This is a genomic window from Streptomyces sp. NPDC091682, assembly GCF_044756625.1.
Lineage (GTDB): Bacteria > Actinomycetota > Actinomycetes > Streptomycetales > Streptomycetaceae > Streptomyces.
This window is the reverse complement of sequence record NZ_JBIVTH010000001.1, coordinates 750,815-928,483: the sequence shown is the minus strand read 5'-3', so window position 1 is coordinate 928,483 and position 177,669 is coordinate 750,815. Positions and strand designations below refer to the sequence as shown.

The window sequence follows — 177,669 nt, the reverse complement described above, 5'->3', positions numbered from 1 at the left end:
TCTCCCCGAACCATTCCCCTTGCACCACGAGAACGAGTCTGGCCCCACCGCTGACGCGGCGGGGCCAGAACCCAACATCTTCATCAGTTTCCTAGAAGAACCCAACTGCTTTCGGGGAATAGCTGCAATAAACGTTCTTCGTCTGCTGGTAGTGCTCCAGCATCATCTTGTGGGTCTCGCGGCCGATGCCCGACTGCTTGTATCCGCCGAATGCAGCGTGTGCCGGGTACGCGTGGTAGCAGTTCGTCCAGACGCGGCCCGCCTGGATCGCGCGGCCCGCGCGGTAGGCGGTGTTGATGTCCCGCGTCCAGATGCCCGCGCCCAGGCCGTACGCCGTGTCGTTCGCGATCCGTAGGGCATCGTCGAAGTCCTGGAACGAGGTCACCGACACCACCGGCCCGAAGATCTCCTCCTGGAAGATCCGCATGCGGTTGTCGCCCTCGAAGATGGTGGGTTGGACGTAGAAGCCGCCCGCGAGATCGCCTTCCAGTTCCCGGCGCTCGCCGCCCGTGAGGATCTTCGCGCCCTCCCGCTGGCCGATCTCCACGTACGACAGGACCTTCTTCAGCTGCTCCTCCGAGGCCTGCGCCCCGATCATCGTGTCCGTGTCCAACGGGTGCCCCGACACGATCAGTTCGGTACGGGCCACCGCCGCGTCGAGGAAGTCCCCGTACCTGCCCCGCTCGATCAGCGCACGCGACGGGCTCGTGCACACCTCGCCCTGGTTGAGGGCGAACATGGTGAAACCCTCCAAGGCCTTGTCGCGCAGGTCGTCGTCCGTGGACCAGATGTCGTCGAAGAAGAGGTTCGGGCTCTTGCCGCCGAGTTCCAGGGTGACCGGCTTCAGGTGCTCGGCCGCGTACTGCATGATCAGCCGACCGGTGGCGGTCTCCCCGGTGAAGGCGATCTTCGCCACCCGAGGACTGGACGCGAGGGGTTTGCCCGCCTCCTCCCCGAAGCCGTTGACGATGTTGACCACGCCCGGCGGCAGCAGGTCCGCCACCAGACCCAGCCAGTAGTGGACGGAGGCTGGGGTCTGCTCGGCCGGCTTGAGGACCACGGTGTTGCCCGCCGCCAGCGCCGGGGCCAGCTTCCACACCGCCATCAGGATCGGGAAGTTCCACGGGATGATCTGTCCGACCACGCCCAGCGGTTCGTGGAAGTGGTAGGCGACGGTGTCGTCGTCGATCTGGCTCAGTGCGCCCTCCTGCGCCCGCAGGGCGCCCGCGAAGTACCGGAACTGGTCCACGGCCAGGGGGAGGTCGGCCGCCAGGGTCTCCCGCACCGGCTTGCCGTTCTCCCAGGTCTCCGCGACCGCGAGGGCCTCCAGGTGCTGCTCCGTCCGGTCCGCGATGCGCAGCAGGATCGACGACCGCTCGGCGACCGACGTACGCCCCCACGCGGGCGCCGCCGCGTGGGCCGCGTCCAGCGCCCGCTCCACGTCCTCGGCCGTGCCCCGGGCGACCTCCGTGAAGACCCGGCCGTTGACGGGGGAAGGATTCTCGAAGTACCGGCCGCGGGCGGGCGGAACGTACTCGCCGCCGATGAAGTGGTCGTAGCGGGACGCGTACGACATGAGCGCCCCCTCGGTTCCGGGCGCAGCGTAGCGGGCCATGGTGTCCTCCCCTTGCCGGGCGCCGGCCGCCGTCGGACAGCGCTCGGGTGGAGGCTAGGGGCGGGCAGGTTGCGGATACGTTGCACGCCGCCGACCACCTGGGTCCGGGCGCGCGCCCAGCTCCCGGTCCAGGGCGTGCGCGTGGGCCAGCGCGGCCGGCCGGCGTTCCGGGGGCAGCGCGGCCGCCAGCGCCCGCCACGCCTGCGGGTCGTCCGCGCCCCACGGGCTGCACACCCAGTCGGTCAGCATCCCGGCATCCGCCCGTGCGATCACGGCCGCCCGAGCCTGGTCCTCGATCCGGCGCCGCAACCGGACGATGGCGGGTGCGGTGGAGCCCGGCAGCAGGGGGCCGGGGTAGTGGTGGAGGGCCGCGGACACCGCCCCGGCGGCCAACTGCCGGGTCAGGACGGTGAAATCCGCGTCCAGCGGACCGGCCGTGCGGTACGGCCTCGAAAGCGGCGCCGACGGCCCCAGCAGGGCGCGCAGCCGGGAGATCTCGGCGCGCAACGTCACGGGCGACACCGACTCGTCCTCGTACAAGGAGATCGCCAGCTCCTCGCCGGACAAGCCCTCGGGATGGTGCGCGAGCAGCGCCATGATCTCGCTGTGCCGCCGCCCGAGCCGGAGCTTGCGACCGGCGGTGACCAGCAGTGCTTCGTCCTGGCCGAGGGCGGCGAGGGTGTTCCTGGGGGCCGGCCGATCCGGTTCGAGCAGCGTCAACTGGGCTTCCGCCGCCCGGGCCACCGCCCGTACGAAGCCGAGGGAGTGCGGGTGGGCCAGGCCGTCGCCCCCGGTGATGTCCACCGCGCCCAGCAGCCTGCCCGTCCGGGGGTCCCGCACCGGGGCCGCCGCGCAGGTCCACGGGTGTACCCGGCGGCTGAAGTGTTCGGCCCCGAAGACCTGCACGGGCTCGCCCGTCGCGACCGCCGTCCCCGGTGCGTTGGTGCCCATCGCCGACTCCGCCCAGCGCGCGCCCGGGACGAAGCCGAGGCCCTCGGCCCTGCGCAGGGTTCCCTGTTCGCCCTCCACCCACAGCAGGCTGCCCCGCGCGTCGCACACCGCCAGCAGGTGGGCACCGTGCGCGGCGAACGCCCCCACGAGCTCCCGGAACAGCGGCATCACCCGGGCCAGCGGATGCTCCTCGCGGTACGAGCGCAGCTCCGCCTCCGCGAGCTCCACCCGGGGCGCGCACTCCGGGCTGAGCCGGGCCCGCGCGCACCGCCGCCAGGACCGCGCGATGACCGCCCGGACCGGACCCTCGACCCGCCCGTCCCGGGTGAACGCGGCATGTGCCCGCCGTAGTTCGCGCGTGCGCGCGGCCGGATCGGCCCCGCCCGGCAGCGCCACCGACGGATCGCCCATGTCACCCTCCCGAGGTGCCGCGGTACGGAGCTGCCGAGTTGCCGAGTTGCGGAGTTGTGGAGTTGCGGAGCTACGGCGTTGCCGATCTGTGGAGCTGTGGAGCTTCCTCATCGTCGTCCCGGTACCGGGTCCGGGCAAGGCGTACGTCGGCCAGGGCGCCGGCGGTATGCGGCCCGCGCGAGCCTCAACCTCATGGGGCGGGATCGGCCTCCAGCGCCGAGCCCGGGTCGGGGGCGGAGGGCCCCGACGGGATCCACCGACCCGCCTCGCGGCGGTACGGCCACCAGCGCCCCTCCCGGCCCAGCCGGAGCTGGCGGTCGGTGCCCGCTTCCGTCCAGCGGGCGCGGACCCGGCGGAGCACCGGAGCCTCCCCGTCCGCCCAGGCCGCGGCCAGGGCCGACCGGGCACGGGCCAGTTCGCTCCGGCCCGGCGTCCAGTCTTCCTCCAGCACCGCCAGGCCCTGGGCCGCGCCGAAGCCCCAGGCGCGTACGGCCAGTTCCATCTCGGCCCGGCTGCGCCCGGTAGCCGCCGCCAGGCGGGAACGGAGCCGAAAGTCACCGGCCTCGGCCGAGAGTCGTACGGCGTCTTGGGCGTGTGTGAGCGGGGCCGCCGGGGCGCGTTCGGCGTGTCCCGGAGTCAGCGCCTCCGCGAGCCGCCGGTGGGCCTCGGTCGCGGCCGCCTGCGCCAGGGACTCCACCGCATCCACGTCGAGTTCAGGTTTCGCATCGGTCTCCGTGTCCAGGGTCGGCGGCTGGCCCGGCGCCGGTGGCAGCCCCGGCAGCGGGGGCAGGGCAGGCAGGGCAGCGCCCGCCGCGAAGACCTCCGCCGCCGGGACCCCCTCGTCGACCGGCGCGTGCGGAGCGGCTGCTTCTGCTTCCGCTTCCACCCTGCTCCGCTCCGCCAGCTCGTCCACCAGCCCGCGCTCGCCCCGGCCCCGCAGGAGCAGCAGCACGAAGGGGTCCTGGTCCAGTAGCCGGGCCACCTGGTAGCAGAGCGCGGCCGTGTGCGGGCAGTGGTCCCACTCGCCGCAGTCGCAGCGCGGGTCGAGGTCTCCTATGCCGGGCAGCAGCTCGACCCCGGCCGCGGCGGCGTCCTCGGCGAGTTCCGGCGGCACCTCCCGGTCGAGCAGCGCCGCGATGTGCCCAGCCTCCGCGGCAGCCAGATCCAGCAGTCGGTCCCATTCCGCTTCCGTGAACTCCTGCACCAGCACGTCCGTCCGGTGCGCCGTCCCGTCCGGATCGCGCACCACCGCGGTGAGCCCGCCGGGGCGCACCGACACCGCGCCGACGGCGCCCGCGCGCGCGTACCGGCGACCCTGCTTGACCTGCGCCTCGTCGAGCGCACTGTCCTCCAGGGCGCGCAGCCAGGCACGGCCCCACCACGTGCGGGCGAAGCCGCGGCCGGGGGCGGGCGCCAGGGCCGGGAAGGTCTTCTCGTACGGCTCTCGGCTGTTCATCGCTCACTCCCCGCGAGCGGCCGGGCGCAGCGCCACGAGCTCGGCCAGTTCGGCATCGGTCAGTTCGGTCAGCGCGCCCTCGCCGCCCGCGAGGACGGCGTCGGCCAGGGCGCGTTTGCGCGCCAGGAGCTCGGCGATCCGGTCCTCGACGGTGCCCTCGGCGATGATCCGGTGGACCTGTACGGGCTGGGTCTGGCCGATGCGGTAGGCGCGGTCGGTGGCCTGTTCCTCGACGGCCGGGTTCCACCAACGGTCGAAGTGGATGACGTGTCCGGCCCGGGTGAGGTTCAGCCCGGTGCCCGCCGCCTTCAGGGACAGCAGGAAGACGGGGACCTCGCCCGCCTGGAAGCGGTCGACGAGCTCCTCGCGGCGCGGCACCGGCGTCCCGCCGTGCAGCAGTTGCGAGCTGATCCCACGGCCGGCCAGATGCTTCTCCAGGATCCTGGCCATCGTCACGTACTGGGTGAAGACCAGCACCGAGCCGCCCTCGGACAGGATGGTGTCGAGGAGTTCGTCGAGCAGCTCCAGCTTTCCGGAACGGGCGCCGCCGTCACCGGCCGCCTTGGCGCCGCGTTCCGCCGGGCCGTGCTCGCGCAGGTAGTGGGCGGGGTGGTTGCAGATCTGCTTGAGGGAGGTCAGCAGCTTGACCACCAGACCGCGCCGCTCCATCCCGTCCGCCTCCGAGATCGCGGCGAGGGTTTCGCGTACGACCGCCTCGTAGAGCGAGGTCTGTTCGCGGCTGAGGGTGACGGCGTGGTCGGTTTCGGTCTTGGGCGGCAGCTCGGGTGCGATGCCGGGGTCGGACTTCTTGCGGCGCAGCAGGAACGGCCGCACCAGAGCGGACAGCCGGGTGGCGGCCTGCGGGTCGCGGCCGCTCTCGACGGGGTCGGCGTAGCGGGACCGGAAGGTGCCGAGGCGGCCGAGCACCCCGGGTGTGGTCCAGTCGAGGAGGGCCCACAGCTCGGTGAGGTCGTTCTCGACGGGGGTGCCGGTCAGGGCCACGCGGGCCGGGGCCGGGATGGTGCGCAGGGCCTTGGCGGTGGCCGAGCGCGGGTTCTTGACGTGCTGGGCCTCGTCGGCCACGACCATGCCCCAGCGGGTGGCGGCGAGTTCGGGTGCGTGCAGGCGCATGGTGCCGTAGGTGGTGAGGACGAACCCGCCGGTCAGCCCGGCGAGGCTGCGGTCCGGGCCGTGGAAGCGGCGCACGGGGGTGCCGGGGGCGAACTTCTCGATCTCCCGCTGCCAGTTGCCCAGCAGCGAGGCCGGGCACACCACCAGGGTCGGCCCGGCGGCGGCGCCGGGGTCGGTGCCGGGAGCCTGGGGTCGGTTGCGGTGCAGGTGGAGCGCGATGAGGGTGACGGTCTTGCCGAGGCCCATGTCGTCGGCGAGGCAGGCGCCGAGGCCGAGCGAGGTCATCCGGGCCAGCCAGCGCAGACCGCGCAGCTGGTAGTCGCGCAGGGTGGCCCGCAGCTCCGGCGGCGCGTCGGGTGCGTCGGGTGCGTCGGGAGCCTCATGCGGATTGGTGGCGAGGCGCGCGCGCAGGCCCTCCAGCGGACCGGTGGCTGCTACGTCGACCCGCGTGCCGTCGATCTCCGTCGACCCGGTGAGTACGGCGGCCAGCGCGTCCGCGGCCGCGATCTTACGGTCCTGGCGGGCGAGGGCCCGGCGGGCTTCGGCGGGATCGACCAGGACCCATTGGTCGCGCAGCCGGACCAGCGGGCGCTTCGCCTCGGCGAGACGGTCGAGTTCGGCGCGGGTGAGGTCGCCCTGGTCGCCGAGGGCGTGGCGCCAACTGAAGGAGAGCAGGGCACCGGGGGAGAGCAGACCGGAGGGGCGGGCGTTCGCGGTGGTGTCGTCGGGGGAGCCGAGGACGGCCCGGGCGTTCAGGTTGCGCAGGAGCTCGCGCGGCCAGTGCACCTGGACCCCGTCGGCGGCGAGGGCGGTGGCGGCTTCGCCGAGCAGCTCCGTGACCTCCTCGTCGGCGAGTTCGACGGCGTCCGGGACGGCCGCGCCCAGCAGCGGGGTGAGTGGGGGCCACAGCCGGGAGGCACGGCGCAGGGCGCGGAGGGCGTCCATCCGGGCGCTCGGGGGGAAGGCGACCGCGGCGGCACCGGATCCGGCCCAGACGTCGGCGGCATCGGCGACGAGGGCGTCGTCGGAAAGGCTGTGCATCTGCAGGACGGCCCGGAAGACGGGGGCGGCTTCGGGAGGCTGGGCCGCGGCTGCGTCGGGGACCCGGTCGAGGGGCCGGTCGAGGACCCGGTCCAGGGCCCGGTCGAGCTCGATCCGCAAGGAGATCCGGACCCCGGCGTCATGTCCGGCGGCCACCTCGGCGGCCCATCCGCGCAGCTCGGGGTGGAGTTGCGGAGGGCGGTCGGCGTAGGCGGGGCCACCGGCGGCCGCGGGGGCGGCGGGGGAGCGGGGGAGGGCGTCGGCGATGGCGTCGAGGAAGGCCCGCAGCAACGGTTCCGGCGAGGGCAGCCGGGGCGGCCCGTCGGCGTTCAGCGGCACGCAACGGGCGGCGGGCGGCATGGCGGCGGCCAGTTCCCGGACCTCGTCGAGGTCGGCGGCCTCCAGCGGTCCGATCCGCCACGCGTCGTGGCCGGCGGGACTCAGCCCGGGCAGGAGCTGCCCGCGCGCGGCGAAGCGCAGGGCGAGCAGCGCGGCGGCGCCCCAGAACGCCGTGGCGGAGTCACCGGTTCCGTCGGTTCCGTCGGTCGGGCCGCCGGGTCCCGCCCCGGTCGCCGCGGACCGGGCGCGGGTGAGGAGGGGCAGGGCTTCGTCCACGGACAGGATGTGCGCGACCACGGTGGACCGGCGGAGGTCGGGGGAGATGACCGTGAGCTCCTCCAAGCCGCCGCCATGGGACGGGGCACCGGCATCGGCATCGGCAGGTGCCCCGGCAGGGACCCCGGCACGGGCACCGGCAGGGGCGCCGGGCGGCGTGCCGGCGGTCCGCCAGAGGGCGATCCGACCGCGGCGCGGCGGGTCGGCGGGAAGGAAGACGGCGGAGTGGTCGTGGATGAGGCCGGAGATCTCGAAGAGCACGCATTCCTCAAGTTTGACTACTTGGTGCGGGGCGGCCGAGCTTACGTCATCGAGTGTGCCCGGCGACGGGGGCGCGACCGCGCCCCGGGTCGCTTCGAAGGTCGTTCGGGTGTCGGGGAACGCGTGGTCGCGGCGGCGCGTTGAGCGGGGTAGTAGTGGTCGACGGCAGGAGGAGGTGTCCGCAGATGTCCACGAGCGGAAAGATCGCGGTTGCCGGAGTCGTGGCAGCCATCGTGCTGTTCTGGACCGTGGGGTTCTGGGCGGGGTTGCTGGTCCTGATCGGCGTGCCGGTCGCCGCCTACCTCCTGCTGGACTCCTCCCAGCGCCGTCGTCTGCGGGGTATATCCAGGAAGCAGATCGGCCGCTGACCGCGGCCGCCGCGCGCCGGCCCGGCAGGGCGGCCGGGCTCCGGCTTCGGCGCGGAGCCCGGCGAGCACGGCCGCGGGGCGGGACTCGGGCGTGTACCCGCTCGGTGCGGTGACGCCCGCAGGGCGTGGCCCGCCCGGGCGGCGGCCGGGTCAGGCGGCGCCGCTCACGAAGGCCGGGGCGGGATCCGCTTCGAGCAGCATCTGGGACGCGTGGTCCACGAGGTGTCGGAGTACCGGCAAGTAGGTCTCGTCGCCGCCCAGTTCGTCCAGGATCCGGTACCCCTCGGCGCGGAACGCGTCGATCTCGGCCCGGTACCGGTCGAGAGCGGTGGGCGTCCGCAGCAGTGCCTCCAGTTCCGCTCTGGCCTGAGGCGAGCGTCCGGCGGCCGCGCACAGGCCCAGGACGTGCTCCCGGGCATCGGGCGAGGAGTCCTCGATGACGGAGGCGAGGAGATAGGTGACCGTGCCGTTGAGCAGGTCCTCGTTGCGGCCGGACAGGATGTCTTCCTGGTCGTTGAATATTTGCCAAAGGATGCCGAAGACGTAGCCGAATTCACGCCACAGCTCCACCTTCTCGGCCGTTGTTCCGGAGAATATCGCGGCCATTGCCGTGATCATTCCGAAGGGCGCACCGGACTTGCCGCGGTACGTCTCGACCACTGATTTCCGCGAGGCGCTGCAGATGTCCCCGCGCATGTCGTCGATCTGGCCGTCGACGCCGATGATCCAGCCGTTCAGGATCTCGGCTATCAGCGCGCTGCGCGACGAGTCCGGGAGGTCCTGCGAGAGGAGGATCTGGATGGGGAGCGAGTTCCCCGTGATGACGGATGCGAGCAGCGCTTCGTTCTCGGTGAGCTCGCCGGAGATGGAGGCGCCGTTGGCGTCCGCCAGGTCGTCGAGGTAGCAGGCCGAGGTCCACCACAGCAGGTGGACGGCGGACAGCGGGATGGCCGGCCTCGGATTGCCGGTCTCTATGGCGTGCGTGAGGAGCGGCAGCACCGAGAGGGGATGTCTCAGTTTGCGGTGCTCCAAGAGCTTGGCCACTGAGTTCCTGGTCGTGCTCGCCACTGGGCCGAGCCGCTCCAGCGCGGCGTCGATCTCCGCGTCGATGTCCTGCGAGACTTCCCGGTGCAGGTCCAGGTAGGACATGGAATTCAAGAATGGCCTCCGTCGTGGAATGGGCCGCGGGCGCGGGGTGCGCGCCTTTGAGCCTCTTGACTGGCCGATTCGATCATTCTGGAGGAAGGGGATCCAGAGCGATTTCCAGCCGCCATGGCTGGTTCTTTTCGATCATGGGGAGCCGTGACGGTCCCCGCCCGGAGGCCGGCCGTCGACGAACCGCTCGGTACCGGGCGTACATCGGGCCGCTGCTGCCGCTACCGCTGCTGTCACCGCCATCGCCCACTCCGGCTCGTGTTCACGACGGGCGGACTGCGATGCGGTCCAGCGCCGTCAGCAGGTCCGGTAGATCCGGTAGGCCCGGCTGGTCCGCGTCTGCCTTGTGGGGGACCGTGAGCACCTCGCTCGGCTCCTCGTCCAGCAGGACGAAGGCCGCCTCGCCGGTGCGCGCCACGAGCGACCAGCCGGGCCCGTCCACCCGCAGCGTCCGGACCCCCTCGCCGGCGAACGAGGACCGCACCCGGCCGGGCGGCGGCGGGGTCTTCGTGTACGCCACGGCCTCCTCCAGTGCCCGTGCGAGCCCGGGGTGCGCGGCGGCAGCGGCCCCGCCGTCCGTGGCCACGCGCTCGCTCCAGTCCGCCCACTCCCGGGCGATCTGGTCCGCGCCCATCCGTCGCTGCACCGGACCCCATACGTCCGCCGAGGGCGGGGCGAGCGGTACCCGCCCAGTACCGTCCGCTCCTTGCTCGGGATCGTGCGGTTCCGGGATTCCCGACGCGGCCACCGAAAGCTCCAGTGGCCAGCCCGCCAGCGAGACCACGATCGTCCGCTCGTCGGGGGACAGGTCGTACTCCATCCCGCAGTCCCAGGAGGCGATGGCCGTCGCGACGAGCGACACGTCGTCCACGACGACCGTCCAGCGCGCGCCCTCCTCGTCCTGGCCGAGCACCAGCCCGTACCCCTCCCCGTTCGGGGCCACGCCTAGCAGGGAGCAGGCCTCGGGGAAGTCGTCGCCCAGGATGCTGGGGAACTGTGCCGGGGTCAGCAGCACGGCGGTCAGCACGTACAGCGAGCCGCCACCCTCGTCGTCGGACACCTGGCCTCCCGGTAGCTCTTTCGTCGGCGCACCTTAACCAGCGGGTAACCCGCCCGTCGAGAGCCTGCGGGACGCGATTTCCAAGGCTGCTACCTGCACGTAGAGTTGGGAACCCGCCACAGAAAGGGACACCGGTGCAGCGTTACGATCGGCTGAGGGAGATCCTCCGTCTCGATCCCGACAAGGACTTCCTCGCCATCTACCGGCTCACCGCCACCTACGAGTTCCCCTGGGACTTCACCCGCGCCCTGGAACTCGCTCTGTTCCGGACCTATGCCGTCCCGAGCATCGGTGGCCTGCTGGCCGAGACGGCCGAGTTCACCGACCGGCCCCAGAAGCGCTACGACGACACCTCGCTGCTCCTGGACGCGGTCGTCGAGCACGGCTTCGAGAGCGACACTGCGCGCACCGCCATCCGCCGTGTCAACCAGATGCACCGCAGCTACGACATCTCGAACGAGGACATGCGGTACGTCCTGTGCACCTTCGTGGTGATTCCGGCACGCTGGCTGGACGCCTACGGCTGGCGCCCGCTGACCCACCACGAGCGCCGGGCCTGCGCGAACTACTACGCCGCTCTCGGCCGCCACCTGGGCATCACGGACATCCCGGGCTCCTACGAGGAGTTCGAGATCACCCTCAACGCCTACGAAGAGGCCCACTTCGGCTGGGACGAAGGCGCCCGCAAGGTCGCCGACTCCACCCTCGACCTCATGGCCTCCTGGTACCCGGCGCCTGTCGCCCCCGCCGTGCGGCGCGCGAGCCTCGCCCTCCTCGACGAATCGCTGCTGCGCGCCTTCCGGTACGAGACCCCGCGCGCCCCGGTCCAGCGCCTCGTCCAGGGCGCCCTGCGGCTGCGCGGCCGCGCGGTACGGCTCCTGCCCCCGCGCAGGGCCCCCCACTACGCCCGCCAGAACCCGGAGATCAAGGGCTATCCGGACGGCTACGACGTGGGTGAGCTCGGCACGTTCCCCGTGCCCGGCTCGGGCGGCTGCCCCGTTCCGCATCCCCGCCGGCCCGCCGGAGCCGAGGCTCAGCCTCCGGCCTGATCCCGGGCGCCTCCGCGGACCCCGGGCGCGGGGCCGACGTACGAACGCGTTGAGGGGCGACGCACGGCCAGCACCAGGAAACGGTCGTCGTCATCGGCGTACGAGACCATGTTCCAGCCCGAACCGGTCAGCAGCGGGCCGAGGTTGTGCTCGGCCCGCATGTCCTGCGGGGTCAGTTCGCGACCGTGCCGAGCGGCGAGGGCCGCTCGCCCGATCGGGTGGAAGAGGGCGAGCCCGCCACCGGGACGGACCACCCGGGCGAGCTCGGACAGGTTCGCCCCCGGGTCGGGCAGGTGGGCGATGAGCCCGGCGGCGAACACCGCGTCGAGCACCTCGTCGCGCAGCGGCAGCCGGGCCACGTCAGCGAGCAGCAGGGCGCCCTCGGCGTCCCGCCCCGCCCGCCGCGCGGCGGCCAGCATCTGCGGGGTGAGGTCCACGCCGAGAACGGTTCCGGACGGTCCGACGGCGGCCCGCAGCGCGGTCATGGCCCGCCCGGTGCCACAGCCCGCGTCGAGCACGCGGTCCCCGGGCCGCAGTCCGAACTCGGTCACGGCGGTGGTGAACGCGGGCCCGTCCCCGGGAAACCTGCGGTCCCAGTCCGCCGCACGCGCCCCGAAGAACTCCTGCACGTGTGTGTGGTCTTCGCTCATGCGCCCATGATCCCCCACGGGCACCCGCCCGGGTGCCCGCGCGCCTGCGGACCGTGTGCAAGCTGGAACGTGGTGTGATCGAAGGCGAACGTAGCTCTGTCATATTCCAGCAGTTCCAGCTGCTTTCGAAATGCGCCCCCTGTTCGCGCCCTCACCCGGACTAGCGTCCCGTGGCCATGGGACACCTGGGACATCTGGACCACGCCGCCTACGGCTGGCTGACACCCGCGCTGTCATATGTGATGGCATCGATCGGCGCCGCTCTCGGGCTGCGCTGTACCGTCCGGGCTCTCGCCACGACCGGAGCCTCCCGCCGCAACTGGCTCCTCACCGCGGCCTCCGCCATCGGCACCGGTATCTGGACCATGCACTTCGTCGCCATGCTCGGCTTCGAGGTCACGGGCACCGAGATCCACTACGACGTGCCCCTCACGATCCTCAGCCTGCTCGTCGCCGTGCTGGTGGTGGGCGCCGGAGTCTTTGCCGTCGGCTACGGAAAGGACCGCGGCCGGTCCCTCGTACTGGGCGGCCTGACCACCGGACTCGGCGTCGCCAGCATGCACTACCTGGGCATGGCGGCCCTGCGTCTGCACGGCGACGTCTCCTACGATCCGCTCACCGTCGGACTCTCCGTCGCCATCGCCGTGATTGCGGCGACCGCCGCCCTGTGGGCCGCGCTCAACATCAAGTCCCCGGTGGCGGTCGCCGTCGCCTCGCTCGTCATGGGCGCCGCCGTGAGCAGCATGCACTACACGGGGATGATGGCCGTCGCCGTCAGCGTCAGCCCCTCGGACGCGGCCCTTCCCGGCGCCACGGCCATGCAGTTCATCTTCCCGCTCGCCGTCGGGTTGGGCTCCTACCTGTTCATCACCGCGGCCTTCGTCGCGCTGTCCCCGACGGTCGACGGGCCCGCCGCCTCCCCGTCGGCCCGGCACCTGGGGGAGCACACCGCGACCGCGCACTGACCCCGTACTGACCGCGCACCCGTGGCCCGCGCACCCGTGGCCCGTGCCGATTCCACGGCTTCGCCCCGGCGCGTACCGGCCACCGCCCCACCGCTCCATCACCCACCGCTGCATCACCCCACCTGTCCTTCCGCCCCACCCGTCCCCTTCGCCACACCCGCCACACCGCACCCGTAGGCACCGCCCGGAACGAGGAGCCCATGCGAACACCCCGCAGAAGACCGGAAGCAGCGGCGCCGCGGATGCCCGCGCCCCCGGCACGCGGACGCCGGGCCCACGCCGGTCCGCCGGCCGAGGAACCGGCGGAGCTCCGGGACGACCGGCCCGACCCGCCCCCCGCGCGCACGAGCGGATCCCGGCCGCGGTTGCGGCTGCGCCCCGCCACCGTCCGCGCGAAGATCGTTTCGCTGCTGATGGTCCCGGTCGTCTCGCTCCTCGCCCTCTGGGCCTTCGCCACCGTCAACACCGCCCAGGACATGGCCCGGCTCAGCCGAGTCCACCAGGTCGACACCGAGATCCGCACGCCCGTCGCCGCAGCCGTCACCGAGCTCCAGGCGGAGCGGCGGGTAGCGGTCCGTCTGCTCGCCGACCCCGCCTCCGACCCGGGCGCCCTGGACCAGCAGGCCCGCCGGACCGACGCCGCCGTCCAGCGGCTGCGGCTCGGTGACCAGCACACGGTCGCCGACTCCGGCGACTACCGCTCCGACATCGTGGTGCGGCTCGAGGCCTTCGTAGCCGCGGCCGAAAGCCTGGGCGCGTCGCGCAAGGACATCACCGACCGCCGGGCCACCCCCGAGGCGGCCTACACCATCTACACCCGCGTGGTCGATTCCGCCTTCGCCGTCGGAGGCGCCCTGACCGGCGGGGAGAAGGCCGAACTCGGCCCCGACGCCCGGGTCCTGCTCGAATTCTCCCGCGCCGCGGAACTGCTGTCCCGGGAGGACGCGCTGCTCGCCGCCCCCGGCCCGCGCACGGCCGAAACGCTTCGGCAGCTGACCGGCGCCGTCGAGTCCCGCCGCGCGCTCACCGACTCCGCCGCTCACGACCTCCCCGCCGACCAGCAGGCCGTCTGGGAGTCCGCCGCCAAGAGCGCCGCCTACGCCGATCTCACCGGAGCCGAGGACCGCGCGCTGGCGGCGGGCACCTCCAAGGAGAGCCGCGGGGCGCCCGCGGGATGGGAAGCCGCCCACAACGGCATCGCCTCCTCGATGAGGGAGGTCGAGGCGGCTGCACGGGCCGCGGTCGCCGGCCGGGCCGACCCGTTCACGGAAGGGGCGCTGACCCCGGCCGGGGCCGCCGTGCTGCTGGGCCTGGCGGCCGTCGCCGCCTCCCTCGTCATCTCGGTCCGGATCGGCCGGGCACTGGTCGTCGAACTCGTCTCGCTGCGCAACACCGCCCTGGAGATCGCCCACCGCAAACTCCCGCAGGCGATGGAACGGCTGCGCGCCGGCCAGGAGATCGACGTCGCCGCCGAGACCCCGCCCGGGCCGCCGGCCGAGGACGAGATCACCCAGGTCGGTGAGGCGCTCGGCACCGTACACCGGGCCGCGCTCAGCGCCGCCGTCGAACGGGCGGAACTCGCCGACGGGATCTCCGGTGTCTTCGTCAACCTCGCCCGCCGCAGCCAGGTCCTCGTGCACCGGCAGCTCACCCTGCTCGACTCGATGGAGCGGCGCGCCGACGACCCCAACGAGCTCGGTGACCTCTTCCGCCTCGACCACCTGACCACCCGGATGCGCCGGCACGCGGAAAGCCTGATCATCCTCTCGGGGGCCGCCCCGGGCCGGGCCTGGCGGATGCCGGTCCCCCTCACGAACGTCGTGCGGGCCGCCGTCTCCGAGATCGAGGACTACCCGCGGATCGAGGTCCGGCAGCTCGCGGAAGCCGCCGTGGTCGGGGGAGCCGTCGCCGACCTCACCCACCTGCTCGCCGAACTCATCGAGAACGCGGCCCAGTTCTCCCCGCCGCACACCAAGGTCCGGGTCAGTGGCGAGCCCGTCGGTACCGGTTACGTCCTGGAGGTCGAGGACCGTGGACTCGGCATGGGCCCCGAATCCCTCGGCGACGCCAACCGCCGCATCGAGCAGTCCGAGTCCCTCGACCTCTTCGACAGCGACCGGCTCGGGCTCTTCGTGGTCAGTCGCCTCTCGGCGCGCCACGGGGTGAAGGTGCACCTGCGCACCTCGCCCTACGGCGGCACCACGGCGGTGGTGCTCCTGCCGAATTCCATGCTCCAGGGCGCGATCACGACCGGAGCCCCTGCGGGAGCCGCTGCCCCAGGCTCGGTCCCGGTCCCCGGCGCGGCCCCGGAACCGGTCCCGGCGCCCGGCCCGGAGCCGTCAGCCCTCGCTCCGGTCCGGTCCACGTCCCGGTCCACGTCCGCGTCCAGGTCCCCTTCCAAGTCAACCTCCAAGTCCACGTCCCCGTCCCCCGCCCCCTCCTCCGCTCCGGCGCCGAAGACAGCCGGGAGGGCCGAACAGCCACCGGCCGTGACCGTCGTACGGGAAGACGCGCAGTCCGAGGCCCCGGCCCCGAACCCCGTACGAGAGGAGCCGCGCCCGGCCCCGGTGGCTTCGCTCCGGCCGCGCGCCCCCGGTGGCGCGGACGCCCGTACCCAGGCGGCCGCGGTGCCTGCGGCCTCGGTGACGGAGCTGCCGCGCCGGGTGCGTCAGGCCAGTCTCGTCCCGCAGCTCCGGGAGGCCCCCGCCCCGAAGGCCCCGGCCGCATCGCGCCTGCCCGAGGAGCCGTCGGGCCGCAGTCCGGAGCAGGCTCGGGACCGGATGGCGGCCTACCGGGCCGGCTGGGTCCGGGGCGCCCAGGAGAACTCCCCTCACGCAGGCAGCGAAGGAGAAGTGTGATGATCGAACACCAATGGATCGACCTCGACGGCGACCGCAGATCCGGCGAGCTGGACTGGTTGCTCGACGACCTGGTGCTCCGGGTGCGCGAGGTCCGGCATGCCGTGGTCCTCTCCAACGACGGCCTGGCGGTGGGCGCCTCCAGCGCGCTCAGCCGGGAGGACGCCGAGCACCTGGCCGCGGTGGCCTCCGGCTTCCACAGCCTGGCCAAGGGCGCGGGCCGGCACTTCCACGTCGGGGAAGTGCGCCAGACGATGGTCGAGATGGACGAGGGCTTCCTCTTCGTCGCAGCCGCCGGCGATGGTTCCTGCCTGGCCGTCCTCAGCGCCGCCAGTGCCGATATCGGCCTGATCGCCTACGAGATGGCCCGGCTCGTGAAGCGGGTCGGCGAGCACCTCTACACCCCGCCCCGGTTCGCGGCGCGCCCGCCGGCCGCCGGCTGAGGGCGGCGGTCCGGCACATGAACGGCCAGTGGTACGACGCCGACGCGGGTCCGCTCGTCCGTCCGTACGCCATGACCGGCGGGCGCACGAAGCCGGGACCCCACGGGGTGCGCTTCGACCTCATCGCGCTGGTCGCGGTCGACCCGGCGGCCCCGGACGGGGCGGCCGAGTCCCTGCTGGGCCCCGAACACCGGGCACTGCTCGGGCTCTGCCGGTCCGAGACCCAGTCGGTGGCCGAACTGGCCGCCGACGCGGACCTGCCCGTGGGAGTGGTGCGGGTGCTCCTCGGGGACCTGCTGGAGGGCGGGCACGTCAAGGTCAGCCGGCCCGTACCACCCGCACAACTGCCGGACGAGCGGATTCTGCGTGAAGTCATCGAGGGATTGAGAGCGCTTTGATGGGACAGTACGACGATCGAACTGCCGGACCGGCCCCGGCCCCGGTCCAGGACGCGGGCGTGGATCCCGGTCCGGGGGAAGACCCCGAGCTGGCCGCACTCGCCCTGAAGATCCTGGTGGCGGGCGGGTTCGGGGTGGGCAAGACCACGCTGGTGGGCGCGGTCAGCGAGATCCGGCCGCTGCGGACGGAGGAAGCGCTGAGCGAGGCGGGTGAACTGGTCGACGACACGGGCGGCGTGGACCAGAAGACGACCACGACGGTGGCCATGGACTTCGGGCGGATCACGATCCGGTCCGGATTGTCCCTGTACCTGTTCGGCACGCCGGGGCAGGACCGGTTCTGGTTCTTGTGGGACGAGCTGTCGCTCGGCGCGCTGGGCGCGGTGGTCCTGGCCGACACGCGGCGGCTGGAGGACTGCTTTCCGGCGGTGGACTACTTCGAGCACCGGCGCATCCCGTTCGTGGTGGCCGTCAACTGCTTCACGGACGCACGGCGGTACGGAGCGCACGACGTCGCGCGGGCCCTGGACCTGGAACAGGGGACGCCGGTGGTGCTGTGCGACGCGCGGGACCGGGATTCGGGGAAGGAAGTGCTGATCCGGCTGGTCGAGTACGCCGGGCGGGTGCACACCGCCCGGCTGCTGGACTCGGTGGGCTCGCAGGCCGATTCCGTCTGAAGGGGACGGGGCGGCGGCGACGGGTGTCAGTCGGCGAGGTCGGCGAGCGCGATCACCTTGTCGATCGGGACCCTGACGAGGAGTTCGGTCGGGACGGCGTTGCGGCGGGCGAAGGCCTCCCCCTGCTCCTCACCCATGTAGCGGGTGGCGATCCGGGCCGCCCAGGCGTGCAGTTCGTCCGGGCCGTCGCCGTACTCGCTGATCTCGGCTCGGCCCTGGAGGACGACGAAGGAGAAGGGCGGCCGTTCGTCGTCCACGCAGAGCGCGACCCGGCCGTCGCGGGTGAGGTTGCGCCCTTTGACGGTGTCCTTTCCGGTGTTGAAAACGAAGGAATCGCCGTCGAGCACGAACCAAATGGGAGCGATGTGCGGACTACCGTCCTCGCGCACGGTGGAGAGCTTTCCGGTGCGGGTCGAGTGCGAGACGAACGCCCGCCATTCCTCTTCAGTCATCTTCTTCGCCATGGGGACATCCTCCTTGCCCGAAAGGCGCTGGTGGGGAAGGCTTGCGGCACAAGTACGCGGGGTGGGGCGCGGCCATATGGCCGACGTCAACGGGGAGGGGCTGGGAATGGCACTGGACAAGCAACTGGACTGGCTGCTGGACGACCTGACGCGCAGGGTCCAGCAGGTGCGGCACGCGGTGGTGCTGTCCAACGACGGCCTGGTCACGGGGGCGAGCGCGGGGTTGGCGCGGGAGGACGCGGAACACCTGGCGGCTGTCGCGGCCGGACTGCAGAGCCTTGCCAAGGGGTCCGGCCGCCACTTCCGGGCCGGTGAAGTCCGGCAGACGATGGTCGAGTACGACGAAGGAGCGCTCTTCGTCATGGCCGCGGGCGCGGGCAGCAGCCTGTGCGTGTTGAGCGCCGCCGAGTCCGACATCGGTCAGGTCGCGTACGAGATGACGCTGCTGGTCAACCGGGTGGGGGAGCACCTGGGTGTTGCGGAGCGGCGGATCACCGGCGGCTGAGCGGGGCCGATTCGGGCGCCGCCCGGGAAGTTGTCCACAGGCCTCGCGGAGTGTCATTGCGCTGAGTTACGGTCTTCACACAGAGTAATCATTGCTCGTGGGGGAGGACCGTAATGAAGCAGATGGGGACCGCACTTCGGGACGCCGTGGCCGACGACGCCGTGGCCGACGGCGCCGCGGACGTGCTGGTGGGCGGCGCGCAGGCCGCAGGTGAACTGGGGCTGAGCCGGAACGAGTTCGCCAGGGCCGTCCAGCTGGGGATCGTGCGCGCCGGTCCGCGCACGCTCGCCGGGCCCGCGCGCTACGCACGGGCCGAGCTGGATCGGGTCAGGTCGGTGACGGGCCCGCCGGGCGCGCTGCGCGAGCGGGTCGAGACGGTGGCCGGGGCGGAGGCCGCGGCCGAGGTGGTGGGGGTCGGCCCGAGCCGCTTCACGCGGCTCGCGCGCTGCGGGCACGTGGTCCCGGTCGGCTACCGGATCAATCGGTACCGGGCCGTGGTGTGGCTCTACCTCACCGCGGAGCTACGGAGCTTCGCCGCGCGGGATCCGGGAATGCTGAGCGGGATCGCGCCCCCGGCGGACCGGGAACTGATGGCGGCCAAGGTGGATCTGCGCCCGCGCACGTGGCGCGGGCGGCATGTCGGGCTGCTGCTGAGACGAACCGCCGACCCGTGGGAGCGCGCCGCCGTACTGGCATCCGTGCTGCCCGAGGACGAGTTGCTGGAGGCCGTTCCCGACCCGGCGGAGCGGATCGTCCTGGCCGCCCTCGGCCCGCCCCCGCCGTACGGGCACCCGCAGGTTCCGGCGGCAGCCGCGGTGGCGACGGGGTTGCTGAAGGCCGGCCCGCCGGACGAGATCCACTGGTATCGCACCAGCTTGGACTTCGCCCTGGCGGGGGCGAGGGGTCAGTCGAAGTCGACGGGCGAGAGGGGGCCGACGTAGACCCAGGCCCCGCCCTCGCGGGTGAAGCTGCTGTGCTCGTGCAGCGAGCCGGTGTGACGGCCCTCGCGGTAGTGCGCGCGGAACTCCACCGAGCCCTCCGTCTCGAACATCCCGCCTCGCTCGGTGGCCAGGATCTCCAGCCGCTCCCAGCGCTGTTCGGGATCCAGGTCGAGGTGGTCCGGACGGGTGGTGGGGTGCCAGGAGCGCAGCAGGTAGGCGGTGTCGCCGACGGCGAAGGCACTGAACCGCGAGCGCATCAGCCGCTCGGCGGTGGGCGCCGAGCGAGCACCGGAGTGAAAGGGGCCGCAGCACTCCGGGTAGGCGGCGGGCAGCCCGCAGGGGCAGGGGACGGCAGGGGTGGACATGGGTGTGCTCAGTTCTCCGGGGCGGGCTCGGACGGCTTGGCGGGGTACGGACGGAAGAGGCCTTCCTGGACGACGGACACCAGCAATCTTCCCTCCACGTCGTAGATGCGGCCCCGGGCCAGGCCCCGGCCGCCGTGCGCGATGGGCGACTCCTGGTCGTACAGGAACCACTCGTCCGCCCGGAAGGGTCGGTGGAACCACATGGCGTGGTCCAGCGAGGCCATGTCGAAACCGCGCATGCCCCACAGGGGTTCCACCGGGATGCGTACGGCGTCGAGGAGGGTCATGTCACTTGCGTAGGTGAGGGCGCAGGTGTGGATGAGGGGGTCGTCGCCCAGCGGGCCGACCGCACGCATCCACACCGCGCTGCGCGGATCGGATCCCTTGAGCTCCTCAGGAGTCCAGCGGAGCCGGTTGACGTACCGGATGTCGAAGGGCTGGCGGCGGGCCATCCGCTCCAGTGCCTCCGGCAGCGCCCCGAGGTGCTCGCGGATCTCGTCCGCGACCTTGGGGAGCGTGTCCGGGTGGGGGACGTGGTGAGGAGGCAGCTGGTGTTCGATGCTGCCCTCCTCCGGATGATGGAAGGAGGCGGTGAGATTGAAGATCGTCTTGCCCTGTTGGACCGCGGTGACCCGGCGCGTGGTGAAGGACCGCCCGTCGCGCACCCGCTCCACCTGGTACACGATCGGCACCCCGGGGATGCCGGGGCGCAGGAAGTACGCGTGCAGCGAGTGGACCGGGCGGTCGCTCTCCACGGTGCGCCCCGCGGCCACCAGCGCCTGGCCGGCGACCTGCCCGCCGAAGACCCGCTGGAGGGATTCCTGCGGGCTGGCGCCGCGGAAGATGTTGACCTCGATCTGCTCCAGGTCGAGCAGATCGACCAGTCTCTCGGCGGGGTTCGTCATCAGAGGATCTCCAGTGTCGGGTCCGGCGAGTCGGGCGGGTACGGCGAGTCGGACGGGTACGGCGGGACGTGGCGGACGGTCAGAGCGCTCCGAGCTCGCCGACCGAGGTGACCCGGATGACGGCCCGGCCCTCCTCGTCGGAGGCGGCCAGGTCGACCTCGGCGCTGATGCCCCAGCCATGGTCCCCGTTGGGGTCCGCGAAGGTCTGGCGGACGCGCCACAGGCCGTGCGCCGGGTCCTCCTCGATCTGCAGGAGCTTCGGACCGCGCGCGTCGGGTCCGGTGCCCAGGTCGTCATACTCGTCCCAGTACCCGTCCAGGGCCTCGCCCCAGGCATCCGCGTCCCAGCCGGACTCGGCGTCCAGCTCGCCCAGCACGTTGACGTGGTCGAGGGCGGCCAGCTCCACACGGCGGAACATGGCGTTGCGGACCAGGACGCGGAAGGCGCGCGCGTTCGCGGTGACCGGCTTGACCTGGTCGGCCTTCTCCTGGGCCTGCTCCGCCGTCTCCACCTCCGGGTTTGCCAGCTGCTCCCACTCGTCCAGCAGACTGGAGTCGACCTGGCGGACCAGCTCGCCGAGCCAGGCGATCAGGTCCTGGAGGTCCTCGGACTTGAGGTCGTCGGGGATGGTGTGGTCCAGCGCCTTGAACGCGCTCGCCAGGTAGCGCAGCACGATGCCCTCGGTGCGGGCCAGCTCGTAGAAGGAGGTGAACTCGGTGAAGGTCATCGCGCGCTCGTACATGTCGCGGATGATCGACTTCGGGGAGACCGGGTGGTCGCGGACCCACGGGTGGCTCTTGGCGTACACGTCGTAGGCATGGGAGAGCAGCTCTTCGAGCGGCTTGGGATAGGTGACGTCCTGGAGCCGCTCCATCCGCTCCTCGTACTCGATGCCGTCGGCCTTCATCTGGCCGACCTGGATGCCGCGTTCCTTGTTCTGCTGGGCGGCCAGGATCTGCCGCGGGTCGTCCAGCGTGGACTCCACGACGGAGACCATGTCCAGCGCGTAGGAGGGGGACTCCGGGTCCAGCAGGTCGAAGGAGGCCAGGGCGAAGGTGGACAAGGGCTGGTTGAGCGCGAAGTCCTGCTGGAGGTCGACGGTGAGCCGGATGGTGCGGCCCTCCGCGTCCGGTGTGTCGAGCTTCTCGACCACACCGCCGTCCAGCAGCGAGCGGTAGATCGCGATGGCCCGGCGGATGTGCCGCAGCTGGGCCTTGCGGGGCTCGTGGTTGTCCTCCAGCAGGTGGCGCATCGCCTGGAAGGCGTCGCCCGGCCGGGCGATGACCGACAGCAGCATGATGTTGGTGACCTTGAAGCGCGAGGTGAGCGCCTCCGGGTCGGCGGCGATGAGCTTCTCGAACGTGGTGTCCGACCAGGCGACGAAGCCCTCGGGAGCCTTCTTGCGCACCACCTTGCGGCGCTTCTTCGGATCGTCGCCCGCCTTCGCGAGCGCCTTCTCGTTCTCGATGACGTGCTCGGGGGCCTGCGCGACCACATAGCCCGCGGTGTCGAAGCCGGCCCGGCCGGCGCGCCCCGCGATCTGGTGGAACTCCCGGGCGCGCAGCGTGCGGACCCGGTTGCCGTCGTACTTGGTGAGCGCGGTGAACAGCACCGTGCGGATCGGGACGTTGACGCCGACCCCGAGGGTGTCCGTACCGCAGATGACCTTCAGCAGACCGGCCTGGGCGAGCTTTTCGACGAGACGCCGGTACTTGGGCAGCATGCCGGCGTGGTGCACACCGATGCCGTGCCGGACGTAGCGGGAGAGGTTCTGGCCGAACTTGGTGGTGAAGCGGAAATTGCCGATGAGATCGGCGATCTTGTCCTTCTCCTCGCGCGTGCACATGTTGATGCTCATGAGCGACTGCGCCCGCTCGACCGCCTGGGCCTGGGTGAAGTGCACGATGTAGACGGGGGCCTGCCGGGTCTCCAGCAGCTCGGTGATCGTATCGGTGATCGGCGTGGTGACGTACTCGTACGAGAGCGGGACGGGCCGGGTCGCGGAGCGGACCACCGAGGTGGGCCGGCCGGTGCGCCGGGTCAGGTCCTCCTCGAACCGCTTCATGTCGCCGAGGGTCGCCGACATCAAGATGAACTGCGCCTGCGGCAGCTCAAGCAGCGGGATCTGCCAGGCCCAGCCGCGGTCCGGCTCCGCATAGAAGTGGAACTCGTCCATCACGACCTGGCCGATGTCGGCGTGCTTGCCGTCGCGCAGGGCGATCGAGGCCAGCACCTCGGCGGTGCAGCAGATCACCGGGGCGTCCGCGTTCACGGAGGCGTCGCCCGTCAGCATGCCGACGTTCTCCGTGCCGAAGAGCTTGCACAGGTCGAAGAACTTCTCCGACACCAGCGCCTTGATCGGGGCGGTGTAGAAGGTGACCTTGTCCTGGGCCAGGGCGGTGAAGTGCGCGCCGGCGGCGACCAGGCTCTTGCCGGAGCCGGTCGGGGTGGACAGGATCACGTTCGCCCCGGAGACGACCTCGATCAGCGCCTCCTCCTGAGCCGGGTACAGGGAGATGCCCTGGTCCTCCGCCCACGAGGAGAAAGCCTCGAAGAGGGCGTCGGGGTCGGCGTTCGGCGGGAGCTGATCAATGAGGGTCACACCCCCCATCTTGCCTGGCTTCCCCCCGGATCAGGGAACCGGCGGACGGAATGAAGATCACCGACGGTACGCTGTGCCGTCGATGCGGCCCGAACGAAACCGTCGACCGGGCCCGACCACACACCAGCGGGGCGGGAAACGACCATGATGGGTCCGGCGCACTCACTGTCCGGGGCAGCGGCCTGGCTGGGGGTGGGCGCCGCCACCGCGGCCGCCGGACACCCCATGCCCTGGCCCGTCCTCGTCGTCGGAGCGCTGATCTGCGCCGGGGCGGCCCTCGCCCCCGACCTCGACCACAAGTCGGCGACGATCTCGCGGGCTTTCGGTCCGCTCTCCAAAGGCGTGTGCGAGGTGGTCGACAAGATCTCCTACGCCGTCTACAAGGGCACCCGCTCCAAGAAGGACGCCCGTCGCACCGGGGGCCACCGCACCCTGACGCACACCTGGCTCTGGGCCGTCCTGATCGGCGGCGGGTCCTCCCTGCTCGCCGTCACCGCCGACCGCTGGGGTGTGCTCGCCCTGCTCTTCGTGCACCTGGTGCTCGCGGTCGAGGGCCTGCTGTGGCGGGCTGCCCGGATGTCCAGCGACGTCCTGGTCTGGCTGCTCGGCGCAACCAGCGCGTGGATCTTGGCCGGGGTACTGGACCAGCCCGGCAACGGCGCGAACTGGCTGTTCGACGGACCGGGCCAGGAGTACCTCTGGCTCGGCCTGCCGATCGTGCTCGGGGCCCTGGTCCACGACATCGGCGACGCGCTCACCGTGTCCGGCTGCCCGGTCCTGTGGCCGCTGCCGATCGCCGGCAAGCGCTGGTACCCGATCGGCCCGCCGAAGGCGATGCGGTTCCGCGCCGGCAGCTGGGTGGAGCTGAAGGTCCTCATGCCGGTCTTCATCGTGCTGGGCGCCTTCGGCGGAGCCTCGGCCCTCGGCTTCATCTAGCCCCTGCCCCGTCGGCGGATGGCTGAGAACGCACCATCGCGCCCCGGGTTCGCCGAGGCCTTCTGTTCAGCTCCCTCCCCGGCGGCCATGATGTGCGCCGACGAGCCGTCAGTGCCGTCGGCTCGCGTCAGGACCCGGGGGGATCCATGCACACGGGGAACAGAAGCATCCGTACGACCCTGGCGGGGGTGATGCTCGCCACGCTCACCGTCGCCCTACCGGCCCACACCGCCGCGGCGGAGCCCGGCGGAACGCCGGACGCGGGGCCGCACTGCAAACCGTCCCTGCGGATCCTGGAGTCGCTCCCGGGCGAGGACCCGTACCCGAACCCGTGGCTGCACCGCACCCAGGTCAACGACATCGGCCCGGCCGGGCTGTCGGTCGGTGTCTCCCACGACCTGCCGGCGTACTGGATCGGCACCAAGGTCTTCGCCGTACCGCTGCCCGCCGGGACCACGGGCGGACGGGTGGAGGCGGTCAACCGGTCCGGCCTCATGGCCGGCACGCTGACCACCCCGGACTGGACCAGGACCCTGGCCTTCAGCTACCGGCCGGGGGCACGCACCGTCACCCTGCTGCCCGGCGGGCACACCGCCAGCGACGTCAACGACCGGGGCCACATCGTCGGTACCCGCTGGGACGACGACCCCGGAGTCACCACCGGCCTCGAATGGGCGGCCGGCAGGATCCATCGCAAACTCTTCGTGCCGCCCGGCTACCGGCTCGACTACGTGACGGGCATCAACAACGCCGGTCAGGTCATCGGTTCCGGCTTCGGGCCGTCCGGCATCGACGACAACCAACCCACCAGCCCCGGGCTGCTCTGGTCCGCCGCCGTGGACGCCAGGCCCGTCGCCCTCACGCCCCTCGGCAGCCTCGACCACCAGTACCGGCCGCAGAAGATCGACAACTCGGGCCGGATCGTCGGCACCTACGTGTCCCCTCAGGAGCAGTGGCTCAACCTACCGACCGTCTGGGTCGCCCCCTACGGGCCGGCCACCCACGCGCCCCGGCTCCCGACCGCCCACAACGGCACCCTCGAGGGCATCAGTCCGAGCACGAACGTCTCGGTCGGCATCGGCAGTCAATTCCTGTACCCCTGGCCGCCGCCGCAGGACAGCCCGTTGGTGCGGGCCCAGTACTGGACCGGTGAAGGCCCCATGCGCGCCCTTCCCGCACTCGTCCCGAACGCCTTCACCACCGCGTACACCGTCACCGACGACGACCGCGTCGGCGGCGCCGCCGAGGACGCCGGGGGCGACACCCACCCCGTCATCTGGACCTGTGCCCGCAAGCAGGCTTTCATCCCCGCCGGCTGACCAGGCGGGGGTGAAGGACGGGCGAACGGCGTGGGGGTAGGCGGAGCGGGGCGGCCGGGCGGCGGGAGGACCAGGTCCCAGCCGCTGCCCGGCCCCGTCCCAGCCGCCGCCCGGCCCCGTCCCGGGCGGTCCTGGCCCGGCTCAGCCGTGCCAGGACCGCCACAACGCGGCGTACGCCCCGCCGGCCGCGACCAGCTCGTCGTGCGAGCCGAGTTCGCTGATCCGTCCGCCCTCGACCACCGCGATCACGTCCGCGTCGTGCGCGGTGTGCAGCCGGTGGGCGATGGCGATGACCGTGCGGCCGTCCAGCACCCGGGCCAGCGAGCGCTCCAAGTGCCGGGCCGCGCGCGGGTCCAGCAGCGAGGTGGCCTCGTCCAACACCAGCGTGTGCGGGTCGGCCAGTACCAGCCGGGCGAGCGCGATCTGCTGGGCCTGCGCCGGGGTCAGCGCCGTGCCACCGGAACCGACCTCGGTGTCCAGGCCGGCCTCCATGGCCCGCGCCCAGCCGTCGGCGTCCACCGCGGCCAGCGCCGCCCACAGCTCGGTGTCGCCGGCGCCCGTCCGCGCCAGGAGGAGGTTGTCCCGCAGCGTGCCCACGAACACGTGGTGCTCCTGGTTGACCAGGGCCACGTGTTCGCGCACCCGTTCCGCGGGCATCCGCGACAGCTGCGCCCCGCCGAGGGTGACCTCGCCGGTCCGGGGCGCGTAGATGCCCGCGAGCAGCCGTCCCAGGGTGGACTTGCCCGCCCCCGAGGGGCCGACCAGCGCCATCCGGGTGCCCGGCGGCACGGACATCGACACCTGGTGCAGGACGTCCACGCCCGCCCGGTAGCCGAAGTGGACCTCCTGGGCCCGCACGTCCCTGCCCTCGGGCGCCACCTTCGCGTCCCCCGCGTCCGGTTCGATCTCCCGCACGCCCACCAGGCGGCCGAGCGAGACCTGGGCGACCTGCAACTCGTCGTACCAGCGCAGGATCAGACCGATCGGATCGACCAGCATCTGGGCGAGGAGCGCGCCCGTGGTCAGCTGCCCGACCGACATCCAGCCCCGCATCACGCAGAAGCCGCCGATCATCAGCACCGAGCCGAGGATCGTCACGAAGGTCACGTTGATGACGGGGAAGAGCACCATCCGCAGGAAGAGCGTGTACCGCTCCCACGCCACCCACTGCGAGATCCGCCGCTCCGACAGCGCGATCCGCTCCGGCCCGAGGCGGTGCGCCTCGACCGTGCGGCCCGCGTCCACCGTTTCGGTGAGCACGGCAGAGACGGCGGCGTAGCCGGCCGCCTCCGAGCGGTACGCCGACGGCGCCCGCCGGAAGTACCAGCGGCAGCCGATCACCAGCACCGGCAGCGCCACCAGCGCGGCCAGCGCCAGCGGCGGTGCCGTCACCGCGAGAGCCCCGAACAACAGCCCCGCCCACACCACACCGATGGCCAGCTGCGGCACGGCCTCGCGCATCGCGTTCGCGAGCCGGTCGATGTCGGTGGTGATCCGAGACAGCAGATCACCGGTACCGGCCCGCTCCAGCACGCCCGGCGGCAGCCCCACCGACCGCACCAGGAAGTCCTCGCGCAGATCGGCCAACATCTCCTCGCCGAGCATCGCCCCGCGCAGCCTGACCAGTCGGACGAAGAACGTCTGGACCGCCAGCGCCAGCGTGAACAGCAGGGCCACACGCCCCAGATGCAGTTCGCGCGCCCCCGCCGAGAGGTCGTCCACGATCCGGCCCAGCAGGTACGGGCCGACCATGGAGGCGATCACCGCGGCCGCGTTGACGCTCACCAGCACCACGAAGGCCCGCCGGTGGCGCCGGAACAGGCCGCGCACATAGTCCCGTACGGTCGCCGACGTGCCCACGGGCAGGGTCGCGGCCGAGTCGGGGGCCGCCGGATCGTACTTTGGCGGCGCCACGCCGATCATGCGGATTCCTCGATCTCTGTGAGTGCTTCTGCCAGCTCCGTCAGTTCCAACCCGCCGAGCCGCTGCTCCTCGTCGGTCTCGCGGGTGACGACCGCCCGGTAGCGGGGCTCGCGCTGCAGCAGCTCGCGATGGGTGCCGACGGCCGCCGCCTTGCCCCCGTCGATGAGCACGACCCGGTCCGCGCGGTCCAGCAGCAGCGGCGAGGACGCCAGTACCACCGTGGTCCGCCCGGCGCGCAGGGCCGCGATCCCGTCCGCGATCCGCGCTTCGGTGTGCGAGTCGACCGCGGAGGTCGGCTCGTCCAGCACCAGTACCTCCGGGTCGGTGACCAGGGACCGGGCCAGGGCGAGCCGCTGGCGCTGGCCGCCCGACAGGGACCGGCCGCGCTCGGTGATCCGGGCGTCCATCGGGTCCTCGACCCCGTCCGGAGCCGACTGCAGCAGTGCGTCCAGGACGTCCGCGCACTGGGCGGCGCCCAGCGCCGCACCGGAGTCGACCGCTCCGGAGGCCGGTACGTCGAACAGCTCCCGCAGGGTCCCGGACAGCAGCACCGGATCCTTGTCCTGTACGAGGACCAAGGTGCGCGCGGTGTCCAGTTCCAGCTCGTCCAGCGCGACTCCGCCGAGGAGCACGGACGGCGTCCCGGCCTCGTCGGCCCCGGAATCAGCCCCGGAATCCGCCCCGGAACCGGCCCTGGCGTCGGCCTCCGCGTCGGCCCCGGTTCCGGCTCCGGCTCCGGCCTCCGACACCGGGTCGCCGTCCATCGGATGACCGCCCAGGCGTTCGGCGAGCCGCCCGGCGAGGTCTGGGTCCCCGCACACGACGGCGGTGAACCGCCCCGCGGGGGCCAGCAGCCCGGTCTGCGGGTCGTAGAGGTCCCCGCCCGCGGCCGGTGCCTGCACCGGATCGGTGCGCGCGGGGCGTTCGCCGGCGGAGTCCGTCCGGGTCAGTGACAGCACCCGGGCGGCCCGCTGGGCGGAGGGACGCGAGAAGGAGTACGCCATCGCGATCTCCTGGAAGTGCCGCAGCGGGTAGAGCAGGGTCGCGACCACGCTGAACGCGGCGACCAGCTCGCCCACGGCGATGCGCCCGTCCGAGACGAGCGTGGCGCCGTACCAGACCACCGTGATCATCAGCGCGCCCGGGAGCACCACCTGGATCGCCGAGATCAGCGCCCACATCCGGGCGCTGCGCACGGCTGCCTCGCGGACCTCCTGAGAGGCCTCGCGGTAGCGGCCGAGGAACAGCTCCTCACCGCCGATGCCGCGCAGTACGCGCAGGCCCGCGACGGTGTCGGAGGCCAGCTCGGTGGCCTTGCCCGCCTTCTCCCGCTGGACGTCGGCACGCTGGGTGGCGCGCGGCAGCAGCGGTAGCGAGGCCAGGGCGTCCAGCGGCACGCCGATGGCCACGACCACGCCGAGCTCGGGGGCGTAGAACAGCAGCCCGACGCAGACGAGGACGACGGAGAAGAGGGCCGCGAGGAAGCGCGAGACCGCCTCCACGAACCATCCGATCTTCTCCACGTCGCCCGTGGACACCGCGACCACCTCGCCCGCGGCGACCCGACGGGTGAGGGCGGAGCCCAGCTCGGCCGTCTTGCGGGCCAGGAGCTGCTGCACCCGTGCCGCGGCGGTGATCCAGTTGGTGACGGCCGTGCTGTGGAGCATGGAATCGCCGACCGAGATGGCGATGCCGGTGACCAGGAGCAGCGCGCCGACGAGCAGCAGCCCGTTCGGATCGCGGTCGACGACCGCGTCGACGCCGAGGCCCACCGCGTACGGCAGTGCGGCGACTCCGGTGAAGTGCAGCATCCCCCAGCACAGGCTCTTGAGCTGTCCGCCGAGTTGGCCACGCCCCAGCCACAGCAGGAACCGGGGGCCGGACCGAGCGTCCGGTACCCCTGGATCCGGATACGGAAGATCGCTGATCTGCATGACGCCCCAAGACTGGTCGAGTGGTCCAAACCGTGCAAGGTTCGCCTTCGGGACCGACGCCGAGCAATCGGTTTTCCGCGGGACGTACGCTGCGGCCAGCAGGTTTGCGGCAGCGGGGGAGGACTGGGCGCCTGGTCACGGGGGTTGCGCGCCCCGGCGCTCACGGGCGGGTGGCGCGCTCCAGTTCGAGCAGGGCCGAGTAGTAGGTCCGCCCCGTCGCCCGGTCCATGCCCACCTCGCACATGCGGTTCGCCGACAGGTGCGCGTCGAAGGCCCGCGCCGTCACCTCCGCGGCCTCGCGCGCCGTCGCCGAGGCCGTCAGTTCCGGGTGCAGCATTCCCCGGTCGCCCGCGAAGGCACAGCAGCCCGCGTCGTCGGGGACCACCACCTCCTCGGCGCACGCCTCGGCGACCGCCCGCAGCCGGTCCTCGTCGCCCAAGTGCCGCATCGAGCAGGTGGGGTGGAGCACGGCCGAGCCCACCCTGCGCCGGACCTCCAGACGCGGCAGCAACTCCTCGGCGGCCCACCCGATCGAGTCGAGGACCCGCAGTTCTGCGTGGAGGGCACGGTTCTCCGGCGTCAGGTACGGGACCACTTCGCGCGCGATGCCCAGCGTGCAGGAAGAGGCGTCCACGACCAGCGGCAGCAGCCCACCGGCCGTCCAGCCCCAGGCCGCCTCGACGATCCGGTTGGCCATCACCCGGGTGCCGGCTTCGTAGCCCTTGGAGCTCCAGATCGTCGCGCAACAGGTGCCGCCGACGTCGGAGGGGATCCAGACGGGCCGTCCGGCCCGCTCCGACACGGTCACGACGGCCTGGGGCAGGGAGGGGCCGGGCCGGCCCTCCGGGCCGCCGAAGATGCGGTTGACGCAGGCCGGGTAGTACACGGCCGCGGCGCCCACCCGCCGGGTCGGCGGCAGCGGTCGGGCGGCGGCGCCGGGGAGCTGCGCCGACCACTGGGGAACCAGGTCCGGACGCACGGCCTTGCGCGCGGCCCCGGTGACCGCTTCCAGCAGCCGGTCGCCGACACGCGAGGGGACCCGGTCGGCGGCGGCCACCGAGAGCCGGGCGGCGGCCTCGGCGGCCCCGAACCGCCGGGCTGCCAGCGCGGCAGCGGCTTCCTCGCGCGGGCCGTGACGGCGGTGGCGGAAGTCCTTCATCAGCGCCCCGGTGTCGATGCCGACCGGACAGGCGAGCTTGCAGGTGGAGTCGACGGCGCAGGTGTCCACCGCGTCGTAGCCGTAGGAGGCGAGCAGTCCGTCCAAGACGGGGGAACCGGGCTGCTGGCGCAGCATTTCGCGGCGCAGCACGATGCGCTGGCGCGGAGTGGTCGTCAGGTCCTCGCTGGGGCAGGTCGGTTCGCAGAAGCCGCACTCGATGCAGGGGTCGACCACGGCCTCCACCTGTGGAATGGCCTTCAGGCCGCGCAGGTGGGCCCGTGGGTCGCGGTCGAGGAGGATGCGCGGCGCGAGCACCCCCTCCGGGTCGACGAGCCGCTTGGTGCGCCACATCAGGTCCGCGGCCGCGGGGCCCCATTCCAGCTCCAGGAAGGGGGCCATGTTGCGGCCCGTGGAGTGCTCGGCCTTCAGGGAACCGTCGAACCGCTCCACGGTGAGCCGGCAGAAGGCCTCCATGAAGGCCCCGTAGCGCTCGACGTCAGCGGGGTCTGCGGCGTCGAAGGCGAGCATGAAGTGCAGGTTGCCGTGGGCTGCGTGACCGGCGACGGCCGCGTCGAAACCGTGCTCCGCCTGGAGCGCGAGGAGCGCCTCGCAGGCTTCGGCCAGCCGGGACGGCGGCACCGCGAAGTCCTCGGTGATCAGGGTGGTGCCCCGGGCGCGGGCTCCGCCGACGGCGGTGACGAAGGCCTTGCGGGCCCGCCAGTAGCCGCCCACGGTCTTCGGGTCGCCGGTGAAGGCGTTGGTGATCGAAGCCGCCGGGGCGACCAGGTCGAGCTCCTCCAGGAGCCGGGCGGCCCGCTGCGCGCAGGCGTCCCGGCCCGCCTCGTCCGGCGCCCGGAACTCCACGAGCAGGGCCGTGGTCTCCCGGGGGAGGTCCGCCCAGTCGGCGGGCACGCCCGCGACGCTGACCGAGGCGCGCAGGGTGTTGCCGTCCATGAGCTCGACGGCGACGGCTCCCGCCCCGTTGAAGAGGGGCACGGCCGCGGCCGCGGCGGGCAGCGAGGGGAAGAACAGCAGGGCGGAGCAGAGTTCGCGGTCCAGCGGGAGGGTGTCGAAGACGACCTCGGAGATGAAGCCCAGGGTGCCCTCCGAGCCGACCATGAGCCCCCGCAGGATTTCGACGGGGGTGGTGCCGTCCAGGTAGGCGTCGAGGCGGTAGCCGGTGGTGTTCTTGATCTCGTACTTGGCTCGGATGCGGGCGACCAGCGCGGGATCGGCCTCGATCTCCCGCTTGATCTCCATCAGCCCCCGGCACAGGGCCGGTTCGGCGCGGGACAGCTCCTCGTCGGCGAGCGGGTCGGCGGTGTCCACGACGGTGCCGCCCGGAAGGACGAAGGTGAGGGAGGAGAGCGTGCGATAGGAGTTGCGGGTGGTGCCCGCCGTCATACCGGACGCGTTGTTGGCGACGACCCCGCCGAGGGTGCAGGCGATCGCGCTGGCCGGGTCGGGGCCGAGGATCCGGCCGTGCCGGGCGAGGGCCGCATTCGCCCGGGCCACGGTGGTGCCGGGTCGGATCCTGGCTCGCCGACCCTCCTCCAGCACCTCGATCCCGACCCAGTGACGGCGTACGTCGACCAGGATGTCCTCCCCCTGGGCCTGGCCGTTGAGCGAGGTCCCGGCGGCGCGGAACACGACTTCGCGCTGCCGGCCGTGGGCGTACGAGAGCACCGCGGAGACGTCGTCGATGTCCTCGGCGATCACCACGACCTGGGGTACGAAGCGGTAGGGGGAGGCGTCGGAGGCGTAGCGGACCAGGTCGGAGACATTCCACAGCACCTTCTCCGGGCCCAGCAGCTCGGTCAGCTCGGTGCGCAACGGCTCGGGCGTGCCACCGGCCCGGTGCCCGGCGAGCCGGTCGGGCGCGGGGCCGCTGATGCTGCGGGGGCGCAGGGCCCCCGGCTTCGGTTCCAGCAGCGGCATCTGCGACCCCTCGCTTCGTCGAGGCCCACGGGTGGCCTACTCAGCAGGTGCGCTCCGCCGGGGCGTCCGACAGGGCGGCCAGCAGACCGCCGAGCACTTCGCGCTGGTCGGCGGTCAACGGAGCCAGGATCTCCTCCGCCGCGTCGGTTCGCGCGTTGCGCAGTCGGCGCAGCGTGGCGCGGCCGGTGTCGGTGAGCTCGATCCGGATGACGCGGCGGTTCGCGGGGTCGGGTGCGCGCCGTACGCACCCGGCCGCCTCCAGGCCGTCCACGAGGGTGGTCACCGCACGCGGCACGACTTCCAGGCGGGCGGCGAGATCCGCCATACGGGGTGCCTGCTCTCCCTCGTAGTGCGAGACGAGGCGCAGCAAACGACTCTGGGCGGGAGTGATCCCGAGCGGCACCATGTGGCGCTTCTGGATCCGGTGCAGCCTGCGCGTCAGGCGCAGGAGCTGTTCGGCGAGAAGGCGATCGGTGTCGGAGGCTGAGGCGGAGGCGGAGCTCATGCGGGAAGAATATCAGGATGCCATTCATTGTGAGCATAGGTAACAATGACCTATGCTCCAATGGCCCCGACCTTGCCGAAGGGGACATCGCGAGGACCTCGACCCTGACTCCTGACCCCTGACTCCTGACCCCCGAGAGGGTGCCCATGCCGCACGACGAACCGAAGTGGATCCCGTCGAAAGACCCCGTCGACCCCGCCCGGCCCGCCCCGGCGGAGCAGCCGCGCGAGCTGCGCCGCATCGTGGGGCTGTTCCGGCCCTACCGTGGTCGGCTCGCCGTCGTTGGCCTGCTCGTCGGCGCCTCCTCGCTGGTCGGCGTCGCCTCCCCGTTCATGCTCCGGGAGATACTCGACGTCGCGATCCCGCAGGGCCGCACCGGGCTGCTCAGCCTGCTCGCGCTCGGCATGATCCTCACCGCTGTCGTCACCAGCGTCTTCGGCGTGCTCCAGACCCTGATCTCCACCACCGTCGGCCAGCGCGTCATGCACGACCTGCGCACCGCCGTCTACGCGCAGCTCCAGCGGATGCCGCTGGCCTTCTTCACTCGGACCCGCACCGGAGAGGTGCAGTCCCGCATCGCCAACGACATCGGTGGCATGCAGGCCACCGTCACCTCCACCGCGACCTCGCTCGTCTCGAACCTGACGGCCGTCGTCGCCTCCGTGGTCGCCATGCTCGCGCTCGACTGGCGGCTCACCCTCGTCTCGCTCCTCCTGCTCCCCGTCTTCGTGTGGATCAGCCGGCGGGTCGGCCGGGAGCGCAAGAAGATCACCATGAAGCGGCAGAAGCAGATGGCCGCCATGGCCGCGACGGTCACCGAGTCGCTCTCGGTGAGCGGCATCCTGCTCGGCCGCACCATGGGCCGCTCCGAGTCCCTCACCTCCGCCTTCTCCGCCGAGTCCGAGAAGCTCGTCGGTCTGGAAGTGCGTTCCAGCATGGCCGGCCGCTGGCGGATGTCCACCATCGGCATCGTCATGGCCGCGATGCCCGCCCTCATCTACTGGGCGGCCGGCATCGCCCTCCAGACGGGCGCGCCCTCGCTCTCCGTCGGCACCCTCGTCGCCTTCGTCACGCTCCAGCAGGGACTGTTCCGTCCCGCCGTCAGCCTGCTGTCGACGGGTGTGCAGATCCAGACCTCGCTCGCGTTGTTCGCCCGCATCTTCGAGTACCTCGACCTTCCGGTGGACATCACCGAGCGCGCGGACGCGGTGCGGCTGGACCGGGCCAAGGGCGAGGTCACCCTGGAGGACGTGCACTTCGCGTACGACGCCAAGAACGGTCCGACCCTCTCGGGGATCGACATCACCGTTCCGGCCGGCGGGTCTCTCGCCGTCGTCGGCCCGACCGGCTCCGGCAAGAGCACCCTCAGCTACCTGGTGCCCCGGCTCTACGACGTCACCGGCGGACGGGTCGCCCTCGACGGGGTGGACGTGCGCGACCTCGACTTCGACTCACTGGCCCGCTCGATCGGCGTGGTGTCCCAGGAGACCTACCTCTTCCACGCCTCGGTCGCCGACAACCTGCGCTTCGCCAAGCCGGACGCCACCGACGAGGAGATCGCCGAGGCGGCCCGGGCGGCCCAGATCCACGACCACATCGCCTCCCTGCCCGACGGGTACGACACCCTGGTCGGCGAGCGCGGCTACCGGTTCTCCGGAGGCGAGAAGCAGCGCCTGGCCATCGCCCGCACCATCCTGCGGGACCCACCGGTGCTGATCCTCGACGAGGCCACCAGCGCCCTCGACACCCGTACCGAGCACGCCGTCCAGCGGGCCATCGACAACCTCTCCGCGGGCCGCACGACCATCACCATCGCGCACCGCCTCTCCACCGTCCGCGACGCCGACCAGATCGTGGTCCTGGACGCCGGGCGCATCGCCGAGCGCGGCACCCATGAGGAGCTGCTCAAGGTGGACGGCCGGTACGCGGCCCTGGTCCGCCGGGACCGCGACGCAGCGCTCGCGCCCGAACCGCCCGAGGGCGCCCAGCTGGCTCCGGTAAATGTGTGACCGTACGACCGGCACACCGGCCGGGTGCCGAAAATGTGAGGAATCGCGGGTTAGCGTTCCCGCATGCGCCATGAGCACCGGCCGCCGCAACGCCGTTCCCGGCTGACCCGCCGGGGTCGGCTGGCGCTCTTCCTCGGCACGCTGCTCGCCCTCGGTGCGACGGCCCTGATCCCCGTGCTGCGCGGTGGCGAAGTGCCCCAGACGCCGCGCCGGCTACTGATCCCCGAGGGCTGGCGGGCCCCGCAGGTGTACGCCGCGGTCGACCGCGAGCTGAAGCTCCCGCCGGGATCCACGAAAGCGGCGGTGGCCACCGCCGGACTGGCCCTGCCCGCGGAGGCCAAGGGCAACCCGGAGGGCTACCTCTTCCCGGCGGCGTACCCGGTGACCTCGAAGTCCACCCCGGCCACCCTCCTCACGCACATGGTGCGGACGGCGAACCAGAAGCTCGCCACCCAGGCCGTCGCCGACGGCGGCAAGGCCCACGGGATGACCCCGTACCAGACGGCCACCCTGGCCAGCATCATCGAGGCGGAGGCCGAGGGCCGCGCCGACATGGCCAAGGTCGCACGGGTGGTGCACAACCGGCTGGCGAAGTCGATGCCGCTCCAGATGGACTCCACCATCAACTACGCGCTGAACCGCAGCACCGTCGACACCAAGCTGAGCGACACCCGGATCGACAGCCCCTTCAACACCTACGCACGCCAGGGACTACCGCCCACGCCGATCGACAGCCCGGGACTACAGGCGATGGCTGCCGCGGTCGCCCCGACGCCCGACGACTGGTTGTTCTTCGTCACCGTCAAGCCGGGGGGCACCCGCTTCTCGACGACGTACGAGGAACACAAGAAGCACGTCGCGGAGTTCAACCGGATCCGCGCGGGCGCCGGCCCCCGCACGGGTCAGGCCGGTCCCCCCGGGAAATGAGGGGCGGTGGACCTCGCGACGGATCTACGATCGGCGGCCTGCCGAACCGGTGGACCGAGGGGGCGAACCGTGAAATGGCCGTGGAGAGCGAAGACGGAGGCTGAAGCCGAGGTCGGAAACAGCGCGGAAGCGATCGACGAACTGGCTTTCGACGCGGAGTCGATCGGCAAGCGCATTCAGGCGCGCCTGGACGCGGAGGCGAAGGCCGCCGCGTCCGCCGAGCGGGCAGGGCACGAGCGGATGGTCGAACGGTGGGGCAGCAGGGTCGTCGAGTGGCGCGGCTGGCTGGCCCGTTCCCCCGCCGGAGTGGACCTGCTCCACTGGTGGTACGACGAGGCCGAACTGACCGCCCTGGTCGGTGCGGAACGGTACGTGGAACGCCTGGGAGAACTGCTCTCGCAGGCGTCGGCGCGCGACATCGCGGCGATGGGCATCGGCTGCACCCGGCGTGTCGACCGGGCCTGTCGCTTCGCCGGGACTTGCAGCCAGGATCCCGTCGTACCGCCGGGCGAGAAGCTCGCGAGCCATCGGCACGGGGAGGTACCCGGGGCGTGCAGCAGCTTCCTCGACTGCTGGTCCGAGCACCAGATCGACGTGACCTTCGCCGACGGCGACGACCACCGGTCGGTGCTCCTGTTCCGCGACCATCCGGGCAAGGCCCGGCTCTGGGTGGACGGCGTGCGCGTGGGGGAGGGCGAACGGCTGGACAAGGGCGGCTTCTGGGAGGATGAGCGCTACTTCACGATCCGGATCGAGGGCCCGAAGGACCACCCTGAGCAGGGGCCCGGCGAGATGGGCCGCGAGCTCTACAACATCGTCTCGCTCCTGATCCACGACGCGGAGCGGGGCACCACGCGCATCCTCGTCCCGGAGGCCACCGAGAGCTGGACCGATCCCGTTCTGGACGTGACGGACGGGACGGGCCGGGTGTACCCGACCCGTGAGGCCCGCGGGGCCAACGGCACCCCGGACCGGATCATCCCCCTCGACCGCCCCGAGACCGGCTGAAGTCCGCAGGCTGCTCAGACCACCGGGACAGGGACGGGGACGGGGGCAGGGACGGGCATCGGGACGGGGACGGGGACGGGGGCAGGGACCGGCATCGGGGCGGAGGCAGGGACCGGGGCGCCGGTCCGTTCGCGGGCGAGGAGCCGGCGGATCTCGCGGACCGCGGCGCCGCCCGCGCGGTTGGCGCCGATGGTCGACGCCGACGGGCCGTAGCCCACCAGGTGGACCCGCTCGTCGCGCACGGCCCGGGTCCCCTCGACCCGGATGCCTCCGCCCGGCTCGCGCAGGTGCAGCGGGGCGAGGTGGTCGACGGCCGCCCGGAATCCGGTGGCCCACAGGATGACGTCCGCGTCCACACGGCTCCCGTCGGCCCAGACGGCGCCCGTGGCGGTGATCCGGTCGAAGGCGGGCCGCCGGGCCAGCACGCCCGAGGCCAGACCGGCCCGGACGGCGTCGTTCAGCGGGAGTCCCGTCACGCTGACCACGCTCTGCGGCGGCAGCCCCCGGCGCACGCGGTCGTCCACCAGGGCCACGGCGGCCCGGCCCTCGGCCTCGCCGAAGTTTCCGTCGCGGAAGACCGGGGGCCGCCGGGTCACCCAGGTGGTTCCCGCCGCGACCTCGGTGATCTCCAGGAGGTGCTGCACCGCCGAGGTGCCGCCGCCGACGACGATCACCCGTGCCCCCGCGAACTCCTGCGGACCCGGATAGCTCGCGGTGTGCAGCTGGCGGCCGCGGAAGGTCTCCTGCCCCGGGTAGCACGGCCAGAACGGCCGGTCCCAGGTCCCGGTGGCGTTGACCAGGGCCCGGGCCGACCAGCTGCCGGCCGAGGTCTCCACGTGCAGCCGACCCGCGTCCCCCTCGCGTACGGCGGACACGTCCACGGGCCGGCGTACGCGCAGGTCGAAGCGGTCCTCGTAGGCGGCGAAGTACTCCCCGATGACCTGCGACGACGGCTGCAGCGGGTCGGCGCCCGTCAGCTCCATGCCGGGCAGGGCGTGCATGCCGTGGACCTTGCCGTACGTGAGCGAGGGCCAACGGAACTGCCAGGCGCCGCCGGGGCCGGGTGCGTGGTCGAGGACCACGTGGTCGAGCCCCGCCCGCGACAGGTGGTAGGCGCTGGACAGGCCTGCCTGCCCGGCGCCGATGACCACCACGTCCACGTCCACCGGCACGTCCGCGCCCCGCATCATGTCGTTCACGGTTGTACCAACCTGCGGCGGGCGGTGGATCTTCCCGGGCTGCGGCGCCCGCAGGCCGCGCGAGGCGAGTTCCGGGGGCACCCCCTTCGCCGAACCGGTGCGCCTCGTTGACGGATAGTCTGCGCGTAGATAATCTATGGATAGATGATCTAGTCAGGGAGGCCACCCATGTGGGAGTACGAGCACAGCATCGAGACCACCGCCACCGCAGAGGCGGTCTGGCGGCTCTGGACGGACGTGGAGAACTGGGGCGCCTGGAACGCCGGGATCCAGAAGATCGAGATCGACGGCCCCTTCGCGGTCGGTGCGCAGATCACGATGGTGCCGCCCGGGGAGGACCCGATCCCGCTGCACATCGCCGAGGCGGTCGAGGGCGAACGGTTCGTCGACGAGGCGCGCTTCGGTGACCTGCTGCTGCGGACCGTCCACCGGATCGACCCGGTGGACCAGGACCGGATCCGGGTCGTGTACCGGATGGAGATCACCGGCGACGGCGCCGACGAGGTCGGCCCGCAGATCGGCCCGGGCATCACCGCCGACTGGCCCGACACGATGGCTTCGCTGGTCGAGCTGGCGCTTCGCTGATGCCCCTCAGTCCCGGCGAGAGCCCCGGATTCCTGCTGTGGCACGCCACCCTGCGTTGGCAGCGCGACATCGCCACGGCCCTGGCCCCGCTCGACCTCACCCACGTGCAGTTCGTGCTGCTCGCCTGCACCTGGTGGCTCAACGGCCAGGGCGAGCACCCCAATCAGTTGGCCGTCGCCCGCCAGGCCGGGACCGACGTCAAGATGACCTCCCAGGTCCTGCGCGCCCTGGAGCGCAAAGGGCTCGTCGAGCGGGCGGTCGACCCGGCCGACACCCGGGCCAAACGGCTGCGCGTCACCGACGCCGGCGCAGAACTGGCCCCACGGGCGATCGCGGCCGTCGAGCGGGCCGACGCGCAGTTCTTCCGGCCGGTGGCCGTCGGCGACGCGGTGGCCCTGCTCGGCCGTCTGGTCCGTCCTGAAGCCGAAGATCCGCCCGCCGGGCCCGAGTGACACCCCCTGCGGGCGGATCCGGAAGGGGCGGTCTATGGGGTCCGGCGCGAGGTCAGCCATTCGTACGCCGCGTCCGCGCTGAACTCCGGCTGGCCGCCGGGGAAGAGGAGCCCGGCGGAGGCGAACGCCGGGTCCCCCGCGATGTCCGGGGTGTACGGGACCGCCATGCAGGCCATGCCCGCGGCGTGCGCGGCCCGCGCCCCGGGCGCCGCGTCCTCGACCACCACGCAGTCGGCGGGTGCGGCGCCCAGCCGGCGGGCCGCCTCCAAGAACACGTCCGGGGCGGGCTTGCCGTGCGCCACCTCCTCGGCGGAGACCACCGTCGTCAGCAGCGCGTCCAGCCCGGTGCCGGACAGCACCGCGTCGATCGCCGCGAGCGAGGAACCGGAGGCCACCGCCATTGCCGCGCCCGCACCGTGCAGCCGCTCTACGAGCCCCCGCATCTGCGGGAAGACCTCGGTCCGGGTGCGGGCCAGCTCCAGGTAGGCGGCGTTCTGCTCGGCGAGCAGCTGCTCGACCGGCGCGCGGATCCCGTACCGCTCCCGCAGGATCTCCAGGGTTTCCAGGGTGCCGATGCCGATGAAGCGGGCGTGCTGCTCCCACGTGAAATCGGGGACTCCGTGCCGCTCCAGGGTGCGGCGCCCGGACTCGTAGTAGTTCGGCTCGCTGTCCACGAGGGTGCCGTCGAGATCGAATATGACGGAAATCATCCGTGGGGCCCGTCCTGCCGCTGATGTCCTATCCCTATGATCCTGTCAGCTTTTGTTGGCGTTTCTGCCCACGGATTCGACCAGCGGCAGCAGCCGGTGCGGCACCCGCTCGCGCAGCGCCACTTCCGTACGGGTGCGGACCACGCCCGGGAGCTGGATCAGCCGCTGGATCACGTCCTCCAGGTGCCCGTTGTCCCGGGCCGCCACACGGGTCAGCAGATCCCCGCCGCCGGTGATCGAGAAGGCCTCGATGATCTCGGGCACGGCGGCCAGCGCGTCACCCACGTCGTCCAGGTGGCCCTGGGTGACCTCGATGCGCACGAAGGCCAGCACCGGATGGCCCAGCGCGGCGGGGGAGAGCACCGGACCGGTTCCGGTGATTACGCCGGTGCGCTCCAGCCGGTCCAGCCGGGCCTGAAGGGTGCCGCGCGCGACGCCCAGGATCCGGGCGTACTCACGGACACTGGTGCGCGGCTGCTCGATCAGCAGGCGCAGGATTCTGGTGTCGAGCTCGTCCACCGCCACGCCCCGACTGTACCAATGGCCCCGTTCACCCCGAGGGTTCCCGACCAGGGGCCCGGTCCGTGTGCAGCCCGGGCTGGTTCAGGTAGAGCAGGCCCACGACCAGCACCGTCGCGGCGGCCGGCAGCAGCAGCCAGCCCACGGTCCAACCGGCCCGCAGCAGCAGCGCCCCGAGGAACCCGCCGGTGAACATGGCCAAGACGGAGAGACCCCGCAGCCGCCAGCCGGCCGTCCCGAACCCGTAGGTGTTCTCCCGTCCCATGGCCGAAGCACCCAGGAACGCGGTCATGGACCGGGTGACCAGCGTCGTCGGTACGCCCGGCACGTTCGCCCGCATGATCGTGGTGTTGCGCAGCCCCATGGCCAGGGCCAGCACCGCCGTGGCCGCCAGATGCCGCGGTGCCGGGGACCCGAACTGCGGAGCCAACCCCCAGCCGATGCCCGCGGCGGTCAGGATCAGCCCCGCCTCGGCGATGAGGCCGATGACGAACCAGCGCCTCCCGCGGACCTCGGTCACGGACTCCAGGTGCGACCCGCAGACCACCCCGACGACGAACGCGGCCAGGGAGATCCCGGGAGCGAGCGTCTCCAGTCTTCCCGCCCCGGCCGCGCCGAAGGCCAGGAACAGCACGTTGCCCGTCTGCATCGCCGTGAAGGCCGGCCCGAGCGCCAGCAGGCTCGCCGCCTCCACCATCCCGGTCACCCAGGTCAATACGATCATCAGTGCGGGCATGCGCGGCGGGAGCAGCGGCGAACCGGCCGTCCGCCCGGCCTCCCGGTTCTCGTCCATCACGCCCGACAGTGACACGCCCGCCCGGGTGCTCCGGCACCGACATGCCGGAACGCATAGGGTCCCGAGGATGAGTGACCTGTTGCTGGTGAGGCACGGCGAGACCGCCTGGAGCGCGAGCGGGCGCCACACGGGGCGCACCGATCTTCCACTGACCGCACGAGGGGTCGAGGAGGCCATCTCGCTGGCCCCCTGCTTCCGGGACCGGCAGCCGGCCCTGGTGCTGACCAGCCCGCTGCGCCGGGCCGTCGCCACCGCCGAGCTCGCCGGGCTCACCGGCGGGGAACCCGACCCCGACCTGTACGAATGGGACTACGGAGGCTACGAGGGGATCACCACCGCGGAGATCCAGAAGACCACGCCGGACTGGTCCCTGTGGACCCACGGCGTGCCGCCCGGCGACAGCGACCACCCGGGGGAGAGCGCCGCCCAGGTGGGTGCCCGCGCCGACCGGGCCCTGGCCCGCGTCGCGCCCGTGCTCCGCGCGGACGGCGGCGACGTGGTGCTCGTCGCCCACGGCCACTTCCTGCGCGTCCTCACCGCCCGCTACCTGCGCCTGGAGCCCGAGCACGGCCGGCTGTTCCTGCTGCGCACCGGCACCGTCAGCCTGCTCTCCACGGAGCACGGCCTCCCGGTGATCGCGGGCTGGAACACCCGTCCCTGACCGGGGCCCTGAGGGTCCCCCCGACCGGGGCCCGGCCGGGTCCGACTGGCACCGCCTCGCCTCGCGCGGCGGTGCCGTCTGCGTGACCATTCGTACATGGGTCACGACTCGTACATGGACGACGGCGATGCGGGCGCCGGACCGGAGGGCAAGGACGCGAGGCTCAAGGCCAACGCGATCGGATTCCTCGACGCGCTCGTCATCGGCCTGAACTCCACCTCGCCCGCCTACTCCCTGGCCGCCGTCCTCGGGCCGATCGTCGCGCTGGTCGGGATCTACGCGCCGGGCGTGATGCTGGCCTCGTTCGTCCCGATGCTGCTCATCGCGGCCGCCTTCTACTACCTCAACAAGGTGGACCAGGACTGCGGGACGACCTTCTCGTGGGTCACCCGGGCCATGGGCCCCTGGGCCGGCTGGCTCGGTGGCTGGGCCATCGCCATGACCGGCGTCCTCGTCATCGGCTCGCTCGCGGACGTCGCCGTGAACTTCGGCCTGCTCGCCTTCGGACTGGACAGCTGGGCCGCCAACGCCTGGATCCGGCAGGGCCTCACCGTCGCGGTGATCCTCGCCATGACCGGCATCTGCGTCATCGGCACCGAGCTCTCGGCCCACCTCCAGGACATCCTCATCCTCGCCCAGGTCTTCTTCCTGCTGACCTTCGCCGTGGTCGCCATCTACCGCGTCTACGCCGACACCAGCACCCTGGAATCGATCGAGCCCTCCCTCTCCTGGCTCAACCCCTTCGGCGCCGGCGGCGCCGCCCTCACCGGCGGGCTGCTGCTCGGCGTGTTCATGTACTGGGGCTGGGAGTCCGCGGTCAACCTCACCGAGGAAGTGGAGAACTCCGCCACCGCGCCCGGCAAGGCGGGCCTCTGGTCGACCGTGATCCTCCTGGTCACCTACCTGTCCGTGGGCTTCGCGGTCGTCTCCTACGCGGGCACCGTCTACCTCGCCGAGAACGCGGGCGAGGAGGAGGCCATCTTCGCGGTCCTCGCCCACGAGGTCATGGGCGGTTGGGACTGGGTGGTGCTCCTCGCCGTCTGCACCTCGGCGCTGGCCTCCACCCAGACCACGATCATCCCCGCCTCCCGCACCGCCCTGTCCATGGCCCGACGGCACGCGCTGCCGCACCGGCTCGCCCACATCCACCCGAGGTTCCGCACCCCGGACCTGAGCACGTGGTGGGTGGCCGGCATCGCCATCGGCTGGTACCTGATCGTCAACCAGATCAGCGAGAACGCGCTCCTGGACTCGCTCACCGCGCTCTCCCTGCTCATCGCCTTCTACTACGCGCTCACCGGCCTGGCCTGCGCCATCTACTACCGCCGCCACCTGTTCGAGAACCCGCACAACTTCTTCCTGATCGGCCTCGGCCCGGTGGTCGGCGCCGCCCTGCTGACCTGGCTGCTGGTGGAGTCGATCGGCGACATGTCCAACCCGGAGAACTCCGCCAGCGGGGTCTCCTGGTTCGGGCTCGGCCCGCCCCTGGTCATCGGCATCGGCATCGCGCTCGTGGGCGTGGCCGTCATGTGCTTCTGGCGGGTACGGGACGGCAGGTTCTGGCAGGAGCGCCGCGGCGTCGTCGACCCGGAACTCGTCCACGCCGGGAAGCACTAGCGACAAGACCCCCTTAGGGAGCCCCCGATGTCCGTGGTCCTCGGATACGACGAATCACCCGGCGCGGAACGGGCCCTGCAGGTGGCGCTGGAGGTGGCCACCGCCTTCGGCGAGCCCCTGGTCCTCGTCTACGGGGCGGCCGCCCCGGGCCCCACCGGCGAGGAGTCCCGTGCGCACCGCGAAGCCGTCCGCCAGGCGGGCCGTACCGCGCTCGCGCACGCCGTCGAGGCGGCCGACGCGGCCGGGGTGCCCTCCACGGTCGAGGTGGCCGACGAGAAGCCCGCGCCGGCCCTGTTGGAGTCCGCCGAGCGGCACCGGGCCCGCGTCATCATCGTCGGCAGCTGGGGCGACAGCCCGATGCGCGGAGCGCTGCTCGGCTCCACGCCGCACAAGCTCCTGCACCTGTCGCCGATCCCGGTGTTGTGCGTACCGACCGGGCCGGAGGGCGCCTGAACAGCCGCGGTGCGACCGGGGCGGGCACCCTCCGGGCCCGGCCCGCCCGTCAGGGCCCGGAGAGGGCGTCCTCGGGCTCAGCCTGCGCCGGGGCCCGGCGGCCCACCTCCTTCCCGGCGCGCAGCCGGCTCAGGGCCGGGCTGGTGATCGCCGTCGTCACCAGGGCCATCAGCACCAACATGGTGAACAGCTGCGGCCCGATGACGCCGAGTTCCAGACCGACGTTGAGCACCACCAGCTCGGTGAGCCCCCGGCAGTTCATCAGGGCCCCGACCGACAGGGCTTCCCGCCACGGTCTTCCACAGGCGCGCGCCGCACCCGCCGCGCCGCCCCACTTGCCGAGGAAGGCGACGCAGAGGATGGCGGCCGTCCACAGCCACAGTTCGGGCGAGGCCGTCAGGCCCCCGATGTCCGTACGCAGCCCCGTGTGCACGAAGAACAGGGGCAGCAGCACAGGCACCGTGAACGCGCGCAGCCGGGCCGCAGAGGCCTCGATGCGCTGCCCTGTGCGCGGGGTGACCACCCCGAACAGGAACGCCCCGAACAGCGCGTGCACGCCGATCAGGTCGGTGGCCAGCGCGGACAGGCTCAGCCCGCTGAAGAGCGCCACCAGCACTGCCGCGTCGCCGGCCCGGTCGGCGCGGGCCGACCAGCGGGCCAACAGCGGTTTCACCGCGTACAGCATGACCAGCGTGAAGGCCACGGCGAGGCCGGCCGTGGTGGCCGCCTCGATCGGGGAGCCGGCCGTGGAGAGGGCCACCACCAGGGCCAGCAGGCACCACGCGACGACGTCGTCCACGGCCGCGCAGGCCATGGCGAGCGCCCCGAGCGGAGTTGCGTACAGGCCCCGGTCGATGAGGATCCGGGCGAGGACCGGGAACGCGGTGATGGCCATGGCCACAGCCATGAACAGGGTGAACGGCATCCGGCCCACCCCCTCGGGCGCGAACCCGCCGTACATCGCGACCGCGAGGAGCGCGCCCAGGGCCAGCGGCAGCAACATCCCCGCCTGGCTCACCGCCACCGCGACCCGGGTGTGACCGCGCAGGCTCTTCAGGTCCAGCTCCAGCCCGACCAGGAACATGAAGGCGAGCAGCCCGAGCTGCCCGAGCACCGAGGTGTACGGCAGTACGGACGGCGGGAAGAGCGCGTGCTGGGCCTGTGGCCAGAGCCAGCCCAGCAGCGAGGGGCCCAGCAGGATGCCGGTGGCGATCTCGCCCACCACCGGGGGCTGGCCGAACCGGCGGCAGACGGCCGCCCCGGCCTGGCAGGCCACGATCACCACCGGAACGGCGATCAGCAGGGCGGGCAGCGGGTCAGCGGACGACACGGGTACCTCCATCGGGTGCGCCCGGCCGCCCGGCGGCGGCGGGCAGGTCGCGGCGTGCGGCCGGCTGCGGGGCCGCGGCCGCCGCGGACCACGGGGCGTACCGGCGCAGCCCGTAGAGCAGGGGTTCCCGGTCGTCCCGTACGGTCACGCGGCGGACCTCGGCGAAGACGGCCGTGTGGTCCCCGAAGCCGACGGTTCTGACCACGGCGCAGTCCGCGACCGCGTGGGCGTCCGCCGTCAGGTGCGGTCCGCCCGCACCCAGCGGCAGCCGCCACTCGACGTGGTCGAAGCGGTCGGGTGCCCCGGAGGCGAACAGGTCCGAGGTGCTGCGGGCCTGCTCGTGCAGCAGGTTGAGGGCGAAGTGGCCCCCGGCGAGCAGCACCGCGAGGGTCGGGCTCGCCGCTCGTATGCACACCACGAGCGTCGCCGGTTCGAGGGCCACGCTCGCCAGGGAGGTGCAGGTCAGGCCGTGCGGCACGGATTCGGCGTCCAGCGTGGTGACGACGGAGACGCCGGTGGGGAAGGCGGCCATGAAGGGACGGATGTCCGCCGGTTGGACCCCGGCCGACTCGTCCGGTGCGGCGGGATGGGGCACGGAGCGGTGGGGCATGTCTGACTCCTGAGGTGGCTGAAGCAACTGCGGCCCGGCAGCCGGCGGGAGAGCCGTACTGCCGGGCCGTGGGAGCGGTGGGCCTTACGCGCCGTGCAGCTGGCGCAGGTAGTCGTAGGCACTGGGCAGCGTCTCCAGCAGGTTCTGCTGTTGGCGCTTGACCGTGTCGAAGAGGGGTTCGGCACCGGCCACCGAGTCCGGGCGGTGCGCCAGGGAGGGCAGCGGGGCGTCCGGCTCCAGGCCGAGGCCCGCGAAGATGCAGTAGTAGCTGCCGTTGGTCCAGAAGTTGCGGAACTCGGCCTCGAAGTTGCCGTAGTACGTCGACTCGTCGGTGATCGGCGAGTTGATGGGCAGGCCAGCCTTGTAGGCGGAGATCTTCTGCTGGATGTTGTCGGGGAGGGTCAGCTTCTTGTTGGCCTGCCAGAACGGCGTGTCGTTGCGCGGCGCGTAGAAGAAGTGCGCCTGGATGAAGTCGCGGGTGTCGTCGAACATCACCTCGATCTCGTGGTTGAAGCTGTTGACCAGGCCGTCGTTGAAGGTCTTGTCGGGGAAGTGCTTGGCCAGCTGGTAGATCGCGGCCGTGATGAAGTAGATGCCGGTCGACTCCAGCGGCTCCAGGAAGCAGGACGACAGGCCGATGCTGACGACATTCTTCACCCAAGCGCGGCGATTGCGGCCCACGCGGAAGCGAATGTGGTTGAACTTCGTCTCCTCCACGTCCAGGCCCCACATGTCCGCGAACTCGCGGGTGGCGGTGTCCTGGTCGGTGAACTTGCTGGAGTACACGTAGCCGGTGCCGAAACGGCCCAGCATGGGGATCTTCCAGGCCCAGCCGGAGGACATGGCGATCGCCGAGGTGTACGGCTCCACCCCGTTCGCCTCGTCGTCGTGCGGGACGGCCGTCGCCACCGCGCTGTCGCACAGCAGGTGGTCGCTCATGTCGATGAAGGGCTCCTGCATCGCCTGGTTGATCAGCAGGCCGCGGAAGCCCGAGCAGTCCACGAACAGGTCGGCTTCCAGGGTCAGTCCGCTTTTGGTGTGCAGCGCGGTCACGTAGCCGCGCTCGTCCTGCTCGACCCGCACCATCTCGTCCTGTACGTGGTTCACGCCCTGCTTCTCGGTGCTGAACCGGCGCAGGTAGTCGGCCACCAGCTGGGCGTCGAAGTGCCAGGCGTACCGGGTGGCCGGCCGGCCGTCGAGCCAGCGCGGGGCCTTCATCGCGTCCATCACCGGGGGCTCGCGGAAGCAGGCGTAGTCGAACGGCTCGGTGGTGCGGCCCTCGTACTTGCGCTTGAACCAGTAGTGCGACAGCGGGGTCTGGTCGTAGTCGGGGAGCAGTCCGAAGGGGTGGTAGAAGTGGTCGGGACCGCCGCCCGGCAGCTCGCGGGCCGTCGACTCGCCCTGCCCGTCGGTCCGCCAGTTGACGAAGCGCACGGCCATCTTGAAGCTCGCGTTGCACTCCCGCATCCACTCGTCCTCGGCGATGCCCAGGTAGTCGAAGAAGGAACGCTGGAGGTTGGGCACGGTGGCCTCGCCGACACCGATGCGCGGGATCGTCGGCGCTTCGAGCACGGTGATGTCGACCGTTCCCTGCAGCGCCTTTCCGAGGTATGCGGCGGTCATCCAGCCGGCCGTGCCGCCGCCCAGGATGACGACCTTCTGAAGCCGGGTGTCGCTGCTGGTCATGAAACAGCCCTCATTTCGGATTCGGCGGTTCGGGTGGTCGTGCTCATCAGTGTCGAAAAACGCCCTATTACCGCTCTACACCGATCGGATCCAGCCGTTGTAGGGCCTTTGTAGACCCCCCGGACACACTCCTCGCAGGCAGAGCGGCAGGCTGAAAACCACCGGGAGGACGCGATGACCACCGCAGCGGACGGGACAGCGGGGCCGGCGGTACGGGTCCGCTTCCTGGGCGACTTCGAGCTGACCGTCAACGGCGCCCCCGTCCAGCGCTGGCGGGCCGGCAAGGCCCGTGGCCTGTTCCAGTACCTCGTGGTTCACCGCGGCCAGATGCTCACCCGCGACCGGCTCTACGCATCCCTGTGGCCCGGCGCCGACGCCGCGGCGGGCAGCTCCCTGAAGGTCGCGGCCCACGCACTGCGCCGGGTGCTCGACGCCCACCCCGACCGCCCCGGAAACTCCGGGATCCAACTGGTCTACCGGGACTTCGGCTACGTCCTGCACATCACCGGGCTGTGGTCCGACCTCGACCGCTTCCAGGAACTGGTGCACACGGGCCTGCGCGCCGCCGCGACCGGCGACGCCCCGCTCGCCCGGACCCGGTTGGGGGCGGCGATCGGTCTCTACGGCGGCGAGTTCCTGCGCGGCGAGAGCGCCGATTGGGTCGTCGAACAGCGCGAGTACCTCAGGGCGCTCGCGCTGCGGGCCCTGGGCGTGCTGCGGGCCGACGCCGAGGCCCGCGAGGACTTCGTGGAGCTGATCGAGATCTGCAAGCGCACGCTGGAGATCGACCGCCATCACGAGGAGACCTACCGCGCGCTGATGACCGCACACGGCCGACGCGGTGAACTCGCCTGCGTCCGGCGCTGGTACGAGCTGTGCGCCCGCCGGATGCGCGACGAGCTGGGCGTGGCACCCGGCCACGAGACCCAGCGGTTGCTCGCCACCCTGATCCCGGCCGCGGCCCGCACCTCGGCCCCCGTCTCCGCGGTGACCGGCGCCCCGCCCGCCACGGTCCGCGCGCTGCGGCCGGCCGCCCGCCGCACCGGAACCCCCGCCTGGAGCCCGGACGCCCGTACCACCGCCCCGGTCCGCCCCGTGCGGCGGGCCAGGCCCGACAACCGGGCCGCGGCCGCCCTGGCCCGCGCGGCCGACCAGGCGACCGCGTGACACCGACCCAGCTGTTCAGCGAGCCCGTGATCCCGTGACCGAGTGAGGACCCCACCGTGACCGTGCTGACCGTGCCGACCGAGCCACAGGACTCCAGACCCGCCGGGGCCGAGCCCGACGCGGCCCCCCTACCGCCCCGCTACACCGACCAGTGGATCGGCGGTGCCTGGGTCGCCTCCGACGCCGACGGCCGCCTGGTCGTCACCGACCCCGCCACCGAGCGCGCCCTGGCCACCGTGCCCGCGGGCACCGCCCGGGACGCCGACCTGGCCGCGCGCGCCGCTGCGGCCGCCTTCCCGCGCTGGGCCGCCACCCCGGTGCGCGAACGCACGGCACTGCTGCGCCGGGTCGTCGAGGCCATGGAGGTCCGGGCCGACCGCTTCGCCCAGACCATCACCGCCGAGGTCGGGGCGCCCGCCCGGATGGCCCGCCAGACCCATGTCGGGCTCTCCCTCGGCATGGCGGCGCACTGCGTCGAAACCGCCGCCTCCTACGCCTTCGAGGAGCGCGTCGGCCATTCGCTCGTTGTGCGCGAGGCCGCCGGAGTCGCCGCCTGCATCACCCCGTGGAACACTCCGCTGCTGCTCACCGTGCAGAAGGTCCTCCCCGCGCTCGCGGCCGGCTGCACGGTCGTGCACAAGCCGAGCGAGATCACCCCGCTGCACGCCCGGCTGCTCGCCGAGGCGATCGCCGAGGCCGACCTGCCGCCCGGCGTCTTCAACATGGTCGTCGGCACCGGCGCCGCCGTCGGCACCGCCCTCGTCACCCACCCGCTGATCGACGTGGTCTCCCTGACCGGTTCCACCCGGGCCGGCCGAGAGGTCTCCGCGCTCGGCGCCGACACCGTCAAGCGCGTCCACCTCGAGCTGGGCGGGAAGAACGCGAGCCTCGTCCTCGACGACGCCGACCTGGCCGCGTCCGTGGCCGCCACCGTCGACCAGATGCTCTTCAACACCGGCCAGACCTGCCTGCAGTGGAGCCGGCTGCTGGTACCGCGGCACCGCCAGGACGAGGCCGTGCAACTCGCCGCCGCGGCCATGGCCGGGTACGTGACCGGAGACCCGCGCGACCCCGCCACCGACCTCGGCCCCCTGGTCTCCGCCGCCGCGCACGCCCGCGTCACCGGCTACGTCCGCCGCGGCGTCGACGAGGGCGCCGGCCGACTGGTCCGCGGCGGCCCCGACCGGCCCGCCGGCCTGGACACCGGCTACTACGTCCAGCCGACGATCTTCGCCGACGTGGACCCGCTCAGCACGATCGGCCAGGAGGAGATCTTCGGGCCGGTGCTCTCGGTCATCCCCTACGACGACGAGGACCAAGCGGTCCGGATCGTCAACGGAACCCGCTACGGGCTGCACGGCGCGGTCTGGTCCGGCGACGGCGCCCGTGCGGAACGGGTGGCCCGGCGCTTCCGCTCCGGCCTGGTCGACGTGAACGGCGGCCAGTTCAACCCGGCCGCCCCGTTCGGCGGGTTCAAGCAGTCCGGGATCGGGCGCGAATGCGGCGCCGCCGGACTGGAGGCCTTCCTGGAGACCAAGTCGATGCAGCTCCCGCAGGGCACGGGAGGCCAGGTGGTCGGCCCGCGCCTGCGGGCCACCGCGGCCGCCCGCCCGGCGGACACCGAGAGGAACGACGGATGACCGACCGGCACGCCGAGTCCGCCGGGGCCACCGCCCCGGGCGCACCGGCCGACGACACACCGCCCGGCGCGGCACGGGCCGAACCCGTCTACGCAGGACGGGGATCCGCAGGACCGGGCTCCGACGGACCGGGCTCCGCCGGACCCGCCGACGGCGCACTCCCGCCGCTGTTCGCCCGCCTGGAGCGGTGGACCCGCGAACAGCCGAACGAGACCGCCGTCAAGGCCTTCGACGGCACCCTCACCTATGCGGCGCTCACCGCCCGCACCGCCCGGTACGCCACCGCGCTCGCCGGGGCCGGAGTCGTTGCGGGGACCTCCGTCGGCCTGCTGCTCGGCCGGTCCCGGGAGAGCGTGCCCGCCCTGCTCGCCGTCTGGAGCCTCGGCGCGACCGCCGTCCCCCTGGACCCCGCGCATCCCGTGGAGCGACTCGGCCGCGTCCTGCACGACGCCGGGGCCGCCGTCCTGGTCGCCCCCGAGGTTCCCACGGGCCTGGAGGCCGACGGGATCACCCTGTTGGCCCCCGCGGACATCCGCCGCAGCGCCCCCGGCGCGCTCGCGGTGTTCCTACCCGCCCCCGACAGCTGCTCGTACCTCATCTACACCTCCGGAACCACCGGCCGCCCCAAGGGGGTCGAGGTCACCTACCGGGGCCTGGACACCTTCGTGGAGGCCCTCGGCAGCCTCGGCCTGCCCGCCGGCGGGCTCGGCCTCAACGCCGTTTCGCCCGCCTTCGACGGCTGGCTCTGGTGCACCCTGCTCTACCTGACGCACGGCCAGGGGGTCGCCCTCACCGACCTCTCCCTGGACGGGCTGCGCCAGGCCGCCGCCGAGGGCCGCGAGCCCCTGCCCGCCGGCCTGCGCACCGTCTCCCTCACCCCGTCGCTGCTCGCCGCCCACGGAGCCGGGATCGACACCGCCGAGGTGGTCGTGGTCGCCGGAGAAGCCTGCCCGGCCGCGCTGGCGGAGCGGTTCGCGCGCGGCCGGCGGCTGCTCAACGTGTACGGGCCGACGGAGGTGACCATCGCCGCGACCTGGGCCGACAGCCGACGAGGGGATGACGTGACCACCATCGGACGACCGCTGCCCGGCTACCGGGCGTACGTCCTGGACGAGGAGCTCCGCCCGGTGCCCGCCGGCACCGAGGGCGAGCTCTACCTCGGCGGCCCCGCCGTCGCGCGCGGCTACCGGGGCCGTCCCGGACTGACCGCGAGCCGCTTCCTGCCCGACCCCTTCCAGGGCGGCGGCACGCGCATGTACCGCACCGGAGACGTGGTCGTCCGCCGGCCGAGCGGCGAACTGGAGTACCGGGGCCGCCGCGACGACCAGGTGAAGATCCGCGGCCACCGCATCGAACTGGGCGAGCTGGAGCGGATCGCCGCCGAACTCCCCGAGGTCGTCGCCGCCGCCTGCTGCCCGCTCGCCTCCGGGCAGACCCTCGGCCTCGCCGTGGTCGCTGCCCCCGGCACCGACCCGGCGGGCCTCGCCGACCTGGTCGTGGAACGCTGCCGCAAGCAACTGCCCGCGGCCGCGGTGCCCAGCACCGTACGGGTGCTCGACCGGATCCCGACCCTCAGTACCGGAAAGGCCGACCGCGAGGCGCTGGCCCGGGTCCTGGTGGCACCGGAACGGACGCCCGACGCACCGGTGGTGGCCCCGGGCGCCGGCCCGACCACCAGCGAGCGCATCGTGATGGCCGTGTGGTCCGACGTGCTCGCCACCGAGGTCCCCGGCCCCGAAGCGGACTTCTTCGAGCTGGGCGGCCACTCCCTCGCGGCCGCCCGCGCGGTGTCGGAACTGCGCCGCGTCACCGGGCTGCGCGTCGGCCTCGGCGCGCTGCTGGCCGAGCCGACGGCCCGGCACTTCGCCGCCGAACTCGACCGGCTCGCCGCCGAGCGGGAGGCGACCGCCGCAGACCCGGCCGACGCGCCCGCCGACGACACCGCCGAAGGGTCCTGAGCCATGGGCGCCTGGATCTCCACCTGGACGACCGACCCCGCCGACCGGGCCCTGCCCGTACTGCTGTGTCTGCCGCCCGCCGGAGCCGGCTGCCAGCAGTTCCGCTCCTGGCAGCCCGAACTGGCGGGCACCGCCCAGGTGTACGGAGTACAGCTGCCGGGCCGGGAGAACCGCTGGCGGGAACCGATGCCGGACACCTTCGACGAGGCCGTCCTGGCCATCGCCGCGGAACTGCGCGACCTCGTCGCCGACGGCCGGCCGCTGATCGTCTTCGGCCACAGCTTCGGCGGCCTCCTCGGCTACGAGGTCTCCCGCCGGGTGGCCCCCCGGGCCCTGGTGGTCAGCGGCTGCCGGGCCCCCGGCCACTGGGACGGCGCCGGCCGCGGCATCGTCGACGACGGCGAGGAGCTGGACAAGCTCTTCGACACGGCCGGCCTCGACCCCGAACTGCTCGACGAGGACACCCGCGCCCTGATGGTCGCCATGCTCCGCAAGGACGCCCAACTGTCCCTGAGCTACGTCCACGAGCCGGGCGTCCGCCTCGGCACGCCCGTCCACGCCTGGGGGGCCGACGGCGACGAGACCGTCAGCTCCGCCGACCTGGACGGCTGGGCCGCGGTCACCACCGCCGCCTTCACCCGGCACACCACCACGGGCGGCCACCACGCCGTACTGCGCCGCCCGCGGCCCGTACTGGACCACCTGACCACCCTGCTGCGGGCCGCGGGCGCCGATCGGCCGGCCCCCGCCCCCACCGCGACCGGCGCCTGAGCGCCCGACCGTCCACTCCCGCCCGAGTCCGGAGGACACCGTGCCCATCACCCACCAGGTCCTCGTGAACCACGAGGGGCAGTACGCGCTGTACCCCGCAACCCGCGAGACCCCCGACGGCTGGACGCCGGCCGGGTTCGACGGCACCGAGGACGAATGCGCCGGCTTCGTGGACGCCCAATGGCCCGACACCCGCCCGCTCAGCCTGCGAGGAGCCTGAGATGGAGATCGACCTGCTCGACCCGGGCCCCTTCGGCCGCAACGACTTCTGGCCCGCCTTCACCTGGCTGCGCGCCAACTCGCCCGTCCACTGGCACCCCGAGCCCGGCAGCGACGACGGCGGCTTCTGGGCGCTGAGCCGGCACCGCGACATCATGAAGGTGTACGCCGACAGCGACACCTTCAGCTCGGCGCGCGGGATGCGCCTCGGCAGCGACCCGGCGGCCGTCGCCGCCGTCGCCCAGCGCATGCTCATCGTCTCCGACGTCCCCCACCACACCCGGCTCAAGCGGGCCCTCCACCAGGCCTTCGGACCGCAGCAGATGCCGCGCCTGGAGGCCATGGTCGACAAGGTGGTCGGCGAGCTGGTCGCCGAGGCCGTCGAACGCGACGAACTGGACTTCATCGACCTCGCCAAGCAACTGCCCAACCGGGTCGTCTGCGCCATGATGGGCATCCCGCGCGCCGACTGGGCCTGGATCGGGGCCCTGACCACCGACGCCTTCGACTCCCCGGACGACGAGGTCCGCACCAACGCGCACTCGGAGATCTTCCTCTACTTCATCGAGCTGCTCGCCGAGCGCCGGGCCCGCCCCGGCGACGACCTGGTCAGCCAGATCGCCCACGACACCCTCGTGGACGAGGGCGACGGCGTCGAACGGCCGCTGAGCGACCACGAGATCGTCTTCAACCTCAACGGGGTCCTCTCCGGCGCCAACGAGACCACCCGCTACTCGGCGGCCGGCGCGGTCCACATGTTCGCCGAACACCCCGACCAGTGGCGGCTGCTGCGCAGCCTCGGCCAGGGCGGCATCGCCCCGGCCGTCGAGGAGGTCCTGCGCTGGACCACCCCCGGGGTGCACGCCCTGCGCACCGCCGTCCGAGACACCGAGATCAACGGGATCCCGGTGGCCGAAGGCGCCCGGGTGACGCTGTGGAACGTCTCGGCCAACCGTGACGAGGACGTCTTCGCCGACCCGCACGCCTTCCGGGTCGACCGTCGCCCCAACCGGCACGTCGCCTTCGGGCACGGCCGCCACCTGTGCCTCGGCGCCCGGCTCGCCCGCTTCGAACTCGGCGCCCTGCTCACCGAGATGCTCGGCGCGCTCGACGGCTTCGAACTGGCCGGCCCCGTCACCTTCAACTCCTCCAACTTCACCTGGGGGATCAACAGTCTCCCCGTGCGGCTGCTGCGCAGCCGAGCCTTCGCGAAGTAAGAAAGGGCCCGCACTGTGACCACCGCACTCGTCGACTTCAACCGTTCGGACGCCGCCTTCCCCGCCACCGGGTATCCGCAGCTCCTCGCCGAACAGGCCGCCCGCACCCCCCGGGCCACCGCCCTCGCACAGGGCGACCGCACCTGGACCTACGCCGAGCTGGATGCCGCCACCAACCGGCTGGCGCACGCCCTGATCGCCCGCGGAGCCGGCGAAGGCACCCGCGTGGGCCTGTGCTACCCGCGCAGCGCCGAGTACGTCATCGGTTCCCTCGCCATCCTCAAGACGGGCGCCGCGATCGTCGCCCTCGACCCGGTCAACCCCGACGACCGGCTCGCGGCGATGATCGCCGACGCCACCCCGCTGCTCGTCCTCACCCCGGCCGACCTCGGCCGCCGGATACCCGAGGACGTCCCCCGGGCCGAGGTCGCCACGGCCGGACAGGACCTGCCGGACACCGCGCCCGCCGTGGTGACCGGACCCGACACCGTCAGCCACCTCATCTACACCTCCGGCTCCACCGGCACCCCCAAGGCCGTCCTGGAACGGCACGGTGCGCTCACCAACCTCGTGCACTGGACCACCCGCGCCTACGGGGTCCGGCCCGGCGACCGCGCCTCCTGGATGTCCACCCCCGGCTTCGCCGTCCAGATCATGGAGTGGCTCGCCTACCTGCCCGCCGGCGCGGCGATCCACATCCCCGAGGCCGGGCAGGCGCAGACCCCCGAGCAGATCCGCGACTGGCTCGTCGGCGAGGGGATCACCCACACCATGCTGGTGGCCGCCCTGGCCGAGCCCGCCTGGGGCCTGGACTGGCCCGCGGACACCGCGCTGCGGATCCTGGTGACCACCGCCGAGCGCGTCCACAGCTGGCCGCCCGTCGACACCCCGTTCCGGGTCGTGATGACCTACGGCACCACCGAGACCACCAACGTCCTGTCCTGCCTCGACCTCGGGGCCGGCACCGACTTCACCAGCCAGGCCACCTCCGACGAGGTCCGCGCCACCCGGCAGGTCCCGGTCGGCGTGCCCATCGCCAACCTCCGTGTCCACCTCCTGGACGAGGACGGCAGCCCGGTGCCCGAAGGCGAGGTCGGCCGCCTGCACGTCTCCGGTGCCGGGGTCGCGGCCGGCTACCACGGCCGCCCCGAGCTCACCGCCGCCAAGTTCCACCCCAACTTCCTCCCCGACGACCCGCACCCGGTGCTCTACGACACCGGCGACCTCGCCCGCCGCCGCGAGGACGGCGCCGTCGAACTCCTCGGCCGGTCCGATTCCCAGGTGAAGATCCGCGGCTTCCGCGTGGAGCTCGGCGAGGTCGAGACGCACATCGCCCGCCTCGCCGACATCGCCGAGGCCGTCGTCGTCACCCAGGAGCGGGGCCCCGGCGACAAGCGGCTCATCGCCTACGTGTCACCGGCCGGCGCGGCCGACCCGGACTCCGCAGCCGTGCGCGCCGACGTCGCCCGCACCCTGCCCTACTACATGGTCCCCGCCACCGTCGTCGTGCTCCCCTCCCTCCCGCGCCTGCCCAACGGCAAGGTCGACCGGCGCAGCCTGCCCGAGCCCCCGGAGGGTCGCGACGCGGTCGGCGCCGGCTACGAGGCCCCCCGCAACGAGGTCGAGGACGGGCTCAGCCGGCTGTGGGCCGAGGCGTTCCGCACCGACGGCGTCGGCATCCACGACAACTTCTTCGAGCTGGGCGGGCACTCGCTGCTCGCCTTCCAGCTGATCGACGAGATCCGCCGCCGCTACGGCGTCGAGCTCAGCCTCTCCGACCTCTCCACCTGCCCCACCGTCGCCGAGCTCGCCACCCTCGTCACCACCGAACGCACCGGTGGCCGCGGCTCCTTCGGCGGACTCCCCGCGATCGTCCCCGACCCCGCCGCCCGCTTCGATCCCTTCCCGCTCACCGAGAGCCAGCAAGCGCTGTGGATCGGCCGCGGCGGGCTCGTGGAACTGGGCAACGTCGGCTGCCACGGCTACTTCGAGTGGGAGAGCGAGCAACTCGACGTACCGCGCCTCGAAGGCGCCTGGCGCCGGCTCGTCGAACGCCACGACGCCCTGCGCACCCGGGTCCTGCCCGACGGCACCCAGCAGGTGTTCGAGGAGGTCCCGGCCTACGAGATCCCCGTCACCGACTTCGGCGGACTGGACGAGGGGTCCCGGCGGGCCGAGCTGGCCGCCCTGCGCGAGCGGCTGTCCCACCAGGTCCTCGACGGGGACGGCTGGCCGCTGTTCGACGTGCGGATCAGCCTGCTCGGCGGCGGCCGGGCCCGGATCCACCTCTGCCTGGACTTCCTCGTCGCCGACGCCTGGAGCTACTTCCAGGTGCTCGTCCCCGACCTGGTCACCTACTACGTGGAGCCCGGCGCCGAACTCGCCCCGCTGGAGCTGACCTTCCGCGACTACGTCCTCGCCGTCGGGAACTCGCTGCGCGACAGCGAGCTGTACCGCCGCTCCGAGTGGTACTGGCGCGACCGCCTCGCCACCCTCCCGCCCGCCCCCGAACTGCCCGCGCGGCCGGCCGAAGCCCCCGAGCTGCCGGTCCGCTTCGAGCGCCGCAGCCACGTCGTCGCCCCGGAGCGGTGGAGCCGGATCCAGGAGCGCGCGCACGCCCGCGAGGTGACCCCCTCCGGGGTGCTGGCCGCCGCCTACGCCGAGATCCTCGGCCGGGCCGCCGGGCAGGCCCGGTTCACCATCAACTTCCCGCTGTTCAACCGCCTTCCGCTGCACCCGCAGGTCAACTCGCTGCTCGCGGACACCACGACCACCCTGCTGCTGGCCGTCGAGCAGACGGAGTCCACCTTCGCCGGACGGGCCCGGGCCGTCCAGCGCCGGCTCTGGGCCGACCTGGAGCACCGCTACTTCAGCGGGGTGCAGGTGCTGCGCGAGCTGACCAAGCTGCGCGGCTCCCTCGCCCCGGCCATGCCCGTGGTGATGACCAGCCTGGCCGGCCACCCGCCGCAGTACGAGGAGACCGAGCTGGGCGCCCCGGTCTACGGCATCTCCCAGACCCCGCAGGTCTCCCTCGACTTCCAGGTCTTCGAAAAGCCCGACGGCCTCACCTTCAACTGGGACTTCCTGCCCGCCGTCTACCCGGACGGACTGATCGACTCGATGTTCGAGGAGTTCACCTCCCTGCTGGACGCCCTCGCCGAGGAGGAGGCCTGGGAGCGCCACTCCCCGCCGCCCGGCGAAGAGGGCGCCGCCCCGGGCAAGACCGAGGAGCGCGACACCGGCGACGCCTGGGAGCGGTACTGGGCCGGGATCCGGCGCACCGGCCGCGGCGGCGACGTCATCTGGGACGCCGACAGCGGCGAGGAGTTCCGCTGGCTGCTGGACCAGGCGCAGCGGCACTTCCGCGGCGACCTACCGGTCATCGACCTCGGCTGCGGCAACGGCCGCTACAGCCGCGAACTCGCCCCGCACTACCCTTCGGTCATCGGCGTCGACGTCTCGGTCAGCGCCATCGACCACGCCAAGCGCGAGGCCGAGGGCGTGCCGAACGTCGACTACCTGGCGATCGACATGACCGACGCCGAGCAGGCCGCCGTCCTGGGGGAGGGGCCGTACAACATCTTCGTCCGCGGTGTCTTCCACGTCCTGGACGGCGAGGCCCGGGCCCGGCTCGCCGCCGTCGCCGACCGGCTGCTGGGCGACGAGGGCACGCTGATCGTGCACGAGCCCGACTACTCCAGCAACTCCTTCGGCTACCTCGGCTTCGTCGGCGGCAAGCGGGGCCGTGCCGAGGACCTGGTCGGCCCGCTGGAGGCGGCCGGTGTCCGGCACTCGCACCGCTTCACCCGGCCCGAACTGGCCGAGGCGTTCGGTGCGGACGGGTGGGAGGTCGTCGAGGACGAGGCGATAGAACTGCACGCGATCGACCCCAGGTCGGATTCCGACGCCCTGCGGCTGCCCGGCTACTACGCGGTGCTGCGCCGCAGGCGCTGACGGCCGCACGCCCCGGTCCGGCTCTGCGCCGGGCGGCCCACGCCGCCCGGCGCAGGGCCTCGGCGTCGTGGCGAGCAGGAGCGGCCGCACCCGCAACGAGAAGACGCGGCCACGGCCGCACGGCTGAAAGACTGGACAACGTGGAACGACGTACGACCGACCGACTGCTCAGGGCGCGCGCACAGGCGATCGGGGGCGAGGTCCGGGAGGAATCGGTCGCCGCAGTCCTCGACCGGGTGCTGGCCGTGCAGGCGCAGGACCTGCCCGCGGCGGAGCTCGGGCTCCGGGTGCGGGCCCGCGGGCTGACCCGGGAGGCGGTGCGCCGGGCCACCGACACCGAACGCAGTGCCGTCCGCGGCTGGTTCATGCGCGGAACCCTCCAACTGGTGCCGGCCGCCGACGCACGATGGCTGTTGGCCCTCTTCGGCCCGGTCTACCTCGCGCTCGCCGCCCGGCGGCTGCGCGAGCTGGGCCTCGACGAGTCCCTGTGCACGCGCTCGGAGCGCCTCATCGCCGAAGCGATCGACGGCGAGGGGCCGTTGACCCGGGCCCAGCTCACCGACCGGCTCACCACCCTCGGGGTGGAGCCCAAGGGGCAGTCCGCCTTCCACCTGATCCGCCGGGCCGCCCTGACCGGCCGCATCTGCCACGGACCGCAGCGGGACGGCGAGGCCACCTTCGTCCTCCTCGACGACTGGCTGCCCGCCACCGGACCCCTGCCCTTCACCGGGGCCGCCGCCGAACGCGAACTCGCGCGCCGCTACCGCGTCGCGTACGGACCCTCCGACGCCCTGGACTTCGTCCACTGGTCGGGACTGAAGGCCACCACGGGCAAGAACGCGTGGACCGCCGTACGGGAGACCGGGCCCGAGCCGTTGACCGCCCCGGACGAGCCCGACGTACGCCTGCTCCCGGCCTACGACAACTACTTGGTGGGCTACCGCAGCCGGGACCTGTCCGTGCCCGCCGCACACGAACGCCGGGTGTGGCCCGGCGGCGGGCAGATCCGCGCCACCGTCCTGGTCGACGGCCTGGCCGTGGGCACGTGGTCGGGCGGCCGCCGCGGGGTGCCGGTGACGGTCGAACCCTTCCCCGGGGCCGAGCCCCACACCCCCGCCGTGGCGGCCGGGATCGCCCGCGAGAGCGCAGACATCGCACGGTTCTCCAGCTGAACTCATCGCATGTCTACAAGCGGTCTATAGTCCCGGAATTCATAACCGGGGTCTAACCCGGGGTCCATAGCGTCAGTGCCGTCCGACAATTCCGTACCCAATCAGAAAAGGGCGTCGACATGGCACTCGGTCGGCATTCCGATTTCAATCGCCTGTGGTTCGGGCAGACCGTCAGCAACTTCGGCGACAAGATCTCCCTCCTGGCGCTACCGACCCTCGCGGTCGTGGTGCTGGGCGGTGGAGCCTTGGAGGTCGGCGTGCTCGGCGCGCTGCGCTTCCTCCCCTTCCTGCTGCTCGCCCCGATCGCCGGGCTGGTGGCCGACCGGGTGTCGAGGCGCACCGTCATGATCGTTGCCGACCTGGGCCGCTTCCTGGCCCTGGGCACGATTCCGCTGGCGTTCGCGCTCGACTCCGTCAGCATGACCCACCTCTTCATCGTGGCCGGCATCACCGGCTGCCTCACCACCTTCTTCGAGGTTTCGTACCAGTCCTGGCTGCCCCAGCTCATCGGCACCGAGAACCTCATCGAAGGCAATACCAAGCTCCAGATCAGCCGCAGCGTCGCCGAGGCGGTCGGCGCGGGCGCCGGTGGCGCACTCATCCAGCTGCTCGGCGCCGCACGCGCCATCACCGCCGACGCGTTCACCTTCCTCATCTCGCTCATCGCCCTGCTGGTCATCCGCCACCGGGACGTGCGCGAGCGGACCGAGGACCGCAAGGCCTCCGCGAAGGCGGAGATGAAGGAGGGCATGAAGACGCTCTTCGGCAACCCGGTCCTGCGCGGCCTGTTCACCGCCAACGTCGTGGTCAACCTCGGTGCCGCGATGGGCGACGCCGTCCTGATCGTCTACGCCTACAAGGAGCTGAACCTCAGCCCCGGCCAGGTCGGTGCGGCCTTCGCCGTCATGTCGGTCTTCGTCATCGTCGGCGCGGTGCTCTCCGAGGTCGTCTCCAAGAGCCTCTCGGTGGGCCGCCTGCTCGTCATCACCGCGGTCGTGCTCGGCGCCGGCTACATCCTGGTGCCGACGGGCGGCGCGGTCGGCGGCTTCGTCGGACTGATCGTGGTCCAGGCCATCATCGGCTTCGTCTCCCCGATGTTCGACATCCACGTCCTCAGCCTCGTGCAGGGCGTCACCCCGAACGAGCAGATGGGCCGGGTCAGCGGCACCGCGCTCTCCGCGGTGTATGGAGCCCTGTCCCTGGGCTACTTCGCCGGCGGCGCGCTCGGCGAAGCGATCGGCCTGACCGGCGGTCTCGCGGTGGCCGGCGCCGTCACCATCATCGGCGGCCTGACCCTGCTCACCGGACCGGTCGCCAAGATCAAGGAAATGCCCGGCGGGGACGACACCGCCGAGGAGGGATCTCCGGCCGCGGACGAGACCAGGATCACCGCCTGATCGACACCCGCCAGGGGCGTGGAGTGGGTGCCGGCCCTGCGGCACCCACTCCACACTGCGCCCCGCACGCACCCGCCCGCACGCCCGCACGCACCCGCCCGCACGCCCGCACGCCCGCACGCACCCACCCGCACGTCCGCACGTCCGCACGTCCGCACGTCCGCACGTCCGCACGTCCGCACGTCCGCACGTCCGCACGTCCGCACGTCCGCACGTCCGCACCCGGCGCCGCGACCCGCGGCGCCCCCCTCGCCGTATCCCTCTCCCGACTCCCGAAGACGCACGGAGGCTCAAGGTGAGCGAGTCCCTCGCCGAACGCATAGCCGCACTGCCGAAGTCCCGCCGGGCACTGTTCCAGGCCCTGACGGGCCGCACCGGCGGGCGCGCCGCCGTACGGGAGGACCCTGAGCCGGCACCCCGCGACCCCGCAGACCCGCCGGTGCTCTCCTTCGCCCAGCGTCGCCTCTGGTTCATCGACCAGCTCCAGCCCGGCAGCCCCGCCTACAACGTGCCGGTCGCCACCCGCATCCGCGGCCCGCTCGACGTACCCGCCCTGCACGCGGCGCTCCAGGACGTCGTCGACCGCCATGAGGTGCTGCGGACCGTCTACACCTACCAGGAGGGCGCCACCGAGGCGCTGCCCCGCGTGGTGGACGGCTACCGGCTGCCCCTGCCGCTCACCGAACTGCCCGACGAGGAGGCGGCCCGGTCCTTCTACGACGCCGACGCGGGCGCCCCCTTCGACCTGGCCGGCACCGTCCCGTTGCGGGCCCGGCTCGGCCGGATCGGCCCCGAGGACCACGTCCTGGTCCTCAACCTGCACCACATCGTCACCGACGGCTGGTCCATGCGGGTCCTCTACACCGAACTGGAGCGCGCCTACGCCGCCCGCACCGGGGCGCCCGCCGGGGCAGCGGCCCCGCTCGCCCTCCAGTACGCCGACTTCGCCAGCTGGCAGCGCCGCCGCATCAGCGGGGACCGGCTGGAGGGCCTCACCTCCTTCTGGCGCGAGGAACTGGGCGGCGCCACCCCCGTGGACCTGCCCACCGACCGGCCCAGACCGCCCGTCTTCGGCCACGCCGGCGCATCCCGCTACATCGACCTCCCGCCCCGGCTCATCGCCCGGCTGCGGGAGTTCGGCAAGTCCGAGGGCGCCACCCTCTACATGACGATGCTGGCCGGCTTCGCCGCCACCCTCCGCCGCTGGACCGGCCAGGAGGACATCGTCGTCGGCACCTCCGTCTCCGGCCGCGACCACCCGGCCTTCAGCGAGCTCATCGGCTTCTTCGTCAACACCCTGCCGCTGCGCATCAGAACCGGTGGCGACCCCGGCTTCGCCGAACTGGTCCGGGCCACCCGTCACACCACCCTCCAGGCGTACGCGCACCAGGAACTGCCCTTCGACCTGATCGTCGACGCCCTCGGGCTGCCCCGCGACCCCAGCCGGCCGCCGCTCACCTCCGTGATGTTCCTCCTCGACGAGACCCCGGACACCGCCCCGGGCCTCGCGGGCCTCGCCACCGAGCCCATCGACTTCTCCTCGCACGCCACCAAGTACGACCTCATGATCAGCGTCCACGACACCGGCACCGCGGTCCGCGCCCTCGTGGAGTACCCCACCGCCCTGTTCGACGCCCCGACCGTGGACCGGCTGCTCGGCCACTTCCTCACCACCCTCGAAGGGGCGCTCGACCGCCCCGAAGCCCCGCTGTCCGCCCTGCCGCTGCTCACCGACGCCGAGCGCCGGGCCGCCCTGGACGACTGGAACGCCACCCGCGCCCCCTTCCCGCAGGACGCCTGCCTGCACGAGCTGTTCGAGCAGCACGCCGACCGGCGGCCCGACGCGCCCGCCGTGGTCCTGGGCGGGCTCGGTGGCTGGAACGTCACCTACCGGGAGCTGGAGGAGCGCGCCAACCGGCTCGCGCACCGGCTCGTCGAAGCCGGCGCGGGCCCCGACCGGACCGTGGCCCTGTGCCTGCGCCGCGGCCCCGCCCTGGTCACCGCGATCCTCGCCGTCCTCAAGGCCGGTGGGGCCTACGTCCCCCTCGACCCGGACTACCCGGCCGAGCGCCTGGCCCTGCTGCTGCGGGACTCCGCGCCGCCCATCGTCGTGTCCGACGCGGAGCTGATCGGACGGCTGCCCGTCCCCGCCGGCACCGCGCAGGTCCTGCTCGACACCGACCGGGCCGCGCTCGCCGCGCTGCCCGCGACCCGCCCGGACGTGCCCGTCACCTCCCGGGACCTGGCCTACGTCATCTTTACCTCGGGTTCCACCGGCACCCCCAAGGGCATCGCCCTGGAACACCGGGGCGTCGTCAACAACATCCTCGACCTGAACCGCTCGTACGGCATCGGGCCCGGCGACTCGGTCCTCGCCCTGTCCTCGCCCAGCTTCGACATGAGCGTCTACGAAACCCTCGGCATCCTGGCCGCGGGCGGCACGCTCGTCCTGCCCGACCCGGCCGCCGCCAAGGATCCGGCGCACTGGGCCGACCTCGTCGAGCGGCACGGCGTCACCGTGTGGAACTCCGCCCCCGCCCTCCTCGGCCTCCTCGTCGACCAGCTCGAACACGCGGGCGGCCCCCGACTTCCCAAGCTGCGCACCGCGTTCCTCGGCGGCGACTGGATCCCCGTCACCCAGCCCGACCGGATCCGCGCCTTCGCGCCGGAGCTGTCCTTCGCGGCACTCGGCGGGGCGACCGAAGCCTCCATCCACTCGGTGGAGTTCCCCGTCGGCCGGGTCGATCCCGAGTGGACGAAGCTCCCGTACGGGCGGCCCATGGCCAACCAGCTCGCCTACGTCCTCGACCCGAAGGACCGCCTCGTCCCCGTCGGCGTCCCCGGTGAACTCCACCTGGGCGGCGTCGGACTGGCCCGCGGCTACCTGAACCGGCCCGAGCTCACCGAGGAGAAGTTCGTCCACGTCGAGCTGGCACCCGGCCGCACCGAACGCCTCTACCGCACCGGCGACCTGGCCCGCTACGGCGCCGACGGCACCATCGAACTCCTCGGCCGCACCGACTTCCGGATCAAGCTCAACGGACTGCGCATCGAGCCCGGCGAGGTCGAGGGCGCACTGCGCGAGCGCCCGGGCGTCCGCGAGGCCGTCGTCGCCGCGCGCCGCACCGCCGGCTCCGACCGGCTCGTCGGCTACGTGGTCCCCGAGGAGGGCGCGGACCTCGACACCACCACCTTGCGCACCGCCCTCGCCGCCGTCCTGCCCCCGCACTGCGTCCCCGCCGAACTGGTGCTGCTGGAGCGGCTGCCGCTGAGCCCCAACGGCAAGGTGGACCGGGGCGCCCTGCCCGACCCGCGCACCGCCGCCCCCGCACCCGACCGGACCACCACCGCGCCCGCGGACGCGGACCCGGTCGCCCTGCGGATCGCCGCCGTCTGGGCCGAGGTGCTGGGGATACCGGAGGTCGCCCCCGACGACGACTTCTTCGCCCTGGGCGGGGACTCCTTCGCCGCCGTGCGCGCGGTCCGCGCCGTCGCCGCCGCCCTACCGGACGGCGGATCCGCCGCCCTGCGCGTGGTCGACCTCTTCAGCAACCCGACCCCGGCCGGGCTCGCCGCCCGCACCACCGAACTCGGCGCAGCCGGAACGCAGGCACACGGCCTGCTGCACCGGCTCACCCCCGAACGCCCCGCCGGAACCACCGCGCTGACCCTCGTCTGCTTCCCGCACGGCGGCGGCGACGCCATCGCCTACCAGCCCCTCGCGGCCCAGCTCCCGCCGCACATCGAGCTCCTGGCGGTCTCCCCGCCCGGACACGACCCACTGCGCCCCGGCCCGATGCTGCCGGTCCCCGAGTTCGCGGAACTCGCAGCCCAGGAAATCGCCCGCACCGTGCGCGGACCGTACGCGGTCTACGGCCACTGCGCCGGGGTGGTCACCGCACTGGAGACCACCCACGTACTGGAACGCATGGGGCAGCGCCCGATCGCCCTGGACCTCGCCGCGGCCCTCCCGGAGGAGGACCCGGAGTACGCCCTGGAGATGGAACGCGTCTCCGGCGACGACGACCTCGTCGCGTACCTGACCACCATGGACGGCTTCGACGGCGTTCTCGACGACCGTGACCTCACCGCTGTCCTGCGGATGGTCCGCCACGACATGACCGAGGCGGCCCGCTTCTTCGCCCGCACCCCGGGCGGCTACGACCGACCCCTCGCCACCCCGCTCACCTGCATCATCGGCGACGCCGACGACGCGACCGAGGGCTACGAGAACGGCTACCGCACCTGGGGCCGGTACGCGGCCGACGTACGCCTCGCCGTGATCCCCGGGGGCCGCCACTACTTCGCCAAGCACCTGCCCGACCGGCTCGCCGCTCTCCTCGTCGACCTGCACCGCAACGGAGGAACCCATGTCTGATCTCGCCGAACGGCTCGGCCGTCTGCCCCAGGGACAGCGCTCCCGGCTGCTGGGACGGATGCGCAACCAGATGACGGCCGGCGTGGGCCGCCGCATCGAACTGAAGCGCGCCGACCACGGACCGCGCTCCCGCTCCTCCTTCCAGCAGGAGCAGATGTGGTTCGTCGACAAGCTCGGCGCCGGCAAGGCCCGCAACAACATAGCCCTGGCCATAGGCCTGGGCGGCCCCCTCGACCGGGCCGCCCTGCACGAGGCGCTCAACGCCGTCGTCGCCCGCCACCAGGTGTTGCACAGCAAACTCGTCGAGATCGACGGAGTCCCCTGGCAGGAACCCGTCCCCTCCTTCGTGCTCGGCGTCCAGAGCACCGACCTCTCCGGCAGCGAGGACGCGGACCGCGAACTCGCCGAGCTCACCGCGAGCTGCGCCGCCGCCCCCTTCGACCTCGCCGCCGGCCCGCCCGTCCGCGCCCACCTCGTGCGGCTCGCCGCCGAGCGCCACGTCCTGCTCTGGGTCGTCCACCACATCGCCTGGGACCCGGGCTCGACCCGGATCTTCACCGAGGAACTGACCACCAGCTACGCGGCGGCCGCCGCGGGCAAGCGCCCCGAGGCCCCCCGGCTCGCCGTCGAGTACGCCGACTTCGCGGCCTGGCAGCGGGCCAAGCTGGAGAACGACGAGCACGGCCGGGCGCTCGCGACCAAGTGGCGCCAGATCCTGGCCGGCGCCGTCGCCACCGAGGTCCTCCCCGACCACCCGCGCGGCCCCGAGACCCGAGGCGACGGCCGCGGCCTGAAGCTGACCCTGGACCAGAAGCTGCTGGACCGCCTCACCGAGCTCGCCGACGCGGGCAACACCACCGTCTTCACCACCCTGCTCGCCGCCTTCAACGCGCTGCTGCGGCACTGGACCCGCACCGAGGACGTCGTCGTCGGCACGGCCAGCGCCTCCCGGCCGCACCCCGACCTGGAGCAGGTCATCGGCTGCTTCGTCCAGATGATCACCTTGCGGACCGAGGTCACCGACCAGCTCACCTTCCGCGAGCTGGTCACCCGCACCGCGTCCTCCGTCATGGACTCCTTCACCAACAGCGAGCTGCCCTTCGAGCAGGTGGTCGAGGCCGTCCGCCCGGTGCGCGACCCGTTGAGACACCCGCTCTTCCAGATCGAGTTCACCTCGCTGGGCCGCTGGGGCACCCACCGGGCGCAGGCCGCCGACCTCGAGTTCACCATGGACCAACTGCACGACGGCGCAGCGAAGTTCGACATGAGCTTCCTCGTCGGCGAGAACGACGGACTGGAACTCTCCCTCGAGTACAACACCTCCCTCTACCGGCACGGCACGGCCAGCGCCCTGCTCGGCGCCTTCCGCCAGGTCCTGGAGCAGGTAGCCGAGAACCCCGACCTCCAGGTCGGCGACATCAGCCTGGTCGAGGAGCCGGCCGCCTCCCGGCACGCCCGCGAGCTGTCCCGCGGCGGCCCCGTCGACGAAGCCGCCTGGACCACCACCTTGGACCGCGCGTTCCGCGAGCGGGCCACCATCCACCCCGACGCGGTCGCCGTCCGCCACGGCTCCGCCCGGCTCGACTACGCCGCCCTCGACCGCTGGTCCGAGGCCATCGCCCACCGGCTGCGCGACCGCGGCGTCCGCCACGGCGACCCCGTCGCGGTGTGCGTCTCCCGCGGCCCGGCCGCCGTGGCCGCGGTCCTCGGCGTGCTCAAGGCGGGCGCCCACTACGTCCCGGTCGACCAGAGCGCCCCGGCCGAGCGGACCCGTACCGTACTGGCCGACGCGAAGGCCCGGCACGCCCTGGTCGACGAAGCCGCGCAGCTGCCCGTACCGCTGGAGTTGGTGACCACCGGAACGGCGGCCCCCGTCCGCGAGGTCCCCTCCCTCGCGCCGACCGCCACCCCCGGCGACCTGGCCTACGTGCTCTACACCTCGGGCAGCAGCGGCACCCCCAAGGGGGTCATGATCGAGCACCGCTCGGTCACCCACTTCTCCCGCACCATCGCCAAGGCCTACGAGATCCGGGCCGAGGACCGCGTCCTGCAGTTCGCCCCGCTCACCTTCGACGTCTCCGTCTTCGAGATCTTCACCACCCTGCTGGCGGGCGGCTCGCTCGTCATCGCCACCGACGACGAGCGCCGCGACCCGGCCCTGCTCCAGACCCGGATGCGCGAGGACGCGGTCACCGTCGCGGAGCTCCCGCCCGCCCTCCTGCCGCTGCTCGACCAGGCCGGCCTGCCCGACCTGCGACTGGTCTCGGTGGGCGGCGAGGCCTTCCCCGGCCGACTCGTCGCCGAATGGACCGCGGGGGAGCGGAGGTTCGTCAACGGCTACGGCCCCACCGAGGCGACCGTCGCCGTCACGCTCATGGACTGCACCGGGAGCTACGACCGCAACCCGCCGATCGGCCGCCCCATGCCCGGCCACCAGGCGTTCGTCCTCGACGAGCGGCTGCGCCCGGTCCCGCCCGGCGTACCCGGCGAACTCTGCGTCTCCGGCCCCGGCATCGCCCGCGGCTACCTGGGCCGCCCCGACCTCACCGCCGACCGCTTCGCCGACAACCCCTACGCGGACGGCCCCGAGACGGCCCGCCTCTACCGCACCGGCGACCTGGTCCGCTGGCTGCCCGGCGGCAACCTGGACTTCCTCGGGCGCACCGACCGCCAGCTCAAGGTGCGCGGCCACCGCATCGAGCCCGGCGAGGTCGAGTCCGTGCTCACCGGTCACCCCTCGGTGCAGCAGGCCGTCGTGGTGGCCCAGCCCGCCGCGGGCGGCGAGCGCATGCTGGCCGCCTACGTCACCGTCGAACAGGTGGGCTCCTACGCCTCCGAGGTCGCCGACGCCGAAGGCCTGCGCGCCTACGCGGCCGGCCGACTGCCCGGCTACATGGTCCCGGTCGTCGTCGTCCTGGACGAACTGCCCCTCACCCCGCACGGCAAGGTCGACACCGCCGCCCTGCCCCTGCCCACCGAGCAGTCGGGCGAGGGCGGCACCGCGCCGCGCGACGCCGTCGAGGAGCAGATCTGCCGGGACATCCTCACCCCGCTGCTCGAATGGCAGAACCCGGACGTGGAGGGCGACTTCTTCGCCCTGGGCGGTAGCTCGCTGCAGGCCACCATCGTGGTCTCCCGGGTCCGCGCCCTCTTCGGCATCGACATCGCCCTCGCCGACTTCTTCGGCCGCCCGACCGTTGCCGGACTCGCCGAACTGGTCCGCGCCGCCAAGGCCGAGGCAGCCGGCGAACAGGACCGGCTGCTCGCGGTCTTCGAGCAGATCGAGAACATGAGCGACGAGGAGGCCGCCGCCCTCCTCGGCTCCCTCCAGCAGCCGGACGGTTCCTGATGGCCGACCCGGCCGGGTTCGAAGGAGCCCTCGCCGCGCTTCCCGAGGCGAAGCGCGAGCTCGCCCGCCTGATGCTGGCCGCCCGGCAGCCCGTACCCGCCCACCCGGTCCCGCGCTCCGGCGCGGGGCCGGTCCCGCCCACCGCGCTCCAGTCCCGGCTGTGGCGCCGCGAACGCACCCACCCGGCCGTCGCCACCGGCTCGCACGCGCTCCGGCTGACCGGCCCGCTCGACCCCGAGCGGCTCGTGGCCGCCCTCACCGGGGTGCTGCGCCGCCATGAAGGACTGCGCACCCGGCTCACCGTCTCCACCAGCGGCCAGCCCCGGCTGCACGTGGACGAGGGACCGGTGCTGCGGCTCACCCGGGCCGACCTCTCGGGTTTCACCCCGCAGGCCGCCGCCGACCGCGTGGCCCTGCAGAGCACCGAGAGCGCCTCCACCGTCCTCGACCTGGAGAGCGGCCGCACCAGCGCCTTCCGGCTGTTGCGGCTCGCCGCCGACGAGCACGTCCTGATCCTCGCCTCCCACCTCGCGGTCTTCGACGGCTGGTCCTCCGGGGTCTTCCTCGCGGACCTGGCCGCCGGCTACCGCGAGGGCCCGACGGGCCTCGCCCCGCCCGACCTCCAGCTCCCCGACTACGCCGACTGGCAGCACCGGTGGCTCGCCGGACCCGACGGCTCCGCCGAACTCGCCCGCCGCCGGGCGGCCTTCGCCGCCGACCCGCCCGCCCCCCGGGCGCCCGGCGGATTCGAACGCGGCCACTTGCCCGTACGGCTCGCTCGCGGGCCGGCCCGCGCCGGGCTGGAGCTGGGCGGGGCCGAGGGAGCCACCCCGTTCATGACCCTCCTCGCCGCGCTGGCCGTCGTACTGGCCCGCAGGGAGGGCCGTACCTCCGTGGTGATCGGCACCCCGGCGGCCGGCCGCTTCGCCGGACCGCTCGAAGGCGCCGTCGGGCAGTTCACCACCGTCGTGCCGATCCGGATCGACCTCGCGGGCGGCCCCGCCTTCCGGGAACTGCTGCACCGCACCCGGGCCGCCGTCGCCGAGGCGCTCGCCCACCAACGACTGCCCGTGGACGTCCTGTTCGGCGACGGGACGCCCCCGCCGTACAACGTCCTGTTCGCCCTCCACAACTACCCGTCGGTCCCCCTGGACCTGCCGGGCATCGAGGTCGGCCAACTGCCCGGGCCGCCCGCCCGGCACCTGGAGCTCTACAGTCCCGACCCGGCCGCCGCGCTCGCCTGCATCGGCCTCGTGGAACGCGACGGCGAGATCGGCGGCACCGCCGAGTACAACCGCCACGCAGCCACGCCCGAGGACGTGCGGGGGCTGCTCACCGGAATCGAGGACGTGCTGGACCGGGCCGTCGCCGCGCCCGCATCCCCGCTCACCACCTAGGGAGTTGCCCGTGCTCACCACCGAGTTCTACCGTGCGCCCGCGGACTGCGGGCTCGTACGGAGCGGAGCCGACGTGCCCCGCACCCCCATGCGGGCCCTGCGCGAGGACATCCACGACATCCTGGTCTCGGCCCCCGTGGCCGAGGCCCGGCGCACCCGCGACCCCCGGCCGCTGCACCGGGCCCTGGGCGAGCGGGGCCTGCTCGCGCCCCAGTGGCCCGAAGAGTACGGCGGCCGCGGCATCAGCCAGGTCGCGGCCGCCGTGCTGGTCGAGGAACTGGCCATGCACGACGTCCCCGACCTGCTGCACACCCTCACGGTGCAGATCGTCGGATCCACCCTGCTCAACGTCGCGAGCCCGGCGATGAAGGCCCGGCACCTGCCGGGCTTCGCCGCCGGCACCGCCTTCGGCTGCGTGCTCTTCAGCGAACCCCAGGCCGGCTCCGACCTCAACATCCTCTCCACCCGCGCCGTCTCCGACGGCAAGGGCGGCTACAAGCTGTACGGCACCAAGGTCCACTCGCTGTTCGCCCGGCTCGCCGACTACGGGCTGTGCCTGGCCCGCGGCGAGGACGACGCCTTCAGCCTCTTCCTCGTCCCGCTGGCCCAGCCCGGGGTCACCATCCGGCAGATCCCGGGCATGGGCGACGACGCCTTCCACGAGGTCACCCTCGACGGCGTGGCCGTGACCGCCGACGACGTGGTCGGCGAGACCGGCCAGGGCTGGGCGATCGTCGTCAAGACCCTCGCCTTCGAGCGCACCGGACTCGACTACTACGTCAAGGCGCTGCGCTGGTACCGGGCCGCCGTGGAACGGCTGGAGGTCCACACCGACCGGCTGGAGGCCGGCCAGCACGACCAGATCGGCCTGGCCAAGCTCAACGCCCGGCTGCTCGCGGCGGGCACTTTGGTCCGCCGCGTCCTCACCCGCCTCGACCGGGGCGAACTCAACGAGGACGAGGCCGCCGCAGCCAAGTGGTACACCACCGAACTCGCCGCAGAGGTGGCCTGGTGGGCCGCCGAACTCGACGGCGACACGAGCATGACCCTCGACGACCCCGAGGTCGACGGGGTGGCACACCCACTCGATGCGGCGTTGCGCGAAGCCCCGGGGATGCGGATATCGGGCGGCACCGCCGAAATGATGCTGGAGACGCTGGCCCGGCTGCGTCTCGACTCAGGGGCGGAGGTACGGCCGTGACTTCACAGGCGGTAGGCGGGAACGGCACGGGCGGCCAGGGCCCGGCGACGGCCGAGCGCTGGCGGGTGCGGGAGGACGAGGACTCGCTCTTCCGGCAGCTCCGGCTCACGGTGCGCCAGGGCCTGGAGGTCGACGGGGACACCCCCGTCGGTGCCTGGGAGGCGCTGACCCAGGTCGGCGCGTGGGAGTTCGCCCTGCCCATCGGCCACGACGGCCTCGACCTCGGCCAGGCGGTCATCGCCATGGTGTGCGAGGAGGCGGGCAACGCGATGCAGCCCGTCCCGCTGACCGACACCCTCCTCGCCCTGGACCTGATCGCCGGCCTCGGCCCGCTGGCCCCCGAAGCCGCCGACAACGTCCTGGACCAGGTGCGCACCGGAGAACTGGAACTCGCCGTGCCGGGCCGGCTGCCCGATCCGCGCGGCACCGTACCGCCGGGCATCACCTGGAAGCCGGACGCGGACACCGGCGCCGTCGTCCTCACCGGAACCGGTGGCCCCTTCGCCGCCGGAGTCGGCCCGGGCGCCCTGCTGGTCCTGGCCGGCGGTCCCGACGGCCCGTGCGTGGCGCTCGTACCCCTGCCCACCGAGGGCGTCCGGGTCCGCCCGTTGCGCGACCACGGCGGGGGAGCCGTCGCCAGTGCCGTTTTCGACGAGGTGCGGCTGCCCGCCGAGGCGGTGCTGCTGAGCGGACTCGCCGCCGAACAGGCCCTCGCCCGCGTGGGGCTGCGCGCGGCCGTCCACCAGGCCTCGCTGCTGGCCGGCATCACGGCGGCCGCCCTGACCGCGGTCGTCTCCCGGATCCGCGGCCGGCAGCAGTTCGGCCAGGCCCTGGTCAAACACCAGGGCCCCCGGCTGCGCGTGGCGGGCCTGCTGGCCCGCCTCGACGCCGTGCGCTGGGCCGTGGGGGACGCGGCCCGCGACCTCGACGAGGACCGGCTCACCGCGGGGGAGGCCGCGGGACTGATCGCCCTCACGGCGGAGACCACCCTCGACGTGACCCGTGACGCGGTCCACCTGCACGGCGCCTCGGGCCTGGTCCGCGACGGCCTGGTGGCGGGCTGCTACAGGCGCGCGGCCTGGGAGGCCATGCGCTGCGGGCGTCCCGCCCACCTCTGGGACCTCGCCGCGCACACGCCCTGACCGGCGCACACGAGGGAAGGGGCCCCCGCACGGCGGGAGCCCCTTCCGCGTACCGACCGGGCCGTCAGACCAGGTCGCGGCGCATCACCCAGCGGTGCCGCTTGTCGCTCTTGGCCTCGGTGCGGTGGACCCGGCGGAAGCCCGCCCGCTCGAACATGTCCATCGTCCCGACGTAGGCGAGCGTCGGGTTCACCCGGCCGCCCTCCGGATCCACCGGATACCCCTCGACGGCCGGTGCGCCGTGGGCGCGCGCGTGTTCGACGGCCCCCTCCAGCAGACCCGAGGCGACCCCCTTGCCGCGGAAGTCCTTGCGCACGACGAAACAGGTCACCGACCACACGGGCAGATCGTCCACCGGTGTGATCGTCTTCGAGGCGGTCAGCCGGTCGAGCTGCCGGCGCGGGGCCACGTTGCACCAGCCCGCCACCTCGCCGTCCAGGAAACCGAGGACCCCGGGCGGCGGATCGGCCTTCTCCATGAGGCCGCGCAGGTGCTCGCCCCGCTCGTCCGCCGTGAGCCGCCCGTACTCGCCGGTGGACAGCCGCCACGCCATGCACCAGCACGTGTGCGCGCTCTTCTTCGGCTGGAGCACCTGGCGGATGTCGTCCCACAGATCCGCCGTGGCGGGCCGTACTTCTAAACTCATGCTGCTACTTCGCTCTCTTCCGCTTCTTACGAGCGTCCCGCGGCCGCGGTGTCCCGCGACCCGGTGACGACATCGGTCATCACGGCGGCCAGCACCCCGAGGGCCCGCCGGCACGCCTGTCGTCCTGCGTCCAGATGAGTGACCAGCCGGACCGTCTCCGGGCCGGGCGCGGTCACCAGTACTCCTTCCTGCGCGGCCCGTGCGACGACCTCGTCGGCGCCGGGAACCTCGATGAGGACGATGTTGGTCTCCGGCGGGCGCACGGTGAACCCCGCGTCCCGCAGCCCCGCCGCCAGCAGCGCGGCGTTGGCGTGGTCCTCGACGATCCGCTCCACGTGGTGGTCCAGGGCGTACAGTCCCGCAGCCGCCAGGATGCCCGACTGGCGCATGCCGCCGCCCAGACCGTGCCGCAACTTCCGGGCCCGCGGTAGCCTTTCGGCCGACAGCAGGAGCACCGACCCGACGGGCGCGCCCAGCCCCTTCGACAGGCACACGGACAGCGAGTCGGCCGTCCGCCCGTACTGGTGCGCCGAAGTGTCGGTCGCCGCCATCGCGTTCCAGATCCGGGCCCCGTCCATGTGGACCGCCAGGCCCGCGCCGGACGTCAGTTCCCGTACGGCGCGCAGCGTGTCCAGCGGGTGGACCGTGCCGCCGGCCCGGGTGTGGGTCTGCTCCACTTCCACCGCACGGGTGCCGAGCGTGTACGGGTTCCCCCGCCGGATGACCCCGGCCAGCAGGGCCGCGGTCACCACCCCGCGCTCCGCCGTCACCGTGCGCGTCTGGATCCCGCCGTAGCGGGCCGGGGAGGCCTCCTCGTGCGCCAGGACGTGTGCCTCGGCGTCGCACACCAGCTCCTCGCCGGGGCCGACGAGGAGCTGCAGGGCGATCTGGTTGGCCATCACCCCGGACGGGGTGAACAGGGCGCCGGAGAAGCCGAAGAGCCCGGCGAGCCGGTCCTCCAGCGCGCGGACGGTCGGGTCCTCACCGAACAGGTCGTCGCCGACCTCGGCCGCGGCCATCGCGGCCCGCATCCCGGTACCCGGCCGGGTCACCGTGTCACTGCGCAGATCGACCGTCTCGAAACTCCCGATGGTCATGACGGTACGTCAACTCCTCGTTCGCGGGGCCGTGGGGTGAGTTCGCGGGCCGCCATCCAGTCCAGCAGCGGGCGCACCAGGTGCCAGGTCTCCCGCACCAGCTCCCCGGCGCGCGCCGTGTGCAGCCCGGCGTCCGGACCGAGGCGGCGCCCCGCGTCGATCTTGCGGTGGCGCAGCAGGTCCAGCCGCGGGTGGTCCGCCGGGACCCCCCGCGGCCGGGACTTGAGCCGGTCGCCGCCCAGGACGAACCCCTGCTCCTCCAGCCGGCCCGCGATCGCGGCCAGCTCCGCGCCGCCGTCCTCCTCCTCGACGGCGGCGCGGTACCGGGCGACCTCGGCCCCGGCGTACGGGTACCAGCGGCCGGAGGCGTACAGGCCGTCCCGGTCCAGGTGCACCCAGAGGCCCAGACAGGGCAGCAGGTCCAGATAGGCGCCCTGGTAGCTCTTGTACGGGGACTTGTCGTGGGACATCCGGGTGTCCCGGACCGGGCCGAGCACCTGCACCCCGCCCCATCCGGTCGACTCCGCGAAATGCGCGCCCAGTTCAGCGGCCAGCTCGTCCATCGGCGCACGTACGTCACGCTCGTACCGCTCGCGGTGGCGCAGCCGCCACGCCTCCTTGCTGTTGTCGGCCGCGAGGTCCTCGTACAGGCGCAGTGCCGAGGGCGGGAAGCCGCTGAAGGTCACGGCAGGTACCCCGGCAGGGGGTGGGCGGCGCACAGCTCCGAGACCCGGGTGCGCACCCGGTCGCGCAGCGCGTCCGGCAGTGCGCCGCCCTGCGCGCGCAGCGCCGTGAGGACGTCGGCGACCAGGTCGGCGCACTCGGCGGCCACCGCGTGGTCCATCCCGCGCGCGGCCAGCGTGTTGGTGCCGAGCCGCAGTCCGCCGGTCACCCGGACCGGTGTGGTGTCGCCGGGGACCCGGTTGCGGTTGACCACGATCCCGCAGGACTCCAGGGCCTGCTCGGCGACGTCCCCGGTGACGCCGGTGCCGCGCAGGTCGAGGAGCACCATGTGGGTGTCCGTACCGCCCGTGACCAGCCGGAACCCCCGGTCCAGGAGCCGCTCCGCGATCGCCTGCGCGCCGTCGGCCAGCCGCTTGGCGACCTCCGCGAAGTCCGGGCTCGCCACGAAGTCCAGGGCCCGCGCCTTGGCCGCCACCGAGGCCAGGTCGGGCGTGCCCTGCGTGAAGGGGAACACGGCGCGGCGCAGGGTCGCTGCCAGGGTGCCGCGCTCCGGTCCGGCCTTGCGGGCCTCCTTGCCGAGCAGGATCAGACCGCCGCGCGGGCCGTACAACTGCTTGTAGGTGCTGGTGGTGGTCACGTGGGCGTGGTCGACGGGGCTCTGGTGGAGGCCGGCCGCGACCAGACCCGCGATGTGCGAGATGTCGGCCAGCAGATAGGCGTTGGCCTCGTCCGCGATCTCCCGGAAGCGGGCGAAGTCGATGCTGCGCGGGTACGCGCTCGCCCCGCAGACGATCAGCTTCGGGCGGTGCTCCAGGGCCAGTTCGCGGATCTGGTCGTAATCGAGCAGCCCCTCCGGTGTCACCCGGTAGCCGTGGGCGCGGTAGTAGCGGCCGGTCACCGAGGCGGGGGAGCCGTGGGTGAGGTGGCCCCCGCAGTCCAGGTCCAGCCCGAGCAGGGAGTCACCGGGGTTCAGCAGCGCCGTGATCACGGCGAGGTTGGCGGAGGACCCGGAGTGCGGCTGCACGATCGCGTCCCGGGCCCCGAACGCCGCGCACGCCCGGTCGATCGCGAGGCGTTCGATCTCGTCGGCGACCCCGCAGCCGGCGTGGTAGCGGTTCCCGGGGAAGCCCTCGGCGGTCAGGTTGCCGAGCGCGCTGCCCTCGCAGGCCAGCACGGAGGGGTCGGCGACGCTGGACGCCGCGACCATCATCAGGGTGTCGCGCTGGCGCGCCGACTCCCGGGCCAGCAGCGTGTACAGCTCGCCGTCGCGCTCTCTGAGCCGTGTCGCGGCGTGCCCGGCGAAATCGACCAGGTCGGGATCGGGTCCGGAACCGGGGCCGGGGCCGGGTGCCGCGGGCAGCTCCGGCTCGGTGACGGGCGCGGGCAGGGTGAGACTCATGACTGTCCCCTCTCGGAATCGTCCGTGATGACCGTGCTGAACCGGTGCGTGTCCTCAGCCGTCCACATCGGCGGTGCCCGTCCCGTCGGCCGCGTCGGGCCCGTCCGCCTCCAGCTCGCCGAAGGCCTCGGCGGCTGCGACCGCCTCCGCGCCGTGCTGCTCGTCCGCGGCGATCTTCCCGGCCAGCTCGGAGATCAGCGGGTTCTGGAACACGGTCTTCACCGGCACCGGCACCCCCAGCAGCTCCTTGAGTAGACCGGCCAGCCGGGTACCGCTGAGCGAATCGCCGCCCAGGCTGAAGAAGTTGTCACCGGGCGCCGCCCCGTCCAGGCCCAGGATGTCGGCGACCGCCGCACACAGCACGAGCTCCAGGGCGCTGCCCGGACCGTCCCCGGCGTCGCGCACGGCCGCCTCGTCGGCGGACTGCTGCCGCCCGGCGGACGAGGCCAGCAGCAGCCGGTCGACCTTGCCGTTGCGGGTCAGCGGTAGCTCCGGCAGCACCGTGAGCGCGGCCGGCACCATGTAGCCGGGCAGTTGCGCGGCGAGCCGCTCCAGGACCGGACCGGCCGCCCCTGCCCCGGCCACGACGAAGGCGTGCAGCCGCCGCACCCCGTGCGCGCTGGCCGGGGCCACCACCACGGCCGCCTCGACCTCGGCGTCCTGGCGCAACACGGCCTCGATCTCGCCGAGCTCGATCCGGTGGCCCTGGATCTTCACCTGGAAGTCGTCCCGGCCCAGGATCTCGATGCTGCCGTCCGGCAGGTACCGGCCCAGGTCACCGGTCAGATAGGCGCGTTCGCCGCTCTCCGGAAGGTGCACGAAGCGGTTCGCGGTGCGCTCCGCGTCGTTCCAGTAGCCGAGCGCGAGCCCGACGTCGCTGGCCACGGCCATCTCGCCGACCACGCCGAGCGGGCGCTCGTGGGCGGCCGCATCGACGATGTAGTAGCGCTGGTTGGTGATCGGCTTGCCGTACGGGATGCTCGTCCAGGAGGGGTCGACCTCGCCGATCGGCTGGAACAGCGACCAGCAGATCGTCTCGGTCGGACCGCCCGAACCCACCACCTGGATCCGGTGGCTCTGCGCCCGCAGTCGGTCCGGCAGCGTCAGCGGGATCCAGTCGCCGGAGAGCACGGACAGCCGCAGGGACTCCAGGGGCCGGCCGCCGCCGCGCCGCTCGCGCACCTCGGCCTCGCCGACCAGGAGTTCCATCAGGACGGGTACGGAGTTCCACAGGGTGACCTGCTCGGCGTGGACCAGATCGGCCCAGACATCGGGCTCGGCGTGGTCGAACGGCGGCGGCAGCACCACGGTCCCGCCCTGCGTCAGCACCCCGAACACGTCGTAGATCGAGGCGTCGAAGTGCAGCCCGGAGATGGCCAGCAGCCGGTCCCGCGCACCGACCTCGAAGCGTGTCGCGACGTCGCGGATCAGGTTGACCACGCCGATGTGGTCGACCATGACGCCCTTGGGCTCACCGGTCGAGCCCGAAGTGAAGATCGTGTAGGCGAGGTCCGCCGGGGTCTGCGCGGTGTCGGGCCGGGTGTCGGTCCCGGACTCGAAGTCCTGGTCCACCCGGTAGCGGCGGGCCGTGGGCGGCCAGCTGATCTTGGAGTCCAGCCGGGACTGGGTGAGGATCCGGTCGACCTTGGCCTCGGTGAGCAGCCGGCGCAGCCGCTCCGGCGGCACGGACGGGTCCAGCGGCAGGTAGGCCGCGCCGGAGGCGAGGATCCCGTACACCGCGGCGTACTGCTCCCAGCCCTTCTCCATCACCACGGCGACCAGTTCGCCCGGGGCCGCACCGTGGTCCCGCAGCGCGTGCCCGATCCGCCAGGCGTACGAGGCCAGCTCGCCGTAGCTCAGCCGCCGCCCGGAGCCGTCCACCACGGCCTCGGCGCCGGGCGTGCGCTCCACCTGCTGGGCGAACAGCTCGTGCAAGGTGGTGTACGGGATCTGCCTGGCGGTGTCGTTGACCTGGCGGCGCAGCGTCCGCTCGGCCGCCGGGATCAGGTCGAAGCGCCGGACGTGCAGGGACTCCGGGTCCCGCGTGAGGCGCTCCAGGAGGTCCACGTACACGCCGAAGGCCGCGTCGACGAAGCCGGGCGCGAACGCCCCGTCGACGAAGTCCCAGATGACGCGCAGCTCACCGGCCAGTTCGCGCAGTTGTACGTCGAGCGAAACCTGCGGGGTCTGCGAGATCGAGTACACCTCCCGGCCCAGGTCCGTGACGGGCCTGCGCACCGGGTAGTCGAGCAGGCTGGTCACGACCACCGGCATGCCGGCCTGCGCGCCCACCCCGTGCAGCCGGGTCAGCTCGCGCAGCACGCGCACGCCGTTGAAGGCACCGTGCTCGGCGTCGCGGGCGAGCTGGTCGCGCAGGGCGTGCGCCCGGTCCAGGAAGGTCGCGCCGGAACCGTCGGCGGCGAGCATCACGGCGTTGGTGAAGTCACCGAGGACGCCGGTGATGTCCGGGTGCACCGCCGGGCGCTGGAAGATCGGGTAGTTGATGGTGAAGTCGGACTCCTCCGCCCAGCACCGGACCACCTCGGCGAAGGCGGCGGTCAGCAGGACCGACGGCGTCAGCCCCGCCCCGCGCGCCCGTGCCGAGAAGAGCTGCCAGTCCTCGGGGGAGAGACGGTGTTCGCGCCGGTCGAAGCGCACCTCGCGACCGTCGCCGGCGGAGCCGCCCGTGGGCAGCGAGGGGGCCGGTGGCAGGGTGGGGACGCGCGCCAGCCAGTAGTCGCGGGCGGCGCGGAAGGCCTCGGTGTGCGGCAGCGCGTCCGCACGCCAGCGGGCGTACTCGGCGAAGCCGATGCCGGGTTCCGGCAGTTCGGCGTCCGGGTCCTCGTAGAGGTCGACCAGCTCGGGGAAGAGCACCTGGAAGGCGCTGGAGGCGTCCAGCACCTGGAGGTCGATCCCGAGGTGGACCCGGCTCGGGTTCCCCGGACCGCCCAGCCGGATGATCCGCAGGTCGAACAACGGCCAGCTGCCCACCGGGAAGACCACGTGGCTCATCTCGTCCCGCAGCGCGGCGAGCCGCTCCCGCGAGGCGTCGGCGGACAGCCCGCTCAGGTCCACGACCGGTATCTCGAAGGGCAGCGGGTCGGCCGGCACCCACTGGGTGCCGTCCGTGCGGCCGATCGCACGGAGCATGTCGTGACGGGCGACCACCTTGCGCCAGGCAGCGGCGAAACGCTCGGGATCGAGGTCCGCACGCTCCCATTCGAAGTATCCGTAGCAGCCGATACCGCCCAGCTCGACTGCTTCACCTCGCCCGATCATCAGTGCCTGCTGCGTCTCGGTCATCGGGAAGGACGCGGCACTGTCCGCGCGAGCGGGCAGGAGCTCGGTCATGGTCCAACTCCATTCGGTGTTACGGGCCGTTGGCTGGTGCGTGCCCGGGGTGGTTACGGGGCCGGAGCGCCCTGCTGCGGGGCAGGGCGAGGCTAGGGGCGGTGAGTTAGCCGCCGGTTATGTTCCGCCCGGGCACCGGCCTTGCGGTCGGCCGTGGCCCCCTCGCCCAGGGAGAGCGCGAAGAGCCGTACGAGCGGATGGAATAGGTAGCAGGGCTGGCCCCACTCGTCCGCGCCGCTGACCTCGAGCAGGGCCGCGTCGGCGAGTGCTTCCAGCAGCCGCTCGGCCTCGGTCTCCGGCAGGCCCAGCGACAGCGCCGCCTGCGCGGCGGGGAACGGCTGCGGGCCGAGCGCGGCGAGCGCCGGGAACACCGCCCGCACCTCGGGGTCCAGCGCCCGCCAGGACGGCAACAGCGATCCGTGCACGTCCAGATCGCCCGAGTGCAGCTCCCGCAGCCGGGTGGCCGGATCCGCCAGCCGGCGCGCCAGCCGGTCCGGGGTGGAGTGCGGCCGGGCGGCGATCCGGGTCCCGACGATCCGCAGGGCCAGCGGCAGACCGGCGCAGTGCTCGACGATCGCGGACGCCGCACCGGGCGCCGAGGCCAATCGGGCGGGACCGGCCGCGGCCGAGAGGAGCTCCAGCGAGTCCCGCAGCGCCAGGGGGGCCAGGGCCACGGTGTGCGCCCCGGCCACGGTGGGCAGGGCGGTCCGCCCGGTGACCAGGACCGCCGGCTCCGGGGTGTTGGGCAGCAGCGGCCCCAACTGGGCCGCCCCGGAGGCGTTGTCCAGCACGATCAGCAGCTGCCTGCCCCGGGTCCGCTCCCGGTAGAGCCGGACCAGTTGGTCCTGGTCCTCGGTGTCCGGTGCGTCGTCCATCGGCCCCAGCGCGCGCAGCAGCCCGCGCAGCACCCGGGTCGGGTGCCGGGGAGTGCCGTCGGGCGCGCGCAGGTCGGCGTACAACTGCCCGTCGGGAAAGTGTCGTTGGCAGCGGTGGGCCGCGTGGACGGCCAGGGCGGTCTTGCCGAGTCCGGCCATGCCGGTGACCAGGACCCGGCGGGGCCGCCCGGGGCCCTGCGCATCGGGGGCCAGCGCGCGGCAGAGCAGCTCCAGTTCGGGCTCCCGACCGGTGAAGTCGACGGTGTCGGGGGGCAGCATGGCCGGGGCGCCGTCCGGGCGACCGGCCGCGCCCCGCCGGGAGCCGGTCAGCACGGCGGGCGTCGAGCGCGGCTGCCGGTCCAGCGTGCCCTCCAGCAGCGCCCGGTAGGTGGCCTGGAGCTCCTCGCCGGGGTTCACGCCCAGCTCGTCGGCGAGCACCGCGCGCCCGTGGTGGTAGAGGTGGATGGCGTCCGCCTGCCGCCCCGACCGGCACAGGGCGGTCATCAGCTGGCACCGGATGCGCTCGCGCAACGGGAACTCGGCGACCAGGCCGGTGAGCTCGCCGGTGATCTGCTCGTGCCGGCCCAGCGCGAGATCGGCCGCGATGCGGTGCTCCAGGGTGACCGCCCGGGCCTCGCTCAGTCGCGGCGCCTCGGCGTCGGCGAGGTATTCCGTGGCGTTGGCGAAGGGCAGGCCGTTCCACCGGGCCAGGGCACGGCGCAGCAGCTCACCGGCCTTTTCGAAGTCCTCGGCGACCAGCGCCTCGCGGCCGCTGAACGCCAGCTTCTCGAATTCGCTCAGGTCGAGGGTCGCATTACCGATGCTCATGGCATATCCGGGCGGCCGGCGATCGATCAGAACGTCGTCGCCGAGAATCTTGCGCAAGCGGGAAACATAGGTGTAGAGCTGTGCGCTGACGGTGGCCGGTGGAGCCCATCCCCACAGCAGCCGGCACAGCCGTTCGTCGGAGATCACCTCTTCACGGGCCACGAGGAGCGCCGCGAGCACGGTGTGCAGCTTCGCCCCGGAGAAGGGGACCCGGCGGCCGTCCCGGCGTACCTCGACTGGCCCGAGCACTCGGAATTCCATCTACCGCCCCATCCGTGATTCATGGAGAAGAATCTCTGAACGAAGCTAGTGGAGTGCGTTGTCTCCTCGATATCGTGGCGATTTCGAGGGCGGACCGGGTCACGAAATCGATGGAACACAGAAGAAAAAGGAGGCGTCCCTACTGTTCCATTCATGCCGCAGCGAGCGGCAGTGATACTCCACCGAGAGGGGATTCCCAGATGCGCAGCACGCTGACGGTGAAGACGGCGAACACGACGGCGGCGGCCTGCCTGGTCGTTCTTGCAGGGGCGTTCGTCGGCGCGGGGGGCGCCAACGCCGTGTGGGCGGACACGCACACCACCGTGCAGGCCGACGACGACATGCCGTGGGGCGTCGTCAAGCCGGTGGACCCCCCGCGCCACGGCTCCGCCGGCACGCACGGCGACATGCCCTGGGGCTGACCCGCTCCGCTCCTGCCCGCCCCACGACGCGCCGGCGGCCGTCAGGCCGACTAGTCCTCCGGGTGCGTCAGCAGCAAGGTCAGTTCCGCTGCAGTGAAGGAACGATGCGGCAGCTCACCGGCGCCCCCACCGCCCGGCTCGCCCGCACCACCCGCACCACCCGCACTGCCCGGTTCACCCGCACCGTCCGGCCCGGCCGCCGCGTTCTGGACCGCCGCCAGCAGCCGGCCCGCCTGCGCCCGCCAGGGCTGCGCGCCGACCTCGCCGAACGCGGCCCGCGCCCGCCGGAACCGCTCCGCCGCCTCCGCCGGGCGGCCGCCGATCGCCTCCACACATCCCAGATCGGTCTCCACCCGGGCGTACAGGAAACGGTCCGCCAGCTCATTCGTGATCTCCAGGGCCTGCTGCAGCGTCCCTCCCGCCGCCGACAGCAGGCCCTGGCTCCACTGCGTCTGCCCCAGCCCCCGCAGCGCGTGCGCCTCCCCGACCCGGTCGCCCTCGCCCCGGGTCAGCCGCAGCACCGCGCCGAAGGCCTCCGCGGCCTCGCCCAGATCTCCCGCCCGCAGCCGGACCTCGGCCAGCCGGTACACGCTCTGCGCCTCCGCCCGCACCGACCCGGTACGCCGGCTCAGGGCCACCGCCCGCTCCGCGAGCGGCAGCGCGCCGCCCACGTTGCCCCGGTCCAGCTCGATCTGCGCCTGGAAGCCGAGCAGATGGGCTTCGTTCCCGATGTCACCCGACGCGTGGAACCCGTTGAGGGCCGCCCCGCAGTGTTCCAGGGCCCGCTCCCAGTCCCCCTGGAACCGCGCGCACATGGCCAGGTTCCGCTGGGCGAGCGCCGCCCCGCCCACGTCACCGGTGGTTCGCAGGAGTCGTAGCGCGGCCATGTTCCAGCCCTCGGCCTGCTCGTACCGCCGCTGGTAGATCGCCAATGACCCGAGCAGCCGCAGCATCGTCGCCTCGCCCGGCTCGTCGCCGGTGCGCCGGGCCGAGGCCAGCGCCTGCTCGGCGCAGCGCCGCCAGTCCTCCAGGTAGTTCTTCGTCTCGAAGTGCGGTACCGCGCTCTCGGTCAGCGTCCACGCGTACCGGGCCCGGCCCGTCTCCGCCGCGTGCGCCACCAGGTCCGTCACCGCCGTGCGCTCCGACTCGAACCAGTCCATCGGCGCGGCCAGCAGCTCGTCGGCCAGCTCCGGCAGGAAGCCCGGGGCCGGCGTCGGCGTCCGGCCCACCGGGAACCGGCGCCCGTCGATCCGCCGGTGCGCCTCCTCGGCCAGCCAGAGCCAGGACGCGAACGCCCGCTCCAGTGCGGCGTCGGTCTCCCCCTCCGGCTCGTCCGACTCCGCCCGCTCGCGGGCGAACAGCCGAAGCAGGTCCTGGAAGCGGTACCGTGCGGCCCGCCCGGGCTCGGCGTCGGCCACCTCCAGCAGCTGCGCGTCGACCAGCTGGTCGATCAGTTCCTCCGCGTGCCACACGTCGGTGTCCAGTACGGCCGCCCCCGCCCAGGCGGCGAAGTCCGCCGTGCGCAACAGGCCGAGCCTGCGGTACATCCGGGCCGTCTCCGGCGGTAGGTCCCGGTAGGTGAGTCGGAAGCCGGCGCGCACCCCGCCCTCGCCCGGGCTCAGCACGTCGAGGCGGGAGCGGTGGTCGCGCAGCCGCGCCACCAGGCTCCGTACGCTCAGATTGGGTTTGGCCGCCAGTCGCGCGCCCGCGATCCGCAGCGCGAGGGGAAGGCAGTCGCACAGGGCGCCGAGCTGTTCCACCGCCACCGGGTCGCTGCCGAACCGGTCGGCCCCGGCCAGTTTGATCAGCAGCGCCGTCGCCTCGGTCGGCTCCAGCATCCGCAACCGCAGGGTCAGCGCCGTGTAGTCCCCGGTCAGATCGCCCAGGCTCTCCCGGCTGGTGGCCAGCACCACGCTGCGTCCGCCACCCGGGAGCAAGGGTCTGAGCTGGTGGAAGGAGCGTACGTTGTCCAGGACGATCAGGGTTTTGCGGGTGCTGAGGAGGCTCCGGAACAGCGAGGCCCGCTCGTCGGGATCCGCCGGTATCTGGGGCGCGCCGATCCCGAGGGCCCGTAGGAAGCGGTCGAGCACGGCGGCGGGGGACACCGGTGCGTGCTCCTCGTCGTACCCGCGCAGATCGGCGAAGAGCTGGCCGTCCGGGAACTGGTCGGCCACCTGGCTCGCCCAGTGCACCGCGAGTGCGGTCTTGCCCACTCCGCCGACGCCGACGATGGTCGCCAGCGCCGGGGTGTGCGGGTTGTAGGGCTCCTTCAGGAGCCGGTCCAGCGAGGTCATCTCCCCCTGCCGGCCGGTGAACGCCATCACGTCCGCGGGCAGTTGTGCCGGGATGGTGCTCAGGGCCGCCGGCGCGGGTGCCGCCGTGGCGGGGGGACGGGTCAGTTCGGGGGAGTCGCGCAGGATCAGTTCGTGCAGCTGGCGCAGTCCGGGACCCGGTTCGATCCCGAGCTGCTCGGTGAGTAACCGGCGGCCGTGCAGGAACACCTCGAGGGCCTCGGCCCGCTGCCCCGACCGGTACAGCGCCAGCATGAGGTGTTCGCGGCACTGCTCGCGCAGGGGGTGCCGGGCCACCAGCTCGGTGAGCTCACCGGTGAGCGCGCGGTGGCGGCCCAGCTGGAGCATCAGCCCGGCACGTTCCTCCACCAGCGCGAGCCGCATCTGCTCCAGCCTGGTGGTCTCCGCCTCCAACCGGGATCCGGAGGGCTCGTCCAGCGCGGAGCCCCGCCAGATGCTGAGCGCCTCCTCGAACTGCGCGCACGCCTCTTCGGTCCGCCCGTGCCGGGCGGCGTCCCGCCCCCGTTCGGCCCGCTCCATGAACTCCTGGACGTCGATCCGGTGCTCTCCCTTGGCCAGCAGGTAGCCCGGGGGAGAGGTGATCAGCAGATCGGTCACCCCGGCCTGCTTGAAGGTCTTGCGGAGGGTGGCCACGCAGATGGCGATCTGGTTGCGGGCCGTCGCCGGCGGAGATTCCGGCCAAACGGCGTCCACCAGGGTGTCCACCGAAACGATCCGGTCTGCGTAGAGCAGCAGCATCGACAGGACCGTGGCCTGGCGCCGGCCGTTGATGCGCAACGGACCGTCATCGGTCTGGACGAGCAGTGGTCCCAGCACTCTGAAGACAAACCGATTCAAAAGGTCCCCCGGCCTTGAAACCCCGCGTCAGGCGCGAACGGTACCGCAAAGAGCGTTCCTCGGTGCAGTCAACTCTTGGGAAAAACATGGGCAGTTTCAGGCCAGCTTGTCTGTATAGCGGTGGGCAAGTGCACGGGCCTCACTGAGAGTCATCGGATCCGATGGACGACAATGCGCCGGACAGGCCCCGCAGCACCTCGGCCGTGCGGTATACCTCTTCCTCGCCGCCGAGGCCCTCGCACAGCTGCCGCGCCAGCTCGGCGAAGCAGGAGTCGATCTCCCGTTTCGCGGCCACGCCCTGCTCGGTGGCGGTGAGCAGCTTGGCGCGCCGGTGCGCCGGGTTGTCCAGATAGACCGCGAGCCCCTGTCGCACCAGCAGGTCCGCTATGCGCTGCACGCTCTGCCGGGTGGTCCCCACCCGTCGGGCCACGGCGGACACGGACAGTGATTCTCCCGTCACCGTGCTGAGTATCTGCCAGCGCGCAGCACTGAGCCCCGAGGGGAGCGCGAGCCGGTCGAGGGCCGCGGTGAACCGTCCGTTCAGCCGGAAGACCGCCACGGCGGCCCGGCTGAACGCCTCGGCCTCCCCGGACTCCGCCGTGCGCGCCAACGTCGGTCCCCTTCCGTACGTCCCGCGGGTCGCTGCACGATAACAGCGCGTGGTCACGTGGACGAGAGTCGGCCACGGCGGCGGGACCCGGCCGGTGCGCCGGGTCCGTCGGGGTGGTGACCCCGGTCCCCGGAGGGTGCCCGGCAAGCTGGTCCACTGGCAGGCCCATGGCCGATAAGTCGACTCGAATGATGTACCAATGGCCCAGTCCCCATGAGCCGGGTTGAGCCAGCGGGCCCCCGGATGCTTATCTGTGGCGTATCCATGTACTTACGGCGCCGCGCAGCGCCGGACGGCAACGAAGCCGGTTCCGGAGCGCGGCGCCTTCGCCGTGCCCGTCCGCCGCCCACCACCCCCGGGCGGCGCCGGGCCGGCGCGCAGCACTGCAAGGGGGGCGGCACACCGCCGTGAAGAGGATGTTCGTGGCTCCGGATCCGGGGCGTATGAGACTGCGGAACTCGGCCCGCGCGGTGATCGGCGTCGCCGCCGCCGTCGCCCTCGCCGAGGTGTGCGGCCTCTCCCTGACCGCCTCCATCACCGGGGGACTGGCGGCCCTGCTCGCCCTCTTCACCGTGCTCGACGCGGACGTCCGCGCCCAGCGCCGCACCACCGCCCTGCTGCCCGTCGCCGGATTCCCCGTCCTGGCCCTCGCCACCGCCCTGCACGGGGTGCCGCTCGCCCGGGACGGCGCCTTCCTCGCCGTCGTGTTCGCCGGGGTGTACGCCCGCCGCTACGGCCCGCGCGGACACGCCCTCGGGATCTTCGCCTTCATGATGTTCTTCGTCACCCAGTTCCTGCACGCCCGTCCCGGGCAACTGCCCGAGCTGTACGCCGCCGTGGGCCTGGCGCTCCTGGCCGCCGGAGCCGTGCGCTTCCTGCTGTGGCCCATCGAACGGCGCACCCCGCCCACCGCGGCCCCGCCCGGCCTGCCCGGAACCGGGCTCGCGCGGCCGACCACCCGGCAGGCCTTCCAGGCCACCGCCGCCTGCGCCTTCGCGCTCGGCATCGGCCAGGCGCTCTCCGACGACCGCTGGTACTGGGCCGTCGGCACCTCCTGGTGGATCTTCGTGAACACCGCCTCCCGGGGCGAGACCCTCGTGCGGGGCTTCCGCCGCGTCCTCGGCACCGTCGTCGGCATCGCCGCCGGACTGCTGATCGCCGTACCCCTGCACGGCGCGCCGGCGCCCACCGCGGCCCTGGTCGCCGTGTGCGTCTTCGGGATCTTCTACACGGCCGCGCCCTCGTACTCCTGGATGATGTTCTTCGTCACCGTGATGGCCGGGCTGCTCTACGGCCTCCTCGGCGTCCTGCATCCCGGACTGCTGCTCCTGCGCTTCCAGGAGACCGCCATCGGTGCGATCGGCGCCGCCCTGGCCGTCGTGATCATCCTTCCGGTCACCACCCACGCCGCCAACGACGCGTGGATCCAGCGCGCCCTGCACTGCGTGCGCGCCTCCACCGCGGCCGCCCTGGAACGCCTCGCGGGCGACCCGGATGCCGACCCCGCCCCGCACGCCGCCGAGCTGGAGCTGCTGTTGGGCAGGGTACGGATGGCGCTGGCGCCGCTCGTCCACCCGCTGAGCCCGCTGCGCGCCCGCAAGGCCCGGGCCCGGCAGGTGCTCGCGCTGCTCGACGACTGCGCCCGGGACGTGCGCGGGCTGGTCGCCGTCGCCGCCGACCCGCAGGCCTCGCACGACGCCCGGTTGGCCGCCGCCTGCTGGCGCGTGGAGGCCGCGGTGGAGGCCCTGACCGCCCCGCACGGCGCTCCCGGTCCCGCCACCGTGCCGCACCCCCGGCCGGCCGCGGCGGAACCGGCCCTCGCCCACCTCCACGGCCTCGAGCACACCCTCGTGGCACTGGCGACCCCGCTGCGCACCGACCCCCGGGCGCCGCTGGTCATCAGCGCCTGAGCAACCCCTCCGCCGTGTCCGCCAACCCCGCCGGCAGCCGGCCGGCGGTGTGCACCACCCCGAGGGCCTGGGTGGCCCGGGTCAGCGCCACGTACAGGTCGCTCGGCCGGAGCTCGTCCGGCTCCACCACGATCACCGTGTCGAACTCCAGCCCCTTGGCCTGGCGCGGGTCCAGCAGGACCACTTGCCGGGTCAGGTCCGGCTCCGCGCCCGCGCGCACCCCCGGCAGTACGGCGGCCAGCGCCCCGTGCCGCGCCCGCGGCGCGATCACCGCGAGCCGACCTTCGGCCGGCAGCTCCCGCGCCACCGCCTCCCGGGTCGCCGCCGCCAGGTCACCGGTCGCGTGCGCCCACGGCCGCACCCCGGTGGCCCGCACCGAACGCGGCGGTTCGAAGCCGGGATCGCGCGTGCGCAGCACGGCCGCCGCCACCTCCATGATCTCGGCCGGCGTGCGGTAGTTGACCCCCAGCCGGACCAGCTTCCAGCGCTCGCCCACGTACGGTGCGAGGACCCGCTCCCACGAGCCGCACCCCGCTTCGTCGGCCGTCTGCGCCGGATCGCCGACCAGGGTCATCGACCGGGTCGGGCAGCGCCGCATCAGCAGCCGCCACGCCATCGCCGACAGCTCCTGCGCCTCGTCCACGATCACGTGCCCGAAGGCCCAGGTGCGGTCGGCCGCGGCCCGCTCGGCGGTGCTGCGGTGGTCGGCCTCCTCGTGCCGCTCGGCCATCCGCTCCGCGTCGATGATGTCGTGGGCCGCGAGGTACTCGCTCTCTTCGTCCTCGAACTCGTACGACTGGGAGCCCTCGGACAGGTCCAGCACCCCCTGCGCGTAGGCGATGCGCCGCTGCCGCTCTTGCTCCTCGGCGGCCTGCCGGGCGGTGTCGTCCTCGCCGAGCAGCTCGGCAGCCTCGTCCAGGAGCGGCACGTCGGCCGGGGTCCACTCCGGCCGGGCCGAGGGCGCGCGCCGGATCAGGTCGGCCTCGTGCGCGGGCAGGTGCGTGGGCTCCGCCAGGAAGTCGCGGACCAGGCGCTGCGGGGTGAGGGAGGGCCACAGCGAATCGATCGCCGCGTGCACGGCGGCGCTCGTCGCGATCTCCTTGCCGAGCTGGGCGATGTCGTCCGAGCCCAGCAGGTTCGGACCGCCGTAGGGATCGGCGCCCAGCCGGTCGGCGAGCTGCGCGGTGAGCGCATCGATGATCGGGAAGGCGAAGGAGGGGCGCGCCTGGTTGTGCGGCAGCCCGGTGGCCCGGGCCCGGTCCCGCGCCCGGTACGCCATGGTGCGGTCCAGCAGCAGGGTCCCGTACTCCTCGTGGTCGATCTCCAGCGCCGGTTCGGGCACGGTGTCGTACTCCTCGCCGGTGTCCGCCGGTACGGTCTCCGGCAGGCACTGCCGGCCGGCCACGACCTTGGCGAGGACCTCCGCCATCGCGGCCCGCCCCTTCACGGCGGCGGCTCCGGGGCGGTCGGCGGCGGTGGCGTGCACGCCCGGGAAGAGCTCACCCGGGGTGGCCAGCAACACGCCCGTCTCGCCGAGGGCCGGGAGCACCCCGCCGATGTAGCCGAGGAAGGCCGGGCCCGGTCCGACGATCAGCACTCCGCGTTTGGCGAGCAGCTCCCGTTGCGCGTACAGCAGGTACGCGGCGCGGTGCAGCGCGACCGCGGTCTTGCCGGTGCCGGGACCGCCCTCGACGACCAGCACCCCGTGGTGCGTGGAGCGGATGATCCGGTCCTGCTCGGCCTGGATGGTGCGCACGATGTCGTGCATCCGGCCGGTCCGGGCGGCGTCGAGCGCGGCGAGCAGCACGGCGTCCGCGTCGGCGCCCTCGTGGCCGGTGCGCTCCGCGTCGGTCAGGTCGAGGATCTCATCGTGCAGGGCGGTGACCACGCGCCCCCGGCTGCTGATGTGCCGGCGGCGGCGCAGCCCCATGGGGGTGTGGCCGGTGGCGAGGTAGAAGGGGCGGGCCACGTCCGCCCGCCAGTCCAGGACCAGCGGAGTGCGCTGCGCGTCATCGGCCCGGATTCCGATCCGACCGATGTGGTGGTCGCGGCCGTCGGAGAACTCCAGACGGCCGAAACAGAGGCCGTTCTCACCCGCATTCAGGGCGGAAAGCAGACCGGACTGCTCGGCTACCAGGACGTCCCGCTCCAGGCGGGCCTGAAGCCCGGTACCGACATCGCGCAGCGCCCCTTCGACCGCCCGTTCGGCCTGGTCACGCAAACCGTCGAGGCGCCGATAGAGGTCGGTGACGAATTGCTGCTCTTTTCGGAATTCCTCGGTTGACAATTGCGCTCCTGTCGCGATACGGTGTCCTCGTGAGCTTCACCATGACTTCGGTCGGGCGAAGTCGTGAACTATTTAATATACGCTCTCTCTTCTCCCTCGGCAGTCAATTCGGCCGGGGGATTTTTTGCGTACGGTGGATCTCATGACCACCGCACACGGTTCAGCCGACGGAATCGTCTACCGCCCCGCCCGTCCCGAGGACGCGGGCGCCATCGAGGCCCTGGACAGCTCCTTCACCACCGACACGGTGTTCGAGGTGAGCGACCCCGGCTCGGGCGACGGCGCGGGCTTCGGCTTCCTGCTCCGGGAGGTCCCCGTGGATCCGCCCGTGCACAAGACGTTCCCGCCGGAGGAGCACGACGAGCAGGTCTTCGGCGGCGGTCAGGACCCGGACGCCGACGCGCGGACCTTCGTGGCCCTCGACGGGGACCTGCTCTGCGGGTTCGCCGCCGTCGGCTACGCCCCCTGGAACCGACGGCTGACCATCGAGGACATCGAGGTGTCGCCCGACCATCGGGGCCGCGGCATCGGCCGCGCACTGGTGGAGTGCGCCGAGCGGTTCGCCCGCGAACGGGGCGCCGAGCACCTGTGGTTGGAGGTCAGCTCGGTCAACGCCCCGGCGGTGCACGCCTATCGGCGCATGGGTTTCACCTTCTGCGGCCTCGACACCGCGCTGTACGGCGGCACGCCCGCGGCCGGCGAGCACGCGCTCTACATGAGCCGTCCCTGCCGCTGAACCGGCGCGTGGCCGAATCCCGTCGACGCGCCGGATCGTACGCCCCCGCGTGCCCCGCCGCGGCCCGATTCATGAGGGAGCACCCGGAGGGGTGCTCCCTCATGGCCGACCGCCCCACGCTGACCTGCGACATGTACAACGGGTAATTGTTTACTGCACATTCATCCGGCATGCACAGGGTGGATCTGGTCGGACAGGGGGTAACCGCCCGGAATGGAAATCCTTCAACAGCGCTCCACCACCGCTCAAGTGTGGGAAGCGGCCGAGGAGTTCATCCGCCTCTTCCACCGGGAGAACGCGGACACCGGTGATCCGCGCGCCCGGCTCGCCGCCGTGAGGGCCGAGCTCGCCGAGACCGGCAGTTATGTGCACACCCCCCAGGAGCTGGTCCACGGAGCCCGGGTCGCCTGGCGCAACAGCAACCGCTGCATAGGGCGGCTCTACTGGAACTCGCTGCGGGTCCGCGACCGCCGCGGGCTCACCGACGCCGACGACATCGCCGCCGAGTGCTTCGACCACCTGCGCGAGGCGACCAACGGGGGCCGGGTCAGGGCCACGATCACGGTCTTCGCCCCGGACGCCCCGGACCGGCCCGGCCCGCTGATCTGGAGCGAGCAGCTGGTCAGGTACGCAGGTTACGGAGACCATCCGTCCATAACCGTCGGCGACGCCCGCAACGCTCCGCTGACCGAGGCCCTCCTCCGGCTCGGCTGGTCCGGCGGCCCCGGCACCCCCTTCGACCTCCTGCCGCTGGTGGTGCAGGGCGTCGACGACAAACCCCGCTGGTTCGACACCCCCGCGGACGCCGTCCTGGAAGTCCCGATCGGCCATCCCGACGGCGACGGCTGGGCGGACTGGGGACTGCGCTGGCACGCCGTACCCGCCATCTCCAACATGTGCCTGGAGATCGGCGGCATCCACTATCCGGCCGCGCCCTTCAACGGCTGGTACATGGGTACCGAGATCGGCGCGCGCAACCTGGCCGACACCGACCGGTACAACCTGCTCCCCGCCGTCGCCCGCCGCATGGGGCTGGACACCTCCAGCGACCGGTCCCTCTGGAAGGACCGCGCGCTCGTCGAACTGAACCGGGCCGTCCTGCACTCCTTCGACCGCGCCGGGGTCACGATCGCCGACCACCACACCGAGTCCCGGCGCTTCTTGGCGCACATGGAACGGGAGGAGCGCAAGGGGCGTGAGGTGGGCGCCGACTGGTCTTGGATCGTGCCGCCGATCTCCGGCTCCGCCACCCCGGTCTTCCACCGCACCTACGAGGACCGCAGCAGCAGTACGGCCTACGTCCACCACCGTGGCGCGCAGGGGCGGGCCCAAGGGCGGGATTTGGTCTAGACCTTCTGTTACCGTCGGCTCCGGACGGATCCGGCAGGGTGAGAGGGGCTTGACGTGGGCGGCGCGGACAGCAGGGACCGGAACGGTGAATCCCGGGCCTACATCGGCTCGTTCACCTCCGCGGGCGGCCGCGGTGTCACCACCGCGGCCGTGGACCCGAAGACCGGGGCGCTGACCCCGCTCGCGGTCACCGCCGCCGAGGACCCCTCGTACCTCGCGCTCTCCCGCGCCACCGGCGTGCTCTACGCGGTGAACGAGATCGAGCGCGGCGCGGTCGTCGCCTTCCGGCCCACCGCGGCGGGCCTCGCCCCCCTCGGCGAGGCGGTTCGCGTCGGTGGTTCCGGACCCACCCACCTCAGCACGGTCGGGGGCAGGCTGCTCACCGCGAACTACGCCTCCGGCAGTGTCAGTAGCCTCCCGCTCGCTGCCGACGGCCGCCCGGGCGGGCCCGCGCACGTCCTGCCGCACCGGGGTTCCGGCCCCGACACGGGCCGGCAGGAGGGCGCGCACGCCCACCAGGTGCTGCCCGACCCGACCGGCCGCTGGGTGCTCAGCGTGGACCTCGGCACCGACTCCGTGCGGGTCTGCGCGCTGGACCCGGCCACCGGCGTGCTGCGGGTGCACTCCGAGACGGCGCTGCGCACCGGGACGGGGCCCCGTCACCTCGCCTTCCATCCGGAGGGCACGTTCGCGTACGTACTGCACGAGCTGAAGCCCCAGGTGACCGTCTGCCGCTGGAACGGGGCGTCCGGACGACTGGAACCGGTCGGTGAGGTCCCGGTGGCCTCCGAGGGTGCCTCAGGGGCCGTACGGGCCTACCCCTCGGCGATCATCGCCTCGCCCGACGGCAGGTTCGTCTGGGCGGCCGTCCGCGGGGTCGACGCGCTCGTCACCCTCTCCCTCGCCGACGGGCCCGGGAAGCCAAGACTCACCGGCGCCGTGGACTGCGGCGGCGCGTGGCCGCGCGATCTCGCCGTTGACGCCTCGGGGAACCGGCTCTACGCCGCCAACGAGCGCTCGGGGGACGTCACCTGGTTCGAGGTGGACCCGCTGACCGGGCAGCCACACCGGGCCGGCGCGCTGGCCGTGCCGGCGGCCACCTGCGTGGTCCTGGGCTGACACGGGCCCGCGGGGCATGGGAAAGGGCCCCCGACGGCCACGGGAGACCGTGGCCGTCGGGGGCCCTTCGCTACGTACGGGCGGGTCAGTGTGCGGCGGCGTCCTGGGGGATCCCGAGAGCCGCGGCGTACTGCGCGACGGCCAGCTTGCCGAGCGCGCCATAGGCGCCGAGCACCTCCGCGGTGGCGCAGTCGGCCTCCTTGCAGGCGGTGTCGAGGAGCCCGTCGGCGGCCTCCGGGCCGATCAGGTACGGGGCGAGCGCGAGGAGCGTGGAGCCCTCGCGGCGCAGCTGCTCGGCGACCGCGGCCACCGAGCCCTCCTGGTCCAGCGCGGCGGCCTTGACGGGCACGGCGAGCCGGGCGGCGAGCAGCATGCCCGTGATCCCGGCGGCCTGTACGGCCTCCTCGCCGCCGGTGGTGGCCAGGACGATGCCGTCGGCGGCGGTGGTCACGGTGAAGAGCCGGGCGCGGTCGGCGCGGGCCAGGCCCGCCTCGGAGAGCCGCACGTGCAGGCCCTCGGCGAGCAGCGGGTGCGGGCCGAGCACGTCGGCCAGCTCGGCGGCGGCCGAGGAGTCCATCAGCGCCTGGCGGATCCGGCGGAGCAGATCGCTGTCGGGGCCGGCCAGCAGCGGCACGACCACGGCGTCCGGGCCGGTCGGCGCGGGCACCTCGTGGCCGGCCGTGCGGGCGAACTCCGCGCGCGCGACGCGCTCGGTCGCGACGGCGGTCAGCACGCCGGACAGGGACGGGAACTCGGTGTCGTCGTCACCTTCGAGGAAGCCGATCCGGGCGTCGAGGCCCGGCAGCTCGGAGCGGCCGATGCTGATGATCTCTTCCGCGAGCCCTCGCGAGGCGGCCGAGGGGGCACCGGGCACGGCGAGCACCAGCGCGGGCGCGCCCTCGGGCGCCACCGCGGGCTCGGGCCGGCGGTGCCGTCCGGTCTGGCGGGGTCGCGGCATTCGTACGGGCAGGCCATTTGCGGGCCCAGTGGGGGAGCTCATGGCGCCGCATGCTACTGGCTTATCGGAACAAGGTGTTCGGGCAGGGCCTTCTAGCGGGGCATCTGTCCGTATTTATCCGGTGAATATCAGATACGTTCAACTGACGGACGGCAAGCGCCAGTCCACGGGCTGTGATCCCTGACCCACCAGCAGCTCGTTCGTCCGGCTGAACGGCCGGGAGCCGAAGAAGCCGTAGTCGGCCGACTTGGGGGAGGGGTGCGAGGACTCCACGACGGGCAGTTCGCCGAGCAGCGGCCGCAGGTTGCGGGCCGCCCGTCCCCAGAGGATGGAGACCAGCGGCTTGCCGCGCGCGGCCAGGGCCCGGATGGCCTGGTCGGTGACGGCTTCCCAGCCCTTGCCCTGGTGCGCGTTGGAGCGCCGGGGCGCCGTCGTGAGCGACCTGTTGAGCAACAGGACGCCCTGCCGGGTCCACGGCGTGAGGTCGCCGTTGGCCGGGCGGCCGGTGCCGATGTCCCGGTGCATCTCCAGGAAGATGTTGTCGAGGCTCGGCGGTACCGGTCGTACGTCGGGGGCGACCGAGAAGGACAGTCCCACCGCGTGTCCCGGCGTGGGGTAGGGATCCTGCCCGACGATCAGTACCTTGACCTCGTCGAAGGGTTGTTGGAAGGCGCGCAGCACATTGGCCCCGGCCGGTACGTACGTCCTCCCCGCCGCGATCTCGGCGCGCAGGAAGTCGCCCATGGCGGCGATCTGCCCCGCCACCGGCTCCAGAGCCCGGGCCCAGCCCGGCTCGACGATCTCGTTCAACGGTCTTGCTGCCACGGTGGATCACTCTACTGGCCGAACGCGGCCGCCCGCACACACAGGACGTCGGGCAGGTGCTCGGCGAGCAGTTGCCAGCTGTCGCCGTCGTCGTGGCTGGCGTACACCTCGCCGTTGCGGTTGCCGAAGTAGATGCCCGCCGGGTCCGCGTCGTCCGTGCACAGGGCGTCCCGGAGCACCGTGCCGTAGTGGTCCCCGGCCGGGAGCCCCCGCGCCAGCGGCTCCCAGGTGGCGCCCGCGTCCCGGGTGCGGAAGACCCGGCACCGGTGCTCGGCCGGGACCCGGTCGGAGTCGGCGTTGAGCGGGAAGACGTACGCGGTGTCGGGTCGGTGCGGATGGGCCGCGACCGCGAAGCCGAAGTCGGAAGGCAGCCCGCCGCCGATGTCGGTCCACCGGCCGCCCGCGTCGTCGCTCCGGTAGACGCCCCAGTGGTTCTGCAGGTACAGCCGGTCGGTGTCCCCGGCGTCCCGGGCGATCTTGTGCACGCACTGGCCGAATTCGGGGTGCGGGTCCGGCAGGAACACCGCCGAGACCCCCTGGTTGGACGGTGTCCAACTGGCGCCGCCGTCACGGGTGCGGAACACCCCGGCGGTGGACACGGCCACCGTCACGGCGTCCGGGTCGCGCGGGTCGGTGATCACCGTGTGCAGGCCCTCACCGCCGCCGCCCGGTACCCACTTCCCGCGGCTCGGGTGCTCCCACAGCGGGCGGACCAGCTCGAAGGAGTCGCCCCGGTCGGTCGAGCGGAACAGCGCGGCCGGCTCCGTCCCCGCGTACACCACGCCGGGGGCCTCGGGGCCGGCCGGCTGCAGCTGCCAGACCCGCTCCAGGGAGGCCCCGGTGTCCCGGGGGAACTTCACGGCGGGTGCGGCGGGTTCCCGCCAGGTCGTCCCGAGGTCGTCGGAACTGAAGACCGACGGCCCCCAGTGCGAGCTGTCCCCGCCGACCAGGAGCCGGGGCGCCGGACCCCGGCGGTCGACGGCGACCGCGTAGACGGCCTGGGCGTTGAAATGGGGACCGTCGAACTCCCAGGGCGCCCCGCCCCGGCGACGGCCGATGAAGAGGCCCTTGCGGGTTCCCACGAGCAGCACTGCGTCGGCCATGGCCGGCACCTCCGGACCTCGGCGCCCTTGGCGGGCGCACGTGCAAGGTATGTTTTCAGCCAGTCTGCACCCGTCCGGTGACCGTGACCCGGCGGACGGTGGGGGCTGCTGATGAGCAGATCAATACCGATCATTTACCGCCCCGAAATGGTTGTTGCTTGCATGTGGGTGTCCGCAATGGATTGACTTCAGGTCACTGCCGCCGCACGCGAGAGGACATATGTGGCCACCGAGCACCTGTCCCCCCTCGACCTCGCCTTCTGGCGGATCGAATCCGTCGACCACCCCATGCACCTGGGCGCCCTCGCCGTCTTCCGCGCCACCGGGCCCGGCTCCGCGGAGCGGGCCGCGCACCTGCTCACCGCCCGCTGCGCGGCCGTGCCGCGCCTGCGCCGCCGGATCCGCGACGTGCTGCTGCCGGTCGGCGCGGCCGCCTGGTCACCGGACCCCGGCTTCGACCCGGCCCGGCACGTGTTCCTCGTCCGTACCGACGGAGCCGCCCCGCACGCCGCCGCCGGACCGCTGATGGCCCGGCCGCTGGACCGGGCGCTGCCCCCGTGGGAGGCGCACGTGCTGGCCGGGCCCGATCCGGACTCCTTCGCGGTGCTCTTCAAGTTCCATCACGCCCTCGCCGACGGCATGGGCGCACTGGCCCTCGCGGCCACCCTGTTCGACGAGGCGACGGCCCCGCGGCCACCCGCGCGCCCGGTCCCCGAGCAGCGGGGCGGCTCCGTGCTGCGCCGACTCCCCGGAGCCCTGGCGGCCCGGGTCCAGGACGTCGGCCAGGCCCTGGAGATCGGCGCGGCCGTGGCCCGCGCCGGGCTGCCGCTCGGGGTGCCGGCGGCCCTCACCACGGACTCCACCGGCTCGGGCGCCCGAGCCGTCGCCGGCCTCGCGCTCGACCTGGACGAGGTCAACCTCGTCCGCAAGGGCGCCGGCGGCACCGTCAACGACGTGCTGATCGCGCTGGTCGCGGGCGCACTGCGGCGCTGGCTGGCGGAGCGGGGCGATCCCGAGCCCTGGGGTGCGGGACCGCGCGCGCTGATCCCGGTGTCCCGCCGCCGCGGGCCCGGCGGTTCGGGGGGTGCCGGGAACCGGCTCTCCGGTTATCTGCTCCGGCTGCCGCTCGCCGAATCCGATCCGCTGCGCCGCCTGGACAGCGTGCGCGCAGCCATGGACCGCAACAAGGACGCCGGACCCGCCCGCGGCGCCGGGGCCGTCGCCCTGCTCGCCGACCACGTCCACCCGCTCGGCCACCGGCTCGGCGGTCCGCTCGTGGCCCAGGCCGCCCGGCTGCTCTTCGACATCCTGGTCACCAGCGTGCCGCTGCCGAGCTTCACCTTCACCCTCGGCGGCAGCCCGGTCCGCGAGGTGTACCCGCTCGCCCCGCTGGCCCGGGGGCAGTCGCTGGCCGTCGCGGTCTCCACGTACAAGGGGACGGTCCACTACGGACTGGTCGCCGACGCGGCGGCCGTCCCGGATCTGGCGGCCCTGACCGGGGCGCTGCGCGCAGAACTCGACGAGCTTGTACGAGAGGTCTCGTAGTACGAGGGAATTCGTAGTACGGTGTTCCTCGTACTTAGTCGATCCCCGGCATGCCCGGTCGTATCTGGAGAGCCTGATGAGTGCTGCACCCGCCGCCTTCGCCGCCCTGTTCGCGCCCTACACGCTCCGCTCCGTCACCATCCCGAACCGGGTGTGGATGGCCCCGATGTGCCAGTACAGCGCCGAGGCGTTCGGCCCGAACGCGGGCGTGGCCGGAGACTGGCACTTCGCGCACTACGCCGCACGCGCCACCGGCGGTACCGGGCTGATCATCCAGGAGGCCACCGCCGTCTCCCCGGAAGGCCGGATCTCCCCCTACGACCTCGGCATCTGGAACGACACCCAGGTCGAGGCGCTCCGCCGGATCACCTCCTTCCTCAAGGCCCAGGGCGCCGTCCCCGGCATCCAGATCGCCCACGCCGGCCGCAAGGCCTCCACCGACCGGACCTGGAAGGGCGGGCTGCCGGTCGGGCCCGAGGCGCACGGCTGGCAGCCGCTCGCCCCGAGCCCCCTGCCGTTCTCCGCGGACCACCCGGTACCGCACGAGCTGACGGCCGAGGAGATCCGGGAGATCACCGGCCAGTTCGCGGCCGCCGCCGAGCGCTCGCTGGCCGCCGGCTACGAGGTCGTCGAGATCCACGGCGCCCACGGCTACCTCATCGGCGAGTTCCTCTCCCCGCACAGCAACCGGCGCACCGACGAGTACGGCGGCTCCTTCGCGAACCGCACCCGCTTCGCCCTCGAAGTCGTGGACGCCGTACGGGCGGTGTGGCCCGAGGAGCTCCCGCTGTTCTTCCGGATCTCCGCCACCGACTGGCTGGAGGACGACGGCTGGACCGCCGACGAGACGGTCCGGCTGGCGGATCTGCTGCGGGAGCACGGAGTGGACCTGCTCGACGTCTCCACCGGCGGCCTCGCGCCGCACGCGCAGATCCCCGTCGGCCCCGGCTACCAGGTGCCCTTCGCGGCCCGGGTCAAGGCCGGGACCGCGCTCCCCGTGGCCGCCGTGGGCCTCATCACGGAACCGGAGCATGCCGAGAAGATCCTCGCGAACGGGGAGGCCGACGCCGTCCTGCTGGGCCGGGAGCTGCTCCGCGACCCCTACTGGGCCCGGCGCGCGGCCAAGGAGCTGGGCGGGGAGATCCGCAAGCCCGACCAGTACCACCGCTCCTGGTGACGCGGGTACGGCTCCGGCTCCCGCACCTTCGGCCCCGGAGCCGTACCACCGGTTTCCACGCCACACCCGACTTCTTCGACAGCTCTCGTACGATGGGGGCCCGCACCCTCCGGAGCGGACCCGATCGAGCGAGTGGAGCAGGGACATGACGGAACGGGACACCTCCCGCACCCTCGCCCACCCCGAGGCGGACGAGATCCGCCTGGAAGGCGTGCTGCACGCGCTCTCCGACCCGGTCCGGCTGTCCATCGTCCTAGACCTGGCCGCCTCGACCGAGGACCTGGCCTGCTCGTACTTCGACCTGCCGGTCACCAAGTCCACGACCACCCACCACTTCCGCGTCCTGCGCGAGAGCGGCGTCGTACGGCAGGCCTATCGCGGCACCACCAAGCTCAACGCCCTGCGCCGGGAGGAACTGGAGGCGCTCTTCCCGGGCCTCCTCGACAGCGTCCTCGCGGCGGCCGCGGCCGAGTCCGCCCGGCTCACCGCCTAGCGGTCGTCGTGCCCCGTCTGCGGTTCTTCTTCGAAGCTGGCGTCCCGCACACCCCGTTGTGGCCCGCCGCCCCGGACATGGACGGCCCGTACGGCTCCCCCTGCGAGTTGGACCGGCTGCCGATCAGTGCGCGGACCCGGACCGAACTGGTGCGACTGTGCCGGTGGTACCAGTCGTCGATCGACTGGGACTACCCGCCGGCCCCGTCGCCGTGGCCGCAGGAGGAGTGGCAGCTGTTCCGCCGACGGGCGGACACCGCCTTCGCCGCCCTGTGCCAAGAACTCGGCGGCGACTGGCAGGTCGAAATGACCCACACCGTCTGGACCGGCTGAGACGCCCGGGGCGACCTCACCGGCGGTCACACGGGCGTGGGCGTGTTCTCGGCAGTCACCGTCACGCCTTCGGCGACGTTCTCCTCCGTCAGCACCAGCGGGCCGAACACCGGGTTCGCGGGCAAGTCGTAGCCGGGAGGGGCCTGGGTCTCCTGCCAGTAGTAGACGCCGACGGGCACGATGCGGGTGCACGTGCCGTCGGTCGCGGTGGTGCAGGAGTCGCCGAGGGAGGTGTCCGGGTCGCTGCCGGTCGTCTGGAGTCCGGGGATGCCGTTGGTCTCCTCCCAGAGTTGGAAGACGGCGCCGGACAGTGGGTCGCCGGTCGACTCGTCCTCCTTGACCACCGTCACCTCGCCGGTCGGCGGCGCACCGGGGCCCTCGCAGCCGGGAGGCCCCGCATCGCAGTGCGGCAGGGGGCACCACCCGTGGTGGCCGTCGACGGTGGGGCACGGGCACCTGGCGGCACCCCCGGGAGCCCAGATCGTGATGCCGGGCTGGTTCCGGACCGTCGCGCCCGCCCCGGCCGCGGCGGCGTACGAGGGCGTCGACACCAGCAGCGCCGTCGTCGCGATGCCGAGCACCCAGGGCCGCCATCCGTCCCATGACCGGCGGAAATCGTTCGGTGCCATGACACTCCGTCCGCGTGCTGTTCCGGGGCTTCGCTCCCGCGACATGATCGGCCCGCGCGCGGGGGCGGTCACGGCGACACTCGCGGCATGAGGGCGTTTCCGCCAGATGACCACCCGGAAGCACCTCCGTGGAGGGCGGGGCGTGGCCGACGTCCGGCGGCCCCGCGCGACACCGGGCCGAGGGTGCCGCAGGAATTCCGCCCCGCGGCCACGGAACACCGGCCGGCGCGGGGCCGGGGAGCGGCGCCCCGCGGGAACCGGCCTACAGCCGGCCCGCGCCCGCCGCGGCCAGCAGACCGGTCCAGTCGGGGATCTTCACCGAGCGGCGGCCCAGGGAGCGGCCCAGATCGGCCTCGGCCGCCTCGATGGCCAGCCAGCCCGGCCACTCCACCGGGCGCAGGCCCGCCGCCCGCAGGGAGTCCAGCGGGTCCCCGGGGAGGTCGCGCCGGGCCAGTGCCCCCGCGTCCTGGAGCAGTGAGGACACGGTCTCCTTGGCGCAGGGCCGGTTGGTGCCGATCACCCCGGTTGGGCCGCGCTTGATCCAGCCCGCCACGTACTCGCCGACCGAGGCCCGGCCCGCGCGCAGCACCCGGCCCGCCGCGTGCGGGACCGTACCCTTCGCGGGGTCGAAGGGCAGCCCGGCGAGCGGAACGCCCCGGTACCCCACCGAGCGCAGCACCAACTGCGCCTCGATGTCCTCGTGGACGCCCGTGCCGGTCACACCGCCCCGGCCGTCCGGGGCGGTGCGCTCGAAACGCACCCCGGTGACCCGGCCGTCCGGCCCGCCCAGGACCTCCACCGGGCGCAGGTAGAACCGCAGCGCGATCCGCCGCGGCCCCGCCCCCGGCGCCGCGCCGGCCCAGCCGCGCAGCACCTCCAGGTTCCGCCGCGCCACCGCCGGCAGGGCGGCGGCCGCCGCCGGGTCGGCGTACACGGGGTCGAGTGCCAGCTCGGCCGGATCGGCCCAGCTGTCCACGCCCGGCAGCGTGCCCAGTTCACGCAGTTCCTTGGTGGTGAACCTGCCCTGCGAGGGACCGCGCCGGGCCACCATCGCCACCCCGCGCACCCCGCTCTGCCCCAGCGCGCCGAGCGCCGGCTGCGGCATGTCCGTCGGCTCGAGCTCGGCCCGGCCCCGGGCCAGGATCCGCGTCACGTCCACCGCGACGTTGCCGGCCCCGACCACCACCGCCGCATTCACGCCGGGCAGGTCGAAGGCCTCGGCGGCGGCGTCCGGATGCCCGCTGTACCAGGACACGAAGGCAGTGGCGGAGTGCACCCCGGTCAGCTCCTCGCCGGGGATCCCCAGCATCCGGTCGCGGGCCGCGCCCACGCAGTACACCACTGCGTGGTACAGCTCCAGCAGTCGGCTCGTGGTCAGCGCCTCCCCGCCGACCTCGACGTTGCCGAGGAAGCGGATCCGCTTGTCCTCCAGCACGGTGCGCAGGCTGCCCTGGAGCGACTTGATCTTCTCGTGGTCCGGGGCGACCCCGTACCGGACGAGGCCGTAGGGGGCGGGGAGCCGGTCGAGCACGTCCACCCGCACCCCGGGCACCTCGCGCTGTTGCACCAGCGTCTGGGCCGCGTAGACCCCGCTGGGGCCCGATCCGACGACGGCGACACGAAGCACGGCGGAGCTCCTCCCGCAAGTGGTTCCAGCATGACACCGGCCCCCCGCGGAGTCAGCCCATCGCGCGCATCCGGTGGATCTCGGCGCTCTGCGTGGCCACCACCTCGGTGGCCATCTCCTCCACCGCCACGTTGTTCCCGCCCGCCAGCGCCTCGCCGGCCATCTTCACGGCGCCCTCGTGGTGGGCGGTCATCAGCTTCAGGAAGAGCCGGTCGAAGTCGGTCCCCCTGGCCGCGGTCAGTTCCGCCAGCTGCTGCTCGGTCGCCATGCCCGGCATCGCGCCGTGGTCGTGGCCGGCCGCCGGTGCCGCGGGCGTGGCCGGTGCTGCGGGCGTGGTCGTGGCGGGGTGGCGGGCCAACCACTTCTCCATCGCGCCGATTTCGGGCTTCTGGGCGGCCGTGATCCGCTCCGCCAGCCGTTTGACCGCGTCCGCCGCGGCCCGCTCCGGTGCCAGCGCGCTCATCGTCAGCGCCTGCCGGTGGTGTTCGATCATGTGGGAGACGTAGGTGTGGTCGGCGGCGTTCGGGCTGTCGTCGGGCTTGGCCCTAGCGGCTTCTTCGGGGGTGAGGCGGCGGGCCGCCTCGCCCGGCCTGCCCGGTGCGACGACCGCGGCCCGTCCGTCGTCGGCCCGGTCCGGTCCCCGGTCCCCCTGGCAGCCGGAGAGCGTCAGCAGGAGGCCGGCGGCGGCCGCCACCACCGCGGTGAACCGGACGGGCGGCGCCGGTAAGGCCCGACGGCGACCCCTGAGGTCTTTTGCCATGTCCATGAAGGGAAGATACTTCCGGGGTCCGGGTTCCGCTCCCCTACGGGCGGAACCGATCGGGCTCTCAAGGGAGGGCACAGTGACCTCGCTACACAGCAGGCGGGTGCGGAACAGGAGGGTGGGGGTGGCCGTTGCCGCCGCCGGACTCCTCGCCACGCTCCTGGCGGCCGGACCGGCGGCCGCCACCCCCGACCCGGGCGACTTAGCGCCCGGCAGTGCGCACCAGCACGGCGCCGGCCTCACCGGGAGTGGGGCGCTCGCCCCGGGCGACATCCCCGGCCAGGACGAGATCGTGCACAGCGCCAACGTCAAGCCCTTGGCCAACATCCCCAGCAGCGACCCCACGGGGATCAACACCGACCTGGCCTTCCAAGGCAGGTACGCCTACGCGGGCAGCTACAGCGGCTTCACCATCTACGACATCGCGAACCCGAAGGCACCGAAGACCGTCACCCAGGTGCTCTGCCCCGGCGGTCAGAACGACGTCTCCGTCCACGGCGACCTGCTCTTCCTCTCCACCGACTCCTCGCGCAGCGACGACTCCTGCAACAGCGTCTCGCAGCCCGCCACGGAGAAGTCCTCGTGGGAGGGCATCAAGATCTTCGACATCAAGGACAAGAAGAACCCCAGGTACATCAAGTCCGTCGAGACCGCCTGCGGTTCGCACACCCACACCCTGGTGCCGGGCGACCGCGACCTCTACCTCTACGTCGCCTCGTACTCCCCGAACGAGGCCTTCCCCGACTGCAAGCCGCCGCACGACGGCATCTCGGTCGTGAAGGTCCCGAAGAAGGCGCCGACCCAGGCCGCGGTCGTCGCCTTCCCGATCCTCTTCCCCGACGGCGGCAACCCGGGCGCGCCCACCAACCCCGGTGTCTCCAAGACCACCGGCTGCCACGACATCACCGTGCTGCCGTCGAAGAACCTGGCCGCCGGCGCCTGCATGGGTGACGGCATCCTCTTCGACATCAGCAAGCCCGAGCAGCCGCGGGTCATCGACCGGGTCCAGGACAACGTGAACTTCGCGTTCTGGCACTCGGCGACCTTCAACGAGCGCGCGAACAAGGTGGTGTTCACCGACGAACTCGGCGGCGGTGGCGGTGCCACCTGCAACGAGGCCACCGGTCCGAACCGGGGCGCCGACGGGATCTACGACATCACCGGCCGCGGGGACCAGCGCAAACTCTCCTTCCGCGGCTACTTCAAGATCCCGCGCCACCAGGCCGACACCGAGAACTGCGCGGCCCACAACGGCTCGCTGGTCCCGGTCGGCGGCGGCCGCGACATCATGGTGCAGGCTTGGTACCAGGGCGGCGTCTCCGTATGGGAGTTCACCGACTCCGCCCGGCCCAGGGAGATCGCCTACTTCGAGCGCGGACCGCTGACGACGGACCAGCTCGGACTCGGCGGGTCCTGGTCGGCCTACTACTACAACGGGCACATCTACTCGAACGACATCGTCAAGGGCCTCGACGTGCTGCGGCTCGACGACCGGCGCACCGAGAGCGCCAAGCGGGTGCGGATGGACCGGCTCAACGTGCAGACCCAGCCCGAGTACCACTGACCTCAGGAGTGCGGCGGGTGCGAAGGGTGCGAAGGGGGTGAGGGAAGCGTTCCGCCGGGCGGCCCGCCGTCCGGCGGAACGCCGAGCTCCCAGTCCAGCCCGTAGCGCTGGAACAGCTCCGCCCGCAGCCGCTGCGCCGGCATCGGGGCGCCGGGCAGCAGGACCGCCACCACCGCGCCCATCAGCTGGGCCCGCAGCAGCGGATAGTCCGCGTCCGGGTCCGCCGAGCCGTACCGGGCGACGGTGTCCCGCAGCAGCTCCGCCAGCCGTTGCTGCTCGGGGCACTGCACGAAGCCCTCGGCCGTGAGGATGCCCGCCATGTGCGTGCGCATCAGCAGGGGTTCGTCCCGGGCGAGCCCCAGGACCGCGTCGACGGCACGCGCGAGCCGCTCGCGCCCGCACTCGCTGCGGGGCTCCCGCTCGAGCGCGGCGTGTAGCGTGAGGTGCATCAGCCGGTGCACCGCGGACTGCAGCAACTGCCGTTTGCCCGGGAAGTAGTACGAGACCAGGCCGCGTGCCGTGCCCGCCCGGTCGGCGATGTCGCCGAGCGTCGTGGCCTCGTAGCCGTGCTCGGCCACGAGTTCGACCGTGGACTGCAGCAGCCGCTCCCGGGAACGTCTGCGCAATTCTTCATTGACCGATGCGCTGCGCGGGGACATGCTTACTCCTGCGTTGACTGGCTCCTGGCCAATATACTCAGCGCACGGGGTCGCCTGCTCTGGGTGACACGGGGGATCATCCAGGGCAGGCACGCCGTACCCTCACTGCTCCACCGGGTCGCAGCCGCGTTCGCGGACGGGCACGGACGTCGCGAGAGCCACCAGGGCCACTCCCAGGAGCCAGCCCGCCAGCACGTCCGACGGCCAGTGCACCCCGAGGTACACGCGGGTGAAACCGACCCCGAGCACCGAGACCACGGCCACCGCCCATGCGGCGACCACCCGGGCGATCCGCCCCCGGCCCCCGGCCGGGCGGGGGAGCAGCCACAGGAGCAGCCCGCACACCACCGTCGCCGTCATGGCGTGGCCGGACGGGTAAGCCGCGTACTGCGCCGAGTCCACCGGATCCGGCCACACCGGACGCTCCCGTCCCACCAGCGCCTTCAGTCCCTGCTGCAGCGCCGAGGCCGCCAGCGTCACCAGGGCCACCCGCAGCGCCCGCTCCCGATCGCCCCGCCACCACAACAGCGTGCAGGCGACCGCCGCCAGCGCCCGCATGGTCCAGGGGTCCCACACCCAGTCGCTGAGCACCTGCATCAGGTGCGTGACCCCGGGGTGGGTGACGGCGTGGGCGTGGAGATCCCGGGCGACCCGCTCGTCGTGGGCGAGCAGCGGCCGCCACTGCGCAACCACCAGTGCCGTCAGGACCGCTCCGAGCAGGGCGCAGCCGATGCCCATCCACCGAAAGTGATCGTTCCGCATACCGAGATCCTCGCACCGCCGCCCGACCGGCGGCCCCGGCCGGTACGGGGCCGCGCCGGGGCGACGGGTCGGCTGCGCACCCGTCCGTGCCTTCGAGATGCCGACCGTAGGGACGGCGGGCGGGGGCGTCCGCGGGGCGTCCGCGGGGCGTCCGCGCCCAGGGGGCAGGATCCCCGCGGCGGACGGCTCACGCCAGGGCGCTCAGCCCCGGTATGAAGGCCACCAGCAGCGGGATCGCCGGGACCAGCGTGGCCAGCGCCGTCAGCCGCAGCCGGCGGCCGGGGGAGAGCCGGGGAGTCGCCGACAGCAGCCTGCGCACCCGCTGCGGAACGTGCGCGTGTTCGGGCGAGGACGCCGCGAACACCCCCCGGTCCTCGTTGAGTCCGACCAGCGCGAGCGCGATCGTCAGCCGGCCGAACCGCCGGGAGGCCACGTCGTCGGCGGCCATCTCCACCAGTCGGTGCATCTCCGCCTCGAACGCCGCGAAGACTGGAACCTGGGGGAAGGCCCGGGCCAGCGCCCGCGAACAGTTCAGCAGCCAGTCGTGCCGGGCCGCCGCGTGGCCCTGCTCGTGCGCCAGCACCGCGTCCAGCTGGCTGCCCTTCAGCCGGCCCAGCGCTGCCGTCGTGACCACCAGCTGCGGGGCCGCTCCCGGGAGCCACCAGGCGTCCGGCCGGGGACCCTCCAGGACGACGAGTCGCGCGCCCGTCGGGTCCTCCCCGGGCAGCAGCGGGGCCCGTACCAGCAGTTCGCTGCCCTGCGCACGCCGCCGGGCCCGCGCCCGCAGCACCTCACCGGTCAGCGTCGCCCCGGTCCACAGCCCGCCGCCCGCCAGCGCGAGCGCGGTGACGGTGGCCCAGGGCCCGCCGGCCGCGCCGAGGGCGTAGGCGTCGACCACCCCGTGCGGGGCGGAGGCGAACAGGCGGCCCCGGACCTGCTGCCAGGCGGCCGCCGCGCTCAGCAGCATCGACAGTCCGAAGCACAGGAGCACGGCGCCGACCACGCACTGCCACACCCACAGGGCGACGACCGGCTCGCGCTCGGGCCATCGGGCCCGGGCGAGCAGACGGGGGGCGAGCACCGCGGTCAGGGCGCCGAGCAACAGGAGAACGGCGGGGACCATCATGGTCGCCAGCCTATGAGCGAGGGGCTACCTGCGGGTACGTCCTCGCGCCATTGGTGACGCAGGACACGTCCGCCCTTCGCCGTCACATCGTGAGCAGCATGGCCAACATCCCCATTCCCATGGCGAGTCGGCAGGCGCGGACGAGTTCCGCGGGTCCGCCCCGGTCGGCGGTCGCCCGCGCCGACCCGACGTCGCCGGCGGCGATCAGCCGGGTTCCGCCGAGCACCACGTACCCGGCGTAGTAGAGGAGCAGCGCGCCCGTCAGCAGGGGCGGCCCGGCCGCCTGGGAGTGCTCCTGCCCGTGCACCGGCCCGGATCCGGCCAGCAGGGCCATGTAGACCATCGTCAGCGAGCCCACCAGGTGGTGCGCGTGGTGCGGTCCGCCCCGCAGCAGCCACAGGGCGTGCAGGGCCGCGCCGCAGAAGACCACGCCCAGCACGGGCGCCCGCCACCCGTCGCCGCGGCCGCCGAGGGGCACGGCCATCAGGGCCATCCCGAACCCCATCACCGCCTCCCCGGCGGCACCGCCCGCCCCCCGCGCCCACCGCAGGCAGTACGCACCGCTCACGGCGCACAGCAGCACCAGCAGCCAGGAGGAGGAGAAGGCGGTGAGGGAAGTGGCGGAACCGTGCACGGCGGAACCTCCCGGTTCGTCGGCGTCACGGGGAGAGATGCCCTTCTCACACCACCCTCACGCGGCTCCGGGTTAGGCTCTCCTTGCCTTCCAGGCATGTCATATGCCGCCGCACCGAACGGAGCACCCGATGTCGACCGCCCAGCACGCCGCCCTGAGCTTCCGAAGCGCCGTTCAGGCGGACGTACCGGAGCTGGTGGAACTCGTCGAGTCCGCCTACCGCGGCGACGCGAGCCGGGCCGGCTGGACCACCGAGGCCGACTACTTGGACGGGCAGCGCACCGACCCGGACGGGGTCCGCGCCGTCATCGCCGCCCCGGACGGGGTCCTGCTCGTCGTCGAGCGCGCGGGCGAGCTCGTCGCCTGCTGCCAGCTCGAACACCGGGACGACCACGTCTACTTCGGGATGTTCGCGGTCCGCCCCGGCCTCCAGGGCGCGGGCCTCGGCAAGGAGATCCTGACCGAGGCCGAGCGCCGCGCCCGCGAGACGTGGGGCGCCAAGGAGATGCGGATGACGGTGGTGCACGTACGGGAGGAGCTCATCGCCTACTACGTGCGCCGCGGCTACCGGCGCACCGGCGAGATGAGCCCCTTCCCCTACGGCGACGAGCGCTTCGGCGTCCCGCTCCGTGACGACCTCGCCTTCGAGTTGCTGGTCAAGTCGCTCTGAGCGCGGGCCACCCCGCCCCGGCCCCGGACGCCCTCAGGCGGTGAAGCGGCCGGTGCTGCGGATCTCCGGGAAGTCCGTGGCCGCGCCGTCCAGTCCGAGCGCCCGCGCGAGCCGCAGTAGGTCCAGGGTGTCGACCGCCCGGCCCGTCACGCGCAGGCCCGCCGCGTGTGCCGACTCCACCGTGTCCAGGCTGAGCCGGTGGATGTACACGGCGATCGCCCCGGCGCTCACGGCCAGCGCCCGGTCCACGACGGACGCGGCTCCGCTGCCGGGGGAGTCCGCGTACAGGACGGTCCGTACGCCCGGCACCCGTCGGGCCGTTTCGGCGAGCACCGCCTCCCGGTCGGAGGCCACCTCCACCCGGGAGGTCAGGTCGCGGCGCAGGATCAGCTCGGCGAGCACCGGGACGGTGGCCAGGTCGGCGACGAAGACCTGGAGCGGCACCCGGACCGCGTCCAGGACCTCCTCCAGGACCGGTACGTGCTCGCCCTGACCGGCGTCCAGCCCGCGCAGTTCGGCCAGGGTCAGATCGGCGACGGCCCCCGAGCCGTCCGTGGTCCGGTCCACCTCGCGGTCGTGTACGGCGACGAGGGCTCCGTCCTTGCTCAGGCGCAGGTCCAGAGCGATGACGTCCATGCCGCAGCGTTCTGCTCGGAGGTACGACCGCAGGGTGTTCTCCGGTTCGACACCCATGACCCCGCGGTGACCGATGGTGAGGAAAGTCAAGGTTCTCTCGCTTCCGTCGACGGCGGCTCCCCGCGCGGCTCCAGGTGTCCCGACCGGCCGCGCGCGATGAGGTCGCATGCTAGTGCGCCGCGGGTGCGAAGGGACCGGGCGTGCACGGCCCCCGAGGAGCGTCCCGGCCGCTTCCCGCCAGGGTTGTGCACCCCACCGGGACGGGTGGGGCGGCCTGTCGCGTCACCCGGGCGTGGGCGCGTCCCCGTCGGCTTGACGGCCCGGCTCCGCGCGGGCCCCGGCGAGCCCGTCCAGGTCGGTGAGCAGGGCCTCGGCGAGCTCCAGTTCGGCCAGGTGCTGCCGTTCGCTCCAGCGCAGGGCAAGGGCCGGGAAGGTCCATTCCGGTACGCGGCCCGCGTGCTCCATGGCCTCCCGTACGGCGGCCAGTTCACCCCGGGTGCGCTCCAGGTGCTCGCCGACCATCGCGCGCAGCCGCTCCGGCTCGGCCAGGTGGCCGAGCCAGATCCGCAGGAGCAGTCCGTGCTTGAGCACGGGGGGCCCGGCCTCGCCGGTGTCGGCGGCCCAGCCGGCAAGTGCGCCCCGCCCCGCGTCGGTGATGGCGTAGCGCCGCTTGGCCCGCGCCTCCTCGGGTCCCGAGCACACGGAGGCCGCGTAGCCCAGTTCCTCCAGACGACGCAGCTCCGCGTAGATCTGGCTGATCGCCGGTGACCAGTAGAAGAAGTGCAGGGAGGAGTCCGCCCACTTCTTCAGCTCGTACCCGGTCCGCTCGCCGGGGAAGGAGAGCAGACCCAGAACGGCCCACGCGGTCGGCGGCAGCTCTTGCTTCTTCGACTCATGACTACTAGTCATATTTCGAATCGAAGTAAGACCGGGTACGCGATCCAATCCTGGAGGCACCGTGAAATTCTCCGTCATCTTCGAGGCCCAGCTTGCCGACCCGACGGTGGAGCGGGAGCACCAGGTCATCCGCGACTGCGTCGAGCAGGCCGTGCTGGCCGAACGTATGGGATTCGACCGGATCTGGGCGGTCGAGCACCACTCGCTCAAGTGGTACGCACACATGAGCGCCCCGGAGATCTTCCTCAGCTGGGTCGCCGCCAAGACCAGCACCATACGCATCGGTCACGGCGTCGTGTGCATGCCCTTCAACTTCAACCACCCGGTGCGGGTCGCGGAGCGGGCCGCCATGCTCGACCTGCTCTCGGGAGGGCGCCTCGACCTCGGGGCCGGGCGCGGCGGCACCGCACAGGAGACCTCTCTGTGCGGGGTGGACCGGGACCGCACCACGGCCGAGGTCGAGGAGGCCCTGCGGATCATCGGCAGCGCCTGGCAGGAGGAGGAGCTGGAGTACCACGGCGAGCTGATCGACATCGACCCGCACCCGATCCTGCCGAGGCCGCGGCAGACCCCGCACCCGCCGCTGTTCCTGGCCTGCAGCCGGGGCGAGACCCTGGTCCAGGCGGCCGAGCTGGGGATCGGGGCGCTGGTGATGGGCTTCGCCGGCCCCGATTCCATCGCGCAGATGCGCTCCGTCTACGACGCGGCGATCGCCGGGCGGGACGGCAGCCGGTTCGTGTCCAGCGTGGTCAACGACCACTTCTCCGTGCTGTGCCCGACCATCGTGCTCGATGACTGGGAGGAAGCGCGCCGGATCGGCACCCGCGGGCAGCGGTTCTTCGCCCAGTCCATCGGCCACTGGTACGGCGGGGCCGGCGTCCCGGACGAGGCCGTCGTGGCGGGCGCGGACGAGGCCGCGGAGCTGCGCAGGGCGGCCGAGCAGGTGGTGGCCCGGCTGCACGAGCTGGACATCCCGGTCCGGCCGACCTCGACGGCCACCTTCAACGCCGACCACGCGTACGGGACCGCCGACGACGCCGTCGCGTACGTGGAGCGGCTGCGCGAGGCGGGCGCCGACGAGGTCATGTGCCTGATCCAGATGGGCACGGTGGAGCAGGAGGCCTGCCTGGAGACCTTGAAGCAATGGGGCGAAAAGGTCATTCCGCGCTTCCGAGGTATGTGATCTGCACCTCTGTGGCCGGTCGGGCCCCCTCCGGCCCGGCCCGGCCGACAGGCGGCTTCAGGCCGCGGGGGCCTTGGCGCAATTGGGCGGAGTGGTCGGTTCCGCACCAACGAACGGGAAGACTTCCGGTGAAATGGGGGGTGACGCAGGACAATTTCCCGAGTTCCCTCTTGAGGGGGAGAGCCTCGCGCGCATACTCTGCCCATACGTGAGGTTCTCCTGTGGAGGAAGTGACATGACGGAAACTCTTGTGCCCGGTACCGGCGGCGCCGTGATAACCGCCGGAGCGCGGGTGGTCGACCACCCCGCGTGGCCCGAGCTCAAGGCCGCCGTGGAGGAGATCCGGCCCTGGCAGGCCAAGGACGGCTCCATCGACTTCGAGGTCGAGGGTGCGCACGGCCGTGCCACCGTCCTGGCCGCGCTGGAACGCGTGATCACGGCGGTCGAGACGCTGTCGCCGCTGCTCCCGCACGGGGCCGCGTACCACCGGGCCCTCGTCGCCGACCTGCGCAAGTGGGCCGCGGACGACTTCAAGGTCCCGGACTTCCTCGACTCCCTGCTGGCCTTCCACCCGGCCGCCGAGCGCGCCGACGGGCTCCAGCACCTCGTCGTCTTCCCCATGTACACCCAGAACGGCAACCTGGACCGCAACCTGGAAGCCGTCGTGCTCAAGATGGTGTGGCCCGAGTGGCTCGCCGAGCTGGAGCGCACCCGGTACGACAACCCGCTCTTCCTCGGCATCACCTTCGAGGACTTCACGCCGGGCTACGACACCCACTCCGCGGTGCTCTTCCCGGAGACCATCGCCGTGCGCGAGGCCCCCGAGCGCTTCACCTGGGGCGGCATCTTCTGCGACCGCGAGGCCGCCCGCTACCGCAAGGTGACCGAGGCCGCCGTCGACATCCTGGGCATCGACCTGCCCGAGGACATCGCCCGCATGGTCGAGGACCAGGAGCGCTGCGAGAAGGCCTTCGTCCTGTGGGACATGGTCCACGACCGCACCCACAGCCACGGCGACCTGCCGTTCGACCCCTTCATGATCAAGCAGCGCCAGCCGTTCTGGATGTACGGCCTGGAAGAGCTGCGCTGCGACCTCACCGCCTTCAAGGAGGCCGTGAAGCTGGAGTCCGAGGGCAACGAGCACGGCCGTGACGTGCAGTACGCCGTCCTCTTCGACCGGATGTTCCGCTTCCCGGTCTCCGGCGACCGCAACCGCAACTACGACGGCCTCGGTGGCCAGCTGCTCTTCGCGTACCTCCACAAGCACGACGTCGTGCGCTGGACGGACAACAAGCTGAAGATCGACTGGATGCGCGCCCCGCAGGTCACCAACCAGCTGTGCGCCGAGATCGAGGACCTCTACCGGGCCGGCATCGACCGCCCGAAGCTCGTCCACTGGTTCAAGGCCTACGAGCTGGTCTCCACCTACCTCGCCCCGCACCCGGGTTCCAAGTGGGCCAAGGGCCCCGACGCCCTGGACATGACGCAGCCGCCGCGCAAGCTCGTGGACGACGTGCTTCCGGACGAGTTTCCGCTCAGCATGTTCTTTGAGGCGCTCGCCAAGAAGCTCAAGGGCACGATCGCAGCGACCAAGGGCATCACCGCCCGGAACGCGGAGCAGGCCGAGCGAGTCGCCGCGTGAGCACTCGCCCACAGGAGGCTGCACAGATGAACGGCTCCGGGAACGGCAACGGAAAGCTGCACGGAGCGGTGGTGGCGGTGGCCGGGGCCGGTGGGCCCGCCGGCCGCGCCACCCTGCTCCGCCTCGCCGAGGCGGGTGCGGTGGTCATCGCGTCCGACGCCGATCCGGCGCGGCTCGCGGAGGCCGTGGACGCAGCGCGCTACGCCCACGGTGGCGCCACCATCACCGGTGACACCGTGGACCTGCTCGACCTGGACGCCACCAAGGCCTGGGCCGAGCAGACCGAGAAGGAGTTCGGCCGGATCGACGGCCTGGTGCACCTCGTCGGCGGCTGGCGCGGCAGCAAGACCTTCACCGATACGGACCTCGCGGACTGGACCTTCCTGGAGAAGCTCCTCATCCGCACGGTCCAGCACACCTCGCTGGCCTTCCACGACGGGCTGCTGCGCAGCGACCGCGGGCGCTACGTGCTGATCAGCCAGTCCGGGGCGCACAAGCCGGTCGCCAACAACGCCGCGTACAACGCGGGCAAGGCGGCGGCCGAGGCGTGGACCCTGGCCATGGCGGACTCCTTCCGTAAGGCGGGGGGTGACGAGGGTCCCGGAGCGGCAGCTGCGATCCTGGTCATCAAGGCACTGGTGCACGAGGCGATGCGCGCCGAGCGTCCCACTGCGAAGTTCGCGGGCTTCACCGACGTGACGGAACTGGCCGAGGCCATCGCCGGCGTCTGGGAGCGGCCCGCCATCGATGTGAACGGACAGCGTCTGTGGCTCACTCCGCAACCGTGACAACCGAGGCAGGGAAGACCGACGCCCGGCGCCACCACGACCCGGCGGTGCGCGGGTTCGCGAGCGACAACTACGCGGGCGTGCATCCGGAGGTCCTGGCCGCCGTCGCGCTCGCCAACGGCGGCCACCAGGTCGCCTACGGCGAGGACGACTACACCGAACACCTGCAGAAGGTCATCCGCAGCCACTTCGGGCCGTACGCGGAAGCGTTCCCGGTCTTCAACGGCACCGGCGCGAACGTCACCGCCCTCCAGGCGATGACGGACCGCTGGGGTGCGGTGATCTGCGCCAAGAGCGCCCACATCAACGTGGACGAGGGCGGCGCGCCGGAGCGGATGGCGGGCCTCAAACTGCTCGCCGTACCGACCCCGGACGGCAAGCTCACCCCCGAACTGATCGACCAGGAGGCCTGGGGCTTCGAGGACGAGCACCGGGCGATGCCGCAGGTCGTGTCGATCACCCAGAACACCGAGCTGGGCACGGTCTACACCCCGGACGAGATCCGGGCGATCTGCGAGCACGCCCACGGGCTCGGCATGAAGGTCCACCTCGACGGTGCCCGGATAGCCAACGCCGCGGCCTCCCTCGACGTGCCGATGCGCGCCTTCACGAACGCGGTCGGCGTGGACGTGCTGTCGTACGGCGGCACCAAGAACGGCATGATGTTCGGCGAGGCCGTGGTGGTGCTCAACCCGGACGCGGTCCGGCAGATGAAGCACATCCGCAAGATGTCGATGCAGCTCGCGTCCAAGATGCGCTTCGTGTCGGTGCAGCTGGAGGCCCTGCTCGCCAAGGACCTGTGGCTGCGCAACGCCCGGCACGCCAACGCGATGGCGCAGCGGCTCGCCGCCGGCGTGCGCGAGACGGACGGCGTGGAGATCCTCTACCCGGTGCAGGCGAACGCGGTGTTCGCGCGGCTGCCCCACGAGGTCTCCCGGCGGCTGCAGAAGCGCTACCGCTTCTACTTCTGGGACGAGGCCGCGGGCGACGTCCGCTGGATGTGCGGCTTCGACACCCAGGAAGAGGACGTGGACGGCTTCCTCCAGGCACTGAAGGAAGAGCTGGCGCGCTAGTCGACGCACCGCGAGAAGTGCATAGACATGCCCTCGACCGTAAATCCATTGGTTTGCGGTCGGGGGTTTGCCTATGCTCCGGCCATGCAGCTGATCCAACAGGACCCGGACATCCAGGCCTACTTGGTGTCCGACGAGGCGATCGACCACTGGAATCCGATCGTCCAGGAAACCGCCGACGCCCTTTGGCTCACCGGCGGCGACGCATACTCATACGCCAGGGCCGCCTTCGAGTTCGTCCGCGACGCCATCCCGCACGCGGGCGACTCCGGCGACCCGCGCGTCACCTGGCGCGCGTCCGACGTCCTCGCCGCACCGGGTGGCATCTGCTACGCCAAATCCCATGCCCTCGTCGCCCTGCTGCGCGCCCGGGGCGTCCCGGGAGCCCTGTGCTACCAGCGCCTCGCCGACGACGACGGTGCGAACCCCGTCGTGCACGGCCTGATCGCCCTGCGGCTGCCCGGCAGCACCCGCTGGTCCCGCCTCGATCCGCGCGGCAACAAGCCCGGCGTGGACGCCCGGTTCGACCTCGACCGGGAACGACTGGCCTTCCCCGTGCGTCCGGAACTCGGCGAGATCGACTACCCCGAACTCCACGCCGTCCCGCACCCGGCCGTTCTCAAGGCCCTTCAGGAGTCCGCGGACCGGCCGCAGTCTTGGCGGAACCTGCCGACGGCCCTGTAGCCCCGGTGCGAGCGGGCCGTCCGGGCCGCCGGGGGCGCCCGTCCCGCGCCGCCACCACCAGGACGTGCAACAGCGCCGCTGCGAGCAGCAGTCCGGCGATCCCGGTCAGCAGCGCCGCCGCGGGCGCGTCGGCCACGATCCCCACCAGGGCCGCCCCGGTCGACGCCGCCGTCACCTTCAGTCCCGCACCCAGGGTGAACACCTGGGTCCGCACCCCGTCCGGCGCGTACTGCGCACGGATCCGCAGCGTGGCCGTGAGCAGCGGCCCGTCACACACCCCGGCGAGCGCGAACAGCGCGGCCGTCACGGCCACCGACGGGGCGAACGCGGCCGCCGCGAGGGCCGCACCGGTGCCGGCCAGCGCCCACCGCACCAGCCGGCCGGGCTCCACGGACGTCATCCGGCCCAGCGTGAGCGAGCCGCCCAGCGCGCCCACCGCGAAGGCCGTCATCAGTACGCCCCCGCCGCCCGGGCTGCCGAGCTCGGTGGCCAGCAGCACCGAGACGGTGGTGAGCGAGCCGATGCCCACGAAGCCCAGGGTCGTCGCCGAGGTGACCGCCCGCAGCTCGCGGACCCGCCACAGGGCCGCGAGCCCCGCTCCCAGTCCGGCCCGGGGCGCGCCGGGAGTCCGGCCCGCGCCCTGGTCCTCGTACGGGAGGGTGGCCGCCAGCGCGGCCGCCACGGCTCCGGACGCCGCCAGGACGGCCATGGCGGGCCCGGCCGAGCCCAGCGCCGCGACCAGGCCGACCGCCGCCGGCGCGGTGACGGCCGCCGCGTTGTAGGTCGCGGCGTCCCAGCCGTACGCCCGGTCCCGCCCGGGCCCTGCCGGCACCAGACCGGTGATCAGGCTGGACAGTCCGCCCGTCACCATCGGCCCGCAGGAGCCGCCCAGCACCGCCACGACCAGTACCAGCGGGGCGGGGGCCCGACCGAGAAGGACGGTCAGCGCCGCGACGGCCGTCGCGAACCCGGCCAGGGCGCCGGCGTGGAACAGGCGCGGCCGGCGGGTCCGGGCCGCCGCAGCGCCCGCGAGCGGGGCCGCCAGGACGTGCGGGGCCAGCCAGGCGGTCAGGACGAACGCCCCGTGCGCCGCGCTCCCGGTGCGCTCCAGGGCCAGCAGCACCACGGCCATGCCCATGCCCTCCGAGGCGATGCGTGCGGCCAGTGCCGCCGCCAGGTACCGCCCGAATCCGCCCATGGGGTCCCTCCCCGGTATGCTGTAACGCCATAGACGCGCAAGACGTTACGTCATGCGCGTGCATGGCGAAAGGACGTGCGGATGGGTGACTCGCGGGGCGGCTTCTCGGCGGCCCGGAGGCTGATCGACCTCGCCGAAGCGGTCCGGGCGACCCCCGAACTGCCGCGCGCCGCCCTCGCGGAGCTACTGGCCGGGCACGGGGAGCGGCCCGCCGACCTCACGCAGGAGGCGTTCCCCGAGGCGAGCGCGGCCGAACTGCGCGCCGCGGCCCGGCGGATGGGGAAGGTGCTCGGGGAGGTCGACGAGGACCGCGCCGCCGAGGCCCTCAACGCGCTGCTCGTGGAGTACGGCACCCGCCCCCGCCTGACCCGGCACGACGGCTACCCCTGGCACCTGCACGTCGACCGGGGCGACGAGGCCGGCTGGGGCGATTGGTTCCTCGCCTCGGGCGCCCTCGCGCTGGCCCAGCTGCTGACGGAGCACGGGCGGATCGCCTGGGGCGCCTGTGCCGCGGCGGGCTGCGGGCGGTTCTTCCTCGCCACCGGACCGGGGAGCACGCGCCGCTACTGCTCCGGCACCTGCGCCACGCGGGCGAGGGTCGCGGCCCACCGCCGCCGGAGGCTGGAGGCGCAGGACTGAGCCCCCGGTGCGACCCGCCCGCTCCGGGCCGGGCTGGGCAAGGGCGCCCCCGGCGGCTACGGCGGTGCGCTCGCGCACACCGGCGGGCGGGTCGAACCGGGGGCCCTTCGATCCGTCAAGTCACGAGATCCAGGGGCATGACGGGAGCCGCCGGGCGCGGCCTACTGGAGGGGATCATTCCGACTTCCTTCACGAGGAGAACGGCCATGACCCACCCCATTCGACCTCGACCCCGACCCCGCTCTCAACCCCGACCCCGACGTCTCGCCCTGCTGGTGGCCTCGACGGCCATCGCCGCGGGAGGCGTGCTCGTACCCACGTCCGCTTTCGCCACCACCCCGACGGCGCCGCACGGAGTCGTGGCGGACGCCACCGACGGCGGGGTGCACGTCCCGGGCGGCGGGCAGCAGTGGCAGTGCTTCGCCGCCCCGTGCGAACCGCCCGGCAACACCGTTCCGGAAGCGGACCCCCACGAAGGATGGGACCCCTACGGCACGGGGGACGTCGGGGTGCGCGTCCCGGACGGGGAGCCGCAGTGGCAGTGTTTCGCCGCTCCCTGTGGGCCGCCCAGCGGTGCCCGGCCCTGAGGGCCTGCGGGCCGGGAGGCCCGCGCCACGGGCGGAGGCGATCAGCCGGCGTCGCGGACCTCGGCCGCCGTCGGCGCGGTTCCGCCCAGGTGGGCCGGGAGCCACCACGAGTCGTCGGCGCCCTTGGGCTTCTCCGGGTAGGCGCGCTGCGCGGCGTCCAGCAGCTCCTGGACGCGCTCGCGCAGCCGACGGGTGATGGCGCCGGCGTACTGGTCCGCCGGGGCCTCCACGGGCTCGCCCACGCGCATCGTCACCGGGATGTGGCTGCGCTTGAGGTTCTTCGGACGGCCCTTGGTCCACAGTCGCTGGGTGCCCCACAGCGCCACCGGGATCAGCGGGACCCCGGCCTCCTGCGCCATGCGCGCGGCACCCGACTTGAAGCTCTTGAGCGTGAAGGACTGGGAGATCGTCGCCTCGGGGAAGACGCCGATGATCTCGCCGGCCCGCAGCGAGTCCAGGGCGTGCTGGTAGGCGGCCTCGCCCTGCTTGCGGTCGACGGGGATGTGCTTCATCGCGCGCATCAGCGGACCGGACACCTTGTGCCGGAACACCGACTCCTTGGCCATGAAACGGACCAGTCGCTTCTGCGGCCGCGCCGTCAGGCCGGCGAAGATGAAGTCGAGGTATCCGATGTGGTTCGACACCAGGACCGCACCGCCCTTGCGGGGGATGTTCTCGGTGCCCTTCATGTCGATACGGATGTCCAGCGCGCGGAAGAGACCGTGCGCGGCGCCGATCACCGGAGGGTAGACGAGCTCAGCCATGGTGGGGGAGACCCCGCTTTCTGCCTGGGGAGGTGCTCCCGGCCGGAAGTTACGGAAGCGTAGGTACGCGACCATGGGGATCGTGCCCCATACGCGGCCCGCTGGCCAGTCCAGAAGCTCCTACCCGGGGAGATTCTCATCACGCCGGGAATGTCGCGGGTCCGTGGGGTGCTCCGATCCACGGACGAGCGTACGAGGATGATGTACGCGGACGAAATGCGGTGAGGGGAGCGCGGGTGCTCGGGCAGGAAGACGGGGGGACCCGGCTGGGCGCGGCCGAGTTGGGCTCGGAACCGGGGGAGCGGGCCAGCCTGGTGCAGTTCTCCAGCGCCTTCTGCCAGCCCTGCCGGGCCACGCGGCGGATCCTCGCCGAGGTCGCGGCGATGGTGGACGGGGTGGCGCACATCGAGATCGACGCGGAGGAGCGGCTCGAACTGGTGCGGGCCCTCGGGATCGAGAAGACCCCGACCGTGCTGGTCCTGGACCGGGCCGGCCGGATCGTGCGGCGGGCGGCCGGAATGCCGCGCAAGGTGGACGTGATCGCCGCCCTCGGGGCCGCCGTATGACGCGCGGCCCGGCCGCCGGGCGGCCCGATGTGGCGGGGCCGGGGGCGCCGGTGCGCGCGCCCGCACGCAGCGTGACGCGCCTGACATCTGCCCGATCTCGCTTGACTGCGTCCACGGGAGATCGCCACGCTGGCGGCATGCGGTATGAACTCCTGCTCTACGGACGGGTCCATGTGGACCTCGTCCGCCACGCGAGCGCGCGCTGTCGGGGCCACTGAACAGCCCGGCCCCCGATTCCCGACAGTGCCCGCGCGTCCCGCGGCAGAAGGCAGACCCCTGATGACTGCTCCGACGGTCCCGACGGTCCCCACGGCTCCGTCCCCCCGTTCCCTCCGTTCCGGCGCCGCAACGGCCACCGACGCGGCCCGCACCGGCTCGCCCGACCTGTTGCGTTCGGTTTTCCGGCAGCACGCCGCGGGGGTCGCGGTGATCACCGCCCAGGACGGCGGGCGCCCGGTGGGGTTCACCGCCACCTCCCTCAACTCCGTCTCCGCCGATCCGCCGCTGCTGTCCTTCACGATCTCCACCGGGGCCTCCAGCTGGCCCGCGGTGCGCGACAGCGAGTACCTGGGCGTCCACATACTGGGCGAGCACCAGCGGGAGCTGGCGGGCCTGTTCGCCCGCAGCGGAGCCGACCGCTTCGGCCCGCCGACCGGCTGGGCCGGCGGCCCGCACGGGGTGCCGGTGCTGGACGGCGTACTGGCGTGGCTGGTCTGCCGGGTGGTCGCGCGTGTGCCCGCCGGTGAACATCGTGTGATCATCGCTGAGGCGGTCGTCGGAGATCCGGCCGGGGAAGGCCGTCCCCTGCTGTACCACCAGGGGCGCTTCAACGCATTGCGCGACTGAATCGTCCCTGCTCGGCAGGGTTGGGCGGCGTTGGGCAGATCACAGTTCGCCAGCCTTGCGACTTGGCGGGACCCACGGTGTACTGGCGAGTAACATTCCCTTCGGAGCGCGGGCCGCCCCGACCGGGATCCGCCCGACAAGGCGCCTATGCTGCCTGCATAAGGCGGTACCAGAAAAGACGATGCGGTAGGAGAGCCGGCGTGAGCCTGAGGATCGTTGTCTGTGTGAAGTACGTGCCCGACGCCACGGGCGACCGGCAGTTCACCGAGGACTTGACCGTCAACCGTGACGACGTCGACGGCCTGCTGTCGGAGCTCGACGAGTACGCCGTCGAGCAGGCCCTGCAGATCGCCGACGAGGCCGACGATGCCGAGATCACCGTTCTGACGGTGGGCCCCGAGGACGCCAAGGACGCGCTGCGCAAGGCGCTCTCGATGGGCGCCGACAAGGCCATCCACGTCGAGGACGACGACCTGCACGGCAGCGACGTCATGGGCACCTCGCTGGTGCTCGCCAAGGCGATCGAGAAGGCCGGCTACGACCTGGTCATCACCGGCATGGCGTCGACCGACGGCACCATGGGCGTGCTGCCGGCGATCCTGGCCGAGCGCCTGGGCGTCCCGCAGGTCACCCTGCTCTCCGAGGTCAAGGTCGAGGACGGCACCGTGACCGGCCGCCGCGACGGCGACACGGCGAGCGAGCAGCTGGAGGCATCCCTCCCCGCGCTCGTCTCGGTGACGGACCAGTCGGGCGAGGCCCGCTACCCGTCCTTCAAGGGCATCATGGCCGCCAAGAAGAAGCCGGTCGAGTCCTGGGACCTGTCCGACCTGGATCTGGAGTCCGACGAGGTCGGCCTCGAAGGCTCCTGGACCGCGGTCGACTCCGCGGCGCAGCGCCCGGCCCGTACCGCCGGCACGATCGTCAAGGACGAGGGCGAGGGCGGCAAGCAGCTGGCCGAGTTCCTGGCCGGCCAGAAGTTCATCTAAGAACCTCGGCCACCCCTCTTAGCCCCCAGACACTTCGCAATCGCAGGAGAGCAGTCCCATGGCTGAAGTTCTCGTCTACGTCGACCACGTGGACGGCGCCGTCCGCAAGCCCACCCTCGAGCTGCTGACGCTGGCCCGCCGCATCGGCGAGCCCGTCGCCGTCGCGCTGGGCGCCGGTGCCGACGCCACCGCCGCGGTGCTCGCCGAGCACGGCGCGGTCAAGGTCCTCACCGCCGACGCCCCCGAGTTCACCGAGTACCTCGTGGTGCCGAAGGTGGACGCGCTCCAGGCCGCGTACGACGCCGTGTCCCCGGCCGCCGTGCTCGTCCCGTCCTCCGCCGAGGGCAAGGAGATCGCCGCCCGCCTCGCCGTGCGCATCGGCTCGGGCATCATCACCGACGCCATCGACCTGGAGGCGGGTGACGAGGGTCCGGTCGCGACGCAGTCCGCCTTCGCCGCGTCGTTCACCACCAAGTCCCGCGTCTCCAAGGGCACTCCGGTCATCACCGTGAAGCCGAACTCGGCCCCGGTCGAGGCCGCTCCGGCCGCCGGCGCCGTCGAGGCGCTCGCCGTCACCTTCGGCGCCCTGGCCACCGGCACCAAGGTCACCGGTCGCACCCCGCGCGAGTCGACCGGCCGCCCCGAGCTGACCGAGGCCGCGATCGTCGTCTCCGGCGGCCGTGGCGTCAACGGTGCCGAGAACTTCCACATCATCGAGGACCTCGCGGACTCCCTCGGTGCGGCCGTCGGCGCCTCGCGCGCCGCCGTGGACGCCGGCTGGTACCCGCACTCCAACCAGGTCGGCCAGACCGGCAAGTCGGTCTCCCCGCAGCTGTACATCGCCTCCGGCATCTCGGGCGCGATCCAGCACCGGGCCGGCATGCAGACCTCGAAGACCATCGTGGCCATCAACAAGGACGCCGAGGCCCCGATCTTCGACCTCGTCGACTACGGCGTCGTCGGCGACCTCTTCGCCGTAGTTCCGCAGCTGACCGACGAGATCAAGGCGCGCAAGGGCTAGTCGCCCCGCCCCCGGGACGAAGAAGCGACGCGTACCGGTTGCACGAACGAGCGAGGGCCTTCCGGGGCCGGTGTGGACGGTGACGTCCCCACCGGACCGGGAGGCCCTCGTCGTATGCGGCCCCCGTCGTATGGCACTCGCCTGCCTGGTGGTGCTGCTCGTCCTGATGGGTGCCTCCGACCTGGTCGACGAGGACAACCACGGGCTGGCGACGGCGCTGACGGCCGGTGGCTCCATCGGGGTGCTGCTGCTGTTCTGGCCGCCGGCCCCGTGGTGGGTGGGGGTGCTGGTCCTGCTCCTGTCGGGGGTCGTGCTGCTGGTCCTGTCCTACCTCGTCCAGGAGCTGGTGGGCGCGGTGGTCCGGCGGGACCCTTGGGTGGCCTGGCTCGGCACCGAGGTCGGGCTGTTCAACGCGGTGCTGTGTGTCACCGCGTGGCCCCGGGTCGTTCGCCCAGGGCGGCAGGGGGACCATTGACGGAGCGGAACCCCGTGACTAAATTCTGCTATGCGGATCTAAGCTTCCGTGAAGTGGAAAAGAGGAGAGTGCACGATGGGTCAGCAGGAGAAGGTGGCGACGAGCCTCGCAGGCGCGGTCAGCGAGGGCATCAGCGCCTCCCTCGCGCCGGTGGACGCGGAACTCGCGCGCCACTACCCGGGCGACCCCGGCACCCGGCAGCCCATCCACACGGTCTACGTACCCGGTGACGTGTTCGCCGCGGACACCATCCGCTCCTGGGGCGACCAGGCCCTCGCCGTCCTCGACGAGCACGCCCCGGACGCCGCCACCTTCGCCAAGGTGCTCGGCATCTCCGACGAGCTGGCCGTACCCGTCTACGACCGCGTCCGCGCCAAGCTGCTCAGCGAGCCCGTCGAGGACCTCCGCGTCGACTTCGAGGACGGCTTCGGGGTCCGCTCCGACGAGGAGGAGGACCAGGCCGCGGCCCGCGCCGCCCGCCTCGTCTCGGAGGCCTTCTCCAACGGCACCAACGCGCCGTACATGGGCATCCGCATGAAGTGCATGGAGTCCAACGTCCGCGACCGCGGCATCCGCACCACGGACATCTTCCTCTCCGGCCTGCTGGAGCACGGCGGTCTCCCCGAGGGCCTGGTCCTGACCCTCCCGAAGGTCACCTACGCCGAGCAGGTCAGCGCCTTCGTCAAGCTGCTGGAGGCCTTCGAGACCACCCGGGGCCTGCGCCCGGGCCGGATCGGCTTCGAGATCCAGATCGAGACCAGCCAGTCCATCGTCGCCTCCGACGGCACCGCCACGGTTGCCCGGATGATCGAGGCCTCCCAGGGCCGCGCCACGGGCCTGCACTACGGCACTTTCGACTACAGCGCCTGCGTCGGCGTCTCGGCCGCCTACCAGTCGAGCGACCACCCCGCCGCCGACCACGCGAAGGCGATCATGCAGGTCGCGGCCGCCGGCACCGGGGTACGCGTTTCCGACGGCTCGACCAACGTCCTGCCGATCGGCACCACCGAGCACGTCCACGAGGCCTGGAAGCTGCACTACGGCCTGACCCGCCGCGCCCTGGCCCGCGCCTACTACCAGGGCTGGGACATGCACCCGGCGCATCTGCCGACCCGCTACGCGGCCGTCTTCACCTTCTACCGCGAGGGCCTGGAGGCCGCCGCCGCGCGCCTGAAGGCGTACGTCGCCAAGATCGAGGGCGACGTGATGGACGAGCCGGCCACCGCCAAGGCCCTGGCCGGATACCTGGTCCGCGGGCTCGACTGCGGCGCGGTGGGCACCGAAGAGGTCACCGCCCTCACCGGCCTGACCCGCGCGGAACTGGACGCCTTCGCCATCCCGCGCCGCTCGGCCACCCTGACGGCCACCAGTTGATCCCGCCGACGGCCTGAGCGGCCCGGCCCCGCGTCACCGGGGCCGAGCCGCCGCCGCGTCGTACGGCCCAGGGGAGGGCGGCAGCCACAGACGGACGGTGCCGTCGGAACCCGAGGCGGCGAGCAGGCTGCCGTCGGGGGAGAAGGCCACCCCGCGCAGGGCGGCCGGGTGCCCGCGCAGCGGGGCACCCAGGGAGGTGCCGGAGTCGGGCGCCCACAGTTCGAGGCTGTGGTCGCCCGCGACGGCGAGCAGCCGGCCGTCGGGCGAGAACGCCAGGTCGTGGACCGTCCGGGGGTGGCCGAGCAGCGTCGCACCGTGCTGTGTGCCCTCGTACTCGACGAGGCGTACGGCGCCGTCCGCGTGTCCGGACGCGAGGCGGCCGCCCGGGGCGAAGGAGAGCGCCGTCACGTCCGCCCGGTCGCCGCTCGGCCGGACCGGGCGCGGGCGACGGGAGGCGATGTCCCACACCTCGACCCGGTTCTCCCCGGCCAGGGCGAGCAGGTGTCCGTCGAGGGAGAAGCAGACCAGTCGAACGGTGGAGATCCCGGTCCGCGGGGTCGCCTCGTACGTCCGGCTCACACGGTTCCACAGGAACGGCGTGCCGCCCCGGTCCGTCGCGGCGCAGAGCACCCCGTCCGGGGCGACCGCCATCCACTTGTCCAGAGGGGTCAGGGCGCGTGGCGCCGTCCCGTCGTCGATCAGGGGCCACGCCCGGGGGCGTCCGCCCGGGCCGGTGAAGGAGATCGCCTCTCCGCCGGACACCACGTCAACGGTCTCTGCGGGCAGCCGCTCGCCCAGCGCCGGATCCCACACGAGTACCCGACGGTCCTTCGTGAGCGCGGCGATCCGGCGCCCGTCGGGAGAGAAGGCGAGGCCGCCCAGGGTGACGCCGTTGTCCGTCTGCAGGACCGGCAGCGGTACGGCGTGCCCGACGGCGAGCGCACGGGCGAGTACGCGGTCCCCGAGGGCGGTGGGGGGACGGGGGCCCGCGTGGAGTGACGGGCCGGCGCCCTCGACGGCCACGCCCAGCCGGAAGCAGCCGGGGGAGACGGCGACGGCGCACGGCTTCGTGCCGGGCCCGCTCCGCATCGACCCCAACGGCTGTCCGGTCTCCGTCTCCCAGAGCCGCACCGTTCCCGTGTGACCGATGGCGGCCAGGATCCGGGCGTCGGGGGAGAAGGCGAGGCTCCGGACGGGGTCGCCGTCACAGTCCAGGAGCGGCCCTACCGGGGCTCCGGCCAGCGTCTCCCAGAGCCGCACGGTCCCGTCCTCGCACCCGGCGGCGAGCAACCTTCCGTCCGGGGTGAAGAGGGTCGCGCCGACGGTGTCGGGGCGCAGCTCCAGGTCGATCCAGTGGGGCGTCGGCATGTGCCACAGCCGGATCCGGTCCGCCCGGACGACCAGGGCGAGCAGCCGGTCGTCGGCGCTGATCCCCTTCACCGGCAGGTCCGAACCGACCGGCTCGCGGGACTGCGTGTGCCAGCGGCGCGGACCCCGGTGATCGGCCGTCAGCAGGGTCTGGCGGGTGCGAAGGACATCGAGTGGATGGGACCCACGTGCCCGAGCAGGGGCGGTTCCAGCGCCTTCGCAGTGGTGAGGTCCCACAACCGTGCGGTGCCGGTGTAGCTGCCGGTCGCGAGGGTCCGGCCGTCGGGGGACAGCGCCAGCGCGGTGACGGCCGTTCCGTGGACCTCCAGCTCGCCGAGACGGTGGCCGTCCAGCGAGTCCCAGACCTCGATGCTCCGGTCGCTCGCGGTGACCAGCAGCCGGCCGTCGGCCGAAAAGGCCAGGACCGAGGTGGAGGGCGCGGCACCGGACAACCGCCGTACGAGGTGGAAGGCGCCCGGAGCGGCCGCCGGGTGACGTGATGGGAGGACGGCCCCCGTCGGGTCGGGCCCGGGGGCGGGCGGTGCCAGTGGCGCGGGGGCGGCAGGACGCGACGATCGCGACCCGGCCCGGGCGGGCGCCGCGGACCTGGCGGCGGCCAGGACGCGCCAGCGGGTTCGCCAGGCGGCCAGTTCAGGGAGATCGTGCCCGGGAACCGGTACTTCCTGGCCGAACTCGTCGTAGGCGTACAGGACCCGCAGCAGACCCATCAGCGTGTCGAGGCCCAGCAGCCGCTTGCCGCTGAAGGCGTCGCTCTGGGTGGCCACCGGCAGCCGGATCCCGCTGCCGGAGCGTCGCGCGCGGGCCTCCAGCTCGCGGTAGGAGCGGTTGCCCCGTTCGATCCGCAGCAGCCTCAACTCGGCGGCGAGCTCGTAGAGGTCTTGCTCGTAGGTGGTACCCGGCTCCATGCGGTCACATTAGGGGGAAGGCACACGACGGCGCGGAACATTGCCGAACACCCCGGAAAGGAGCTGCTGTTCAGTCATCGTTCCACGCCGTACGGGGCGGTTCACGGGTGATCGGCGTGGTTCCGGGGCGATCGGGAACCGACGGAATGCGTTCCGCCCGTGCCGTCCGGCGACCCGGGCGGCGGTGGAATCGGGCCATGACATCTCCCCGCGACGACGAACCGTTCCTGACCCTGCACACCACCGTCGTGCTCCTCGTCTGCCTCCTCGTCGGAGGTGCGGCGGGCGTACTCACCCACCTCGGCGGGATCCCGCCCGCGCTGTCCGTGCTCGCCGGGCTGACGGCAGCCGGTAGCGCCCTGCCCGTCGCGCGCGGGCTGATCCGGTGATCGGTCGGCCGGTCGGCCGGTCAGCCGGTCAGCCGGTCGGCGGGAGTTCGCCCGAGCCCCGGGCGATCAGCCGGGTCGAGAGTTCGATGCGGCACGGGGTCAGGTCCGCGCCCGCGAGGCGTTGGAAGAGCCGGTCCGTGGCCACCCGGCCCAGGGCCGCCGGATCCTGGGCGACCACCGTCACGCCCGGACGGAGCAGATCGGCCAGCTCGAAGTCGTCGAAGCCGACCAGCGCCACCGGCCGGTCGTGCGCCGCGAGGACCCGTACCACGGTCACCGTCACCCGGTTGTTGCCGGCGAAGACGGCGGTCACCGGGTCCGGGCCCGTGAGCATCGCCGCGGCGGCCGCCGCGACGCGTTCCGGGGCGGTGGACCCGAGCGAGACCCAGGACCGCGCCACCGGCAGGCCCGCCTCCGTCATCGCCGCACGGTAGCCGCGCAGGCGCTCAACCACCGTGTGGATACGGGGCTGGTCGCCGATGAAGCCGATCCGACGGTGGCCGCCCGCGATCAGGTGGGCCACCCCGCTACGGGCGCCGCCGAAGCTGTCCGACAGCACCACGTCCGCGTCGATCCGCCCGGCCGGGCGGTCCACGAACACCGTGGACACACCGGCCCGCATCTCCGGCTCCAGATAGCGGTGGTCGTCCCCGGCCGGGATCACGATCAGCCCGTCCACCCGGCGGGCGCACAGCGCGAGCGCCAACTCCCGCTCCCGGTCCGGGTCCTCGGCGCTGGAGCCGTTGATGAGCAGCGCCCCGTGTGCGCGGGCCACCTCCTCCACCGCCCGGTTCAGCGGGCCGTAGAAGGGATCGGCGAGGTCCTCCAGTACCAGGCCCACGGTGGCGGTGCGGCCCTTGCGCAGCACGCGGGCACTGTCGTTGCGGCGGAAGCCGAGGGCCTCGATGGCCTGCTGGACCCGTCGCTCGGTCTCGGGGGTCACCCCCGGCTCGCCGTTGACCACGCGCGACACCGTCTTCAAGCCGACGCCCGCCTGGGACGCCACGTCCTTCATGGTCGGCCGGGTGCCGTAGCGGGGCTCGGACGGGCGGCGGTTGTCGGGCACGGTGGCGAATCCTCCGGGGCTCACGGACGGGGCTGTGACCTTGAGGATAAGCACTGGGCCGATCGTGAGGTTTTCGTGGCAGGCTGGGGCGGGCAAGCCACTGGGGGCTCCGGACGAGCCATGGGGAGAGGGGTAGACGTGATTGTCTGGATCAACGGCACGTTCAGCGCCGGAAAGACCAGCACGGCCCGCGAACTGACCGGAATCCTGCCGGACAGCACCCTGTTCGACCCGGAGTTCATCGGCGACGCGCTGCGCGTGCTGCTGCCGCCCAAACGGCTGGCCGAGGTCACCGACTACCAGGACCTCCCGAGCTGGCGGCGGTTGGTGGTGGACACGGCCGCGGCGGTGCTCGCCGAAGTGGGCGGGGTGCTCGTCGTACCGATGACGCTGCTGCGCCAGGAGTACCGGGATGAGATCTTCGGCGGGCTGGCGGCCCGGAGGATTCCGGTGCGGCACGTGCTGCTGGCTCCTGAGGAAACGATCCTTCGGGAGCGGATCGCGGCACGGCAGGAACCCGGGGAGCCCGCGGAGGTCGACCTCAGGTTCCGGCAGTGGGCGTACGACCACATCCCGGTCTACCAGCAGGCCCTCGACTGGCTGGCCGGCGACGCGCACGTCATCGACAACGGGACGCTGACTCCGCGGGAGACGGCGGACCGCATCGCGGAGGCCGTCCGTTCGGAGACGGCGAAGGTCTGCGACATCGTGCAGACCCCGGAGCCCACCCGGGAGACGGTGGCGGCCGGGGTGCTGCTCTTCGACGAGCGGGACCGGGTGTTGCTGGTGGATCCGACGTACAAGGCGGGCTGGGAGTTCCCGGGCGGAGTCGTCGAAGCGGGCGAGGCGCCCGCGGGCGCGGGCGTACGGGAGGTCGCGGAGGAACTGGGCGTCGTACTGGAACGGACGCCCGGGCTGCTGGTGGTCGACTGGGAGTCGCCCCAGCCGCCCGGCTACGGCGGGCTGCGCCTGCTCTTCGACGGCGGCCGCCTCTCGGACGAGGCGACGGCCCGGCTCCGACTGCCCGGCCCGGAACTGCGGGCCTGGCGCTTCGTCACGGAGGCCGAGGCCGCCGGCATGCTCCCGGAGCACCGCTACGAACGCCTGCGCTGGGCCCTGCGCGCCCGCGAACGCGGCCGGCCCCTCTACCTGGAGGCGGGCGTTCCCACCGGCTGATCCGGCTGATCCGGCTGATCCGGCTGGTCCGGCTGTCCTGTCGGACGCAGGGCGGCGGCGACGAGGCCTTCGAGGGCCTCGCGCGGCACGTCGCCACCATTGACCAGCCGGTCGAAGACCAGCCCGTCGATGCAGGTCAGCAGGGTGTGGGTGCGGTTCTCGAGGTCCGCCGCGCGCAGGCCGTGGCCGGTGAGGAACCGCCGGACGGCTCCGCGGCCGGCGTTCTCGCGCGGTACGAGGATCTCGCGCAGCTCCGGGTCCCGCACGCTCTCCACGGTGCAGGCGTACCGGGCGAGCGAGCGGCGGCGCCCCTCCCCGGTGAGCCGGCGGCGGGTGAGCACCACCATGCCGTCCACCAGTTCCCCGGCGGTGCGCAGGAGCGGGAGCTGCTCGGCCGTCGCCTGCAGCTCCACCTGATCGAGATGGACGAGCCGGGTCACCAATGCCGTGAGCAGGGCGGCCCGGGTGCGGTAGTACGCCGACGTGGTGCCGGGTGGTACGGCCGCCCGGCGGTCGACCGCGCGGTGGGTCAGGCCGCGCATGCCCTCGTCGGCGAGTACGTCGAGAGCTGCGTCCGCAAGGAGGGTGCGCCGATCGGTAGCCATGGTTCCCATGGTCTCTTTCTACACCTGTAGTAACCCCGTGGTGGCTCGGGTAGAGCCGATCTTCTACAGGTGTAGAAGGGGTAGGTTCGACATGGGCCGTACGGCAGTGGTCGTCGGAGGGGGCATCGGCGGGCTGGCCGCCGCGATCGGTCTGCGCCGCATCGGCTGGGAGGTGACGGTCGTCGAGCGCGCCAGCGTGCTGGACGACGCGGGCGCGGGCATCTCGCTGGCCGCCAACGGTCTACGGGCCCTGGACGAACTCGGCGTCGGCGAGGCGGTGCGGGAAGCCTCGCGAGGCCAGTACACCGGTGGCACCCGCACGCCCGGAGGCAGTTGGCTGGCCCGGATGGACGGCGCGGAGCTGGAACGGGCCGTGGGTACTCCGATCATGGGCATCCCCCGCGCCACCCTGCACCGGCTGCTGCGCGCGGCCCTGCCCACCGGGACGCTCCTCACCGGCGCCGAGGCGGGCCCCGTGTCGCAGATCGACCTCGGGACCGTCCGGGTCGTCCGGGGCGGCACGGCCCTGGACGCCGACCTCGTGGTGGCGGCCGACAGCGTCGGCAGCGCGATCCGCGGCCGACTCTTTCCGGCCCACCCGGGACCGGTCCACAGCGGCTCGGCGGTACTGCGCGCCATTACCGCGGGGCCGCTCGCACTGCGCACCGACTTCGAGCTGACCTGGGGGCACGGCGCCGAGTTCGGGCACATCGCCTTCCCCGACGGCCGGGCCGAGTGGCACGCGGTGCTCGGCCTCCCCCGAGGAACGCGGTTCGCCGACCCGCTGGCCGAACTGCGCCGGCGGTTCCACGACTGGCACGACCCGATCCCTGCACTGCTCGACGCGACCCGGCCCGAGGCCGTACTGCACCACGACGTCAGCGAACTCCGCACGCCGCTCCCGTCGTACGCGATCGGCCGGATCGCGCTCGTCGGTGACGCGGCGCACGCGATGACCCCGAACCTCGGGCAGGGCGCCTGCCAGGCACTGGAGGACGCAGTCACCCTGGCCGCCGCGCTCACCACCGAACCCACCGTCGAGGCGGCGCTGGTCCGCTACGACGCCGAACGCCGACCGCGCAGCCAGGCGGTCGCCAAGGCCGCACGACAAGCCGGACGGATGGGCCAGCAGCTGGCCCACCCGCTGGCGGTCGCACTGCGCAACACCGCGATGCGGCTGACCCCCTCCCGCACCTCCGTGCGCATGATCCTCCGGCACCACGCCTGGGAACCACCGGCACTGGGCTGACCCCGAGGGCCCGCCGGGAGCGCGCGGACGGCCCCCGGAGCCGGACCTCAGCCGGTCGCCGCCGCCTCGTGCGCCGTCTTGGCGAGGGCCTCCGCCGTGTTCTCCGTCAGGGGATCACCATGGCCGAAGCAGGCGATCGACGGGGCGAGCGCGGCCAGACGCCGGAAGGTGGTGATCGCCCGGGCGCGGTCCACGTTGAAGACGCCCAACATCAACGGGCCGACGGCGGCGACGCAGTCGCCCGTGAACAGCACGCCGTGGTGCGGGAGGTGGATCCCGATGCTGCCGTCCGTGTGACCGGGGGCGTGGACGACGTACGCCCCGTCCCCGAAGCCCAGCGCCTCCCCGTCCTCCACCTCGTGGTCGACCCGGGTGGGCGGTGCCTCGGGGACGGTCAGAGCGTGCGCGTACAGCGGTATCTCCCAGTCCAGCAGCACCGGTTCGGGCACCGGCCGCTCGCCCCGGATCACCGGCGCGTCCAGGCGGTGCGCCAGCACCCGCGCGCTCCAGCGGGCGGCGAGCTCGCCCGCCGCCCCGACGTGGTCGCCATGGCAGTGCGTGAGGACGATCCGCTCCAGCCGCTCGGGCGCCAGCCCGAGAGAACGGATCGCCTGCTCGATCAGGTCGGCGGATCCGGCATGGCCCGCGTCGATCAGGGTGAGGGCTTCACCGTCCTGCCAGAGGTAGGCCTGGCCGATGGGGAAGCGGAGCATGTGGAGCCGGTTCGGCAGTACTTCGACAAGATCCATACGCCGAACGTACGACCGTCCGCCCGCCGTGTGCGGCCGAGTTCACCGGGAGCGCAGTACGCCCAGGGCGCACTGCGCCCTGGGCGTACACGAGGCGGTCGGCCGGTACCGCCCGCACGGGGTGTCTTGTCGATCGGGCCGGGCTCGATCGACAAGACACCTCGAGGGGTCAGGCGCGCTTGGACTCCGCATAGTTGACGAGGAAGAGGGCCTCCGCCACCGACAGGCGCTCCAGCTCCTCGGGCGACACGCTCTCGTTGACCGCGTGGATCTGCGCTTCCGGTTCGCTCAGCCCGATCAGCAGCATCTCCGCCTCCGGGTACAGGGACGTCAGCGTGTTGCACAGCGGGATCGACCCGCCCATGCCGCTGATCTGCATCTCCTGGCCGGGATAGGCGGCTTCCAGGGCCGCGCGCATCGACGCGTACGCCGGACTGTCGGTGTCCGCCCGGAACGGCTGGCCCTGTCCGACGACCTCGAGTTCGAGGCGCGCCTTCCACGGGGTGTGTGCCGCCAGGTGCGCCTGCAGCAGCTTGACGGCCGCGGCGGTGTCCACACCCGGCGGCACCCGCAGGCTGATCAGAGCGCCGGCGCTCGCGTGCACCGACGGCGTCGCGCCGACCACCGGCGGGCAGTCGATGCCGAGCACCGTGACGGCCGGGCGGGCCCACAGCCGGTCCGCGATCGTGCCCCCGCCGATGAGCTCGACCCCGTCCAGCACCTTCGCGTCGGCGCGGAAGTCCGCCTCCGGGTACTGCAGGCCGTCCCACACCTCGTCCGAAGCCAGCCCGTCCACGGTCGTCGAACCGTCCGCCGTGCGCAGCGAGTCGAGTACGCGGATCAGCGCGGCCAGCGCGTCGGGGGCGGCGCCGCCGAACATGCCCGAGTGCAGGTTGCCGCCCAGCGTGTCGATCTTCACCTTGACCAGACACATGCCGCGCAGGGTGGCCGTCACCGTCGGCAGGCCGAGGCGGAAGTTGCCCGCGTCACCGATGAGGATGGTGTCGGCGGCCAGCAGCTCCGGGTGCGCCTCGGCGTACTGCTGGAGGCCGCCGGTGCCCTGCTCCTCCGAGCCCTCGACGATCACCTTCACGCCCACCGGTACGCCGCCGTTGGCCTTCAGCGCGCGCAGCGCCAGCAGGTGCATGATGAACCCGCCCTTGCAGTCGGCCGAGCCGCGCCCGTACCAGCGGCCGTCGCGCTCGGTCAGCTCGAAGGCGGGGGAGGTCCAGGCCGCGTCATCGAGCGGCGGCTGGACGTCGTAGTGCGCGTAGAGCAGAACGGTCGGCGCGCCCTCGGGGCCGGGCAGGAAGCCGTAGACCGACTGGGTGCCGTCGGGGGTGTCGAGCAGCGCCACGTCCTGGAAGCCCTCGACGCGCAGCGCGTCGGCCACCCAGTTCGCGGCGGCATCGCTCTCGCTCTTGGGGAACTGCGCCCAGTCCGCCACCGACTGGAAGGCCACCAGCTCGGTCAGCTCCTGCTTGGCGCGGGGCATCAGCGAGGCGATGGTCTCGGCGATCGGATTCTGGGACATGGGCACGCTCCTTTTGGGTGCGACGTTGTTCTCCGTGTACGCCGCCCGCATCCGCGGGGTGTGCGTATGCCGGGTACGGCGAAAGGCAGTCTTGATCCTCGCACAGCGAGACGGGGCGGTCTCTCGCCGTAGGATTTCCCCGGCATCGGAGCAACCGGGTGATCAGGAGCAGCAACACATCGTGAGCAGCGACGACGACGTACGCGACGCAGACGCAGGCATGGACGCGGGCGCAGGCGAAAGCGTGGACGCGGGCGCAGACGCAGGCGTGGACGCGGGCGCAGACGCAGGCGCAGGCGTGGACGCGGGCGCAGACGCAGGCGAGGGCACGGGGCGGGACGCCCAGCGGGCGGGCGACGAGGCGGTCGGGGAGACCGGCGAGGTGTGGGACGTGGTCGTGGTGGGGGCGGGACCTGCCGGGTCCTCGGCCGCGTACGCGGCGGCGACGGCCGGGCGGCGCGTCCTGCTGCTGGAGAAGGCCGAGCTGCCCCGCTACAAGACGTGCGGCGGGGGCATCATCGGCCCCTCGCGCGACGCCCTGCCCCCGGGCTTCGTGCTGCCCCTCAAGGACCGCATCCACGCGGTCACCTTCTCGATGGACGGGAAGCTGACCCGCACCCGGCGCTCGAAGCACATGCTGTTCGGGCTCATCAACCGCCCCGAGTTCGACGCCGGCCTGGTCGCCGAGGCGGAGAAGGCGGGTGCCACCGTCCGGACGGGTACGGCCGTGGCCCGCGTCGAACAGCACGGGGCGGCCGTTCCCGACCGACGCACCGTCGCCGTGGTCCTCGCCGACGGCGAGACCGTGCTGGCCCGCGCGGTGGTCGGCGCGGACGGCAGCGCGAGCCGGATCGGTGCGCACGTCGGGGTGGAGATGGACCAGGTGGACCTGGGCCTGGAGGCGGAGATCCCCGTCCCCGAGACGGTCGCCGAGGACTGGAAGGGGCGGGTGCTGATCGACTGGGGCCCGCTGCCCGGCAGTTACGGCTGGGTCTTCCCCAAGGGCGACACCCTGACCGTCGGCGTCATCTCGGCCAAGGGCGAGGGCGCCGCGACCAAGCGCTACCTGGACGACTTCATCGCCCGGCTCGGACTCGCCGGCTTCGAACCGGCCGTCTCCTCCGGGCACCTGACCCGCTGCCGCAAGCCCGATTCGCCGCTCTCGCGCGGCCGGGTGCTGGTGGCGGGTGACGCGGCCGGACTCCTGGAGCCGTGGACCCGGGAGGGCATCTCCTTCGCGCTGCGCTCCGGGCGGCTGGCAGGGGAGTGGGCTGTGAAGATCTCCGAGGCGCAGGACGCCGTGGACGCCCGCCGCCAGGCCCTCAACTACGCCTTCGCGGTGAAGGCCGGGCTGGGTGTGGAGATGGGGGTCGGCAAGCGGATGCTGAACCTCTTCGAGGTGCGGCCGCGGATGCTGCACGCGGCGATCACCGGCTTCGGTCCGGCGTGGCGGGCGTTCGCCCGGATCACGCGGGGCTCGACGACGTTGGCCGAGCTGGTGCGTACGTACCCGTTGGCCCGCAAGGCGCTGCACATGATGGACGCCCGGCAGGCGGCAGCGGCCCGCAGCGGCGGCGGCCGGGGCTAGGTCCTGTCGGCCGTCTCTTCCGGATCTTGCCGGACGCCGCGGGCGAGGCAAGATCCGGAAGAGACGGCCCAGGGGGGGTGCGCGGGGACGGCGGGGGCACGGACGGCGGTCCCGACTGGCGGGGCGGTTCGAACCTCCTCGGGGTGGACCGGCCGGAGGTCGTCCTCGCGGCGTTCCGGCGCGGCGAGCCGAACGTCGGGGCGGCGGTGATCGGGCTCGCCCTCCACCACGCCGACCCCGAGGTCGTGCTCCGCTTGGTCGCGAGGGCGCTGGAGTCGGCGGACCGGGAGGTCCGCCAGCAGGGGGTCATCGCCCTGGCGTACGTCGCTCGGCTCCACCGCACCGTGGACCGGCGCTGTCTGGAACTGCTGCGCGACTGCCCGCGGGGCAACGAGGCCGACGACGACCTGTGGTCCTTCGTACCGCACCGGGAGCTGCCGCTCTGGCTGTGGCGGCACCACCTGTGGGAGCGGTTGGTGGAGCGGCTGCGCCGGCCGTTCGACTGAGCGACAGGCCGGTACGGGCGGGGCGGTCGCCGTCCGGCCGGCCGCCTTCCTCAGCGGCCGCCGGGCGCGAGCCGCCGGGCGCGGGTCAGCCGGATACCGTGATCCGGAAGACCGGGTGGTCACCGGCGGCCGCCTGCAGTTCGGCGTCGGAGGACTTGGCGGTGACGCCCTGGAAGAAGCGGTTGACCTCCCAGCCCCACTTCTCCAGGTAGGCGCGCATGATGTCGGCCTTCTGCACCGGGTCGGTGATCTCGGTGACGGTGAACGTGCGCACCTTGCGCCCCACGCGCAGCTCGCCGCCGCCCGCCACCCGCATGTTGCGGACCCACTGGGAGTGGCCGCGGGCCGAGACCAGGTACTGGGCGCCCTCGTAGGTGTGCGGGTTGACGGGGATCCGCTGCATCTCGCCGGACTTGCGGCCGCGCACCGACAGCTCGGCGGTGCCGGCCAGGCTGATGCCGAAGCGGGCCAGCTTGCCGAAGAGCGAGTTGAAACGGGTCTCGAACCGAGTGGCCTGGACGTAGTACGGGGTGGGCGCGTTCATCGTGACCTCCGGGCCGCTTTCCTCATTGAGAGAGCACTGCTCTCGCTTGAGAGCAGTGTGCACGGATCGCCGCACCAAAACAAGAGCAGTGCTCTGAAAATGGAGCGACAATCTGTTTCCTGGGCGGTGCTCCGTTCGCGTGGCAGACTGACCGGCATGAACACCGTGCGAGGGGCCAGGGAGCGGGCCCGCATCGAGGTCACCGCCGCCATCAAGGACGAGGCGCGCCGCATGCTCGCGGCCGAGGGCGCCGCCAAGCTCTCCCTGCGCGCCGTCGCCCGCGAACTGGGCATGGTCTCCTCCGCCCTCTACCGATACTTCCCCAGTCGGGACGAACTGCTCACCGCCCTCATCATCGACGCGTACGACAGCGTCGGCGCGGCCGCCGAGGTGGCTGACGCCCGCGCCCGCGCCACCGGGGCCCCGCCCCGCGCCCGCTGGATCACGGTCTGCGAGGCCGTCCGCTCATGGGCGCTGGAGCACCCGCACGAGTACGCCCTCATCTACGGTTCCCCGGTCCCCGGCTACAGCGCCCCCGTCGACACCGTGGGCCCGGCCTCCCGCGTAGCCAACGTCTTCATCGGCATCCTCCGCGCCGCGTACGAGGGCCCCGGCCTCGCCCTCCCGCCGCTGCCGCCCGCCCTGCGCGCCGAGGCCGACCGGATGACCGCCGACTTCGCGCAGGGGCTGCCCCCGGCGGTCACGGCCGCTCTGGTCGCCGCCTGGGCCCATTTGGTCGGGCTGGTGTCCTTCGAACTGTTCGGCCAGTTCAACCGGGTCGTCGAGGACCGCGCCGCCTTCTTCGCGCACGCCGCCGACCAGCTGGCACACGGGGTCGGACTGCCGGCCGTGTGACGGGAGGGCGCAGGCGCGGACCGTTGTGGAGACCGATGGGGTTCACATGATCAGGGGATGGCTCGCACTCGTGTTCCTCGTGCGAATGGGTGTGGTTCGGCCTTGGGTGAGGGACCGCCCGTCTAATGTTCCTCGGGTCGCCCCCTTCGCCGCCGGAGGAAACGTTCATGCCCCGCGCCGTGAAGGCCTTGTACGCCGCTCTGGTCGCTGCCTTGTTGGCCGCGTCGGCGCCCGCCATCATCGCCGCGGCACGTGACGTGCCCCGGCCGGCCGCCCCCGCGCCCGACCCGCCCCCCGCCCCCCGGACTCCGGGCGTGCGGGGCCTGGAGATCGGCGTCCCCGCGTACGTCTGGGCGAACGACCCCATGCTGACCGATCTCACCGCCACCGCTCCGGCCCCCTCGGTGGTCGTACTGAACCCGGGGAACGGCGACTCCCCGTTCGACGGCCCCTGGCGGGCCCGCGCCGACGCGCTGCGCACCCGCACCACCTCCACCGGCGAGAAGACCCGGGTGCTCGGCTACGTCCACACCGACCACGGCAACCGCGACATCGTCGCGATCAAGGCCTCCGTCGACAACTACCTCAAGACCCCCGACGGCCGCCTCCACGTCGACGGCATCTTCTTCGACGTCGTCAGCCGCGACTGCGGCCCCGCCAACGCCACCCGCGACTACTACGCCGAGCTGCGCCGCTACGTCCAGGACACGATGGACGCCGCCGACCCGGCCACCCCCGACCTCGTCGTCAACAATCCCGGCACCGCCATAGCCGACTGCTACCTGGAGCCGGGCCACCGCACCGCGGACGTCTTCGTCACGTTCGAGGACACGTACGCCGCGTACAACGGCGCCGGCTGGCTCGGCGGCAACGTCTTCGACCACCTCTCCGGCTACCGTTCCGGCGCCGAACTCGACCCGAGCGGGACGGCGTTCTGACACCTGGTCCACGACGTCCCCGACCACGGGGCGATGCGCGCCACCCTGCGCACGGCCTTCGCCCGCGGCGCGGGCTACGCGTACGCGACCAGCACGGTCATGCCCAATCCCTGGAACGCGGGCCCGACATGGAAGTACCGCACCCAGACCACGTACGCGGCCACCCTCGGTTGAGGGTGCTGGGCGGTGGGGCCGTGCGACATTCCGCGCGTAAAGGTCCTCGCCGTCGCCGCGCCGATCACGCCACATCCGGCCGCGCTCCGATCCGGTGACGACCAGCCAGACCAGCTAGACCAGCAGCCCGCAGCCTTCATCGCACAGGCTGAGCGCCCCGGCCGTGCGGCGCGGATCGTACTGCACCTAGCCCAGACGGTCCTCCCACGCCTCAAGTGCCGCGTCGAGATCGGCAAGGTCGTGGAACTCCTCCTTCAACGTCTTCGCCGGATCCGCCCCGCCCTGAACACCCTGTCGTTGCCCGGCGCTGCGGCCAGAGCGACCCCGGGTGGGGCGACGCCGACGGCTGGCGGCCCCGCCGTCGAACTCGCCGAGACCAGGAAACCAGGAACGATCGATCACGAGTGCAGATTATTGCAGCACTGTTATATTAGCGCTGTGACATCTACGGATCCCACTGCGCTACCCGATCCCTGGCGCGCCCTGCACGCGCTCCTTGCGGCCATGGATGCTGAGATCGAGCAGGTCTACGTCGAACGCGGCATCGAGGGGGTGCGGCCCCGGTTCGCCTATCCGCTCATCCGGCTCGCTCACACGGGACCCCTGACCATTCGCGAGCTTGCGAAGTCCCTGGACCGCTCCCACTCCGCGATCAGCCAGACCGTCGCCGCCATGCGCAAGGAGGATCTGGTCACCTCCGAGCCGGGGCCCGACGCCCGCACCCGGCGCATCGACCTGACCGAGCGCGGCAGGTCTCTGGTGCCGTTCCTGGAGGCGGAGTGGCGCGCCACCCACGCGACGGTGGCCGAGCTGGACGGCGAGGTCCCGTACGCGATGACCGCCGTCGTCGAGGAGGTGCGTCGGGCGCTGGAACGCAGGTCGATGCGGCAGCGGATCCTCCACCACCTCGTCGAGCCACCGCGATGAGGGTGCGCATCCGGTTGCTCGACACCCGCCCGCTGCACGGCAGTCGGGCATTCCGAGACCTGTGGATCGGTACCTCGGCTTCTCAACTCGGCGGACAGATAGCCAACGTGGCGGTGCTGGCCCAGGTCTGGGACCTCACCGGTAGCCCCGTGGGCACCGGCGCCATCGGGCTCGCCACCGGCCTTCCGATGGTGTTGTTCGGGCTGATCGGCGGCACGTTGGCCGATGCCGTTGACCGCCGTGCGGTGGTGCGGGTCACCACCGCGGGCCAGGTGCTGGCCGCCGCCGGGCTCTGTACCCAGGCCCTGGCGGACAACCGCAGCGTGCTCCTGTTGCTCGCCCTGGTCGCCGTGGGGACGAGTTGCAGTGCTCTCGGCGCTCCTGCCCGGCGCACCTTCCCGGTCCGGCTGTTGCCGGGCGACCAGGTCGCGGCCGGTCTTGCGCTGACCAACGTCTCCTTCCAGGCAGCGATGCTGGCCGGGCCCGCGATGGCCGGACTGCTCATCGCCCGCTGGGGTTTCCCTGCCGCCTACGCAGTCCAGGCGATGGCCACGGCCGTTTCGATGCTCGCGGTGATCCGCCTGCCCGCCGTGCGGCCCGAAGGTACCGTTGCGGCAGGCGGCAGACGCCGGCCGGAGCGCGGCGGTTGGCGGTTCGTCTTGCGTCGCCCGACGTTGTGGGGCTCGATGGCCACCGATCTGTCCGCAACGCTGCTCGCCATGCCCATTGCGCTCTTCCCGTTGGTCAACGAGATCCGGTTCGGAGGAGACCCGCGGACCCTCGGCCTGTTCCTCTCCGCCGTCGCGGTCGGGGGGATCACGGCCGGTCTGCTCTCCGGCACGGTGACGCGCTGGCGTCGCGGCGGCCTCGTACAGTTGTGCGCAGCCGGTGTCTGGGGCCTGGCGCTGGCCTGTTTCGGTCTGGCGGGGCCGTTGTGGCTGGCGCTCGGCTGCCTGGCCGTGGCGGGCGCCGCCGACACCGTCTCCGTCGTCACCCGCGGTGCCCTGGTCCAATGCGAGACCCCGGACGCGTACCGGGGGCGGGTCTCCTCGATGGAACACGTCATCGGTGTCGCCGGCCCCGAACTCGGCAACTTCCGTGGTGGCCTGTTGGCGTCCGCCACCTCCGCCCCCTTCTCCCTGGCCCTCGGCGGACTGTCCGCCGTCCTGGTGGTCGCCGCCGTGGCCGCGGTCAACGCACCCCTTCGTGCCTACCGCACGCCCCCCGCCGCCGCGAAGGCGACCGCCCCCGATGTCGCCGCCGTGCAGGCGGCCGCCGGTCAGGGCTCCTGATGGTCCGCCAGCCCTGACGACCCCGCACCGGGCGTGCCGCGTGCCGCAGCGGTGGAACGCTCCGATCGTCGCTCGCTCAGCCCAGGCCGCCGTTGCTCCGGAGAAGCTGGGCGTTGATCCAACCCCCCTCGGCGGAGCAGAGGAACGTGACGAGATGCGCGCAGTCCTGCGGCACACCGAGGCGGCCGAGGGGCGTGGAACGGATCAGTTCCGCTTCGTGCTCCTCGGTCATCCACCCGGTGTCGGTCGGTCCGGGATCGACGGAGTTGCAGGTCACCCCCAAGTGGGCGAACTCGTGGGCGGCGGCCGACGTGATCCGGTCCACCGCACCTTTGCTCGCCCCGTACGGCAGGTTTCCGATGGTGTGGTCGCTGGTCAGGCTGACGATCCGCCCGCCGCCGTGCTGCCCGCGGAACCGCAGCCCGTACTCCCGGATCAGCAGCCAGGAGGCCCGCGCATTGACCGCGAAATGCAGGTCGAAGCTCTCCACCGTGGTGTCCAACAGGCCCGAATCGACCGACTCGCAATGGCAGAGCACCAGCGCGGTGACGTTCCCCAGCGCACCCTCGACGCTGTCGAAGAGCTGCGCCGGCACGGCCGGGTCGCTGAGGTCCGCCTCGACCGCGTGGGTCCTCGCCCCCAAGGACGTCACCTTCGACCGCAGCCCTTCGGGCGCACCCGACTCCGTGCCCCACCGCATCCGCGCGTTATACGGGGTCCAGTAGGTGAAGGCCACGTCCCACCCGGCCCGAGCAAGATTCAGTACGACGGACGACGCGATCCCCGCCGAACGTCCGGCCCCCGTGACCAAGGCGAGCGGGCGCCCCGCCGCACCCCCGCCCTGCCGACTTCCCGCGCCCGTCTCACCGGTCATGTCCGTCATCCTGGCGGGCCGCCTTGAACGCGGCACCCGATTTTCCGGCCGTGCGGGCGACAGGGCCTAGGCCGGGGTGGCCCCGGAGCAGGGTGCCGATCCCTTCGCGGGCGCCGGCCGGCGACGCCGGGCCCGTGGTCAGCGCCCGTCGTTCTCCGGACGGCGGGCGAATCCGAGCAGCACGTGGGTGACCCGGAGCAGGAACACTGCCACCGCGAGGATCCCGCCCGCCACGGCCAGGATCCGGCGCGTCGACGTGGAGAGGGAGAACGCCAGCGCGGGTCCGTACACCGCGCCGAAAGCGAGGGCGGCCGCGAAGGAGGCGCTGACCAAGGCGTAGCCGATCTCGATGGTGATCGCGTCCCGGTCCGCCTGCGTACGTCGCTCCATGCGTGCAGTGTCACAGCGTGCACAGCCCGTCACAAGCCCCCGGCCCGTCATTCAGATTCCGGCCGTCTCCGTCCACAGCCGGGCCAGTGCCAGGTCGCCCGTCACCCCCGGACCCGCCACCGGGGTCCGGTTCCAGAGCGCTGCGTACAGCCAGGCCGCCTCGCCGGTCAGTTCGCAGTCGGCCACCTCGCCCGTGTCGCCCCGCACCGTACGGGCCGGCTCCGCCGACAGGTGTACGGTCCACACCGCGGCCGTGTCGGCGGCCCGCACCCGCACCACCTTGGGCTCGGCGGTCCGCACCCGGCTGCGCGGCCGGGCGTGGAAGCCGGTCAGAAGCTCGTCCACCCCGTCCTCGGCGAACTCCGGCGCCATTGCGGAGAACAACACGCCGAGCGCAGTCTCCGCGTCCATCCGGTGCACGGCGGTCTCGTGCGCCTGCCGCCGGGCCCAGAACGCCACCGGCGAGGGCGGGGCCGTCGGGAGGAACGTCCAGCACTGCAGGTCGTCCGGCGCCTCGTTCAGGGTCCGCACCAGGTCCGCGTGGCCCTCGCGGAACCAGGCCAGCAGCTCGCCGCCGACCAGCTCCGGCGCGTCCGGGAAGCCCACCGGCTCCAGCCGTCGCTCCGCGACGTACGCGGTGGCCCAGCGGTGCACCGAGCCGGTGTGCCGCAGCAGGTCGGTGACCCGCCACCCCGGGCAGGTGGGCACCGCGGACTCCGTACCGGCGCGTTCCGCCACCTCGGCGAGCAGCTCGCCCTCGCGGGCGAGGGCCCTCACATGTTCGGTGATCTTCATACCGTGAGTCCTATCAGCCCGCCCGGGACAATGGAGGGCATGGACGGGGAACTCTTTCCGCGCGAGCGGACCGTGCTCGCCCCCGGTGCCGTGCACGTGCCGGACTGGCTCGGGGCGGGGCGGCAGGGCGAGTTGCTGGCGGCCTGCCGCGCGTGGGCCCGGCCGCCCGCCGGCCTGCGCACCGTACGCACCCCGGGCGGCGGGGTGATGACCGCCCGCCAGGTGTGCCTCGGCCTGCACTGGTACCCGTACGGCTACGCGCGCACCGTCGTCGACGGCGACGGTGCACCGGTCAAACCGATGCCGCCGTGGCTCGCCGAGCTGGGGCGGGAGGCGGTGACCGCCGCGTACGGGGACCCGCCGCCGCCCGGGCCCGGGACGGCCTACGACATCGCGCTGATCAACTTCTACGCCGGCGACTCCCGCATGGGCATGCACCGCGACGCCGAGGAGAGGTCCCCGGCGCCGGTGGTCTCGCTCAGCCTCGGCGACACCTGCGTCTTCCGCTTCGGGAACACCGCCTCGCGCGGGCTCCCGTACCGGGACGTGGAGCTGCGCAGCGGGGACCTCTTCGTCTTCGGGGAGGAGAGCCGGCTGGCCTATCACGGGGTGCCGAAGGTCCTGCCGGGCACGGGCCCGCAGGAGCTCGGACTGACCGGGCGGCTGAACATCACACTCCGGGTCGGCGGGCTGGGCTGAGAGGCGGCACCCGGCAGCCTCCGATCATGCGAGGATCGATGCTATGAACGGCAACGGGGCCCCGCCGCGGGTGGGGGATGTGACCGCGCCATCCGCTTCCGGTACGGCTGCGCGGACCAGGCTGGAACGGGGGCGCGGCGCGCTCGGACCGGCGCTCGAGCTCGTCCACACCGGCCGCGCCCCGACCCGCGCCGTGCTCACGGCCGAGCTCGGGGTCACCCGGGCCACCGCCGGAGCGGTCGCCGCCGAGCTGGAGGCCCTCGGGCTGATCCGCGTCGATTCCCGCCCGGGCGGAGCCGGCGGGACCGGCGGGACAGGCGGAGCCCAGGGCCGCCCCTCGCACCGGCTCTCGGTGGCCGAGGACGGCCCGGTGGCGCTGGCCGCCCAGGTGCACTCGGACGGCTTCCGGGCCGCCCTGGTCGGCCTCGGCGGCCGCATCGTGGCCACCGCACCCGGCAAGGTCACCGTCTCCGCCGATCCGGCGCAGGTGCTCGGCGCGGTCGTGGAGGCGGGCGCGGAGCTGCTCGCGCAGAGCGGCCGCCGCTGCGTCGGGGCGGGTCTCGCGGTCCCCTCGGCGGTCGCGGAGCCGGACGGTACGGCGCTGAACCCGCTGCACCTGGCCTGGCCGGCCGGCTCTCCCGTACGGGCCATCTTCGCGGAGTGCGTCAAGGCGGCCGGGATCGACGGCCCGGCCCTGACGGGCAACGACGTCAACCTCGCGGCCCTGGCCGAGCACCGGCACGGCGCGGGGCGCAGCGCCCAGCACCTGCTGTGCGTGGCCACCGGGCACCGCGGGGTCGGCGGGGCGCTGGTGCTGGACGGCCGCCTGCACAGCGGGAGTTCGGGCCTGGCCCTGGAGGTCGGCCACCTCACCGTGAACCCCGAGGGACGGGCCTGCCACTGCGGCAGCCGGGGCTGCCTGGACGTGGAGGCGGACCCGCTGGCCTTCCTCACCGCAGCGGGCCGCAGCCCCGGCCCCGAGGTGTCGCTGCTCCAGCAGGCCCGCGAACTGCTGCGCGACGAGCCGGCGGAACCGGCGGTACGGGCGGCCACGGAGGAGCTGATCGACCGGCTCGGGCTCGGACTCGCGGGCCTGGTGAACATCCTCAACCCGGACCGGATCATCCTGGGCGGGCTGCACCGGGAGCTGCTGCACGCCGACCCGGAGCGGCTGCGCGCGGTGGTCGCGGACCGCAGCCTCTGGGGACGCAGCGGCGGGGTGCCGATCCTGCCGTGCACCCTGGACCACAACAGCCTGGTCGGCGCGGCGGAGTTGGCGTGGCAGCCGGTGCTCGACGACCCGCTGGGAGCCCTGGCCTAAACGCCGGGCCACGCACTGGCCCAACGGCGGTCCGCGAGGTTTCCGGCCGGCCCGGTCCGTGCCCGGTCCGTGCCCGTTCCGTCCCCGGCCGGCCCGGTCCGTGCCCGCTCCGTAGTGCTGGGCAGTCGTGCCCGGGCCGTCCGCGCACATCGGCTCGGCCCGCACATCGGTGGGGCCCGCACGTCGGGCCGTCCCCGCAGGTCGGGCCGAGCCCGGGGCCGGGGCCGGTCACCCGGGTCGGGCGCCGACCGGCGACGCCACCGGCAGGCCCGTCGCGACGGCCCCCGGATCGACGGCCAGGAGCACCGCACGCGCTGGTTCTCGTACGGGCGTGGCCCCGACGGGGACCGGCCGTACCGGCGCCGCCCGGGCCGGGGCCGCCGTGAGCGAGAACCACACCGCCTTTCCGGGGCCGTCGGGCCGCTCGCGCGCCCCCCAGGCCTCGCTGAGCGCCTCCACCAGGGCGAGCCCGCGGCCGCAGGTCTCCAGGGCCTCCGCCCGCGCCCCGTGGACGACGGGCAGCCGCGGATCGCTGTCGATGACCGAGACCGTCAGTCGCCCGAGCCGGAGCTCGATCTCCACGGTGCAGGTCTTGTCCGGCTGCGCGTGGCGGTGGACGTTGCTGAGTAGCTCCGTCACACCGAGCGCAGCCCGGTCTATGAGCGGGTCGAGCTCCCAGTGGCGCAGTTGTGCAGAAACGATTCTGCGGATTTGGCCGATCCGCGACGGCAAGGCCTGCAGTTCGACGACGCAGTGCCTGCGGGAATGACTGATCACGGCTGCGACTCCCCGACATGAGTGTTACGGGTGCGGCACCCTCGGTGATGCTCCACCAGGGTCACCCACCGTGCCGCGCAGTGCAACCGAGCGCGATCGAAAGGGATTCTCATGGATCCCCAAAGCGAACGTTTGTGCAGGTGGGAGGGGTACATTGCGAAGAGGGGAGAGAAGTTCACCCATGAAGGAGCGCGGCACATGAGCACCACCGGCACCACCAGAACCACCGGTACCACCGGTACGACTGCCACGACCGTCGACGTCGATCGCAGCGACGCGGACTACCGGGCCTGGCTGAAGGAGGCCGTCCGCAAGGTCCAGGCCGACGCCAACCGCTCCGCCGACACCCACCTGCTGCGCTTCCCGCTCCCCGAGGCGTGGGGCATCGACCTCTACCTCAAGGACGAGTCCACGCACCCGACGGGCTCCCTCAAGCACCGCCTCGCGCGCTCGCTGTTCCTCTACGCGCTCTGCAACGGCTGGATCCGCCCCGGCCGGCCGGTCATCGAGGCCTCCTCCGGCTCCACCGCCGTCTCCGAGGCGTACTTCGCCAAGCTGATCGGCGTCCCCTTCATCGCCGTCATGCCGCGCACGACCAGCCCGGAGAAGTGCCGCCTCATCGAATTCCACGGCGGCGCGTGCCACTTCGTGGACGACCCGATGAAGATGTACGAGGAGTCGGCCGAGCTCGCCGCCCGAACGGGCGGGCACTACATGGACCAGTTCACGTACGCGGAGCGGGCCACCGACTGGCGCGGCAACAACAACATCGCCGAATCGATGTACCAGCAGCTGCGCTTGGAGCGGTACCCCGAGCCCGCCTGGATCGTGGCGACCGCCGGCACCGGCGGTACCTCGGCGACCATCGCGCGCTACGTGCACTACATGCAGCACGACACCCGCGTCTGCGTGCCCGACCCGGAGAACTCCTGTTTCTTCGACGGCTGGACCAACAACGACCCGGACGCGAGCAGCGATTGCGGCTCGCGCATCGAGGGCATCGGCCGGCCGCGGATGGAGCCGAGCTTCGTGCCCGGGGCCATCGACCGGATGATGAAGGTCCCGGACGCGGCGAGCGTCGCCGCCTGCCGCGCGCTGGAGACGGCCATAGGGCGCAAGGCGGGCGGCTCGACCGGCACCGGCGTGTGGAGCGCCCTGAAGATCATCTCGGAGATGGTGGCGGAGGGTCGCACGGGTAGCGTCGTCACTCTGCTGTGCGACCCGGGCGACCGCTACCTGGACAAGTACTACTCCGACGAGTGGCTGGTGGCGCAGGGGCTCGACATCGCCCCCTACACGAAGACCATCGACACGCTGCTGACGACCGGGGTCTGGCGCGAACCGTCCGCCTGACGGTCCCGCGGGCTGCGCTGCCCCGCTCGCCCGGGTGTTGTTCGCGTGGCGCCGCCGTGACGATGCCGTGACGAAAACGCCCTGGTGGCAATGGGGTTGCCTGGCTACGCTCGGCGGACTCAAATCGGGCGGCCGGGGGGAAACATGGCGGGCATCGAGTACAACAGACCGGAACGGGACGCGCGCGCACGGGCCCAGGTCGGTGCCGGCGACCGGCCGCGGGCCGGGGAGCATCCCTCGGTGCCCGACCGACCGCGGTCCGAGCCCCGGGCATCGCATCTGGAGTGTCTTAGCTGCCATCGCTCCGACGAGGTCCGAGCCGTGCCCGCCGTCCGCCTCGGTGGGCAGAGCCGGTTCAGGGAGGAGGCCGGCGGTGGTGACCGGAGCGTCAGCGGCCTCGAGGTCGTCCCGCGGCTGGCCGAAGCGCTGGCCCTGGTCCCGCCCCGTCCGGCGACCGCCGGGCGGACCGCGCTCGGAGTGCTGCTGGTCCCGGTGTCGATCGCCACGTTCCTCGTCGGCTCGCTGGCCGGCAAGTGGTTCGCGGACGGGCCCGGGGCCGAACTCCTGCTCCTGGGCTGGATCTCGGCGTTCGCCCTGCTGGGGGCGATCCTGCTGATCGCCACCTCCGTACGGACCCAGCGGGCGTTCCGGGCGCGGATCGCGGCTGGCCGGGACGCCGCCGAGGAGGTCTGGTCCCGGGGGTGGTGCTGCGCGCGCTGCACGGTGGTCCACCGCGCCGACGGGCCGGCGATGACCCTGCAGGAGTTCCGCAGGGCCGTCTGGAGTGCGGGCGGCTGCGGAGAACTCGCCGAGGTGCACCGCGTGTCCGGCACGACGGCCGCCCCCGGCTACTGACCCGCCCCGCGCCGGGCGCCGAGCCGCCGGTCCAAGCTGCGGACCGCCGTGCGGAAGGAGTGGCCCAGGCCCGGGCGGGCGACGGCCAGGCCGAAGCGGAACGGGGCGGGCCCGTCCGCCGCGAAGGTCCAGCGGACGTGCGTGCCGGTACCGGTCGGGGTCAGCCGCCACTCCTCCAACAGGGCCCGAACCCCGGGGACGTTGGTGGTGTCGACCCGGTACGCGTACCGCCGTTCGGGATCCGCGGCCATGACGGTCTCGTGGAAGCGCACCCCGCCCGTCAGCTTGATCTCGCGGCCCGCGCCGCCGTGGGTGGGGCGGGCCAGGGTCACCGCCCCGAACCAGTCGGCCCAGCCCTCCACTTCCTCGGCGAGCGCCTGGTACACGGCCTCGGGGGGCGCCACGGTGGTGGTGGCGAAGACCAGCCGGACCGGCGCGTCGTCGAGGAAGTCGAGCCCCACCGGTCGGAGTCGGCGAGCCATGGGCGGTACCCCCTGGGATGAGGTTCTGGACGGGCGTGCGCGCCACCATAGCCCCGTAGCCGTGAGAAGTCCGTAGCGATCACGACCGATCCTGAGCGAGCGCGTCCGCCCCCGCCCGCCCCTGACCGACCTCGTCCGATCTCCGCCGATCCCCGCGCGGGACCTGTGCAGTGGCCGTGTCGCGCGGGATGCTGGAGCCGCGCCGATCCCGCCCCGCGAGCGGAGGCCGCTGTGCCCGACCGCCCCCAGCCCGACACCTCCCCGCCCCACACCCCGCCCGACACCCCCCTCGCCCTCGAACTCCTGGTCCACGGAGTCGCCGGCGCCGCCCCCGGCGAGCTGCTCGGCGACCCGCGCACCGTCCGGGCTCCACCGCCGCAGTCTTCCGCCGCACCGAGGACGCCGACGCCGAGGCCCACCCCGAGCGGTACGCCGGGCGGCCCGTCCCCGAGGCCTACTGCTGGTCCCGGCTCACGTCCGGCAACGGCGCCCGCGCCCTGTGGCTGCTGCTCCTGCCCTTCATGGTGGCCAACCTCGCCCACTGGGCCCGGCCGGCCACCCCCGCCGCCGACCCCGCGCCGTGCGCACGTACGGGGTCCTCGTGCGGATCCTCGCCCTCAGCCTGACCGTGCTGCTCATCGCCGCCGCCTGCGAGGTCGCGCTCGACCTCCTCGCCTGGCAGTGCGCGGGCTCCGGGACCTGCGCCGGCGCCCGGTTCCGCTCCTGGCTGGGCTTCCTCGCGCCCGGAGGCGGCTGGTGGGCCCAGCCCGGGCGGCGCCTCGCCCTCGGGGCCCTGGTCCCCGCCGCGTTGACCGGGCTGCTCTGGTACCTGTCGAACCGCACCTGGAGCGCCTACGAGTCCCAGCCCCCGCCCGCCGGCGCCGCCGCCCCGGACACCGCCTCGGACCCCGAGCCCGCGCTCGGGCGCCCCGGATTCTGGTACGGCCGCCGCCTCGTGGCCCGGCTGCGCGCCGCACACACCGCCGCCGGGCTGCTCACCGTGGCGGTGGCCGTCTCCGTGCCCACCGCCCGTCACGACCGCCGGGCCGGCGCCCCCGTCCTCGCGGCCCTCGGCACGCTCACCCAGGTCCTGCTCGCCGCCGGTGCCGTCGCCGTGGCCTCGGTCGTGTGCCGGCGCGGCCGTACCGAGGCCCGGCCCGACCACCGGCTCGACCGGGCCGCCGTCACCCTGCTGCCCGGCGCCGCCCTGGTCCTGCTCGCCGCCGTACTCGCGCACGCCTGCTGGTCGCGCCCCGACTGGAACGCCACCGGCCGGCTCCCCGGGGACCTCACCTTCGGCGTGCTCATGCTGGGTCAGGGCCTCTGCGTGCTCGCCCTCGCCGCCGTCGCCCGCCACCTCTACCGCAGGGCCCCCGACCCGGCGACGGCCCTGTACGGCCTCGGCGGGCCCGCCGTCGCCATGCTCGGCTGCGCGCTCGGCGGGGTGATGTCCGGCGGGGTCGCCCAGCGGGTCGCCGACTGGCTGGACGGGGGCGCCACGCCCGGGACGCCCGGCGCCCCGCTGCCCGGGCCGCCCGTGCTGCTGTCCTGGCAGGCCGCCGAACTGCCGCCGCTGCTCCTCGTACTGGCGCTGCTCGCGGGCTGGTTCGCGGTCACCGGAGCCCGGGCGCGGGGCCGGCTCGCCGCCGCCGTGGCCGCCGAGTACCCGGGGGAGACACCGGACCTCGACCGCAGTCGCAGGATCGCCGGGGCGCGGACCGCGGCCGCGCTCACCGACTCCGCACCCTGGTTCGTGGCGGCCGTCTCGGGCATCACCCTGGTGCTCGGCGCGGGCGCGCTGGCCGGAGCCTGGTCCAGCGGAAAGGTCCCGGGCGAGGCGGCGCGCGGGACCGTGCCGCTGCTGGAAACCGCCGCCCGCGCCGCCCAGGACGCCGGGTCCTGGCTCATCGGCCTCGGCATCGCCGCCTTCATCGCCTGGGGCCGCCGCGCCTACCGGGACCCCGCCGCCCGCCGGACCATAGGGATCCTGTGGGACGTCGGCACCTTCTGGCCGCGCGCCGCGCACCCCTTCGCACCGCCCTGCTACGCCGAGCGGGCCGTCCCCGACCTGACCTGGCGGATGGCCGGTTGGACCGGCCGCACCGGCGGCCACCTGGTCATCTCCGGCCACTCGCAGGGCAGCGTGCTCGCTGCCGCGGCCGTCTGGCAACTACCGCCGCCCGCCCGCCGCCGGGTCGCCCTGCTCACCTACGGGTCCCCGCTCGGCCGCCTCTACGGCCGCTGGTTCCCCGCCTACTTCGGCCCGGGGCCGCTCACCGCCCTGCACCGCGAGGTCGACTGCTGGCGCAACCTCTGGCGGGCCAGCGACCCCATCGGCGGGCCGGCGCTGCCCGGCGCGGAGCCCGACGTGGACCGCGGCCCGCTCGCCGACCCGCTCGCCTACGGGCGCACTGCCCGCCATCCGCTGCCCGCCCCGATCCTGGGCCACTCCGACTACCAGGCCGACCCGGCCTTCGCTGCCGAACGCGACGCCCTGCTCGCCCGCTTGGACACTGCCGCACGGGCCGAGCTACCGGGTCAGCGGATCGCGGACGTGCTCAGCAAGGAGCGGGCTGGACCGGCAGCGCCGGTAGCGCCGGCAGATCCGCCGGGAACAGCAGGGTGAGCTCGTCCGTACTGGGCTCCGCGAGCTGGGCCACCCGGCCCGCGTGCCGTTCCACCATCGACTCGAAGGTCTGGCGGGCCGTGCGGCCGTTGCCGAAGGCCGGGCCCTTGGGCAGCTCCGTGAAGTACGTCAGCAAGGCCTGCGACGTACCGTCCCCGAGCCGGTACTCGTGCTCCTCCGCCTGCTGCTCCACGATCCGCAGCAGTTCCCCGGGACCGTAGTCGCCGAAGGTGATGGTCCGGGAGAACCGCGAGGCCACCCCCGGATTCACCGTCAGGAACCGCTCCATCTCCGCCGTGTACCCGGCGACGATCACGACCACCGCGTCCCGGTGGTCCTCCATCAGCTTCACCAGCGTGTCGATCGCCTCGCGCCCGAAGTCCCGGCCCGAGTCCTCCGGCGCCAGCGCGTACGCCTCGTCGATGAACAGCACCCCGCCGCGCGCCCGGTCGAAGGCCTCCTGCGTACGGATCGCCGTGGAGCCGATGTGCTCGCCGACCAGGTCCACCCGGGACACCTCGACCAGGTGCCCGCGCTCCAGCACCCCGAGCGAGGCGAGGATCTCCCCGTACAGCCGGGCGACCGTGGTCTTGCCGGTGCCGGGGGAGCCGGTGAAGACCAGGTGCCGGCGCACCGAGGCGGCCTTCAAGCCCGCCTGCTGCCGCCGGCGGCCGACCTCGATCATGTCGGTGAGTGCCCGCACCTCGCGTTTGACGCTGTCCAGGCCCACCAGAGCGTCGAGCCGGCCCAGCATCTCGCCGGACTCCCGCGGGGCGGCGGCCGGCCCGGCCTGCGCCCCGTCCGCGGGCCGCGGTACGGAAGGCGGGGGTGCCTGCGCCGGCCGCGCCGCGGGGCCCTGCGTCCCGCTGGCCGTACGGACGCCCGCCCGCGCACCGGCGGTCGTGCCCCCGGGGGCGGACCGGGCGGCGGGACCAGCGCCGGACCCGTCGCCGGTGCACTCCTCGACGGTCGGCCCGTCCTCGGCGAACTCGTAGCCCCCGCGGGCACAGCGCTCGGTGTGGCAGCGCGTCAGCGTGGTGCGGCAGCCGTCCATGACGTGGAAGCCGAAGCCGGAACTGCTCGTCACCCGGCAGGCCGTGAAGGTGCCCCGGCCGCCCGCCGACACGTAGAAACCGGCCTCGGCGGGGGAGGTGACCGTGCACCGCTCCAGGGTGGGGTCGGCGCCCTTGGTGACGATCACACCGGTCTGCACGGCGTCGATGGTGCAGCCGGCGAGCGTGCCGCTGCTGCCGTGGTCGCGGAACCAGGCCCCGGTCGCCGCCTCGCGGATCCGGCAGTCGTCGAGCTGCGCGGTGGCCCCGTCGCTCACGGAGACGGCGGTGTTGCGCACCTGGGACAGATCGCTGTCGACCACGTCGACCCGCGACCCGCGGTCCAGCACGAACAGCGCGTCCGGTACGTCGTGCACCCGGCAGGAGTCGAGGGAGACCGTGGCCCCGTCACTGATCCACACCGCCGGATAGTCACCCGTACTGTCGTGGATCTCGCAGGACTCGGCGTCCACCCGGGTGCCCGGGTCCCACACGGACAGGCCGTTGCGGCCGAACCGGCGCACGGTGGTGCGGCTGAGGGTGAGCATCGAACGGGACCGCAGATCGACCGCGTTCTCCGGGATGTCGTGGATGTCGCAGCCGGCCAGGGTGAGCACCGCGTCGGTGTCGAGCGTGACCCCGTCGGCGGAGGTGCGGTGCACCGAGCAGTCGGTGAGCCGGGCCGTGGCGCGCGCGGCGATCTGCACCCCGGCGCCCTTGATCTCGTACACCTCGCAGCCCAGAGCTTCCAGCCCCGAGCCCTCGCCCGTGATGCCGATGCCCGCGCCCGTGGCGTGGTGGATCCGGCACCGCTCCAGCCGGGGCCGGCCGCCGCCGCGCACCGAGACGCCGGTCTGTCCGGCGGCCACGACCTCGCACTCCTCGAACACCCCGCCGCCACCTTCCAGTACGGCGATGCCGACGCCGGCCGGATTCTCCACGGTGCACCGTCGCACCAGGGGGCGGGCTCCCGAGCCGCGTACCTCGATGCCGGCGGCGGAGTGGGTGCTCACCCGCAGGTCGGTGAGCTCGGGACAGCCGTCCTCCACCAGCAGTGCGGGCGCCGCCCGGTCCTGGCCCTCCAGATAAAGGTCCTGGACCGCGGCCGAGGCGCGCAGGGTCAGTGCGACCCCGTCGAGCGGGGCGATCCGCACCGACCCCGCCGCGCCCTCGGGCCCGCGCAGGGTGACGGCATGGTCCAGCACCAGGTTCTCGCGGTAGGTGCCGGGGGCGATCGTCAGCACGTCCCCGTCGCCCGCTACGGCGAGCGCAGCGGTCAGCGTCGGATACTCACCGGAGCGGCGCCGCCACCGCGAAGTCCCGCCGTGTGTTACCTGGACCGTGCCCTGAACCATGGTGCTGTCGTGCCCCCACCCTCGTGCTCGCGCTGCCGATACGACCGATGCCACGGAAGTCTGAAGTCACCGCAGCCACCGAAGTTACTGGAGCGACCGATCCGGCCGCTCCACCGTAGCGCGCGCGGAGCCGATGAGCGGCCAGGTCAGCTGCCCGCGCCCGCTCGGCCCCAGTCCGGCCCTGCCGCCGCCCAGGCCCGGTCCAGACGTATGTACCGCTGATGCATGAGCCTTCGTACGACCAGCCGCCGGACCGTCTCCACCAGGGTGGCCACGCAGATCGCGGCGGCCAGCCCCGCCATCCCCGCGTGGAACACGGCCGCGGACGGGTCGAGCGGCTGCCCCACCAGCCGGCCGCGCGCGTCGGTCCAGATCCGGAACCGCTCGCCGGGACGCGGCGGTTCCTCCGCGGCCGGCACCGTGCCCTGGTGGCTGCTGCCGTCCGGCGCGGTCCACGCGGCCACGATCTGCGTACGGTGCGGGGCCGTCCGCTGTGTCGACGCGTCGGCCGAGGCGTTCGCGGAGGCACCCGCAGCCACCGCCGACTCCGGGGCGGGCCGCAGGACCACCGCCGGGACGAGATGGCGCTCCTGCCGCTGCTGGTGCGCGGCCTGCTGAAGGGTACCGTCCACCCGCAGGCCCGCAACCCAGCCGATGGCCGGGGCCACCACCAGGACGCACACCAGCGCGGCGAACGCCACCCACGCCTCGAAGAGGTCGGTCGGCCGCCGCAGCGGATTGCGCCGCCAACGCCACACACCCAATGCTGTCCGCACGGTCCGGCTCCCCCAACTTGTGCCAGTCTCCGCCTGTCTGCGCCTCTGTCCTGACTGATCCAACGGCTTGGTCGTGCCAGTTGGTTCCAGCCCGGGCGCCGAGCCCCTCGAAGGTGTCAATCCGGGCGGCCGGTCGCCGGTCCGCGACCACCCACCTGCCCCAATCGTCCCACCTGCCTCACCTGTTCCGGGAGGGTGTCGGACGCGTCACGCGAGGACCCGGACCTCGTCACCGACGCGCACCGTACCCAGTCGAATCGGTACCAATTGCCGCCCGAACGCGAGCGACCGACCGATCCGCCGGTGCTTGGCCAAAGTTTTCAGGGGCTCCTTGCCCCGCTCGGCCGTCTCCTGGTCGGTGGTGGTGACGACGCACCGGCCGCATTCGCGCACCCCGCGGAAGACGGCATCGCCGATCGCGATGTGGAGCCAGTCGTCCTCCGCCCACGCCTCGGCCCCCGAAACCACCACATTGGGGCGGAAACGATTCATCGGAAGGGGGCCTTCCTCGGGATGGTCCCCCTGGGCGATCAGCGAGTTGAGCGCGTCGAGCGAGGCGAGCGTGGTGATCAGCAGCGGATAGCCGTCGGCCAAGCTCACCATCTCGCCCGGCAGGGCGTAGTCCGGATCCACCGGACGACGTACTGCCGGATCATCCATGTGCACCAGCCGTACCGGCTCCCCGAGGTACGTGCTGAACCAGTCGGCCGCGGTGGTCGCCGCGGCCACGGTCTCGACCTTCTTCCCGAACAACACCACCGGTTCCAGCGGACCCGGCTCGGGCACTTCCACGAACAGCTCCTGCGCTATGCCCGGCGCCGTCACGGCGATCCCGCCGCCGCCCGCGGGACGGGCCGCGGCCAGGGCGAGGCGGGGATGGCGACGCTGGGTGATGACCGTGCCCTCGGGATCGATCAGTGCCCAACGCCGGTCCCCGGACAGACCCCAGGGCTCCACGACCACCTCGTCGGGAGCGGTCCCCGCTACCGATTTGACGGGATGGACGTGGAGCGCCTGCACGTGCAAGTTCGACATGGGGGCATCCTGTCAGCCCTTTTGCCGCCCGCGCCCCAGAGCCCCGTCAGTAGCCGCGCCCCTGGTACGGGCGGCCGTACGGGTCCTCGTACGAGGCGGCCGGCACCGGTGCGGGCACCTGCATCGGGCGCGGCGCGGCCGGGCGCATCGCCTCGTACCCGGTGGCCATGGCGACCGGGCGGGGCTGCTGCGGCTGGGGCTGCTGCACGAATCCGCCGCGGGCCGCCATCGGCTGCTGCTGCGGGATGTACGGGGCGGGCGCCTGCTGCAGCGGCATCGGCTGCGGAGCCGACTGCTGCTGGTACGGGTATCCGTACCCCGAGGTCTGTTGTTGCTGGGGCTGGGCCGGCGGCAACGCGGGCATCGATGACGCGAGAGCCGGCAGATACCCGCCGCTCGAGTATCCGGCACTCGGGGACTCGTAGGCGGCCGGGACGCGGATCGGGGCGATCTGCGGAGTGCCGCGTTCGGCGACGAGGGAGTCGTAGATGGGGGTGTCCGGGAAGGAGGGCGCGGAGTAGTAACCGCCGCCATAAGTGGAGCGGGGGGAGGTCATGGGACCTAAGTTAAGCCCACGACTTCACCGGGTCCATAGCGAGGTGTCGTCAACCCCGCCCTGACCTGCATATTCGCAGGTCAGAGCCTCACCTTTCACTTGACGTTCACGTGCACGATTCGCCACTTCCGCCCCATCTTGTTGGTACTCGTACTCACCGGTTGGGTGTTGCACCGACTTCGTGCTGACGTAGCGTCACAATGCGGTGACCTCGGATGACTGCGCTTCGGGCGGCAGTTCGCCGTTTCAGGCGTCACTGGGGCGGGCATAGGTCCGACCCTTCCAGGACGCCCCGCGGCCCCGGTAGTGCTGCACGGCCGAGTCCACGGTCATCAGGAGGTACAGCAGCGCGGTGAACGGAAGCAGCGGAGCGAGTGCGGCCGGCTGGCGGTAGTACCGGAGCATCGGCACGTAGGTGCCGGCCATCAGCAGCCACGCCAGGCCGCCCGCCCACGCGATGGCCGGACGCCCGGCCGCGAGGCCCGTCAGCAGGGCGGCCGGGGGCACGAGGTAGACGAGCACCAGCCCGGCCACCGTCCCGGCCAGCAGGAGGGGCTGGTGGCGCAGTTGGGCGTAGGCGCTGCGCGAGACCATCCGCCACAGGTCCGCCAGTGCGGGGTACGGGCGCACGCTGTCCACCCGCTCCGCGAGTCCCAGCCAGATCCGACCGCCGGAGCGGTGGACCGCGCGGGCGAGGGACACGTCGTCGATGACCGCCTGGCGGATGGAGTCGGGGATGCCGGCCCGCACGGCGGTCGTGGTGCGCAGCAGTACGCAGCCGCCGGCGGCCGCCGCCGTCCGGGCGGAGGGCCGGTTGATCCGGCGGAAGGGGTAGAGCTGGGCGAAGAAGTACACGAAGGCCGGTACGACGAGGCGTTCCCACGGGTCGACCACGCGCAGGCGGGCCATCTGGGAGACGAGGTCGAGGTCCGCGGAGGTGGCGGCGGCGACCAATTCGCGCAGGCTGTCGGGTTCGTGCGCGATGTCGGCGTCGGTGAGCAGGAGGAAATCGGGCTCGGTGGCGTGCGCGGTGCGGGCGATCCCGATGCCGTGCCGGAGCGCCCAGAGCTTGCCCGTCCAGCCGGGGGCGGGGTCGCCGGGGTCGGCGACGGTGAGGGGGAGCCCCGGGTTCTCGCGGGCGAGTCGGCGCGCGAGTTCGCCCGTGCCGTCGGTGCTGCCGTCGTCGACGAGGACCACCTCGGCTTCGCCGGGATAGTCCTGGGCGATCAGCGAGGCCAGGCTCCGCGGCAGTACCTCGGCCTCGTCCCGGGCCGGGACGACGATGGCGACGGACGGCCAGCGGGCGGGGGCGGTGCGCGGGGGGAGGCGGACGTCGGTCCGCCAGAACATGCCCCGGGCGAGGGTGAGCCAGAGCCAGGCGGCGAGGGAGGCGTAGGCCGCGCAGGCGGCGGTGAGGAGGCCCATGTCGGCAGTGTGCCGGGCCCCGGCGAGCCTGTCCCGCACCCGGCCCCCCGGGTGCGGCGGCCTCCCGGCGGGGGTGCGGTGGCCTCCGGCCGGGGTGGTGCGCGTCCCGGTGCGGCGGCATCGTGGTGGGGGTCGGGTGTTCCCCGGTCGGGTGCGGGGGCTCTCGGCCCCGTCGTGACGGCTTCGTTGGGGCTGTGCGCCGGGCTCCGGCCGGGCCGGTGCGCATCCCGCGCCCCGGGTGCGGGTTGGTGTGCCGGGCTCCGGTGGGGGGTGGTGGTCCGTGGGTTGGGGGCCCGTCGTGTGCGGGTGCAGGGCCCCGGCGGGGCGGGGGTCGACTAAGGTGGCCGGGTGAAGATCGCGCTCATGGACTCCGGAATCGGCCTCCTCGCAGCGGCCGCGGCGGTACGGCGGCTGCGGCCGGACGCGGACGTCGTCGTGTCCTCCGACCCCGACGGCATGCCGTGGGGTCCGCGCACCCCCGCCGACCTCACCGGGCGGGCACTCGCCGTTGCCCGGGCCGCCGCCGAGCACCGCCCGGACGCGCTGATCGTCGCCTGCAACACGGCGAGCGTGCACGCCCTGGACACCCTCCGGGCGGAACTGGAGCCGGCCATCCCGGTCATCGGGACCGTTCCGGCGATCAAGCCCGCCGCTGCCGCCGGCGGCCGGGTGGCGATCTGGGCCACCCCCGCCACCACCGGCAGCACCTATCAGCGCGGGCTCATCCGCGACTTCGCCGCCGGGGCCCGGGTCACCGAGGTGCCCTGCCCGGGGCTCGCCGACGCGGTGGAAAAGGCCGACGAGGCCGCCGTAGCGGCCGCCGTCGCCGCGGCCGCCGCGCTGACCCCGGTCGATGTGACCGACGTCGTGCTCGGCTGCACGCACTACGAGCTGGTCGAGGGCGCCATCCGGGCCGCGCTCGCCGCGCGGACCCGGGGGGCGGAGCTGGTCTACCACGGCTCCGCCGAGCCGGTCGCGGTCCAGGCGCTGCGCCGCCTCGGGCTGCGACCTGAGCCCGACCTGCCGCGCACGGGCGCACTGACCGTGCTGCGCAGCGGGCGCGAGGGGACCCTGCCCGCCGCCGCGCTCGCGTACCCCGAAGGCAGGCTGCTCGCGGGCCAGGGCGCGCCCGTCGGCTGACGGAGTCGGCCGCCCGGCGGCCCGGCTCATCGAGTGATCACTCCTGGCGAGACGAATCGTCTTGCATGCGAACCGAACCTGCCCTACGGTTGATCGCATAACGAGACGGGGCGGTCCGTCTCGCAACTTTCGAAAGGAACCGCCCTTGCGTGCTCCACTCGCCACCACCCAGATCGTCCTGTCCGAGGTCACCAAGGGATACGACACCCGCGTCGTCCTGGACCGCGTGAGCTGTACGGTCCGGCCCGGCGAGCGGGTCGGCGTCGTCGGCGACAACGGCTCCGGCAAGTCCACCCTGCTCCGGCTCCTTGCCGGACGGGAGCGCCCCGACCGCGGAGAGGTCACCGTCACCGCCCCTGGCGGCCTCGGGCACCTCGCGCAGACCCTCGACCTCCCGCCGACCGCCCGGGTCGGCGATGCCGTCGACGACGCCCTCGCGGACCTCCAAGTCCTGGAGCGCCGGATCCGCGCCGCGGAATCCCTGCTCCACCGGGCCGGCCCCGAGGAACTCGTCGCGTACGGAGACCTCCTGGCCGCCTACGAGGCCCGCGGCGGCCGTGATGCGCGGCGGCGGGTCGCGGCTACCCTGCGCCGCCTCGGCGAACGGGCCGAGCTCGACCCGGACCGCCCGCTCGGCACCCTGTCCGGTGGTCAGCGCTCCCGGCTCGCGCTCGCGGCGGCCCTCGCCGCCGAGCCGGAACTGCTGCTGCTCGACGAACCCACCAACGGCCTCGACGACGAGGCGGTCGCCTGGTTGGAGGAACATCTGCTCGCCCACCGCGGCACCGTCGTCGCCGTCACCCACGACCGGCTCTTCCTCGACCGCGTTACGACCGCCGTCCTCGAAGTGGACCAGGACAGTCGGACGGTACGCCGCTACGGCAACGGCTACGCGGGCTACCGCACGGCCCGCGCCGCCGAACGGGCCCGCCGGGAGCGGGAGTACGAGCAGTGGCGCGAGGACGTGCGGGACGCCGAGCGCCTCGCCGACACCAACATCGGGCGGTTCGCCGCGATCCCGCGGAAGCAGCCGCGCGGCTTCAGCGGGGCCGGCGCCTTCCGTGCCCGGTCCCGGACCCACGGCGCCGCGAGCCGCATCCGCGCCGCCCGCGAACGGCTGCACCGGCTGACCGAGCACCCCCTCGCACCGCCCCCGCGCCCGCTGGTCTTCACCGGCCGGTTCACCGATGGCTCGGGGGGAGTGGTGGAGGTCGCCGACGCGGCCCTGCCGGGACGCCTCGCGCCCGTCTCGCTCACGCTGCCGCCGGGGGAGCGGCTCCTGGTGACCGGGCCCAACGGCGTAGGCAAGTCCACCCTGTTGCACCTGCTCGCGGGAGAACTGGAGCCCGCGCGGGGCGGCGTACGGACCCCGTCGCGGGTCGGGCTGCTCCGGCAGGACGACCCCTGGCAGCGTGAACCGCGCTCCGCCGTCCAGGTGTTCGGCCAGGAGTACGCCGACCAGGTGGCGGGTCACGGACTGCTCGCCCCGGACGACCTCACCCGACCCGTGCGCGCCCTCTCCGCCGGTCAGCGCCGCAAGTTGGAGCTGGCCCGGCTGGTGGCGCACCCCCTCGACCTGTTGCTGCTGGACGAGCCCACGAACCACCTGGCCCCGGCCGTGGTGGAGGAACTGGAGGTGGCCCTGGCCCGCTTCGGCGGCACCCTGGTCCTGGTCACGCACGACCGGCGGCTGCGCGCGGCCTTCCGGGGGCGGCGCCTGGAGCTTCAGCGGGAGCCGGCCACCGCGAGTCGCTGAGCCAGCGTGCGCAGGTCGTCCGCGTCCAGGACCCGGTCCCCGAACCCGGGCAGCGGCACGTGCAGCGCCGCCGTCCAGTGTTCCGGGACCGCCCCCTGCCCGTACCGGGCGCCGGCCAGGGCCCCCGTCACGGCGGCCACCGTGTCGGTGTCCCCGCCCAGGTCCACGGCGGCCCGTACCGCCTCGGCGAAGCCGGTGGTGGTCCGCAGCGCCCACACGGCCGAGCCCAGGCAGGGCCACACCGCCCCGTTGAACTCGGTGGCCAGCTCCGGATGCCAGTCGGGGGCGAGCACGCGGCCGTACCGCTCGCGGTGGGCCGGGTGCACCGCGGCGAGCGTCGCCGGGAGCGCGGCCAGCGGGTCGGCCCCCGCCAGGGCGACGCGGACGAGCTCGTGCAGGATCGCGGTCCCCTCCCAGGCGGCCCGGTCGCCGTGCGTCAGGGCCGCGATCCGCCGGGCGGCCCCCATGGTCCCCTCCCGCCCGGCGGGGGCGAAGTAGACCGCGGAGGTGGCGGCCCGCATCAGGGAACCGTTGCCCGCGGCCCGTGCGTTGATCTGGAAGTGCAGGGCCGCGGCGAGCTCCCAGGACCCGCCGTTGGTCAGCACGTCCTCGGTCTGCAGCCCGATGTCCTTGGGCTGCCCGGCGGCCCAGCGCTGGAACCGGCCGAAGACGTCGGGGAGTTCGAGACCGCCGCACTCCAGCAGGGATTCCGCGACGAGGACGGCCATCTGCGTGTCGTCCGTGGCCTCACCGGGGTCCCAACCGCCGCCCCCGGCCATCTCGGCGCCGCGCGCGGTCAGTTCCCCCGCCGCCCCGAACTCGTAGGGCGCCCCCAGCGCGTCGCCCGCCGCCGAGCCGAGGACGGCTCCCACGGCCCGGTCCAGTCGGGTGATCACCGGGTCTCCTCCCCGCACACGGCCGCCAGCAGTTCGCGCGCGAAGCGGTCCAGGTCGTCCAGGCCCGCCGCCGCCAGGGTGGCCGGGGCGCCGGCCAGCAGGTGGGGGACGGCGCCGTGCAGGGCGAGGGTCAGCGCGCGGGCCCGCGTCGGCCCGGCGGGCAGTCCTGCCGCGCGCAACAGGTACGCGTGCGCCGTGAAGTCCGCCGCCGCGACCGGGTCCAGCACTTCGGCCAGCCAGGGCCGGCGCGCCGCCTCGGCCTGGAGCTCCAGATACGCCAGTACGCGGCTGCGGCCGGGCCCGGCCACGTCCCGCAGCAACCCCGCGAGCAGCGCCGCGAGCTGCGTCGCACCGGCGGGCCCCGGTCCGGCCCCCGCCAGGGTCTGCGTCAGCGCCCGGTACTGCTCAGCGCAGCGTTCGGCCGCGGCCCGCAGTAGGGCGTCGCGGGTCGGGAAGTAGTTCTTGGCGGTGCCCGTCGGTACTGCGGCGGCCGCGTCGACGGCCCGGTGCGTCAGCCCGCGCCCGCCCTCCTGCGCCAGTACGGCAATGGCCGCGTCCCGCAGCCGGTCCCTCCGGTCCTGATTCACATTGCCAGCTTAACCACAGCCGTGGTACCACAGGTGTAGTACCACATCTGTGGTGGTTGTTGATCGTGCGGCGAAGGGGCGGGCCATGGGCGGAACCTGGAGCGGGCAGGAGCAGGAGCAGGAGCAGGAACAGGAGCAGGACCGGGCTCCGGGGCACGGCGCGGGCACGGCCGTGGTCGTCGGCGCGGGGGTCGCCGGACTCGCCACCGCCGTCGGCCTGCGTCGTGCGGGCTGGGAGGTGACCGTCCTCGAAAGGCGCACCGCGCTCGAACGCTACGGAACCGCCTTCGGCATCCACCCCACCGCCCAGGCCGCGCTCGACCGACTAGGCCTCGGCGACGCGCTGCGGTCGCGGGCGCTCCCGTACCGGGGAGCCCGGATCCGGCGCCCCGACGGGCAGGTGCTGGCCGCCCTCCCGCTCGAACGGATCGAGCGCCGGGCGGGCCGCCCCGAACTGCTCGTCTCCCGCCCCCACCTCATCGACGCGCTGCTCGCCGCGCTCGAACAGCTCGGCGGCGAGCGGATCGCGTACGGCCGGCACCTCACCGACCCGACCGCACTCACCGCAGACCTGGTCGTCGGCGCCGACGGCATCAACAGCGCGGTCCGCACGTCGCACTTCGGCCGGGCCGCCGGCCCGCGCCCGATCGGCGCGGACGCCTGGATCGGCATCGCCGGATTCGAGACCGGCCTGCACGGCGAGACCTGGGGCGCGGGCCGCTTCTTCGGCATGACCCCCGTAGCAGCCGGACGCACCAACTGGTACGCCGTCGTTCCCGGGGCCACCACTGCCCAGGAGGTACGGGAGGCCTTCGCCGACTGGCACGACCCCGTCCCGCGCGTGCTGGCCGAGACCGATCCCGCGACCTGGATCCGGTACGAGGTGCGGCACCTGTACCCCGCGCTCCCCAGCTTCGTCGCCGACGGCCGGATCGCCCTCGTCGGCGACGCCGCCCACGCCATGACGCCCCACCTCGGCCAGGGCGCCTGCACGGCCCTCCTCGACGCCGAGGCCCTGACCCGCGCCGTTGCCGCGGCCGGACCGGCCGGACCGGCCGGGCTGCCCGGCGCCCTGCGCGCGTACGACACCGAGCGCCGGCGCAGCGCCCAACGCACGGCCTTCGCCTCCCGGAACCTGCACCGCTTCATGACCGGCTGCCACCCGGCCCTGCGCGATGCGCTCGTCCGCGGTGCGGGAGCCGCACTGCACCGACTGGGCGAGAGACGGTGGCGGGCAAGCGGAACGTGAGTACGCTGCTACTCATGACGGGTCACCCTCCGGGTCCGCTCTGGGCGGGCCGCGCCTCCAACCGCGTGCAATGGCTGCTCGCCGCCGTCGGTGCGGCCTGCATGGCGCTCGGCATCGAACTCGCCGTCGACTACGCCTGGACCGCCGGCATCATCCCGCTGCTCATGTCCGTGATCGGCTGCCTCGCCGTCGGACTGCTCATCCTCTACGGCACCCTGGCCTTCGTGCACGTCGCCGTCACCGTCGACGCCGAGGCCCTGGAAGTGCGCTGCGGCCACATGGGGGTGCCCCGCCGCAGGATCCGGCTCACGGAGGTCACCTCCGCCGAGTTCGTCCCCAGCATCACCCCGCAGCAATGGGGAGGCTGGGGCCACCGCTGGCGCCCCGAGAAGGGCACCGCGATCATCGTCCGGCGCGGCGAGGGGCTGGCCCTCGTCCTCGGCGACGGCAAGCGGTTCACCGTCACCGTCGACGACGCCGAGAACGCCGTCCGCGTCATCCGAACCCATCTGCGCGCCCTCGCGCGGTGAGCGCGCCCTCCCCCGGTAGGGGTTGGTCCTGCGGAGCGCGGCCGGGCGCTCACCCGTCCGCGAGGTGCGGGGACGTACACTCCGCCAGATGAGCAGCAGTGTCACCCGCACGACCGGGAACGAGCCCTCGCAGTCCGCCGACGGGCCCCGGGCCGACGCGGCCACGCCCCCCGCGACCGCCCGGTCAGCCACGGACCGCAAGGGGCTGTGGCCGTTGCGCGCCCTGCTCGCCGCGCTCTCGGGCGTGCTGCTCTACCTCAGCTTCCCGCCCCGCCCGCTGTGGTGGCTGGCCCCCCTCGCCCTCGCCCTGCTCGCCGGCTGCCTCCACGGCCGCCGCGCCCGGGCCGGCTTCGGCCTCGGGCTCCTCGCCGGACTGGGCTACCTGCTGCCGCTCCTCGTCTGGACCGGTGAGGAGGTCGGTCCGGTGCCCTGGCTGGCGCTGAGCACCCTCGAAGCGCTCCTCATCGGCCTCACCGGCCTCGGTATCGCCCTGGTCAGCCGGCTCCCGGCCTGGCCGGTGTTCGCCGCCGCCGTGTGGGTCGCGGGCGAGGCCCTGCGGGCCCGGGCCCCCTTCGGCGGCTTCCCCTGGGGCAAGCTCGCCTTCGGACAGGCCGACGGCGCCTTCACCCCGCTCGCCGCCCTCGGCGGCACACCACTGCTCTCCTTCGGCGTCGCCCTCTGCGGATTCGGCCTTTACGAGGCCCTGCGCACCGCCCGCCGCCACCCCGGCCGCACCACCGCCGCGCTGACCGCGCTCACCGTGGCCGCCCCGATCGGCGTGGGCCTCGCCGCCCGCCCGCTGGTCTCCGACGCGGCCGAGGACGGCACCGCCGTGGTCGCCGTCATCCAGGGCAACGTGCCCCGCCTCGGCCTCGACTTCAACTCCCAGCGCCGGGCCGTCCTCGACAACCACGCCAAGCGCACCGTCCAGCTCGCCGAGGACGTCAGGGCCGGCCGCGCCCCGAAGCCCGATTTCGTCGTCTGGCCGGAGAACTCCTCCGACCTCGACCCGTACGCCGAGCCCGACGCCCACGCCGTCATCGACCAGGCCGTCAAGGCCATCGGCGTACCCGTCGCCATCGGCGCCGTGGTGGCCCCCGAGACGGGTACGCTGCGCAACACGATGATCCTGTGGGACCCGGTCAAGGGCCCCACCGCGACCTACGACAAGCGCAAGATCCAGCCCTTCGGCGAGCGCATCCCGATGCGCTCCGTCGTCCGCCTCCTCAACTCCGACGTGGACCGGGTGCGCCGCGACTTCGGGCCCGGCAAGGAGCCCGGCGTCTTCGACATGGCCGGAAGCGGCGTCGGCATGGTCACCTGCTTCGAGGCCGCCTTCGACGACGCCGTCCGCTCCACCGTCCGGGCCGGCGCCCAGGTGATCGCCGTACCGAGCAACAACGCCACCTTCGGCCGGACCCAGATGACCTACCAGCAGCTCGCCATGGACCGGATCCGCGCCGTCGAGCACAGCCGCACGGTCCTCGTCCCCGTCACCAGCGGGGTCAGTGCCGTCATCCGCCCCGACGGGAAGATCGTCTCGCAGACCAAGATGTTCACCGCGGACGCGCTGGTCGCCGAGATCCCGCTGCGCTCCGGCCGCACCCCGGCCACGGTCGTCGGTCCGCTGCCGGAATACGCGCTGCTCCTGCTGGCCGCCGGCGGCTTCGGGTGGATCTTGAACCGTCGGATCCGCTCGCGCCGCGCCGCCTGAGGCAGGATTCGGTCCGGCGGCCTCGTAGGGTCGGGGCATGACCACTCCCGATTTCATCCGCCGGATCCGCGCCACCGCCGGGCACCAGCTGCTCCTGCTGCCCGGAGTCACGGCCATCGTCTTCGACGACCTCGGCCGGGTGTTGCTCGGCCGGCGCTCCGACACCGGGCAGTGGGCGGTGGTCGGCGGAATCGCCGAGCCGGGGGAGCAGCCCGCCGAGACCGCCGTGCGCGAGGTGTACGAGGAGACGGCGGTGCGCTGCGTCGTCGAGCGCGTGGTCCTCGTCCAGATGACGGAGCCGATGACCTACCCCAACGGTGACGTCTGCCAGTTCCAGGACATCACCTTCCGCTGCCGCGCGACGGGCGGCGAGGCACGGGCCAACGACCACGAGTCCCTCGAGGTGGCCTGGTTCGAGGTGGACGCGCTGCCGCCGCTGGACCCCTTCGGCCTGGAGCGGATCCACCGGGCCCTGCGCGACGAGCCGACCTGGTTCGAGGCCCCCGCCGCTCTCCCGTAGTTCCCGGACCGTTTCCCGGACCGTTTCCCGGACCGTTCCCGGACCGGTGATGTGAGCTGCGCGGACGTGCGCTGTAAGGTTCCGCTGATTCAAAGCGGTTATCGGACAGTCGTATATTCGAGGAGGCGGTCGGGGGATGAATCCGGGCAGTTCAGCCGGAGTGTCGCGGGCGGGCGGCCGGGGCCGCGCGTCGGCCGGAGCGGCCCCCGGCGGGCGCCTGGCGGTCCTCGACGGGGTGCGGGTCCTCGCCGCGCTCAGCGTGCTCTTCTACCACTACTTCGCCCTCGAAAGCGCCTGGGGGAAAGCGCCGGCGGACATCTTCCCGACCGCCCACCGGCTCGCCGTCTACGGCTGGCTCGGCGTCGAGATTTTCTTCCTGGTCAGCGGGTTCGTCATCTGCATGAGCGCCTGGGGCCGTACGGTGGGCGATTTCGCGGTGTCCCGGGCCTCCCGGCTCTTCCCCGCCTATTGGGTGGCCGTCGCCTTCACCACCCTCGTGCTCTACGCCCGGCCCGAGGTCAGGCAGGTCAGGGCCTTCAGCGACGTCCTGGTGAACCTGTCGATGCTCCAGGGCGGCCTCGGCGTCCCGAACATCGACGACGCCTACTGGACCCTCTTCGTCGAGCTCAAGTTCTACGTACTGTTCGCGATCGTGGTCATGCGCGGCGTGACCTACCGCAATTGCGTCCTGTTCTGTGCGGCCTGGACCCTGGCCGGCGTCGTGGCGCCCTCCGCCGACAACGGTGTGGTGTCCTTCTTCGCGGCCTCGTCCTCGTCCCCGTACTTCATCGCCGGCATCGGCTTCTACCTGATGCGCCGCTTCCGGCCGAACGCCGTCCTGTGGGCCGTCGTCGGCGTCCAGTTCCTCCTCGCGCAGCACTACGTGCACGCCCGCATGATCACCAACCTGGGCCGGGCCGCCACCGAGCGGACGCCCGCCTGGCCCGCGCACCTGATCATCGCCCTGGGCTTCGCCCTCATGGCGGCCATAGCGCTCGGCGCCCTCGACGGGGTCCGGTGGCGCTGGCTCCCGCACGCCGGAGCACTCACGTACCCGCTCTACCTGATCCACATGATGGCCGGGCTGACCATCATCCACCTCTTCCGCCACGACGTGGCGCCCGTCCCGCTGGTCATCGGCGTGATCACCGCGATGCTGCTGCTGGCTTGGCTCATCCACCGGCTCGTGGAACGCCCGCTCGGCCGGCTGCTGCGCGACCGGCTGCGCCGCGGGGTGCAGGACATCCGGTCGGGCACCCCGCGCGGCCCGTCGATCGACCGGCTTCCCGCCCAGCCCTCGGCACCCGACGCGGAACGCGTCCCGGCCGGCCGCTAGGGGCAGGGGCGGGACGCCCACGGCCTCGAGGACCGCAAGGCCTCAGGACCGTGCTTGCCGGTACAGCTGCACCGCCCGCTCGCCCAGGACCGCGCTGTACGAGATCTCCGGGACGCTCCCGCCGCCCTCGTAGCCGCCGAGCACCCCGGCCAGCGCCCCGTTCACCAGCCAGGGGCTGCCGCTGGTGCCGCCGGTAAGGTCCGGGCAGCCGATCCGGCGCTGGGTCGCGGACAGCAGGTCGGTGGTGTTCGCGCAGCGCACCGGGGCCTCCAGGGTCCGTGGGTACCCGATGATCGTAACCTTGGCGTGGTCCGGCTGCTCGGCGGCGACCGGGAAACCGCCCACGAGGTCCTCCACGCTCCCGGTGACCCCGCCGTCCGCCGGGGCCACGGTCGCGAACGCGACGTCGTCGTCCGGGTCCTGGCCGTCCGTCCAGCCCGGACCGATGTAGGTGCCGGTGACCTTCCAGAATCCGTACGGGGCCTTGCCGTCGCGGTAGCCCGGCGCGAAGACGGTGGTGTCCGGGCTCTCCAGGCAGTGCGCGGCGGTGGCGATCACATCGCCCTCCTCGCTGTGCACCACGGAAGCGGTGCAGTGGTGCCCGCGGCCCTGCCCGCCCCCGAAGAGCGCGCCCACCCGGTCGGCGACGGCGCCCGGCTGCGCCCACGCGGTCACGCCGAGCGGCGGTCCGGTGGCGTCGTCGGGCAGGTCCACGCCGATCAACGCGGCCGTCGCGGACAGCGCGAGCAGGATCCGGGACGCCCGCCGCGCACGGATGCGCCGGGCCGGTCGAGGGAGCGTGGAGTGGATCATTTTTCCACCCTGCCCGCCGAACCTATGTCCGGAGGATGGAGTTCCGTATGGATCTCCTGTGAATTCTGTGAAGCTCGTGTGAAACCCGGGGCATGCCCTGACAGGACCCGCTTTGTCGGATGTCGGCAGCCGATCGGGGGCTATCCGCGCCGCTCGTACACGGTCACCCTGCGCCCCCGCACCTGCCGGTCCGCCACCACCGCGAAGTGCTCCCGCAGGACTGCCTCCTTGGCCCTGTCCCGCTCCGCCGACGGGGGCTTCGCCACCTTCTCCGCGTCCGTCACCAGCAGTACCCGCCGCTGCTCGAGCAGCGCCGCCCGGATCCGTACGGGGTCCGCCTCCTCGCCCTTCAGGGTGGCCGAGGCGGCCGGGGACGCGGCCAGCGCCACATCGGCCAGGCCCCCGAACGCGCCGGGCGAGACTAGCGCCGTGTCCCGGCGCGCGGCCGGGACGAACAGCACCGCGTCCCCGTCCCGTTTCAGCCCGGCCACCTCGCCGGCGACCGCGAGCACGTCGTCGATCCGGCTGGCCGGCGCCCGCTTGTCCAGTTCCACCGGCAGCAGGGCCAGGAGCGAGAGACCGGCCGCGCCCGGTATCAGCAGGCCCGCCGCCCTCGGGCGGCGGGGCGCGCAAGCCCGTACGGCGGCGCCCAGGGCGGCGCCGATCAGCAGCGCCAGCCCCACCATGCTGAACAGCACGTACCGGTCCTGGAACAGCGGCTGCACCAGGGACAGCCCGATCAGCCCGAGCTGCGGCACCGCCAGCAGCGGCAGGCCGACCGCAGCCATCGAGAGCGCCCCCCTGCCCGACCGGGCGGAGCGGTCCGGGCGGTCCGCCCACGCGCCCAGCCCGCCGATCGCCAGCAGGATCCCCGGCCCGATCAGCATGTGCCAGGCCAGCGGCGGTATCCAGGACACCTGGTCGGACTGGCCGCGGCTGAACAGGATCAGCGGCAGCGCCCCCGCCACTGCGCCCGCGCCGCACGCCGCCCAGCGCAGCCACACCCGCCGCTCGGCCCGCACCCATACCAGGGTCGCCGCGTGCGCGGGCAGCACCAGCAGGGACAGCCAGTTCAGCAGGGCGCACACCAGCACGGTGGCCCCGTACGCCGCCCAGCGCGGCCAGGCCCGCCGTCTGGGCCCGCACGCCAGGAGCGAGACCAGCAGCAACGTGGAGAGTCCGGCCCCCGCCGCGACCAGCGCGTACGGGCGACCCTCCTGGAGGTAGAACTGGACCGCAGGCAGCAGCCCGAGGGCCAGTCCGCCGCCGAGCCCCGCCCAGAACCCGGCCAGGCGCCGCCCGATCAGCGCCACGCACGCCGCGGCGGCCGAGACGGCCAGCACGGACGGCAGCCGCAGGGTCGCCGTGCTCGCCCCGAAGACCTCGAAGAGGCCGTGCATCAGCAGGTAGTAGAGCCCGTGCACGGCATCCACGTGTTCGAGCATCGCCCATATCTCGCCTGCCGACCGCCCGGCCACCTGCCAGGTCGCGGCCTCGTCCCGCCACACGCTGTCCTGCCGGGAGAGCCCCCACAGACCGAGCCCGAGGGTCCACAGCAGGGGGGCCAGCCACACCAGAACGCGTCGACACCGGGATTCGGCTATGGCGGATATGTCGGAAGGCATGAAGGTGCGCGGATCCTCGGTGCGGGGCGTCGGCGGAAAGCATCAGTCTATGGACGCCACGGACGGTTTCCGGGCCGGGTGTTGTGCACCACGGAGCGTGATCGTCGGGCCCGCCCGCCCCTAGCCTCGCCGCAGGAGCACGAACGAGGGGCGGTACCCGGTGAACTGGCTCATCCACGACTACCGCGAGAGCGATCTCGCAGCGGTGGTCCACCTGATCGACACCACGGCCGAACTCGGCCAGGAGTCCGTCTTCTCGCTCGCCGAGTGCATCGGCGCGCTGACCGACCGCCAGCCCTGTGTGGTCGCCGTCCACCAGGGCGTCCCCATCGGCGCGGCGCTCGCCTGCGTCACCGGCGAACGGGCCTGGGTCATGCGCATCGCGATCGCCGCCGGCTGGCGCGGCCGGGGCCTGGCCAGCGCCCTGCTCGTCGAACTGGAGCGGCGGCTCATCGCCGCGCGCGTCGGCCGCATCGCGTACGTCCTGCCCGAGGAGGACATGCTCGGCGAAGGCCTCCTCAACGCCGGCTACACCCGGCAGCCGGCCGTCGCCTACTTCGAGAAGACCGAGCCGCTGCACGGACCGGCCGCGGGCCTCCTCGACGACCTCGGCGGCCGCTTCCTGCCGAACGACCTGTGGGCCAAGGTCGCCGGCATGGAGAAGGAGAAGGACCTCATCGAACGGCGCGTGGTGCTACCGCTCGCCGAGCCCGAACGGGCCGCCTCGCACGGGGTGCGGCCGCCGCGCGCCATCACCCTCTTCGGCCCGCCCGGCACCGGCAAGACCACCTTCGCCCGGGCCATCGCCTCCCGCCTCGGCTGGCCCTTCGTGGAACTGCTGCCCTCCCGCCTCGCCGACGAGGGCAACCTGGCGGCGGCGCTGCGCGACGCGTTCGCCCGGATCGCCGAGCTGGAGCGCGTACTCGTCTTCATCGACGAGGTCGAGGAGATCGCACCGGTGCGCACCGAGCCCGCGCAGCCCGGCGGGATCCACGGGGTGACGAACGAGCTGTTGAAGCTGATACCGGGCTTCCGGGAGGGCGACGAGCGGCTGCTGGTCTGCGCCACCAACTCCATCCGCTCCCTGGACCCTGCCTTCCTGCGGCCCGGGCGCTTCGACTACCTCATTCCGATCGGCACCCCGGACGCCGGAGCCCGCGCCGCCATCTGGTCCCGCTACACGGCGGGTCGCACGGACGTCGACGTGAACGCCCTGGTGGCGGCCACCGAACTGTTCACACCGGCCGACATCGAGCACGCGGCGCGGATCGCGGCGCAGGTGTCCTTCGAGCGGGACCTGGAGGCGGTGGGCGCGCGGGGCGCGGCGGCCGCGCAACTGGGCGCGACCACGCAGGACTACCTGGCGGCGGTCCGCCAGTGCCGGCCGACGGTGACCCCGGCGATGACGGGCGAGTTCGAGGCGGACATCACCGCGCACGCCCGTTTCTGACCGCGGTTCTGACCCCGGTCCTCACCTCGGTGGGAACCCGCTGACGTCCGTCCCCCGGTTGCGGCGGGGGCGGAATGCGAAACGGCCCGCGGCCGCTCCCCGGAGCGGCCGCGGGCCCGTGCCCCGGGCGGACGGCCGGACCCCTCTCGGCCGAACGGCCGGCACCCGGCTTCGGCTACCGTCACCGCATGGGCTTCGTCATCTTCATGACCCTTCCCGGTCTGGCTCTGGTGCTCACCGCCGTGGCCTTCCTCGACCTGGCACTGGTCCGCGCGGGCCGCGCCGGACTGCTGCCCTGGCGGTGGAACGGCCGCCAGGGGCAGATCTCGGCCACCGGCTTCGAGCAGCTGCACGCCAGCTTCTCGCCGGGCAAACAGAACGAGCTCAAGGAACGGCAGAGCGCGCTCGTCATGCGCGACGACGAGGAGGACGGCGCCCCGCCGCGCACCCGGGTCGACCTCGACGGCGGACTCGCCGTCATCCGGCTGCCCGGCACCGCGGCCGTGCCCGCTACGGGGAACAGCGGTACGTGAAGTCCACCGCGGCCGTGTGCCGTCCGGGCGACACCAGCTGTAGTTCCGCCCTCGCCGGGTAGCTCCCCGTGCCCCGGAAGGTCCACAGCAGGTGCAGCCGGGCCTCCCGCTGCCCGCGCGGTACCCGCTCGGTCAGCTGCTCGGAGCGGGTGCCGTCGCTGCGCACCCACCGGTAGGAGAGGACGCCCGGGCGCCCGTTGGTCGCCACGACGGCCACCACATCGGCTGCCGCATCACAGGCCGGGCCCTTGGGATCGGTGCTCACGGCCACGTCCCGGACCTCGATGCCGGGCCCCAGCCGCTGCCACCCGAGGTACGCGAGGACCGCCGCCAGGACGAGCGCCGCGAGGGCGTACCGCCGCAGCCCGGCCAGGCGCCGCCGGGTGGGCGGCGCGACGGCCCGCGCGACGTCGAGGGGGAACGGCGCGGGCATGGCCGCGGTGACCCCGGGCCCGAACCGGAGCACGGAGCCCTCGACCCGGTCGGGAGCCACCTCCTCGGGCGCCATCCGCTTGGTCGTGTCCGGGGGACCGCTGAACCAGTGGCTGCCGAGGACGGTGGCGCTGTAGTCGTCGCCCTCGGGGGCGCCGGAACCGCTCATCGGGGTACCTCCTGGCAGCGCTGCAGGTACTGCGAGGCCGACGCGGACTTGTTCCCGGCGGTGGGCTTGGTGGTGACGCGGACGCCGCCGTAGCAGCCGCCGCCGCGCGTGAAGGTGTGGGACCTGACCACCGCGGCGGTCGAGCCGGCCGGGACCACGAACGACTCCGGATCGCCGGAGGGGACGGTGTAGGAGCCCTGCGCACCGTCCTGGAACCACTGCACCGTCACGGTGACCGAGCCGGTCCCCTGGGAGCTGACCGAGATGGCCGCGTCGCCGCGGTAGATGCCGGGCTTGAGCGACACGGAGACGTCCGTGACCTTCAGCGTCGGCGTAGGAGTCGGCGTCGGGGTCGGCGTGGGCGACCAGCTGACCGTCGGCTTCGGGGTGGGGCTCGTCGACCACGACGGAGAGGGGGTCGGAGCCCCGGACCCGGACGCGGACGGCGAGGGGCTCGGGGACGCCGAGGGGCTCGGACTCGGTGACGGGGAGGCCGAATCCGTCGGGCTCGGGCTCGGGCCCGCGCTCGGCGAGGCCGACCCGGGCGGGGCCGACCCGGGCGGGGCCGACCCGGGCGGGGCCGCGCTCGTCGTGGCGAAGGCGCTCACCGCCGAAGCCGCGTCCGGGGCCGCGCCGATCGCGTCCGTTGTCAGGACCAGCACGGTTCCCAATACCAGCGCCACGCCCGCCGCGAGCCAGCCGCGGCGCCCCGGCGCCCAGCCGGAGCCGCCGGGCACCGTGGTCGTGGCGACCGCCGTGGTACCGGCCGCCGGGCCGCCCGCCGAGGGGAAGAGCAGCGGCAGCAGGGCGGCCAGCGCCGCCAGCTTGCGCTGCCCGCGCTCCTCCCACTCGGGCCCGTACGCCGCCAGTGCCACGCCCTCCAGCTCGGCCACGAACGCCTCGGCGTTCTCCGGCCGCTGCTCGGGCGCCTTCGCGAGGCCGCGCCGGATCAGCGGACGCACGGGCTCGGGGGCCTCCGTTTCCGGCACCGGCGCCTCGATGTGCTGGACGGCCAGCTCGGCGAAGTTCTCGCCGTCGTAGGGCTTGCGGCCGGTGAGGCACTCGAAGAAGGTCGCCGTCGCCGCGTACACGTCGGCCGCCGGCGAGGCCGGCCGGCCCTGCCACTGCTCGGGAGCCATGTAGGCGGGGGTTCCGGCCACGCCGGGCGTGCTGCCCCGGTTGGCCGCGATCCCGAAGTCCACCAGCTTCGACGAGCCGTCCGGTGCGACCAGTACGTTCTCGGGCTTGTAGTCGCGGTGCACGACGCCCGCGCGGTGCGCCGCCGCAAGCCCCAGCAGGGACCCCTTGAGGACCACCAGCGCGGCCTCGGCGTCGGCCCGCCCGGACTGCTTCAGCAGCGCGCGCAGGGAGATGCCGTCCACCAACTCCATGACGATGGCCGCGCCGCCGGACGCCTCCACGTACTCGTAGAGCCTGACCACGTACGCGGTCTCCAGCCCGCCCAGGAGGCGGGCCTCGGCCCGGAACTCCCCGACGAACGCCGGATCCCGGCGGAGCCGGTCACTGAGGTACTTCACGGCGACCGGGGTGCCCGTGCCGTCGTGGACGGCGAGCACCACGCGACCGCTGCCGCCCGAGCCGAGCTCACGGACCTCGGTGTAACCGGGGACCGACCATGCCGCCCGCTTGTCGTCCATCGTTCCTGCCCCCTACCTGCCTGCCGTGTGGCGCCGCCGCATCGCTCGGACGACCGGTTCCGGACCGGCGTCCACCGGCCCTCCCCGGGCCGGACGCCCCATGGGACGTGGTTTCCGCCGTGGCCGGTTCCCAACCACGGCGGACGGCTCAGGCCGCGGCCGAGACGGCGCCGATCATGGCGTGCAGCCGGTCGGCCGCAGCCCGCCCGAAGGCCGGATCGTTGATGTGCGTGTCGTAGTCGTAGAGCCTCGTGGTACTGCCCCGCAGACCCTCGCGCAGTGCGGAGAACAGGGCCCGGTCCGCGCCGGGGTCATGGTAGGGCCCGCCCGGTGCGCCGAGCGTGGACAGTCCACGGAGCGGGACGCACACCGCCGTGGGGCCGCTCGCCGCGCACAGTTTCGCGGCGACCCGGCGGCCGAGCTCCGCGCACTCGGCCGCGGTCGTACGGGTCACCGTGATCGACGGATTGTGGACGTGGACGCCCCGGTCGCGGACCTGCCGGGGCAGGCTCTCCAGCGGGCCGAACTTCACCATGTCCAGCGCCCCCAGGCTCACCACCTGCGGGATCCCGGCCCGCCCGGCCGCACTGAGCCGGTCCGGGCCCGCGCTGAGGATGCCCCCGCACAGGTCGTCGGCGAGCTCGCTGAGGGTGAGGTCGAGGACGCCCGCGAAGACCCCCTGGCCGGCCAGGGTCTCCAGGGTGCGGCCGCCGGTGCCGCTGACGTGGAAGACCAGCACCTCGTAGCCGAGTTCCGTCAGCCGCTCGCGCGCCGCATCCACCCCGGCCGTGGTCACGCCCGCCATGCTCGCCGCGACCAGGGGGCGGTCGCCCCCGCCCAGCCGGGGCGGCCGCCCCTGCGCGGAGCTGCGGGCGTGGGCCCGGGCCATTCCGGTGATCGCCGCCACGGCGTTCGCCAGGACCGGCGCGGAGACGCTGTTGATCCCCGCGATGTCCACCACGCTGTACATCATGGTGATGTCCGAGGAGCCCACGTAGGGGCGGACGTCCCCGGACGCCATGGACGAGACCATCAGTTTTGGTACGCCCAGCGGCAGGGCGCGCATCGCCCGGGTGGCGATGGAGGTGCCGCCGCTCCCGCCGATGGCGAGCACTCCGTGCAGCCTGCCCTCGGCGTGCAGTCGTAAGAGGGTCGCCTCCGCGCCCTTCGCCATGGTGGTCACGGCCGCACCCCGGTCGGCGGCCGTGCGCAGGTCCGACAGTTGCGTTCCGGCCGCCCGGGCCACCGCTTCACGCGGTACGTCGGCGGCCACCCGGGGTTCGCCCACGATCCCCGTGTCGACCAGAACCACTTCGACGCCGGCGCGCAGCAGCCCCTCGCGCAGCCAGCCGTACTCCACACCCTTGGTGTCCAAGGTCCCCACCAGCACGACGCTCGTCATGTGTGCAATTTCCATGCAGGTAAGGGTGTTGGCAAGTGCAAGTGTGGGTCAAACCCTCAGGAGCCCCAACAGTCGTTCCAAGAACGGGAGTTGGGATGGGATCAGCATGTTTTGCGCCAGGGGCGGAGCAAACCAGGCCACCCGGTCCAGCTCCGGGAACTCCTGGACGTTTCCGGAATGCGGAGGCCACTCCATCGTGAACGTCCCGGGCACCATCAGCGCCGGATCGAGATCCGCCTCCACCGCCCAGATGGTCACCAGCTTTCCGCTGGTCAGACGTACCTCGCCCAGTGGCAGGTAGTCGCCCTCCGGCGGGGGCAGCCCGATCTCCTCGGTGAACTCGCGGCGGGCCGCGTCCCGCGGGGTCTCCTCCGGGCCGTATTCGCCCTTGGGGATGGCCCAGTCCCCGGCCTCCCGTCCGGCCCAGAGCGGGCCGCCCATGTGTCCGAGGAGCACCTCGACACCCGACTCCGGCTCCGGACCGGTCCGCCGGAAGAGGAGCAGTCCGGCACTGCGTTTGTGTGTCATGGGTACATCCATGCCCCGTACGGATCCCGGCCAGTGACGCGGACGTGCGTTCTGCCGTCAGTGGTCGTGCGGGCCCTGCCGGTGGACCGGACCGTGCGCGTCCGCGCAGTGCGCGTCGGAGGTGCCCCCGCCCGTGCGGCCGACCGTGAGCAGGGACTCCTGCGCGTGGTCCACCTGGAGGGTGGTGTGCGTGATCCCGTACTCCTTGTGGAGCAACTGCTCCAGGTCCCGGCGTACGGCGTGGCAGTCACCCGCCGGCTCCACCAGCACGTGTGCGGACAGTGCCGCCTGGCCCGAGGTGATCGTCCAGATGTGCAGGTCGTGCACCTCGGTGACGGGCGGGTGCCCGACCAGCCGGTCGCCGACCGCGTCCGGGTCCACGTGGGCCGGGGCGGCTTCCAGGAGGATCCGGCCGGACTCGCGGACCAGCCCGTAACCCGCCTTGACCATCAGCACCACCACGACCAGCGTGGCGATCGCGTCCGCCTGCCGGAAACCGGTGGTCAGCACGATCAGACCGGCGACCGCGGTGCCGATGAAGGCGAAGAGGTCGTTCAGGATGTGCTGGTAGGCGCCCTCGACGACCAGCGTGGAACGGTTCGCCCGGGAGATGCACCAGGCCGCGGCGACGTTGACGACGATGCCCGCGAGCGCCGTCACCACGACCAGCCCGCCCTCCACCGGCGGCGGGTCCAGCAGCCGCCGCACCGCCTCGTACGCCAGCCAGACCGCCAGCAGGATCAGCGTCAGCCCGTTCGCCTGGGCGGAGAGTATCTCCGCCCGCTTGAGGCCGTACGTGAAGCCGCCGCGGGCGGGGCGCGCGGCCAGCCGCATGGCGATCAGCGCCAGGACGATCGAGACCGCGTCGGTCAGCATGTGGGCCGCGTCGGAGATCAGGGCCAGCGAATTGGCCATGACGCCGATGACCACCTCGACGGCCATGAACCCGCCGATCAGGGCGAGCGCGATCGCCAGCCAGCGCCGGTCGGCATCGGCCGCCACGCCGTGGCTGTGCCCGCCGGGCCCGTGGCCGTGTCCTCCGGGTCCGTGGCCGTGGTCGTGACCCGCGGACCCGTTCCCGCGTCCGTTCCCGGTCCCGTGTCCGTGGTCGTCGTGCGCGTGGCCGTGCCCACTCATGGCGTCCCCCGTCTCGTCGCGGCACCCGTGTGTTCGGTTCCGTCGCGTGAAGTGAAGCGCACCCCGGCGGGATCGGCAAAGGCTGCAACGGGGACCGTTGTCATTACCCATAAGAGGCCTCTGACCTGCGGTGATGCCTGACCGGTGCCGGACCTTCCCGATCGTGGGAAGATCTGGTCATGGTCCAGCGCCCAAGTGTGCCGACCGCGCCCCAGCTCGTCCTGGTGACCGACTGGGGCGCCACCGAGATGGATCCCGACCGGATCTACCACGTCGGTCGGGACCCGCTGTGCGAGATCTGCCTCGACGACGCCCGCGTCTCCTGGCACCACGCGATCCTGCGCCCGGACGGCGACCACTGGACGCTGGAGGACGAGGGCAGCACCAACGGCACCTTCGCCGACGGCCACCGCGTCCACGAGTGGAGCGTCGGCGTCGGCACGGAACTGCGCTTCGGCAGCGTCGACGACGGGCCGCGCGCCGCCGTCATCGGTCCCGCGCCGCCGCCCCCGCCCGCACCACCCCCCGCGCCCGGCACCGGCCGCCCCTCCCACGTCACGACCCCGGCCATGACCGGCACCTTCCGGCAGCCGACGACCGTACGGCCGCTGCCCGTCCGCACCGCCGTCCGCATCGGCCGCGCCCCCGACAGCGACCTCGTCGTCGACGACCTCACCGTGTCCCGCCGCCACGCCGAACTGCACGCCCTCGCCGACGGCAGCTACGAGATCGTCGACCTCGGCAGCCACAACGGCACCTACCTCAACGGCACCGCCGTGACCCGGGCCACCCCCGTCACCGAGGGCGACATCGTCGGCATCGGCCACTCGGTCTTCTGCCTCGTCGGCGACCAGCTCCAGGAGTTCGTGGACACCGGCGAGGTCTCCCTCGACGTCCAGGGCCTCACCGTCGCCGTCGACAACGGCCGCAAGACCCTCCTCGAGCAGGTCTCCTTCCCCGTGGGCGCCAAATGCCTGCTCGCCGTCGTGGGCCCCAGCGGAGCCGGCAAGTCCACCCTGCTCGGCGCGCTGACCGGCCTGCGCCCCGCCGACCACGGCACCGTCCTGTACGACGGCCGCGACCTCTACCGCGACTACGCCGAGCTGCGCAGCCGCATCGGCCTCGTCCCGCAGGACGACATCCTGCACTCCCAGCTCACCGTCCGGCGCGCCCTCACCTATGCCGCCGAACTGCGCTTCCCGCAGGACACCGCCAAGGCCGAACGCCAGGCCCGGGTCGACGAGGTGATCCGCGAACTCGGCCTCGAACAGCGTGCCGACCTGCCCATCCACAGCCTCTCCGGAGGCCAGCGCAAACGCGTCTCCGTCGCCCTGGAACTGCTCACCAAGCCCTCCCTGCTCTTCCTGGACGAGCCCACCTCCGGACTCGACCCCGGAATGGACCGTTCGGTGATGAACACGCTGCGCGAACTCGCCGACGACGGCCGCACGGTCATCGTCGTCACCCACAGCGTGCTCAACCTCGAAGGCTGCGACCGCCTCCTCGTCCTCGCGCCCGGTGGGCGCATCGCCTACTACGGTCCTCCCGGGGAGGCCCTCGACTTCTTCGGCTTCGAACAATGGCCCGAGGCCTTCGAAGCCTTCGAGAACCAGCGCGAGCGCGACTGGGCCGGGGAGTACCGGGCCTCGCCGCTGCACCGGCGCAACGTCGACGTCACCGCCGGCCGGCTCCCGCTCACGGCGCAGGCCGAACGGGCCGCCGGGGTCCCCCCGCAGCCGCCGCCCAAGGCCCAGAGCTGGGGCTCCCAGCTCTCCACCCTGATCCGCCGGTACGCCGCCGTGCTCAGGTCCGACCGCACCTTCCTGGTCATCATGGTCGCGCTGCCGTTCGTCATGGGCGCCATGACCCGCGCGCTGGCCGGCAACACCCTCAACGCCGAAACGGCGCTGAACGCCCTGTTCATCCTGTGCGTCGGCGGAGTCCTGATCGGCGCCGCCAACGCGGTGCGCGAACTCGTCAAGGAACGCGTGATCTACCAGCGCGAGCGTTCCGTCGGCCTGTCCCGGTCTGCCTACCTGATGTCCAAGATCGTGGTCCTCGGCGCGATCACCGTCGCCCAGGCCGTGGTCCTCACCCTCGTGGGCCTCGCCGGAGTCACCATCAACGCCCCGGGTGGCCGGGGCAACTTCATGCCACCGCTCCTGGAGATCACCCTCGCCGTCGCCCTGCTGTCCCTCACCGCGATGGTGCTCGGCCTACTGATCTCCGCCCTGGTGACCAAGGAGGAGGTCACCATGCCGCTGCTGGTCCTCCTCACGATCGTCCAGGTCGTCTTCTGCGGCTCCCTGTTGAAACTCACCGGCGTCCCCGTCATCGAACAACTGGCCTGGTTCGTGCCGGCCCGGTGGGCCATGGGAGCCATGGCGGGCACCATCGACCTCGGCGCCATCGTGCCCGGCAAGATCACCCAGGACCCGCTGTTCGATCACGAGGCCCACCTCTGGCTCCTCGAAATGGGCATGCTCGTCGTCCTGTCCGTGCTGTTCGGCGTGCTGGTCGCCCGGCTGCTGCGCCGCCACGAGCCGACCGTCATGCGGAAGTAGGCCCCATGAGCAGCCCGCTGGGTCAACCCGGAGGCGAGGTGGAGGGCTTCCGGCCCACCCATGTGGTGCCCCAGGAGGGACTGTCCGCCTGGGAGGGGCCCGACGTCAGCCGGCCGACCGTGCCCCTGGACCCGTTCCTCCCCGTGCAGCTGCTGTCCCGGCGCGGGGAGTGGGGGGAGGTCCTGTGCGCCAACGGATGGTCCGCCTGGGTGGACGGGCGGCTGCTGGTCGCCGTACCGCACCCGCCACCGACGGCCGGCGGACGGCCCCCGGTCCGCTCCGAGGACCCGCGGCCGCTG

General features: G+C 73.1%; 154 protein-coding genes and 1 pseudogene (1 of these 155 running past the window's edge). 83 read left to right on the top strand and 72 right to left on the bottom strand.

Annotated elements, in window-relative coordinates; genetic code table 11:
* Positions 1-91: 91 nt before the first annotated feature.
* From ACIQK6_RS04415 to ACIQK6_RS04400, 4 genes are all read right to left on the bottom strand, one after another.
* Complete coding sequence (locus tag ACIQK6_RS04415) at positions 92-1,615, bottom strand: aldehyde dehydrogenase family protein (protein ID WP_329105059.1); 1,524 nt, start codon at positions 1,613-1,615, stop codon at positions 92-94.
* A gap of 54 nt (positions 1,616-1,669) precedes the next feature.
* Positions 1,670-2,977 carry a GAF domain-containing protein gene (locus ACIQK6_RS04410; protein WP_329105061.1) on the bottom strand — a complete coding sequence of 436 codons (1,308 nt, stop codon included), beginning with the start codon at positions 2,975-2,977 and terminating at the stop codon, positions 1,670-1,672.
* 190 nt (positions 2,978-3,167) lie between these two features.
* Positions 3,168-4,433 carry an SWF or SNF family helicase gene (locus ACIQK6_RS04405; protein WP_402694268.1) on the bottom strand — a complete coding sequence of 422 codons (1,266 nt, stop codon included), beginning with the start codon at positions 4,431-4,433 and terminating at the stop codon, positions 3,168-3,170.
* A 3-nt stretch (positions 4,434-4,436) separates the two neighbouring features.
* Positions 4,437-7,481: a DEAD/DEAH box helicase gene (locus ACIQK6_RS04400; RefSeq protein WP_402694267.1), complete on the bottom strand. Its 3,045-nt coding sequence runs from the start codon at positions 7,479-7,481 to the stop codon at positions 4,437-4,439.
* 185 nt (positions 7,482-7,666) lie between these two features.
* Here ACIQK6_RS04400 and ACIQK6_RS04395 point away from each other — a divergent pair, with 185 nt between their 5' ends.
* On the top strand, positions 7,667-7,849 hold the full coding sequence (locus tag ACIQK6_RS04395) for a hypothetical protein (RefSeq protein ID WP_202202783.1): 183 nt from the start codon (positions 7,667-7,669) through the stop codon (positions 7,847-7,849).
* Between the two features lie 150 nt (positions 7,850-7,999).
* Here the strand turns inward: ACIQK6_RS04395 and ACIQK6_RS04390 are convergent, their stop codons facing one another.
* Positions 8,000-8,998 carry a polyprenyl synthetase family protein gene (locus tag ACIQK6_RS04390; protein WP_329108151.1) on the bottom strand — a complete coding sequence of 333 codons (999 nt, stop codon included), beginning with the start codon at positions 8,996-8,998 and terminating at the stop codon, positions 8,000-8,002.
* 268 nt (positions 8,999-9,266) lie between these two features.
* Positions 9,267-10,064: a hypothetical protein gene (locus ACIQK6_RS04385; protein WP_329105066.1), complete on the bottom strand. Its 798-nt coding sequence runs from the start codon at positions 10,062-10,064 to the stop codon at positions 9,267-9,269.
* Between the two features lie 134 nt (positions 10,065-10,198).
* On the opposite strand from ACIQK6_RS04385, the gene ACIQK6_RS04380 reads away from it, so the two are divergent.
* Entirely contained in the window at positions 10,199-11,113 is a 915-nt protein-coding gene (locus ACIQK6_RS04380; RefSeq protein WP_329105069.1) for an oxygenase MpaB family protein, read from the top strand.
* Here ACIQK6_RS04380 and ACIQK6_RS04375 read toward each other — a convergent pair.
* On the bottom strand, positions 11,098-11,763 hold the full coding sequence (locus tag ACIQK6_RS04375; RefSeq protein ID WP_329105072.1) for a methyltransferase domain-containing protein: 666 nt from the start codon (positions 11,761-11,763) through the stop codon (positions 11,098-11,100). The two genes, ACIQK6_RS04380 and ACIQK6_RS04375, sit on opposite strands and share 16 nt — an antisense overlap.
* Positions 11,764-11,948: 185 nt before the next feature.
* On the opposite strand from ACIQK6_RS04375, the gene ACIQK6_RS04370 reads away from it, so the two are divergent.
* From ACIQK6_RS04370 to ACIQK6_RS04350, 5 genes are all read left to right on the top strand, one after another.
* The gene (locus ACIQK6_RS04370) at positions 11,949-12,728 is read left to right on the top strand and encodes an MHYT domain-containing protein (protein WP_329108153.1); all 780 of its coding nucleotides are present in this window, start codon (positions 11,949-11,951) and stop codon (positions 12,726-12,728) included.
* 200 nt (positions 12,729-12,928) lie between these two features.
* A complete protein-coding gene (locus ACIQK6_RS04365; RefSeq protein ID WP_329105074.1) occupies positions 12,929-15,586 on the top strand; it encodes a nitrate- and nitrite sensing domain-containing protein in 2,658 nt (885 codons plus the stop codon).
* Positions 15,586-16,029: a roadblock/LC7 domain-containing protein gene (locus ACIQK6_RS04360; RefSeq protein ID WP_329105076.1), complete on the top strand. Its 444-nt coding sequence runs from the start codon at positions 15,586-15,588 to the stop codon at positions 16,027-16,029. Before ACIQK6_RS04365 ends, ACIQK6_RS04360 begins: the two co-directional genes overlap by 1 nt.
* Positions 16,030-16,046: 17 nt before the next feature.
* Positions 16,047-16,427 carry a DUF742 domain-containing protein gene (locus ACIQK6_RS04355; protein WP_402694266.1) on the top strand — a complete coding sequence of 127 codons (381 nt, stop codon included), beginning with the start codon at positions 16,047-16,049 and terminating at the stop codon, positions 16,425-16,427.
* Positions 16,427-17,104: an ATP/GTP-binding protein gene (locus ACIQK6_RS04350; protein WP_329105080.1), complete on the top strand. Its 678-nt coding sequence runs from the start codon at positions 16,427-16,429 to the stop codon at positions 17,102-17,104. Before ACIQK6_RS04355 ends, ACIQK6_RS04350 begins: the two co-directional genes overlap by 1 nt.
* 26 nt (positions 17,105-17,130) lie before the next feature.
* On the opposite strand, the gene ACIQK6_RS04345 is transcribed toward ACIQK6_RS04350, so the two are convergent.
* Positions 17,131-17,568: a PPOX class F420-dependent oxidoreductase gene (locus ACIQK6_RS04345; protein WP_329105081.1), complete on the bottom strand. Its 438-nt coding sequence runs from the start codon at positions 17,566-17,568 to the stop codon at positions 17,131-17,133.
* 106 nt (positions 17,569-17,674) lie between these two features.
* Here ACIQK6_RS04345 and ACIQK6_RS04340 point away from each other — a divergent pair, with 106 nt between their 5' ends.
* Both ACIQK6_RS04340 and ACIQK6_RS04335 read left to right on the top strand, forming a co-directional pair.
* Positions 17,675-18,073 carry a roadblock/LC7 domain-containing protein gene (locus ACIQK6_RS04340; protein ID WP_189734290.1) on the top strand — a complete coding sequence of 133 codons (399 nt, stop codon included), beginning with the start codon at positions 17,675-17,677 and terminating at the stop codon, positions 18,071-18,073.
* A gap of 113 nt (positions 18,074-18,186) precedes the next feature.
* The gene (locus ACIQK6_RS04335) at positions 18,187-19,014 is read left to right on the top strand and encodes a DUF6397 family protein (protein WP_329105084.1); all 828 of its coding nucleotides are present in this window, start codon (positions 18,187-18,189) and stop codon (positions 19,012-19,014) included.
* Here ACIQK6_RS04335 and ACIQK6_RS04330 read toward each other — a convergent pair.
* From ACIQK6_RS04330 to ACIQK6_RS04320, 3 genes are all read right to left on the bottom strand, one after another.
* Positions 18,978-19,379 (bottom strand): YchJ family metal-binding protein, encoded by a 402-nt coding sequence (locus ACIQK6_RS04330; protein ID WP_329105085.1) that lies wholly within the window; start codon positions 19,377-19,379, stop codon positions 18,978-18,980. The two genes, ACIQK6_RS04335 and ACIQK6_RS04330, sit on opposite strands and share 37 nt — an antisense overlap.
* 8 nt (positions 19,380-19,387) lie before the next feature.
* Entirely contained in the window at positions 19,388-20,284 is an 897-nt protein-coding gene (locus tag ACIQK6_RS04325; RefSeq protein WP_030009151.1) for an acyl-CoA thioesterase II, read from the bottom strand.
* 79 nt (positions 20,285-20,363) lie between these two features.
* On the bottom strand, positions 20,364-22,886 hold the full coding sequence (locus tag ACIQK6_RS04320) for a DUF3516 domain-containing protein (protein ID WP_329105087.1): 2,523 nt from the start codon (positions 22,884-22,886) through the stop codon (positions 20,364-20,366).
* Positions 22,887-23,030: 144 nt separating this feature from the next.
* Between ACIQK6_RS04320 and ACIQK6_RS04315 the strand changes: the two genes are divergently transcribed.
* Both ACIQK6_RS04315 and ACIQK6_RS04310 read left to right on the top strand, forming a co-directional pair.
* The gene (locus tag ACIQK6_RS04315) at positions 23,031-23,822 is read left to right on the top strand and encodes a metal-dependent hydrolase (protein ID WP_329105090.1); all 792 of its coding nucleotides are present in this window, start codon (positions 23,031-23,033) and stop codon (positions 23,820-23,822) included.
* A gap of 146 nt (positions 23,823-23,968) precedes the next feature.
* Positions 23,969-25,141, top strand: a complete 1,173-nt coding sequence (locus ACIQK6_RS04310) for a hypothetical protein (RefSeq protein WP_329105092.1) — start codon at positions 23,969-23,971, stop codon at positions 25,139-25,141.
* A 141-nt stretch (positions 25,142-25,282) separates the two neighbouring features.
* Here the strand turns inward: ACIQK6_RS04310 and ACIQK6_RS04305 are convergent, their stop codons facing one another.
* The 4 genes from ACIQK6_RS04305 to ACIQK6_RS04290 form a co-directional block, all read right to left on the bottom strand.
* Positions 25,283-27,064: an ABC transporter ATP-binding protein gene (locus tag ACIQK6_RS04305; RefSeq protein ID WP_329105094.1), complete on the bottom strand. Its 1,782-nt coding sequence runs from the start codon at positions 27,062-27,064 to the stop codon at positions 25,283-25,285.
* Positions 27,061-28,998, bottom strand: coding sequence for an ABC transporter ATP-binding protein (locus tag ACIQK6_RS04300; RefSeq protein ID WP_402694265.1), 1,938 nt, complete (start codon positions 28,996-28,998; stop codon positions 27,061-27,063). Before ACIQK6_RS04300 ends, ACIQK6_RS04305 begins: the two co-directional genes overlap by 4 nt.
* Before the next feature lie 160 nt (positions 28,999-29,158).
* Positions 29,159-32,095 (bottom strand): FAD-binding and (Fe-S)-binding domain-containing protein, encoded by a 2,937-nt coding sequence (locus ACIQK6_RS04295; RefSeq protein WP_402694264.1) that lies wholly within the window; start codon positions 32,093-32,095, stop codon positions 29,159-29,161.
* Between the two features lie 40 nt (positions 32,096-32,135).
* A complete protein-coding gene (locus tag ACIQK6_RS04290) occupies positions 32,136-32,600 on the bottom strand; it encodes a MarR family transcriptional regulator (RefSeq protein ID WP_329105101.1) in 465 nt (154 codons plus the stop codon).
* 146 nt (positions 32,601-32,746) lie between these two features.
* Between ACIQK6_RS04290 and ACIQK6_RS04285 the strand changes: the two genes are divergently transcribed.
* The 3 genes from ACIQK6_RS04285 (at position 32,747) to ACIQK6_RS04275 (ending at position 36,544) form a co-directional block, all read left to right on the top strand.
* Positions 32,747-34,609 carry an ABC transporter ATP-binding protein gene (locus ACIQK6_RS04285; protein WP_329105103.1) on the top strand — a complete coding sequence of 621 codons (1,863 nt, stop codon included), beginning with the start codon at positions 32,747-32,749 and terminating at the stop codon, positions 34,607-34,609.
* 63 nt (positions 34,610-34,672) lie between these two features.
* Positions 34,673-35,536 carry an endolytic transglycosylase MltG gene (gene mltG / locus ACIQK6_RS04280; protein WP_402694263.1) on the top strand — a complete coding sequence of 288 codons (864 nt, stop codon included), beginning with the start codon at positions 34,673-34,675 and terminating at the stop codon, positions 35,534-35,536.
* A 69-nt stretch (positions 35,537-35,605) separates the two neighbouring features.
* Positions 35,606-36,544: a hypothetical protein gene (locus tag ACIQK6_RS04275; RefSeq protein WP_329105108.1), complete on the top strand. Its 939-nt coding sequence runs from the start codon at positions 35,606-35,608 to the stop codon at positions 36,542-36,544.
* A gap of 14 nt (positions 36,545-36,558) precedes the next feature.
* Here ACIQK6_RS04275 and ACIQK6_RS04270 read toward each other — a convergent pair whose 3' ends face one another.
* Positions 36,559-37,734 carry an FAD-dependent oxidoreductase gene (locus ACIQK6_RS04270; RefSeq protein WP_402694293.1) on the bottom strand — a complete coding sequence of 392 codons (1,176 nt, stop codon included), beginning with the start codon at positions 37,732-37,734 and terminating at the stop codon, positions 36,559-36,561.
* A 177-nt stretch (positions 37,735-37,911) separates the two neighbouring features.
* Between ACIQK6_RS04270 and ACIQK6_RS04265 the strand changes: the two genes are divergently transcribed.
* Together ACIQK6_RS04265 and ACIQK6_RS04260 are read left to right on the top strand one after the other, a co-directional pair.
* Positions 37,912-38,328, top strand: a complete 417-nt coding sequence (locus ACIQK6_RS04265) for an SRPBCC family protein (protein ID WP_329105109.1) — start codon at positions 37,912-37,914, stop codon at positions 38,326-38,328.
* Positions 38,328-38,780, top strand: a complete 453-nt coding sequence (locus tag ACIQK6_RS04260) for a MarR family transcriptional regulator (protein ID WP_329105111.1) — start codon at positions 38,328-38,330, stop codon at positions 38,778-38,780. Before ACIQK6_RS04265 ends, ACIQK6_RS04260 begins: the two co-directional genes overlap by 1 nt.
* Positions 38,781-38,812: 32 nt before the next feature.
* Here ACIQK6_RS04260 and ACIQK6_RS04255 read toward each other — a convergent pair whose 3' ends face one another.
* Genes ACIQK6_RS04255 through ACIQK6_RS04245 form a run of 3 tightly spaced genes read right to left on the bottom strand, consistent with a single transcriptional unit; the run spans position 38,813 to position 40,802 of the window.
* On the bottom strand, positions 38,813-39,490 hold the full coding sequence (locus tag ACIQK6_RS04255) for an HAD family hydrolase (RefSeq protein ID WP_402694262.1): 678 nt from the start codon (positions 39,488-39,490) through the stop codon (positions 38,813-38,815).
* Between the two features lie 45 nt (positions 39,491-39,535).
* Positions 39,536-40,015 carry an Lrp/AsnC family transcriptional regulator gene (locus ACIQK6_RS04250; protein WP_402694261.1) on the bottom strand — a complete coding sequence of 160 codons (480 nt, stop codon included), beginning with the start codon at positions 40,013-40,015 and terminating at the stop codon, positions 39,536-39,538.
* A 25-nt stretch (positions 40,016-40,040) separates the two neighbouring features.
* Positions 40,041-40,802: a YoaK family protein gene (locus ACIQK6_RS04245; protein ID WP_402694260.1), complete on the bottom strand. Its 762-nt coding sequence runs from the start codon at positions 40,800-40,802 to the stop codon at positions 40,041-40,043.
* Positions 40,803-40,872: 70 nt separating this feature from the next.
* Between ACIQK6_RS04245 and ACIQK6_RS04240 the strand changes: the two genes are divergently transcribed.
* From ACIQK6_RS04240 to ACIQK6_RS04230, 3 genes are all read left to right on the top strand, one after another.
* The gene (locus ACIQK6_RS04240) at positions 40,873-41,466 is read left to right on the top strand and encodes a histidine phosphatase family protein (RefSeq protein WP_402694259.1); all 594 of its coding nucleotides are present in this window, start codon (positions 40,873-40,875) and stop codon (positions 41,464-41,466) included.
* 96 nt (positions 41,467-41,562) lie between these two features.
* Positions 41,563-43,083 carry an APC family permease gene (locus ACIQK6_RS04235; protein ID WP_402694258.1) on the top strand — a complete coding sequence of 507 codons (1,521 nt, stop codon included), beginning with the start codon at positions 41,563-41,565 and terminating at the stop codon, positions 43,081-43,083.
* A gap of 27 nt (positions 43,084-43,110) precedes the next feature.
* Positions 43,111-43,536, top strand: a complete 426-nt coding sequence (locus ACIQK6_RS04230) for a universal stress protein (RefSeq protein WP_329105120.1) — start codon at positions 43,111-43,113, stop codon at positions 43,534-43,536.
* A 49-nt stretch (positions 43,537-43,585) separates the two neighbouring features.
* Here ACIQK6_RS04230 and ACIQK6_RS04225 read toward each other — a convergent pair whose 3' ends face one another.
* The 3 genes from ACIQK6_RS04225 to ACIQK6_RS04215 all read right to left on the bottom strand — a co-directional run bounded on the left by ACIQK6_RS04225 (position 43,586) and on the right by ACIQK6_RS04215 (position 47,162).
* On the bottom strand, positions 43,586-44,878 hold the full coding sequence (locus ACIQK6_RS04225; protein WP_329105122.1) for a cation:proton antiporter: 1,293 nt from the start codon (positions 44,876-44,878) through the stop codon (positions 43,586-43,588).
* A complete protein-coding gene (locus ACIQK6_RS04220; protein ID WP_329105124.1) occupies positions 44,853-45,476 on the bottom strand; it encodes a flavin reductase family protein in 624 nt (207 codons plus the stop codon). Before ACIQK6_RS04220 ends, ACIQK6_RS04225 begins: the two co-directional genes overlap by 26 nt.
* 84 nt (positions 45,477-45,560) lie before the next feature.
* A complete protein-coding gene (locus ACIQK6_RS04215) occupies positions 45,561-47,162 on the bottom strand; it encodes a tryptophan halogenase family protein (RefSeq protein ID WP_402694257.1) in 1,602 nt (533 codons plus the stop codon).
* 174 nt (positions 47,163-47,336) lie between these two features.
* Here ACIQK6_RS04215 and ACIQK6_RS04210 point away from each other — a divergent pair, with 174 nt between their 5' ends.
* The 14 genes from ACIQK6_RS04210 to ACIQK6_RS04145 all read left to right on the top strand — a co-directional run bounded on the left by ACIQK6_RS04210 (position 47,337) and on the right by ACIQK6_RS04145 (position 72,124).
* A complete protein-coding gene (locus ACIQK6_RS04210; protein WP_402694256.1) occupies positions 47,337-48,329 on the top strand; it encodes a BTAD domain-containing putative transcriptional regulator in 993 nt (330 codons plus the stop codon).
* Between the two features lie 155 nt (positions 48,330-48,484).
* Complete coding sequence (locus tag ACIQK6_RS04205; protein WP_402694292.1) at positions 48,485-49,969, top strand: aldehyde dehydrogenase family protein; 1,485 nt, start codon at positions 48,485-48,487, stop codon at positions 49,967-49,969.
* On the top strand, positions 49,966-51,927 hold the full coding sequence (locus tag ACIQK6_RS04200; protein ID WP_329105132.1) for a non-ribosomal peptide synthetase: 1,962 nt from the start codon (positions 49,966-49,968) through the stop codon (positions 51,925-51,927). Before ACIQK6_RS04205 ends, ACIQK6_RS04200 begins: the two co-directional genes overlap by 4 nt.
* A gap of 3 nt (positions 51,928-51,930) precedes the next feature.
* Positions 51,931-52,698 (top strand): alpha/beta fold hydrolase, encoded by a 768-nt coding sequence (locus ACIQK6_RS04195; RefSeq protein ID WP_329105133.1) that lies wholly within the window; start codon positions 51,931-51,933, stop codon positions 52,696-52,698.
* Positions 52,661-52,918 carry an MbtH family protein gene (locus ACIQK6_RS04190; RefSeq protein WP_402694291.1) on the top strand — a complete coding sequence of 86 codons (258 nt, stop codon included), beginning with the start codon at positions 52,661-52,663 and terminating at the stop codon, positions 52,916-52,918. The genes ACIQK6_RS04195 and ACIQK6_RS04190 overlap by 38 nt, the downstream gene beginning before the upstream one ends.
* A 1-nt stretch (position 52,919) precedes the next feature.
* Positions 52,920-54,134 (top strand): cytochrome P450, encoded by a 1,215-nt coding sequence (locus ACIQK6_RS04185; RefSeq protein ID WP_329105135.1) that lies wholly within the window; start codon positions 52,920-52,922, stop codon positions 54,132-54,134.
* A gap of 15 nt (positions 54,135-54,149) precedes the next feature.
* Positions 54,150-58,088, top strand: coding sequence for an amino acid adenylation domain-containing protein (locus ACIQK6_RS04180; RefSeq protein ID WP_329105137.1), 3,939 nt, complete (start codon positions 54,150-54,152; stop codon positions 58,086-58,088).
* A gap of 140 nt (positions 58,089-58,228) precedes the next feature.
* Positions 58,229-59,260, top strand: a complete 1,032-nt coding sequence (locus ACIQK6_RS04175) for a winged helix DNA-binding domain-containing protein (RefSeq protein WP_329105139.1) — start codon at positions 58,229-58,231, stop codon at positions 59,258-59,260.
* 119 nt (positions 59,261-59,379) lie between these two features.
* Complete coding sequence (locus ACIQK6_RS04170) at positions 59,380-60,657, top strand: MFS transporter (RefSeq protein ID WP_329105141.1); 1,278 nt, start codon at positions 59,380-59,382, stop codon at positions 60,655-60,657.
* A gap of 295 nt (positions 60,658-60,952) precedes the next feature.
* A complete protein-coding gene (locus ACIQK6_RS04165) occupies positions 60,953-65,035 on the top strand; it encodes an amino acid adenylation domain-containing protein (RefSeq protein WP_329105143.1) in 4,083 nt (1,360 codons plus the stop codon).
* Positions 65,028-68,384 (top strand): amino acid adenylation domain-containing protein, encoded by a 3,357-nt coding sequence (locus ACIQK6_RS04160; protein WP_329105145.1) that lies wholly within the window; start codon positions 65,028-65,030, stop codon positions 68,382-68,384. The genes ACIQK6_RS04165 and ACIQK6_RS04160 overlap by 8 nt, the downstream gene beginning before the upstream one ends.
* The gene (locus ACIQK6_RS04155) at positions 68,384-69,781 is read left to right on the top strand and encodes a condensation domain-containing protein (RefSeq protein WP_402694255.1); all 1,398 of its coding nucleotides are present in this window, start codon (positions 68,384-68,386) and stop codon (positions 69,779-69,781) included. Before ACIQK6_RS04160 ends, ACIQK6_RS04155 begins: the two co-directional genes overlap by 1 nt.
* A gap of 10 nt (positions 69,782-69,791) precedes the next feature.
* Positions 69,792-70,982, top strand: coding sequence for an acyl-CoA dehydrogenase family protein (locus ACIQK6_RS04150; RefSeq protein ID WP_329105149.1), 1,191 nt, complete (start codon positions 69,792-69,794; stop codon positions 70,980-70,982).
* A complete protein-coding gene (locus ACIQK6_RS04145) occupies positions 70,979-72,124 on the top strand; it encodes an acyl-CoA dehydrogenase family protein (protein ID WP_402694254.1) in 1,146 nt (381 codons plus the stop codon). The genes ACIQK6_RS04150 and ACIQK6_RS04145 overlap by 4 nt, the downstream gene beginning before the upstream one ends.
* Positions 72,125-72,188: 64 nt before the next feature.
* Here ACIQK6_RS04145 and ACIQK6_RS04140 read toward each other — a convergent pair whose 3' ends face one another.
* The 6 genes from ACIQK6_RS04140 to ACIQK6_RS04115 all read right to left on the bottom strand — a co-directional run bounded on the left by ACIQK6_RS04140 (position 72,189) and on the right by ACIQK6_RS04115 (position 81,265).
* Entirely contained in the window at positions 72,189-72,770 is a 582-nt protein-coding gene (locus tag ACIQK6_RS04140; RefSeq protein WP_329105153.1) for a GNAT family N-acetyltransferase, read from the bottom strand.
* Positions 72,771-72,796: 26 nt separating this feature from the next.
* Positions 72,797-73,867 (bottom strand): threonine aldolase family protein, encoded by a 1,071-nt coding sequence (locus tag ACIQK6_RS04135; protein WP_402694253.1) that lies wholly within the window; start codon positions 73,865-73,867, stop codon positions 72,797-72,799.
* Positions 73,864-74,553 carry a DUF2461 family protein gene (locus ACIQK6_RS04130; protein ID WP_329105158.1) on the bottom strand — a complete coding sequence of 230 codons (690 nt, stop codon included), beginning with the start codon at positions 74,551-74,553 and terminating at the stop codon, positions 73,864-73,866. Before ACIQK6_RS04130 ends, ACIQK6_RS04135 begins: the two co-directional genes overlap by 4 nt.
* Entirely contained in the window at positions 74,550-75,950 is a 1,401-nt protein-coding gene (glyA, locus tag ACIQK6_RS04125) for a serine hydroxymethyltransferase (RefSeq protein WP_329105160.1), read from the bottom strand. Before glyA ends, ACIQK6_RS04130 begins: the two co-directional genes overlap by 4 nt.
* Positions 75,951-76,004: 54 nt before the next feature.
* A complete protein-coding gene (locus tag ACIQK6_RS04120) occupies positions 76,005-79,301 on the bottom strand; it encodes an amino acid adenylation domain-containing protein (RefSeq protein ID WP_329105162.1) in 3,297 nt (1,098 codons plus the stop codon).
* A 92-nt stretch (positions 79,302-79,393) separates the two neighbouring features.
* Positions 79,394-81,265, bottom strand: a complete 1,872-nt coding sequence (locus ACIQK6_RS04115) for a BTAD domain-containing putative transcriptional regulator (RefSeq protein WP_402694252.1) — start codon at positions 81,263-81,265, stop codon at positions 79,394-79,396.
* Between the two features lie 200 nt (positions 81,266-81,465).
* Here ACIQK6_RS04115 and ACIQK6_RS04110 point away from each other — a divergent pair, with 200 nt between their 5' ends.
* Positions 81,466-81,687 (top strand): hypothetical protein, encoded by a 222-nt coding sequence (locus ACIQK6_RS04110; protein ID WP_329105166.1) that lies wholly within the window; start codon positions 81,466-81,468, stop codon positions 81,685-81,687.
* A gap of 50 nt (positions 81,688-81,737) precedes the next feature.
* Here ACIQK6_RS04110 and ACIQK6_RS04105 read toward each other — a convergent pair whose 3' ends face one another.
* Positions 81,738-84,815 carry a BTAD domain-containing putative transcriptional regulator gene (locus ACIQK6_RS04105; RefSeq protein ID WP_329105168.1) on the bottom strand — a complete coding sequence of 1,026 codons (3,078 nt, stop codon included), beginning with the start codon at positions 84,813-84,815 and terminating at the stop codon, positions 81,738-81,740.
* Positions 84,816-84,975: 160 nt separating this feature from the next.
* Positions 84,976-85,446: a MarR family winged helix-turn-helix transcriptional regulator gene (locus ACIQK6_RS04100; protein WP_402694251.1), complete on the bottom strand. Its 471-nt coding sequence runs from the start codon at positions 85,444-85,446 to the stop codon at positions 84,976-84,978.
* A 416-nt stretch (positions 85,447-85,862) separates the two neighbouring features.
* On the opposite strand from ACIQK6_RS04100, the gene ACIQK6_RS04095 reads away from it, so the two are divergent.
* The gene (locus ACIQK6_RS04095) at positions 85,863-87,356 is read left to right on the top strand and encodes an FUSC family protein (RefSeq protein WP_402694290.1); all 1,494 of its coding nucleotides are present in this window, start codon (positions 85,863-85,865) and stop codon (positions 87,354-87,356) included.
* Here the strand turns inward: ACIQK6_RS04095 and ACIQK6_RS04090 are convergent.
* A complete protein-coding gene (locus tag ACIQK6_RS04090) occupies positions 87,346-89,643 on the bottom strand; it encodes a HelD family protein (protein WP_402694250.1) in 2,298 nt (765 codons plus the stop codon). The two genes, ACIQK6_RS04095 and ACIQK6_RS04090, sit on opposite strands and share 11 nt — an antisense overlap.
* A gap of 142 nt (positions 89,644-89,785) precedes the next feature.
* Here ACIQK6_RS04090 and ACIQK6_RS04085 point away from each other — a divergent pair, with 142 nt between their 5' ends.
* From ACIQK6_RS04085 to ACIQK6_RS04075, 3 genes are all read left to right on the top strand, one after another.
* Positions 89,786-90,379, top strand: a complete 594-nt coding sequence (locus tag ACIQK6_RS04085; protein WP_402694249.1) for a GNAT family N-acetyltransferase — start codon at positions 89,786-89,788, stop codon at positions 90,377-90,379.
* Positions 90,380-90,592: 213 nt separating this feature from the next.
* Positions 90,593-91,729: a nitric oxide synthase oxygenase gene (locus tag ACIQK6_RS04080; RefSeq protein ID WP_329105176.1), complete on the top strand. Its 1,137-nt coding sequence runs from the start codon at positions 90,593-90,595 to the stop codon at positions 91,727-91,729.
* A 54-nt stretch (positions 91,730-91,783) separates the two neighbouring features.
* Positions 91,784-92,848, top strand: coding sequence for a lactonase family protein (locus ACIQK6_RS04075; protein WP_402694248.1), 1,065 nt, complete (start codon positions 91,784-91,786; stop codon positions 92,846-92,848).
* Between the two features lie 85 nt (positions 92,849-92,933).
* On the opposite strand, the gene ACIQK6_RS04070 is transcribed toward ACIQK6_RS04075, so the two are convergent.
* The 3 genes from ACIQK6_RS04070 to ACIQK6_RS04060 form a co-directional block, all read right to left on the bottom strand.
* A complete protein-coding gene (locus tag ACIQK6_RS04070) occupies positions 92,934-93,848 on the bottom strand; it encodes a hypothetical protein (protein ID WP_329105180.1) in 915 nt (304 codons plus the stop codon).
* Positions 93,849-93,944: 96 nt separating this feature from the next.
* The gene (locus ACIQK6_RS04065) at positions 93,945-94,631 is read right to left on the bottom strand and encodes a uracil-DNA glycosylase (RefSeq protein ID WP_030012774.1); all 687 of its coding nucleotides are present in this window, start codon (positions 94,629-94,631) and stop codon (positions 93,945-93,947) included.
* Between the two features lie 11 nt (positions 94,632-94,642).
* Positions 94,643-95,734 (bottom strand): exo-alpha-sialidase, encoded by a 1,092-nt coding sequence (locus ACIQK6_RS04060; protein WP_329105183.1) that lies wholly within the window; start codon positions 95,732-95,734, stop codon positions 94,643-94,645.
* Between the two features lie 222 nt (positions 95,735-95,956).
* Here ACIQK6_RS04060 and ACIQK6_RS04055 point away from each other — a divergent pair, with 222 nt between their 5' ends.
* The 4 genes from ACIQK6_RS04055 (at position 95,957) to ACIQK6_RS04040 (ending at position 99,281) form a co-directional block, all read left to right on the top strand.
* Positions 95,957-97,279: a wax ester/triacylglycerol synthase family O-acyltransferase gene (locus ACIQK6_RS04055; RefSeq protein WP_329105185.1), complete on the top strand. Its 1,323-nt coding sequence runs from the start codon at positions 95,957-95,959 to the stop codon at positions 97,277-97,279.
* Between the two features lie 76 nt (positions 97,280-97,355).
* Positions 97,356-98,456: an NADH:flavin oxidoreductase/NADH oxidase gene (locus tag ACIQK6_RS04050; RefSeq protein ID WP_402694247.1), complete on the top strand. Its 1,101-nt coding sequence runs from the start codon at positions 97,356-97,358 to the stop codon at positions 98,454-98,456.
* A 145-nt stretch (positions 98,457-98,601) separates the two neighbouring features.
* A complete protein-coding gene (locus tag ACIQK6_RS04045; RefSeq protein ID WP_329105189.1) occupies positions 98,602-98,949 on the top strand; it encodes a helix-turn-helix transcriptional regulator in 348 nt (115 codons plus the stop codon).
* Between the two features lie 8 nt (positions 98,950-98,957).
* Positions 98,958-99,281, top strand: coding sequence for a hypothetical protein (locus ACIQK6_RS04040; RefSeq protein ID WP_402694246.1), 324 nt, complete (start codon positions 98,958-98,960; stop codon positions 99,279-99,281).
* A gap of 26 nt (positions 99,282-99,307) precedes the next feature.
* On the opposite strand, the gene ACIQK6_RS04035 is transcribed toward ACIQK6_RS04040, so the two are convergent.
* From ACIQK6_RS04035 to ACIQK6_RS04025, 3 genes are all read right to left on the bottom strand, one after another.
* Positions 99,308-99,910 carry a SpaA isopeptide-forming pilin-related protein gene (locus tag ACIQK6_RS04035; protein WP_329105193.1) on the bottom strand — a complete coding sequence of 201 codons (603 nt, stop codon included), beginning with the start codon at positions 99,908-99,910 and terminating at the stop codon, positions 99,308-99,310.
* 262 nt (positions 99,911-100,172) lie between these two features.
* A complete protein-coding gene (locus ACIQK6_RS04030) occupies positions 100,173-101,537 on the bottom strand; it encodes an FAD-dependent oxidoreductase (protein WP_329105195.1) in 1,365 nt (454 codons plus the stop codon).
* Positions 101,538-101,589: 52 nt separating this feature from the next.
* A complete protein-coding gene (locus ACIQK6_RS04025; protein WP_329108164.1) occupies positions 101,590-102,297 on the bottom strand; it encodes a DUF305 domain-containing protein in 708 nt (235 codons plus the stop codon).
* A gap of 82 nt (positions 102,298-102,379) precedes the next feature.
* Between ACIQK6_RS04025 and ACIQK6_RS04020 the strand changes: the two genes are divergently transcribed.
* Positions 102,380-103,864 carry an LVIVD repeat-containing protein gene (locus tag ACIQK6_RS04020; RefSeq protein ID WP_402694245.1) on the top strand — a complete coding sequence of 495 codons (1,485 nt, stop codon included), beginning with the start codon at positions 102,380-102,382 and terminating at the stop codon, positions 103,862-103,864.
* Between the two features lie 2 nt (positions 103,865-103,866).
* Here ACIQK6_RS04020 and ACIQK6_RS04015 read toward each other — a convergent pair whose 3' ends face one another.
* From ACIQK6_RS04015 to ACIQK6_RS04000, 4 genes are all read right to left on the bottom strand, one after another.
* Positions 103,867-104,523, bottom strand: coding sequence for a helix-turn-helix domain-containing protein (locus ACIQK6_RS04015; RefSeq protein ID WP_329105199.1), 657 nt, complete (start codon positions 104,521-104,523; stop codon positions 103,867-103,869).
* 102 nt (positions 104,524-104,625) lie between these two features.
* Positions 104,626-105,285, bottom strand: coding sequence for a phosphatase PAP2 family protein (locus ACIQK6_RS04010; protein ID WP_329105201.1), 660 nt, complete (start codon positions 105,283-105,285; stop codon positions 104,626-104,628).
* Positions 105,286-105,472: 187 nt separating this feature from the next.
* On the bottom strand, positions 105,473-106,411 hold the full coding sequence (locus ACIQK6_RS04005) for a M56 family metallopeptidase (RefSeq protein WP_402694244.1): 939 nt from the start codon (positions 106,409-106,411) through the stop codon (positions 105,473-105,475).
* A gap of 82 nt (positions 106,412-106,493) precedes the next feature.
* Positions 106,494-107,045, bottom strand: coding sequence for a DUF5134 domain-containing protein (locus ACIQK6_RS04000; protein ID WP_402694243.1), 552 nt, complete (start codon positions 107,043-107,045; stop codon positions 106,494-106,496).
* 130 nt (positions 107,046-107,175) lie between these two features.
* On the opposite strand from ACIQK6_RS04000, the gene ACIQK6_RS03995 reads away from it, so the two are divergent.
* Entirely contained in the window at positions 107,176-107,715 is a 540-nt protein-coding gene (locus ACIQK6_RS03995) for a GNAT family N-acetyltransferase (protein WP_329105207.1), read from the top strand.
* Positions 107,716-107,748: 33 nt separating this feature from the next.
* Here ACIQK6_RS03995 and ACIQK6_RS03990 read toward each other — a convergent pair whose 3' ends face one another.
* Positions 107,749-108,441, bottom strand: a complete 693-nt coding sequence (locus ACIQK6_RS03990) for a glycerophosphodiester phosphodiesterase family protein (RefSeq protein ID WP_329105209.1) — start codon at positions 108,439-108,441, stop codon at positions 107,749-107,751.
* A gap of 192 nt (positions 108,442-108,633) precedes the next feature.
* Positions 108,634-109,260: a PadR family transcriptional regulator gene (locus ACIQK6_RS03985; protein WP_402694242.1), complete on the bottom strand. Its 627-nt coding sequence runs from the start codon at positions 109,258-109,260 to the stop codon at positions 108,634-108,636.
* A gap of 49 nt (positions 109,261-109,309) precedes the next feature.
* Between ACIQK6_RS03985 and ACIQK6_RS03980 the strand changes: the two genes are divergently transcribed.
* The 5 genes from ACIQK6_RS03980 (at position 109,310) to ACIQK6_RS03960 (ending at position 114,618) form a co-directional block, all read left to right on the top strand.
* The gene (locus tag ACIQK6_RS03980; protein ID WP_402694241.1) at positions 109,310-110,431 is read left to right on the top strand and encodes an LLM class flavin-dependent oxidoreductase; all 1,122 of its coding nucleotides are present in this window, start codon (positions 109,310-109,312) and stop codon (positions 110,429-110,431) included.
* Positions 110,432-110,666: 235 nt separating this feature from the next.
* On the top strand, positions 110,667-112,073 hold the full coding sequence (locus ACIQK6_RS03975; protein ID WP_402694240.1) for a DUF6421 family protein: 1,407 nt from the start codon (positions 110,667-110,669) through the stop codon (positions 112,071-112,073).
* Positions 112,074-112,099: 26 nt separating this feature from the next.
* On the top strand, positions 112,100-112,861 hold the full coding sequence (locus ACIQK6_RS03970) for an SDR family NAD(P)-dependent oxidoreductase (RefSeq protein WP_030713586.1): 762 nt from the start codon (positions 112,100-112,102) through the stop codon (positions 112,859-112,861).
* Positions 112,840-113,934 carry a threonine aldolase family protein gene (locus tag ACIQK6_RS03965; protein WP_402694239.1) on the top strand — a complete coding sequence of 365 codons (1,095 nt, stop codon included), beginning with the start codon at positions 112,840-112,842 and terminating at the stop codon, positions 113,932-113,934. The genes ACIQK6_RS03970 and ACIQK6_RS03965 overlap by 22 nt, the downstream gene beginning before the upstream one ends.
* A gap of 84 nt (positions 113,935-114,018) precedes the next feature.
* Positions 114,019-114,618 carry a transglutaminase family protein gene (locus ACIQK6_RS03960; RefSeq protein WP_329105221.1) on the top strand — a complete coding sequence of 200 codons (600 nt, stop codon included), beginning with the start codon at positions 114,019-114,021 and terminating at the stop codon, positions 114,616-114,618.
* Here the strand turns inward: ACIQK6_RS03960 and ACIQK6_RS03955 are convergent.
* On the bottom strand, positions 114,554-115,816 hold the full coding sequence (locus ACIQK6_RS03955; RefSeq protein ID WP_329105223.1) for an MFS transporter: 1,263 nt from the start codon (positions 115,814-115,816) through the stop codon (positions 114,554-114,556). The genes ACIQK6_RS03960 and ACIQK6_RS03955 overlap by 65 nt on opposite strands.
* 81 nt (positions 115,817-115,897) lie before the next feature.
* Here ACIQK6_RS03955 and ACIQK6_RS03950 point away from each other — a divergent pair, with 81 nt between their 5' ends.
* Together ACIQK6_RS03950 and ACIQK6_RS03945 are read left to right on the top strand one after the other, a co-directional pair.
* Positions 115,898-116,455: a CGNR zinc finger domain-containing protein gene (locus ACIQK6_RS03950; RefSeq protein WP_329105224.1), complete on the top strand. Its 558-nt coding sequence runs from the start codon at positions 115,898-115,900 to the stop codon at positions 116,453-116,455.
* 206 nt (positions 116,456-116,661) lie between these two features.
* Complete coding sequence (locus tag ACIQK6_RS03945; protein ID WP_402694238.1) at positions 116,662-117,042, top strand: hypothetical protein; 381 nt, start codon at positions 116,662-116,664, stop codon at positions 117,040-117,042.
* A 41-nt stretch (positions 117,043-117,083) separates the two neighbouring features.
* Here the strand turns inward: ACIQK6_RS03945 and ACIQK6_RS03940 are convergent, their stop codons facing one another.
* A complete protein-coding gene (locus tag ACIQK6_RS03940; protein ID WP_030013039.1) occupies positions 117,084-117,806 on the bottom strand; it encodes a 1-acyl-sn-glycerol-3-phosphate acyltransferase in 723 nt (240 codons plus the stop codon).
* A 236-nt stretch (positions 117,807-118,042) separates the two neighbouring features.
* Between ACIQK6_RS03940 and ACIQK6_RS03935 the strand changes: the two genes are divergently transcribed.
* The 6 genes from ACIQK6_RS03935 (at position 118,043) to ACIQK6_RS03910 (ending at position 123,074) form a co-directional block, all read left to right on the top strand.
* Positions 118,043-118,372, top strand: a complete 330-nt coding sequence (locus ACIQK6_RS03935) for a thioredoxin family protein (RefSeq protein ID WP_329105228.1) — start codon at positions 118,043-118,045, stop codon at positions 118,370-118,372.
* Positions 118,373-118,651: 279 nt separating this feature from the next.
* On the top strand, positions 118,652-119,218 hold the full coding sequence (locus tag ACIQK6_RS03930; protein ID WP_402694237.1) for a flavin reductase family protein: 567 nt from the start codon (positions 118,652-118,654) through the stop codon (positions 119,216-119,218).
* A 200-nt stretch (positions 119,219-119,418) separates the two neighbouring features.
* The gene (locus ACIQK6_RS03925) at positions 119,419-120,204 is read left to right on the top strand and encodes an electron transfer flavoprotein subunit beta/FixA family protein (RefSeq protein WP_030012969.1); all 786 of its coding nucleotides are present in this window, start codon (positions 119,419-119,421) and stop codon (positions 120,202-120,204) included.
* Between the two features lie 58 nt (positions 120,205-120,262).
* Positions 120,263-121,225: an electron transfer flavoprotein subunit alpha/FixB family protein gene (locus ACIQK6_RS03920; RefSeq protein WP_329105234.1), complete on the top strand. Its 963-nt coding sequence runs from the start codon at positions 120,263-120,265 to the stop codon at positions 121,223-121,225.
* Between the two features lie 79 nt (positions 121,226-121,304).
* Positions 121,305-121,700 carry a hypothetical protein gene (locus ACIQK6_RS03915; RefSeq protein ID WP_329105236.1) on the top strand — a complete coding sequence of 132 codons (396 nt, stop codon included), beginning with the start codon at positions 121,305-121,307 and terminating at the stop codon, positions 121,698-121,700.
* Positions 121,701-121,775: 75 nt separating this feature from the next.
* Positions 121,776-123,074 carry a DUF6986 family protein gene (locus tag ACIQK6_RS03910; RefSeq protein ID WP_402694236.1) on the top strand — a complete coding sequence of 433 codons (1,299 nt, stop codon included), beginning with the start codon at positions 121,776-121,778 and terminating at the stop codon, positions 123,072-123,074.
* A gap of 33 nt (positions 123,075-123,107) precedes the next feature.
* On the opposite strand, the gene ACIQK6_RS03905 is transcribed toward ACIQK6_RS03910, so the two are convergent.
* Both ACIQK6_RS03905 and ACIQK6_RS03900 read right to left on the bottom strand, forming a co-directional pair.
* Complete coding sequence (locus tag ACIQK6_RS03905) at positions 123,108-124,514, bottom strand: WD40 repeat domain-containing protein (RefSeq protein ID WP_402694235.1); 1,407 nt, start codon at positions 124,512-124,514, stop codon at positions 123,108-123,110.
* 68 nt (positions 124,515-124,582) lie between these two features.
* Positions 124,583-125,368, bottom strand: a complete 786-nt coding sequence (locus tag ACIQK6_RS03900) for a WD40 repeat domain-containing protein (protein ID WP_402694234.1) — start codon at positions 125,366-125,368, stop codon at positions 124,583-124,585.
* Between the two features lie 197 nt (positions 125,369-125,565).
* Here ACIQK6_RS03900 and ACIQK6_RS03895 point away from each other — a divergent pair, with 197 nt between their 5' ends.
* The gene (locus ACIQK6_RS03895; protein ID WP_202202865.1) at positions 125,566-125,757 is read left to right on the top strand and encodes a hypothetical protein; all 192 of its coding nucleotides are present in this window, start codon (positions 125,566-125,568) and stop codon (positions 125,755-125,757) included.
* A gap of 28 nt (positions 125,758-125,785) precedes the next feature.
* Here the strand turns inward: ACIQK6_RS03895 and ACIQK6_RS03890 are convergent, their stop codons facing one another.
* Positions 125,786-126,772 carry a LacI family DNA-binding transcriptional regulator gene (locus ACIQK6_RS03890; protein WP_329108166.1) on the bottom strand — a complete coding sequence of 329 codons (987 nt, stop codon included), beginning with the start codon at positions 126,770-126,772 and terminating at the stop codon, positions 125,786-125,788.
* Between the two features lie 189 nt (positions 126,773-126,961).
* Here ACIQK6_RS03890 and ACIQK6_RS03885 point away from each other — a divergent pair, with 189 nt between their 5' ends.
* Positions 126,962-127,999: an NUDIX domain-containing protein gene (locus ACIQK6_RS03885; RefSeq protein ID WP_329105242.1), complete on the top strand. Its 1,038-nt coding sequence runs from the start codon at positions 126,962-126,964 to the stop codon at positions 127,997-127,999.
* On the opposite strand, the gene ACIQK6_RS03880 is transcribed toward ACIQK6_RS03885, so the two are convergent.
* On the bottom strand, positions 127,969-128,604 hold the full coding sequence (locus ACIQK6_RS03880) for a TetR family transcriptional regulator C-terminal domain-containing protein (RefSeq protein WP_329105244.1): 636 nt from the start codon (positions 128,602-128,604) through the stop codon (positions 127,969-127,971). The two genes, ACIQK6_RS03885 and ACIQK6_RS03880, sit on opposite strands and share 31 nt — an antisense overlap.
* A gap of 91 nt (positions 128,605-128,695) precedes the next feature.
* On the opposite strand from ACIQK6_RS03880, the gene ACIQK6_RS03875 reads away from it, so the two are divergent.
* Positions 128,696-129,853 (top strand): FAD-dependent monooxygenase, encoded by a 1,158-nt coding sequence (locus ACIQK6_RS03875; RefSeq protein ID WP_329105247.1) that lies wholly within the window; start codon positions 128,696-128,698, stop codon positions 129,851-129,853.
* Between the two features lie 47 nt (positions 129,854-129,900).
* Here ACIQK6_RS03875 and ACIQK6_RS03870 read toward each other — a convergent pair whose 3' ends face one another.
* Both ACIQK6_RS03870 and ACIQK6_RS03865 read right to left on the bottom strand, forming a co-directional pair.
* Positions 129,901-130,602, bottom strand: coding sequence for an MBL fold metallo-hydrolase (locus ACIQK6_RS03870; RefSeq protein ID WP_329105249.1), 702 nt, complete (start codon positions 130,600-130,602; stop codon positions 129,901-129,903).
* 169 nt (positions 130,603-130,771) lie between these two features.
* Positions 130,772-132,136, bottom strand: coding sequence for a dipeptidase (locus tag ACIQK6_RS03865; protein WP_329105251.1), 1,365 nt, complete (start codon positions 132,134-132,136; stop codon positions 130,772-130,774).
* A gap of 382 nt (positions 132,137-132,518) precedes the next feature.
* Between ACIQK6_RS03865 and ACIQK6_RS03860 the strand changes: the two genes are divergently transcribed.
* Both ACIQK6_RS03860 and ACIQK6_RS03855 read left to right on the top strand, forming a co-directional pair.
* The gene (locus ACIQK6_RS03860; RefSeq protein WP_402694289.1) at positions 132,519-133,724 is read left to right on the top strand and encodes a geranylgeranyl reductase family protein; all 1,206 of its coding nucleotides are present in this window, start codon (positions 132,519-132,521) and stop codon (positions 133,722-133,724) included.
* 77 nt (positions 133,725-133,801) lie between these two features.
* Positions 133,802-134,230, top strand: coding sequence for a hypothetical protein (locus tag ACIQK6_RS03855; RefSeq protein WP_329105252.1), 429 nt, complete (start codon positions 133,802-133,804; stop codon positions 134,228-134,230).
* Between the two features lie 85 nt (positions 134,231-134,315).
* Here ACIQK6_RS03855 and ACIQK6_RS03850 read toward each other — a convergent pair whose 3' ends face one another.
* Positions 134,316-134,774, bottom strand: a complete 459-nt coding sequence (locus tag ACIQK6_RS03850) for a nitroreductase/quinone reductase family protein (RefSeq protein WP_402694233.1) — start codon at positions 134,772-134,774, stop codon at positions 134,316-134,318.
* A 156-nt stretch (positions 134,775-134,930) separates the two neighbouring features.
* Here ACIQK6_RS03850 and ACIQK6_RS03845 point away from each other — a divergent pair, with 156 nt between their 5' ends.
* The 3 genes from ACIQK6_RS03845 to ACIQK6_RS03835 all read left to right on the top strand — a co-directional run bounded on the left by ACIQK6_RS03845 (position 134,931) and on the right by ACIQK6_RS03835 (position 136,741).
* Complete coding sequence (locus ACIQK6_RS03845; protein ID WP_329105256.1) at positions 134,931-135,629, top strand: TetR/AcrR family transcriptional regulator; 699 nt, start codon at positions 134,931-134,933, stop codon at positions 135,627-135,629.
* 167 nt (positions 135,630-135,796) lie between these two features.
* Complete coding sequence (locus tag ACIQK6_RS03840) at positions 135,797-136,567, top strand: spherulation-specific family 4 protein (RefSeq protein WP_402694232.1); 771 nt, start codon at positions 135,797-135,799, stop codon at positions 136,565-136,567.
* A 33-nt stretch (positions 136,568-136,600) separates the two neighbouring features.
* Positions 136,601-136,741: a hypothetical protein gene (locus tag ACIQK6_RS03835; protein ID WP_402694231.1), complete on the top strand. Its 141-nt coding sequence runs from the start codon at positions 136,601-136,603 to the stop codon at positions 136,739-136,741.
* A 186-nt stretch (positions 136,742-136,927) separates the two neighbouring features.
* On the opposite strand, the gene ACIQK6_RS03830 is transcribed toward ACIQK6_RS03835, so the two are convergent.
* Positions 136,928-137,143, bottom strand: a complete 216-nt coding sequence (locus ACIQK6_RS03830; protein WP_402694230.1) for a hypothetical protein — start codon at positions 137,141-137,143, stop codon at positions 136,928-136,930.
* A gap of 36 nt (positions 137,144-137,179) precedes the next feature.
* On the opposite strand from ACIQK6_RS03830, the gene ACIQK6_RS03825 reads away from it, so the two are divergent.
* Positions 137,180-137,668 carry a MarR family transcriptional regulator gene (locus ACIQK6_RS03825; protein ID WP_329105263.1) on the top strand — a complete coding sequence of 163 codons (489 nt, stop codon included), beginning with the start codon at positions 137,180-137,182 and terminating at the stop codon, positions 137,666-137,668.
* Entirely contained in the window at positions 137,665-138,960 is a 1,296-nt protein-coding gene (locus tag ACIQK6_RS03820) for an MFS transporter (protein ID WP_402694229.1), read from the top strand. Before ACIQK6_RS03825 ends, ACIQK6_RS03820 begins: the two co-directional genes overlap by 4 nt.
* A gap of 76 nt (positions 138,961-139,036) precedes the next feature.
* Here the strand turns inward: ACIQK6_RS03820 and ACIQK6_RS03815 are convergent, their stop codons facing one another.
* From ACIQK6_RS03815 to ACIQK6_RS03805, 3 genes are all read right to left on the bottom strand, one after another.
* Positions 139,037-139,843: an SDR family oxidoreductase gene (locus tag ACIQK6_RS03815; protein WP_402694228.1), complete on the bottom strand. Its 807-nt coding sequence runs from the start codon at positions 139,841-139,843 to the stop codon at positions 139,037-139,039.
* 129 nt (positions 139,844-139,972) lie between these two features.
* Positions 139,973-140,224, bottom strand: coding sequence for a DUF6332 family protein (locus ACIQK6_RS03810; RefSeq protein WP_329105270.1), 252 nt, complete (start codon positions 140,222-140,224; stop codon positions 139,973-139,975).
* A gap of 51 nt (positions 140,225-140,275) precedes the next feature.
* Positions 140,276-141,019, bottom strand: coding sequence for a maleylpyruvate isomerase family mycothiol-dependent enzyme (locus ACIQK6_RS03805; RefSeq protein WP_329105272.1), 744 nt, complete (start codon positions 141,017-141,019; stop codon positions 140,276-140,278).
* Positions 141,020-141,058: 39 nt separating this feature from the next.
* Between ACIQK6_RS03805 and ACIQK6_RS03800 the strand changes: the two genes are divergently transcribed.
* Positions 141,059-141,718, top strand: coding sequence for an alpha-ketoglutarate-dependent dioxygenase AlkB family protein (locus tag ACIQK6_RS03800; protein WP_402694227.1), 660 nt, complete (start codon positions 141,059-141,061; stop codon positions 141,716-141,718).
* Positions 141,719-141,761: 43 nt separating this feature from the next.
* Complete coding sequence (locus tag ACIQK6_RS03795; RefSeq protein ID WP_329105275.1) at positions 141,762-143,039, top strand: ROK family protein; 1,278 nt, start codon at positions 141,762-141,764, stop codon at positions 143,037-143,039.
* 228 nt (positions 143,040-143,267) lie between these two features.
* Here ACIQK6_RS03795 and ACIQK6_RS03790 read toward each other — a convergent pair whose 3' ends face one another.
* On the bottom strand, positions 143,268-143,816 hold the full coding sequence (locus tag ACIQK6_RS03790; protein WP_329105277.1) for an ATP-binding protein: 549 nt from the start codon (positions 143,814-143,816) through the stop codon (positions 143,268-143,270).
* 198 nt (positions 143,817-144,014) lie between these two features.
* Here ACIQK6_RS03790 and ACIQK6_RS03785 point away from each other — a divergent pair, with 198 nt between their 5' ends.
* Both ACIQK6_RS03785 and ACIQK6_RS03780 read left to right on the top strand, forming a co-directional pair.
* Positions 144,015-145,169 (top strand): PLP-dependent cysteine synthase family protein, encoded by a 1,155-nt coding sequence (locus ACIQK6_RS03785; protein WP_329105280.1) that lies wholly within the window; start codon positions 144,015-144,017, stop codon positions 145,167-145,169.
* 321 nt (positions 145,170-145,490) lie between these two features.
* Positions 145,491-146,024: a hypothetical protein gene (locus ACIQK6_RS03780; protein ID WP_402694226.1), complete on the top strand. Its 534-nt coding sequence runs from the start codon at positions 145,491-145,493 to the stop codon at positions 146,022-146,024.
* Here the strand turns inward: ACIQK6_RS03780 and ACIQK6_RS03775 are convergent.
* A complete protein-coding gene (locus tag ACIQK6_RS03775; protein WP_402694225.1) occupies positions 146,018-146,506 on the bottom strand; it encodes an SRPBCC family protein in 489 nt (162 codons plus the stop codon). The two genes, ACIQK6_RS03780 and ACIQK6_RS03775, sit on opposite strands and share 7 nt — an antisense overlap.
* 231 nt (positions 146,507-146,737) lie before the next feature.
* On the opposite strand from ACIQK6_RS03775, the pseudogene ACIQK6_RS03770 reads away from it, so the two are divergent.
* Positions 146,738-149,132: pseudogene (locus ACIQK6_RS03770) on the top strand (hypothetical protein).
* On the opposite strand, the gene ACIQK6_RS03765 reads toward ACIQK6_RS03770, so the two are convergent.
* From ACIQK6_RS03765 to ACIQK6_RS03745, 5 genes are all read right to left on the bottom strand, one after another.
* Positions 149,065-151,539 carry a right-handed parallel beta-helix repeat-containing protein gene (locus ACIQK6_RS03765; protein ID WP_329105284.1) on the bottom strand — a complete coding sequence of 825 codons (2,475 nt, stop codon included), beginning with the start codon at positions 151,537-151,539 and terminating at the stop codon, positions 149,065-149,067. The pseudogene ACIQK6_RS03770 and the gene ACIQK6_RS03765 sit on opposite strands and share 68 nt — an antisense overlap.
* A 146-nt stretch (positions 151,540-151,685) precedes the next feature.
* Entirely contained in the window at positions 151,686-152,315 is a 630-nt protein-coding gene (locus ACIQK6_RS03760; RefSeq protein WP_329105286.1) for a hypothetical protein, read from the bottom strand.
* Positions 152,316-152,522: 207 nt separating this feature from the next.
* Positions 152,523-153,350, bottom strand: coding sequence for an MOSC N-terminal beta barrel domain-containing protein (locus tag ACIQK6_RS03755; protein WP_329105288.1), 828 nt, complete (start codon positions 153,348-153,350; stop codon positions 152,523-152,525).
* Between the two features lie 46 nt (positions 153,351-153,396).
* On the bottom strand, positions 153,397-153,906 hold the full coding sequence (locus tag ACIQK6_RS03750; protein WP_329105290.1) for a DUF6643 family protein: 510 nt from the start codon (positions 153,904-153,906) through the stop codon (positions 153,397-153,399).
* Between the two features lie 246 nt (positions 153,907-154,152).
* Positions 154,153-155,331, bottom strand: coding sequence for a glycosyltransferase (locus ACIQK6_RS03745; RefSeq protein WP_329105292.1), 1,179 nt, complete (start codon positions 155,329-155,331; stop codon positions 154,153-154,155).
* Between the two features lie 348 nt (positions 155,332-155,679).
* On the opposite strand from ACIQK6_RS03745, the gene ACIQK6_RS03740 reads away from it, so the two are divergent.
* Together ACIQK6_RS03740 and ACIQK6_RS03735 are read left to right on the top strand one after the other, a co-directional pair.
* The gene (locus ACIQK6_RS03740) at positions 155,680-156,471 is read left to right on the top strand and encodes an aspartate/glutamate racemase family protein (RefSeq protein ID WP_329105294.1); all 792 of its coding nucleotides are present in this window, start codon (positions 155,680-155,682) and stop codon (positions 156,469-156,471) included.
* 145 nt (positions 156,472-156,616) lie between these two features.
* Positions 156,617-158,227: an ATP-binding cassette domain-containing protein gene (locus ACIQK6_RS03735; RefSeq protein WP_402694224.1), complete on the top strand. Its 1,611-nt coding sequence runs from the start codon at positions 156,617-156,619 to the stop codon at positions 158,225-158,227.
* Here ACIQK6_RS03735 and ACIQK6_RS03730 read toward each other — a convergent pair.
* Together ACIQK6_RS03730 and ACIQK6_RS03725 are read right to left on the bottom strand one after the other, a co-directional pair.
* Positions 158,197-159,120 carry an ADP-ribosylglycohydrolase family protein gene (locus ACIQK6_RS03730; RefSeq protein ID WP_329108172.1) on the bottom strand — a complete coding sequence of 308 codons (924 nt, stop codon included), beginning with the start codon at positions 159,118-159,120 and terminating at the stop codon, positions 158,197-158,199. The two genes, ACIQK6_RS03735 and ACIQK6_RS03730, sit on opposite strands and share 31 nt — an antisense overlap.
* A complete protein-coding gene (locus ACIQK6_RS03725) occupies positions 159,120-159,710 on the bottom strand; it encodes a TetR/AcrR family transcriptional regulator (protein ID WP_329105300.1) in 591 nt (196 codons plus the stop codon). Before ACIQK6_RS03725 ends, ACIQK6_RS03730 begins: the two co-directional genes overlap by 1 nt.
* Before the next feature lie 52 nt (positions 159,711-159,762).
* On the opposite strand from ACIQK6_RS03725, the gene ACIQK6_RS03720 reads away from it, so the two are divergent.
* From ACIQK6_RS03720 to ACIQK6_RS03700, 5 genes are all read left to right on the top strand, one after another.
* On the top strand, positions 159,763-160,959 hold the full coding sequence (locus ACIQK6_RS03720) for an FAD-dependent oxidoreductase (RefSeq protein WP_402694223.1): 1,197 nt from the start codon (positions 159,763-159,765) through the stop codon (positions 160,957-160,959).
* Positions 160,960-160,973: 14 nt separating this feature from the next.
* The gene (locus ACIQK6_RS03715; RefSeq protein ID WP_329105304.1) at positions 160,974-161,489 is read left to right on the top strand and encodes a hypothetical protein; all 516 of its coding nucleotides are present in this window, start codon (positions 160,974-160,976) and stop codon (positions 161,487-161,489) included.
* Positions 161,490-161,577: 88 nt separating this feature from the next.
* A complete protein-coding gene (lnt, locus tag ACIQK6_RS03710) occupies positions 161,578-163,203 on the top strand; it encodes an apolipoprotein N-acyltransferase (RefSeq protein WP_402694222.1) in 1,626 nt (541 codons plus the stop codon).
* A gap of 37 nt (positions 163,204-163,240) precedes the next feature.
* Positions 163,241-163,723: an NUDIX domain-containing protein gene (locus ACIQK6_RS03705; RefSeq protein ID WP_329105307.1), complete on the top strand. Its 483-nt coding sequence runs from the start codon at positions 163,241-163,243 to the stop codon at positions 163,721-163,723.
* A gap of 136 nt (positions 163,724-163,859) precedes the next feature.
* The gene (locus tag ACIQK6_RS03700) at positions 163,860-165,059 is read left to right on the top strand and encodes an acyltransferase (protein WP_329105309.1); all 1,200 of its coding nucleotides are present in this window, start codon (positions 163,860-163,862) and stop codon (positions 165,057-165,059) included.
* Positions 165,060-165,101: 42 nt separating this feature from the next.
* Here the strand turns inward: ACIQK6_RS03700 and ACIQK6_RS03695 are convergent, their stop codons facing one another.
* Positions 165,102-165,872, bottom strand: a complete 771-nt coding sequence (locus tag ACIQK6_RS03695) for a trypsin-like serine protease (protein WP_329105311.1) — start codon at positions 165,870-165,872, stop codon at positions 165,102-165,104.
* A gap of 140 nt (positions 165,873-166,012) precedes the next feature.
* Positions 166,013-167,497, bottom strand: a complete 1,485-nt coding sequence (locus ACIQK6_RS03690) for a hypothetical protein (protein ID WP_402694221.1) — start codon at positions 167,495-167,497, stop codon at positions 166,013-166,015.
* 160 nt (positions 167,498-167,657) lie between these two features.
* Here ACIQK6_RS03690 and ACIQK6_RS03685 point away from each other — a divergent pair, with 160 nt between their 5' ends.
* Positions 167,658-168,947 carry an ATP-binding protein gene (locus ACIQK6_RS03685; RefSeq protein ID WP_402694220.1) on the top strand — a complete coding sequence of 430 codons (1,290 nt, stop codon included), beginning with the start codon at positions 167,658-167,660 and terminating at the stop codon, positions 168,945-168,947.
* A gap of 188 nt (positions 168,948-169,135) precedes the next feature.
* Positions 169,136-169,480, top strand: a complete 345-nt coding sequence (locus tag ACIQK6_RS03680) for a DUF6191 domain-containing protein (protein WP_329105317.1) — start codon at positions 169,136-169,138, stop codon at positions 169,478-169,480.
* Here ACIQK6_RS03680 and ACIQK6_RS03675 read toward each other — a convergent pair.
* The 5 genes from ACIQK6_RS03675 to ACIQK6_RS03655 form a co-directional block, all read right to left on the bottom strand.
* On the bottom strand, positions 169,458-170,081 hold the full coding sequence (locus ACIQK6_RS03675) for a hypothetical protein (protein ID WP_402694219.1): 624 nt from the start codon (positions 170,079-170,081) through the stop codon (positions 169,458-169,460). The genes ACIQK6_RS03680 and ACIQK6_RS03675 overlap by 23 nt on opposite strands.
* On the bottom strand, positions 170,078-171,739 hold the full coding sequence (locus tag ACIQK6_RS03670) for a serine/threonine-protein kinase (protein WP_402694218.1): 1,662 nt from the start codon (positions 171,737-171,739) through the stop codon (positions 170,078-170,080). Before ACIQK6_RS03670 ends, ACIQK6_RS03675 begins: the two co-directional genes overlap by 4 nt.
* A gap of 148 nt (positions 171,740-171,887) precedes the next feature.
* Positions 171,888-173,141, bottom strand: coding sequence for a Tm-1-like ATP-binding domain-containing protein (locus ACIQK6_RS03665; protein WP_329108174.1), 1,254 nt, complete (start codon positions 173,139-173,141; stop codon positions 171,888-171,890).
* A 48-nt stretch (positions 173,142-173,189) separates the two neighbouring features.
* Positions 173,190-173,669 (bottom strand): NUDIX domain-containing protein, encoded by a 480-nt coding sequence (locus ACIQK6_RS03660; RefSeq protein ID WP_329105322.1) that lies wholly within the window; start codon positions 173,667-173,669, stop codon positions 173,190-173,192.
* A gap of 57 nt (positions 173,670-173,726) precedes the next feature.
* Positions 173,727-174,806 carry a cation diffusion facilitator family transporter gene (locus ACIQK6_RS03655; RefSeq protein WP_329105324.1) on the bottom strand — a complete coding sequence of 360 codons (1,080 nt, stop codon included), beginning with the start codon at positions 174,804-174,806 and terminating at the stop codon, positions 173,727-173,729.
* Between the two features lie 179 nt (positions 174,807-174,985).
* Between ACIQK6_RS03655 and ACIQK6_RS03650 the strand changes: the two genes are divergently transcribed.
* Together ACIQK6_RS03650 and ACIQK6_RS03645 are read left to right on the top strand one after the other, a co-directional pair.
* Positions 174,986-177,370 (top strand): FHA domain-containing protein, encoded by a 2,385-nt coding sequence (locus tag ACIQK6_RS03650; protein WP_329105327.1) that lies wholly within the window; start codon positions 174,986-174,988, stop codon positions 177,368-177,370.
* Between the two features lie 5 nt (positions 177,371-177,375).
* Positions 177,376-177,669, top strand: the 5' portion of a protein-coding gene (locus ACIQK6_RS03645) for a hypothetical protein (protein WP_329105329.1). It continues 420 nt past the right edge of the window; only the first 294 of its 714 coding nucleotides appear in the window; it begins with the start codon at positions 177,376-177,378; the stop codon falls past the right edge of the window.

Bases quoted from the DNA above. Each gene is read 5' to 3' on its own strand.
- ACIQK6_RS04415 (WP_329105059.1), bottom strand. From the start codon at position 1,615: ATGGCCCGCTACGCTGCGCCCGGAACCGAGGGGGCGCTCATGTCGTAC.
- ACIQK6_RS04410 (WP_329105061.1), bottom strand. From the start codon at position 2,977: ATGGGCGATCCGTCGGTGGCGCTGCCGGGCGGGGCCGATCCGGCCGCG.
- ACIQK6_RS04405 (WP_402694268.1), bottom strand. From the start codon at position 4,433: ATGAACAGCCGAGAGCCGTACGAGAAGACCTTCCCGGCCCTGGCGCCC.
- ACIQK6_RS04395 (WP_202202783.1), top strand. From the start codon at position 7,667: ATGTCCACGAGCGGAAAGATCGCGGTTGCCGGAGTCGTGGCAGCCATC.
- ACIQK6_RS04390 (WP_329108151.1), bottom strand. From the start codon at position 8,998: ATGTCCTACCTGGACCTGCACCGGGAAGTCTCGCAGGACATCGACGCG.
- ACIQK6_RS04375 (WP_329105072.1), bottom strand. From the start codon at position 11,763: ATGAGCGAAGACCACACACACGTGCAGGAGTTCTTCGGGGCGCGTGCG.
- ACIQK6_RS04365 (WP_329105074.1), top strand. From the start codon at position 12,929: ATGCGAACACCCCGCAGAAGACCGGAAGCAGCGGCGCCGCGGATGCCC.
- ACIQK6_RS04360 (WP_329105076.1), top strand. From the start codon at position 15,586: ATGATCGAACACCAATGGATCGACCTCGACGGCGACCGCAGATCCGGC.
- ACIQK6_RS04355 (WP_402694266.1), top strand. From the start codon at position 16,047: ATGAACGGCCAGTGGTACGACGCCGACGCGGGTCCGCTCGTCCGTCCG.
- ACIQK6_RS04350 (WP_329105080.1), top strand. From the start codon at position 16,427: ATGGGACAGTACGACGATCGAACTGCCGGACCGGCCCCGGCCCCGGTC.
- ACIQK6_RS04345 (WP_329105081.1), bottom strand. From the start codon at position 17,568: ATGGCGAAGAAGATGACTGAAGAGGAATGGCGGGCGTTCGTCTCGCAC.
- ACIQK6_RS04340 (WP_189734290.1), top strand. From the start codon at position 17,675: ATGGCACTGGACAAGCAACTGGACTGGCTGCTGGACGACCTGACGCGC.
- ACIQK6_RS04335 (WP_329105084.1), top strand. From the start codon at position 18,187: ATGAAGCAGATGGGGACCGCACTTCGGGACGCCGTGGCCGACGACGCC.
- ACIQK6_RS04330 (WP_329105085.1), bottom strand. From the start codon at position 19,379: ATGTCCACCCCTGCCGTCCCCTGCCCCTGCGGGCTGCCCGCCGCCTAC.
- ACIQK6_RS04325 (WP_030009151.1), bottom strand. From the start codon at position 20,284: ATGACGAACCCCGCCGAGAGACTGGTCGATCTGCTCGACCTGGAGCAG.
- ACIQK6_RS04315 (WP_329105090.1), top strand. From the start codon at position 23,031: ATGATGGGTCCGGCGCACTCACTGTCCGGGGCAGCGGCCTGGCTGGGG.
- ACIQK6_RS04310 (WP_329105092.1), top strand. From the start codon at position 23,969: ATGCACACGGGGAACAGAAGCATCCGTACGACCCTGGCGGGGGTGATG.
- ACIQK6_RS04305 (WP_329105094.1), bottom strand. From the start codon at position 27,064: ATGATCGGCGTGGCGCCGCCAAAGTACGATCCGGCGGCCCCCGACTCG.
- ACIQK6_RS04300 (WP_402694265.1), bottom strand. From the start codon at position 28,998: ATGCAGATCAGCGATCTTCCGTATCCGGATCCAGGGGTACCGGACGCT.
- ACIQK6_RS04295 (WP_402694264.1), bottom strand. From the start codon at position 32,095: ATGCCGCTGCTGGAACCGAAGCCGGGGGCCCTGCGCCCCCGCAGCATC.
- ACIQK6_RS04290 (WP_329105101.1), bottom strand. From the start codon at position 32,600: ATGAGCTCCGCCTCCGCCTCAGCCTCCGACACCGATCGCCTTCTCGCC.
- ACIQK6_RS04285 (WP_329105103.1), top strand. From the start codon at position 32,747: ATGCCGCACGACGAACCGAAGTGGATCCCGTCGAAAGACCCCGTCGAC.
- mltG (WP_402694263.1), top strand. From the start codon at position 34,673: ATGCGCCATGAGCACCGGCCGCCGCAACGCCGTTCCCGGCTGACCCGC.
- ACIQK6_RS04270 (WP_402694293.1), bottom strand. From the start codon at position 37,734: ATGATGCGGGGCGCGGACGTGCCGGTGGACGTGGACGTGGTGGTCATC.
- ACIQK6_RS04265 (WP_329105109.1), top strand. From the start codon at position 37,912: ATGTGGGAGTACGAGCACAGCATCGAGACCACCGCCACCGCAGAGGCG.
- ACIQK6_RS04260 (WP_329105111.1), top strand. From the start codon at position 38,328: ATGCCCCTCAGTCCCGGCGAGAGCCCCGGATTCCTGCTGTGGCACGCC.
- ACIQK6_RS04255 (WP_402694262.1), bottom strand. From the start codon at position 39,490: ATGATTTCCGTCATATTCGATCTCGACGGCACCCTCGTGGACAGCGAG.
- ACIQK6_RS04245 (WP_402694260.1), bottom strand. From the start codon at position 40,802: ATGGACGAGAACCGGGAGGCCGGGCGGACGGCCGGTTCGCCGCTGCTC.
- ACIQK6_RS04240 (WP_402694259.1), top strand. From the start codon at position 40,873: ATGAGTGACCTGTTGCTGGTGAGGCACGGCGAGACCGCCTGGAGCGCG.
- ACIQK6_RS04235 (WP_402694258.1), top strand. From the start codon at position 41,563: ATGGGTCACGACTCGTACATGGACGACGGCGATGCGGGCGCCGGACCG.
- ACIQK6_RS04230 (WP_329105120.1), top strand. From the start codon at position 43,111: ATGTCCGTGGTCCTCGGATACGACGAATCACCCGGCGCGGAACGGGCC.
- ACIQK6_RS04225 (WP_329105122.1), bottom strand. From the start codon at position 44,878: ATGGAGGTACCCGTGTCGTCCGCTGACCCGCTGCCCGCCCTGCTGATC.
- ACIQK6_RS04220 (WP_329105124.1), bottom strand. From the start codon at position 45,476: ATGCCCCACCGCTCCGTGCCCCATCCCGCCGCACCGGACGAGTCGGCC.
- ACIQK6_RS04215 (WP_402694257.1), bottom strand. From the start codon at position 47,162: ATGACCAGCAGCGACACCCGGCTTCAGAAGGTCGTCATCCTGGGCGGC.
- ACIQK6_RS04210 (WP_402694256.1), top strand. From the start codon at position 47,337: ATGACCACCGCAGCGGACGGGACAGCGGGGCCGGCGGTACGGGTCCGC.
- ACIQK6_RS04200 (WP_329105132.1), top strand. From the start codon at position 49,966: ATGACCGACCGGCACGCCGAGTCCGCCGGGGCCACCGCCCCGGGCGCA.
- ACIQK6_RS04195 (WP_329105133.1), top strand. From the start codon at position 51,931: ATGGGCGCCTGGATCTCCACCTGGACGACCGACCCCGCCGACCGGGCC.
- ACIQK6_RS04185 (WP_329105135.1), top strand. From the start codon at position 52,920: ATGGAGATCGACCTGCTCGACCCGGGCCCCTTCGGCCGCAACGACTTC.
- ACIQK6_RS04170 (WP_329105141.1), top strand. From the start codon at position 59,380: ATGGCACTCGGTCGGCATTCCGATTTCAATCGCCTGTGGTTCGGGCAG.
- ACIQK6_RS04160 (WP_329105145.1), top strand. From the start codon at position 65,028: ATGTCTGATCTCGCCGAACGGCTCGGCCGTCTGCCCCAGGGACAGCGC.
- ACIQK6_RS04155 (WP_402694255.1), top strand. From the start codon at position 68,384: ATGGCCGACCCGGCCGGGTTCGAAGGAGCCCTCGCCGCGCTTCCCGAG.
- ACIQK6_RS04140 (WP_329105153.1), bottom strand. From the start codon at position 72,770: ATGAGTTTAGAAGTACGGCCCGCCACGGCGGATCTGTGGGACGACATC.
- ACIQK6_RS04135 (WP_402694253.1), bottom strand. From the start codon at position 73,867: ATGACCATCGGGAGTTTCGAGACGGTCGATCTGCGCAGTGACACGGTG.
- glyA (WP_329105160.1), bottom strand. From the start codon at position 75,950: ATGAGTCTCACCCTGCCCGCGCCCGTCACCGAGCCGGAGCTGCCCGCG.
- ACIQK6_RS04120 (WP_329105162.1), bottom strand. From the start codon at position 79,301: ATGACCGAGCTCCTGCCCGCTCGCGCGGACAGTGCCGCGTCCTTCCCG.
- ACIQK6_RS04115 (WP_402694252.1), bottom strand. From the start codon at position 81,265: ATGGAATTCCGAGTGCTCGGGCCAGTCGAGGTACGCCGGGACGGCCGC.
- ACIQK6_RS04110 (WP_329105166.1), top strand. From the start codon at position 81,466: ATGCGCAGCACGCTGACGGTGAAGACGGCGAACACGACGGCGGCGGCC.
- ACIQK6_RS04095 (WP_402694290.1), top strand. From the start codon at position 85,863: ATGTTCGTGGCTCCGGATCCGGGGCGTATGAGACTGCGGAACTCGGCC.
- ACIQK6_RS04085 (WP_402694249.1), top strand. From the start codon at position 89,786: ATGACCACCGCACACGGTTCAGCCGACGGAATCGTCTACCGCCCCGCC.
- ACIQK6_RS04080 (WP_329105176.1), top strand. From the start codon at position 90,593: ATGGAAATCCTTCAACAGCGCTCCACCACCGCTCAAGTGTGGGAAGCG.
- ACIQK6_RS04070 (WP_329105180.1), bottom strand. From the start codon at position 93,848: ATGAGCTCCCCCACTGGGCCCGCAAATGGCCTGCCCGTACGAATGCCG.
- ACIQK6_RS04060 (WP_329105183.1), bottom strand. From the start codon at position 95,734: ATGGCCGACGCAGTGCTGCTCGTGGGAACCCGCAAGGGCCTCTTCATC.
- ACIQK6_RS04050 (WP_402694247.1), top strand. From the start codon at position 97,356: ATGAGTGCTGCACCCGCCGCCTTCGCCGCCCTGTTCGCGCCCTACACG.
- ACIQK6_RS04045 (WP_329105189.1), top strand. From the start codon at position 98,602: ATGACGGAACGGGACACCTCCCGCACCCTCGCCCACCCCGAGGCGGAC.
- ACIQK6_RS04035 (WP_329105193.1), bottom strand. From the start codon at position 99,910: ATGGCACCGAACGATTTCCGCCGGTCATGGGACGGATGGCGGCCCTGG.
- ACIQK6_RS04025 (WP_329108164.1), bottom strand. From the start codon at position 102,297: ATGGCAAAAGACCTCAGGGGTCGCCGTCGGGCCTTACCGGCGCCGCCC.
- ACIQK6_RS04015 (WP_329105199.1), bottom strand. From the start codon at position 104,523: ATGTCCCCGCGCAGCGCATCGGTCAATGAAGAATTGCGCAGACGTTCC.
- ACIQK6_RS04010 (WP_329105201.1), bottom strand. From the start codon at position 105,285: ATGCGGAACGATCACTTTCGGTGGATGGGCATCGGCTGCGCCCTGCTC.
- ACIQK6_RS04005 (WP_402694244.1), bottom strand. From the start codon at position 106,411: ATGATGGTCCCCGCCGTTCTCCTGTTGCTCGGCGCCCTGACCGCGGTG.
- ACIQK6_RS03995 (WP_329105207.1), top strand. From the start codon at position 107,176: ATGTCGACCGCCCAGCACGCCGCCCTGAGCTTCCGAAGCGCCGTTCAG.
- ACIQK6_RS03985 (WP_402694242.1), bottom strand. From the start codon at position 109,260: ATGACTAGTAGTCATGAGTCGAAGAAGCAAGAGCTGCCGCCGACCGCG.
- ACIQK6_RS03975 (WP_402694240.1), top strand. From the start codon at position 110,667: ATGACGGAAACTCTTGTGCCCGGTACCGGCGGCGCCGTGATAACCGCC.
- ACIQK6_RS03970 (WP_030713586.1), top strand. From the start codon at position 112,100: ATGAACGGCTCCGGGAACGGCAACGGAAAGCTGCACGGAGCGGTGGTG.
- ACIQK6_RS03960 (WP_329105221.1), top strand. From the start codon at position 114,019: ATGCAGCTGATCCAACAGGACCCGGACATCCAGGCCTACTTGGTGTCC.
- ACIQK6_RS03955 (WP_329105223.1), bottom strand. From the start codon at position 115,816: ATGGGCGGATTCGGGCGGTACCTGGCGGCGGCACTGGCCGCACGCATC.
- ACIQK6_RS03950 (WP_329105224.1), top strand. From the start codon at position 115,898: ATGGGTGACTCGCGGGGCGGCTTCTCGGCGGCCCGGAGGCTGATCGAC.
- ACIQK6_RS03945 (WP_402694238.1), top strand. From the start codon at position 116,662: ATGACCCACCCCATTCGACCTCGACCCCGACCCCGCTCTCAACCCCGA.
- ACIQK6_RS03940 (WP_030013039.1), bottom strand. From the start codon at position 117,806: ATGGCTGAGCTCGTCTACCCTCCGGTGATCGGCGCCGCGCACGGTCTC.
- ACIQK6_RS03930 (WP_402694237.1), top strand. From the start codon at position 118,652: ATGACTGCTCCGACGGTCCCGACGGTCCCCACGGCTCCGTCCCCCCGT.
- ACIQK6_RS03920 (WP_329105234.1), top strand. From the start codon at position 120,263: ATGGCTGAAGTTCTCGTCTACGTCGACCACGTGGACGGCGCCGTCCGC.
- ACIQK6_RS03910 (WP_402694236.1), top strand. From the start codon at position 121,776: ATGGGTCAGCAGGAGAAGGTGGCGACGAGCCTCGCAGGCGCGGTCAGC.
- ACIQK6_RS03900 (WP_402694234.1), bottom strand. From the start codon at position 125,368: ATGGAGCCGGGTACCACCTACGAGCAAGACCTCTACGAGCTCGCCGCC.
- ACIQK6_RS03895 (WP_202202865.1), top strand. From the start codon at position 125,566: ATGACATCTCCCCGCGACGACGAACCGTTCCTGACCCTGCACACCACC.
- ACIQK6_RS03890 (WP_329108166.1), bottom strand. From the start codon at position 126,772: ATGAAGGACGTGGCGTCCCAGGCGGGCGTCGGCTTGAAGACGGTGTCG.
- ACIQK6_RS03880 (WP_329105244.1), bottom strand. From the start codon at position 128,604: ATGGCTACCGATCGGCGCACCCTCCTTGCGGACGCAGCTCTCGACGTA.
- ACIQK6_RS03875 (WP_329105247.1), top strand. From the start codon at position 128,696: ATGGGCCGTACGGCAGTGGTCGTCGGAGGGGGCATCGGCGGGCTGGCC.
- ACIQK6_RS03870 (WP_329105249.1), bottom strand. From the start codon at position 130,602: ATGGATCTTGTCGAAGTACTGCCGAACCGGCTCCACATGCTCCGCTTC.
- ACIQK6_RS03865 (WP_329105251.1), bottom strand. From the start codon at position 132,136: ATGTCCCAGAATCCGATCGCCGAGACCATCGCCTCGCTGATGCCCCGC.
- ACIQK6_RS03850 (WP_402694233.1), bottom strand. From the start codon at position 134,774: ATGAACGCGCCCACCCCGTACTACGTCCAGGCCACTCGGTTCGAGACC.
- ACIQK6_RS03845 (WP_329105256.1), top strand. From the start codon at position 134,931: ATGAACACCGTGCGAGGGGCCAGGGAGCGGGCCCGCATCGAGGTCACC.
- ACIQK6_RS03840 (WP_402694232.1), top strand. From the start codon at position 135,797: ATGCCCCGCGCCGTGAAGGCCTTGTACGCCGCTCTGGTCGCTGCCTTG.
- ACIQK6_RS03835 (WP_402694231.1), top strand. From the start codon at position 136,601: ATGCGCGCCACCCTGCGCACGGCCTTCGCCCGCGGCGCGGGCTACGCG.
- ACIQK6_RS03820 (WP_402694229.1), top strand. From the start codon at position 137,665: ATGAGGGTGCGCATCCGGTTGCTCGACACCCGCCCGCTGCACGGCAGT.
- ACIQK6_RS03815 (WP_402694228.1), bottom strand. From the start codon at position 139,843: ATGACGGACATGACCGGTGAGACGGGCGCGGGAAGTCGGCAGGGCGGG.
- ACIQK6_RS03810 (WP_329105270.1), bottom strand. From the start codon at position 140,224: ATGGAGCGACGTACGCAGGCGGACCGGGACGCGATCACCATCGAGATC.
- ACIQK6_RS03805 (WP_329105272.1), bottom strand. From the start codon at position 141,019: ATGAAGATCACCGAACATGTGAGGGCCCTCGCCCGCGAGGGCGAGCTG.
- ACIQK6_RS03800 (WP_402694227.1), top strand. From the start codon at position 141,059: ATGGACGGGGAACTCTTTCCGCGCGAGCGGACCGTGCTCGCCCCCGGT.
- ACIQK6_RS03795 (WP_329105275.1), top strand. From the start codon at position 141,762: ATGAACGGCAACGGGGCCCCGCCGCGGGTGGGGGATGTGACCGCGCCA.
- ACIQK6_RS03785 (WP_329105280.1), top strand. From the start codon at position 144,015: ATGAGCACCACCGGCACCACCAGAACCACCGGTACCACCGGTACGACT.
- ACIQK6_RS03775 (WP_402694225.1), bottom strand. From the start codon at position 146,506: ATGGCTCGCCGACTCCGACCGGTGGGGCTCGACTTCCTCGACGACGCG.
- ACIQK6_RS03765 (WP_329105284.1), bottom strand. From the start codon at position 151,539: ATGGTTCAGGGCACGGTCCAGGTAACACACGGCGGGACTTCGCGGTGG.
- ACIQK6_RS03755 (WP_329105288.1), bottom strand. From the start codon at position 153,350: ATGTCGAACTTGCACGTGCAGGCGCTCCACGTCCATCCCGTCAAATCG.
- ACIQK6_RS03750 (WP_329105290.1), bottom strand. From the start codon at position 153,906: ATGACCTCCCCCCGCTCCACTTATGGCGGCGGTTACTACTCCGCGCCC.
- ACIQK6_RS03745 (WP_329105292.1), bottom strand. From the start codon at position 155,331: ATGGGCCTCCTCACCGCCGCCTGCGCGGCCTACGCCTCCCTCGCCGCC.
- ACIQK6_RS03715 (WP_329105304.1), top strand. From the start codon at position 160,974: ATGACGGGTCACCCTCCGGGTCCGCTCTGGGCGGGCCGCGCCTCCAAC.
- lnt (WP_402694222.1), top strand. From the start codon at position 161,578: ATGAGCAGCAGTGTCACCCGCACGACCGGGAACGAGCCCTCGCAGTCC.
- ACIQK6_RS03705 (WP_329105307.1), top strand. From the start codon at position 163,241: ATGACCACTCCCGATTTCATCCGCCGGATCCGCGCCACCGCCGGGCAC.
- ACIQK6_RS03700 (WP_329105309.1), top strand. From the start codon at position 163,860: ATGAATCCGGGCAGTTCAGCCGGAGTGTCGCGGGCGGGCGGCCGGGGC.
- ACIQK6_RS03695 (WP_329105311.1), bottom strand. From the start codon at position 165,872: ATGATCCACTCCACGCTCCCTCGACCGGCCCGGCGCATCCGTGCGCGG.
- ACIQK6_RS03690 (WP_402694221.1), bottom strand. From the start codon at position 167,497: ATGCCTTCCGACATATCCGCCATAGCCGAATCCCGGTGTCGACGCGTT.
- ACIQK6_RS03680 (WP_329105317.1), top strand. From the start codon at position 169,136: ATGGGCTTCGTCATCTTCATGACCCTTCCCGGTCTGGCTCTGGTGCTC.
- ACIQK6_RS03675 (WP_402694219.1), bottom strand. From the start codon at position 170,081: ATGAGCGGTTCCGGCGCCCCCGAGGGCGACGACTACAGCGCCACCGTC.
- ACIQK6_RS03670 (WP_402694218.1), bottom strand. From the start codon at position 171,739: ATGGACGACAAGCGGGCGGCATGGTCGGTCCCCGGTTACACCGAGGTC.
- ACIQK6_RS03665 (WP_329108174.1), bottom strand. From the start codon at position 173,141: ATGACGAGCGTCGTGCTGGTGGGGACCTTGGACACCAAGGGTGTGGAG.
- ACIQK6_RS03660 (WP_329105322.1), bottom strand. From the start codon at position 173,669: ATGACACACAAACGCAGTGCCGGACTGCTCCTCTTCCGGCGGACCGGT.
- ACIQK6_RS03655 (WP_329105324.1), bottom strand. From the start codon at position 174,806: ATGAGTGGGCACGGCCACGCGCACGACGACCACGGACACGGGACCGGG.
- ACIQK6_RS03650 (WP_329105327.1), top strand. From the start codon at position 174,986: ATGGTCCAGCGCCCAAGTGTGCCGACCGCGCCCCAGCTCGTCCTGGTG.